The organism is Streptococcus oralis ATCC 35037, from assembly GCF_900637025.1.
GTDB classification, from domain to species: Bacteria; Bacillota; Bacilli; order Lactobacillales; family Streptococcaceae; genus Streptococcus; species Streptococcus oralis.
On the sequence record NZ_LR134336.1, the window covers coordinates 255344 to 486029 of the forward strand.

Genomic DNA, 230686 nt, shown 5'->3' on the forward strand with positions numbered 1-230686 from the left:
ATCTCTGCTGGTGAACTTCGTTCTAAAAATGCAGTACGTTTGATCGAAAAATCAGTTAAAGGTATGCTTCCACACAATACTCTTGGCCGCGCTCAAGGTATGAAATTGAAAGTATTCATTGGAGCTGAGCACACTCACGCTGCACAACAACCAGAAGTTCTTGATATTTCAGGACTTATCTAAGGAAAGGAACAATAAAGTATGTCACAAGCACAATATGCAGGTACTGGACGTCGTAAAAACGCTGTTGCACGCGTTCGCCTTGTTCCAGGAACTGGTAAAATCACTGTTAACAAAAAAGATGTTGAAGAGTACATCCCACACGCTGACCTTCGTCTTGTTATCAACCAACCATTCGCAGTTACTTCAACTGTAGGTTCATACGACGTTTTCGTTAACGTTGTAGGTGGTGGATACGCTGGTCAATCAGGAGCTATCCGTCACGGTATCGCTCGTGCCCTTCTTCAAGTAGACCCAGACTTCCGCGATTCATTGAAACGCGCAGGACTTCTTACACGTGACTCACGTAAAGTTGAGCGTAAGAAGCCAGGTCTTAAGAAAGCTCGTAAAGCATCACAATTCTCAAAACGTTAATCAATACGATACTATCAACGTTTCGAAACACTTCATGGTTCACATCATGGGGTGTTTTTTGCTTTTCTCGTCTTCTCACGGCATTGCCCATGTGGTATAATGAGACAAGGGTTGCTCCTCGTTTCAGACGAGTTTATGGATTTCAGGATAAGTTAGCAGGTGAGACGAGTATTTCTGTCAGTCTCCTATCTACCTGTTAACAACTGTCCAAAGTAAAAGGAGATTGTAGCTTGGTTTTATTAGTATTAGTGCTTTTGGTTTTGCTCATTCTAATCTTAAAAAGGAAACAGAAAACTGCTAAAAAATCTGAAGGAAACGCCAAGAAAAGAAATTGGCTATTAATAGGTTGCTTATCCATAGTGATCCCAATCGTAATCTTCACAGTGTTCAGTCCTATTCTTGCTCTAATGGATATGTGGGGGCTATTTGCCCATGCAAGTCGAACTGAGATTGAGCAAGCTGTGCATCGTTCTTATCAAAGTTACGGTCTTACAGGACAGTTTGAGTTAGAAAAATACGAGAAAAACTATACAAGTGTGGGAGGATTTATAATCCATGGTACCTATAGTGAAAATATAGCTGGAAAAACCTATCAGGTTAAAACTCGATTTAAATACTATACTCGCTTTTCGAAAAGTGAAACATATGGAAAGACAGATGCAGAGGTTGATCACAAAAATGATAAAAAAATTTATGATGTTTTCCCAGAATTAGCCTATTTAGGGATTGAAGTTAGTTCAGGCACCAGCGAATTTTTAAAAACACTGGACAGTTCAATCAAAGATCCTAAACTGCCTGATTTGAAGTATCAAGGTATTGATTTTGAATTTAATAACCAATCTGATAATATCTATCTTTATAATGAAATATTAGAGGAAAATCAAAGCAAGGGCCAAGCTTTGCAAGGAATGTATCCAATGGATGCTCAATATCTTTTCCAAAAAGAGATTTTTATACCGACATTTGAATTTCAATATTTCGTTCCAAAAGAAAAAAGAGATCTCTTGTATGATGACTATCTTAAAGAGCTTGAAGCGCTCATGAAGGAATTTTTTGCCAACCAACCCCTACCACGCGGTCTTTATGCTGTCAAAATTGCTAAGTATAAAGAGGATAAACTTGTCAATGATAGTGGTGTATACTATGTGAGGATTGAAAATCGGCAAGTTGTAAAGCTGTTGCAAAAATTAGAGTAGGAGTTGCTAGGGCGATACCGGTCAGATATTCGTGAAATAGGTATTTTATGGAGTGCAAATTTATCATTTTTTGTATAAGGAAGGAACGAATCTATTTGAAAATGTGAAAATTCCTGCGGAAAACTCAGTAGATGGACAGGAACATATTGTCAATAGTCAGGAAGAGTTTATTACATACTATCGTAATAAGGAAAAAGGGGACCCTAATAAAAGGTAGTCAAACTCTATCTAACAATATTTTTACTAAGAAGAGAAGGGAAGTTTTGTAATGATTAGTTTAGAGCTGTTGTCTGAGGAAAATAGTCTAGACGTTTATTCTTTTGAAAAAGAAAATCGAGAGTATTTTGAACGAAATTTACCTCCTAGACCAGCTAACTATTTTGATTTAGAAGGTTTTAAAGAAATCACGAGGGAATTGTTAACAGAACAAACGAATCGGAATGTCTACATGCATCTTATCAGAGATTCGCAAGGTATGATGGTCGGGAGAATCAATTTAAGTGTTTTAGAGAATGATCGAACAACAGCAGAGCTTGGGTATAGGATTGGGGAAAATGTTAGGAACTTAGGCTATGCTAGCGAAGCGGTTAAACTCGTTTTAGACAAGGCCTTCATGACTTATGGTTTCAATAGAATCATTGCAGGAACGGCAACGGGTAATCTAGCCTCTCAGAGGGTGCTTATAAAAAATGGCTTCACCTTTAGTAGGATGATAGAAAATGACTTATACATTCATAATGAGTGGGTTCATACAGCAATATTTGAGATAAGGAGGTCATAATATCATCATTTCCAGTCTACTGACAAGGTTAACGGAGTTATAATCTGTCCAGACATTCAAGAATATTTTCTTGGATGTTTTTTTGTTCAGAATCTCCGGGTGTGTCTGTTAAAATTTGATTTTCCCAGTGGACAATCGTCCGCTTTTTTGCTTTTTGGTAAAAATTATATAGAAAAATCTTTAAAAAATATTTGTTAGAATTTTCTAAAAAATCTGGCGAAAGTTCTTGCTTTTATGAAAAAATAGGGTATAATGGTGAAAACACTATCTTTAAGGAGATTACTTATGAAATCGAAAAAGTGGCTCTTAGGAGCAGGTGCTGTTTTGAGTGCAGCCCTACTGTTAACTGCTTGTGGGCAAAGTGAAAAGAGAGCGGATGCTCCCAAGACATTCTCTTATGTCTACGCTATGGATCCATCTTCTTTGGACTATAGTGTGACTAGCAAGAGCTCAACCTCTGACGTTATAGCAAACGTTGTTGATGGTCTTTTGGAAAATGATAAGTATGGGAACTTAATTCCATCACTTGCAGAAGACTGGTCTGTTTCAAAGGATGGTTTGACTTACACCTACAAACTTCGTAAGGGTGTAAAATGGTATACTTCTGATGGAGAAGAATACGCTGAAGTTAAAGCTAAAGACTTTGTTACTGGGCTTAAACATGCCGCTGACGGAAAATCAGATGGTCTTTCTTTGATTCAGGATTCTATCAAAGGTTTGGCAGAGTATATTAGTGGTGAGAGCAATGATTTCTCTACCGTAGGAGTTAAGGCTGTTGATGATTATACGGTAGAATACACGCTCAACAAACCAGAAAGTTTCTGGAACTCTAAGGTCACAACGGCAACCATGCTTCCGGTTAATGAAGAATTTTTGAATTCTAAAGGGAGCGACTACGGTGCACCAACTCCATCGGGTATCCTATATAATGGTCCTTATTTCTTGAAATCATTGACTTCAAAATCAGTCATTGAATATGAAAAGAATCCAAACTACTGGGATAAGGACAATGTTAAGATTGACAATATTAAACTAACTTTCTACGATGGATCAGACCAAGAATCTTTGATTCGTAGCTTTACACAAGGAGCTTATACAACAGCCCGTCTCTTCCCAACAAGCTCAAACTTTGAGTCGACTAAACAAGAGTACGGCGATAAGATTGTTTACAGTCCACAAGAAGCGACAAGCTACTACCTCACTGTTAACGTAAACCGCCAATCTTACAATAAAACAGCCAAAACAGACGAAGCTCAAAAAACATCAACGAAAGAAGCTCTTCTCAACAAGAACTTCCGTCAGGCGCTGAACTTTGCTCTTGACCGTCATTCTTATACTGCTCAGTTGAATGGTGAAGAAGGTGCGAACAAGATTATCCGTAACAGCCTAGTGCCTCATGACTACGTTCAAGTGGGTGAAAAAACCTTTGGAGAGTTGGCGCAGGCAGAGCTCGTTTCATATGGAGACCAGTGGAAAGATGTAGCCCTTACAGATGGCAAGGATACGATTTACAGTCCTGAAAAAGCTAAGGTAGCCTTTGCTAAAGCAAAGGAAGAATTGCAAGCCAAGGGTGTTACCTTCCCAATCCATTTGGATATCCCGGTTGAACAAACAGATGTAATCGCGGTTCAACAAACCAACTCACTCAAGCAGTCTATCGAATCATCACTTGGTACTGAAAATGTCATTGTTGATGTCCTTCAAATGACCGATAATGAGAAAATAAGCATCACGTCTCAAGCCAAGGTTCCATCCCAAAAAGACTATGACTTGAACGGAACTGGTTGGGGACCAGACTATCAAGACCCAGCTACCTATCTCAACATTCTTGATGCTAAGAAGGGTTCTGCCCTTAAACACTTGGGGATCAATCGCGGAAAAGATCCAGAAGTGATGGCTCAAGTTGGACTGGACGAATACAAGAAACTCTTGGATGATGCTGCAGCTGAAACTAGCGACCTTAATAAGCGTTATGAAAAATACGCTAAAGCTCAAGCTTGGGTATCGGATAGTTCACTTTTAATCCCAGTTGCTTCTTCAGGTGGTTCTCCAACGGTTAGCCGTACTGTACCATTCACAAAAGCTTACTCTCAAGTCGGGATCAAGGGAGACCCATTTGTGTTCAAAGGTTTGGAGTTGCAAAATGATGTTGTGACTGCAAAAGAATACGAAGAAGCCTTCAAGAAATGGCAACAAGAAAAAATCGAAACAAATGCCAAATACCAAAAAGAACTTGAAAAACACGTCAAGTAATCTATAAATAGAAAAGGAAGTTGCAGGAAACTGTGCTTCCTTTTTGTTTTGAGACACCAGTTGTCATAAAAGCAGTAACTTTACATTTTTGAATAAATTTGATAAAATATGGCTATGTTATAAAAAGTGACATAAAGGAGTGAATAATGATCGAAATGAAAAAAAGACTGATTGGGACAGGTCTTGTCTTAGCGACCGGGATTTTGCTTTCGGCATGTGGACAGTCCAACACAGATACTAGCACTTATTCATCAACATTTAGTGCGAATCCAACAACTTTTAACTATCTCCTAGATTATTATGCAGATAACACTGCCGTTATTACCAATCTTGTAGATGGTTTGTTAGAAAATGACAGCTATGGGAACCTCGTACCTGCTCTTGCAGAGGATTGGTCTGTTTCATCAGATGGTTTGACCTATACCTACAAGCTTAGAAAAGATGCCAAGTGGTATACGGCTGATGGTGAGGAATACGCTTCAGTCAAAGCTCAGGATTTTGTCACTGGGATCAAATATGCCGCGGACAATAAGGGGCAAGCCATGGATCTGATCCAAAATTCAATCAAGGGATTGAATGACTATGTGACGGGTGTGACCAATGACTTTTCAACTGTCGGTGTCAAAGCCTTGGATGATTACACAGTCGAGTACACTTTGACTCGACCAGAACCGTATTGGAATTCAAAGACAACCAATAGTATTCTTTTCCCAGTCAACGAAGAGTTCTTGAAATCAAAGGATAAAGATTTTGGTACCTTGACACCAGACAGTATCCTTTATAACGGTCCCTATCTGTTAAAAGATTTCACATCAAAATCTTCGATCGAATATGTGAAGAATCCACACTATTATGACCATGATAAAGTAACCATTGAAAAAGTTAAGTTAGCTTACTTTGATGGATCAGATCAGGAGATGACCATTCGAAACTTTGAAAGTGGTGCTTACTCGATTGCAGGAGTCTATCCAAATAGTTCGAACTATGCTAAGACAAAAGAAAAATACCAAGACAATATCGTCTATAGTTTACAAGACAAGACTTCTTGGTACTTCAACTTTAACGTCAACCGCAAAACCTATAATCATACCGCTAAAACAACGGATGAACAAAAGAAATCAGCTCAAACAGCTATCTTAAATAAAAATTTCCGTCAAGCTATCAACTTTGGTATTGATCGAACAGCCTACTCTGCTCAATCTAACGGTGAAGAAGCAGCGAGCAAAACCCTTCGTAATACTCTAGTTCCTCCAACATTTGTCCAGGTGGGAGATAAGACCTTTGGAGAAGTAACAGCTTCTAAGCTTGTGAACTACGGAACTGAGTGGTCAGGTATCAATTTGGCAGATGCTCAAGATGCCTACTTTAACAAGGAAAAGGCCCAAGCAAAATTTGCGGAAGCTAAAAAGGAATTGGAAGCCCAAGGCGTGACTTTCCCAATCCATTTGGATGTCCCTGTTGATCAGACGAATAAAAATGCGGTCTCTGGTATGAACTCGGTCAAACAAACCCTTGAAACAGTACTAGGTTCTGACAATATCGTCATTGATGTTCAACAGCTTTCTACAGATGACTTTGGAAATGTTGCCTTCCTAGCACCAAATCCAGCAGCTCGTGACTACGACCTAAACTTTGATGGTTGGGTTGGTGATTACCAGGATCCATCAACTTATCTAGATCCCTTCAATGCTGAAACTGGCTTCTATCTCAAGATTTTTGGTCTTGATGCCAAGGAAGACCAAGAGCTCATTAAGAGTTTGGGGCTCGATATCTATACGAAACTTCTAAAAGAAGCAGATGCTGAGAATAAAGATGTCACTAAGCGTTATGAAAAATACGCTGAAGCTCAAGCTTGGATGATTGACAATTCTCTAGTTATGTCTGCTATGTCAAATGGTGGTACAGCCTCTGTAACCAAAGTAACTCCGTTTACACGTGCCTACTCCCTAGTGGGAATCAAGGGTGACGGAAATAATTATAAGTACATGAGATTACAAAAAGACCCTGTTACCAAGAAACAATTTGATGAAGCCAAGGCTAAGTGGGAAGAAGAAAGTAAAAAAGCTATCGAAAAGAGCCAAAAAGAGTTTGAAAACCACGTAAAATAAGATTACAGACAAGGTTGCCCCTGAGCGCCTTGTCTTTTTGTGCAGAATGGCATTTGGAACTTTGCTTATATTTTAGAGCAACTTAAGAGAACAAAAGCGAATGAAAACGCTGAAAATAGCAAGGATGGATGGAATTTCCATCATGATTGTGATATAATATTTATAACTATTAACGTGTATAGGGGATTATCATGAGTAGACGTTCAAAGAGAGCTCGTTTAGGGAATGTGAAACGAAATATTAATATAGTTTTGGCAACCATTTATTTATTATTGAGTGGTTTTTTGCTGTTCTTAATTTTTAAACATAATATCTTAGCTTTTCGGTACCTCAATATCCTTACGGCGGTTCTTATTTTTATTTCTGCTGTAATTGCAATCCTTCTGATAGTGTATAAAAAAGCCGAGAAGTTTACGGTTTTCTTTTTGACACTTGCTATCGTAGTTAGCTCCGTTTCTCTCTATGCTTTGCAACAGTTTGTCGGTTTTACCAATCATATCAATGCGACCTCAAACTACTCAGAGTATTCGATGAGTGTGGTCGTTTTGAAAGATAGTGAAATCAATAATGTGACCCAGTTGGATAGTGTAACAGGTCCGACTGAAACAGATAATGATAATATCCAAAAGTTGGTGGCGGATATTAAGACGACACAGAGTAAAGACTTGACAGTTGAACAGAGTACTTCTTATCTAGCAGCTTATAAGAGTCTGCTTTCTGGCGAAACGAAAGCAATTGTCTTAAATAGTGTTTTTGAAAATATCATTGAAGCAGAGTATCCAGATTATGCTTCAAAAATCAAAAAAATCTATACAAAACAATTAACTAAGGATGTAGCGGCACCAAAGGTATCAAAGAATAAAGCTTTCAATATTTATGTGAGTGGTATTGATACCTATGGTCCGATTAGTTCCGTTTCGCGTTCAGATGTAAACATTTTGATGACTGTGAACCGAGATACCAAGAAAATCCTTCTGACTACAACGCCTCGAGATTCCTATGTTCCGATAGCGGATGGGGGAAATAATCAAAAGGATAAATTGACCCACGCTGGGATTTATGGAGTGGACTCGTCGATTCATACCTTGGAAAAACTCTATGGGGTGGATATTAACTATTATGTGCGCTTGAACTTTACCTCTTTCTTGAAGTTGATTGACCTTTTAGGTGGCGTTGATGTCTATAATGATCAGGATTTCACTTCTTTGCATGGCAAGTACCATTTCCCTGTTGGGAATGTCCATCTAGACTCTGAGCAGGCTCTTGGTTTTGTCCGTGAGCGCTACTCTCTAGCAGATGGAGATCGTGACCGTGGTCGGAACCAACAAAAGGTTATTGTAGCTGTTATTCAGAAGTTGACATCAACCGAAGCTTTGAAGAACTATGACAATATCATCCAAGGATTGCAAGATTCTCTTCAGACCAATATGCCTTTGGAAACCATGATGGATCTAGTCAATACTCAATTGGAGAGTGGCGGTAACTACAAAGTCAACTCTCAAGACTTGAAGGGGACAGGACGCACGGATCTTCCTTCATACGCTATGCCAGATAGTAACCTCTACATGATGGAAATCGATGAAAGTAGCTTGGCTGCCGCCAAAGCTGCTATCAATGATGTGATGGAGGGCAAGTAGCATGATAGATATCCATTCGCACATCGTTTTCGATGTGGATGATGGTCCAAAGTCAATAGAGGACAGTAAAAAACTACTTAGAGAGGCCTATAGTCAAGGAGTGAGGACAATTGTTTCCACTTCGCATAGACGAAAAGGGATGTTCGAAACTCCTGAAGAAAAAATCGCAACTAACTTTTTGAAGGTGCGAGAAATGGCTAAGGAAGTTGCGGATGACTTAATCATTGCCTATGGGGCAGAAATCTACTATACGCCAGATGTTGTTGAGAAGTTGGAAAAGAAATTAATCCCAACCCTCAACGATAGTCGCTATGCTTTGATTGAGTTTAGTATGAATACAGCTTATCGGGATATACATAAGGGGCTGAGTAATATTCTAATGTTAGGCATTACACCCGTCATTGCCCACATTGAACGTTACGATGCTTTAGAAAACAATGAAAATCGCGTGCGAGAGCTGATTGATATGGGATGTTATACTCAAATTAATAGTTCTCATGTTTTGAAACCAAAACTCTTCGGAGAAACTTATAAATTTATGAAAAAGAGAGCCCAGTATTTCTTGGAACGAGATCTGGTTCACGTGATAGCAAGTGATATGCACAACTTGGATCACAGACCTCCTCATATGGAGGAAGCCTATGATATCATTGCCAAAAAATACAGTGAAGATAAGGCTAAGGAACTTTTTAAGGATAATCCCCGAAAAATAATAATGGATCAATTGATTTAGGAGAAAAAATGAAAGAACAAAATATGATGGAAATCGATGTATTTCACTTACTTAAAATCCTTTGGAAGCGAAAATTGTTAATTGCTTTGGTAGCATTCGTGACAGGGATAGTAGCATTTGCCTACAGTAGTTTTATTGTGAAGCCGGAGTTTACGAGTACGACCAGAATTTATGTGGTCAATCGTAATCAGGGAGATAAGCCTGGCTTGACTAACCAAGATTTGCAAGCAGGATCTTACTTGGTAAAAGACTATCGCGAAATCATTCTCTCGCAAGACGTTTTAGAGAAGGTTGCGACTGATTTGAAACTAGAACTCCCTCCAAAAGGTCTAGCTAGTAAAATCAAGGTAACAGTTCCAGTGGATACGCGTATTGTATCGATTTCTGTTACAGACCGTGCACCTGAGGAAGCTAGCCGTATCGCCAACTCTTTGAGAGAGGTTGCGGCTCAAAAGATCATCAGCGTCACTCGCGTTTCGGATGTGACAACACTTGAAGAAGCACGCCCTGCAACATCGCCATCTTCACCAAATATTCGTCGCAATACCATGGTTGGATTCCTTGCGGGGGCGGTTGTGATGGTTGTCACAGTTCTCCTTGTTGAGCTCTTGGATACACGAGTGAAACGTCCAGAAGATATTGAGGACGTGATGCAAATTGCACTATTGGGAGTAGTTCCAAATTTGGATAAATTGAAATAGGAGAGAAAAATGCCAACGTTAGAAATTGCACAAAAAAAATTAGATTTGGCAAGAAAAGCAGAAGAATACTACAATGCCCTTCGCACCAATATTCAATTGAGTGGGAATAACTTGAAAGTGATTGCGATCACGTCTGTAAAACCGGGTGAAGGGAAGTCAACTACTTCTACCAATATTGCTTGGGCTTTCGCGCGTGCGGGCTATAAGACGCTGTTGATTGATGCGGATATCCGTAATTCAGTCATGTCAGGTGTCTTTAAATCACGGGAAAAGATTACAGGCCTAACAGAGTTCTTGTCAGGCACAACAGACCTATCACAAGGTTTATGTGAAACCAATGTTGAAAATTTGTTTGTCATTCAAGCGGGTTCTGTATCACCAAACCCAACAGCTTTGTTACAAAGTGAAAATTTTGCGACCATGATTGACACCTTACGTAAGTACTTTGACTACATCGTTGTAGATACTGCTCCGATTGGAGTTGTTATCGATGCGGCGATTATCACGCAGAAGTGTGACGCTTCTGTTTTAGTAACTGCTGCTGGTGAAACAAATCGTCGTGATGTCCAAAAAGCTAAAGAACAACTCGAACAAACAGGCAAACCATTCTTAGGAATTGTGCTTAATAAACTCAATACTTCAGTTGAAAAATATGGCTCCTATGGAGCATATGGAAACTATGGGAATTATGGCAAAAAATAATAAATAGTTTAGGGAAGATATTATGGAAGAAAAGGGATTGAAGATTACTTTGGCGACAATCCAGAGTTTTCTTGTCATTTTATTAGCTTATTTACTTAGTTTTGTTAAGGAAACAGAGATTGTAAATACTTCTGTTATTATCTTGTTCATTCTTCATTTTTTTATTTTTTATATCAGTGATTATGGGCATGATTTTTTTAAAAGGGGTTATTTAGCAGAGTTTATCAACACTGCAAAGTACATTGTGTTCTTTGCTTTAGCTATCAGTATTTCGAATTTTTTCTTAGAAGATCGTTTTAGTATCTCTAGACGAGGGATGATTTATTTTTTGACAATACACTCTATTCTGTTGTATTTGTTGAATCTGTGCATTAAACGCTATAGAAAACGCATCTTTCCAAATCTCAAGGGGAGTAAGAAGATATTCTTGATAACAGCGACCTCTAGGGTTGAAAAAGTCATCGATAGGCTGATAGAGTCGGGAGAAATTTTTTGGAATTTGGTGGCGGTCAGTGTTTTAGACCAGCCTGATTTTCAGCATCAAACCTTAACCGTTGTACCTGCTGAGAACATCTTAGACTTTGCTACTCATGAAGTTGTCGATGAGGTCTTTATCAATCTACCAAGTGAAGAGTACGACATCGGGGAGTTTATCTCACTTTTTGAGACAATGGGAATTGATGTTACAGTTAATCTGAATGCTTTTAATAACTATCTAGGTAGTGATAAAAAGATTCGTGGGATGGCAGGGCTGAATGTTATCACGTTTTCTACAAAATTTTATAAGACCAGTCATGTCATTGCCAAACGTTTCATTGATATTGTCGGTTCGATTGTCGGATTGATTATTTGTGGTTTGGTGAGCATTGTTTTGGTTCCGATGATTCGACAAGATGGTGGGCCAGCGATTTTTTCTCAAACGCGTATTGGAAAAAATGGTCGACATTTCACTTTCTATAAATTTAGATCTATGTGCGTGAATGCTGAGCAGCGGAAACAAGAACTTTTGGCGCAAAATACTATGCAGGGGGGCATGTTTAAGGTCGATGATGATCCTCGTATCACTCCAATTGGTCGCTTTATTCGTAAGACCAGCCTAGATGAGTTACCGCAGTTTTGGAATGTTTTAATGGGAGATATGAGTCTGGTCGGAACCCGTCCCCCAACAGTGGATGAGTATGAAAAATATACACCTGAGCAAAAACGTCGATTGAGTTTTAAACCTGGGATAACAGGCTTGTGGCAAGTCAGCGGGCGAAGTGAGATCAAGGATTTCAATGAAGTTGTTAAATTAGATGTGGCCTATATTGATGATTGGACTATTTGGAAAGATATTGAAATATTGTTAAAGACCGTTAAAGTTGTATTTATGAGAGATGGGGCGAAGTAATTTCTGCCCTTCAGTCCTGTTAGGAGAGAAATGAAACAGTCAGTTTATATTATTGGTTCAAAGGGGATTCCTGCTAAGTATGGAGGATTTGAAACCTTTGTTGAAAAATTAACCGAATATCAAAAAGACAGCAACATACAATACTATGTTGCTTGTATGCGTGAAAATTCAGCTAAATCTGGCATTACGGATGACCAGTTTGAGCACAATGGGGCCATTTGTTTCAACATTGATGTGCCTAATATTGGTCCGGCTCGTGCTATCGCTTACGATATTGCAGCAGTCAATAAGGCTATTGAATTGGCTAGGGAAAACAAGGACGAGGCTCCTATTTTTTACATTCTAGCTTGTCGAATTGGACCGTTTATTTCTGGCCTTAAGAAAAAGATTCGTGCGATTGGTGGTCGGTTGCTGGTAAATCCAGATGGTCATGAATGGCTACGAGCAAAATGGAGCCTGCCAGTTCGTAAGTACTGGAAATTCTCAGAGCAACTCATGGTCAAGCATGCTGATTTATTGGTATGTGATAGCAAAAATATCGAAAAATATATCCAAGAGGATTATAAGCAGTATCAACCAAAGACCACTTATATTGCCTATGGGACAGACACTGCTCCTTCAAACCTGAAGGCAGAAGATACCAAGGTTCGGAACTGGTATCAGGAAAAAGGTGTTAGCGAAAATGGCTATTATCTAGTGGTGGGACGATTCGTTCCTGAAAACAACTACGAAACCATGATTCGTGAATTTATCAAGTCCAAATCTAAGAAGGACTTTGTCCTTATCACAAATGTGGAGCAGAATAAATTTTACGATCAGTTATTACAGGATACTGGTTTTGACAAAGATCCTAGGGTTAAATTTGTCGGTACGGTCTATGACCAAGAGTTGCTCAAGTATATTCGTGAGCATGCCTTTGCCTATTTCCATGGACATGAGGTTGGAGGAACCAACCCTTCTCTACTGGAAGCTCTAGCATCTACAAAACTGAATTTGTTGCTAGATGTTGGCTTTAACCGTGAGGTTGGTGAAGACGGGGCCATTTATTGGAAAAAAGATGAGTTGGCACGCATCATTGAGGAAACAGAAGGATTTAATCAGGCAGCAATAGCTGACTTGGATTTCAAGTCAAGCCAAAGAATCCTCTCAGCTTTCACATGGGAAAAGATTGTGTCAGATTATGAAGAAGTGTTTAAAGGGTAAAGAATGAAACGGATTTTATACTTGCATGCTGGTGCAGAAATGTATGGAGCAGATAAGGTTTTACTGGAATTGATCAAAGGATTGGATTCCAAAGAATTTGAAGCTCATGTCATCCTGCCAAATGATGGTGTTTTAGTCGAGGCCTTGCGTCAGGTTGGGGCTCAGGTCAGCGTGTTGGATTATCCGATTTTACGTAGAAAATACTTTAATCCTGAGGGAATTTTAGAATACCTGAAATCCTATCGTCGCTATTCTCAAAAAATCGCCCAATATGTGCGTGAGAATGGGATAGATCTTGTTCATAACAATACGACAGCAGTTCTGGAAGGGATCTATCTCAAGAGAAAAGTAAAACTCCCCTTAATTTGGCATGTTCATGAGATTATTGTCAAGCCCAAGGCTATTTCAGATTTTATCAACTTTTTGATGGGGCGATATGCAGATAAGATCGTAACAGTATCTCAAGCTGTTGCCAGTCATGTCAAGCAGTCTCCTTTTATCAATGACAGCCAAGTAGAAGTGATTTATAACGGTGTGGACAATGCGGTTTATCATTCGATGCAAGCAAACACAGTGCGTGAACAATTTGCTATCTCAGAAGAGGCTCTTGTCATTGGTATGGTTGGCCGCGTCAACGCTTGGAAGGGACAAGGAGATTTTCTAGAAGCAGTGACGCCGATTTTGGAGCAGAATCCCAATGCCATCGCTTTTCTGGCAGGAAGTGCCTTTGCGGGTGAAGAGTGGCGAGTTGATGAGCTCGAGTCTAAGATTGCCAAATCAAGTGTAGCCTCACAAATCAAACGAATTGACTATTATGAGCATACGACTGAGCTTTATAATATGTTTGATATCTTTGTCTTACCAAGTACTAATCCCGATCCACTACCGACAGTGGTATTAGAGGCAATGGCTTGTGGCAAGCCAGTAGTTGGTTACCGTCATGGTGGTGTTTGCGAAATGGTAAAAGAAGGTATAAATGGCTTACTGGCCACTCCAAATCAACCAGCAGAACTCTCAAAAGTCATTCAAGAATTGGTGGAGGATCCAGAGAAAAGAAACCAATTTGGCCAAGCATCAGTAGAAAGACAAAGAGAATTATTTTCTTTGGAGAGTTACATCAAGAACTTCTCGGAGTTGTATAAAACAGATAGAAAAGATTAGTTATGAATAAAATAGATTTTGTTGTTACTTGGGTTGATGGTGGAGATCCAATTTGGCAAGCCAAGAAAGCTAAATATTCTGGAGCTGTGGATACTTCTAAAAACAGCATGAATTCTGTGAAAGCCTACCGTGATTGGGGAACTTTTAAATACTGGTTTAGGGGGGTTGAAAAGTTTGCTCCTTGGGTCAATAAGGTCTACCTCGTGACCGACCAGCAAAAGCCAAGCTGGTTAGAGTTAAATAGTGAAAAATTGGTCTTGGTAGATCATACAGAGATTATCTGTAATGACTATCTACCAGTTTTTTCTGCCAATCCTATCGAAAGTAATATTCACCGTATTCCCGGACTCTCTGAGCACTTTGTCTTTTTCAATGATGACGTTTATCTCACTGCTCCAGTTACGCCGACGGATTTCTTCTCTGAAGAAGGACTGCCAAAGTATAACACAGCCTTATCACCGATTGTTCCAGAACGATATGGGACAGGTCATTTTCAAGTGAACGATATGGAAATTGTGACTAGTTATTTTACTAGAGATGAGATCTTGAAAAATGGAAAATTTTTATCTCTTAAGCAGGGCTTAAAAAATATTGTCAAGACTCTGCTCTATAGAAATAGTAAATTTATTTGTGGTTTTTGGGAAAATCATTTAACCCATCCTCTCTTAAAGTCAACTATGGAACTGGTATGGGAAAAAGAAACCGCCATTTTGGAAAAAACGTCAGCTAGTCGCTTTAGAAGCCCATCTGACACCAATATTTGGCTCTTTAAATATTGGCAGATTGCTAGTGGGAAATATGAGGTTGCTGATCCTAATTTGGGCGATTTATTTTCTCTAGATAATGCAGGTCCAGAATTTTGGAAACTTTTAAATTCTGGGAAATATAAAGTGATGTGTATCAATGATGGCTTTAATGTTCAAAATGAAGAACAAGTCATGACTGATTTTATCAAAGCGATGGATCAACTATTTTCAGAAAAAAGTTCATTTGAGCTTTGAAATTTCTAATTGAGTAAGAGAAAGAAAAGGAAATATGATTTCGGTAATTGTACCAATTTATAATGTGGAGGAATACCTTCGCTATGCTATGGAAAGTTTGGTAAATCAAACCTATAAAGATTTTGAAGTCATTTTGGTTGACGATGGTTCCACTGATAATTCTGGGGAACTATGCGATCAATATGCAAGTGAGTACGATTGGGTATCAGCCTATCATAAAGTAAATGGTGGCTTGTCTGATGCTAGAAACTATGGTGTGACTAAAGCTAAAGGGGACTGGATTGTTTTCCTAGATCCAGATGACTATTTTGAGCCTTGTGCCCTTGAGCTTTTGATGGAACTCCAAAAACGTACAGGTGCTAGGATTGTTGCAGGCAAAGGTAAGGATGCCTATGATCATGATTCTTATCAAAACTACCAAATAAATGAAGAAACGCTAGCGAAAGCTACCCTTCTTTCTTCTGAAGAAACTTTAGTAGAGATGCTCTATGGTACAGTTGCTACGGTCTCTGCCTGGGCTAAGCTCTTTCCCAGAGATATCGTGGAAAAACACCCATATCCAAAAGGGAAAATCTATGAAGACTTATATGTTATAAGTGACTACTTGAAAGAAGTGGAATCAGTTTGTGTGATTGATTTAGGCATCTATCATTATTATCGTAGACCAAACAGTATTACCTTATCAAACTTCAATAGCAAGCACTATGATTTTTATGATTCTATGGATCATTTGAAAGAAGTTATCCAAAAGGACTATTCTGCCAATACAGAACTTGACGATGCTGTCATCGCCCGTTTGTTCATTGGTAGTCTCCACATTTTCATCTTAATCTCAGATTCTTCCAAAAAGGAAATCCTTCGTATTCAAAGAAAGATTCGGCCTCATCTAGGAAGAGTATTGAAAAATAAGCGGATTAACTTGAAAAATAAGGCGATCTATATAATGTTATCATTGGTTCCGGGTCTGTATTATCGTTTTAAAAAATTAAAAAAAGCCTAAACAAATGAAAGAGGTTAGAGATTAGAAAAAGAAAATGTTAAAGATAGAACGTGACAAACTGTTAGTGGCAGTGGTTCTAACATTGGTGATTTCGATTGATATGATCCAGACCTCAATGTTAGCGCCTATCCTGCCTCAAATCCCCAATATCGTTCCATTTTTCGGAGTGGTCTTGTTAGGGCTACGTTTTCTTTATATTAAGCACTATTCTTTTGCCTTTCTCTTGTTTGCGCCACTTTTATTGATAGCAGGTTGTCACATTTACTATAAGACGGGTAATCTAAATGCTTTAATGTACCTTCTTCTGATTATCTTTCTCTATAGAGTGGAGTTAGAGAGTGTTTTAAAACTATATGTAGGGCTCTTCTGCTATGGGAAAGTATAATCCCAATCGAATGAAATATCAACTGGAAAAATTAGAGAAAGTTGACCAGCTGATGTCAATATGGGGCATTCATGATGAACAATTTGTTGATCAAATAAAACTCGTATTCTAATGAGTAATATTCAAAATATTTCAGCTCAAAAAACACCCCTTCTTTTGAAACGGCAATATTTTGAAGAATTGTGTGTAAACAAAGAAATGGTTATTTTGACAAAAAAATACTCCTTTTATCAATCTTTTCGTTAGATGCTTACTTAATTATAGAATGTATCGTACGTTGATTTTTCTAAAAAAATACAGATTTTAATCAAATGGGTATGTTCAATTCTTGGATATTTGATAATAGAGAGTTGTAAAGTTTTAAATATTTTTAATTAAATGATTGAAAGGGTTGGATGACTATTGTGATGAACAATCGTACTATATCAGAAAAAATTTATTTAATCACCTTATTTATATGGGTTGTTGTCACATCATTAGTCACAACTACTTATTTTATTAGATTGGAGGGCTTTTTATCATTGTATAGGATCCTCCTCTATTTCACAATTGCTATGATTTTGATAAAAGAGTTGGTGAATCTTCCAAGAACCTTGTATCACTTTAGATTTCATTGGAAACAACTGTTAATAGCAGTATTGTTCATTATTTCTATGTTTATAGTTGCAAAAAATCGAGAGGGGTTACTTGATTTAAATGTTCTTTTACTTGTTTTTTCAGCTAGAGATATAGATTTCAGAAAGTTATTAGGAACGTTCTCTTTTGCCACATTTCTAGTCCTTGTTTTGACGATTTTTGCTAGCAACATGGGCGTGATTTCAAATATGATCATGCGTGCAGATAGCGGATATCGTTTTAGTCTAGGGTTTAATTATGTTTCGTTTGCTTCTCAAAGATTATTTTTTGCATTGTGTAGTTATCTAATGTTTCGAGGGAAAAAAATTTCTTACATGGAATTACTGGTCTTACTGTCGGCTACGATTTATATGTACCAACAAACTTCGACAACCAGTCCATTTTATTTAAGTATTTTAATACTTACATATGCGTTGTTTAGTCTGAAAATCATAAAAAAAGACTTTATTATTGGACACTTCTGGATGAAAACAATCGCAAAATATGGTTTTATTTTGGCTTTAATCATTACCTTATATTTCTGTTTTTATTCATCTGGGAATTTATTCCATTTTGTAGATCAATTTACACATAATCGGCTACGGTTAAGTGTAGAGGGCTTCCGCAATTTTGGAGTATCTTGGTTAGGACAACATATTAAATTCACACACTTAGATATTTTCGGGAATTTTACTAGTAATTATAATTTCATAGATAGCTCGTTTGTGCAATTGTTGGTTATTGATGGCTTAATCGTCAGTGCCTTCATGTTGATGACTCTTACTAAAGTTATGAAATATTTCGTAACCATTCGAAAAGATATCGTACTTGCCTGTTTAGGAATCATGATTATCCATGGCATGTTTGACCCTCAAATGTTAGTTCTTCGATATTCTCCATTGATCTTATTTATCAGTCGTTTGTTTATCATGAATTCAGATAATGAAATTGAATAAAGAAGATTAAACGATAATTTAACAGGAAGGCAAAATTTTCTATACTTATGAAAGTGCTTAAAAACTACGCCTACAATCTTTCTTATCAATTGTTGGTGATTATACTTCCGATTATTACGACTCCCTATGTAACACGGGTCTTTTCTTCGGATGATTTAGGGACGTATGGATACTTTAATTCCATTGTCACCTACTTTATTCTCTTAGCGACGTTAGGAGTTGCTAACTATGGTACTAAGGTCATTTCAGGACATCGTAATGAGATTAATAAAAACTTTTGGGGTATCTACTCTCTACAGTTAGGGGCAACAGTTCTTTCTCTGTCCTTATATGCTCTTCTTTGTCTGACCCTTCCCTCTATGCAAAATCCGGTAGCCTACATTCTAGGCTTGAGTTTAGTTTCAAAAGGTTTAGACATTTCCTGGCTCTTTCAAGGGCTAGAAGATTTTCGAAAGATTACTGTTCGAAATATCACAGTTAAACTCGTTGGAGTCATTTCAATCTTCCTCTTTGTCAAATCTGCAAATGACCTATATCTCTATGTTTTTTTGCTAACTATATTTGAACTTTTGGGGCAACTAAGTATGTGGTTACCTGCTAGGGAGTTTATCGGTAGTTCTCATTTTAGCATAGAATATGCTAAGCATCATTTAAAGCCGGTCATATTATTATTCCTTCCTCAAGTAGCTATTTCTTTGTACATTACGCTGGATCGTACCATGCTTGGAGCCTTAGCTTCTACAAAAGATGTAGGAATTTATGACCAGGCCCTAAAATTAGTAAATATCCTTCTGACCTTGGTAACTTCCTTGGGAAGCGTTATGTTGCCTCGTGTCGCACATTTGTTAGCGACAGGTGATCACAAAGCGGTTAACAAAATGCATGAGATGTCCTTCCTCATTTATAATCTAGTGATTTTCCCAATGATGGCAGGAATTTTAATAGTCAATGATGATTTTGTTAGATTTTTCCTTGGGCAGGATTTTCAGGATGCACGTCATGCAATTGCTATTATGATTTTCCGTATGTTCTTTATCGGTTGGACCAATATCATGGGAATTCAGATACTGATACCTCACAATCAAAATAAAGAATTCATGATTTCAACAACAGCTCCCGCAATTATCAGTGTAGGTTTGAACTTACTATTCCTTCCTAAACTTGGATATATCGGAGCAGCCATTGTTTCTGTTTCGACAGAGGCGTTAGTATGGGCGATACAATTATACTTTACCCGTAGATACCTAAAAGAAGTTCCAATTATCGGATCTTTGACAAAAATAGTCCTAGCATCAGCTATCATGTATGGCATTCTGCTAGGTTCAAAAACACTTATACAATTTTCGCCAACTATAAATGTTTTAGTATTTGCAGGACTTGGTGGAATCATTTATCTTTTTGCAATTCTATCTTTGAAAGTGGTAGATGTAAAAGAATTAAAACAAATTATTAGGAAAAACTAGAATGCAAAAAAATCGGAATATCAGCCTAGATTTATTAAAAGTGCTTGCGTGTATTGGGGTCGTTTTACTCCATACGACAATGGGCGGATTTAAAGAGACAGGATCATGGAATCTTTTGGCATATTTATATTATTTAGGTACCTACTCCATTCCCTTGTTTTTTATGGTCAATGGTTATTTATTGTTAGGCAAAAGGGAAATAACTTATCCTTACATACTTCAAAAAGTCAAATGGATTCTAATAACAGTGTCATCATGGAACATGATCGTTTGGCTCTTTAAAAGAGACTTTGCGGTTAATCCAATTAAAAAAATTGTAGGCTCTCTGTTACAAAAAGGGTATTTCTTTCAGTTTTGGTTTTTCGGTGCCTTGATACTGATTTATTTATGTTTGCCTGTTTTGAAAACAGTTATAAATTCAAAAAGAAAATATGTATACATTCTATCTTTATTGGTGGCAATTGGGTTTATAGTTGAATTAGCAAATATTTTCCTTCAGATGCCTATACAAACTCATGTTATGCAAACTTTTAGATTATGGACTTGGTTTTTCTACTATCTTTTAGGTGGTTATATAGCGCAATTCAATATAGACAACCTCAAATATAGATTTAAAAATTGGATGAAAATAGTTAGCATACTCTTAGCATTGATATCACCAATTATATTGTTTTTCTTAGCAAAGAATACATACCATAATCTTTTTGCTGAATATTTTTATGATATTCTATTCGTGAAACTTACAAGCTTAGGAATTTTCCTGACTATATTTTCACTGTCTTTGCATGAAAATGGGAGCAAATGGATTGTTTCTCTCTCTAATCAAACAATGGGAGTTTTCATAATACACACTTATATTATGAAATTGTGGGAAAGGATATTTGGTTTTAATTTTGTAGGAGCATATTTACTTTTTGCTCTATTTACTTTAAGTGTTAGTTTTATTATTGTTGGAATGTTAATGAAGATTCCTTACTTCAATCGAATCGTCAAATTGTAAAAAGGAGAAAAAATGTACGATTATCTTATCGTTGGTGCTGGCTTGTCAGGTGTAATCTTTGCCCACGAAGCTAACAAACGTGGCAAGAAAGTCAAGGTGATTGACAAACGTGACCACATCGGTGGAAATATCTACTGTGAAAATGTTGAGGGTATCAATGTCCACAAGTATGGGGCTCATATCTTCCATACATCCAATAAAAAGGTCTGGGACTATGTCAATCAGTTTGCAGAGTTTAACAATTACATCAATTCCCCTATCGCCAACTATCAAGGGCATCTTTACAATCTGCCTTTTAACATGAACACTTTCTACGCCTTGTGGGGAACAAAGACACCTCAAGAAGTCAAGGACAAGATTGCTGAGCAGACGACTCACATGCAAGATGTTGAGCCAAAAAACTTAGAGGAACAAGCCATTAAGTTGATTGGTATGGATGTCTATGAAAAGCTAATCAAGGGCTATACCGAAAAGCAATGGGGACGTTCCGCTACTGAACTGCCACCCTTTATCATCAAGCGTTTGCCAGTTCGATTGACCTATGATAACAATTATTTCAACGACCGTTACCAAGGAATTCCAATTGGTGGTTACAATGTCATCATCGAAAAGTTGTTGGAAGGAATCGAAGTAGAGCTCAATACCGATTTCTTTGCAAATCGGGAGAACTTGGAGGCTTCAGCAACTAAGCTTGTCTTCACAGGGATGATTGACCAGTTCTTTGACTATAAGTTTGGTGAACTAGAGTATCGCAGTCTCCGTTTTGAGCATGAGATTTTGGACCAAGAAAATCATCAAGGAAATGCCGTAGTCAACTATACTGAACGTGATATTCCCTATACGCGAATCATCGAACACAAACATTTTGAGTTTGGGACTCAGGCCAAGACCGTTATTACTCGTGAATATCCAGCAGATTGGAAGAGAGGAGATGAACCTTACTATCCAATCAATGATGCCAAAAACAATGCTATTTATGAGCAGTATCTAGCAGAAGCCGAGAAAAATGGACGCGTGATCTTCTGTGGTCGCTTGGCAGATTATAAATACTATGATATGCATGTGACTGTTGAACGTGCATTGGATGTGGTAGAAGAAGAACTAGGGAGTATCTAGAAACTTCACAGATAAAGGGGAGAAAAGGTGAAATATTATCTGAAAGATTCATTTCTGCATAATGCACATGAAAAGAATGCAGGGAGTAAGGCACGAAATGACGTGGAAACTATTCTAATCTCAGAGGGTTATGAGGGCTTGGAGCTCAAGGTTGAAAATTGGTATAAGATGAATTTCTTTAAAGCTCAACAACACAAAAATCGTGCGACCAAGTCTGTGTTTGATCAGTTGGGAGCCGGAGATGAATTGGTGATTCAGTTCCCTATTATCCACCATACATTTTTCATCTCACAACTCATCAAGCAGGCGCAAAAGAGAGGAGCAAAATTCTATCTTTTGATCCATGATATTGAAACCTTGCGTCATGCTGCAGGTTCGGAAGTGAAATTTCGTCATAAAGTGCGCAATTACTTCCAGGAAAAGAAAGCTTTGATGTCAGTGGATGGCATTATCGTTCATAACGATATCATGAAGAAAGTTCTGGTAGGTCAAGGAGTGCCAGCAGATAAAATGGTTAGTTTGGAGATTTTTGACTATCTGATTCCTAACTTTGAGGTACAAACTCTTCCTCAAAAAGACCAACCTATTATCGTAGCTGGAAATTTGAACCCTGCAAAGTCAGGTTATCTTTATAACTTGCCAGACCAGCCCGCCTATAACTTGTATGGGGTGGGCTACGATGAAAGTCGTGCATTGAAAAACACTAGCTACTTTGGTTCCTTTATGCCAGATGACCTCCCCGCTGCTCTTGAAGGTAGTTTTGGTTTGGTATGGGACGGAGACAGCTCAGAAACCTGCCAAGGTTCTTACGGAAACTATCTACGCTTTAACAACTCGCACAAGGCCTCTCTCTACTTAGCTTCAGGTTTTCCCCTAATAGTCTGGAAAGAGTCGGCTCTCGCACATTTTGTTCTGGATAAACAGTGTGGTCTAGCAGTTGATTCTCTACACGACCTCCAAAAAGTACTAGATGATTTGACACTTCAAGACTACAAGGAACTTTCAGAACAAGCTAGGAAAGTTGGAGCTGCTCTTCGAGACGGAGCCTATTTAAAAGCTGCCTTATCCAAATTGAAGTAAATTCCTTAGGGAATTTGGGACAAAATGAAATATAATATAGGATAGGTAATTAGCCAGAAAGGAAGCCTATTATGAAAGGTATTATTCTTGCGGGTGGTTCGGGAACGCGCCTGTACCCACTTACTCGAGCTGCGTCAAAACAGCTGATGCCGGTTTATGATAAACCCATGATTTACTATCCTTTGTCAACCTTGATGTTGGCAGGGATTAAGGACATTTTGATCATCTCAACACCACAGGATTTACCCCGTTTTAAGGACCTGCTCTTGGATGGTTCCGAATTTGGAATCAAGCTTTCCTATGCGGAACAGCCTAGTCCCGACGGACTTGCTCAGGCTTTTCTTATTGGTGAAGAATTTATCGGCGACGATAGTGTTGCTTTGATCTTGGGGGATAATATCTATCATGGACCTGGTTTGAGCAGAATGCTTCAAAAGGCAGCTAAGAAAGAGAAGGGTGCGACTGTTTTTGGCTACCAAGTGAAGGATCCAGAGCGTTTTGGTGTGGTCGAGTTTGATACAGACATGAATGCTATTTCCATAGAAGAAAAACCGGGGAATCCTCGCTCTAACTATGCAGTGACAGGTCTTTATTTCTATGACAATGACGTTGTGGAGATTGCCAAACAGATAAAACCAAGTGCACGTGGTGAGTTGGAAATCACAGATGTCAACAATGCTTATTTGAAACGTGGAGATCTTTCTGTTGAGGTGATGGGCCGTGGTTTTGCTTGGTTGGATACTGGGACACACGAGAGCTTGTTAGAGGCTTCCCAATATATCGAAACGGTTCAACGAATGCAAAATCTCCAGGTTGCAAATCTGGAAGAAATTGCCTATCGAATGGGTTATATCAGCCGTGAAGATGTACTGGAATTGGCGCAACCTCTTAAGAAGAATGAATACGGACAATACCTGCTCCGTTTGATTGGAGAAATCTAGATGACAGATAATTTTTTCGGCAAAACACTAGCAGTGCGTAAGATTGATGCCATTCCAGGTATGTTAGAGTTTGACATTCCAGTTCATGGAGACAATCGTGGCTGGTTTAAGGAAAATTTTCAGAAAGAAAAGATGCTACCGCTTGGTTTTCCTGAAAGCTTCTTTGCTGAAGGAAAACTGCAAAACAATGTCAGCTTTTCTCGCAAAAATGTTCTTCGAGGTCTCCATGCTGAACCTTGGGACAAGTATATCTCAGTAGCAGATGGTGGCAAGGTTCTGGGTTCTTGGGTTGACCTACGTGAAGGTGAGACTTTTGGAAATGTTTATCAGACCGAGATTGATGCAAGTAAGGGAATCTTTGTCCCTCGTGGCGTAGCCAATGGTTTCCAAGTCCTCTCGGATACAGTTTCTTATAGCTATCTAGTTAATGACTACTGGGCACTTGAACTCAAACCGAAATACGCCTTTGTCAACTATGCAGACCCAGCTTTGGGAATCCAGTGGGAAAACCTAGCAGAGGCAGAAGTTTCGGAAGCAGATAAACATCATCCACTGCTTAAGGATGTCAAACTACTAAGAAAAGAAGATTTGTAAAGTATGAAGGAATTTTTAGAATCTCGAGAATTTAAAAAAATAAAATTACATCTGGGATTATCAATTTTTCTCTTGTCTTTGGTTGCGACTATAAAAGGGGCAGTTAATTCAGGAAATACATTTCAACTTTTGGAATGCTTATCAATTGGTGTGTCAGCATTTTTGATTAGTTTTGTGGGAATGTTTGGAAATGAAAAAAATTTTGATGATTGGAAAGGACTTTTTAATAAAAAAAGTAAGGGGGAAAAAATATTCTTTCTTATAAGCCCAATTGTTTTGTCATTTTTAGTTTTTGTTTTTTATTATTTATTTAATGAAGTTCCTGTTTTTTTTGAATGGTTGAATAAAGCACTTGTTTTACCTCAAGAAGATCATTTGATAATAAATATTACTGATATATTTATATACTTTGTGACTTTAGTATGGAACTTTGTATGTTATATAGTAACTAGTATGATGATTTCAATGGAATTAACATTTATTGGGATAATATTCTTTGATAGAATTTCAGAGTATTATTCACAGATTGGAGAAAAGAAAATCAATGACTGAATACAAAAATATCATCGTGACGGGTGGAGCAGGATTTATCGGTTCTAACTTTGTTCATTATGTTTATAATAACTTTCCAGATGTTCATGTGACAGTACTGGACAAACTGACTTATGCGGGGAATCGTGCCAATATTGAAGAAATTTTAGGTGATCGTGTTGAGTTGGTTGTTGGAGATATTGCTGATGCAGTCTTGGTAGACAAGCTGGCAGCTGAAGCGGATGCTATCGTTCATTATGCGGCAGAAAGTCACAATGACAACTCGCTCAATGATCCGAGTCCCTTTATCCACACCAATTTCATCGGGACCTACACTCTTTTGGAAGCAGCACGTAAATACGACCTTCGTTTCCACCATGTGTCAACTGACGAAGTCTATGGGGATCTCCCTTTGCGTGAAGATTTGCCTGGTCATGGAGAAGGTCCTGGTGAGAAGTTTACGGCTGAAACCAAGTACAATCCAAGCTCGCCTTATTCATCAACTAAAGCAGCTTCAGATATGATTGTCAAAGCTTGGGTGCGCTCATTTGGTGTCAAAGCGACTATTTCTAACTGTTCAAACAACTATGGTCCTTATCAGCACATCGAGAAGTTCATCCCTCGTCAAATCACCAATATCTTGAGTGGTATCAAGCCAAAACTCTACGGTGAAGGTAAGAATGTCCGTGACTGGATCCATACTAATGACCATTCATCAGGGGTTTGGACGATTCTGACAAAGGGTCAAATCGGTGAAACCTACTTGATTGGAGCGGATGGTGAGAAGAACAATAAGGAAGTCCTAGAACTCATCCTCAAGGAAATGGGGCAACCAGCTGATGCTTATGACCATGTGACGGACCGAGCTGGTCACGACCTTCGTTATGCTATTGATGCTAGCAAGCTCCGTGATGAACTAGGGTGGGAGCCAGAGTTTACCAACTTTGAAGCAGGTCTCAAAGAGACCATCAAGTGGTACACAGACAACCAAGACTGGTGGAAATCTGAAAAAGAAGCAGTCGAGGCTAACTATGCCAAGACGCAACAAGTAATTAACTAATCAGATACTAAAAAGCAAGAGACTTTGAGTTCTCTTGCTTTTTATGTATGTCGTAATCTGTTATTTTCTTACTTCTTGTTTATAAAATTCTTTAAGGGCATCTTGCCAGGTTGGAATAACGAAACCTGTCGCCTTCGCTTTGGCTAAACTCATGGTCGAGTTGAGGGGGCGTTTAGCCTTGGCAGGAAACTTGCTGGAGTCTACTGGAACTACTTCAACATCACTGTCTTTAAGAATCTCGACAGCGAAGTCATACCAAGTGGTATCTTCAGTGGAGTCATTTGATAAGTGGTAGTAGCCATACTCTTTTTGATTCTCAGTCAGGTAGGTCATAAACTCAGCCAAGGTACGTGTCCAAGTTGGGCGGCCGTGTTGGTCGTTGACAACAGTGAGAGTTTTATGGGTTTTGGCAAGATTTTGCATGGTAAAGACAAAGTTTTTGCCATAATTTCCAAAGACCCAAGCAGTACGGATGATATAATGTTGTGACGTAAGGCTTTCAACAAGTTCCTCACCCATTCTCTTGGTACGCCCGTACTCTGTCTGCGGACTAGGTAGGTCATCGACTTCCCATTCTTGTCTTACTGGTTTTTTCCCATCAAAGACATAGTCTGTCGAGATATAGACCAGAGTAGCTCCGTATTTCTCAGAGGCCTTGGCTACATTTTCAGTTCCAGTTACGTTGATGGCAAAATCCAGTTCTTTTCCCTCATCTTCTGCCGCATCAACAGCAGTATAAGCTGCACAATGATAGACCAGAGTTGGATTAACCTCGGCAAAGACTTTCTCAACCATTTCAGCATTGGTGATATCCATTTCGACCACATCCACGGCAACATAGTCCACATTTCGTTCATCTAGTAAATAACGTAGTTCGGTACCGAGTTGACCATTTGCACCTGTAATTAATATCATTGTCTTCTCCTTAACTTTTCTTCTATCTAATCATAGCAAAAAAATGATAAAAAATCTGATTTTTGGCCCTTGTTTTGCTGGTTTAAGATATAAAAATATAGTATTAGAGAATAATAATTTTATAATAGAAAACTTATTTTTCAGAATTTACCAAATTAATTCAAAAATTCTGAAAATTATATTGACATGTTTCTGAAAAGGGACTATAATGGGGTGAAAGTTTTAAAGGAGAAAACAATGAAAAGTTCAAAACTACTTGCCCTTGCGGGTGTGACGTTATTGGCAGCTGCGACTCTGGCTGCGTGCTCTGGATCAAGTTCAAATGCTAAAGGTGAGAAAACATTCTCATACATTTACGAAACGGATCCTGATAACCTAAACTATTTGACAACTGGTAAGGCAGCTACAGCAAATATTACGAGCAACGTTATCGATGGTTTGCTTGAAAATGACCGCTACGGTAACTTTGTACCATCTATGGCTGAGAATTGGTCTGTATCTAAGGATGGATTGACTTACACGTATACACTCCGAAAGGATGCAAAATGGTATACATCTGAAGGTGAGGAGTATGCAGAAGTTAAAGCTCAAGACTTTGTAACTGGTCTTAAGTATGCTGCTGATAAGAAATCAGATGGTCTTTACCTGGTTCAGGAATCTATCAAGGGATTGGATGCTTACGTCAAAGGAGAAATTACAGATTTTTCTCAAGTAGGAATCAAAGCTCTTGATGATTATACCGTTCAATACACATTGAACAAGCCAGAAAGTTTCTGGAATTCTAAGACAACAATGGGTGTTCTGGCTCCTGTTAATGAAGAATTTTTGAACTCTAAAGGGGATGACTTTGCTAAAGGTACGGACCCAAGCAGCATTCTCTATAATGGACCATTCTTACTCAAATCAATCGTAGCCAAATCATCAGTCGAGTTCGAAAAGAATCCAAACTATTGGGACAAAGACAATGTCCATCTTGATAAAGTGAAATTATCCTTCTGGGATGGTCAAGATACTAATAAGCCAACTGAAGCTTTCAAAGACGGTAGCTTTACAATGGCTCGCCTCTTCCCAACAAGTGCTAGTTACTCAGAGACTGAAAAAACATTCAAAGACAATATCGTTTATACCCAACAAGATTCTACTACTTATTTAGTAGGCACAAATATCGATCGCCAGTCTTATAAGTACACTTCTAAGACAACAGATGAGGAAAAAGTATCAACCAAGAAGGCACTTTTGAATAAGGACTTCCGTCAAGCTATTGCATTTGGTTTTGACAGAACAGCCTACGCTTCTCAAGTAAATGGTGCAAGCGGGGCTACTAAACTGCTTCGTAACTTATTTGTTCCTCCTACATTTGTACAGGCAGATGGGAAAAACTTTGGGGAATTAGTTAAGGAAAAATTGGTGACCTATGGAGATGAGTGGAGCAACGTAAACTTGGATGATGCCCAAGATGGACTCTACAATCCTGACAAAGCCAAAGCAGAGTTCGCTAAAGCTAAGGCGGCCCTTCAAGCGGAAGGTGTGAAATTCCCAATCCACTTGGATATGCCTGTAGATCAAACCAATACAACAAAAGTTCAACGTGTTCAATCTTTTAAACAGTCAGTTGAAGAAAATCTAGGATCAGATAATGTGGTTATCGACATCCAACAGCTCCAAAAAGATGATGTTCAAAACATTACCTACTTCGCTGAAACTGCGGCTGGAGAAGACTGGGATATCTCAGATAACGTGGGTTGGTCTCCAGACTATATCGATCCATCTACTTATCTTGATATTATCAAGCCTTCTGTAGGAGAAAATACGAAAACATATCTAGGATTTGATTCTGGGACAAACAACGCTGCGGCTAAGCAAGTTGGTTTAGAAGATTACGAAAAAATGGTTGTGGAAGCTGGTGAAGAAACCACTGATGTTTCAAAACGTTATGAGAAATATGCTGCTGCCCAAGCTTGGTTGACAGACAGTGCCTTGCTCATTCCAACAACTTCTCAAACTGGTCGTCCAATGTTGTCTAAGATGGTACCATTTACACTTCCATTTGCATACTCTGGTAACAAGGGTATGAGTGAAGCCCTTTTGTACAAATATCTAGAAGTACAAGATAAGGCAGTGACAACAGAAGAATACCAAAAAGCTCAAGAAAAATGGTTGAAAGAAAAAGAAGAGTCAAATAAAAAGGCCCAAGAAGAACTCGCAAACCATGTGAAATAACTTTAAAAAAGTAAAGGATTTAGCCATTGATATGATGGTTAAGTCCTTTTTTATCTTGGTATAAGTCCCTGAATGATTCCTGAATGATTCCTGAATGATTAGAGATAGGATTTTTCAGAAAAGAGAAAATTTTAGTGAATTTTACCTATTTCCTATTGCTTTCTGCCTTTTTATTTGTTATATTAAAAGTACAATTAATTTTTATTTATAACAGTTAAGCAGAGCACTTTCAGAGAAAGGAGTATTTTTTAAAAAAGAAATGTAAACGCTTACTGGAAAATGAAAGGATTTAGGAGTTCATGGATAAACGATTTTTTGAAAAACGCTGTAAGTTCAGTATTCGTAAGTTTACGCTTGGAGTAGCTTCGGTGATGATTGGAGCGACTTTCTTCGCAGCTAGCCCAGTATTGGCTGATCAAGCAAGAGTTGGTTCAACAGATAATTTGCCGAGTGAACTAGCTGATTTGGATAAGAAGGCTAGTGATGAGGGGCACGATTTTGACAAGGAAGCTGCCGCTCAGAATCCTGGTTCAGCTGAAACTGCTGAAGGCCCTCAAACAGAAGAAGAGTTGTTGGCTCAAGAAAAAGAAAAGTCTGAAAAGCCAAGCAATCTGCCAAAAGAATTAGAAGATAAGTTGGAGAAAGCTGAAGATAATGGGCGTGAAGTTGACCAGGATCAGTTGGCCCAAGATACTGGCAAGCTCGTCCCAGAAGATGTGGCTAAGACTACCAATGGGGAATTAAACTACGGCGCGACTGTTAAGATTAAGACGCCATCAGGAGAAGGTAGCGGTATTGTCGTTGCTAAAGACCTTGTCTTGACGGTTTCTCACAACTTTATCAAGGATAGCCAAGACGGCAATATCCGTAAGGTTGTGGATAATGATCAAGGGGATGGAGATATCTATAGCATCTCATATCCAGGATTGCCAGATGTCAAGTTTAGCAAGAAAGATATCATTCATTGGGATCGTGAAGGCTACCTGAAGGGCTTCAAAAATGATTTGGCCCTTGTGAGATTGCGTACAGTTCTAGAAAATACGCCTGTTGAAGTAACTAAAAAGCCAGTTGTTAAGAAAATTGGAGATAAACTCCATGTCTTTGGTTATCCAGAAGGGAAATTGAATCCGATTGTCAATACTACAGTTGATTTTGCGGAACCATACGGAGAAGGTGTCCAAGGGATTGGTTACCAAGGAGGAAAACCGGGCGCTAGTGGTGGCGGTATCTTTGATACAGAAGGAAAACTGGTCGGTGTGCACCAAAATGGTGTAGTTGGAAAACGGAGCGGCGGCATTCTCTTCTCACCAGCTCAACTAAAATGGATCCAAGACCACATACAGGGAATTTCAAGTGTGAAACCAGCAGACTTGGAAGAGAAAGAAAAACCGGCTGAAGAAAAAACAAAAGAGGATAAACCTGCAGCTGCTAAACCTGAAACACCTAAGACAGTAACTCCTGAATGGCAAACAGTAGCGAATAAAGAGCAACAAGGAACAGTCACTATTCGTGAAGAAAAGGGTGTTCGCTACAATCAGTTGTCGTCGACTGCGCAGAACGACAATGGGGATAAACCAGCCTTGTTTGAAAAACAAGGATTGACAGTTGACGCTAATGGAAATGCGACTGTTGATCTAACTTTCAAAGAAGATTCTGAAAAAGGCAAATCACGTTTTGGTGTCTTCTTGAAATTTAAAGACACCAATAACAATGTTTTTGTAGGATATGACCAAGGTGGCTGGTTCTGGGAATATAAGACACCAGGGAATAGCACATGGTATCAGGGCGGTCGTGTTGCAGCTCCAGTAAATGGATCAGTGAATCATCTGACTATTAGCTTAAAATCAGATGGTCAGCTGAATGCAACAAATAATGATGTAAAACTTTTTGATACAGTTACTTTGCCAGCTGCTGTTAATGAGAATCTTAAAAATGAGAAGAAGATCCTTCTCAAGGCAGGAACTTATAGCAATGACCGTACGATTGTCAGCGTTAAAACAGACAATCAAGAAGGTGTAAAAGCAGATGATACTCCTGCCCAGAAAGAAACAGGTCCTGCCGTTGATGATAGCAAGGTGACTTATGATACGATCCAGTCTAAGGTCCTCAAGGCAGTGATTGACCAAGCCTTTCCTCGTGTCAAGGAATACACCTTGAATGGACATACTTTGCCAGGACAGGTGCAACAGTTCAACCAAGTCTTTATCAATAATCACCGAATCACCCCTGAAGTCACTTATAAGAAAATCAATGAAACAACAGCAGAGTACGTGATGAAGCTTCGCGATGATGCTCACTTAATCAATGCGGAAATGACAGTACGCTTGCAAGTTGTGGATAATCAATTGCACTTTGATGTGATCAAGATTGTCAACCACAATCAAGTCACTCCAGGTCAAAAGATTGATGACGAAAGAAAATTGCTTTCTACGATTAGTTTCCTTGGCAATGCTTTAGTCTCTGTTTCGAGTGACCAAGCTGGTGCTAAGTTTGATGGGGCAACCATGTCAAACAATACCCATGTCAGCGGAGATGATCATATCGATGTAACCAATCCAATGAAGGATTTGGCTAAGGGTTACATGTATGGATTTGTTTCTACAGATAAGCTTGCTGCAGGTGTTTGGAGCAATTCTCAAAACAGCTATGGTGGTGGTTCGAATGACTGGACTCGTTTGACAGCCTATAAAGAAACAGTCGGAAATGCCAACTATGTCGGAATTCATAGCTCTGAATGGCAATGGGAAAAAGCTTATAAGGGCATTGTTTTCCCAGAATACACGAAGGAACTTCCAAGTGCCAAGGTTGTTATCACCGAAGATGCCAATGCTGACAACAAAGTCGACTGGCAAGATGGTGCCATTGCTTATCGTAGCATTATGAACAACCCTCAAGGTTGGGAAAAAGTTAAGGATATCACTGCTTACCGTATCGCGATGAACTTTGGTTCTCAAGCACAAAACCCATTCCTTATGACCTTGGATGGTATCAAGAAGATCAATCTCCACACAGATGGTCTTGGGCAAGGTGTTCTCCTTAAAGGATATGGTAGTGAAGGTCATGACTCTGGACACTTGAACTATGCTGATATTGGTAAACGTATTGGTGGTGTTGAAGACTTCAAGACCTTGATCGAAAAAGCGAAGAAATATGGAGCTCATCTTGGTATCCACGTTAACGCTTCTGAGACTTATCCTGAGTCTAAATACTTTAATGAAAATATTCTTCGTAAGAATCCAGATGGCAGCTACAGCTACGGCTGGAACTGGCTAGACCAAGGTATCAACATTGATGCTGCTTATGACCTAGCACATGGACGCTTGGCTCGCTGGGAAGACTTGAAGAAAAAACTTGGTGATGGTCTCGACTTTATCTATGTGGACGTATGGGGCAATGGTCAATCAGGTGATAACGGTGCTTGGGCTACCCACGTTCTTGCTAAAGAAATCAACAAACAAGGCTGGCGTTTTGCGATTGAGTGGGGTCATGGTGGTGAATACGACTCTACCTTCCAACACTGGGCAGCTGACTTGACCTATGGTGGCTACACTAATAAAGGTATCAACAGCGCCATCACGCGCTTTATCCGTAACCACCAAAAAGATTCTTGGGTTGGGGACTATAGAAGTTACGGTGGTGCAGCCAACTATCCACTTCTAGGCGGCTACAGCATGAAAGACTTTGAAGGTTGGCAGGGAAGAAGTGACTACAATGGCTATGTAACTAACCTCTTTGCCCATGATGTCATGACTAAGTACTTCCAACACTTTACTGTAAGCAAATGGGAAAATGGTACACCAGTTACCATGTCTGATAACGGCAGCACCTATAAATGGACTCCAGAAATGAAGGTTGAGCTAGTCGATGCTGCAGGTAACAAAGTGGTTGTGACTCGTAAGTCAAACGATGTCAATAGCCCGCAATACCGCGAACGTACAGTAACGCTCAACGGACGTGTTATCCAAGATGGTTCAGCTTACTTGACTCCTTGGAACTGGGATGCAAATGGTAAGAAACTTCCTACTGATAAGGAAAAAATGTACTACTTCAATACGCAAGCTGGTGCAACAACTTGGACACTTCCAAGCGATTGGGCAAATAGCAAGGTTTACCTTTACAAGCTAACTGACCAAGGTAAGACAGAAGAGCAAGAACTAACTGTAAAAGATGGCAAGATTACCCTAGACCTTCTAGCAAATCAACCATACGTTCTCTACCGTTCAAAACAAACCAATCCTGAAATGTCATGGAGCGAAGGCATGCATATCTATGACCAAGGATTTAACAGTGGAACCTTGAAACACTGGACCATTTCTGGTGATGCTTCTAAGGCAGAAATTGTCAAATCACAAGGCGCAAATGAAATGCTTCGTATCCAAGGTAATAAGAGCAAGGTCAGTCTTACTCAGAAACTGACTGGCTTGAAACCAAATACCAAGTATGCTGTTTATGTCGGTGTTGATAATCGTAGTAATGCTAAGGCAAGTATCACAGTGAATACTGGCGAAAAAGAAGTGACTACTTATACCAATAAGTCACTCGCTCTCAACTATATCAAAGCTTATGCTCATAACAATCGTCGTGAAAATGCTACAGTTGACGATACAAGTTACTTCCAAAATATGTACGCCTTCTTTACAACTGGATCGGACGTATCAAATGTCACTCTGACATTGAGTCGTGAAGCTGGTGATGAAGCAACATACTTTGATGAAATTCGTACCTTTGAAAACAATTCAAGCATGTACGGAGACAAGCATGATACAGGTAAAGGAACATTTAAACAAGACTTTGAAAATGTAGCTCAAGGGATTTTCCCATTCGTAGTGGGCGGTGTCGAAGGTGTTGAAGACAACCGCACTCACTTGTCTGAAAAACACGATCCATATACACAGCGTGGTTGGAATGGTAAGAAAGTCGATGATGTTATCGAAGGAAATTGGTCACTCAAGACCAATGGACTAGTGAGCCGTCGTAACTTGGTTTACCAAACTATTCCGCAAAACTTCCGCTTTGAAGCTGGTAAGACTTATCGTGTAACCTTTGAATACGAAGCAGGATCAGACAATACCTATGCCTTTGTAGTTGGTAAGGGAGAATTCCAGTCAGGTCGTCGTGGTACTCAAGCAAGCAACTTGGAAATGCATGAATTGCCAAATACTTGGACGGATTCTAAGAAAGCCAAGAAGGCAACCTTCCTCGTGACAGGTGCAGAAACAGGCGATACTTGGGTAGGTATCTACTCAACTGGAAACGCAAGCAATACTCATGGAGATGCTGGCGGAAATGCCAACTTCCGTGGTTACAACGATTTCATGATGGACAATCTTCACATCGAGGAAATTACCCTAACAGGTAAGATGTTGACAGAAAATGCTCTCAAGAACTACTTGCCAACGGTTGCCATGACTAACTACACGAAAGAGTCTATGGATGCTTTGAAAGAGGCGGTCTTTAACCTCAGCCAAGCAGATGATGACATTAGCGTAGAAGAAGCGCGTGCAGAGATTGCTAAGATTGAAGCCTTGAAGAATGCTTTGGTTCAGAAGAAGACAGCCTTGGTAGCAGAAGACTTTGAAAGTTTGGATGCGCCAGCTCAACCAGGTGAAGGTCTAGAGAATGCCTTTGATGGCAATGTTTCTAGCCTATGGCATACATCTTGGAATGGAGGAGATGTAGGCAAGCCTGCAACCATGGTCTTGAAAGAACCTACTGAAATCACAGGACTTCGCTATGTTCCACGTGCATCTGATTCAAATGGAAACTTGCGAGATGTGAAACTGGTTGTCACAGATGAGTCTGGCAAGGAACATACCTTCACAGTGACAGATTGGCCAAATAACAACAAGCCAAAAGACATTGACTTTGGCAAGACAATCAAGGCTAAGAAAATCGTCCTTACTGGTACCAAGACTTACGGAGATGGTGGCGATAAATACCAATCTGCAGCGGAACTTATCTTTACTCGTCCGCAAGTAGCAGAAACACCTCTTGACATGTCTGGCTATGAAGCAGCTTTAGCTAAGGCGCAGAAATTAACAGACAAAGACAATCAAGAGGAAGTAGCTGGAGTTCAGGCGAGCATGAAATATGCGACGGATAACCATCTCTTGACGGAAAGAATGGTTGCCTACTTCGCAGACTATCTCAACCAATTAAAAGATTCTGCTACGAAACCAGACGCTCCTACAAGCAGCAAGGGTGAGGAGCAACCTCCAGTTCTTGAAGTTCCTGAATATACAGGTCCTTACGGAACAGCTGGAGAAGAAGCGGCTGTTCATGACCTACCTGAGTTTAAGGGCGGAGTCAATGCAGCAGAAGCAGTTGTACATGAAGTCCCTGAGTTCAAGGGCGGAGTCAATGCAGTTCAAGCCTTGGTAAACGAATTGCCAGAATACAAAGGTGGAGCCAATTCAGTTCTAGCAGCTGCAAATGAAGTTCCAGAGTATAGAGGTGGAGTCAATGCAGTTGAGGCCTTGGTGAATGAAAAGCCAGCCTACACAGGTGTATTGGCTACAGCTGGAGATCAAGCAGCTCCAACTGTTGAAAAACCTGAGTACCCGCTCACTCCAAGTCCAGTAGCTGATACCAAAACTCCGGGAGCTAAAGATGAAGAAAAACTACCTGCTACAGGGGAGCACAGCTCAGAAGTAGCCCTCTTCTTGGCAAGTGTGAGTATCGCTTTATCTGCTGCTGTTCTTACGACAAAACGAAAAGAAGAGTAATGAGATTTGATTGTAGCAGTTCAAAGCAACTCGAATCAAAAAGGAACAAACAGCCGGAGAGGACCTCTTGGTTCTCTCCTTTTTCAAAGGAGAAATGATACCGCTTACTCATGTATGCGGATGAAAGGAATAGGAGAAAGATGGATAGACATTTTTTTGAGAAACGCTGTCACTATAGTATAAGAAAATTTGCAATCGGTGCAGCCTCCGTTATGATTGGTGCTAGTATCTTTGGCGCCAATATGGTTCAGGCGGCAGAAACAGCAACACCTTCAGAGGCAGAGGGAAGTGTCACTCATGTTCAAGCTCTGGATAAGTTACCAGATGAATTAGCCGCTGCGCTTGAAAAAGCAGATGCAGAAGCTGCAACAGAAGCAAGTCATGAAGAAACTCCAGCGACTGATGAGGGAACCAATCCTGCAGCAAGTGAAGAGGCAAAACCAGAGGCAAGCCCTGCAAGTCCCAAGCCAGCAGAAACGCCGAAACCGGTTGAAACACCAAAGGCAGACAAACAACCTGCGGAAACCACTACACCAGCAGTAAAACCAGCTGAAAAGACAATCGAAGATAGAGAAGATGTCAACCATCTCGAAGGTGCTACTGCTCAGGCAAGCAACCATGAGACTGGGACCAACTTTACTGCAGATAAGGCTATCGATGGAGATGACAATACCCGTTGGGCTACAGATAGAGATGCAGTAAAACCAACTTTTGAATTAACTCTTCCAAAAACTACCCTCATCAAGCATGTAGAAATAGACTGGGATCGTCGTCTTCGTAATGGGCAAAATGACCCCAATATCAAATCTTGGAGTCTCTACTACGCAGGTCAAGAAGACGTGGGCGCTAATGGAGAAAAACAATGGAAACTCGCTCATACCAAAACTGGAGATCCTGTTTTAGATGAGAAAGTAGATCTAGCTGAAAGTATTCAAGCTAAATATCTTAAGTTAGAAATTAACGACTATCAAGCGGGCACAATGGGCTGGAGAAACGTTGGAATCCAAGAAATTCGAGCTTATTCAAACGTTCCGGACCATAGTAGGGTAACGGATATCCGCCAAGTAACCGAACTAACAGTAGCAGAAGATGGACAGTCTCTTGTTCTACCAACTTTACCAGGAAAAGTCAGTCTCATCGGAAGCAATAAACAAGGTGTAATTGACCTTCAAAATCACATCTATAAACCTCTGACAGATCAACGCGTTAAGGTTATGGTGCAGCAAATCAAAGACAGCCATACTTTCACTAAGGAATTTGAAGTAGTCATCAAGGGTCTACATCAGGACGAGGGTGTGGGTGTCAAACCAAAAGTAGCACCAGCTGTTCAACAATGGTATGGGAAAGAAGGTCAATCTTCTATCACTTCAGATACAGTTCTTGCGACAGGAGATTCAGGATTTGATCAGGCTGCAACCTTCTACCAGTCAGACCTTGCAAGCCGTGGATTGGAACTTGCAACAGGTGACAAGCAGGCTCAAAAACGAATCGAATTTAAAAAAGTTGAAAACAAGGGTTATGGTAAAGAAGGGTACGGTATCACTATCCAAAATGATGTGATTACCATCGAAGCTGCCACAAACACAGGAGCCTTCTATGCTACTCGGACTCTTCTTCAAATGGGAGAAAGCAACCTACAAAATGGCGAAATTCGTGATTTCCCAAGTTTCAGCCACCGTGGCTTTATGTTGGATACAGGTCGTAAATTTATCCCTTATGACACTCTTGTAGACATCATGCTCAACATGGCTTACTACAAGATGAATGACTTGCAGTTGCACCTCAACGATAACTATATCTTCCTTAAGGAACACTTGGCAGGTAAGAATTTAAGTCCAGAAGAACAACTCAAATATGTCCTTGAACATGCCAAGACGGGTTTCCGTGTGGAGACAGACATTGTCGGTAAGAATGGTCAAAAATTGACATCAGATGAGCATTATACCAAGGAAGAAATGCAAAATCTGATTAAACTTGCCAAGGCCTTGCATATCAACCTAGTACCAGAAATTGACACACCAGGTCACGCCTTATCCTTTGTCAAAGTTCGCCCAGACCTCATGTATCAAGGTAGTTTGAGCGATTATGCAGGCAAGCACAATGTTGAGCGCGTAGCCATGCTAGACTTGGATAACAAGTACGAAGAAACTCTTAAATTTGTCAAATCAGTCTATGACAAACTCCTCGATGGTCCAGATGCACCGCTTCATGGTGTGTCCACTGTTCATATCGGAACGGATGAATACTATGGTAGCAGAGAAAGCTATCGTCGCTATGTCAATGACCTTATCAAATACATTAAAGGAAAGGGCTACACCCCTCGTATCTGGGGCTCACTCAGTGCGAAACGTGGGAACACTCCTGTTGATTGGAACGGAGTAGAGGTTGATATCTGGAGTATCGGATGGCAACGACCAAATGAAGCCATTGCTCAGGGAGCTAAAATTATCAACATCACAGATGTACCGACCTATAGTGTGCCAAGTGGAAGCAATAGTCAAGCAGCTTACGGGGACTATGCTAACTACGAACGTCAGTACAATAGCTGGACACCGAATGATTTTAGAACAGGTGGAGGTCCACTTCTACCAGCTTCTCATCCAAGTATCCTTGGTGGTGGTCACGCAGTTTGGAATGATAATATCGACCTTCATGAGACAGGTTTGACCTCTTATGATATCTTTAAACGCTTCTTCAAGAGCATGCAAACCACTGCGGAACGCACCTGGGGATCTGACCGTGCAGCTGCGACCTTTGCAGAACGCACCCTACCAACGAGTCCTTATGCGCCACAGTCAAATCCTGATAAAGAGATTGATCAAAGCGACTTGTTTACCATCAATTCTGAAACAGTCAAGAACTATGCAAGCAAGAAAGTGAAGGCAAGCGAACAGGGATTGGCTTTTGAGAAAGACAGCAGTATCGAAGGCTTGGCTGGTGATGTTGGTCCAAGTCACGTCTTGAAGTTTGATGTGACTGTCACTGGAGACGGTAAACAAACCTTCTCAACAAGTGGGGACAACCGTATCTATCTAGCTGATAAAGACGGTTATCTTGCTTACCAGTTTGAACAGTTCCATATCCAATTCAATAAAAAACTTGAAAAGAACAAACGTTATCAAATCTCCATCGTGACCAAACCACAATCAACGGAAGTCTATGTGGATGGTGAAAAGATTGAGCGTATTGCAAATCCAGCCCACCCTCGTTTTGCCCACAATAGCTTGGTTCTACCGCTTGAAAGCATCGGTGGTTTCAAAGGAATCTTGCATAGTGCAGAGTTGTCAGACAAAGCATTTGTAAACCCTCGTTTGATTTCAAATGATAAGATTACTGCAACCGCAAGCAGTCAGCAACTTCCAGGAAACGCGACTGAAGGCGCTGTTGAAAAGGCCTTTGACAATGATCCAAATACCTTCTGGCATACTAAATGGACTGGTGACACTGCGCCATACACTCTTACTATGACCTTGAAAGAAGCAGAAAAAATCAATGGCTTGACGTATCTCCCACGTCCAGGTGGTGGAAATGGTGTTGTGACGCGCTACGAAATCTACGCACAAAAAGATGGCCAAATGGTCAAGGTTTCAGAAGGAAGCTGGGACAACAACGCCCAAGAAAAAACAGTCAACTTTGCGGCGGTGCATACCAACAAGATTGAATTGAAAGTATTGGAAGGCGTTGGTGGTTTTGCAAGTGCAGCTGAAGTTCATCTATTGAAACCTGTCAAAGAAGAGCAAGAAACGCCTGCACCAAGTCAACCAGAAAAACCAACTACACCAGAAAAACCAAAAGTAGACCAAACCGGTGATGGAACAGTTGAATTGGCAGATCAATTCACTGCAAGTAAACCAGCTAGCGAAGACAGCATTGCAGCTGCTAGCAAGAGCGCAGACTATCTCAAGAAAGAGTACAAGGTCTTCCCAACGCCACAAAAAGTGACTTATGGCGAAGGTGTTACAGCCCTTCGTAAGCAAGTCAATCTGGTCATGGGCGATCAACTCGATATCTATACTCGCAATCGCTTGAAGAGTGTCTTGCAGGACAATCAAGTATCTTATACAACTGGTAAGGCAGCAATCGCTGGCGCAACCAATATCTATCTTGGAGTGCATGGACAAGGCTCACAAGCAGAGCAAAACTTGTCCAATGTTTCAGCAGGTCTCTTTGACAAGATTGACGCCTATGTCTTGAGTATCAAGGATAATTCGATTTCCATCGTCGGAAAAGACACTGATGCAGTCTTCTATGGTTTGACAACCTTGAAACACATGCTCAAGGAAAGCCAAGTGCCAGTCCTTCGTAATGTGACAGTAGAAGATTACGCAGAGCTCAAGAACCGTGGTTTCATCGAAGGTTACTATGGAAATCCATGGTCTAATGCCGATCGTGCAGAGCTCATGCGTTATGGTGGCGATTTGAAATTGAACCAATACTTCTTTGCACCAAAAGATGATCCATACCACAACAAGAAATGGCGAGAACTCTATCCAGAAGAAAAACTAGCTGAAATTCGTGAACTTGCCCGTGTCGGAAATCAAAGTAAAACTCGGTATGTCTGGACTATCCATCCATTCATGAACAACCGTATCCGCTTTGGCAATGAAGCGCATTACCAAGAAGATTTGGCAACCATCAAGGCTAAATTTACCCAGTTGATGAAAGTGGGTGTCCGCGAATTTGGTATCCTTGCAGATGATGCTCCAAGCCCAGTCGGAGGCTACAATAGCTATAACCGCTTGATGCAAGATATGACCAAGTGGTTGACTGAGATGCAGGGAACTTACAGTGGTCTTCGCAAAGAAATGATCTTTGTTCCTGGACAGTATTGGGGTAATGGACGTGAGGATGAGTTGAAATCCCTCAATGAAAATCTCCCAAGTTCAACATCCATGACCTTGACGGGTGGTAAGATTTGGGGCGAAGTCTCTGAAAGCTTCCTTTCAACTCTCAAGAACAATCTATCCGCAGGTGGAAAGACCTATCGCCCAGTTTCACTTTGGATTAACTGGCCTGTAACAGATAACTCTAAACAGCACTTGATTCTAGGTGGTGGTGAGAAATTCCTTCATCCAAATGTGGATCCTAGCTTGCTATCTGGTATCATGTTGAACCCAATGCAACAGTCTGAACCATCTAAGATTGCCCTCTTTTCAGGAGCTCAATACTCATGGAAACAGTGGAAATCAGAAGAAGAAGCTAAGAAAATCAATGATATTGCCTTCAACTTTGTAGAAAATGGTCATTTTGAAGATAGCAAGGTATCGGCAGCCTTCCGTGAACTTGGTAAGCACATGATCAACCAAAACATGGATAATCGTGTCGTCAAACTAGAAGAATCGGTAGACTTGGCTCCAAAATTAACAGACTTCATGACCAAGCTCAAAGCAGGTCAGGATGTGACTGCCGAACGTGCAGCCTTGCGTGCAGAATTTGCCAAGATTAAAGATGCAGCCGAACTTTATAAAGCATCAGGCGATAAAAAAATGGTTGCCCAAATCCACTATTGGTTGGATAATGCAATCGACCAAATGAATGCCCTTGATGCCTTCCTTACAGGAACTGAAGCCATGGCTACAAACGATGCAGCCAAACTCTGGGATAGCTACTATAAAGGTTTGAAATTGTACGAACAGTCTCAAACTCACACCTTCCATTATGTAGACCATATGGAAAAGGCTGAATTGGGTGTTCAACATATTCGTCCATTTATCCTATCCTTGAAAGAAGTTCTAGCGTCTGAAGTTCAAAAAGTCTTGCATCCAGACCAAATCATCAGTACCTTTATCACCAATCGAACAGGTGTAGAAGGTGGTTTGGCAGAAGTAACGGATGGCGATTTGGCAACTCATGCGATTATTAAATCACCAAATAGCATCAAGACAGGTGATTATATTGGTATGAAGTTCAACAAACCGATAGCGATTCAAACCTTGACCTTTGCTATGGGAACGCAGGCTAATCCAAATGATACCTTTAGTAAGGCAGAAGTGCAGTATCTAGATGAAAATGATAACTGGGTAACCTTGAAAGAGCCAAGCTATGTCGGAAATGAATCCCTTCTTAAGTTTGAAAATCTCAACATCAAGGCCAAGGCAGTTCGCATGATTGCGACAGCAGACCGCGAGAATACTTGGTTTGCAGTTCAGGAAATTGCAGTCAACCGTCCAGTTGAAAAAGCTCGTAGCCAACAAGCAACGACAGTTAGTCTAAGCTCAAACTTAGTTTACAAACTAAATACCTCAGCCCGTCAAATCACTGATGGCAAGGACAATACAGAAGCCATGATGGCAAATGCTGACGGTAGCAATACGACACCAGTAGATGCCTGGGCACAACTTGACCTCGGTGAAGTCAAGTCAGTCACTAAAGTTCGCCTTCGCCAAGGAACGGGTGATAAACTTGCCGCAGGTGTACTTGAGTACTCTACAGATGGAACTGCATGGCAAGAGTTGGATCGCTTGTCAGGTGAGCAAACCAAGGAAGTGACTAGATCTATCAATGCTCGTTATATTCGCGTCCGCAATACCAAGGCTCTCGACCTCTGGTGGCGTATCCAGGACTTCTCTGTTGAGACACGCTCTGGAAACAGTGAGTTAACAGACACCAACGTTGATGCCTTGAAGGAAACGCCGGTAGTGGATAGCTTGGGCAGTTACGAACTTCAAATTCCAGCTGGAACCAAACTCCCTGCTCATAGCTATCTAGGAATGAAGCTTGACCGTATCCATCAAATCAAGAGCATCCAACTCCAAGGTCAGGCCAATCCAGCTCTTAGTCTAGAGTACTCTGCAAATGCGCAAGAATGGACGCCGGCTAGCCAGTTGACAGACAGAACTGTCGCAACCCACTTGGTTCGTTATGTTCGTCTGGTCAATAAAACAGATCAGGAACAAGCTGTGACAGCCACTTCTCTCCTTGTGACAACCAAAGAAGTGCAACCAACCAAACTAGAATCTACAACTATGGGCATTCATCCAACATACGGAAGCAATGATGTTCGTAAACTGAACAACCTAGATCAACTATTTGACGGTGTTTATAACAACTTCGTTGAGTTTTCAGACTACGCCCATAAAGATGGCCATGTAACCTTGAAACTCGGTAGCGAACGTACCATCAAGAAGATCAGAGCCTACATCCAAGACGGAACTCAAAACTATCTTCGTGATGGTAAGATCCAAGTCAGCCAAGACGGTAAAACTTGGACAGATGTCGTGACAGTAGGAGATGGTGTGGCCAATAGCACACACGATGATTCATTGACAGATGGTTGGACACATGATTCTAAGATGCCAGGAAATCGCTACATCGAGGGTGAATTGACGACACCAGTTAAAGCTAACTATCTCCGTGTCCTCTATACAGCAGACTATGATGCCCGTTTTGTAGGCTTTACAGAATTGGTCATCAACGATGGTGAATTTGTCAAACCAATCAATGATCCAACAGTAGAAGGAAGTAGTGGAGAAAGCCAGGGCAACCTTTATAATAATCTTGTAGACGGAAAAGTCTTAACCAGCTACAAGTCTGAAAAAGATAAGGGCGAATTGGTGTATCACTTGTCTGAGCCAACCAATGCCAACCACCTTCGTCTCGTTTCCAGTCTTCCTGAAGGAGCTAAGGCACGTGTTCTTGCTAGAACACTCAAGGATGGTCAAGACAGTTGGACAGACCTCGGTGCCATTACATCTAGTCTCCAAACTTTTGCTATCCGAAATGGCGGCTCTCTTCTAGACGTCAAATTAGTCTGGGAAGGCGGCAAGGCTGAGTTTTATGAATTGGCAAGCTTCCATCAAGAATTGACAGAAGAACCGATCCAATCAAGCAAGGGTGAAGAACCAGCACCTGTTCTTGAGGTTCCTGAATTCACAGGTGGTGTCAATGCAGTTGAAGCCTTGGTACATGAGCTTCCAGAGTACACAGGCCCAGTAGCGACAGTAGGTGACCAAGCTGCTCCAACAGTAGAGAAACCTGAGTTCAAGGGTGGTGTCAATGCAGTGATGGCTCTAGTGCATGAATTGCCAGAATACACAGGCCCGCTAGCAACAGTAGGTGATCAAGCTGCTCCAACAGTAGAGAAACCTGAGTTTCAGGGCGGAGTCAACTCCGTTATGGCCTTGAAACATGAGCTCCCAGCTTACACAGGTCCCTTATCAACAGTAGGCGACCAGGCAGCACCGACAGTAGAGAAACCAGAGTTTAAACTTAGCACTCTAGTTTCTGATCAAGGTAAGACTCCAGATCATAAACAAGAAATTGCTAGACAAGAAATAGCTGAACAAAGCTTGCCAGCAACAGGTGAGAGTCAATCTGACACAGCCCTCTTCCTAGCAGGTGTTAGCCTAGCTCTATCTGCTCTCTTTGTAGCAAAAACAAAGAAAGACTAGTATTTAGTAAAACCTCTTAACAAGATTACGAAATCCGTTTCCTATCTTTCCCAATGAGGTTTATAGTACAGAAAAAGCCTGAGAAGATGTCTTCTCAGGCTTTTGTTAAGCAGATAGATGCAATAGTGCTATGAAAAAATCACCCAGATTTTTCTGGGTGATAAATGTTATGGTTGTGCTGGTTGAGGATTCTGATTTTGGTTCTGGTTTTGTTGACCAGGCGTTGTATTTGGTTGCTGGTTATTGGTATTATTGTTTGCACTATTATTCGTGCTTGGAGTAGTTGAGCTTGACTGTGAAGTTGAACTTTCTGATGTCGAGCTCGAACTTTCAGGTGTTGGGGCCTGTTGCGGAGCAGGGGCAGTCCATGCAGAACGAGCACTGTTTTTAAAGACGAACTCACCACTTCGATAGAGGCCTTCTGGCATAGTCCAGTCGCCAGGGTTGTTATCCTCAGACAGATAAGTCATCATTGAACGGTAAACCTTAGCAGCAACATAGAAGCCATCACCAACGATAGGAGTCAGGCGGTTTGAGTAACCTGTCCATACAGCCATTGAATATTTGCGAGTATAACCAACAAACATTTCGTCTGGGGCTACATAACCAGTATTTTTGATGTAGTTTTCAATTTCATCATCTGTATAGTTTGATGTACCAGTCTTACCAGCTTGAGGTAGCCAAGGGAGATAAGCACCACGACCCGTTCCGTATGCCAAGACAGTCTTCATCATTTCTGTCATCATATAGGCGGTCGTCTCTTTCATGGCACGAGTACCAGGATCAGCGTATTCTTTTGAGCTACCATCGCTAAAGACGATTTTGTTGATATACATTGGTTTATGGTAGATACCACCGTTAGCAAAAGCAGCGTAAGCAGCAGCCATTTTCTCACTACTTGCTCCGTACTTTTTGTTTGACTCAGTCGTATTACTTGAAATCGCGTTGGCATAGTGCATATCTGGATAGTCAATACCGATTCCATTCAGGAAGGTCTTGGCTCTATCCAAACCGACTTTGTTCAAGGTTTCTACGGCTGTAACGTTCCGTGATTGTTGGAGCGCATATTGGATGGTGATATTTCCAAAATAACTTCTATCCCAGTTGTAAACAGGGGTATCTGTTCCAGGATAGTTGTATGGAACATCATGTACAATCGAAGCAGTTGAGTCGTAGATGTCATACTCCAAGGCAGGAGCATAGTCTGTGATTGGCTTCATGGTAGAACCCCAGTCACGGTTGGTTTCCACAGCTTGGTTGATTCCGAAGGAAACATTGCTTGATTGGTGACGAGAACCTAACTGAGCAATGACTTTCCCATTTGTCACATCCACAATCGTTGAAGCTACTTGCATTTCATCATCTGGATAGTTGACATACTCGTCGGTATTGTAGATATCCCAGAGATGTTGTTGAACTTTAGGATCAACGTTGGTGTAGACGTCCATACCAGTCGTTAAGAGGTTGTAGCCTGTTTCTTGTTCGACTTGATCGATTACCTCTTTGAGATAGTTGTCCATGTATGGAGGATAACTATTAGCTGATTTTAGACTTTGAAGTCCATCTGTAATCGGAGTATTAATCGCTTTTTCATATTGCTCAGCTGAAATGTAACCTTGCCCCTTCATCTCAGAGAGGACGAGATTACGACGTTCTTGAGCAGCTTCTGGATGCGAGTATGGATCATACTGGTTTGGAGCCTGAGGCATACCAGCAAGGAGAGCCAATTGAGGAATACTTAGATCTTTGAGATCCTTGCCATAGTAACTTTGGGCAGCTGTCTGCATTCCGTAGTTCCCGTTTGACATGTAAACCTTGTTGATGTAGTAGGTCAAGATCTCTTGTTTAGTCGCTTTTTGTTCTAGCTGAACGGCTAACCAAGCTTCCTGGGCCTTACGAGAAAGAGTTTGATCAGAAGTTGACGTAGAGAAATAGGTTAACTTGATCAACTGCTGTGTCAAGGTGGAAGCTCCTTGCAGACCTCCACCACCACGAAGGTTTCGGAGGGTAGCACCTAGGATACGGATCGTGTCGATTCCTCGGTGATTAAAGAAGCGATGGTCCTCAATCGAAACAATAGCGTTGACCAAATCGGTCGGTATTTCGTTTGCTTGGGCATTGACTCGACGTTCCGATCCAAGATCAGCAATAAGCTCGTCATTGCTATCATAGATCTTACTTGACGTTGTAGCAACTAGTTTACTTTCAGAAAGTTCTGGAGCCTTGCTAACATAGTAGAGGAAGAGACCTCCACCAAGCATTACAGCTGCGATAAATACAGTTAAGAGACTGATGCTGACATACTTAGCTATTCGCAGAAAAGTTTGTTTGTTCATCTTGTTTTACCACCTAGTAAATGTTCTTTGATAATGTCGAGGTAGGGAATTTGAGGAAAGGCACCAGGCTCAATCCTATATCCATTTTCTCGAATATATCCAAGTGGCATTGACTTCTGTCCCTTATCTTGATGATAGAAACGGATGAGGTCAATAGCCGGTAATAAGTAGGTTTCTTGCTGAGAAGAAAAGTGAAGGAGTACAAAGCAGATTCCTTGCTGGGCAAGGACTTGTTCCATATGCTGGATCTGATGGGGATGAAAATTCTTCATCGGTATCGCATGTTTTTGCCTGGTTTCCTTTGCTTCAAAGTCGATGTAGTATCCATCATAAACCCCTGAATAGTCAGTAGTTGAGGCTTGTCTGAAGTAGGCTTCAACAATCTTGGCTCGACTTCGTTGGGGATAGTCGACACGTACGATTTGGATGGGAGTCGGTTTCTTGTGAATAACAGCTAACCCATGCGACAAATAGTAGTCGTTCGTAGCATTGATCATCTTTTCAAAAGACATTCCCCGATTTGCGAAATTTTTAGTTTGTGACAGGGGTGCTTGTCTTTTTTGAGATGAAATTTTATGTGGATAGTTGACCATAATTCTCCTTATTGGTACAATAACATCACTCTATTATATCATAAATTTACAAAGAAAGGGTTAAAAATGACATCAGCCTTGATTTTAGGCTATTCAGCCTTGGACCTTGGTCTCTTTAATGACAAGGATATTCGCGTTGATATTATCAAAACAGCCATTCGGAGAGACCTGGAACGTCTAGCAGAGGATGGGGTGACTTGGCTTGTCTTTACAGGGACTTTGGGCTTTGAGTACTGGGCGCTTCAGGTGGCGAAAGACATGAAAGCAGACTATGGATTTCAACTGGCGACCATTTTTGATTTTGAAACCCATGGCAGTAATTGGAATGAAGCAAATCAAGCGAAATTGAGTGAGTTCAAGCAGGTTGATTTTGTCAAATACGCCTATCCACAATATGAGCACAAGGGACAATTACGCGATTATCAAAAATTTCTGCTGGAAAATACAGATACTTGTTATCTTTTTTACGACGAAGAAAACGAAACCAAGTTACGATATTTTTACCAAATGATGAAAAATCAAGCGGACTATGTTACAAGAAGATTAACATTTGAGGACTTGAATGAAATAGTAGAAAATTTTTCTGAAAAGTAAGCCTTTGACCTTGATTTTTACTTGTCTTTTTTTATATAATAATACTAGCAACCCAGAATGGAGAGAGACATGGCAAGTATTATATTTTCAGCGAAAGATATTTTTGAACAAGAATTTGGACGTGAAGTACGTGGATATAGCAAAGCAGAGGTCGATGAATTCCTAGACGATGTGATTAAGGATTATGAAACCTACGCAGCTTTGGTCAAATCCCTTCGTCAAGAGATTGCTGATTTGAAGGAAGAATTATCTCATAAACCACAGGTAGCGCCAACTCAACCAGACTCTATTGAAGTAACGGCTTCTACTTCAATGACAAATTTTGATATTTTGAAACGCTTAAATCGTCTCGAAAAAGAAGTATTTGGTAAGCAAATCTTAGACAACCAAGATTTATAATTGACTAAGGAATGAGTGCAATTTTTGGATAATCGCGTGAAGAGGATCTCTTTTCATGAGGAAAGTCCATGCTAGCACAGGCTGTGATGCCTGTAGTGTTTGTGCTAGGCGAATCCATAAGCCTAGGGACGAGAAATCGTTACGGCAGTCGAAATGGCTAAGTCTTCGGATAGGTCAAAATAGGCTTGAAAGTGCCACAGTGACGGAGTCTTTCTGGAAACAGAGAGAGTGGAACGCGGTAAACCCCTCAAGCTAGCAACCCAAATTTTGGTCGGGGCATGGAGTGCACGGAAACGAACGTAGTACTCTGACTGCTAGCAGATTTATGCTGTTAGCGGTAGACAGATGATTATCGAAGGAAGTGGTCCTAGTCACTTCTGGAACAAAACATGGCTTATAGAAAATTGCATATAGGTTGGGGCTGAGAAATCTTTCTCAACCTCATTTTTTAAAGTGAACAAGAGAAAGGTCTTGCAAGACTAGAAATGAAAGAACAATTTAATTTAATCGCAACTGCTGCGGCGGGTCTCGAGGCTGTCGTTGGACGTGAGGTGCGAGACCTTGGTTATGATTGCCAGGTTGAAAATGGGCGTGTCCGCTTCCAAGGAGATGTGAAGGCAATCATTGAGACCAATCTTTGGCTTCGTGCAGCGGATCGCATCAAGATTGTAGTCGGAAGTTTTCCAGCTAAGACTTTTGAAGAGCTTTTTCAAGGTGTTTTTGCTCTAGATTGGGAAAACTATCTCCCGCTAGGAGCACGTTTCCCGATATCAAAGGCAAAATGTGTTAAGTCTAAACTCCACAACGAGCCCAGTGTTCAGGCTATTTCTAAGAAGGCTGTTGTGAAGAAATTACAAAAACACTATGCCCGTCCAGAAGGAGTTCCCTTGATGGAGACTGGTCCCGAGTTTAAGATTGAGGTATCTATCCTGAAAGATGTGGCAACTGTCATGATTGACACGACAGGATCTAGCCTTTTTAAACGTGGTTATCGTACGGAAAAGGGTGGGGCGCCAATCAAGGAAAATATGGCAGCGGCCATTTTACAACTCTCTAACTGGTATCCAGACAAGCCCTTGATTGATCCGACCTGTGGGTCAGGAACGTTCTGTATCGAGGCGGCTATGATTGCCAGAAAAATGGCACCAGGCCTTCGCCGTTCCTTTGCTTTTGAGGAATGGAACTGGGTCAGCGATCGGTTAATCCAAGAAGTTCGCACAGAGGCGGCTAAGAAAATTGATCGTGAACTTGAGCTGGACATTATGGGCTGTGATATTGATGCTCGCATGGTGGAGATTGCCAAGGCAAATGCTCAAGCAGCAGGCGTCGCAGGTGATATCACCTTTAAGCAAATGCGGGTACAGGACTTACGCACAGATAAGATTAATGGCGTTATCATTTCCAATCCACCATATGGGGAACGCTTGTCTGATGATGCAGGAGTTACCAAGCTCTATGCTGAGATGGGACAAGTCTTTGCACCACTGAAAACGTGGAGTAAGTTTATCCTGACGAGTGACGAAGCTTTTGAAAGCAAGTACGGAAGTCCAGCTGATAAAAAGCGAAAACTCTATAACGGGACCTTAAAAGTAGATTTGTATCAATACTTTGGTCAGCGTGTCAAACGCCAAGAGGTAAAATAGAAAGGTGAACTCATGAGTAAGAAAAGACGTGATCGTCATAAAAAAGGACATCAAGAACCACAATTCGACTTTGACGAAGCAAAAGACTTGACTGTTGGTCAAGTCATTCGTAAGAATGAAGAGGTCGAAGCAGGAGTATTGCCTGAGGACAGTATCTTAGACAAATACATCAAACAGCACCGTGAAGAAATCGAAGCCGACAAGTTTGAAACTCGTCAGTTTAAAAAAGAAGAACTGGCTTCTACTCAAAACCTAGAGGAAATGATCCAAGAAGTTCGTGAATCAAGTGAATCTTCTGATCAGGTAGACGATTCAGACATGGTTGCTGAGGAATCTATTGAAGAGATAGAAAATGAAGAGACTACTCAGTTTGTTCCACCACTTCAAGATGAAGAAAGTGCAGAAATAGAGCCTCTCGTTTTAACAGAAACAGAGCCCAAGGAAATAAATGAGGAACAAGAAGAGGAGACCTATACGCCTCTATCACGTTCGGCTCAACCAGAACCTGAAACAGGCTCTAAGAAGAAAGGTGTCATCATCATTGCTTCTGTAGTAGCTGCAATCCTTGTGCTTGCTGGAACATATTATGTCTACCGTCAAGTATCTCGTTCAAACCAAGAAATCCAGTCTTCTCAAGCAGCCTCTTCGGATGATCAAGGGACACAAACAGCTTTGAAAGACTTCAATGATCTCTATGATACTTTCTATACAGATGCTAATAAGACAGCTCTGAAAAACAGCCAGTTTGATAAATTGAGCCAACTGAAAACCTTGCTAGATAAGTTAGAAGGTAGCCGTGATTATACACTAGCTAAGTCAAGATATGATAGCCTAGCAACTCAAATCAAGGCCATTCAAGATGTCAATGCCCTCTTTGAAAGCCCAGCTATTACGGACGGTGTCTTGGATACCAATGCGAAAGCCAAAGCAGACGCTAAATTTACAGAAATTAAGACAGGGAACACAGAACTAGACAAACTCTTGGATAAGGCCATTAGTCTTGGCAAGAGCCAACAAACCAGTGCTTCCAGCTCAAGTTCAAGCTCTAGCACGAGTCAAGAAAGCTCAAGTTCAGCTACAGAAAGCAATGCAAGCAGTACGACACCTTCTACAAGCACTACGGCACCAGCTAGAGATACGAATGGTGGTTTGTCTGGCGATGGGGTTAATCTTCAAAGAAGTGCTAGTCGTGTACCTTACAACCAATCAGCTGTAGACGATAGCAACAACCCTGCTTGGACGTTTGCGGATGGTGTATTGGAACAAGTCCTAGCAACATCACGTGCTCGTGGCTATATCACTGGAAATCAATATATACTAGAACGTGTCAATATCGTAAACGGAAATGGTTATTACAACCTCTATAAACCAGATGGAACCTATCTCTTCACCCTCAACTGTAAGACGGGTTACTTTGTAGGGAATGGTTCTGGTCACGCTGATGACTTGGACTACTAGGACTCCGTTACAAAATTCTTTCCTTTCATAGGTAAAAATGATAAAATAAAACATATTAAACAAGAGGAGTGTCACATGACAAAAGCTAACTTTGGTGTCGTTGGTATGGCCGTAATGGGTCGTAACCTTGCCCTAAATATCGAATCTCGTGGTTATACAGTTGCCATTTACAACCGTAGTAAAGAAAAAACAGAAGATGTAATTGCTTGCCATCCTGAAAAGAACTTTGTGCCAAGCTATGACGTGGAAAGCTTTGTAAACTCAATCGAAAAACCTCGTCGTATCATGCTGATGGTTCAAGCTGGACCTGGTACAGACGCAACTATCCAAGCCCTTCTTCCCCACCTTGACAAGGGTGATATCTTGATCGACGGAGGAAACACTTTCTACAAAGATACCATCCGTCGTAATGAAGAATTGGCAAACTCAGGCATCAACTTTATCGGTACAGGGGTTTCTGGTGGTGAAAAAGGTGCCCTTGAAGGTCCTTCTATCATGCCTGGTGGACAAAAAGAAGCCTACGAATTGGTTGCTGATGTTCTTGAAGAAATCTCAGCTAAAGCACCAGAAGATGGCAAACCATGTGTGACTTACATCGGTCCTGATGGAGCTGGTCATTATGTGAAAATGGTCCACAACGGTATCGAGTATGGTGACATGCAATTGATTGCAGAAAGCTATGACTTGATGCAACACTTGCTAGGCCTTTCTGCAGAAGACATGGCAGAAATCTTTACTGAGTGGAACAAGGGTGAGTTGGACAGCTACTTGATCGAAATCACAGCTGATATCTTGAGCTGTAAAGATGATGAAGGTCAAGATGGCCCAATCGTAGACTATATCCTTGATGCTGCAGGCAACAAGGGAACTGGTAAATGGACTAGCCAATCAGCTCTTGACCTTGGTGTACCATTGTCACTCATCACTGAGTCAGTATTTGCGCGTTACATCTCTACATACAAAGAAGAGCGTGTACATGCTAGCAAGGTCCTTCCAAAACCAGCTGCCTTCAAGTTTGAAGGAGACAAGGCTGAGTTGATCGAAAAGATCCGTCAAGCCCTTTACTTCTCAAAAATCATCTCATACGCACAAGGTTTTGCTCAATTGCGTGTGGCTTCTAAAGAAAATAACTGGAACTTGCCATTTGCGGACATCGCATCTATCTGGCGTGATGGCTGTATCATCCGTTCTCGTTTCTTGCAAAAGATCACAGACGCCTACAACCGTGATGCAGACCTTGCAAACCTTCTCTTGGATGAGTACTTCTTGGATGTCACTGCTAAGTACCAACAAGCAGTTCGTGATATCGTAGCTCTTGCTGTTCAAGCTGGTGTACCAGTGCCAACCTTCTCAGCAGCTATTACTTACTTTGATAGCTATCGTTCAGCAGACCTTCCTGCTAACTTAATCCAAGCGCAACGTGACTACTTTGGTGCCCACACTTACCAACGTAAAGACAAAGAAGGAACATTCCACTACTCTTGGTATGACGAAAAATAAGTAGGTCTGCCATGGGGAAACGGATTTTATTACTTGAGAAAGAACGAAATCTCTCTCATTTTCTCAGTCTGGAACTCCAAAAAGAGCAATACCGTGTTGATCTGGTCGAGGAGGGGCAAAAAGCCCTTTCCATGGCTCTCCAGACAGATTATGACTTGATTTTACTGAATGCTCGTCTGGGGGATATGACGGCCCAGGATTTTGCAGAGAGGCTGAGTCGGACAAAACCTGCCTCAGTGATCATGGTCTTGGACCATCGCGAAGAATTGCAAGACCAGATTGAGACAATCCAGCGCTTCGCCGTTTCTTACATCTATAAGCCAGTGATTATTGATCAGCTGGTGGCTCGTATTTCAGCGATTTTCCGAGGTCGGGACTTTATCGACCAACATTGTAGTCAGATGAAGGTCCCAACGTCTTACCGCAATTTGCGTATGGATGTAGAACATCATACCGTTTATCGTGGCGAGGAGATGATTGCTCTGACGCGCCGTGAGTATGACCTTTTGGCCACTCTCATGGGAAGCAAGAAGGTCTTGACTCGTGAGCAGTTGTTGGAAAGTGTTTGGAAGTACGAAAGTGCGACAGAAACCAATATCGTGGATGTTTATATCCGTTATCTACGTAGCAAACTTGACGTAAAAGGTCAAAAGAGCTACATTAAAACCGTGCGTGGTGTTGGTTACACCATGCAGGAATAGAAAAGCAGTTGCAGTTGTGTAACTGCTTTTTTTGAGAAGTTTCTATATATTGACATACAGTAGAGTCTTTGCTACAATCAGTTATGGAGGAAAGATCTAATGAAATTTTTGAAAAAAATGTTGCAAGTTCTACTAGCAGTCTTTTTCTTTGCTTTGCTAGCGACAAGCACCGTCTTTGCGGATGATGCTGATTCAGAAGGCTGGCAATTTGTCCAAGAAAATGGTAGAACCTACTATAAAAAGGGGGACCTCAAAGAAACGGACTGGCGAGTGATTGATGGGAAGACCTATTATTTTGATTATAATGGTGAAATGGTTGTTGGTTGGCAATACATTCCAATGCCAGTTAAAGGATATACAATTGGTCCTTACCCTAATGGCATAAGATTAGAAGGTTCCCCAATGCCAGAATGGTACTACTTTGACAAAAATGGAGTGCTACAAGAGTTTGTTGGTTGGAAAGCATTAGAGGTTAAAACTAAAGACAGTGTTGGAAGAAAGTATGGGGAAAAACGTACAAACCCGGAAGATAAAGAAGAGAAGAGTTTTTACACGAACTATTACTTTAATCAAAATCATTCTTTAGAGACAGGTTGGCTTTATGACCAGTCTAATTGGTATTATCTAGCTAAAACGGAAATTAATGGAGAAAACTATATTGGTGGTGAAAGACGTGCAGGTTGGATAAACGATGGTTCAGCTTGGTACTATCTAGATCCAGAAACTGGTATCATGCAAACTGGTTGGAAGCAAATTGGCAATAAGTGGTACTACCTCCGTTCATCAGGAGCCATGGCAACTGGTTGGGTGAAAGATGGTTCAACTTGGTACTACCTAAATGCAAGTAATGGAGATATGAAGACAGGTTGGACAAAAGTAAATGGAAACTGGTATTATCTCAATTCCTCTGGAGCAATGGTTACAGGTAGCCAAACTATCGATGGTAAAGTTTATAACTTTGCTTCATCTGGTGAGTGGATTTAATGTTGGAGGAGATACAAATGAAGCTTTTGAAAAAAATGATGCAAGTCGCACTAGCAACATTTTTCTTTGGTTTGCTAGCTACTAATACTGTATTTGCGGATACAACAGGTGGCCAATTTGTTGATAAGGATAATAGAAAATATTATGTAAAAGATGATCATAAAGCAATCTATTGGCATAAAATAGACGGTAAAACTTACTATTTTGGTGATAAAGGAGAAATGGTAGTTGGATGGCAATACTTAGAAATTCCTGGAACAGGTTATCGTGATAATTTATTAGATAACCAACCAGTTAATGAAATCGGACTCCAACAAAAATGGTATTATTTTAGCTCAGATGGTGCTTTGCTAGAACAAACAGATAAACAAGTACTAGAGGCAAAAACGTCTGAAAATACAGGAAAAGTATATGGTGAACAATATCCTCCATCTCCTGAAAAGAGAACTTATTATTTTGATAATAATTATGCTGTAAAGACAGGTTGGATTTATGAAGACGGCAATTGGTATTATTTAAATAAGCTAGGAATTTCTGGCGATGATTCTTACAATCCACTACCAATTGGTGAAGTTGCTAAGGGTTGGACTCAAGATTTCCATGTTACTTTTGGCATTGATAGAAGCAAACCTGCTCCATGGTACTACTTAGATCCAACAACTGGCATCATGCAAACAGGTTGGCAACATCTTGGTAATAAATGGTACTATCTCCGTTCATCAGGAGCCATGGCGACTGGCTGGTATCAGGTAGACTCATCTTGGTATTATCTAGATGCTGAAAATGGTGATATGAAAACGGGCTGGCAATACCTTGGGAACAAGTGGTACTATCTCCGTTCATCAGGAGCCATGGCGACTGGCTGGTATCAGGTAGGTTCGACTTGGTACTACTTACATGCAAGTAATGGAGATATGAAGACAGGCTGGTTCCAGGTCAATGGCAAATGGTACTACGCATACAGCTCAGGTGCTTTAGCAGTGAATACGACCGTAGAAGGCTATTCGGTCAACTATAATGGCGAATGGGTTCAATAATGAAAGAGGCGATTGTGAAGGAAACAATCGCTTTTTTTGTGAAAATATAATAAAATAGATAGGAGAAAATACTACTGTATGAAATGAGACGGTCTTTTCGTCTGGTTAAAGGAAAACATGACAAAAAAAGTTGGTGTCGGTCAGGCACATAGTAAGATTATTTTAATAGGAGAGCACGCTGTCGTATACGGCTATCCTGCCATTTCCCTACCTCTTTTGGAGGTGGAGGTGACATGTAAGGTGGTCCCTGCTGAAAATCCGTGGCGTCTTTATGAGGAGGATACCTTGTCCATGGCAGTTTATGCATCGCTGGAGTATTTGGATATCAAAGAAGCTTGCATTCGATGTGTGATTGACTCAGCTATCCCTGAAAAACGGGGAATGGGTTCGTCAGCGGCTATCAGCATAGCGGCCATACGTGCGGTATTTGACTACTATCAAGCCGACCTGCCTCATCATGTATTGGAAATCTTGGTCAATCGGGCTGAAATGATTGCCCATATGAATCCAAGCGGGTTGGATGCCAAGACCTGTCTCAGTGACCAGCCCATTCGCTTTATCAAGAATGTTGGTTTTACAGAGCTTGAGATGAACCTATCCGCTTATTTGGTCATTGCCGATACGGGCGTGTATGGTCACACTCGTGAAGCAATCCAAGTAGTTCAAAGTAAGGGCAAGGATGCCCTACCCTTTTTGCATGCCTTGGGAGAATTGACCCAGCAGGCAGAAGATGCGATTAGAAGAAAAGATGCGGAGGGACTGGGACAAATCCTCAGTCAAGCGCATTTACATTTAAAAGAAATTGGTGTCAGCAGCCCTGAGGCAGACTCCCTCGTTGAAACGGCTCTTAGCCATGGTGCTCTAGGTGCCAAGATGAGTGGTGGTGGACTAGGAGGCTGTATTATCGCCTTGGTAGCCAATCTGGATCAAGCGCAAGAACTAGCAAAACGATTAGAAGAGAAAGGAGCTGTTCAGACATGGATCGAAAGCCTGTAACAGTACGTTCCTACGCAAATATTGCCATTATCAAATATTGGGGAAAGAAAAAAGAAAAAGAAATGGTTCCTGCGACCAGCAGTATTTCTCTGACTTTAGAAAACATGTACACAGAGACGACCTTGTCGCCTTTACCGACGGATGCGACTGCTGATGCCTTTTATATCAATGGTCAGCTCCAAAATGAGGCAGAACATGCCAAGATAAGTAAAATCATCAATCGCTACCGTCCAGAAGGTGAAGGATTTGTCCGTATTGATACCCAAAACAACATGCCGACTGCAGCGGGCTTGTCCTCAAGTTCCAGTGGTTTGTCCGCCTTGGTCAAGGCTTGTAATGCGTATTTCCAGCTAGGATTGGATAGAAGTCAGTTGGCTCAGGAGGCTAAGTTTGCCTCAGGGTCGTCCTCACGCAGTTTTTATGGGCCGCTAGGAGCTTGGAACAAGGATAGTGGGGAAATCTACCCTGTAGAGACAGACTTGAAACTAGCCATGATCATGTTGGTGCTAGAGGACAAGAAAAAACCAATCTCTAGCCGTGATGGGATGAAACTCTGTGTGGAAACCTCGACGACTTTTGATGACTGGGTGCGTCAATCTGAGAAGGACTATCAGGATATGCTGCTTTATCTCAAGGAAAATGACTTTACCAAAGTTGGGGAATTAACGGAGAAAAATGCCCTAGCCATGCACGCTACGACCAAGACTGCTAGTCCAGCCTTTTCTTATCTAACGGATGCTTCCTATGAAGCCATGGACTTTGTCCACCAGCTTCGTGAGCAAGGGGAAGCCTGCTACTTTACCATGGATGCCGGTCCCAATGTCAAAGTTCTCTGTCAGGAGAAAGACTTGGAGCATTTATCAGAAATCTTCGGTCAACGTTACCGCTTGATTGTGTCAAAAACAAAGGATTTGAGCCAAGATGATTGCTGTTAAAACTTGCGGAAAGCTCTATTGGGCTGGTGAATATGCTATTCTAGAGCCAGGACAGCTGGCCTTGATAAAGGCGATACCTATCTATATGAGGGGAGAGATTGCCTTTTCTGATAGCTACCGTATCTATTCAGATATGTTTGATTTCGCAGTGGACTTGACGCCAAAACCTGACTACAGCTTGATTCAAGAAACGATTGCTTTAGTGGGAGATTTCCTCGTTTATCGTGGGCAAACCTTGAGACCTTTTTCTTTGGAAATTCGTGGAAAAATGGAACGGGAAGGCAAAAAGTTTGGTCTAGGTTCTAGTGGTAGCGTCGTTGTCTTGGTGATTAAGGCCCTGCTGGCTCTATATGATATTACGGTTGATCCGGAACTCTTGTTCAAGCTGGCTAGCGCGGTCTTACTCAAGCGAGGAGACAATGGTTCTATGGGAGACCTTGCCTGTATCGTTGCAGAGGATTTGGTTCTCTACCAATCTTTTGATCGAAAGAAGATAGCTACTTGGTTGGAAGAAGAAAGCTTGGCAACAGTTTTGGAGCGTGACTGGGGCTTTTCTATCTCACACGTACAACCTGCCCTAGAATGTGATTTCCTAGTGGGATGGACCAAGCAAGTGGCTGTATCGAGTCAAATGGTTCAGCAAATCAAGCAAAACATCAATCAGAATTTTTTAACTTCCTCAAAAGCAACGGTGTCTGCTTTGGTAGAAGCCTTGGAGCAGGGGAATGCAGAAAAAATTATCGAGCAGCTGGAAACAGCTAGTCGGCTTTTAGAAGGCTTGAGCCTAGATATATACACACCTTCGCTGAGACAGTTGAAAGAAGCCAGTCAAGATTTGCAGGCTGTTGCCAAGAGTAGTGGCGCTGGTGGTGGTGACTGTGGGATTGCCTTGAGTTTTGATGAGCAATCAACTGAAACCTTAAAAAACCGTTGGGCCGATCTGGGGATTGAGCTCTTATACCAAGAAAGGATAGGACATGACGACAAATCGTAAGGATGAGCACATCCGCTATGCCCTTGAGCAGAAAAGTTCCTATAATAGCTTTGATGAGGTGGAGTTGATTCATTCTTCCCTGCCTCTTTATGACCTGGATGAGATTGATTTGTCTACAGAGTTTGCAGGTCGAAAGTGGGACTTTCCTTTTTATATCAATGCCATGACAGGTGGGAGCAAAAAAGGTAAAGAAATCAATCAAAAACTGGCTCAGGTGGCAGAAGCCTGTGGGATTTTGTTTGTAACGGGCTCTTATAGTGCAGCCCTAAAAGATCCAACAGATGATTCTTTTTCTGTCAAATCCAGCCATCCAAAGCTGCTCCTTGGAACCAATATTGGATTGGACAAGCCTGTTGAGTTGGGACTTCAGACTGTGCAAGAGATGAATCCTCTTCTTTTACAAGTGCACGTCAATGTTATGCAGGAATTGCTCATGCCAGAGGGAGAAAGAAAGTTTCGAAGCTGGCAATCGCATCTGGCAGACTATAGCAAGCAAATCCCCGTTCCTATTATTCTCAAGGAAGTAGGTTTTGGGATGGATGTGAAGACCATCGAGAGAGCCTATGAACTGGGTGTTCGAACGGTTGACCTATCAGGTCGTGGTGGCACCAGCTTTGCCTATATCGAAAACCGTCGCAGTGGCCAACGTGATTACCTCAATCAATGGGGTCAGTCCACCATGCAAGCCCTCCTCAATGCTCAAGACTGGAAAGACAAGGTCGAACTTTTGGTTAGCGGAGGGGTTCGAAATCCGCTGGATATGATTAAGTGCTTGGTCTTTGGTGCCAAGGCTGTAGGATTGTCACGTACCGTTCTGGAATTGGTTGAAACCTACTCCGTCGAAGAGGTGATTGGTATTGTCCAAGGCTGGAAAGAAGATCTGCGTTTGATCATGTGTGCCCTTAATTGTGCCACCATAGCGGATCTGCAAAACGTAGACTACATTCTTTATGGTAAACTAAAAGAAGCAAAAGATCAGATGTAGAGAGGTCGGGACAAGAATCCCGCCCTTTTTTGTAGCCTTTTGTCAACTGTAGTGGGTTGATATAATAGTATTAGACCTTGATTTTTCAAGGTCTTTTTTGAATTTGGTCACTTTTTGGTCAACTTTTTTTAGAAGAAATTATTGACTTAATAACTCTCTAACACGTTTGTTTTCTGATTCTTCTTTTTCTCTGATTAAGTGACCATATGTTTGAGTTATTTGTGTAATGTCTTTGTGTCCCATGTTTGAAGCTATAACCCAAATATCAATCCCATAACCTAACATAACGCTTGCATATGTGTGCCTAATGCCAGTCGCTGATAAATCGAGTGGTGTGAGTTTCAACTTCTTGAGATGTTCTCTTAAACGCTTATTTACTTCGTGGTTTGTAGGAACAACAGTGTACAAATCGAAAAAGATATGATTTTCTTTATTTTTGATATTTGTTTGTTCAATTTCTCTACTTTGAATCTCTTTCAATTGATTCAAAACATTCAATGTTTCTGAATCTATTGGGATAGACCTGATAGAAGTAGCTGTTTTGGGTGGCCGCCATTCTTGTTTCCTAGGGTCGTAGCGCCTGTATGTTTTGACTTCTTGAGTTTCGTTCAAAACGCAGTCCCATGTCAACCCTAGCACCTCACCGAAACGCAAGCCAGTTTTTAGCTGAATAAAAAGAAGATAGTCAATAATATTAAACTTCAGTTCAATATTATGTTTTACCTCTTTCATTAACTTATGATAATCTTCTGAACTTGTAATAGCTTTTTCTTTTTTTATCTTTCGACTTGCTTGCCCTGTAATAACAACACCATCTGTAAAATCAATGATTGATAACTTATCTTTTTTCGCAAATTGAATGACTTTTCTAACTTCCGCATTTAATCGCCGAACTGTATCTTTTCCAACTCTTTTTGCGTACTCGTTGATAAATTCTTGATACTCACTAAAATTGATGTTAGTAGCCGATTTATCTTTGAAATAATCTAAAATAAGTTTACCTCTATGCTTATGATGTGCAATTGTCCCCTGACTTTTATTTAAAGGAACTATTTGCAGATTATACCATTTCTGCCATAGTTGATAGAGAGAAATATTTGAATCAATTACGTTACCGTTTAACAACTCTAATTCAATTTTACTTGCTTCCAATATTGCTTCTTTTTTCGTTTGAAATCCTGAGTTTGAAGCAACTACCTTTTTATTTTTATCAAATATTCTATAATCCCAATTTTTCTTTTTACCTCTTTGCCTATATGAAATCGCCATATGATTATCCTTTCTTTTAAAAGATAACCAAGACATCGTCCTGGCTATTATATCATGTTTCTTTTAATAACTCTGAGAAATGCTGTTCAAAAAATGCCCTTGTCTTAGAAGCAAGGAAGATATATTTACCGCCTTGATTTTTCGGATACTTTACAAAACCATCTTTGTTTTTATCAATATCAATTTTTGAGCGAATATCAGACCGATATAGAACATTTTCTAACAACCAAGGTCGAGAGACTGAAACCATCTCTAAAACCTCTGATAAGCTCATATATTTCCCTTCTGAAGTTTGCTTCTTCATATTGAGATATTCTTCCTTTTCTACAATGATATGTGTGTTGGGAAGATTTACTTCTAAATTGTCTATTTTAATTAAAATTTTATCTGTCATATCAATTTTTCTCTTTCTATGATAAAATAAGGTATAGAAATAGTATTTACTGTTTCCATTAACTTTAGTTGTCGCTGTTTTTCTTGGTTTGGTCACTAGAGGAATCAGCGATTTCTTTTTTTATTTCTGATAAAACATCATCAGTAACAGTATTTATACCTTTACTAATTAATTTTTGTGCAATATCTTCAAAACATTGTTTTTGTTCCATCAAATTTAGATATTGCTCCATCGTAAATGTTATTTCTTTGTACTCGTTATCATTAATTTTGACATGATAAACAATGAAATGAATACGTCTATAAAGCTGAGTTATAGGGTCGTTTTTCTGTTTATCGGGAGAAACTAACATCTTATAAATTTGGTATGGACTGAAAATGCTAGAAATATGAACCTTATCCCATAACGCGTATACATTACTATAACGAGCATGGACTTGATTGGGATATACGTCTAATATTTTCAAAAAAGCTTGATAATCAATATCCCCTTTAAATTCGTCCATGAATAAAATTGATTCCCCCATATAATTATCTAACCCACCTGTACCATAATCTGATAAAACATAAACATCTTCTATACCAAATATTTCTTTCAATCGGACTTGCATATAACTTTTTCCTGTTCCTGAACCTCCCAAATGCCAATAAACCTTCATTTTCTTGACTAATGGAGCGTTAGCCACTTGCAGTTGATAAAAATGTTCCTTAATCATCTTTGAAAACTTGCGATAAGATAAATTTTGACGCATAATTTCCTCGGGGGATAGACCCTCTTCGAGCAGTTCTTGTATAATGTCTAAATCTTTTCTTTTTCCTTGTTGATTCGCTTCAATAATACCATGATTCATCATCGGAACAACAGTTGTATGAGCTTTTTCTTCATGCTTCCCTGTCTTATTGAGATATGCTATGACTTGTTCACGAGTTCCACGAGTCAGCTCAACATGAATAGTCGGGTAGAGCTTTTTGATAGCTGAAAAACGTGTCTGATTCTTTGCTTCTAAAATAAGATGAGAATGATGATTGCCATTATCTCCTATCTCATAATTAGCAGCTGCTGAGCGAGTTTCTTCTTTACCGTCCACCCAAAGATAAATTAGATGTTCAACCATTTCTTCGGGACTATAATTTTTATTTGGGTCAAGATTGTTACGAAATTCATCGACTTGTTTACGAGTTTCATCTGAATACTTTGCGTCATCAAAAGTGGTATCATTGATATTGAAAAGTTTATCAATATTATTTAAAGTACAGCAGAAAGAGCTGGCTTTGTATTGAGAATTAAGTTCTTTTGACATGTTATAAATTCCTTACTTTCTTTTTGTCTTGTCTTTGATGTTGTGTAAAGGTAATACTAGCTTTACACAACACCCTAGACATATAACTAGTCGCGTATATGTGCTGGCGTACCTGCCTACCTTCGGTAGCAGTACACCGCACTATTAACCATCATTATTTTTAATAGGATAGACTTCACCAATATTACATTTAGCAACAGATGAAAAATTTTTACCTTCAGGGTCTCTAATAATATCGTTGAATTGATAATCTTTATCTAAATAATTTAATTCCTTTTTTATCTTTGGAAATAATTTTTCAATAATATCAGCACTTTCATTATTTGAGGGCAATCTTCCATTTAATACTGCACAATCTTTATAATAAGTGACAGTCAATGCTTTTAATGAACGATTGGCTTTCTTTACAATGACTTGTTTTGTATTCGAATAACGTGAAGATTCTTCCATTGACGGCTCTACATTGATGTGAGTACAATAACGACGAATTTTCCTAGTAGCTAGATAGGATTTGATGCTATTGATGAAAGAATCAGAATCAGCACTTCTAGATATAAAATCTATACCAATTGTTATTAATAAGACAGACAATGCACTTACTGTAATTAAACGCAATATCCAAATAGACATTACAAAATAATAGAACGTTTCTAAATGAATTTGAATAATTAAAAACGTTGCTAAACGTTCTATAATAAAGAATATTAATGAAATAAAAATTGTAAAATTAATTACATTATACTTGTTCAAATAATTTTTCATGAAATTTTTTCCTTTCCGATATCATATGTTGGGGTAAGCAAGGGCATGATGTGAGTTCTGTGTTCATTATCAGTAAACTTGACAATACCTGTACCAATCCCTGTTGGAACTACAATATTATCAACGTTAGCGTTGGGTAGTAAAAATTGGCAAGTATTCGCATTTATTTCACCTAAAATAAACATGCAATTAATTTGTTCCCTGACTGCTGTATTCCCTGCAAACGCAGTTGCGTCAAAACGTTGACTGCATAAAATGAGCGATATTGATGTCTGTCTACCGAGAAGCGCAATAGTTCCCAGTAATTGCCCAAATGCTTCACGAGACTGCTTTGAACTTCCTTGAACCAATGCTAACAGCTCATCTATTACAATATAAATGCGTTCGAACTTAGTATCTGGTTTTGTTAATAATATCTCTCCTCGTTCATAAATCTTTCTGATGATTTTTGATAAAGTCTCATTCACTACAGTCAGGAAGCTGTTCAAATTTTCCCCCTGAGTTGGAGCTAATACTTCCAAACCTAATTCTTTACTTAGTAAATAAATATCCGAAAGTTTTGGGTCAACGCAAATAATTTGATTTGTGAAAGATTTTAGACAACTAATCAAATAACGTAAAAAGTGTGTCTTACCCGAACCAGATGGTCCGCTCACTGCCAAATGTGTAACCGTTTTCATAGAGATATTACAAATGTTGTTCGCCATAATTGGAAGAGAATTTTCTGAAACGTTCTGTTTAATAAAAGAAGGAAGATTATCAATCTTAAAGCGTGTTGGAATGCCATCAAGCCATGGAAAGAAGAAAGCCCGAGCTAAATTTGGATTAGTAGTATCATAAGGGACAAAGTAAGCATTGTGTTGAGGCAAGAGTGTCTTGTATGGATATAGTATTCCAGAGCATATTGCAAATATATTAAAGTAAAGTCGCGAATCAAGTGAGTACGAGACCGGGAGATTTACAATGTAAAAGAATCCCGTGTCATTGCTTGCAACTTTAATATTAAACGAACCTAAATATGATGATTCATTATTAATATCTAGAGCATTATTCAAATTTCTCAAAATGAATTGTTCTAATTCGAATTTGTTTTTACCAAATTCAACTACATCAGCAGAAGTTGCTGATGTAGCTTGATTTTGGCTTTTATTTATTAAAAAAGCCATGCCTTATTTTCCTTTCTTTTGAATACCTGTTGCCCTAAAATACAGTTGCCCGTATTGATTTTCAAAGGCTTCTAAAGTTTCAAACTCAACAATATCTCCGATATCAATCTTAGACAGGTCTGGTTTATTCTCAGGTAAAAACTTGACTTTGAAAGGATTGTGGTTGTCAGTTGCAACGTATACTTGATAAGCTTGAATGTTATCTGTCCGTTTCATTTTTTCTTTACCATTGGTAACTTCGCCAGTTTTTTCAAATTCATATTGAATTTCTAGCTGTTTACCTACTAATTTAACGAGCTCATTTGAAAGAGCTTCCTTTGCAAGGCTAACACTGTAGCCATTTAATTTTTTGTAAAATGCCATAATACGGCTCCTTTGTTATGATTATTTTGTAGCAGTTGCTTTAGCTACAATATAATCATAACAAAAATAACCGATTATAACAATAGCGAAATAGGTTTATAATCGGTTATCTTTTAACCGAGCATAATGGATTATTGACTATATATAAAATAAGTGTTATACTCTCATTAAGAAAAATAATCGGTTAGAATATAGTGCTTAATCGATTATTTAGAAACAGAGGTAAAAGATGGCTAAAAAATCTATTGAAGAAAAAATTTATAACGGAAAAACATATAGAACAAGTGCTTTTTTGAAAAAAAAGCTATATTTATCAGCGGAAAGTAGCAGAAGAATTCTTAAAGATTATGAACATAATCCTGATTTGGGAGTTAATCCTAAATTCTATGATGAAAAAATTATAAATCAAATCATAGAAGATTATGACAACAACGAATCAAAAAGGAAGAGTAAAGAAAAAAGAAAAAGAAAACTTGAAGAAGAAAGAGCATTACAAGAAAAAATTTCATTCGAAAATTATGAATCTGAACTCGTTGATGTTGCAGATTGGTTTTTAATAAATAAACGCATAGAGAAAGACCTTGTTATTGTCATGTTAAAAAATCTATTTTCAGCTATGGGCAAAAGATTTAATATGGATTTATTTAATGAAGATGTTGCAAAAGTTGAAAAATATAATCGAGCTGTTGGAGGTTATGGAATTCCAAGACCACTAGAAATTGTAGAAGCTGATGACAGATTAAATGGAGATGATGGATATTTGGAATAAAAAAATAACCGCTAAGATGTGTATCTTAGCGGTTTGGTTTTTCTTTCACAGTTTTTATTAGTAATTGGAAGGCTTCTAAGAGCTGTTCCTGACTCGTTTGTGGGAGTTGAGTTAATTGGTCAGCTAATAACTCTAGATGTGGGTTCTTTGGGGTTATACGGCTTTCAAATAGCTCTGATGGTGTGATATTAAGAGCTGTGATAATCTTTTCTAGTGTATCAATCTTTATATTTGACCCTTTTGTTTCAAGGTTGGAAATATAATCTATGCCCACACCAGCCTTTTCGCTGAGATTTTGCTGACTTAAATTTTTTTCTTTACGTATGATTCGTATTCGTTGTCCGATATACTTTTGTAAGTGAATTGATTTCATAAGCTACCTCGTTTCAATACCATGATACAAGGAAGACAACTGTAAAATAACCCATATACAAACAAAGTTTTGTCAAAATATTGTCTACAAACTAAAATTGTGTTAAAATAGTACTATAAAATATATAAAATTGCATGATATACTACATATATCATGGTTTGACTTAACAGTCAAACCAATCCTATTAGCTCTTACAAGGAGAAAATGATGAAGAAACTGAAAACCCTCACAACTTCAACAGCTATTGCGCTTGCATCAGTTGGTGGAACTGCATTTGCTCAAGAAGCTCAAGCGACTCCAGTACCTTCTAACACTGCTGTCAATGAACCTGCTCTTGTTACTAAGTCACAAGTGAAACCAGTTGAGAAAACTGAAGTTCCTGCGCCTTCTACAGTGAAGCCAGCACTTGACGCTCAAAAAGCTGTTGTGAAAGAAGCTGAAGCTAAGATTGACACAGCTAAAGCTGATGTTAAAGCAAAAGAAGCTACTGTTGCTTCAACTGAAAAAGAAGTAGCTACAGCTACTCAAGCTGTCAAAGATGCGGAAGCAACTGCTTATCAAGCAACACCTGAAAAAGTTGCTGAAGTAAAAGATGCTCAAGCTAAAAATGTTGAAGCTCAAACTGCTAACCAAAAAGCAACTGAAACTACAAACGAACAAATCAAAGCTGAAAGTAATGCCCTTGCAAAAGAACAATCAGACGTAGCAACTGCTCAAGCAAACGCTGACCAAGCTACTAAGGATGTCCAAACAGCTGAACAAGCCGTTGCAAGCACACAATCTGCTCTTGACGGAACTGGACTAGCTTCTGCTCAAAAAGATTTGACTCAAGCTCAAGCTGAAGTCAAAGAAGCAACTCAATCAGTTGCAGACGCTAAAACTGCAAAAGAAAACGCATCTAAAGAAGATGCTAACCGTGAACAAGCTATCAAATCAGCTCAAACAGATGTTAATACTAAAAATGACGCTGTTAAACTTGCAAAAGACAAACTTGCAAGCGCTACAGAACATGCTGACTCAGTTGAAAACAAATTGCAATCAGCTCAAGCTGAACTAAAATCTGCTCAAGATAAATTGGCAAATACTGGTGTTGATACAGTAACAATTGCAGACTTGACTCAGTTCAAGAAAGATAAAGCCGAAGGCGACTCAGACTTCATGACTGACTCTGGTGCTACTGTCATTGAAAACTCTTCAACAAAAATCAGTGAAACTGATAAAAACAAAATTGTTGAAATCGATAACTTGACTGAAGAACAACAAAAAGAAGTCAGCTTATACGCTGCAAAAGTGTTGACTGCAATTCATAAACAAGTTGGATTAAACGAAGTTACTGTTACAGACTCTGAACTTCGTATTGCTCGTGAACAAGCTAAGAAATATGTAGCTCGTGGAATCTCAGCAGACAAAGCTGGTCACATCAATGGTGCTTACCATGGTGAAAACATTTCGCTTGGTAATGAAACAAAATCTATGACCATGTACGAACTCAAACAAAGAGTATATGATGCAATCATGGGACAAACATTTGCTGATGCACCATCTAAATGGGGACACTCACGTAACAACTTTGTTAATAACACTGTCGGAATCGCAACAGCTAACGTAGACGGACGTTTACATATCATCTCAACTCTTGACTTAGCTGGCGGAAACGTCATCAAAGACGAAACCGACACAGCATCCCTTGAGAAAGCTGTCGAAACAGCCAAATCAAATGTTGAACAATCAACAACTGCATCAGAAAACGCTAAGAAAGCTTTAACAAAAGCTTCAACTGATTACGCAAGCGCACTTAGCTTGAAAACTGAAGCTGAAAAAGTTCTTGCTGACGCAATGGCTACACCACTTCAAGCTCAAGTTGCTGAAAACAACCTACGTTTAGCAGAAATTGCACTTGAAAATGCTAAAACTCGTGAAGCTACAGCAAGTGAAGCAGTCGCTAACTTCTCAGCAGGTCTAGCAGACAAGAAAGTTGCTCTTGAAAACGCTCAAAAAGCACTTGAAGAAGCTAAATCTGTTCAAACAACTGCGTCACAAGCTCTTGCAGAAGCTTCAGCTAAACTACAAGCTCAAGAAGATAAAGTCAACAGTTTGAAAGCACAAAGTGACAAATTGATTGCAGAAAAAGATGCTCTTGTTAAAGAAGCTAAGAAATTGGCTGAACAATTGCAAGCATATTTAGACGCACCTGCTTCTCTAGCAACTGCTAAAAAAGCTAAAACAAAAGCTGAAGCTAAACTTGAAACAGCAAAAGGTGAACTCACTACAGCACAGTCTACTCTTGAAAACTTGTTGTCTGCGTACCGTACAGAACACGCTAAGTTGGTAGATTTGCAAACAGAATATGAAGCACTCGTTGACCTTGCAGAGAAAGCTCAAGAAAACGTTGTTGCCAAATTGCCTGACGGAACAGTCATTGCTGTCCCTAAAGTTGCCCCAACTGCTGAAGCACTTCCTGAAGTCAATATTAACGAATTGCAAAAAGCTCTTGCAACTGGAAAAGAAGTAACTTTGGATGCTCAAGGAAAAGTTGTTGTGAAGGAAAAACGTGAAACATACTCAGCGCCAGCCGTTAAATCAGTAGAAAACGAAAAAATGAGTTACTCACGAGTAGAAAAAGCAAAAACTTTACCAAATACTGGAGAAAATTCAAGTGTTGCAATGTTGGTAATCGGTGCAATTCTTGGAACATTTGGAATTGTAACAGTACGTAGAAAAAATTAGAATAATAAAAAAATCTTCTTACTAAATAGGAAGATTTTTTGGATTCACAAAACTAGTTGAAAAGACTACGCTATTTAAACTAGTTTTGAGAATGAATATATAAGGATATTCAGAACCTTAGTTGGTCAACCTTTGGTCAACTTTTGTATTTTGAATATACCTTAGATTGTGACGATGTCTTGGTATATCTGATACTCACTTACATATTCTAACTTATTTTAACTAAGATAAAACTGTAGTGGGTTGAAAGAACCTAGTTTGTAGGAGCGATTTCTGTCCAATCTCCTTTTTCCATCCTCAGACCGAGGTGACTTTTCTGAATTGTGATAAAATAGAAGGGAGAGGATGCATCTATGAAAAAATTTCAAATCTTTTTATTTATTGAAGCCTGTCTGTTGACGGGAGCTCTGATTTTGATGGTATCAGAGCATTTTTCGCGTTTTCTGCTGATTCTGTTCCTCTTTTTGCTCTTGCTGCGCTATTATACAGGTAAAGAGGGCAATAATGTCTTCCTCCTTGTAACGACTATTCTTTTCTTTTTCATCGTCATGCTCAATCCCTTTGTGATTTTAGCCATCTTTGTAGCGGTGATCTACAGTCTCTTTCTTCTCTATCCAATGATGAATCAAGAAAGAGAGGAGACGGACTTGGTCTTTGAAGAGGTGGTGACGGTTAAAAATGAACGCAATCCTTGGTTTGGTAATCTCCATCATTTCTCTAGTCACCAGACCTGCCAGTTTGACGATATCAACCTCTTTCGCCTCATGGGCAAGGACACCATTCATTTGGAAAGAGTTATCCTAACCAATCATGACAATGTCATTATCCTTAGAAAGATGGTCGGAACGACTAGGATTATCGTGCCTGTAGATGTGGAAATCAGTCTCAGTGTTAACTGTCTTTATGGAGATCTTACTTTCCTCCATCAACCCAAGCGAGCCCTCCGCAATGAACACTATCATCAGGAGACCAGAGACTATCTCAAGAGTAACAAGAGTGTCAAGATTTTCCTAACTACTATGGTTGGCGATGTGGAGGTGGTCAGAGGATGAAAAAGCAATCTTATCTGTTAATCGGCCTGACTTCACTCCTCTTTATTCTCTTTTTGGCTAATAGTCTGCTTGATATTCTAAATCTTGATTGGTCCTATTTGCTACAGGATATCGAGAAAACAGAGAAACTCATCTTCTTGATCTTGGTCTTTAGCCTTTCCATGACCTTCTTTTTTGTCCTCTTTTGGCGCGTGATAGAAGAAGTCTCTCGCAGAAAAATGCAGGTCAATCTCAAGCGACTGCTAGCAGGAAAAGAGGTGGTTGCCTTTGCAGATCCAGACTTGGATGCCAGTTTTAAGTCCTTGTCTGGCAAGCTTAACCTCTTGACAGAGGCTGTTCAAAAGGCTGAAAATCAAAGCCTGGTCAAGGAAGAAGCAATCATCGAGAAAGAAAGGAAGCGGATAGCACGTGACCTGCACGATACGGTTAGTCAGGAGTTGTTTGCGGCCCATATGATTTTATCAGGTGTCAGTCAGCAGGCTTTGAAGCTGGATAGAGAAAAGATGCAGACCCAGTTGCAAGGTGTCGCAGCTATCCTAGAAACAGCCCAGAAAGATTTGCGGGTCTTGCTCCTACATTTGCGACCAGTTGAGTTGGAAGAGAAGAGTTTGATTGAGGGGATTCAAATCCTCTTAAAAGAGCTTGAGGACAAGAGTGATCTCAAGGTTAGTCTCAAGCAAAATGTGTCTAAATTGCCTAAGAAGATTGAAGAACATATCTTCCGCATTTTGCAGGAGTTGATCAGCAATACCCTTCGCCATGCCCAGGCATCTTGTCTAGATGTCTACCTCTATCAGACAGATGTTGAAGTGCAGCTGAAGGTGGTGGATAATGGGATTGGTTTCCAGTTAGGGAGTTTAGACGACTTGAGTTATGGATTGCGAAATATCAAGGAGCGGGTCGAAGATATGGCAGGAACGGTTCAACTTTTGACAGCTCCAAAGCAAGGACTGGCGGTTGATATCCGTATTCCCCTGCTAGATAAGAAATCATAAAGGAGTAGAGATGAAAATTTTACTGGTAGATGACCATGAAATGGTCCGATTGGGCTTGAAAAGCTATTTTGATCTCCAAGACGATGTGGAAGTTGTGGGCGAGGCTGCCAATGGGGCTCAAGGTATTGACTTGGCCTTGGAACTGCGTCCAGATGTCATTGTCATGGATATCGTCATGCCTGAGATGAATGGGATTGATGCAACCTTGGCCATCCTCAAAGAATGGCCTGAAGCCAAGATATTAATTGTCACCTCTTACTTGGACAATGAAAAAATCATGCCGGTCTTGAACGCTGGTGCCAAAGGCTATATGCTTAAGACTTCAAGTGCAGATGAATTGCTCCATGCTCTCCGTAAGGTGGCTGCTGGCGAGCTGGCTATTGAACAAGAGGTCAGCAAGAAGGTCGAATACCACCGTAATCATATGGAGCTTCATGAGGAGCTGACTGCGCGTGAGCGAGACGTACTTCAACTCATCGCCAAGGGCTACGAAAATCAGCGGATTGCAGATGAACTCTTTATCTCTCTCAAGACGGTCAAGACCCATGTGTCCAATATCCTTGCTAAACTTGAGGTCAGCGATCGCACCCAGGCGGCGGTCTATGCCTTCCAGCACCACTTGGTCGGGCAGGAGGACTTTTAGATGAGTCTTGCAGATTTACTTGAGGAGCTAGAAGCAGCAAAAGACCCTAAAAAAGCAGGGCCTATGGAAGCCTATATGCGCTACCAATTTTCCTTTTTAGGTATTGCAGGTCCTGAAAGAAATGCCCTTTATAAAAAATACTTTCCAAGTGCGAAAAAAACAAAGATGATTGATTGGGATTTTGTAGATATCTGCTGGGAAAAGGAGCCAAGAGAATACCAATATGTAGCTGCCAACTATTTGAAAGCCATGCAGCCTTATCTAACGAAGGATGATTTGCCTAAGCTTGAGCGCCTGGTCGTGACCAAGTCTTGGTGGGACACGGTAGATATCCTAGATCGAGTAGTAGGAAGTTTGGTGGCTAACCATCCGGAACTTGAAGAAGTGCTTTTAAAATGGAGCCTATCAGACAATATCTGGTTGAGACGAGTCGCTATTGACCACCAGTTGTTAAGGAAAGAGAAAACAAATGTCCAACTAATGGAAAAGATCCTACTCAATAATCTGGACCAGACAGAATTTTTCATCAACAAAGCCATCGGCTGGGCTCTAAGAGACTACTCTAAAACCAATCCAGAATGGGCAGCACGTTTTATTGAAAAAAATAAGAAAAGAATGGCTGAACTTAGTATCAAGGAAGCGAGCAAGTACCTCTAGCACTATTGAAAAGCGCATTCATTACTTGAAAAAAGTCGCTATTATATGGTATAATGGACTGTATTAAAAATTTTAAGGAGAAATGACAGAATGTCTGTATCATTTGAAAACAAAGAAACAAACCGTGGTGTCTTGACTTTCACAATCTCTCAAGACCAAATCAAACCAGAATTGGACCGTGTATTTAACTCAGTAAAGAAAACTCTTAACGTTCCAGGTTTCCGTAAAGGTCACCTTCCACGCCCTATCTTCGACCAAAAATTTGGTGAAGAAGCTCTTTATCAAGATGCAATGAACGCACTTTTGCCAAACGCTTATGAAGCTGCAGTAAAAGAAGCTGGTCTTGAAGTGGTTGCTCAACCAAAAATTGACGTGACTTCAATGGAAAAAGGTCAAGACTGGGTTATCACAGCTGAAGTCGTGACAAAACCTGAAGTAAAATTGGGCGACTACAAAAACCTTGAAGTATCAGTAGATGTAGAAAAAGAAGTAACTGACGCTGACGTTGAAGAACGTATCGAACGCGAACGCAACAACTTGGCTGAATTGGTTATCAAAGAAGGCGCTGCTGAAAATGGCGACACTGTTGTGATTGACTTCGTTGGTTCTATCGATGGTGTTGAATTTGACGGTGGAAAAGGTGAAAACTTCTCACTTGGACTTGGATCAGGTCAATTCATCCCTGGTTTCGAAGACCAATTGGTAGGTCACTCAGCTGGCGAAACTGTTGATGTTGTTGTAACATTCCCAGAAGACTACCAAGCAGAAGACCTTGCAGGTAAAGAAGCTAAATTCGTAACAACTATCCACGAAGTAAAAGCTAAAGAAGTTCCAGCTCTTGATGATGAACTTGCAAAAGATATCGACGAAGAAGTGGAAACTCTTGACGAATTGAAAGAAAAATACCGCAAAGAATTGACTGCTGCGAAAGAAGAAGCTTACAAAGATGCCGTTGAAGGTGCAGCAATCGATAAAGCTGTAGAAAACGCTGAAATCGTAGAACTTCCAGAAGAAATGATCCATGAAGAAGTTCACCGTTCAGTAAATGAATTCCTTGGAAACTTGCAACGCCAAGGTATCAACCCTGACATGTACTTCCAAATCACAGGAACTACTCAAGAAGACCTTCACAAACAATACGAAGCAGAAGCTGAGTCACGTACGAAGACTAACCTTGTTATCGAAGCAGTTGCCAAGGCTGAAGGATTTGACGCTTCAGAAGAAGAAATCCAAAAAGAAATCGAGCAATTGGCGGCAGACTACAACATGGAAGTTGCACAAGTACAAAACTTGCTTTCAGCTGACATGTTGAAACACGATATCACTATCAAAAAAGCTGTTGAATTGATCACAAGCACTGCAACAGTTAAATAATCTTAAAAGAGAAAAAGCCCACCTGACTAGGTGGGTTTTCTGTTGCACTATTTTCCAAAAATCTCTTTGAGGTCTGCATCTGTAATCCCGATCATGGCTGGGATGCTAGACCAGTTTTCCTCGGTGAGGATGTAGGATTGTTCAGAGTCACTTGCTGTGGCAGTTTCAGAGAAGGCTTGTTTACTTTCTTCAATATTAGTTTCAATTAAATCACTGAAACGCTCAATCAGATAGGTCTTGCGAGCAGTCCCGATATGCTTAACTGCATAGTCAAAGGCCTGTAACTCGCCAAGAAGGATGAGCTTGCTCTTGGCTCGTGTGATAGCTGTGTAGATGAGATTGCGTTCCAGCATGCGCTTGCTAGCACTGGTGATGGGCAGGATGACAACGGGAAACTCACTTCCCTGAGACTTATGGATACTCATGGCATAGGCTAGTCGAATCTTGTACCATTCGTTACGTGGGTAGATGACCTCATTGCCATCAAAATCAATGACAATCTCGTCTTGTTTGGACTCGGTGTATTTTCCAGGAATCAGGTCTGTGATGTAGCCTAGGTCTCCGTTAAAGACATTAACTTCGGCATCGTTGACTAGGTGAATGACCTTGTCCCCTGTTCGATAGTGACACTGAGTTGCTTCAAAGTTCACTTGCCCCTTTTGCTGAGGATTGAGCAGGTCTTGCATGAGTTGGTTGATGGCGTCAATACCAGCAGTTCCTCGATACATAGGCGCTAGCACCTGAATATCTCGAGCCGGAATGCCACTTCTGAGGGCAGCACCGAGGATTTTCTCAATGGTAGCTGGGATATGGCCACTAGCAATTTCAAAGTAGGAACGGTCAGGTTTTTTCTGGGTAAAGTCGGCTGGCAAGATGCCTTGTCGAATCTGACTCGCCAAGGTAACGATAGTTGATTCTTCACTCTGACGGTAAATCCGTTCCAAGCGAGTCTGAGGAATCAGGGGTATCTGGAGCAGGTCAGCCAGGACTTGTCCGGGACTAACAGAAGGTAACTGGTCGCTATCACCTACGATGAGAATTTTACTGTTAGAAGAGATGTTGGAGAAAAGTTGGTTGGCTAGCCAAGTGTCCACCATGGAAAACTCATCTACAATGATAAAATCGGCATCCAGATAATCTTCCAGATGACTGGTATCATCGTCTCCTGTCATCCCCAAATGACGGTGTATGGTCGCGCTAGGCAAACCTGTTAATTCATTCATGCGCCGAGCCGCTCGACCAGTTGGAGCAGCGAGAAGAATCGACAGGTTGCTTTTCTTCCTGAGATCAAGCCCTTCTAAAAGGGCATAAACAGCGATAATCCCATTGATAACCGTCGTCTTACCAGTACCAGGTCCACCTGTTAGGATAAAGACCTTGTTCTGGATAGCGTCGCAGATAGCCTGTTTTTGAATGGTATCGTACTGAATCCCCAGTTCTTGCTCGACAGTAGAGATATGCTTGTGAATGGTTTCTAGATCCTGAATTTGTTTCTTTCCTTTTTCAAGGATGCGAACCAAGTGACTGCGAATGCCTTCTTCGGCGAAAAAGAGGCTGTTATCAAAGATTTTGGTATCAATCTGCTGAACCTTGTCTTCTTCGATCAAATGAGCTAATTCCTGAGCTACTTGGCTGGGATCCAGTTCCACGGGACGGGAAGATTCGAGGAGAGTCAGGGTCTGTTCCAGCAAATCTCGGGCTTCCATATAGGTATCACCCGTATCCATACATCCCTGAAAGAGACTGTGGACAAGGCCAGCACGGAAGCGTTCGGGTGCCTGACTTTCGATGCCTAGTTCGGCAGCCAATTGGTCAGCAATGGTAAAGCCCAAACCCTTGATATCTTCAACCAGTTGGTAGGGATAATTTTCAACCACATCGAGGGTTTCTTCCTTGTAAAAGTCTTGAATTTGAAAGGCCAGTTTATTGGGAATGCCGTAGTTAGCTAGTTTTGCCAAGACCATTTCTGTCCCATAGTTGAGACGGAGGGTGGAAACAAAAGCCTCACGGTTTTTTGCAGAGAGTCCTGCAATGCTTTCCAGCTTTTCAGGATGCTCCAGAATTTCGTCTATGGTATTGTCACCGTAGCTATCAACGATTTTTTGGGCCGTTTTGAGACCAATTCCCTTGAAATGACTGCTAGAAAAGTACTTGACGAGGCCCTTACTAGTTGGTTTTGCGCGTTCATAACGGTTGATCTGAAGCTGTTCCCCATACTTGGAGTGCTGAACGATTTGCCCCCAAAAAGTGTAGTCTTCCCCTTCAATCACGTCCGCCATGGTTCCGGTGACGATGATTTCAAAATCGTCAAAGTCCTCCGCATTGGTATCTTCGATATCTAGGAGGAGAATACGATAAAAATTACTGGGATTTTCAAAAATAATCCGTTCAATGGTGCCTGAAAAATAAACTTCCATAGGTTTCCTTTACATGAGTTCGTGAGAGTCGTACCCTTAGCTTCTTTCAACAAGCTAGGAGACTAAAAGGTCTTTTTCTCGCAATAGAAAAAGAGGCTGAGACTTAGCATTCTCGGCCTCTTCCTTATCTTAAAAAGTTCCGATACGGTTAAGTGGCCAGAAACGGAATTTTGCTTCGCCTTTGATATCGCTGGCCTTGAAGGTACCGACATGGCGGCTGTCGCTAGAGACTAGACGATCGTCACCAAGGAGAAGGTATTCGCCTTGAGGGACAGTAAAGCTGAATCTGGTGTTGGAATTGACATCGACCGTAAAGGCTTGTGCTTTTTGAGCAAGTTCTCTAAAGTAAACTCCCTTATTGCCTTCAAATCCTTTTCCAGTATAGGTGTTTTGCAACTTTTCTGTTTTGAACAAGTTGAGGTACTCAGCTAGGTAGGGTTCATTCGTTTCTTCACCGTTGATAAAGAGTTTGTCATTTTCGTAGCGGATGGTATCACCAGGCATACCGATAACCCTTTTGACAATGTCTTTATTTCCGTCTTCCTCATGCGCAACCACGATGTCGAAGCGGTCAATTGGGAGGTGTTTAACAACGAAGAGAACTTCTCCGTCAGCTAGGGTAGGGTCCATAGAGTGTCCTTCCACACGGACATTGCTCCAAAGAAAGATGCGGCTAAGACCGACCAGTGCGATAATCAGGAAGAAAACTCCCCATTCTTTTAGAAATGTTTTAAACGAATTCATAATTTACCTTTCTAGAAGTGCTTTGGCTTTTTCAGTGTTTTTAAAATGCAGTTTGGCACAGAAATGAAGTCCTTTCATGCCATAGGCTTGAAGGATTTTGCTGGCAACTTTATCAGATGCAGTTCCAGCGCCACTTGGCAGTTGGTAGCCCAGTTCTCGTCCAAGATTTTCCAAGTTTTCGAGGAAGAGATCACGCGCAATGATGGAGCTAACCGCAACAGCCAGGTATTTGCCCTCGGCTTTTTCTTCCAAAGTGATCTTGTTTGGAAAACGGTTGGCTTCTTGCGCCAAGTACTTGTCATAGTTTTTAGGACTTGTAAAACCATCAATCACGATTTTTTCTGGCTGGACTCCTTTTTGGAGGAGGAGAAAGATAGCCTGATTGTGAAGGGCAACTTTTACAGAAACAGCATTGTAACGCTCTCCGATAACTTCATTATACTTGCTAGGTGAAAGGAGGAGCGCTTGGTGCGAAATCTTTTCCTTGAGGATAGGGGCAATCTGACGAATCTTTTGGTCAGTCAAGGTTTTTGAATCCCCCACCCCGAGTTTTCGCAAGAAGTCGTGCTGGTCAGGTGTCACAAAGGAAGCCACAACAGCCAGCCCACCAAAGTAGGAACCATTTCCCACCTCATCAGTCCCAATCATAGGGAAATCTTGTCCACTGGTTTCCTCTACAACCTGATAGCCAAAGAAACTGGCGTAGTGCTCAGCAGCTTCGCCTTGCAGGAGGACTTTTCCAGAAGTATAGATGGAAACTGTTGCCTGAGGCAGTCTCAAAAAATAGCGAATATAAGGATTTGTACTAGAACTGAGAGCCTTCTGATACTGACTTAAAAAGCTCTGAATTTCCTGTTCACTTGGTGTGAGTGTGATACTTGCCATAGTCTCTATTGTACCACAAAAGCAGGAGAATTGGTAAAAACTGACAAAGTTAGCGAAATTTGGTATAATATCGTGAGGTGAATTTTATGGCAAATCTAAATCGATATAAGTTTACATTCGGAAAAAAGACATTAACCTTGACAACCGAGCATGACAACCTCTTTATGGAGGAAATTGCCAAGGTTGCGACTGAAAAATACCAAGCAATTAAAGAACAAATGCCTGGGGCGGATGATGAAACCATTGCGCTTCTTTTGGCGGTCAACTGTCTGTCTACACAGCTCAACCGTGAGATTGAATTTGATGACAAGGAGCAAGAGTTGTTAGAACTCCGCCACAAGTTGATTGCTGTCAAACAAGAACAGAGCAAGATTGAGGACTCCCTATGATTTCAATCCTACTCTTATTGGTTCTGGCTTGGGGCTTTTACATTGGCTACCGTAGAGGTTTGGTCCTGCAAGTTTATTATTTCCTCTTTGCAGTGATTTCAGCCTTTGTTGCGGGGCAGTTTTACAAATCACTGGGAGATCACTTCCACTTGCTTGTCCCTTATGCCAATCCTCAGGAAGGACAGGGCACCTTTTTCTTCCCTTCAGACCAGCTTTTTCATCTAGACAAGGTCTTTTATGCGGGTCTAGCCTATCTTCTAGTTTTTGGAATTTGTTATAGTATCGGACGTTTTATCGGTTTGTTCCTGCACTTGATTCCAACTAAAAAGCTCGATGTCAAATGGTTGCGTATCGGATCAGGCCTTTTATCTCTATTGGTAACCTTATTTGTCTTGCAAATGGCTCTGACCATCCTTGCAACAGTGCCTCTGGCAATCATTCAAAATTCACTCGAAAAAAGTACAGTAGCCAAACACATCATCCAAAGTGTCCCTTTTACGACAAACTTTATCAAACAACTCTGGGTGACAAATTTAATCGGATAAAAAGGGCGGGATTTTTCCTAGCCCTTTGTTTACAGATTGGACGACTAGGTCAAAACACCTAGTTGCTATAATCTTGTAAACCAGCATACAAGGAAAAAATATGAATACAAAAATACTAGAAACCTTAGAATTTAATAAAATCAAGGCCTTGTTTGAACCGCATCTTTTGACAGAACAAGGACTAGAGGAGTTAAAAGGCTTGGCCCCAACTGCCAAGGTGGATAAAATCAAGCAAGCCTTTACAGAGATGGAGGAAATGCAAGCTCTATTTGTGGAGCAACCTCACTTTACCATCCTAGCGACGCGTGAGATATCAGCTGTTTGCAAGCGTCTGGAGATGGGGGCGGACCTCAACATTGAGGAGTTCCTGCTCCTCAAACGGGTCTTGCTGGCTAGCAGAGAGTTGCAAAGTTTTTATATCAATCTTGAAAATGTACGCTTGGAGCAGTTGGCGAGATGGTTTGAAAAACTGCATGAGTTCCCACACTTGCAAGGGAGTCTTCAATCTCTAAATGATGCAGGATTTATCGAAAATTTCGCCAGTGAAGAGCTAGCACGCATCCGTCGGAAAATCCATGATAGCGAGAGTCAAGTTCGAGATGTCTTGCAAGACTTACTCAAGCAAAAAGCGCAGATGTTGACGGAAGGCATAATCGCTAGCCGAAATGGCCGTCAAGTCTTACCAGTCAAGAACACCTATCGCAATAAGATTGCAGGTGTTGTCCATGACATCTCTGCTAGTGGTAATACGGTTTATATCGAGCCACGTGAGGTGGTCAAGCTGAGCGAAGAAATCGCTAGTCTGCGAGCTGATGAACGCTATGAGATGATTCGCATCCTGCAGGAACTATCGGAACGGGTTCGTCCTCATGCTGCTGAGATTGCTAATGACGCTTGGATTATCGGCCATCTGGATCTGATTCGTGCCAAGGTGCGTTTCATCCAAGAAAGACAAGCAGTTGTTCCTCAACTTTCAGAGAACCAAGAGATTCAACTCCTTCATGTTCGCCATCCTTTGGTCAAAAATGCTGTCGCGAACGATGTACACTTTGGTAAGGAATTAACGGCCATTGTCATTACAGGTCCCAATACAGGTGGGAAGACCATCATGCTCAAAACCCTGGGCTTGACTCAACTTATGGCCCAATCTGGCTTGCCAATCTTAGCTGATAAAGGAAGCCGTGTCGGTATTTTCGAGGAAATCTTCGCGGATATTGGCGATGAACAGTCTATTGAGCAGAGTTTGTCTACCTTCTCCAGCCACATGACCAATATCGTAGATATTCTTGGCAAGGTTAATCAGCACTCGCTCTTATTGCTAGATGAGCTTGGGGCAGGTACCGATCCGCAGGAAGGAGCAGCACTTGCTATGGCTATTCTGGAGGATCTTCGTCTGCGTCAGGTCAAGACCATGGCGACGACCCACTATCCAGAGCTCAAGGCCTACGGTATCGAAACAGCCTTTGTGCAAAATGCCAGTATGGAGTTTGATACAGCTAGTCTGCGTCCGACCTATCGCTTTATGCAGGGAGTTCCTGGCCGAAGCAATGCCTTTGAAATTGCCAAACGCCTGGGCTTGTCAGAGGTCATCGTAGGAGATGCCAGCCAGCAGGTCAATCAAGATAATGATGTCAATCGCATCATTGAGCAATTAGAAGAGCAAACGCTTGAAAGCCGTAAACGCTTGGACAATATCCGTGAGGTGGAGCAAGAAAACCTCAAGATGAACCGAGCACTCAAAAAACTCTATAACGAACTCAATCGTGAAAAGGAAACTGAGCTCAACAAGGCGCGTGAACAAGCTGCTGAAATTGTGGAACTCGCTCTAAATGAGAGTGACCAGATTCTCAAGAATCTTCACAGTAAGTCTCAACTCAAACCCCACGAAATCATTGAAGCCAAGGCTGAGCTGAAAAAACTGGCTCCTGAAAAAGTCGACTTGTCTAAAAACAAGGTCCTTCAAAAGGCCAAGAAAAAACGAGCTCCGAAGGTGGGGGATGATATTGTGGTCCTCAGTTATGGACAACGTGGAACCTTGACCAATCAACTTAAGGACGGCCGTTGGGAAGCCCAAGTTGGTTTGATCAAGATGACCTTGGAAGAGAAAGAATTTGACCTTGTTCAGGCCCAGCAAGAAGCCCCAGTCAAGAAAAAACAAGTCAATGTCGTGAAACGTGCATCTGGTCGTGGCCCACAAGCCAGACTGGATCTTCGTGGCAAACGGTACGAAGAGGCCATGAATGAGCTGGACGCCTTTATCGACCAAGCCCTGCTCAATAACATGGCGCAAGTCGACATCATCCACGGTATCGGTACGGGAGTCATCCGTGAGGGCGTCACCAAATACCTGCAAAGAAACAAGCATGTCAAGAGTTTCGGCTATGCTCCACAAAATGCTGGAGGCAGTGGCGCCACCATTGTAACCTTTAAAGGATAGAGAGAAGAAGGATTCACTCTTTCTGAAAAAAGAAGTGAAAAGTCAAAAAATTTCATAGAATATATTGACAAGGGCTAACTTTTCTTGTAGAATAATAAAAAATAAAATACCAACACCGAATGAAGTTTAATAGAAGTGGAGAAAGGTTTGTTTTCCATGACTGTAAATGGACGGAACTCTGGAGAGACCGTAAAGGCACCGAAGGGGCAAGGCAGGTAACTGCTCAAACTCTCAGGTAAAAGGACAGAGCTAGGATAGACCGCTTTTTGGCATTTATCTAAGCATTCCAGAGTACATGTATCTTGCATGTACTCTTTCTTTTGGGGTTGAAAGATAGGAGAAGGACATGTTAGAATTGCTTAAAGCGCTTGATGCTTTTGCTTGGGGGCCTCCCCTCTTGATCTTATTGGTCGGAACGGGTATCTATTTGACCATCCGACTGGGCCTTTTGCAGGTTACTCGTCTCCCTAAGGCCTTTCAGTTGATCTTTACCAAGGACAAGGGGCACGGCGATGTGTCGAGCTTTGCTGCTCTCTGTACGGCTCTAGCAGCCACAGTTGGTACGGGAAATATCATCGGGGTAGCGACAGCCATTAAGGTTGGAGGACCAGGGGCCCTCTTTTGGATGTGGATGGCGGCCTTCTTTGGGATGGCGACCAAATATGCCGAAGGATTGCTGGCCATCAAATACCGTACTAAGGATGCAAATGGAGCTGTAGCTGGAGGACCCATGCATTACATCCTTTTGGGGATGGGAGAAAAGTGGCGTCCACTTGCTATCTTCTTTGCCCTAGCGGGTGTATTGGTAGCCCTTCTAGGGATTGGTACCTTTACCCAAGTCAATTCAATTACAGAATCTATCCAAAATACAGCTCAAATTAATCCAGCTATCACAGCTCTCGTTTTATCTGTTTTTGTAGGGATTGCCGTCTTTGGTGGCCTCAAATCCATATCAAAAGTTTCGACAGCAGTGGTTCCTTTTATGGCTATTGTCTATATTTTAGGAACTCTTACAGTTATTCTCTTTAATATCGAGAAAATCCCAGCCACACTTGTACTGATCTTTACTTCAGCCTTTAGTCCAGCGGCTGCGGTAGGTGGTTTTGCAGGTGCCAGTATTCGGATGGCTATCCAGAATGGTGTGGCGCGAGGAGTCTTTTCTAATGAATCTGGTCTTGGTTCTGCTCCCATTGCGGCGGCTGCAGCTAAGACTAATGAGCCTGTCGAGCAAGGCTTGATTTCCATGACAGGAACCTTTATTGATACTTTGATTATCTGTACTCTGACAGGTCTGACAATCTTGGTAACTGGTGTTTGGAGTGGTGATTTGAATGGAGTTGCCTTGACCCAGTCAGCCTTTTCAACAGTTTTTTCACACTTTGGACCTGCCCTCTTGACCATCTTCCTTGTACTCTTTGCCTTTACGACGATTCTAGGATGGAACTATTACGGAGAGCGCTGTTTTGAGTTTCTCTTCGGTGTTCGTTTTATCTGGCTTTACCGTGTAGTCTTTGTAGTCATGGTCTTGTTGGGAGGATTTATCGAGTTGGATATGGTTTGGATTATCGCAGATATCGTCAATGCCTTGATGGCTTTACCAAACTTGATTGCCCTCTTAGTCTTGTCGCCAGTCGTCATTGCTGAGACTAAAAAGTATTTTAAACACTAACCCAATCACACTTTTAGTGTGATTTTTTCATTTCATAGACATTTCCTATCAAGGCGATTGAAAATATATATTATCCAAGGGGGAAATTCTATGATAGACTAAATGACAATAAAATGAAAAGAGGTTTCTTATGACAACATTTACCATCCACACAGTAGAATCAGCACCAGCAGAAGTGAAAGAAGTTCTTGAAACAGTACAAAAAGATAACAATGGCTATATTCCCAACCTAATCGGTCTCTTGGCTAACGCTCCTACCGCGCTTGAAGCCTACCGAACTGTCGGAGCCATCAACCGTCGCAATAGCTTAACACCAGTAGAGCGTGAAGTAGTGCAAATCACGGCAGCCGTAACCAATGGTTGTGCTTTCTGCGTCGCAGGTCACACAGCCTTTTCAATCAAACAAATCCAGATGAATGATGATCTTCTCCAAGCTCTCCGCAACCGTACTCCAATCGAGACAGATCCAAAACTAGATACTCTAGCTAAGTTTACCTTGGCGGTCATCAATACCAAAGGGCGTGTAGGAGATGAAGCCTTGGCTGAATTTTTGGAAGCTGGCTACACGCAACAAAATGCCTTGGATGTGGTTCTCGGTGTAAGTCTTGCCAGCCTCTGCAACTATGCCAACAACCTAGCTAATACGCCTATTAACCCAGAATTGCAACCTTATGCCTAGTTCGAATCAGAAAGAAAAAATGAAGACTGAGCAATCCAGTCTTCATTTTTCTATGCTATTTTAAGCGCTTTTATGCTATACTAATAATAACATGATTATTGGAGGCTCGGATGAAAAAGCTCCCCTTAGTATTCTCTGGCTGTTTATTAGGTTTAGCAGGTGCAGGAAATCTGATTGCAGATACTTTGCCTGTTCTGTCGCATTTATTGAGTCTGACTGGTCTAGTGTTGTGGATTTTCTTTCTTGTTGTTCATCTTTTTAATTGGGAAGAAACCAAGCAAGAATTGACCAGACCCCCTCTTTTATCTGGGATGGCCACCTTTCCCATGGCTGGGATGATTTTATCGACCTATGTCTTTCGCGTATTCCCTGCTCTTCCTATAGTAGCACAAGGAATCTGGTGGTTTTCCTTTCTCTTGGATTTGGCGTTGATTGCTACTTTCACCATCAAATTTACCTGTCCGGGTCGGAGGGTCAATGCGACTCCAAGCTGGACGGTGCTCTATGTGGGGATAGCAGTAGCGGCCTTGACCTATCCTCTGGTAGGCATTATTGAGATTGCCTATGCGACCTTGAGTTTTGGTTTTGTCTTGACCTTCTATCTCTATCCGCTTATTTATAGCGATTTAAAGAAAGATCCACTCCCAGTGGCCTTGCTTGGACAGGAAGGAATCTACTGTGCTCCCTTTTCTCTACTCTTGGCTTCTCTAGTTCGAGTTGGAGGAGCAAGCCTACCGACTTGGCTCTTGATTGTCATGATTTTGGCATCTCAATCCTTCTTTTTCTTTGTTTTAACCCGCCTACCCAATATTTTAAAACAAGGATTTCAACCAGCCTTCTCAGCCCTAACCTTCCCAACCATTATCACAGCTACTTCGCTCAAGATGGCTCAGGGAATTTTGAAACTTCCATTCCTGGATTATCTGGTATTGGCTGAAACGGTTATTTGCCTCACTATTTTATTCTTTGTCTTGGGTGCTTATCTGATTTGGTTACGAAAAAAGGTCTAGCTAGAAATAGCTAGACCTTATTTTTATGGTTTGATAACTTCAGCTCCACCCATATATGGACGAAGAGCTTCTGGAATGGTTACAGAACCATCTGCGTTTTGATAGTTTTCAAGAATGGCAGCCACTGTACGTCCAACTGCAAGTCCAGAACCATTCAAAGTGTGAAGGAGTTTCACCTTGCCATCGGCTTCATCACGGTAACGGATTTGGGCACGACGAGCTTGGAAATCTTCTGTATTTGAACAGCTTGAGATTTCACGATAGGTATTTTGGGCTGGAATCCAAACTTCCAAGTCATAAGTCTTGGCAGCTGAGAAGCCCATATCTCCAGTAGAGAGCGCAACGACACGGTATGGAAGGTTGAGTTTTTGAAGAATATTTTCAGCGTTGGCTGTCATCTTTTCCAATTCTTCGTAAGATTCTTCTGGTTTGGCAAATTTGACCATTTCAACCTTGTGGAATTGGTGCAAACGAATCAAGCCACGTGTATCACGACCAGCAGAACCAGCTTCAGAACGGAATGATGGACTCATAGCGGTAAAGTAGATTGGTAGATCTTTACCGTCAAGGATTTCATCACGGTAGTAGTTTGTTAGAGGCACTTCAGCTGTAGGAATGAGGACATAATTAGTGTCTTTCAATTCAAAAGTATCTTCCTTGAATTTTGGATATTGACCAGTACCAAACATAGAGTCATGGTTAACCATGTAAGGCGTGATGACTTCCGTATAGCCCTCTTTACCATGCTCATCCAACATGAAGTTGTAGATAGCACGTTCTAAACGAGCACCGAGGCCTTTATAGAAGAGAAAACGAGCGCCCGTTACTTTTCCACCACGTTCCCAGTCAAGGATACCCAAGTCTTCACCAAGATCCCAGTGAGCTTTTGGCTCGAAGTCAAACTCGCGTGGGCTACCCCAACGGCGGACTTCCACATTGTCATCTTCATCAGCTCCGATAGGAACACTGTCAGCAGGGATATTTGGAAGAGTAGTGGTAAATTCTGTTAATTTAGCATCGATGTCTGCCAACTCAGCATCCAAGGCTTTGACTTCAGCAGATAGGGTTTGCATCGCAGCAATCTTGTCATCGGCATTTTCCTTGTTGCGCTTGGCTTGGGCAATCTCAGCAGAAACTGTGTTACGTTCTGCTTTTAGAGTTTCAACCTTGACCAAGATGTCACGACGTTTAGCATCGATTTCTTTCATCTCATTTAAGATAGCAGCATCTACACCACGTGTAGCTAATTTTTCAGCAACAGCATCAAAATCTGTACGAATACGTTTAATATCTAACATAAGAACTCCTTTATGAAAAAAACACACCTGACAAAGTGTTGGAGTGGCAGGGCCACGGTTCCATCCAACTTCACAGGTGTGCACTTGATTATATATGTAATTGTTACTAACGGTAGAATTTCACCTATCCCTCCTATCTGCTCGCAGCACCCGCAGACTTTCTGAAAGAAGGAGATAACCTACTTATCCGTTGCTATGATTATACTAAAGTTTCTACTTTTTTGCAAATAGATTTTTAAGTTTTTGTCCAATGGTCTGGAGTAGAGTCGGAAGTTTCACAACCTTTTCGTTTCCTAATTTTTCCCGAGCGATTTTGAGGATAGCTCCAGAGTCTTTTGAAGCAAAGAGGAATTTTCCTTGATCGGTGAAGACTTCAAAGTGGCGGCTGATCTTGCGACCACTTACGTTGGCTCCGATTTGCTGAATGCTGGACCAGGGGATTTGAATATATTGTTCGACATTGACATCAGGATAAAACTCTAAGGCTTGATCCCCGATTAAAAATTTTCCAACTTTTCCAGAGATAGAGAGGTAAGATGTCCCAGTGGTTTGGAGGTCAATGACTTGATTGAGTGATTGGGCCATGATTAGTCTTCCTTACTTTCACCGAAAAAGGCATGATAGAGAGCCTTGATAGCTGCTTTTTCTTGCTCTTTATTGACAACAAACATGATGGAAACTTCACTTGAACCTTGGGACATCATCTGGATGTTGATTTTATTCTCAGACAAAGCACGTGTTGCAGTAGCAGTTACCCCGATATGGCTCTTCATCTTTTCTCCGACAATCATAATGATGGAAAGGTCATGTTCGATTTCAGCATGGTCCACTTCAGCCTTTTGAACGAGTTGACGTAGAATTTCTTCTTCTTTGATAGGAGTTAATTCACGAGAGCGGAGGATGATTGAAAGATCGTCAATACCTGTAGGCATGTGTTCCCAACCGATATTGAGGTCCTCAAGGATTTGAAGAACCTTGCGACCAAACCCGACTTCGCGGTTCATGAGGTATTTTGACATGTTGATGCTGACGAATCCTGAGTCACCCGCAATTCCTACTACAGGGAATTTATCACTACTATGTTCTAAAACAATGCGTGTTCCTGGGTGGTCAGGGTTGTTGGTATTCTTGATGACAAGAGGAATTTTTCCGCGGTAAGCGGGTAGAAGAGCTTCGTCATGAAGAACTGAAAATCCAGCGTAAGCCAACTCACGCATTTCACGGTAGGTTAATTCAGGAATGGAGTGTGGTTGGTGGATAATACCAGGATGGGCAGCAAAGATACCATCTACGTCTGTAAAGTTCTCATAGAGATCAGCCTTAACACCTGCTGCAATGATAGAACCTGTGATATCTGAACCTCCACGTGAAAAAGTACAGATTTGATTTTCCTTAGTCACACCAAAGAAACCAGGGATGACAAGGACTTCGGTGCTATCAGCCAAGCCTTCAATCTTGTCATAACTAGATGGAATGATACGTGCGTTTCCAGGTTCACTTGTGACAACAATTCCAGCTTCTCTTGGGTGAACATAGCGTGCATCGATACCGTTTTGGTTAAAGTAGGCTGCAATCAATTTGGCATTGTTATTTTCTCCAGCCGCTAGGAAGGTATCATAGAGAAATTCATTGTCCTCTATAGGAAGAGTTGCCAAGGCCCGAATACTTTTAGAGATTTTTTCTAAAACAGCAGGTTTTAACCCTAGTTCACTAACCATAGCGGCATAACGGTCAATGATCCAGCTTTGGCTAGCACTGATGTCATTTCCAGCCACGTAGTCGCGATAGTATTTAATCAAGGCATCAGTTACCTTGGTATCTTCAGCATTGCGTTTTCCGGGTGCAGAAACGACTACAAAACGGCGTTCTTTATCACTTTTAACGATATTTAAGACTTTTTCTAACTGACCAGCAGAGGCAAGCGAGCTTCCGCCAAATTTTACAACCTTCATAAGGACTCCTCAAGTAAGTATTTTATACGATTATAGCAGAAAGAGGGGCATTTTTCAATGAAGAAAATAACTTCCTATTATAATAGAAGAAAACACTAACTTATTCTGAAAAGCGATAACGGTTTAAAAGTAAGTGTGTAAAATTTCTCTCACATTCATAATGAATGGGAAAATAATCAGCTGAGACACTTTCCTTTAGTTTTTCCTTGCCTCTTTATCCAAAAAAAGGTATACTTTGATGATAAAACAATTTCATCGCCTTATAAAAGAAAAGGAGAAGCTATGAATCATATCTTATATCAGATCGTAGATGATCTGGCTATCATTACTTTGAATCGTCCCGAAGTGGCAAATGGTTTTCATATCCCAATGTGTGAGGAAATTTTAGAAGCTTTGACTCTAGCGGAGCAGGATCAAGCTGTGCAGTTCATCTTGATTAATGCGAATGGGAAGGTCTTTTCAGTTGGAGGAGACTTGGTTGAGATGAAACGCGCAGTAGATGAAGATGATATCCCTTCTTTGAATAAGATTGCAGAATTAGTCAATACAATTTCTTTTAAAATCAAGCAAATTCCAAAACCTGTTTTGATGGAAGTAGATGGAGCGGTTGCTGGTGCTGCAGCAAATATGGCAGTAGCAGTTGATTTCTGTTTAGCGACTGACAAGGCAAAATTCATTCAAGCCTTTGTTGGAGTTGGATTGGCGCCAGACGCTGGTGGGATTCATCTCTTGAGTCGTAGTATCGGGGTAACACGGGCTGCACAACTTGCTATGACAGGTGAAGCTTTGACTGCTGAAAAAGCGCTAGAATGGGGCGTGGTATACCGTGTTTGTGAAGTTGACAAATTAGAAAAAACAAGAGAACAAGTTCTGAAAAAATTAAGAAGAGGTTCAGCAAACTCATACGCAGCGATTAAAAAGTTAGTTTGGGAAAGTCAATTCAAGGATTGGCAGAATTATGCCGAATTAGAATTGAAACTACAAGAATCGTTATCTCTAACTGAAGATTTCAAAGAAGGGGTTCGAGCGCATTCTGAAAGAAGAAGACCAAAATTTACAGGAATGTGAAAAAATACTTGCACAATTTTTTGAAGTTTGTTATACTTCTTTTATCAAATGTTTTGATTGTAAAAGTTTTTTGAGGGGGAGGGAAAAAGTTTGGACTACCAACAAGTAAATGATTATCTAACATCTATTTTTAATAACGTCCTTGTGATTGAGGAGGTTAGCTTACGAGGTAGTCGATTCAAAGACATCTCCATCAAAGAAATGCACACGATCGATGTGATTGGGAAGTTCCCGGAGGCAACGCCAAGTAAGGTTTCCAAAGAACTGATGGTAACTCTTGGAACAGTGACGACGAGTTTGAATAACCTGGAGAGAAAAGGTTATATTGAGCGTATTCGTTCTGACCAAGACCGTCGAGTGGTCTATCTGCATTTGACAAAGAAAGGTCGTTTGGTTCACCGCCTTCATAAACGATTCCACAAGGCTATGGTCGAAAAAATCATCGATGGCATGAGCCCTGAGGAAAAAGAAGTCATGGGCAGAGGCTTAACGAACCTTTATCAATTTTTGGAGGATTTGAAATAATGGCTTTTGCAAAGATAAGCCAGGTTGCTCATTATGTTCCAGAGCAAGTGGTCACTAATCATGACTTAGCCCAAATCATGGACACAAGCGATGAGTGGATTTCAAGTCGGACAGGAATTAAACAGAGACATATTTCAAAAACAGAGTCTACAAGTGACTTGGCGACAGAAGTAGCTAAGAGCTTGTTGGCTAAAGGGAGCTTAACAGCGGATCAGATTGATTTTATCATTGTAGCGACGATTACCCCAGACTCGATGATGCCTTCCACAGCAGCTCGAGTTCAGGCAAATATCGGAGCGCATAGAGCTTTCGCCTTTGATCTGACAGCAGCTTGCAGTGGCTTTGTATTCGCTCTCTCAACTGCAGAAAAGTTTTTAAGTTCTGGACAGTTCAAAAAAGGGATTGTTATCGGGGCTGAAACCTTATCCAAAGCAGTTGATTGGTCAGATCGTTCGACAGCTGTTCTCTTTGGGGATGGTGCTGGAGGGGTTCTCTTGGAAGCGAGCGAAACACGTCACTTCCTTGTGGAAAGTCTCTATACGGATGGCTCTCGGAGCGAGTGTTTGACCTATGGTCAAACGGCTTTGGCTTCTCCTTTCTCGGATCAAGAAGCAGTTCCTGCTTTTTTGAAGATGGATGGACGAGCAGTTTTTGATTTTGCAAATCGTGATGTTGCTAGATCGATCAAAGAAACCATTGAAAATGGTCCAATCGCAGCATCAGAATTGGATTATCTATTGCTTCATCAGGCAAATATCCGCATTTTGGATAAGATGGCTAAGAAGATCGGCGTAGACCGAGACAAGCTTCCTGCCAATATGATGGAGTATGGAAATACCAGTGCAGCAAGTATCCCGATTTTGCTCTCAGAGTGTGTGGAAAATGGCATGATTCGTTTAGATGGTAGCCAGACGATTCTCCTATCAGGCTTCGGTGGAGGTTTGACATGGGGCACACTCATTCTTACAATCTAGGTAATCATGTGGTAAACACATAGTTATAAATTTTTTATATTTTAAAGGAGTCCTATCATGGCAGTATTTGAAAAAGTACAAGAAATTATCGTTGAAGAACTTGGGAAAGACGCATCAGAAGTAACACTTGAATCTACTTTTGATGATTTGGATGCAGATTCATTGGACTTGTTCCAAGTAATCTCTGAAATCGAAGATGCTTTCGATATCCAAATCGAAGCAGAAGATAACTTGAAAACAGTTGGTGACTTGGTTGCCTACGTTGAAGAGCAAACAAAATAATTAACATATTACTAGAAGGAGTAGGGGAAACCCACTCCCTCTTGTTTAGGTAATAGTTTGAAACTCAAATGATAAACTCATCGAACTATTACGTAAGCAAGGAATGATGGAGGCACTATGAAAACACGTATTACAGAATTATTGAACATTGATTATCCTATTTTTCAAGGAGGAATGGCCTGGGTTGCGGATGGTGACTTGGCTGGTGCAGTATCAAAAGCTGGTGGTCTAGGGATCATCGGTGGTGGGAATGCACCTAAAGAGGTCGTAAAGGCTAATATCGATAAAATCAAATCACTTACGGACAAACCTTTTGGTGTCAACATCATGCTCTTGTCACCTTTTGTAGAAGACATCGTTGATCTCGTGATTGAAGAAGGGGTCAAGGTGGTGACAACTGGTGCAGGAAATCCAAGTAAATACATGACTCGTTTCCATGATGCAGGAATTACAGTTATTCCCGTTGTTCCAAGTGTTGCTTTGGCAAAACGCATGGAAAAAATTGGTGCAGATGCAGTTATTGCAGAAGGAATGGAAGCCGGTGGACATATTGGTAAATTAACGACGATGACCTTGGTTCGCCAAGTTGCTGCAGCTGTTTCAATTCCAGTTATCGCAGCTGGAGGAATTGCGGATGGTGAAGGTGTCGCTGCAGGCTTTATGCTTGGTGCTGAGGCCGTTCAAGTTGGTACGCGTTTCGTGGTAGCTAAGGAATCTAACGCCCATCCAAAATACAAGGAAAAAATCTTAAAAGCGCGTGATATTGATACGACTATTTCAGCTCAACACTTTGGTCATGCTGTTCGTGCCATTAAAAACCAGTTGACACGTGACTTTGAGCAGGCTGAAAAAGATGCCTTTAAACAAGAAAATCCAGATTTAGAAATCTTTGAACAAATGGGAGCTGGTGCTCTTGCTAAAGCCGTTGTTCATGGAGATGTAGAAGGTGGATCTGTCATGGCAGGTCAGATCGCTGGTTTGGTTTCTAAAGAGGAAACTGTCGAAGAAATCCTAAAAGATCTATATTATGGCGCAGCCAAAAAAATTCAAGAAGAAGCCTCTCGTTGGGCAGGAGTTGTAAGAAATGACTAAAACAGCCTTTCTATTTGCGGGTCAAGGTGCTCAGTATCTAGGGATGGGGCGTGATCTCTATGATCGCTACCCTATCGTCAAGGAAACAATTGACCAAGCCAGTCAGGTTTTGGGCTATGACCTTCGTGACTTGATTGATAAGGAAGAAACCAAGTTAAACCAGACTCGCTATACGCAGCCAGCTATTTTAGCGACTTCGGTTGCTATTTACCGACTATTGAAAGAAAAGGGTTATCAGCCAGATATGGTAGCAGGATTGTCTCTTGGGGAATATTCTGCTCTTGTAGCAAGTGGTGCCTTGGACTTCGAGGATGCAGTTGCCTTGGTTGCTAAGCGTGGTGCTTATATGCAAGAAGCTGCACCTGCAGGCTCTGGAAAGATGGTTGCCGTTCTTAATACTCCAGTTGAAGTGATTGAGGAAGCTTGTGAAACAGCCTCTAAAGTTGGAGTAGTGACTCCAGCTAACTACAACACCCCAAGCCAAATCGTTATCGGTGGTGAGGTGGCTGCGGTTGACCGCGCAGTTGAACTCTTGCAGGAAGTAGGAGCAAAACGACTGATTCCTTTAAATGTATCTGGTCCTTTCCATACAGCTCTGCTTGAGCCAGCCAGTCAGCAACTAGCTGGAGCTCTTGAAGGAGTGAATTTCTCTGACTTTACCTGCCCACTAGTCGGAAATACGGAAGCTGCTGTTATGGAAAAAGGTCGAATCCAAGAGCTTTTGACGCGTCAGGTCAAAGAACCTGTTCGTTTTTATGAAAGTATTGCTGTGATGCAGGATGCTGGGGTAACCAACTTTATTGAAATTGGTCCGGGTAAGGTCCTATCAGGCTTTGTCAAAAAAATCGATAAAACAGCTCAGCTAGCTAACGTTGAAGACCAAGCAAGCTTGGATGCTTTGTTAGGAAACTAATGGTCCCTTCTCCCACAAAATACAACAGGAAATAGGAGAAATAGAATGCAACTTACAAACAAAAATGTCTTTGTAACAGGTTCAAGTCGTGGTATCGGACTTGCCATTGCTCACAAATTTGCTCAACTAGGCGCTAATGTAGTTTTGAATGGTCGTGGAGCAATCTCAGAAGAATTGCTGGCTGAGTTTTCAAACTACGGTGTCAAAGTAGTACCGATCTCAGGTGATGTTTCAGACTTTGCAGATGCCAAGCGTATGGTAGATCAAGCAATTGCAGAACTCGGTTCTGTCGATGTCTTGGTCAACAATGCTGGGATTACTCAGGATACTCTCATGCTTAAGATGACCGAGGAAGACTTTGAAAAAGTGATTAAGATCAACTTGACAGGTGCCTTTAACATGACTCAAGCAGTCTTGAAACAGATGATCAAGTCACGTGAAGGTGCGATTATCAATATGTCCAGTGTGGTCGGTTTGATGGGAAATATCGGACAAGCCAACTATGCGGCTTCTAAAGCGGGTTTGATTGGGTTTACCAAGTCAGTAGCACGTGAAGTTGCCAATCGTAATGTGCGCGTAAATGCTCTTGCACCAGGAATGATCGAGTCAGATATGACAGCTGTTTTGTCTGATAAGGTCAAGGAAGCGACATTGGCACAAATCCCAATGAAACAGTTTGGTCAAGCAGAACATATCGCAGATGCTACAGTGTTCCTGGCCGGACAGGATTATTTGACGGGACAAGTTCTCGCTGTTGATGGCGGACTTAGCATGTAAAAAATAAGGAAAGATATAGGTAAGACAGATGAAACTAAATCGAGTTGTAGTAACAGGTTACGGATTGACCTCTCCTATCGGAAATACTCCAGAAGAATTTTGGAACAGTTTGCAAACTGGGAAGATTGGAATTGGAGAAATCACTAAGTTTGACCACAGTGAATTTGCTGTGCACAATGCGGCAGAAGTTCAAGATTTCCCATTTGATAAATACTTTGTTAAAAAAGATACCAACCGTTTTGACAACTATTCTTTGTATGCCTTGTATGCGGCTCAAGAAGCGGTGACAAATGCAAATCTTGATGTAGAAGCAATCGATAAAGATCGCTTTGGTGTTATCGTAGCTTCTGGTATTGGGGGAATTAAAGAAATCGAAGATCAGGTTATCCGTCTTCATGAAAAAGGTCCAAAACGCGTTAAACCAATGACACTTCCAAAAGCCTTGCCAAATATGGCTTCAGGAAATGTTGCCATGCGTTTCAGAGCAAACGGTATCTGTAAATCAATCAATACTGCCTGTGCCTCATCTAACGATGCCATTGGGGATGCCTTCCGCTCTATCAAGTTTGGTTTCCAAGATGTCATGTTAGTTGGTGGATCAGAATCATCTATCACTCCTTTTGCTATCGCTGGTTTCCAAGCATTGACTGCCCTATCAACTACAGAGGATCCAACTCGTGCTTCTATCCCATTTGACAAAGACCGTAATGGTTTTGTGATGGGAGAAGGTTCAGGAATGTTGGTTCTTGAAAGCCTTGAACATGCTGAAAAACGTGGTGCAACTATCTTAGCTGAAGTAGTTGGCTATGGTAATACCTGTGATGCTTACCATATGACTTCACCTCATCCAGAAGGTCAAGGTGCGATTAAGGCTATGAAATTGGCTTTGGAAGAAGCAGAAATTTCTCCAGAGCAAGTGGCTTACGTCAATGCCCACGGAACTTCAACTCCTGCTAATGAAAAAGGAGAAAGTGGTGCGATTGTAGCTGTCCTTGGTAAAGAAGTACCTGTATCTTCAACCAAGTCCTTTACAGGACACTTACTTGGTGCTGCAGGAGCAGTAGAAGCCATCGCTACCATCGAAGCCATGCGTCATAACTATGTACCAATGACAGCTGGAACAAGTGAGTTATCAGACTATATCGAAGCGAACGTCGTTTATGGACAAGGCTTGGAGCAAGAAATCCCTTATGCTATTTCAAACACTTTTGGTTTTGGTGGACACAATGCGGTTCTTGCTTTCAAACGTTGGGAGAATAAATAATTATGAATTTAAATGAGATCAAAGACTTGATGGCTCAATTTGACCAATCAAGTTTGAGAGAATTTTCTTATAAAAACGGAACGGACGAATTGCAGTTCAGTAAGAATGAAGCAAGAATGGCTTCTGAAGCACCAGCTCAAGTTGCTCCAGTGCCAACTGCAGTAGCTGCAAGTCCAGTAGTTTCTGCCCCTTCAGCTCCAGTAGAGAGTGCAGTGGAAGAAGCTCCAGCACCAGCTGAAACGACGGTTGCTCCAGAGGGTGATGTCGTTGAGAGCCCACTTGTAGGGGTGGCTTATTTGGCTGCTGGACCAGATAAACCTGCCTTTGTCACAGTTGGAGACAGTGTTAAAAAAGGTCAGACTTTGGTGATCATTGAAGCCATGAAAGTCATGAATGAAATTCCTGCACCTAAGGATGGTGTGGTGACAGAAATTCTCGTTTCAAATGAAGAAATGGTTGAGTTCGGTAAAGGATTGGTACGTATCAAATGATCGATATTCAAGGAATCAAAGAAGCTCTACCCCATCGCTACCCTATGCTCCTAGTGGATCGTGTCTTGGAAGTGAGCGAGGATACCATTGTTGCCATTAAAAATGTGACCATCAACGAACCTTTCTTCAATGGTCATTTTCCTCAATACCCAGTTATGCCAGGTGTTCTTATCATGGAAGCCTTGGCTCAGACTGCTGGTGTCTTGGAATTGTCCAAACCTGAAAATAAAGGGAAACTGGTCTTCTACGCTGGCATGGACAAGGTTAAGTTCAAGAAGCAAGTTGTACCAGGTGACCAATTAGTCATGACGGCTACTTTTGTTAAACGTCGTGGTACGATTGCTGTGGTTGAAGCAAAGGCTGAAGTAGATGGTAAGCTTGCAGCGAGTGGTACTCTTACCTTTGCAATTGGAAACTAAGGAGGTTCTCCATGTTTCGTAAAATTTTGATTGCCAACCGTGGTGAGATTGCGGTTCGCATTATTCGAGCTGCGCGTGAATTGGGCATTGCAACCGTAGCAGTTTATTCAACTGCTGATAAGGAAGCTCTTCATACACTCCTAGCGGATGAAGCTATCTGTATCGGACCTGGTAAGGCGACAGAATCTTATCTCAATATCAATGCGATTTTGTCTGCTGCAGTCTTGACAGAAGCAGAAGCCATCCACCCAGGTTTTGGTTTTCTTAGCGAAAACTCCAAGTTTGCCACGATGTGTGATGAAGTGGGGATTAAGTTTATCGGCCCTTCTGGGGCTGTAATGGATACCATGGGAGATAAGATCAATGCGCGTGAGCAAATGATCAAGGCTGGGGTTCCAGTTATCCCAGGATCTGATGGTGAAGTTCACACGGCTGAAGAGGCGCTTGCAGTTGCAGAAAAAATTGGCTATCCAGTCATGCTTAAGGCATCGGCAGGTGGTGGTGGAAAAGGGATTCGTAAGGTTGAAAAGGCAGAAGACTTGGTCGCAGCCTTTGAAACAGCATCCAGTGAAGCTAAGGCCAATTTTGGAAATGGCGCTATGTATCTTGAGCGTGTGATTTATCCAGCTCGCCATATTGAGGTTCAGATCCTTGCGGACCAAGAGGGTCATGTTGTCCATCTTGGTGAACGGGACTGTTCACTCCAACGGAATAACCAAAAGGTCTTAGAAGAAAGCCCATCCATTGCGATTGGCAAAACCCTTCGTCATGAAATTGGTGCTGCAGCCGTTCGTGCAGCAGAGTCTGTAGGCTACGAAAATGCAGGAACGATTGAATTTCTTCTCGATGAAGCGAGTGGCAATTTCTACTTCATGGAAATGAATACTCGTGTGCAAGTGGAGCACCCAGTCACAGAGTTTGTTTCAGGTGTTGATATCGTGAAGGAACAGATTCGCATTGCTGCCGGTCAACCTTTACCTTTCAAACAAGAAGATATCGTCCTACGAGGTCATGCTATCGAGTGCCGGATCAATGCGGAAAATCCAGCATTTAACTTTGCTCCAAGCCCAGGTAAAATTACCAATCTCTATCTACCAAGTGGTGGAGTTGGCTTGCGCGTGGACTCAGCAGTTTATCCAGGTTATACTATTCCCCCTTACTATGATAGTATGATTGCTAAAATCATTGTTCATGGGGAGAATCGTTTTGATGCTCTTATGAAGATGCAACGGGCACTTTATGAACTTGATATTGAAGGAGTGCAAACCAATGCAGACTTCCAGTTGGATCTGATTTCAGACCGCCGAGTTATCGCTGGTGACTACGATACTTCCTTCTTGATGGAAACTTTCTTGCCAAAATACCAAGAAAAAGAATAGACTTTCAAATAGTATGAGAACTAAAAGGGGGAGTTATGGCTCTATTTAGTAAAAAGGATAAGTATATTCGGATCAATCCTAACCGTTCCGTAAGGCAGAAACCACAAGCCAAGCCTGAGGTTCCGGATGAACTCTTCTCCCAGTGTCCTGGTTGTAAACACACCATTTATCAAAAGGATCTTGGGAGCGAACGAATTTGTCCCCATTGTAGCTATACTTTCCGTATTTCAGCTCAGGAACGCTTGGATTTGACGATTGATTCTGGTAGCTTTGTGGAGATGTTTACAGGTATTAAAACTCAAGATCCATTAAACTTTCCTGGCTACCAGAAAAAATTGGCTACTATGCGTGAAAAGACAGGTTTGGATGAAGCAGTACTGACTGGTACAGCTAGCATCAAGGGACAAAAAATTGCCCTTGGGATCATGGATTCAAACTTTATCATGGCGTCGATGGGAACCGTTGTGGGTGAAAAAATTACGCGCTTGTTTGAATATGCGACAGTTGAAAAATTGCCAGTTGTACTTTTTGCAGCTTCTGGCGGTGCCCGTATGCAAGAAGGAATCATGAGCTTGATGCAGATGGCTAAAATTTCTGCGGCAGTTCAACGCCATTCCAAGGCAGGACTTTTTTACCTAACTATTTTAACTGATCCGACAACAGGTGGGGTGACCGCTTCTTTTGCTATGGAAGGGGATATTATCCTAGCGGAGCCACAGAGTTTGGTTGGTTTTGCTGGGCGTCGTGTTATCGAAAATACAGTTCGTGAGACCTTGCCGGATGACTTCCAAAAGGCAGAATTTCTGCTTGAACATGGATTTGTTGATGCAATTGTCAAACGGAGAGAATTGCCTGAAACAATTGCTAAATTAGTGAGATTGCATGGAGGAAGTCGCGGATGAATATTGCAAAAATAGTCAGAGAGGCACGCGAGCAGAGTCGCTTGACCGCACTTGATTTTGCCAATGGAATCTTTGACGAGTTTATCGAATTGCATGGAGATCGCTCTTTCCGCGATGATGGTGCGGTTATCGGCGGAATTGGCTGGTTAGGTGAACAGGCAGTAACTGTCGTTGGTATCCAAAAGGGGAAGAGTCTTCATGACAACCTCAAACGAAATTTCGGCCAACCTCATCCAGAAGGCTATCGTAAGGCCTTGCGCTTGATGAAACAGGCAGAGAAATTTGGCCGTCCAGTTGTGACCTTTATCAATACGGCGGGTGCTTACCCAGGTGTTGGTGCCGAGGAACGTGGACAAGGTGAAGCAATCGCCCGAAACCTGATGGAAATGAGTGATCTCAAGGTTCCAATCATCGCGATTATTATCGGTGAAGGTGGATCTGGTGGGGCCCTAGCTCTAGCCGTAGCTAACCGTGTCTGGATGTTAGAAAACTCAATCTACGCCGTACTTAGCCCGGAAGGATTTGCCTCTATCCTTTGGAAGGATGGAAGTCGTGCTATGGAAGCAGCGGAATTGATGAAAATCACTTCGCATGAACTTCTAGAAATGGGAATCGTAGACAAGGTAATCTCAGAAGCAGGGCTGTCAAGTAAAGAACTGCTAAGTTGCGTTAAAAATGAATTGCGTGCAGAACTAGATAGGTTGCAAGAACTACCACTCGACCAACTTATCGAAGAACGTTACCAACGCTTTAGAAAATACTAAGAAAATTTAAAAGCTAGAACAATTTGTTCTAGCTATTTTGATAATAGAGCATGGATAAATATGAATACTCTAGATAAATAAGAAAATAATCAATGGTATATCCTCTATATTGCCCTAATAGAGAGTTTACCATTAGGAGAGAAAGAATGAAAAAGACAATACATTTAGGAATCTGTATGATTTTAATGTTCCTGTACATTTATTTAACGCCATTAGGGGCTATAACTCTAGCTAGGACCTTTGGTTTAGGAATGGACAGCTATATAATCTTCCTAGTTGGAGAAGTGTTACTTATTTTCTTTTTATTCGTTTTGTGGTTGAAAAAGAAGAAGATGCTCTTTATCTTCGAGAAAAAGGGTTGGCGCTGGTCTTATCTCGCTTTCTTAGTGGCTTGCTTTCTTATCTATTCTTTTTTAAATGGATTTAGAATGCAGAATATTCGATTGATTGACCATAGCTTTATTTTCCAAGACCTTCTTTCGGAACTTTACTTAAATGGGAGAGAAACGACTCTATCAAGTCTTATATTTTTAATCTTTAACATTTCGATTGTACCTGTTGTTGAGGAGACAATCTATAGGGGTTATTTTATGAATACCTTCTTTCCGAAGTCGGAGTTTTATTTGGATGTAATCTTGTCTTCTTTCATCTTCGGGCTTAGTCACTTGGTTCTATCCCATCGTGACCCCATCAGTCTCATCATTTATAGTATTCTTGGTCTTCTATTTGCAGTCGCTTATCGAGTTACGGGTAGTCTTCGATTTACCATTCTTTGTCATAGTTTCTATAATGTTATTCCCTATGCTCCGTCAATCTTATTTTATATTTATTATTTGATTTTTAGATAGTAGGAGGCAAAAAAAGTGTTTGATATTTGTCAAACACTTTTTTCTATTTACTGTTCTTCTGTTACAAACTGACTGAGTAGTCCGTTGATAAAACGGGCAGATTTTTGATCTGAGAAGTCCTTTGCAAGCTCGATAGCTTCATTAACCGCAACCAGCTGTGGAGTGTCAAATGAAGTGATTTCAAAGACTCCCAAGCGAAGGAGGTTTCTCTCCACGAGTGTTAAACGCTCGATGGTCCAACCTGCTTTTAAATGCTGTGTGATTTGCTTGTCTAGTTCTTCCTTTTTAGCCTGAACACCAGAAACTAGCTCTGTCAAAAAGGCTGGAAGTTGCACATCCGTATCTTCACGATCATGAGTATAGGCGAAACGACAAGCAGTTTCGACATCCGTACCGAATTCAAGGCTCATGAGAGCTTGAAAAGCGCATTTACGGAGTTGGCGTCTAGATTCTAATAGTGGACTAGTCATTGAGGAAGTCCTCGTCAAATAGATCTTTCAATTCTGGTTTTGGTGTTTTATCTGGAACGATACCTGCAACGTGAATATTGATAGCAGCGAGTTCTACATCAGCCATATTGCGGACGGCATCTTTAACAGCTTTCTGGATAGCAACAGCTACCTTAGGAACTTTTACTCCGTACTCAAGGTAGAGGTAGATATCAGCTGTGAGTTCTTCATCCACGTTTTTTAGATAAACGCCACGGCCAAGAGAAAGTTTTGAAAGGGTGTCAGATACTGATTTATTTGAAAAAGAGTGTACACCCTCTACTTTTGCAGTAGCAATAGCAATGATTTTTTCAAGTACACGTGGGGCGATAACGATTTCGCCAAGTTGTTCTTCAATTCCCATAGAATGACCTCTTTCTAGAGATTAGGCACGAGAAACGTAAGTTCCTTCTGCAGTGTTGATAACGAGTTTTTGTCCTGCTTCGATGAAGTCTGGAACGTTTACGACAAGTCCAGTTTCCATCGTTGCTGGTTTACCAGAACCTGTAACAGTAGCACCTTTGATAGATGGTTGAGTTTCTGCAACTGTCAATTCGACAGTAGTAGGAACGGTAACACCAATCACTTCAGTTCCGTAGAATTGGATCTTCACATCAGAGTTTTCAAGGATGTAAAGCAATTCGTTTTCAACGTTGACTACAGGAATTTCGTATTGGTCGTAAGTTTCTGTGTTCATGAAGTAGGCTGTGTCATCCATTTTGTACAAGTATTGAGCTGGGACAGTCTCGATGATGGCTTGTTCAAATTTTTCCTCTGGACGGTAGCTTGTGTCAAATGTAGAACCAGTACGGACATCACGTAATTTCATACGCATGATTGTGTTTCCTTTACCTGGTTTGTGGTGACTAGCTTCCAAAACGCGGATCAATTTTCCGTCAGCTGTTTCAAAGGTCATACCAGCCTTTAATTTACTTGCTTCAATCATGTTTTTACCTCTTTAATAAAATAATTTACTCTTTATTGTACCATAAAAGACAACATTACTCAAATGTCAGAAGGAGCTTAATTAGTTGACTGGTACGATATTTCCATCTTCGTCTTTGGTAACGAGGACGTATTTTCCATCGACTTCGATGTAAAAATTCTTGCTGGCAGTTTGCCCAGTGTTTTGAGCCGGTGCTTGATTTTGAACTTGTTGGCTTAGTTGACCACCCAGAGTTTGGCCAAGATTCATGCCCATAAACATATTCATCCCATTGCCATTTCCTTCGTTGGAAGCTGCAGCAATGAGCGCTTCGTTGCGAGCACGGCGTTCTTCAATTTCAATCGTGTTGTACTTCATTGCCACGAGCTCACTATCAAGCTTGCGAACGATATCAAGACTTTCTTGGTCGTAGCTGAGGTCTTCAAGCAAGATATTGGTTGCTTCAATCCCGTAGAGGCCTGTCCAAACCTTGTTGACCTCTTGTTTAGCGAGTTCGTTAAAGGTGTCTTGGTTGGCATTGAGGCTATAGATATCAACCTTGTTTTCGTTGGTGTATTTGGCAATGGCAATCGCGATTTTCGGTGCGATATTTTGACGGAGCGTTCCTTGAGCTACATCTTGGAGAGTAAATGGCTGTCCGTCAGTAATTTGACGGCTAACAGAACTCACGTAGAAGAGGACTGGGTCTGCTATTTTTACATCAAACAAGCCATAGAAACGGATGTTAAGCAGTTGTTGGTAACGTTCGCTGAAGTATTCGACCGCATTTTGTGTGCCGAACTTATTGCCTGCAATAGGTTGCATGCGGATAAAGATAATTTCCTGTTGGGTGATGACTTGTCCACCAAAAGAGAAACGGTTTTTAAAGTTTTCCCAAGTGCCCTTTAAACCACCTTTTTCAAGGAGCCAGGCATTATCACCAGCTTGCCATTCGTGGCTACCAGCTTCGAGAACTTCACCAAGGAAGGTACCGTTGTTTACCAAAACAGCGCTATAGCCTTGGGGAACGATAACCACACTGCCATCCGACAAGAGTCCAGTATTTTGATTGCTGTGACGAGAACGTCCATCTGGGTCTTTTGTGAGTAATTGTCCCTTGATGGCCAAGGCGTCGCCAGAGACATTGTCTGGAAGGACGATGGCTTCCTTGAATTTACTATCATTAAAACTATTTAAGCCTGCTGATAAGGCTGCACGTATAAATCCCATAATTCCTCCTAATTATAAAGCTCGTCTTCATCCACAACATCATAGGTATCCAGTACCCATTGGTTTGGACTGCGAGAGAGATTGGCACCACAGTAGTCGCACTCGCTAACTGCAGAGATTTTCAATGGGGCGCCACAGTTTGGACAGTGGTCGCTCACAACTTGGTCTGGATTGACTGCTTGCGTTTGGCTACCGTGTTGACGGATAAAGTTCAATTGATACACGGTGAAGAGATCTTTTTTAGGATCTCCTTCAATGACACGGCGAGTCTCATCGTCAATGACATAGTCCCGCAAGGTAGACGATAGGATTACGACTAAGGTATCGTTTCCGTCAGGATTTTCAATGAACTCCTTGATGCGAACATTTTCGATACAAACTTTCTCTAAAACATTGGTTGTCTTAGCTCGGATGTGATCTTCTAATTGCGTGCTGTGCTGTGAATAGAGACTAGTACTTTCTAGCGCACGGACTGAATTCCAATTTTTCTCAGTCCAGGCAACCTGCAATTTAAGGTAGACTTCCTTAACCCAAGAAATGAAGGCATTAGCGTCAAAGTTTGGATCCCCATATTTTACACGACTAATGGCCAAAGTGTTATGTTCAATTCGTCGGTGGATTGGTTGATAGTTGGTATTACTGTGGCTTGTGCTTGAATTATTTGCTTTATTTTTTAAGGATTCAACGATAACCACTAAAACAATGGCACCCACAAATATTACCATAAATCCTAGATAGGGTGAGCTATCAGAACTACTAGAGGATGACCCGTATCCAGAGCGGTAGTAGTGATAAGATGAGCCACCAGAGCGACTTCCTCCTCCACTTGAACGACTACTACTTCTGGAGCTACTGCGACTGCTGCTACCACTTCTGGAATGTCCGACACCCGCATCAACGATTTGAGGCACGGATAGAAAAACAAGTAATAAACAGGTCATTAAAAGAGCGTAAAACTTTTTCATGTGTCTCCTAACTATATGATTGAAAAGGTAGTTTCTCTCTTGTTGAGTAGACTACTGGGTGACTAGTAGCGAATTACTCACTGTCTTTCAACTTGGCCAATTCCTGTGCAAGGAGTTTAAGGGCAACTTGTGGGTTGGCTTGTCCTTTGGTTGCCTTCATAAGGAATCCTGTGAAGGCCTTGTCTGCGTTGCGTTTGCCTGATTTGAAGTCGGCAACGGCAGCTTCGTTATCCGCAAAGACTTGGTGGATGATTGGAATCAAAACATCAGGATCTGAGATTTGGACCATACCTGCTTTTTCCACGTATTCACGCGCTCCACCGCCGTTTTTAGCTAGGTGGACAAAGACTTTCTTGGCAATCTTGGAAGAGATCGTGCCGTCTTCGATGATGGCAATCATTTCTACCAAGTTTTCTGGTGTTAATTCGATTTGTTCAAGTGTTTTGCCTTCAGCATTCAAGAACTGAGCAACTTCACCTTGGAGCCAGTTAGAGACTTGTTTGGCATCGCCACCGAGGGCAACAGCTTTTTCAAAGAAGTCAGAAGTGACTTTGTTTGCTGTCAACTGGCTAGCATCGTAGTCTGACAAGCCAAGGTCAGATACGTAGCGTGCACGGCGTTCTTTTGGAAACTCTGGCAATTCAGTGCGCATTTCCTCAATCCACTCATCTGAGATTTCAAAGAGTGGTAGGTCTGGTTCAGGGAAGTAGCGGTAATCTGCAGCACCTTCTTTGACACGCATGAGGATGGTTGCCTTGTTAGCTTCATCGTAACGGCGTGTTTCTTGGCGAATTTGACCACCTGAACGAAGGATTTCAGCCTGGCGTTGGACTTCGTATTCGAGACCTTTGCGAACATTTGAGAAGGAGTTGAGGTTCTTTAACTCAGTCTTGGTACCGAATTTCTCTTGACCATAAGGACGAAGGGAGATATTGGCATCCACACGCATAGAGCCTTCTTCCATCTTAACGTCAGAAATACCAGCGTACTGGATGACTTCCTTGAGGGCTGTTAGATAAGCATAGGCTTCTTCAGGAGAACGCATGTCCGCTTCAGATACAATCTCAATCAAAGGCACCCCTTGGCGGTTGAGGTCAACATAGGAGTAGCCATCTGTACCGTGGGTGTTTTTACCTGCATCTTCTTCTAAGTGAGCACGTTCGATACCGATTTTCTTAGTCGTACCATCTTCTAGTTCCACTTCGATCCAGCCGTTATAACCGATTGGCTCATCAAACTGAGAAATTTGGTAGGCTTTTGGATTATCAGGGTAGAAGTAGTTCTTGCGGTCAAAGTGCATCTTTTTGTGGATGTCCATGTTGAGGGCAAGAGCTGCCTTGATACCGGCATCGACAACCCCTTTATTGAGAACTGGCAGAACTCCTGGGAAGGACCAGTCAATCACGTTAGTGTTGGCATTTTGGTCATTTCCAAAGTGAGCAGAAGTTGGTGAGAAGATTTTTGAATTGGTGTTGAGCTCTACGTGGACTTCAAGTCCAATGACTGTTTCAAAGTTCATTAGTTATCACCTCCAAAAATCACAGGTTGTTGTTTGTGGTAGTCTGTTGTTGCTTCAAAGGCAGCAGCAGCTTGGTAAATGGTCTCCTCAGAGTATTTAGGACCGATCAATTGGAGACCGACTGGTAGACCTTGAGCAAATCCAGCAGGAATCGAAATTCCTGGGAGACCTGCTAAGTTGACTGGGATGGTCAAAAGGTCAGCTAAGTACATGGCAACTGGATCGTGGTTGAGTGAATCCAAGTCATAGGCAACGCTTGGAGCAGTTGGTCCTAGGATTAAATCGTAATCCGCAAAGACTTTTTCGAAATCTTGGATGATGAGGGTACGAACTTGTCCAGCCTTCTTGTAATAGGCATCATAGTAACCTGATGAAAGGCTAAATGTTCCAAGCATGATACGGCGTTTCACTTCTTCACCGAAACCTTGGCTACGGCTGTTTACATAGATTTCATCAAGGTTGCTTGCATCTTCTGCGCGGTAGCCATAACGGATACCGTCAAAGCGTTGTAAGTTTGATGAGGCCTCTGATGAAGCGATAATATAGTAAACGGCAACACCGTATTTAGAATGAGGAAGGCTAACTTCTTCGACGATGGCACCCAGTTTTTCAAAGTGTTTGGCTGCGTTAAGAATGGTTTCCTTAACCTCTGGGTCAATCCCTTCACCAAGGTATTCCTTAGGCAAAGCAATTTTCATGCCCTTGATGTCTTGGCCAATTTTTGAAGTAAAGTCGGCAATGCGGACAGGAGCAGAAGTAGAGTCTTTAGCATCTTCGCTGGCAATCGCATTAAGCAAGAGGGCATTTTCTTTAACAGTTGGTGCAAAAGGTCCAATCTGGTCTAATGAGCTACCGAAGGCAATGAGACCGAAACGAGAAACCGTTCCGTAGGTTGGTTTGAGACCAACAATCCCGTTGAAGGCAGCAGGTTGGCGGATGGAACCACCGGTATCAGAACCAAGTGACAAGCGGACTTGTCCTGAGGCTACGGCTGCGGCAGAACCACTTGATGAACCACCAGGAACCTTGGTCTGGTCCCAAGCATTTTTAGTCGCACCGTAGTGAGAAGTTTCACCGGATCCACCCATGGCAAATTCGTCCATGTTGGTCTTTCCGACGACAATCATACCCTTAGCTTTTGCATTGGCAACGGCTGTCGCATCAAAGATTGGCTCGTAGTTGTAAAGCATTTTTGAGGCTGCAGTTGTAAGGATACCGTCAGTAGAGATATTATCCTTAACAGCAAGTGGAATCCCTGAAAGAACATTGTCCGCATCGATTCCAGTTTCATCAATAGTTTTAGCTTGAGCAAGAGCCTGCTCTTCAGCGATAGTGACAAAAGCGTTGATAGCTGCCTCGCGAGACTTGATATCTTCAAGCGTGGCTTGTGTCAATTCAGTTGCAGAAATTTCCTTAGAGACAAGGAGATTGTGCAAGTCTTCAATAGTTTTGTTATTAAAAGTCATTAGGCATCTCCTCCATCATCTAGGATAGCTGGTACCTTGATATAGTAGTTTTCTTTTTCAGGTACGTTTTTAAACAAGCGGTCACGGTCTGTTCCTTCTTCGGCCACATCAGGGCGGAGTACGGTCTTGCGGTCAGCCATGGTTGTAGTAGGTGCGACACCAGTTGTGTCGACTTCGCCCAGCAATTCAACCATGTCAACAATTTTAGACAAGGTTGTCGCAAAGGCAGCAGTTTCTTCTTCAGAGAATTTTAATTTTGAAAGATTGGCAACGTGTGTTACCTCTTCTTGCGTAATTTTCATCTTGCATCCTTTCGTGAAATGATGATTTTTAGTCTGTTCTATTTTACCATAATTTCCTATAAATAAGGGAGCCAAACTGAAAAGAAATAGAAATTGAAAAATCGCTTTTAATTCGCTATAATGGTTAAACTAGAGAATAGAAAAAATAAGAGTTAGGATAGAAATATGTTCCATCAATTTATCACCAGATCTCAAACGGTTCCTCCTCCCATTTCCCTCTTTTGGTATGGGATTATGATGATCCTATTAGTGCTTTGTATTTATGGAGCACTTGTTTATCACAAAAATTCGAAATTTGTCCGCTTGTTTAAGGGGATTCAGATCCTCCAGTTGCTAGCCCTATATAGCTGGTATGTTGGTTTTGGAATTCCATTTTCTAATAGCCTTCCATTTTACCATTGCCGTTTGGCTATGTTTGCGGTGGTTTTCTTGCCAGATAAATGGCGGAGCAAGCAATATTTTGCCCTCTTAGGAGCAAGTGGAGCGGTCTTTGCCTTGGTTTACCCGGTTTTTGACCCCTATGATTTCCCCCATATCACCAGTTTTTCATTTTTGATTGGGCACTATGCCCTTCTAGTGAATTCCTTGATTTACTTGATGAATCACTATGACAAGACCTTGCTTAAGAAGTATATGATTGTAGCCTATACCTTTATTCTCAACCTCTTTTTAGTTGGGGTTAATCAGGTAACGGGTGGAAATTATGGTCTCTTAAGAGATACCCCGTTTATCTCGAATGCTCCTCTATGGATAAAGTACCTCCTTGTGTCGGTCATCCTTTCACTGGCTCTTGTTCTTTTTGATATCTTGTTTAAGAAACGGTGGAAAAAGAGAAATCAGGTGCAATCTGTGCTCTAGCTTGCCTTTTCATCAGATGAGCAATTGAAAAACTCCCCAAAATCCGCTATAATGGAGAGTTGAAAGGAATGGTAAAATCCAATGTAAACATCATTCTTAGCTACTGAAACAACTAAAAATAGAAAATCAAAGAAAGAGAACTTATGACTATTCAAGAAGAAATTAAGAAACGTCGTACTTTTGCTATCATCTCCCACCCGGACGCCGGGAAAACAACCATCACTGAGCAGTTGCTCTACTTTGGGGGCGAGATTCGTGAGGCTGGTACGGTAAAAGGGAAGAAAACAGGGACTTTTGCCAAGTCTGACTGGATGGATATCGAGAAACAACGTGGGATTTCGGTCACGTCATCTGTTATGCAGTTTGACTATGATGGTAAGCGCGTGAACATCCTCGACACACCAGGACACGAGGACTTCTCAGAAGATACTTATCGGACCTTGATGGCGGTGGATGCTGCCGTCATGGTCGTGGACTCTGCCAAGGGTATCGAGGCCCAAACCAAGAAATTGTTTGAGGTTGTGAAGCACCGTGGTATTCCAGTCTTTACCTTTATGAACAAGCTGGACCGTGACGGTCGTGAGCCACTGGATCTCTTGCAAGAACTAGAAGAAGTCCTAGGTATTGCGAGCTATCCTATGAACTGGCCAATCGGGATGGGGAAAGCCTTTGAAGGCTTGTATGACCTCTATAACCAACGCTTGGAACTCTATAAAGGAGATGAGCGTTTTGCCAGTCTGGAAGAAGGGGATAAGCTCTTTGGAAGCAATCCTTTCTACGCTCAGGTTAAGGACGATATCGAACTGTTGCAAGAAGCAGGAAATGAATTTTCAGAAGAAGCTATTCTTGCAGGAGAACTGACTCCGGTCTTCTTTGGTTCAGCCCTCACTAACTTTGGGGTGCAGACCTTCCTTGAGACCTTCCTTAAGTTTGCTCCAGAACCACATGGTCACAAGAAAACAGATGGCGAAATTGTGGATCCTTATGACAAGGATTTCTCAGGATTTGTCTTTAAAATCCAAGCCAACATGGACCCTCGTCACCGTGACCGCATTGCCTTTGTCCGTATCGTATCAGGTGAGTTTGAGCGAGGGATGAGTGTCAATCTGCCTCGTACTGGTAAGACTGCCAAGCTTTCTAATGTCACCCAGTTTATGGCAGAAAGTCGTGAGAATGTGACCAATGCCGTAGCAGGTGATATCATCGGGGTTTACGATACCGGTACTTATCAGGTTGGAGACACCTTGACGGTTGGAAAAAACAAGTTTGAATTTGAACCACTGCCAACCTTTACACCTGAGATTTTCATGAAAGTTTCTGCTAAGAACGTCATGAAGCAAAAATCCTTCCACAAAGGGATTGAACAATTGGTGCAAGAAGGAGCCATTCAGCTTTATAAGAATTACCAAACAGGCGAATACATGCTAGGCGCTGTGGGACAACTCCAATTTGAAGTCTTTAAGCACCGTATGGAAGGCGAGTACAATGCAGAAGTAGTCATGAGCCCAATGGGTAAAAAGACCGTTCGTTGGATCAAGCCTGAGGACTTGGATGAACGGATGTCCTCAAGCCGCAATATCTTGGCCAAAGACCGTTTCGATCAACCAGTCTTCCTCTTTGAAAATGACTTTGCTCTTCGCTGGTTTGCGGACAAGTATCCGGACGTAGAGTTGGAGGAAAAAATGTAACTCAGCACCAACAATTGGAACTAAAGTTCCTAATTGTTGGACGCTAGTCGCTATTTGGCGAACTAGCTAACTGCCTTACTAACTACGTTTGGCAAATAGAATCGATTTGCCAAACTCCGTGTCGTAGTGTAAAATCGGCTTACCTAAACGCTTCACTAGGAAAAATCCACGAATATTATCGATTCGTGGATTTTTTCGTCGGAAAGGCTAGAAAGTTACATCGGCTACCGGCTTCATTGATTCATTTGTGAAACTGCCTTTAAATACTCTACTCCTAAAAGTCTGTGGATGCTATTGATTCATGGACTTTTTCTATATTTTGAATAAAAATCAATTCCCTGAGTGATTGGAATTAGTTACTCGATTTTTTAAGCATTTAGAAATGGTTAAAAAATAAATAAAATATATTAACAGAACAATAAAATGAAGATTATATTGAAAAAACAGAATAGATTTGAAATCAAGTTATTTTTGAAATCATTTTCTTTCTTTAGGATATATTATAGATATTGAATTGTCGGTATATTTGGTATATAATAAGAAGATAGTATTTTATAGGTGAATAGATCTTTTTCAAGTTGAGGGGATGAACATGTTTTTTAGACGCCAGAAGGGTGAATATAGAGAAACAGACCGTGTAACTCGGTTCAAATTAATCAAATCAGGGAAGCATTGGCTACGGGCCTCGACTTCCCTTTTTGGCTTATTTAAGGTGATGCGTGGAAGTGCGGATACGAGCCAAGTAAAGACAGAAATGGTTGAAAAGCAAGAAGGTCAGAAGTTGACCGGCGTGGATGTCTTGAAAGGGATAGCAGCTACGGGAACGATCTTAGGTGGTTTTGCTGCGACGCAAACGCGTGTTTATGCCAATGATGCAGTCGCTGTTGAAAAGACTGTCGAATCAAAAGATACCCTGGCGACGAGAGATTCAGTAGTGCTAGGGACGACACAGGATCATCAAGATGCTGCTAGCTTGTCTTTGTCTACCAGTCAAAGCCAGTCATTGTCAGAATTCAATTCGCAGAGCGCCAGTCAATCTGCCTCTACGAGTCAGTCTGTCAGTGCCTCAAGCTCTTCTAGCATGAGCCAGTCGATGAGCGAATCTGCTTCTACTAGTCAGTCCTTTGCAAACAGTCAAAGTGTAACTGCTAGTTCAAGTGAATCCCTTGGGACACAAAATCAAGCGAATAGTAATCTGTCAGAGAGAGCTTCAGTTGGTGTTCAAAGTCAGTACCAAGCAAATGAGTCAGCTCGGGAGTCGGTGAAAGAATCTCATTCTTCAAAAGAACTAAAAGCAGTTAATTTTTCTACAGAATCCTTGCCTCAAAGTGAGTCTGGTCTTGTAAAGAATGAAGATGTGACGGCTGAATCAGGTCTGACTATGACTTCCGTTGCCATGACGGAAAAACAAAATGAAGAAAAACGGAAGAAATTAGAGGCTTTGTCTGCTGAGATTGGGCAGTTTCTAGCTCAAGCTCAGGGGCTTCCAAACTCGGATGAGGCAATCACGAAGACTAGTCTAGCGAAGAATGAGATAGCAGATGCCTTGAAAGGGGAGCTTTCTGATTTTACTTCTATTTTGAATAAGGCTACAGAAGCTCGAAATAGTATTGCAAATGCTGTGTTACGTGCCAAGTCTGGACTTCGTGACAGCAGAAACGGACAAGCTTTAACCCAAGCTTCAAATACCGCTAGCTTCAGAGCTGCTAGGGATACAGAGAAGCCAGAACTTCAGAAAATAACCGTTACAGGTGGCGCAGTTCTAGAAGGACAAAAATTTAAAATTTATCGAGAAGAAAATTTTTCTGCGACCATTGAGTTTACTGATAACAGTGGTCGAATTGAACATGCAAAATTTGTTCCTACTGCTGTTCCCGCGGCCTATCCGGCTACTTCAACTGTTGTCTCATTCACTACGAGTAATGGTCAAAGTATCAGTATGATTGTTCCGACAAATAAACTAGCCAAAGATGGAAATGCTACAGCATCAAATCCTTTCACCGTTTCAATCACGGGTTCTGTTGGAAAAAATCAAGCAGTAAATAGTTTGTGGACTCGTTATGTTTTCACCTATGATCAGGAAGGTAATTTTAGCGGAAATACTACTGACGTAGGTCTTGTAAAAGATTTAACAGCCAACCCTGCCGCAATTCAATTTGAAGTCCATGCTCAGTCTGAAAAGTACGAACCAGCTATCAATGCTGAGGTGAATCGAAACTTTACTCTAACGGCCAATTCAGGGACTGTTTCTGTTGGTGAAGCCAGTCAGTACATCACGAATGCTACAGGGACACCAGAATTACCTACTACAGGAATTACTAAGGGAACTAGAACAACCTATACTTGGAAATCTGGAACCAATACGAATTTGTCTGCTGGTCGGCATACTTTGACAGCGGTGGTAACTTATCCAGATGGAAGTACGGATGAAATTGACGTGAGCTTTACTGTGCGCCCTCAGACGCCAAGGATAGAGAATCAATATCTTAACGAAAAAGGTGGGCTCTCAAATCAAGCGATTACGGTAGATGGGGTTGCTCCAGGTGGGACTGTTACTCTTACAATTGCAGGTGAAACATTTACCAAACAGGCAACGGGGAGTTCTACCAGTGTAACCTTTACTGCAACTGACTTGAAGAAAGTATATGATCGCAATGGAGGACGACTTCCTAGTGGACCAGTGACTGCTAGTACGACAGTGGATGGTTTGGTTTCAGATGTGTTTAATGGACAAATTACGCCAAATCAAGCGTCAATTTCAGTAAGTAATAGCCAGTCTGCTTCAGCAAGTGCTAGTCAATCAGCCTCAGTAAGCGCAAGTCAGTCTGCCTCATTAAGCTCGAGTCAATCTGCATCATTGAGTGCCAGCCAGTCAGCTTCGGTAAGTGCCAGCCAATCCGCTTCTGTAAGTTCGAGCCAATCCGCTTCAGTGAGTGCCAGCCAGTCAGCGTCCGTAAGCTCAAGCCAATCCGCTTCAGTGAGCGCAAGTGAATCAGCATCTGCAAGTGCTAGTCAGTCAGCGTCAGTGAGCGCAAGTCAGTCTGCCTCAGTCAGCTCAAGCCGATCTGCATCAGTAAGTGCCAGTCAATCCGCTTCAGCCAGCGCGAGCCAATCCGCTTCAGTGAGTGCAAGTCAGTCAGCATCGGTAAGTTCGAGCCAATCCGCTTCAGTCAGCGCTAGCCAGTCTGCTTCATTGAGTGCCAGCCAATCCGCATCATTGAGTTCGAGTCAATCTGCATCTGCAAGCTCAAGCCAATCCGCCTCATTAAGCTCGAGTCAATCAGCATCAGTAAGTTCGAGTCAGTCCGCATCAGCGAGCGCTAGCCAATCCGCTTCAGTGAGCGCCAGTCAATCCGCCTCATTAAGCTCAAGCGAATCGGCTTCATTGAGTGCGAGCCAGTCAGCATCTGTAAGCGCAAGTGAGTCAGCCTCAGCAAGTGCGAGCCAGTCAGCCTCAGCAAGTTCGAGTCAGTCCGCATCAGTGAGTGCCAGCCAATCCGCATCAGCGAGCGCGAGCCAATCTGCCTCAGTAAGTTCGAGTCAGTCCGCATCAGTGAGCGCAAGTCAGTCAACTTCAGTAAGTTCGAGCCAATCAGCGTCAGCCAGCGCTAGCCAGTCAGCGTCAGCAAGCTCGAGTCAGTCTACCTCAGTAAGTTCGAGTCAATCAGCGTCAGTGAGCGCTAGCCAATCAGCATCATTGAGTTCGAGCCAGTCAGCGTCAGCTAGCGCTAGCCAGTCAGCGTCTGCAAGCTCGAGTCAGTCAGCCTCAGTAAGTGCAAGTCAGTCAGCGTCTGCAAGCTCCAGCCAATCAGCTTCAGTAAGCGCAAGTGAGTCCGCATCGGCAAGTGCAAGTGAATCGGCTTCAGCCAGCGCGAGCCAGTCAGTTTCAGTAAGTTCGAGTCAATCGGCTTCAGCGAGTGCTAGCCAATCCGCATCAGTAAGCTCAAGCCAGTCCGCATCAGTAAGTTCGAGTCAATCCGCCTCAGCGAGCGCTAGCCAATCAGCATCATTGAGTTCGAGTCAATCCGCATCAGTCAGCTCAAGCGAATCGGCTTCAGTAAGTGCCAGCCAGTCAGCTTCAGTAAGCGCCAGTCAATCCGCTTCATTGAGTGCTAGTCAATCTGCTTCAGTAAGTGCGAGTGAGTCAGCGTCAGTGAGTGCCAGTCAGTCTGCATCTGCAAGCTCCAGCCAGTCCGCTTCAGTCAGCGCAAGTCAGTCAGCTTCAGTCAGCGCTAGTCAATCAGCGTCTGTAAGCTCAAGTCAATCGGCTTCATCCAGCGCTAGTCAATCTGCGTCGGCAAGTTCGAGTCAATCGGCTTCAGTGAGTGCCAGTCAGTCTGCATCTGCAAGTTCGAGTCAGTCAGCTTCAGTCAGCGCTAGTCAGTCCGCCTCAGTAAGTTCGAGCGAATCGGCTTCATTGAGTGCTAGCCAGTCCGCCTCAGTAAGCGCAAGTCAATCCGCCTCAGCGAGCGCAAGCCAATCCGCTTCAGCGAGCTCAAGTCAATCAGCCTCAGTGAGCGCAAGTCAGTCTGCCTCAGTAAGCTCGAGTCAATCTGCATCATTGAGTGCAAGTGAATCTGCATCAGCGAGCTCGAGTCAATCGGCCTCAGCAAGTGCAAGTCAGTCTGCCTCAGTGAGTGCTAGCCAATCAGCCTCAGCGAGCTCCAGCCAGTCAGCCTCAGTAAGTTCAAGCCAGTCAGCTTCAGCGAGTGCTAGCCAATCAGCGTCAATGAGTTCAAGTCAATCAGCGTCAGTGAGCTCAAGTCAATCGGCTTCATTGAGTGCTAGCCAATCCGCTTCAGTAAGCTCCAGCCAATCAGCATCCGTGAGCGCCAGTCAATCCGCCTCAGCGAGCTCCAGCCAATCAGCATCCGTGAGCGCCAGTCAATCAGCGTCTGTAAGCACAAGCCAATCCGCTTCAGCCAGCGCGAGTCAATCGGCTTCAGTAAGCTCAAGTGAATCCGCTTCAGTCAGCTCGAGTCAATCTGCGTCGGCAAGCTTAAGCCAGTCCGCATCAGTAAGTTCTAGTCAATCCGCCTCAGTGAGCGCCAGTCAATCTGCATCAGCAAGTGCTAGTCAGTCCGCTTCAGCAAGCGCGAGCCAATCTGTATCGGTGAGCTCAAGTCAATCGGCTTCAGCGAGTGCTAGCCGATCAGCATCTGCAAGTGCTAGCCAGTCTGAGTCAGTGAGCGCTAGCCAGTCTGCTTCGGCAAGTTCGAGTCAATCAGCCTCAGCAAGTGTCAGCCAATCAGTATCTGTAAGCTCGAGTCAATCCGCTTCAGTAAGCTCCAGCCAGTCAGCATCTGCAAGTGCAAGTGAATCCGCTTCAGTAAGTTCGAGCCAATCCGCTTCAGTGAGTGCTAGTCAATCAGCCTCAATGAGCGCTAGTCAGTCTGCATCAGTAAGTTCGAGTCAATCCGCATCCGTGAGCGCTAGCCAGTCAGCTTCAACTAGTGCTAGTCAATCAGTATCTGTAAGTTCGAGCCAATCAGCTTCAGCAAGTTCGAGTCAGTCCGCTTCAGTGAGCGCTAGCCAATCTGCATCTGCAAGCTCCAGCCAGTCAGCTTCGGTAAGCTCAAGCCAATCCGCTTCAGTAAGCTCAAGCCAGTCAGCATCTGCAAGTGCAAGTGAATCCGCTTCAGTAAGTTCGAGCCAATCCGCTTCAGTGAGTGCTAGCCAATCCGCTTCAGCGAGCGCCAGCCAGTCAGTCTCAATAAGCGCAAGTCAGTCTGCATCTGCAAGCTCGAGTCAGTCCGCTTCAGTAAGTTCGAGTCAGTCCGCATCAGTAAGCGCAAGTGAGTCAGCCTCAGCCAGCGCAAGTCAATCTGCGTCTGCAAGCTCCAGCCAGTCCGCATCAGTAAGCACAAGTGAATCGGCTTCAGTAAGTGCCAGCCAGTCCGCTTCGGTAAGTGCTAGTCAGTCAGCGTCAACGAGTGTGAGCCAATCTGCCTCAGTAAGCTCCAGCGAATCTGCTTCAGTGAGCGCCAGTCAATCAGCTTCAGTGAGCTCGAGTCAGTCTGCATCGGTAAGTTCGAGCCAATCCGCTTCAGCGAGCGCTAGTCAATCCGTCTCAGTAAGCTCAAGCCAATCCGCTTCAGTGAGCGCAAGTGAATCAGCATCAGCGAGCGCAAGTGAATCTGCTTCCGTAAGCTCTAGTCAATCCGCATCAGCGAGCGCGAGCCAGTCTGCCTCAGTAAGTTCGAGTCAGTCCGCTTCAGTGAGCGCAAGTGAATCTGCATCAGTGAGCTCGAGTCAGTCCGCGTCAGTCAGCACTAGCCAGTCAGCATCAGTGAGCTCGAGTCAATCAGCCTCAGTAAGTGCAAGTGAATCTGCATCAGCGAGCTCGAGTCAATCAGCGTCAGTGAGTGCCAGCCAATCCGCTTCATTGAGTGCCAGTCAATCAGCCTCAGTCAGCTCAAGCGAATCTGCATCAGTTAGCTCAAGTCAGTCAGCTTCATTGAGTGCAAGTGAATCCGCCTCAGCCAGCGCAAGTGAATCTGCATCAGCCAGCGCAAGTCAGTCTGCTTCAGTAAGTTCGAGTCAATCTGCATCTGCAAGTTCGAGTCAATCAGCGTCAGTCAGCTCAAGTGAATCAGCTTCAGCAAGTTCGAGCCAATCAGCTTCAGTGAGTGCGAGCCAGTCAGCATCTGCAAGCTCGAGCCAATCAGCCTCAGCGAGCTCCAGCCAGTCAGCTTCAGTGAGCGCAAGTCAGTCTGCTTCAGCGAGCGCTAGCCAATCAGCCTCAGTAAGTTCAAGCGAATCAGCCTCGGTAAGCTCTAGTCAATCAGCCTCAGTAAGTGCAAGTGAGTCAGCTTCAGTAAGTTCGAGCCAATCAGCCTCAGTCAGCTCAAGCCAATCAGCTTCAGTGAGCTCGAGCGAATCCGCGTCAGTAAGCTCGAGTCAATCCGCTTCAGCGAGCTCGAGCCAATCTGTATCGGTGAGCTCAAGTCAATCGGCTTCAGTGAGTGCGAGCCAGTCAGCTTCAGTGAGCGCAAGTCAATCCGCTTCATTGAGTGCTAGTCAGTCAGCTTCAGTAAGTGCCAGCCAGTCAGCGTCCGTAAGCTCAAGCGAATCCGCTTCAGTAAGTTCGAGCCAATCAGCGTCTGCAAGCTCAAGCGAATCCGCTTCATTGAGTACGAGTGAGTCAGCCTCAGTCAGATCCAGCCAATCTGCTTCAGTGAGTTCGAGCCAATCAGCTTCAGCGAGCGCAAGTCAATCAGCCTCAGTAAGTTCAAGCGAATCAGCCTCAACGAGCGCTAGCCAATCAGCTTCAGTGAGTGCGAGCCAGTCAGCGTCCGTAAGCTCAAGCGAATCCGCTTCAGTAAGTTCGAGCCAATACGCATCATTGAGTGCCAGTCAATCCGCCTCAGTAAGTTCGAGTCAATCCGCCTCAGCGAGCTCGAGCCAATCCGCATCATTGAGTGCTAGTCAATCCGCCTCAGTAAGTGCTAGTCAGTCAGCTTCAGCGAGTTCGAGTCAGTCAGCTTCAGTAAGTGCCAGCGAATCCGCTTCAGTAAGTTCGAGCCAATCAGCATCCGTAAGCGCAAGTGAGTCAGCCTCAGTAAGTTCGAGTCAATCCGCTTCAGTAAGTTTGAGCCAGTCAGCTTCATTGAGTGCCAGCCAATCAGCATCGGTAAGTTCGAGTCAGTCCGCATCGGTGAGTGCGAGTGAGTCAGCGTCAGTGAGCGCAAGTGAGTCAGCATCTGCAAGCTCGAGCCAATCCGCGTCGGCAAGCTCCAGCCAGTCCGCTTCATTGAGCGCCAGTGAATCCGCTTCAGCCAGTGCCAGTCAATCCGCCTCAGTAAGTTCAAGCGAATCTGCATCGGTAAGTTCAAGTCAATCTGCGTCTGCAAGTTCGAGTCAGTCAGCATCAGTGAGCGCAAGTGAGTCAGCATCTGTAAGTTCGAGCGAATCGGCTTCAGTAAGTTCGAGCCAATCTGCTTCAGCGAGCGCTAGCCAATCAGCCTCAGTAAGTTCAAGCGAATCCGCTTCAGTAAGCTCGAGTCAATCCGCTTCAGTGAGTTCGAGCCAGTCTGCATCATTGAGCTCGAGTCAATCCGCTTCAGTCAGCTCAAGCCAATCCGCTTCAGTAAGCGCTAGTCAGTCTGCCTCAGTCAGCTCAAGCGAATCCGCATTAGTAAGTTCGAGTCATTCCGCGTCAGCGAGTGCTAGCCAGTCAGCATCCGTAAGCGAGAGTGAGTCTGCTTCAACAAGTACTTCAACTTCTGCAAGTATGCTAGGAGCCGAGTTGGCGTTGGAGAGTGCTTCGATTTCAGCAAGTACTTCATTGAGCGAATCTACTTCAACGAGCGCATCACTCTCAGCTAGCATGTTCGCCAGTGAATCGACTCTAGAAAGTGCTTCGATTTCAGCAAGTATGTCAGTGAGCGAGTCAACGTCGATTAGCACTAGTCTCTCGACTTCAGATTCTATTAGTAGATCTGCGTCAGCAAGTGCTCTGGCATCTACTTCAACAAGCACTTCTCTCTCAATGGCAAACATTGCAAGCCAAGGTCAATCCGCTTCAAGCAAGCCAAAACAAGTCTTGCCAAATACAGGAGCGTCGACTTCGGTAGCATCTGCTTTGTTGGGAGCATTGGCAGCTGTAACAGGTATCGGTCTTCTTGCCAAGAAGGATCAGAACGACGATCAAGAAAGTCATTGATAAGATATAAAAATCAATGAATAAATAGTAAAATGGAAAACCTTTGAAAACATGATTTTTCAAAGGTTTTTTCTATATGTGAGAAGGGGGAAATCCTCTTTTGAGTTTGAAATAAACTAGGGGAAAAGGTATAATAGGAAGGTGAGAGAATCATCGAAAGAATCAGAACTATAGTAGTAGAAAAGTAGCCGAAAGAATGTGAAAAGAAAAGGGGACGAAATGAAAAAAGAGCTTCAAAAAGCCATTGTACTCGGTGGTGATAATGCTTATATGGACAAGATTGAGACAACAATCAAGTCAATCTGCGCCCATAACCGAGCAGTTACTTTTTATGTTTTCAATGATGATTTGCCATCTGAATGGTTTCAGCTCATGGAGAGACGTCTAGAGCCTCTAACCTCAAAAATCATCAATGTCAAGATTAGTCATCAAAGTTTGAAAGGGTATAGTTTGCCACTAGCCCACCTAAGTTATGCAACTTTCTTTCGTTATTTTATACCTCAGTATGTCAACGAAGATCTGGCCTTGTACATGGATTCGGATATTATCGTTAGATCAAACCTAGATCAACTCTTTTTAGAAGATATGGCAGACTGGCCAGTAGCTGCTGTCGCAGATGCGCTAGTTCCTAGCACTTTTAATGCAGGTGTCTTGCTAATCAATGTCGCTCTCTGGCGTCAAGAAAAGGTGACGGAGCACTTGTTGAGCTTGACAGACCAACTGCATGACCAAGTTTTTGGTGATCAGGGCGTGTTAAATCACCTCTTTGAAAGTCGTTGGAAACCTTTGCCAGCTACCTATAATTTTATGGTTGGTATGGATACGGTGGCGCGAAATTACCAGATGGATTCTTGGTATAGAGATTCTCTTGCTGTTGAGAAGACAGCTAAGATTATTCATTATACAGGGGACAAGCCTTGGTACCAAATCAACCTCAACCGTTTCAGGGAGGACTGGTGGTTTTACTACGGACTAGAGTGGTCTGATATCGTCATGAAAAAATGTGATTTTCATAAAGGATTAGCATCCTTAGTTCAAGCTCCCCGGTATGCGACCGCTATTTTTACCAATACGTGTCATATAGAGAGAATCGAACACCTAATCCAAGAACTGCCAGATGTAGAGTTCTCTATCCTAGCTCATACCAATTTTGCTCCGGAAATCATGAACTTGCAATCGCATCTGAATGTACGCCTCTATCCTTACTTTAATCCCATGAATGTCAAAAAGGTCTTGGAAAAGATTGATTTTTACTTGGATATCAATCATGAGGATGAAATTGCAAACATTATCCAAGAGGTGCAGCAAAGAGAAATCCCTATATTTTCTTTTGAGACCACTAGTCATGACTCGAGTGGTTACAGTCATGTTTACTCACCAGCAACTGTAGATCAAATGATCGAGTCTATCCGCACGCTTTTGGAATCACAGAAGCAGTCGTTGTGAACTGAAGGAAACTAAATGAAAAAAACAATTGTTCTCGCAGGAGATTATGCCTATATCCGCCAGATTGAAACAGCACTTAAGTCTCTCTGCTATCATAATAGCCATGTCAAGGTCTATATCTTTAATCAGGATATTCCCCAGGAATGGTTCCGTGCTCTCAGACCGATAGTAGAGCAAATGGGTGGTGAGTTGGTGGATGTCAAGATGCTTGGTGCCCAGTTTCAGATGAACTGGAGCAACAAACTGCCCCATATCAATCATATGACCTTTGCCCGTTACTTTATCCCTGATTTTGTCGAAGAGGATAAGGTACTTTACTTGGACAGTGATTTGGTAGTGACGGCTGACCTGACGCCTCTCTTTGAAATGGACTTGGGAGAAAACTACCTGGCTGCTGCGCCATCTTGTTTTGGAGTTGGGGTTGGCTTTAATGCAGGTGTACTCTTGATCAATAACAAGAAATGGCGGGCAGAAGCTGTAAGAAAAAAACTTGTTGAGCTGACGGAACGGGAACACCTACATGTGAGTGAGGGAGATCAGTCCATCCTCAATATGCTCTTTCATGACAGCTACACTCCTCTGGATCAGAACTATAATTTCCAGATTGGTTTTGACAGTGGGGCTGCCTCACATGGACATGAATTTATCTTCCAGATTCCCCTAGAGCCCCTGCCAGCCATCTTGCATTTCCTCTCTCAAGACAAACCTTGGAACACTCATTCGGTTGGGCGTTTGCGTGAGGTTTGGTGGCACTATCATCTGATGGAGTGGTCTGCCATTACTGAAAAATGGCGTCAGGCTGGAATTGACTATCCAGTCACAGTCTATCAGCCGGCTATGACTTGTGTTAATTTGACCAACTCCTGGCATCTTGAGAAAATCGACTATCTGGTTCAAGCCTTGCCAGAGGTGCATTTCTACATTGCAGCCTATACAACGATGGCACCGGAACTCATGCTCTTGTCACGTTTTGAAAATGTGACCCTCTATCCCAACACCTTCCCCCTCTTGGTCGAGAAATTGATCCAGCAGACAGATGTCTATCTCGATATTAACCACGATGACAAGTTGAGTGTTGTTTATGACTATATTTCACGCTTTGAGAAACCGATCTTGACTTTTGACAATACCCAGTCGCGGGAACTACCTCAAAGTACCTATGCGGGTATTTTCTCAGCAGAAAGACCAGAAGAAATGGTAGCAGCTCTGACAGCTTATCTGGACGAGAAAGCTCACGAAAACTGAGATAGAGATTTGAATGTGCTAAGATAAAAAGGCTGGATAGGCCTCGTGTGACAGGACAGAAAGATAAAAATGAAAAGGAGGAGCTAGTGAAAGAATTTCGTTCATCGATAGCAGTAAAAAAAGGGATGCGCACCCTGTTTTTGCTCTTTATTTATGTGCTCGGGAGTCGTCTGGCTCTTCCTTTTGTTGATCTCAATAGTCGGGATTTTCTCGGAGGAAGCGCAGCCTATCTGGACTTTTCAGTAGCTCTGACTGGTGGAAATCTTCGCAGTCTCTCTCTCTTTTCCATCGGGCTTTCACCTTGGATGTCAGCTATGATCTTGTGGCAGATGTTTTCCTTTTCAAAGAAACTGGGCTTAAACTCAGTTTCTTCGGAAGTTCAGGATAGACGGAAAATGTACTTGACGTTAGGGATTGCCTTGATTCAGGCCTTGGCCTTGACGACAAACCTCCCTGTCCAAGCTCCCTACAATCCCTTCTTGGTCTTTCTCCTCAATACCAGCCTTTTGGTTGCAGGGACCTTCTTCTTAGTTTGGCTGTCGGACATCAATGCGTCTATCGGAGTTGGAGGCCCTGTCGTCATTTTATTGGCAAGTATGGTGGCTTCACTCCCTCAGGACATCCTCCAATCGGTCCAAGTTCATAAGATATCTCCTTGGCTGCTTTTCCTATTGGTAGTGCTTGGTGTCCTCTTTACCTATCTAGTCGTTTTCTTTTATCGAGCGCGATACCGCATCCCTATCAATAAAATCGGGCTCCATTCTCGCTTTAAACGCTATTCTTATCTGGAAATCATGCTCAATCCTGCAGGTGGCATGCCTTATATGTATGTGATGAGTCTCATGGGCTTGCCTTCTTATCTCTTGATCTTGCTTCAACATCTGGACAAGGGCAATCCGCTCTACCCTGCCATACTGGAGCAGTATGCGATGGGTAAACCCTTGTGGATATACGCTTATATCCTTATCCTCTTTGTCTTTAGCATTGCCTTTGCCTTTGTCAATGTGAGTGGTCAACAGATCGCAGATCGGATGAAGGAATCAGGAGATTACATCTATGGGGTCTATCCGGGTGAGGATACCAGTCGCTTTATCAACCGTTTGGTTCTACGATTTGCTCTGATAGGTGCAGTCTTTAACGTTACCTTGGCTGGACTTCCGATTTTGTTTGTCTTGAAGGATGAGAGTCTGTTAAAAGTCAGCATGATTCCTGGACTCTTTTTAATTTTGAGTGGTATGCTGTTTACAATTCACGACGAACTGCAAGCACTCAGACTAAATGAAAGGTATCGGCCACTATTCTAGGAGGTTTTGATGTATTACTTTATCCCAGCCTGGTATGGCAAGGAGCGTCCCTGGCATGCTGATTTGACACCCTGGTATTTTTCTCATTTTAAGCTAGAATTTGATGACACCTTTAATCAGATTCGCTTGACGCAACGCCAAGGGATTCCTGCCCAGGTCCTCCTTTTGTCCTATCAGCCTCATCTTCGCTATTTTCTCCATCGCCAAGGTATTTTAGAAGCACCGGTTTATTCCTTATTTGATGAATTGCAGGATTTTCATGAGATTCGACCACAGGTCTTGCAACTAAGAGATATTGAGTGGGAAGAGGACTGCGAGTTTGTTTACAGTCCCTTTACCATTCTGGTGCTGAAGGATGGAAAGCCCTATGCCCAGGTAGAGCATGGGATAGAAGGTTTTATCAGTACGATTCAGTATTTCAAGGAAGATGGGCTCTTGTCTGCCAACTACCTGATGGATGATCGGGGGCTGGTTTCCAGTGTGATTTACTACCAAGATGGTCAGGCTATCTACCAAGACTACCTCAATCCCAAGGGACTGTGGCAGTTTAGAGAGTACTTGCAAGATGGGGGCCGTATCGAGGTCAATCCTATCTTTGCTTTTCGCTTCCAAAAAGAGGCCTACCGAGATATGGGAGAATTGATTGCGGAGTTTTTTGAGAAGAAAATAGCTCACCTTCCCGAGGAAGGAACGACCTATTTTCTGCCTGCGTGTGACCAGCATAATACTTTCCTTTTAGATCGATTGCCTCGCCAAAGCACCAAGGTTCTCAGCCTTTTTATCGGACGAAATCCCCAAGAGCAATTACCACAACTGGCAGGTCTGCTGGATAAGGTGGACCTTGTTCTGGTTGACAGGGAGGATACCCTGCGCTTGGCTCAGTCTGCCTTTTCAGAACAAGCAATGAAGTTTCGTCATTTATCGCCTTTTGATACGCGCTTGGAGCTGGGAAAGAGTCAGACTCGGAAGGAGTCGCTTCTCTACTATCAACTGGACTTTGAGCAGGGGATAGAGGACCAGGCTCTCTATCAGGTCTTGCGTTTCCTTTCTGAAAACAAGGATACAGAGCTGGTCTTTGGAGCCTTTGCTGCTAGTCAAGAAGAAATGAAGCGGCTGGAAACACGTGTTTCTGAGATGATTGCAGAGCAGTTTCAAGACCAGGAACTGGAGAAGGAAGTTGATTATCAAGGAGCTGAAAATCCACTTGAGGACAATCGCCATCAGAGCAAGCGCTATTCGTTTGTCAATATGAAGGATGAATCGGAGTTAATCAAGCAGCTGGAATTTGTTCGTTTGATTGTCGATTTGAACAGTCAACCTCTTCTTTATACCCAGATAGCGGGGATTAGTGCTGGTATCCCTCAAATCAATAGGGTCAAAACTGAGTATGTCAGCCATCAGAAGAATGGCTATCTGTTGGAAAACACTGCTGATTTTGCGCAAGCTGCCCATTACTATCTCGATAGCCTGCAGGTGTGGAATGATGCTCTGATCCATTCCATTGAAAAGATAAAGGAACACACTGGCGAGCAATTCCTAATCAAGCTAGAAAAGTGGTTGGAGGAGGTGACTCATGGAAAAGAAATATAAGATCTTGCAAATCGGTCCAGAGGATTGGCGAGAGACACTTGCCCTACCAGCCCAACTAGACTGGTATCATGTTCCTCCTAACACACCGTCTGCCATCCAGAAAATTATGGATGAGAAAAATTTGGAGCACTTTCATGCTGTCATTCTTACGGATGGGGCTTATCTAGTAGATTTGTTGCCTTTTGCATCTAGCTTGGAACCCTATACGGTTTTCTATCCAGAACAGTTTGCAAGCCAGGATGAAGGTCTTCAAAATCTCATCAGACAGCACTGCATGCAAGCGATGGACCTGTCAGACCGACAGGGCTTTGTTCGAGACCTTTCCACCTCCCTCTTTGAAGGTGGTTATGGAGACAAGCTGAGTCCAGCTACGATACGGATTCACCCGAGTTTTCAAGGCTCTGTCTCCTATCAAGGATTTGAGCATCTGAAATTAGAAGGAGACTTTGGCAAGACCTATACCCAGCTAGCCTCTTGGGCCTATAATCAGACCGTCCAAGCCCATGCGCCAATCGAACTCTGGCTCGAATATGAAAAGAGTGGACCAGTGGAATTGCGCTTGCGTTTGCGAAAAATCCCAGCAGGATCCGTTTCAGAGATTAGACAGGACATTCTCCTTGAGGAAGCAGACTTTGCCTCAGCAATCATCGTGGAACAAGACTATGATGCTTATCTGAGCATTTCTCTTGAAGCGCGTGGCCAGGGAAAGGTCAACATCGGCAATCTCCACCAACGCTGGAGCCGGAAACAGTTTGGAAAGTTTGTTCTCGGAGGCAATATCCTGCATGACAAAAAACGTGAGGAAATCAACTATTTCTTTCACCCGGGGGATTTCAAGCCTCCTCTAGCAGTCTATTTCTCTGGTTATCGTCCGGCGGAAGGCTTTGAGGGTTACTGGATGATGAAGAATCTCCAATGTCCCTTTCTCCTCTTTTCGGACCCTCGATTAGAAGGGGGAGCCTTTTACCTAGGAACTGAGGAATTGGAAGCCAACATACAAGCAAAAATCCAACACTATCTAGACTATCTAGGCTTGGATAGAAGTGACTTGATCCTATCTGGCCTGTCAATGGGGACCTTCCCAGCACTCTACTATGGGGCTTACTTTGAACCCAAGGGGATTGTAGTCGGAAAACCCTTGACCAATCTAGGAACCATCGCACAGCGGGGCCGACTAGAGGCGCCAGGAGTCTTTCCAACTAGCTTTGATGTCTTGCACCTTCAGACTGGAGGAGTGAGTCAGAAAGACATGAAGGACTTGGATCAACGTTTTTGGACCCGATTTGAACAAGCTGATTTTTCCCAGACGACCTTTGGTCTTTCTTACATGAAGGACGAGGATATGGATAGTGGTGCCTATGACCAGCTAGTGGAGACTCTTTGCCAGACAGGAGCTAAGATTTTGTCCAAAGGGACAGCAGGTCGACACAATGATGATACAGGAACAAACGTTGCCTGGTTTATTCATTTTTACAAGATGATACTAGAAGAATACGGAAGAGGTGAGACATGATTATCATCAAGAGAGAGGATATTAGGTGGGGCGAGATGGGAGCTACTTATCTTTATGGGAGCCAGATCACCTATCATGCAGATGGTCACGTTACCCTGAAAAATCCTTTGTTGGCTTCAGGAGAAACCCTTAAAACATGGTTTTCTAGTGTCAACTATCAGGCTACTAGAAGCCAGCCGAGCCTCCCTCTTCTTAAGAAAAATCATACCTACCGCTTATCCATGAAGATGCGGGTTCAACCGGTCAATGGACTTTATCTCAAACTGACCTTTTTAAATCGTTATGAGGAAATCATAGAGGAGAAGATTGAAAGGCAATTTTCCTTTAGCTTCACCTATCCTGAAGCGGCCTACACCTATCGCCTTTCCTTAATTAGTGCAGGTTTTGAAGCTTTTGACTTTGTTTCATTTTCTATTGAGGAGGATGCTGGTGTTTAATCATTTGTATCAGGAAAGACAACTGAGAAAGGTCAAGAAGCTTCTAAGCCAAATCAATGCCCTCAAAGAAGAGATGGCGGCTCTCAGTGATGAGGAAATGGCTGCAAAGACAGAGGAGTTTCGCCAGCGTCTTGCCCAGGGAGAAACCTTGGATGAGTTATTGGTAGAAGCCTATGCCCTTGTCCGTGAGGCGGATAAACGTGTTTTGGGACTCTTTCCCTATGATGTGCAAGTCATGGGAGCCATTGTGATCCACCAAGGAAATGTGGCTGAGATGAATACGGGTGAGGGCAAGACCTTGACTGCAACCATGCCCCTCTACCTCAATGCTCTAACGGGAAAAGGCAGTATGTTAGTCACGACAAATGACTATCTGGCTAGACGGGACGCAAGTGAAATGGGCCCAGTCTACCAATTTTTAGGTCTAACTGTCGGTCTGCCCTTTTCAGAGGATCCAAAAGAGGACTTGACTGCCGAAGAGAAAAGAAAGATCTACACCTCGGACATCGTCTACACGACCAATAGTGTCCTGGGATTTGACTATCTCAATGACAATCTTGCCTCCACTAGTGAAGGAAAGTTCCTGCCTCCCTTTAACTATGTCATCATTGATGAAATCGATGACATTCTACTCGATAGTGCCCAAACTCCCTTGATTATCGCAGGCTCTCCCCGTGTCCAGTCTAACTATTATGGGATGATTGATACCCTAGTGACGACCTTGGTTGAAGGAGAAGACTACATCTACAAGGAAGAAAAAGACCAAGTTTGGTTGACCCGAAAGGGGGCTCAGACGGTTGAAGGATTCCTAGGAATCGACCATCTCTACAAGGAAGAGTACGCAAGTTATGTTCGGCATCTGGTCTATGCTCTTAGAGCTCATACGCTCTTTACCAAGGACAAGGACTATCTGGTTCGAGGTCAAGAGATGGTTTTGCTGGATAAGAGCACAGGGCGTTTGATGGAAATGACCAAGCTTCAAGGTGGTCTCCATCAAGCCATCGAAGCCAAGGAACATGTGAAACTTTCTCCTGAAACCAGAGCCATGGCTTCAATCACCTACCAGAGTCTCTTTAAGATGTTTCGCAAAATCTCAGGTATGACAGGAACGGGAAAGGTGGCAGAAAAAGAGTTTTTTGAAACCTACAATATGGCTGTCATTCGCATCCCAACCAATCGCCCACTTAGGCGAATGGACCATTCAGACAATCTCTATGTGACCCTCCCTGAGAAAGTGTATGCTTCTTTGGAAGCAATCAAGACCTATCACGCCAAAGGCAATCCACTCCTGATCTTTGTCGGTTCTGTTGAAATGTCCCAGCTATACTCATCCTTGCTCTTGCGAGAGGGGATTTCCCACAATGTCCTCAATGCCAATCATGCGGCGCGTGAAGCCCAAATCATCGCAGAGTCTGGACAGATGGGAGCAGTGACCGTTGCGACTTCTATGGCCGGTCGAGGGACAGATATCAAACTCGGTCCAGGGGTGGCAGAGTTAGGAGGTTTGGTTGTGATTGGTACCGAGCGAATGGAGAGCCGACGGATTGACCTGCAAATCAGAGGTCGTTCCGGCCGTCAGGGGGATCCAGGCATGTCTCAATTTTTCGTATCGCTTGAAGATGATGTGATCAAAAAGTTCGGACCGTCTTGGGTTCACGACCTGTATCAAGACTACCAAGTGGAAGATATCAGCAAACCCATCCTACTCAAGGCTCGCAAGTACCGAAATCTCGTCAGAAAAGCCCAAGAGGCTAGTGATAGTGCCAGTCGCTCTGCACGCAGACAAACCTTAGAGTATGCGGAAAGCGTCAATATTCAGCGTCAGATGGTCTACAAAGAAAGGGATCGCTTGCTAGATGGGAGCCGTGATTTAGGGCATGTCCTTGAGGATATACTGGCAGACTATAGCAAACAAATCTCAGAAAAAGCCTATAGCAGCCCCCAAGAACTCTTTCACTTTATCGTGACCAATATTAGCTTTGGGATGAGAGAATTACCAGATGATCTGGATTTAGCTGATGCAGATCAGATTCGGGAGTTACTAGAGAAAATAATAGCCAAGGAAATCGCAGCTAAAAAGGAAGTCCTCCAACCTCACCAGCTTTATGATTCTTTTCTGAGAATATCCATGCTCAAGGCGATTGATGACAACTGGGTTGAGCAAGTCGACTACCTCCAACAGCTCAGTCTAGCAATCGGGAGCCAGTCTGCTTCTCAAAAGAACCCTATCGTGGAGTACTATCAGGAGGCCTATGCAGGCTTTGAAACCATGAAGCAACAAATCCGTACAGATATGGTACGCAATCTTCTCATGGGGATTGTGGAAGTAACGCCCAAAGGTGAGATTCTCACCCATTTTCCATAAAAAGAGGATCATATGACAATTTACAACATAAATCTAGGAATCGGTTGGGCGAGCAGTGGTGTCGAATATGCCCAGGCCTACCGAGCAGGGATTTTTAGAAGTTTAGACCTAGCATCTAAGTTTATCTTTACCGACTTGATTTTGGCAGACAATATCCAGCATTTAACGGCCAATATCGGCTTTGCGGATAATCAGGTAATCTGGCTTTACAATCATTTTACAGATATCAGGCTAGCACCGACCAGTGTTACAGTTGACGAGGTCTTGGCTTCTTTCGGTGGCCTTGAGAGTCATAGGGAGCAGGACGGCAAGGTCTTACGTGTCTACTTTTCAGATGAGGACAAGTTTGTGACCTGCTACTTGGTAGACTCGGCTAAGAATCTGGTGCAGCATGCAGAGTATGTGTTTGGGGGGAACTTGGTTCGCAAGGATTATTTTTCCTACACGCGCTACTGTACAGAATATTTCGCGCCCAAAGACCAAGTGGCTAGGCTCTATCAACGAAGCTTTTTCAATGAAGATGGCAGCACTGCTTACGATATCTTGTTGACTGAGGGACAGGAAGAGGTCTATCGATTTAAGGACCGGATTCTGTATGGAAAGCCAGCCCTTATGCGCTATTTTATGCAACGTTTGAACTTGAGCAAGTCTGATTTGGTCATCTTGGACAGGGAAACAGGGATTGGTCAGGCTGTTTTTGAAGAAGCACAAAAGGCCCATCTAGCAGTTGTCGTTCACGCAGAGCACTATAGTGAAAATGCTAGTAACGAAGACTATCTCCTCTGGAATAACTACTATGAGTATCAGTTTACAAATGCGGACAAGGTCGATTGCTTTATCGTGTCTACGGATCGGCAGAAGGAAGTTCTCGAAGGTCAATTTGCCCAGTACAGTCAGCATCGTCCACGAATCGTCACGATTCCAGTTGGGAGCATTGATCAGCTGACGGAGCCTGCTAGGGAACGCAAGCCCTTTTCTCTCATTACCGCTTCGCGTCTGGCCAAGGAAAAACACATCGACTGGCTCGTCAAGGCGGTTATCCAAGCGCATCAAGTCCTCCCTGAGCTCACCTTTGACATTTATGGCAGTGGGGGTGAGGAATCCCTTTTAAGGGAAATCATCACGGCTCACCAAGCGGAGAACTATATCCAGCTCAAAGGGCATGCAGATCTAGCTCAGATCTATCCCCAGTATGAGGTCTATCTGACAGCCTCAACCAGCGAAGGCTTTGGTCTGACCTTGATGGAGGCAGTTGGTTCAGGCTTGCCCCTGATTGGCTTTGATGTGCCTTATGGAAACCAGACCTTTATCAAGGATGGTCAAAATGGCTACTTGATCCCAAGTTCGGATGACCATGTTGAAACGGCGATTAAAAGATCCTTTGCGGAAAAGATCTGCCAGCTCTATCAGGAAAATCATTTGCCAGATATGCGAACAGCATCTTATGACCTAGCTAGAGGATTTTTAACAGACAAAGTAAGGGACAAGTGGAAGAAAACGATAGAGGAGGTCCTGCATGATTCAACTATTTGATCGATATGGCCAGGAAAGTCGAGATTTACATGAAAGTTTAGAAGTTGCTGGTCTGTCCCATGTCACGGTTGTGATCGAGCCAGATGGCTTTCTCCCAGATGGGATTCTTTCTCCCTTTACCTACTATCTAGGTTACGAGTCGGGAAAAGCTCTTTATTTCAACCAAGTAGCCGTACCTGAGTTTTGGGAGATTGCGGGCAATAACCAGTCGGCGCATATCCTAAAGGATTCTCGGGAGAGGGGCGTGATTCACTATGTGGAGGCTCCTCAGGCCCGTTTGGTCAAGCAAGTCGACTGGAAGGACCTATCCGGTCGCATCTACCAAGCAGACCACTATAACCGATACGGAGCTTGCTTTGCCAAGACCACCTATAGTGCAGATGGACAGACTATCCTGACCAAGTATCAGGATGCAAAGGGACAGGAAATTGTCCTGGAAAACCATGTGACAGGCGATATCCTCCTAACCTTGCCCGGACAAGCCCTGCGCCATTTTAAAAATCGAGTGGAGTTCACGATCTTCTTTTTGCAAGACTTGGGAATCGACACTCGCCACCTTCTCTTTAACACACTCGCCACCTCTTTCTTGGTCTCATACCATTATCCAGATAAGAGTGGACGGGATATTTTAGTCTGGCAAGAACCACTAGATGATTGTCTTCCTGGAAATATGCAGCTTCTCTTGGAGCAAGAGGGGCTGAGAGCCAAGCAGATCCTCATACCAGATAAGGCTACCTATGAACAGGCCTTGACCTTGACCAATCCAGCCTATCATGACAAGTTTGTCCATCTAGGTTATCATTATCAGTTCAAAAGAGAAAATTTCGTTCGACCAGATGCCTTGATTGTTACCAACTCAGATCAGATCGAGCATATCGAAACCCTGATTGAGTCCTTGCCAATGGTGACCTTCCGAATCGCGGCAGTGACTGAAATGTCGTCCAAGTTGCTAACCTTGCTTTCCTATCCCAATGTCGTTCTCTATCAAAACGCTAGTCCGCAAAAGATTCGAGAACTCTACCAGCTGTCGGATCTCTATCTAGACATCAATTACGGAAACGAGCTTTTGGATGCTGTCCGTCAAGCCTTCGAGCACAATATGCTCATCCTAGCCTTTGACCAGACAGCTCATAACAGACCTTACACAGCTCCAGAACACCTCTTTAATGTGCAGACTGTTGGAGACATGATTGCGAAGATTCAAGAAGCTCTCAGCAGTCTTGACAAGATGGGCCAAGCCCTTGGACATCAAGGTCTCCATGCTAACTATGTGGACTTGGCTACTTACCAAGAGAGGATGGAAAGGATAATAGGGGAAGGACATGACTAAAAAAGATTTATTTTACAAGGATGTCGAAGGACGCATGGAAGAGTTAAAGCAAGGAGCGCTTAAGAAAGAAAAGCCTAGCCGAGGAGAAAAGATCAGTAAAACCTTCTCCATTTTACTCGGCTTGCTCATCCTTCTTACCCTGATCTTTACATTATTAGGAATCTTGAGGTGAAAATGATGGAAGTTTTGATGATTGTAGGAATAATCCTAGCCATCGCCTTGATTGTTCTGGTTCTCATCCAACCTCGTCAAAGCCAACTCTTTTCCATGGATGCGACCAGCAATATCGGAAAACCAGGCTACTGGCAGAACAAGCGCTTGGTAAAAATGGTAACCCTCTTGATTAGCCTAGCCTTGTTTGTCTTGCTCCTCGTTTTTATGATGGTGACCTATCAGTAAAGAACCTCAGAGGAATTCTCTGAGGTTCTTTGCGTTCTAGTTTCCATATTTTTGGTAAAAATCGACCTTAACCTGGATAAAGGTTTCAGCTTCGCGTAGTAGTTGCAGGAGGGTGGCACGGGTTTCAAACTCCTCACGTGTTTTAGGGAGACTCCGATTGCGGAAGACTTGCAGATAGCGTTCGATGTCATCAAGTAGGTCATGAGCAGGATTGGTCTGGCTTAGCTGAGCAGCAATCTTTGAAAAGAGCTGGGCCAAAATCAAACTCTCACTTGCGGCCAGATGACAGGTATTGATCTGCTGGGCCATATTTCGCAGGATGCGACTTTGTCGCTGTCTCATCTCAAAGTAATGGATGTGGTAGTTCGTCTGGTGAAAGAGATGGTCCGAGTGATCCAGGTAGACCAGTTTGAGAGCTTCATCGAGGAGCTTGTCTAATTGGTCAACGAGTTGGGCTTGATTGCGTCCGTCTCCTCTTGACAGATAGTATTTAAAACGAAGCAGGATGTCTTTTAACTTTTCTTCGACCTGAAGGTGGTAGCTTTGGATGGCTTTCTCACGAGAGGGCATATAAAGGTTGACCAATAGTGCAAAGCTTGTCCCGATGAGAAAGAGGAGCACTTCATTAAGCAAGAGCTCTGGAGAGGTAGACTCCTGTACCAAGAGATGACTGACCAAGACACTGCTAGGGGTGATGCCGATTTCCCAGCCCATTTTGTAAGCAAGAGGGACATAAAGAGCCAGGTAGAGGCCCAGACTCCAGATGTGAAAGCCCGTCAGCTGAAAGGCTAGAACACCGATAGCGAGCGCTAGGAGCATGGAAAAGAGGCGGTTGCGTGCTAATTTCAGCGTGCTTCTGCGCGTGTCGGAGAGGCTTAAGAGAGCGATAATTCCAGCTGAAACTGCTGATGATAAATCTAAAAAATAAGCGAGAAAACAAGCGAGACAGGTCGCTAAGACCAGTTTGGTCGTACGTTGAGTGAGGGACATGAAAATTTCCTAAACTAATAGAATCAAGTGTTTAACGAGGAGTCAAAGACTAGGGGCGAAGTTTTCGGTTTGTAGCATACTCGGCAACCGCTGTAAAGAGGACATCTGTTGAAGAGTTCAGGGCTGTTTCGCAGGAGTCTTGCACGACTCCGATCACAAAACCGACCCCGACAACCTGCATAGCCAAGTCGTTGGAAATCCCAAAGAGGCTACAAGCCACAGGAATGAGGAGAAGGGATCCTCCAGCGATTCCAGAGGCCCCGCAGGCAGAAATGGCAGCCACTACACTGAGTACAAATGCTGTCCCAAAGTCTACCGAAATTCCGAGTGTATTGACGGCAGCCAGGGTCAGGATATTTATGGTAACAGCAGCGCCAGCCATGTTGATGGTCGAACCAAGCGGGATGGAGACAGAGTAGGTGTCAGGATTCAGCCCCAAGTCTTGACAGAGTTTCATATTGACAGGGATATTGGCAGCAGAGCTACGAGTGAAGAAGGCTGTAATACCACTGACACGTAGGCATTTCAAAACAAGGGGATAGGGATTTTTTCTCATAAAGAGAAAGGCGATGAGCGGGTTGATGATGAGAGCAACAAAGGCCATGGTAGCAATCAAGAGTCCTAGGAGGACACCGTAGTTAGCCAGACTGGCAATGCCCTTGTCAGAGATGGTCTTGAAAACCAAGCCTAAAATCCCAAAGGGAGCTAGGTTGATAATCCATTCCACAATTTTAGAGGTGACATCTGCCATGGTTCTCAGTAATTCTTTACTGTGTTTACTTGCCTCTCTCATAGCCAGCCCAAAGACGACTGCCCAAGATAGAATCCCGATATAGTTGGCTTCAACAATGGCATTCAAAGGATTATCCACCAGTTTGAGCAAGAGGTTGCTGAGGACTTGACCGATACCGTCAGGAGCAGCAACTTCTGTATTTGCGCTGGTCAGGGTGATTTGCACAGGCAGTAAGAAACTAGCTAGAACGGCTACCAATGCAGCAGCAAAGGTTCCGAGCAAGTATAGGAAAATAACAGTCTTCATATTGGTGTTTTGTCCCTTTTGGTGTTGGGAAAGGGCATTGGCAACAAGGGCAAAAACCAAAATAGGAGCGATAGCTTTCAGTCCGCCTACAAAGAGGTCTCCAAGCAGACCAATTCCTGTAAGGTTTGGAAAGAGCATCCCTAATGTAGCACCCAAAATCATTCCAATAAGGATTCGTTTGATGAGGCTTGCCTTGGTCCAGGCTCTAATGATTCGTTTCATAGCAGTCTCCTTCAAATGTATTGTTTATAATTATAGTATAAATATGCTATAGAGGCAAGTGATATTTTGAAAACAGGGCCGATAATTGAATAATTATGAAAGAAAAGAGAAGGGCGATTTTATGGTATAATAGGGAAAAGGAGTTTTATATGCAAGATTTTTTTCAACGCTATTTTGATAAACTTGATTTAACAACCATGTTAGAGAATCTCTTGACCAAGGTGATTTCTCTTTTGATTTTGTTTTTGCTATTTTATATAGCTAAAAAGATGCTTCATGCGACTGTACGAAAGATTGTCAAGCCCTCACTTAAATTTTCCAATCGAGATGCTGGCAGACAAAAGACCATTTCTCGTTTGCTGGAGAATGTCTTTAACTACATTCTTTATTTCTTCTTGCTCTATTGCATCCTGTCTATTTTAGGTTTGCCAGTTTCCAGCCTCCTTGCTGGTGCGGGGATTGCTGGGGTGGCCATTGGTATGGGGGCGCAAGGCTTTCTATCCGATGTCATTAATGGCTTCTTCATCCTTTTTGAACGCCAGCTTGATGTGGGTGATGAAGTGGTTCTCACAAATGGACCGATTACCGTTTCTGGAAAGGTCGTTAGCGTAGGGATCCGTACAACGCAACTGCGAGGTGACGATCAAGCCCTTCACTTTGTTCCCAATCGCAATATCACCGTCGTCAGCAATCTATCTCGTACTGAATAGGCCGGCTATTTTAGCAGATTTGTGGTACAATAGAAGGAGTTTGGTAAAGGAGAGAGTATGCTATTTGTAGAGAAAAAATTAGGTCACGATTGTACGTGGATAGACCTTGATGTGGACAAAATTAAAAACATGGAAGACCTTTCGGATGTCTATGGATTGGACAAGGAAACTATCGAGTATGCTCTGGATAGAAATGAGCGTGCCCACATGGACTATCACCGTGAAACGGGAACGGTCACCTTCATTTATAATGTTCTTGACTTGGAAAAAGACAAAGAATATTATGAAGCGATTCCGATGACCTTTATCGTTGAAAAACAACGGCTAATCACAATTAGCAATCATAAGAATAGTTATGTGATTAAACGTATGGCAACCTACCTTGAAAGCCATGAAATTGTTTCAATCTACAAATTTCTTTTTGCCAGTTTAGAGATTATTAGCAATGCTTATTATCCGGTTATTGAAGAAATGGATAAAAGTAAGGATGAAATCAGTGCACTTCTTCGTCAAAAAACAACTAAAAAAAATCTTTTTGCCCTCTCTGACTTGGAAACTGGTATGGTTTACCTGACAGCTGCTGCCAAACAAAATCGTCTCCTCTTGGAACACATCCAAGGGCATGCTCTTTATCGCAATTTTAATGAGGTAGAAAGAGAGCAGTTTGATGATGCCATGATTGAAGCGCATCAGTTGGTTTCGATGACAGACTTGATTTCTCAAGTTTTGCAACAACTCTCAGCCTCTTACAACAACATCCTGAATAATAATCTAAATGATAATTTGACAACTTTGACCATTATCTCAGTCTTGCTAGCTATCCTTGCGGTTATTACAGGATTCTTCGGAATGAATGTTCCCTTACCGTTTACAGATGAACCAAATGCTTGGATTTATATTTTGATAGCTAGTCTCATTTTATGGGTAGTCTTAGCCCAATATTTAAAGAATATTGCTAGAAATTAAAAAGAAAAGGAGCCAGAATGGCGATTGAAAATTATATGCCAGATTTTGCTGTGGAAGCAGTTTATGATCTGACAGTCCCAAGCCTGCAAGCGCAGGGAATCAAGGCTGTTTTGGTCGATTTGGACAATACCCTCATTGCTTGGAACAACCCTGATGGGACGCTAGAGATGAAACAGTGGCTACATGACCTTCGGGATGCAGGTATTCGCATCATCGTGGTCTCAAATAATACTAAAAAACGGGTCCAACGCGCAGTTGAGAAATTTGGAATTGATTACGTTTATTGGGCCTTGAAACCCTTCACATTTGGGATTGATCGTGCCATGAAGGAATTTCACTATGAGAAAAATGAAGTGGTCATGGTTGGTGACCAGCTCATGACTGATATACGCGCAGCGCATCGTGCGGGTATTCGCTCGATCTTAGTCAAGCCCTTGGTCCAACACGACTCCATCAAAACGCAGATTAACCGAGCTCGCGAGCGCCGTGTCATGCGCAAAATCACTGAAAAGTACGGACCGATTACATATAAAAAAGGAATTTAATTATGGAAGAAATTCTCTGTATTGGTTGTGGAGCAACCATTCAGACGACAGACAAGACTGGTCTTGGATTTACCCCCCAGTCGGCACTTGAAAAAGGTTTGGAGACTGGCGAAGTCTATTGCCAACGTTGTTTCCGTCTCCGTCACTACAATGAAATCACGGATGTCCAGTTGACAGACGATGATTTCCTCAAGCTCTTGCACGAGGTGGGAGACAGTGATGCCTTGGTGGTCAATGTCATTGATATCTTTGACTTTAATGGTTCTGTCATCCCAGGCTTGCCACGCTTTGTATCGGGCAATGATGTCCTCTTGGTCGGAAATAAAAAAGATATCCTACCCAAGTCTGTTAAATCGAGCAAGATTAGCCAGTGGCTTATGGAACGTGCTCACGAAGAAGGACTTCGTCCAGTAGATGTCGTTCTGACTTCAGCCCAAAACAAACATGCCATTAAGGAAGTCATTGATAAAATCGAGCATTACCGTAAGGGACGCGATGTCTATGTCGTTGGGGTAACCAACGTTGGAAAATCAACTCTCATCAATGCCATTATCCAAGAAATAACGGGTGACCAGAATGTCATCACGACTTCGCGCTTCCCAGGGACAACCTTGGACAAGATTGAGATTCCGCTTGATGATGGTTCTTATATCTACGATACACCGGGAATCATCCACCGTCACCAAATGGCCCACTACTTGACGGCTAAAAATCTCAAGTATGTCAGTCCTAAAAAGGAAATCAAGCCCAAAACCTATCAGCTTAACCCTGAACAAACTCTGTTTTTAGGTGGTCTTGGACGCTTTGACTTCATATCAGGAGAAAAGCAAGGATTCACAGCTTTCTTTGACAATGAACTCAAACTCCACCGTACCAAGCTAGAAGGCGCTAGTGCTTTTTACGACAAGCACCTAGGAACACTTCTGACACCACCAAATAGCAAAGAGAAAGAAGATTTTCCAAAACTAGTCCAGCATGTATTTACCATCAAGGACAAGACAGACCTAGTCATCTCAGGACTCGGCTGGATCCGCGTAACAGGCACCGCCAAAGTCGCCGTCTGGGCACCAGAAGGCGTCGCCGTCGTCACACGCAAAGCAATCATTTAAACACAGAAAGGAAAGAGTTGTCTGGATTAGGGCGAGCTCTGCGAGCCCATAACGAATACTTTTCGCCGTGGTGTCAGTTGGTACAAGGAGTTGTACCAACTGCGGAAAATTTGAGACCTTAGGCTCAAATTTTAGTCATGAAAGTCCGAAGGACTTTGCTGACGTCCGTCACCACTTCAGAAAAGTATTAAAAGAAACTCTTTTAAAGAAATTATGTCATTAACATCAAAACAACGTGCCTTCCTCAACAGCCAGGCACACACCCTCAAACCCATCATCCAAATCGGGAAAAATGGACTCAACGACCAAATCAAAACCAGCGTCCGTCAAGCTCTTGACGCCCGTGAATTGATTAAAGTTACGCTCTTGCAAAACACAGATGAAAACATCCACGAAGTAGCTGAAATCTTGGAAGAAGAAATCGGTGTGGATACTGTCCAAAAAATCGGACGCATCTTGATCTTGTTTAAACAATCCAGCAAGAAAGAAAATCGCAAGATTTCTAAAAAAGTCAAAGAAATCTAAAAGCTACTCCAAACAACTGTTTATACAGAGAATTAAAGGAAGACGAGCCTATGGCAATCGAATTATTGACTCCCTTTACCAAGGTAGAGTTGGAGCCAGAAATCAAGGAGAAAAAACGCAAACAAGTCGGGATTCTAGGGGGAAATTTTAACCCTGTTCACAATGCCCATCTTGTTGTGGCGGACCAAGTACGACAACAGTTGGGGCTGGACCAGGTCCTGCTTATGCCCGAATACCAACCACCTCATGTAGATAAAAAGGAAACCATCCCCGAGCACTACCGTCTCAAGATGCTTGAATTGGCGATTGAGGGGATTGAAGGTCTGGACATTGAAACCATTGAGTTAGAGCGTAAGGGCATTTCCTACACCTACGACACCATGAAGATTTTGACCGAGCAACATCCAGACACGGATTATTACTTCATTATCGGGGCTGATATGGTGGACTATCTGCCTAAATGGTATCGAATTGATGAGCTAGTCGACATGGTTCAGTTTGTAGGGGTTCAGCGTCCGCGCTACAAGGCAGGGACTTCCTATCCAGTTATCTGGGTGGATGTGCCTCTCATGGACATCTCGTCCAGCATGGTGCGTGACTTCATTGCCCAAGGTCGGAAACCCAACTTTCTCCTACCTCAGCCAGTGCTAGACTACATCGAGAAGGAGGGGCTCTACTGATGGCCTATCAAGACTATATCAACTGCTCCCGTGAGGCTTTGTTGGAAAGAATGGCAGAGCTTCTGCCTGAAAAACGTTTGACCCATTGTCTGGGTGTAGAGCGTGCAGCCATAGAACTAGCTGAGAGATTTGGATTCGATGCCGAGAAAGCAGGACTAGCAGGTCTTCTCCATGACTATGCTAAAAAGCTGTCAGATCAGGAATTTCTAGACTTGATTGACCGTTACCAATTAGACCCTGACCTCAAAAACTGGGGTAATAATGTCTGGCATGGTATGGTTGGCATCTACAAGATTCAGGAGGACTTGGATTTGCATGATTCTGAAATCCTGAGAGCTATTGAAATCCATACAGTCGGTGCTGGTCAGATGAGCGACCTGGATAAAGTTGTCTACGTCGCAGACTATATCGAGCACAATCGTGCCTTTCCTGGAGTGGACGAGGCACGTGAGATTGCTGAGCTATCGCTCAATAAGGCAGTGGCCTACGAAACGGCACGAACTGTGGAGCATCTAGCTCATCAGGGATTCCCCATCTATCCCCAAACCCTTGAAACCTATAACGCCTTTGTGCACTATTTGAAAGAGGACTAAATGAACGAAAAAGAATTACTAGAACTAGTCGTGAAAGCGGCTGATGAGAAACGTGCGGAGGATATCCTCGCACTTGATGTACAAGATTTGACCAGCGTGACAGACTACTTTGTAATCACGAGCTCGATGAATAGCCGTCAGTTGGATGCAATCGCTGATAACATTCGTGAAAAAGTAGCCGAAGCTGGTGTTAAAGGCAGCCATGTCGAAGGTGATGCAGCGGGAGGCTGGGTCTTACTAGACCTCGGCGGTGTTGTTGTGCATATCTTCTCAGAAGAAATGCGTGCCCACTATAACCTAGAAAAACTATGGCATGAGGCGAGCTCAATAGACATTTCAGAAGCCTTAGCATAGTAGATGAACTCAGTTGCAGTCAACTGGGTTTCTTTGCTTATTTTAGAAAAATGGATAGAAAGGTAAAGGGCGTCGTGTTTTGTTCATCTCGAAACTGAACACGAGCTAAAGGCTGCGAGAAAAAGAGTAACTTCCTTTGTATCTGATGATACAGCAGAAAGTTTCCTATTTTCTCCTTGCTTTTAACGCTCTTTGTATCTTAGAAAGGATTTGAACCCGTCCTGTAATCGTCGGAAAATAGATAGCCTTCCTTGGAGCTCGGCTCCATCGTCAAGCTCCTAATTTTCATTCCGATTACGGGCGGACTTGGTATCATGAATATGGCGACTTATGAAACCTTTGCGGCTGTTTACGATGCTGTGATGGATGATAGTTTATATGATAAATGGACGGATTTTTCGCTGCGTCATTTGCCTAAGACCAAGGAGAGAAAGAAACTCTTAGAATTGGCTTGTGGAACAGGTATCCAGTCTGTGCGTTTTTCTCAAGCAGGCTTTGATGTAACTGGACTTGATTTGAGCGCGGATATGCTGAAGATTGCGGAGAAAAGAGCTACTTCAGCCAAGCAAAAGATTGATTTTATAGAGGGCAATATGCTGGATTTGTCCAAGGCAGGTCAATATGATTTTGTCACGTGTTACTCTGACTCTATCTGCTACATGCAGGATGAGGTCGAGGTAGGAGACGTCTTTAAAGAAGTATATAATGCGCTTAACGAAGACGGAGTTTTCATCTTTGATGTGCATTCGACCTACCAGACAGACGAAGTATTCCCTGGCTATTCCTACCATGAAAATGCGGAAGATTTTGCCATGCTTTGGGACACCTATGAGGACGAAGCTCCTCACTCCATCGTGCATGAGTTGACTTTCTTTATCAAGGAGGCTGACGGTTCCTTTAGTCGTCACGATGAAGTGCATGAGGAGCGGACCTATGAAGTTTTGACCTATGATATTTTGCTGGAGCAGGCTGGTTTCAAGTCTTTCAAACTCTATGCGGACTTTGAGGACAAGGAGCCAACAGAAACCAGCACCCGTTGGTTTTTTGTCGCGCAGAAGTAGGAGAACATCATGACCATCACAGGTATTATCGCAGAGTTCAATCCTTTTCATAATGGGCACAAATACTTGCTTGAGCAGGCGGAGGGACTGAAAATCGTTGCCATGTCTGGGAATTTCATGCAGCGTGGAGAACCTGCTATCGTAGACAAGTGGACACGGGCTCAGATGGCGCTGGAAAATGGAGCAGATCTGGTAGTGGAATTGCCCTTTTTAGTCAGTGTTCAGGCGGCAGATTTCTTTGGCCAAGGAGCTGTGGATATCTTGGCTCGCTTGGGCATTGATACCCTCGCTTTCGGGACGGAGGAAGTTCTGGATTATCAGAAAATTGCTGACCTATACACGGAGCAAGGCACTGAGATGGAGAAATTTGTGGAAAATCTGCCTGATTCCCTTTCCTATCCTCAGAAAACCCAAGCCATGTGGAAGGAATTTGCAGGTCTTGATTTTTCAGGCAATACACCCAATCATGTTCTAGCTTTGGCCTATGCCAAGGGGGTTGCGGGACGTAGAATCAAACTCCATCCGATTCAGCGTCAGGGGGCTGGTTATCATTCTGTGGACAAGGAAGTGGACTTTGCCTCGGCAACAGCTCTCCGTCAGCATCAATCAGACCAAGATTTCTTAGAACGCTTTATGCCTTCTGTTGCCCTCTTTGAAAATGCTAATAAGGTGAGTTGGGATGACTATTTTCCCTTGCTCCGCTATCAAATTTTGTCAAATCCAGCCCTAACGACCATCTATCAGGTCAATCAAGAAATGGCAGTGCGTATCAAGGATGCCATCAAGATGGCCCAGTCTGTTGAAGAATTGGTTGAGGCGGTTGCGACAAAGCGTTATACCAAGGCGCGTGTCAGACGCCTCTTGACCTATATTTTGGTGCAGGCCAGAGAAAGCGACTTGCCAGAAGCCATCCATGTCCTTGGCTTTACTGAAAAAGGCAGACAACACCTCAAGTCTCTGAAAGGGCAGATCCATCTAGTCAGCCGAATTGGCAAAGAACCTTGGGATGTTATGACTCAAAAGGCAGACCAGATTTACCAACTAGGACACCCAAGTATAGCAGAACAGAATTTTGGCAGAGTGCCGATTAGAATAGAATCAAACTAAGTCTACTGAAAGGTAGGCTTTTTTAGAAGATTTTCGAATAAATAGATAGAAAAGAAAAATCTTGTACAGGTTCCTGACAATTTCTTTCTTTTTGTGTATAATAGTGGAAAAGAGGTAAAATGAGGTATGGTTATGGAAGTGGTCCTTTACTCAACATTCAGAAATCATTTAAAAGACTACATGAAGAAGGTAAACGATGAATTTGAGCCTTTAACGGTGGTCAATAAAAATCCAGATGAGGATATTGTAGTCCTTTCAAAGAGCGAGTGGGATAGTATTCAGGAAACCCTGAGAATCGCTCAAAATAAGGAACTTTCTGACAAGGTCTTGCGAGGAATGGCTCAAGTCCGAGCAGGAAGTACTCAGGTCCATGTGATTGAGGAGTGAGAAATGCTGCTCAAGTTTACAGAAGATGCCTGGGCGGATTATTGCTATTGGCAAAACCAAGATAAGAAAACATTAAAAAGAATCAATAAATTAATCAAGGATATTCAACGCGATCCTTTTGTAGGAATGGGGAAACCAGAACCGCTCAAGTATGATTATCAAGGAGCTTGGTCGCGGCGCATTGATGCAGAAAATCGCTTGATTTATATGATAGATGGAGATAGCGTGGCTTTCTTGTCCTTCAAAGATCATTACTAAGTCTACTGAAAGGTAGGTTTTTTTATTGTATAATTTAATGAAAATGCTATTTTAAAGATCTAGAAAGTTTGTTTTGCGATTTCAGAACTTTCTTCTAAAATTCACACAAAACTCTTCAATTTGGGTTTGTGAAAATCGGTTTTTTATGATAGAATATTAAGGAATGTATGTCATTCGATAAACAAATTTAATGAGGTAAAAACATGGAAATCATGACACTTGCGATTGCTGTTTTTGCCGTCATCATTGGTTTAGTCATTGGATATGTCAGCATCTCAGCTAAGATGAAATCATCTCAAGAAGCTGCAGAGTTGATGCTTCTAAATGCTGAACAAGAAGCAACTAATTTACGAGGACAAGCTGAGCGCGAAGCGGATTTATTACTAAATGAAGCCAAGAGCGAAAGCAAGTCTCTTAAAAAAGAAGCACTATTGGAGGCCAAAGAGGAAGCCAGAAAATACCGTGAAGAAGTGGACGCTGAATTTAAGTCAGAACGTCAGGAGCTCAAGCAAATTGAAAGTCGTTTGACGGAGAGAGCTGCGAGCCTTGACCGCAAAGACGACAATTTGACGAACAAAGAAAAAACACTTGAACAAAAAGAACAAAGTATTTCTGATAGAGCAAAAAACCTTGATGCACGTGAAGAGCAATTAGAGGAAGTCGAAAGACAAAAAGAAGCTGAACTTGAACGTATCGGTTCCCTTTCCCAAACTGAGGCTCGAGATATTATCTTGGCTCAGACAGAGGAAAACTTGACTAAGGAAATTGCTAGCCGCATTCGTGAGGCTGAGCAAGAAGTGAAGGAACGTTCAGACAAGATTGCGAAAGATATCTTGGTTCAGGCTATGCAGCGTATCGCTGGTGAGTATGTAGCGGAGTCAACAAACTCTACAGTTCATCTACCAGACGATACCATGAAGGGACGCATTATCGGTCGTGAAGGACGCAACATTCGTACCTTTGAAAGTTTGACAGGGGTTGATGTGATTATCGACGATACACCGGAAGTGGTAACCTTGTCAGGATTTGATCCGATTCGTCGTGAAATTGCTCGTATGACCATGGAAATGTTGCTCAAAGATGGCCGTATCCACCCAGCTCGTATCGAGGAGTTGGTGGAGAAAAACCGTCAAGAGATTGACAATAAGATCCGAGAATATGGTGAGGCTGCAGCCTATGAGATTGGTGCGCCAAACCTCCATCCAGACTTGATGAAGATCATGGGACGCTTGCAGTTCCGTACTTCATATGGACAAAATGTCTTGCGTCATTCGATTGAGGTTGCTAAGTTATCTGGTATCATCGCCAGTGAACTTGGTGAAAATGCAGCTCTTGCCCGTCGTGCTGGATTCCTTCACGACATCGGGAAAGCTATTGACCGCGAGGTTGAAGGAAGCCACGTTGAGATTGGTACGGAGTTGGCTCGTAAGTACAAGGAACACCCAGTTGTGGTGAATACCATTGCTAGCCACCACGGCGATGTGGAAGCCGAAAGCGTCATTGCAGTGATCGTTGCTGCAGCAGATGCCTTGAGTGCAGCGCGTCCAGGTGCTCGTAGCGAGTCTCTTGAAAGCTACATCAAGCGTCTCCATGATTTGGAAGAAATCGCCAATGGCTTTGAAGGAGTGCAAAATAGCTTTGCCCTTCAAGCAGGACGTGAAATCCGTATCATGGTTAATCCAGGACAAATCAAAGACGACAAAGTCACAATCTTGGCTCACAAAGTTCGTGAGAAAATTGAAAATAATCTCGATTACCCAGGAAATATCAAGGTAACCGTGATTCGCGAACTTCGTGCAGTAGATTATGCTAAATAAATAAGAAAGAGCAGTTGAAATATTACTGCTTTTTTGTTACACTAGATAGAAAGACTGTAGAAGGATAACTGACCTTATCATCAGTATCCGAGAAAAATTTCACTTTATTTCACAGACTAACTAAAGGAGATATAATGGCAGACCGAGGCTTGCTAATCGTTTTTTCTGGTCCTTCAGGAGTTGGGAAAGGAACGGTTAGAAGAGAGATTTTTGAGAGTTCTGAGAATCAATTTCAATACTCTGTATCGATGACGACGCGTGCGCAACGTCCTGGTGAAGTGGACGGGGTGGACTATTTCTTCCGTACTCGTGAAGAGTTTGAAGAGCTGATCCGTCAAGGTCAGATGTTGGAATATGCAGAATATGTCGGTAACTACTATGGAACTCCTCTGACCTATGTCAATGAAACTCTGGACAAGGGAATCGATGTCTTTCTTGAGATTGAAGTCCAAGGAGCCCTTCAGGTTAAGAAAAAGGTTCCAGACGCTGTCTTTATCTTTCTAACGCCACCAGATTTGGATGAATTGCAAGATCGTTTGGTGGGTCGTGGAACAGATAGCGCGGAAGTGATTGCCCAACGAATCGAAAAAGCCAAGGAAGAAATTGCTCTCATGCGTGAGTATGATTATGCCATTGTCAACGATCAGGTGCCCCTCGCTGCTGAACGTGTCAAGCGTGTGATCGAAGCAGAACACTTCCGTGTGGACCGTGTCATTGGTCACTACCAGGAGATGTTGCCAAAATCTCCAACTACTCGATAAACTATAGGAAACAGGTACAAGCAAATGATGTTAAAACCCTCTATCGATACCTTGCTGGACAAGGTACCATCAAAATATTCACTCGTAATCTTGGAAGCAAAACGTGCCCACGAACTAGAAGCAGGTGCGCCAGCAACTCAAGAGTTTAAGTCTGAAAAATCAACTCTTCGTGCTTTGGAAGAAATCGAGTCTGGAAATGTAACCATTCACCCAGATCCAGAAGGAAAACGTGAAGCAGTTCGTCTCCGTATCGAAGAAGAAAAACGCCGCAAAGAAGAAGAAGAAAAGAAAATCAAAGAGCAAATTGCTAAAGAAAAAGAAGATGGTGAAAAAATTTAAGGTTGGGGGGACTCAATCTTATTTTTTCTATTGCAAGAATGTACTGACAAGAAGGAGGTGAGAAGATGACTATCGCAAAGATTATCGTGGATGTTCCCCTGATGCAGACGGACCAGCCCTATAGTTATAAGGTCCCAGAGGAATTTGAAGAGATGCTGGAAGTCGGTATGCGGGTCCATGTCCCCTTCGGTAAAGGCAATCGTTTGATCCAAGGAATTGTGCTAGGCTTGGAGTCCCAGTCGGATGAAGAAGTGGCTGATCAGGACTTGAAAGAGATTGCAGAAGTCCTAGACTTTTCTCCCGTCTTGACTCAGGAGCAACTTTGGCTAGCTGAGGAATTACGCAAGTCCGTCTTTTCTTACAAAATCTCCATCCTAAAAGCCATGCTTCCAGGATTTTTAAACTCCAGTTATGATAAGATTCTCTATCCTCTGGAAGGTCTGAGTCAGGCAGACCGAGAGCGTCTGTTTGGTTCAGAAGATTCGCTAGCCTTTTCTTCTCTAGACCTTGCTAAGCAGGCAGAAATGATGCGCTTGACCAGGAAAGGTTTGCTCCGCCTAGAATACCAGGCAGTCGATCAAAAGAAGGTCAAGACCCAGTCTTGGTATGAGGTTGATGCTACTCGACTAGAGAAGATTGAGATTTCTGCGCGTGCTAAGAAAAAGGCAGAGCTGAGAGACTATTTGCTAGCTCATCCTGAAAGCGCTCCTCTGGCTAGTTTGTTAGATTCCTACTCACGGGAGCAAGTCAACTTCTTTGTGGAACAAGGTGCTGTGTCTATAGTCCAAAAGGAAGTGCAACGTTCAGCTGCTTATTTTGAAGGCATTGAAGCAAGTACACCTTTGGAGCTGAACCCAGAGCAAAGACAAGCTCGCGATGCGGTTGTCAGTGCTATTGGTAGTCAACAGCCTCCATTCCTCCTTCAAGGGATTACAGGAAGTGGGAAAACGGAGGTTTACTTGCAGATTATCCAAGGAGCCTTGGATAAGGGTAAGACGGCTATTTTGCTGGTGCCTGAGATTTCTCTGACGCCACAAATGACGGAGCGTTTTATTGCTCGATTTGGTGAGAAAGTAGCCATTCTTCACTCAGGCCTGTCCAATGGTGAAAAGTACGACGAATGGCGCAAGGTTGAGCGTGGCGATGCCCAAGTTGTTGTTGGCGCTCGATCAGCTATCTTTGCTCCTTTGAAAAATCTAGGTGTTATAATTATCGACGAAGAGCATGAAGCTAGCTACAAACAAGACAGCAATCCCCGTTATCATGCTAGAGAGGTCGCCATTCTACGGGCCCAGTACAATCAAGCAGCCCTAGTCCTTGGCTCAGCGACACCGAGCTTAGAGAGCCGTGCGCGTGCTGGAAAAGGTGTCTATCAACACTTACGTCTGACCCAACGGGCCAATCCTTTAGCCACTATTCCTGAAGTTCAAGTGATTGACTTTCGGGACTATATCGGGCAGAATGAGACATCAAACTTTACGCCTCCTTTGCTAGAGGCCATTCGAGACCGTTTGGATAAAAAAGAACAGGCAGTCCTCATGCTCAACCGTCGGGGTTATTCTAGTTTTGTTATGTGTCGGGAGTGTGGAACGGTAGATAGCTGTCCCAACTGTGATATTTCTCTGACTCTCCACATGGATACCAAGACCATGAACTGCCATTACTGTGGATTTTCAAAGGGGATTCCTCATGTCTGTCCCAACTGTCAAAGCCGCAGTATTCGTTACTACGGGACGGGGACTCAGAAAGCTTACGATGAACTGGCAGAACTCTTTCCTCAGGCTCGCATTCTGCGGATGGATGTGGATACGACCCGCAAGAAAGGCAGTCACCAAGCTCTTCTTGACCAGTTTGGCCGAGGGGAAGCAGATATCTTATTGGGAACTCAGATGATTGCTAAGGGCTTGGATTTTCCAAATGTGACCCTAGTCGGAGTCCTCAATGCGGATACAGCCTTGAATCTGCCTGATTTCCGTTCTTCTGAGAGAACCTTCCAACTCTTAACTCAGGTGGCAGGACGGGCAGGTCGTGCGGAAAAAGCTGGGCAGGTCTTGATTCAGTCATACAATCCGGAGCACTATGCCATTCGTTTTGCCAAGGAACAGGACTATGAAGGTTTTTACGCCTATGAAATGAGTATTAGGCGTCAACTCGGCTATCCACCTTATTATTTCACCATTGGGATTACCCTCTCTCACAAGAAAGAAGAAGAGGTTGTCAAACGTGCCTATGAAGTTATGGGAATTTTGCGCTCAGGTTTATCGGAAACTAGTAAAATCCTTGGACCAACGCCAAAACCCATTGCCCGTACTCACAACCTTTATCATTACCAGATTTTGATTAAATACCGTTTAGAAGATGAGCTGGGACAGACTCTCAATCGAGTTTTGGCCTTGACTCAAGAACGGGAAAATAGCGAGCTTCGTCTCAGCATTGACCACGAACCGCAGCAATTTTTATAAGAAGGAGAAGAAATGACAAAACTAATCTTTATGGGGACACCCGACTTTTCAGCGACAGTCTTAAAAGGACTTTTGACAGATGACCGTTACGAGATTCTAGCTGTTGTGACCCAGCCAGATCGCGCTGTCGGTCGTAAAAAAGTCATCCAAGAAACCCCAGTCAAGCAGGCTGCCAAAGAAGCAGGCCTTCCTATCTACCAGCCTGAAAAATTATCTGGAAGTCCAGAGATGGAAGCCATTATGAAGCTAGGGGCAGATGGGATTGTGACCGCTGCTTTTGGGCAGTTCCTCCCAAGTAAACTTCTTGATAGCATGGATTTTGCGATCAACGTTCACGCTTCCCTTCTTCCAAAACACCGTGGTGGCGCCCCCATTCATTATGCCTTGATTCAAGGGGATGAGGAAGCTGGTGTGACCATTATGGAGATGGTTAAGGAAATGGATGCAGGAGATATGATTTCCCGTCGCAGTATTCCTATCACTGATGAGGATAATGTTGGAACCTTGTTTGAGAAATTAGCCATTGTTGGTCGTGACTTGCTTTTGGACACCCTTCCTGGCTATATTGCTGGGGAGATCAAGCCCGTGCCTCAGGACCCAAGCCAGGTCACTTTCTCGCCAAATATCAAACCAGAGGAAGAAAAATTGGACTGGAATAAGACTAACCGTCAACTCTTTAACCAAATTAGAGGCATGAATCCATGGCCTGTTGCCCACACTTTTCTCAAGGGAGACCGCTTTAAGATTTATGAAGCCCTGCCAGTAGAAGGTCAGGGTAATCCAGGTGAAATCCTCTCTATCGGCAAGAAGGAATTGATTGTCGCAACGGCAGAAGGAGCTTTGTCTCTCAAACAAGTGCAGCCAGCAGGCAAACCTAAGATGGATATTGCTTCCTTCCTCAACGGAGTTGGACGTACATTGACTATAGGAGAACGATTTGGTGACTAAAGTAGAAACGGCTAGAAGTCTAGCTCTAGCAGTGCTAGAGGATGTTTTGGTTAACCAAGCATATTCCAATATTGCCTTAAATAAACACCTCAAAGGCAGTCAATTCTCAGCAGCAGATAAGGGCTTGGTGACAGAGATTGTCTACGGTACGGTAGCCCGAAAACTAACTCTGGAATGGTACCTGTCCCACTTTATCCAAGACAGAGATAAGTTAGATAACTGGCTCTATATCCTGCTCCTTCTGAGCGCCTACCAACTTCGGTATCTGGATAAGATTCCTAATCACGCTGTTGTTAATGAAGCGGTAGATCTAGCCAAAGCCCGTAAAAAAGGCAGTGAAAAATTAGTCAACGCCGTCCTGCGTCGTATCTTGCGAGAAGGCTGGCCAGACATTGACAGTATCAAACGCAAAAACAAGCGTGATTCCATTGCTTATTCTCTCCCAGTTTGGCTAGTTGCCAAGCTCAAGGAAGAATACGGAGAGGAGAGAGCCAAAGCCATCTTTAAAAGTCTCTTGGTGCGTAACAAAGCCAGCATCCGGGTGACTGACTTGAGTCGAAAAGAGGAAATCAAAGCCGTGTTAGAGGCGGCTGATTCCCCTTTGGCTGCCACTGGTCTGGTCAAGGAGCAAGGCCACTTTGCAGGACATGATTTGTTCGCAGAAGGGGCTATAACCATCCAAGACGAGTCCAGTCAACTGGTTGCTCCGACTCTTGATCTACAAGGTGATGAACAGGTCCTGGATGCCTGTGCGGCTCCTGGTGGGAAAACAGCCCATATGGCTTCTTACCTCACATCTGGTAAGGTGACGGCTTTGGATCTTTATGATCATAAGTTGGACTTGATCCAAGAAAATGCGGAGCGTCTGGGTGTGGCAGATCGAGTGCAAACGCAAAAATTGGATGCCAGAAAAGTGCATGAGTTTTTCGGTCGGGACTCTTTTGATAAGATTTTAGTAGATGCTCCCTGTTCTGGAATTGGACTTTTACGTCGCAAACCAGACATCAAATACAATAAAGAAACAGCAGATTTCACATCATTACAGGAAATTCAGCTGGAAATATTAGGTAGTGTTTGTCAAACGCTACGAAAAGGTGGTATAATAACTTATAGTACCTGTACTATTGTCTCAGAGGAGAACTTTCAAGTTGTTGAGGCGTTTTTAGAAAGTCATCCCGAGTTCGAGCAGGTTAAACTAGAACATGAATGTAAAGATATCCTGAAAGATGGCTGCATCCTGATTACTCCAGAATTGTATGGAAGTGATGGATTCTTTATCAGCCAATTTCGCAAGATATCAGAATAGGAAGGAACTGACACAATGGAAATAGCATTATTAACAGATGTTGGTCAGAAACGGACAAATAATCAGGACTATGTCAATCACTTTGTCAACCGAGCAGGACGCACTATGATCATCTTGGCTGACGGGATGGGAGGACACCGTGCAGGAAATATCGCTAGTGAGATGGCGGTAACAGACCTTGGTGTGGCTTGGGTGGATACCCAAATTGACTCAGTCAATGAAGTTCGTGAGTGGTTTGCCCACTACCTGGAGATTGAAAATCAAAAAATTCATCAACTAGGTCAGGACGAAGCATACAGAGGCATGGGAACAACGCTAGAAGCTGTTGCGTTTATTGACAACCAAGCCATCTATGCTCACATTGGAGATTCTCGTATCGGTTTGATTCGTGGAGAAGAATACCACCAGTTGACGAGTGACCATTCCTTGGTCAACGAATTGCTCAAGGCTGGTCAATTGACTCCAGAAGAAGCAGAAACTCACCCTCAAAAGAATATCATCACCCAGTCTATCGGACAAAAAGATGAAATCCAGCCAGATTTTGGGATGATTACATTGGAGTCAGGAGATTATCTCTTGCTCAATAGTGATGGTTTGACCAATATGATTTCGGCAAGTGAGATTTATGATATCGTAACTAGCGATATTTCCCTAGCAGACAAGGCGGCAACCCTTATTCGTTTTGCTAACAATGCAGGAGGTTTAGACAACATTACGGTTGCCCTTGTTTACATGAACGAGGAGGCAGCAGAATGATCCAAATCGGCAAGATTTTTGCCGGGCGGTATCGGATTGTCAAGCAGATTGGTCGAGGAGGCATGGCAGATGTATACTTGGCCAAGGATTTGATCCTAGACGGGGAAGAAGTGGCAGTGAAAGTCCTGAGGACCAACTACCAGACGGACCCGATTGCTGTGGCACGTTTCCAGCGGGAAGCGAGGGCCATGGCGGATCTGGACCATCCTCATATCGTTCGGATAACAGATATTGGTGAGGAAGACGGTCAACAGTACCTAGCTATGGAATACGTAGCAGGCCTTGACCTCAAGCGTTATATTAAAGAACACTATCCTCTTTCAAATGAAGAAGCGGTTCGGATCATGGGGCAAATTCTCTTGGCGATGCGCTTAGCCCATACTCGAGGAATCGTTCACCGGGATTTGAAACCTCAAAATATCCTCTTGACACCTGACGGCACAGCTAAGGTCACGGACTTTGGGATTGCCGTAGCCTTTGCGGAGACCAGTCTGACTCAGACAAACTCGATGCTGGGTTCTGTTCATTATTTGTCACCTGAGCAAGCGCGTGGTTCTAAAGCGACCTTCCAGAGTGATATCTATGCAATGGGGATTATCTTCTATGAGATGCTGACTGGTCATATTCCTTACGATGGGGATAGTGCAGTTACGATTGCTCTCCAGCATTTCCAGAAGCCACTTCCGTCCGTCATAGCTGAAAACCCATCTGTCCCTCAGGCTTTAGAAAATGTTGTCATCAAGGCGACTGCTAAGAAGCTGTCAGACCGTTATCAGTCTGTTTCAGAAATGTATGTGGACTTGTCAACTAGCTTGTCTTATAATCGTCGGAATGAACCGAAACTGGTCTTTGACGATGCGAGTAAGGCAGACACTAAGGCTTTACCAAAAGTTCCACAAAGTACACTGACATCGATTCCTAAAGCTCCGGCGCAGGAAGAACGCCCTCAGCCAAAGAAAGCAACCCAACCAGTCGCTGAGCCAGCACCTGCGCCAAAGCCAGCTAAAAAACGGAAGTTTAAGGCTCGCTATATGATTCTTTTAGCTAGTCTTCTATTGGTTGCGGCCTCTTTGGTCTGGATTTTGTCTAGAACACCTGCAACGATTCCCATTCCTGATGTGGCTGGACAAACCGTTGCAGAGGCTAAGGAAGCTCTTAAAAAATCCAAATTTGAAGCTGGTGAAGAAAAGTCAGAGGCCAGCGATACAGTAGCAGAGGGACGTGTTATTCGAACGGATCCAGAAGCTGGTAGCGGCCGAAAAGAAGGAACCAAGGTTAATTTGATCGTTTCTTCTGGTAAGCAATCCTTCCAATTGAGCAATTATGTTGGACGCAAGTATACGGATGTCGTAGCCGAACTCAAGGAGAAGAAGGTTCCTGAAAATCTAATCAAGATGGAAGAGGAAGAATCCAATGAAAGCGAACCTGGAATCGTCATCAGACAGACCCCTGCTTCGGGTTCGACTTATGATCTCTCAAAAGCCACTACGATTACCTTAACAGTGGCTAAGAAGGTGACTAGTGTCAGCATGCCTAGCTACATTGGTTCAAGTCTCGAATTTACTAAGAATAATCTGACTCAGATTGTTGGAGTAAAAGAGGCTAATATCGAAGTTGTTGAAGTATCGACTGCCCCTGAAGGAACGGCAGAAGGAACTGTTGTAAGTCAAACGCCAAGAGCAGGAGAACTGGTTGATCTTGCAAGTACGCGTATCAAACTTTCCATCTACAAACCAAAAACACCACCGTCAACTTCATCCTCTAATCCTGCCCAACGTGGGAACCAGGGTTCTCCTACAAGTCCAAACCAGGGGAACCAACAAGGAAATCAACAAGGGCACACTCCTTCTAGCAGTTCATCCAATAATGAAGGATCTCACGAAAGTTCTCGAGATTAAACGAATCTTTGTCATGATTTCATGACAAAGATTTTTTTTCACAAGATTTTGTGATAAAATATAGGGAGTAGAAAAAGGAGGAGAAAATGGACGAATCGAGAGAGTTGAATGCCGTCATTGATGTGATTATGCTAGCAGGAACCATTCTCCTGAAAAGTGGCTCAGAGATTCATCGGGTCGAGGATACGATGATCCGTATTGCCCATTCGCAGGGAATATTGGATTGCAATGTTCTTGCCATGCCCGCAGCTATTTTCTTTTCTATTGAAAATACCAATATTTCTCGGATGAAACGGGTGACCTCATCCTCTTATAACATTGAAAAAGTTTGCGATGTCAACCAAGTATCACGGGAGCTTGTGGGCGGGCAGATTGATCTCTCGACAGCCTTTAAAAAGCTCAAAGAAATTGGTAATCAAGCCCTTCCTTATACAAAGTTCCAAGTGACTGTAGCAGCGACCCTCAGTGCCCCTTTCTTCTCGATTATGTTTGGGGGCAATGTTTATGACGCTTTTGGTGCAGCTATTGCAACTTTATTTGGATTTGCCTTCTCTCTCTATGTCGAGAAGTTTGTCCGCATTCCTTTTGTAACGGCCTTTGCAGGTGCCTTTGTTTTCGGCTTGATCGCCCAGTTCTGGGCCCGCTATACAGGCTTTCCTTCGACAGCAGACCTGATTATAGCAGGAGCGGTCATGCCCTTTGTTCCAGGGATTGCTCTGACAAATGCGGTACGGGATATCATGACCAACCATATCAACTCTGGTATGAGCAAGATGTTTGAATCCCTGCTCATTACCCTCGCTTTAGGGGCCGGTACCTCCGTCGCCCTAGTTTTGATGACATAAGATGACTCTAACAAGTATTTTACTCCAAGCAGTAGCGAGTTTACTCGCCATTATCACCTTTCTAATCGTACTGAATGTTCAACGCTCCATGCTCCTACCTGGTGGTATTTTGGGAATGGGTGTTTGGCTCCTCTATCTCGTGCTCAAAGAACCAACCAATGTTATTATTGCGACCTTTATCGCAGCAGTAATTGGCTCTTGCATCAGTCAGATTTTAAGTATTGTCTATAAGACACCAGCGGTGGTCTTTGTCTTGGCTATTCTTGCCCCCTTGGTGCCAGGTTATTTATCCTATCGAACGACAGCTTTCTTTGTGACAGGCGATTACAGCCATGCTATTGCCAGCGCGACTTTGGTGGTTATGTTAGCCCTCGTTATTTCTATTGGAATGGCAAGTGGAACGGTAATTCTAAAGCTTTATTACTACATCCGAAAACAACGAGGAATCTCTTCCTAATGCAGTCAAAGCAAAGACTTGATTTGTTGAATCAAGTCTTTTTTCTCTCTTTTGTTCCTATTTGTGATAAAATAGAATGAAACGATTTTTTACAATGAATGAAAAAACAGAGGTAAATATGACAATCGGTATTGATAAGATTGGTTTTGCGACCAGTCAATATGTCTTGAAATTACAAGACTTAGCAGAAGCGAGGGGAGTTGACCCCGAAAAATTTAGCAAGGGCCTCTTGTTAAATGAAATTAGTATTGCGCCACTGACTGAGGACATTGTTACCTTGGCAGCCAGTGCAAGCAACTCTATTTTAACAGAAAAAGAAAAAGAAGAAATCGATATGGTCATCGTGGCGACCGAGTCAGGGATTGACCAGAGTAAGGCAGCGGCAGTCTTTGTTCATGGCCTATTAGGCATTCAGCCTTTCGCCCGTAGCTTTGAAATCAAAGAAGCCTGCTATGGAGCGACAGCTGCCCTTCATTATGCCAAGTTGCATGTGGAAAATTCTCCAGAGTCTAAGGTTTTGGTCATTGCCAGTGATATTGCCAAGTATGGTGTGGGAACTCCAGGTGAGCCAACTCAGGGTGCTGGAAGTGTGGCGATGTTGATTACTCAGAATCCACGCATCATGGCCTTTAACAATGATAATGTTGCCCAAACACGCGACATCATGGATTTCTGGCGTCCGAACTACTCAAGCACTCCTTATGTAAACGGCATGTACTCGACCCAACAGTATCTTGATTGCCTGACAACGACTTGGGATGAATACAAGAAACGCTATGATTGGACGATGGATGACTTTGCGGCTATCTGCTTCCATTTGCCTTATCCTAAGTTGGCCCTAAAAGGCTTGCGCAAGATGATGGACAAGACTCTATCTCAGGAGAAGCAGGATAGTTTGCAAGAAAACTTTGATAAGTCCATTCTCTACAGTCAGATGATTGGGAATATCTACACAGGTTCCCTCTTCCTCGGGCTTCTCTCCCTTTTGGAAAATGCAGAAAATTTGAAAGCTGGAGATAAAATTGTCCTCTACAGTTACGGAAGTGGAGCGGTTTCAGAGTTCTTTAGTGGAGAACTGGTTGAAGGCTATGAGGCTTATCTCGACAAAGATCGCTTGAGCAAACTAAAGCAACGTACAGCATTGTCTGTTGCAGACTATGAAAAAGTCTTCTTCGAAGAATTGCAGTTGGATGAATCTGGTTCAGCCCAATTTGCAGGTTATGAACATCAAGACTATGCCTTGGTTGAAATTGTCGACCACCAACGCCGTTATAGCAAGGTTGAAAAATAATGAAGAGAAGTTGGAATGGATTTTCTAAAAAGTCATACCATGAGCGCCTTGAGTTACTGAAAGCTCAGGCGCTCCTTAGTCCTGAAAAGCAAACCAGTCTGGAGCAGGATGAACAAGTCAGCTTGGCAGTTGCAGACCAGCTGAGTGAGAATGTAGTGGGAACTTTTTCTCTGCCTTATTCCATTATTCCAGAGCTTGTGGTGAATGGTAAAGACTACACAGTTCCCTATGTGACAGAAGAACCCTCAGTGGTTGCTGCGGCCAGCTATGCTAGTAAAATCATCAAGCGAGCAGGTGGCTTTACTGCTCAAGTACATGAGCGCCAGATGATTGGTCAGGTAGCCCTTTATCAAGTTGCTGATCCTGAACAAGCGCAAGAAAAGATTGCCAGCAAGAAAGCCGAACTCTTGGAACTTGCCAATCAAGCCTATCCTTCTATCGTCAAACGTGGTGGCGGGGCGCGTGATTTGCATGTAGAGCAGATCAAGGGAGAAACAGACTTTCTCGTTGCTTATCTTCATGTCGATACTCAGGAAGCCATGGGAGCCAATATGCTCAACACCATGCTGGAGGCTTTGAAACCAGTCTTAGAAGAACTCAGTCAGGGACAGAGCCTTATGGGGATCCTGTCCAACTACGCGACTGATTCTCTGGTGACTGCAAGCTGTCGTATCGCCTTTCGCTACTTGAGTCCCCAAAGGGACCAAGGACGAGAAATTGCGGAGAAAATAGCCTTGGCCAGCCAGTTTGCGCAGGCTGATCCCTACCGAGCGGCTACCCATAATAAAGGGATTTTTAATGGTATTGATGCCATTTTAATCGCCACGGGTAATGACTGGCGTGCTATCGAAGCTGGGGCCCATGCCTTTGCCAGTCGAGACGGGCGCTATCAAGGTCTTAGTCAATGGACGCTGGACATGGAAAAAGAAGAATTGGTCGGCCAGATGACCCTGCCCATGCCGGTAGCGACCAAGGGTGGCTCTATCGGTCTCAACCCTCGTGTAGCCCTCAGTCATGAACTACTAGGAAATCCTTCAGCCAAGGAATTGGCTCAGATTATCGTGTCCATCGGTCTTGCCCAAAACTTTGCGGCCCTCAAAGCCTTAGTAAGTACGGGCATCCAGCAAGGCCACATGAAATTACAGGCCAAATCCCTAGCGCTCCTAGCAGGTGCTAGTGAGTCCGAGGTAGCTCCCCTCGTTGAGCGCCTCATCGCAGATAAAACCTTTAACTTAGAGACAGCCCAGCGCTATCTCGAAAACTTAAGATCATAAAAAACTCAGACGAATTCGTCTGAGTTTTCTTGTGTTTATACTCAATGAAAATCAAAAAGCAAATTAAGAAACTAGCCGCAGGCTGCTCAAAACACTGTTTTGAGGTTGCAGATGGAAGCTGACATGGTTTAAAGAGATTTTCGAAGAGTATTAAATACTTTTTCCTGGTAATAGTGTGACTGGTAAGAAGTAACTAGTTGTCGCGACCTCTTTGCCTTCAATCTTCTGTAAGAGAAGATCGACAGTGAGGTGGGCAATCTCTTTCATAGGTTGCTTAATCGTTGTCAGGTGAGGATAGTAGTTCTCGATAAAGTAGGTCCCATCATAGCCGATGACCTTGAGATCTTCAGGAACAGAAATTCCCAGCTCTTGAGCGATTTTGATAACCAGGATAGCTGTCAAATCATCTGAAGCAAAAATCGCATCTGGTTTCTGATGGGTCAAGATATTTTTGATTTCCATTTCTTTTCGGACGGGAGAAAAATCACTCGAAACATTGATAATAGGCGCTTTCGGGAGAATAGAGGCAAAGCCAGCATGGCGCAGTCCAGTCGGTGAGTTGGAATTGTCATTTCCTGTAATCATGATGATAGACTGGGCGCCAGTCTTGACCAAAGTTTGGGCTGCGAGGACACCGCCACCGTAGTTGTCAGAGGAGACGACAGGGATGTCTGGTGATAGATTTCGGTCAAAGGAAATGATCGGTGCTGTCACACGATTGTAGTCTTCGATTCCCAAGTTGTGACTTCCAGAAATGATACCATCGACCTGATTGGCCTCCAGCATTTCAATGTACTCTCGTTCTTTTTCAGAGTCGTGTTCGCTGTTGCAGATGATGGTCTTGTAGCCATTTTTGAAGAGTTGGTGTTCCAACTTGTCAATCAACTCCGCATAAAAGACATGACTGATGTTTGGAAAAATAAGTCCAATCAACTTGGCAGATTTTCCTTGGAGGCTTCGAGCCAGATTGTTGGGTTTGTAGCCCAATTCTCGCATGGCTTCATTAACCTTTTGAATGGTTTTCTCAGATAGATACCCCTTTTTATTGATGACCCGTGAGACGGTAGTAGGGCTGACGCCTGCAAGTTTTGCGACATCAGTTAGTTTTGCGACCATAATCTAATTCATAGTAAGTTCCAGTTGGGTTTCCAGACTTGATGAGGATACCATTTTGGTCTGCATGTGGGAAGACACGACCAGAAAATACTTTTTCTCCTTTATTGATGAAAATTTCAAAGACTGACTTGTCGATGAAGATAGTAGCAGTTGTAGCTTGGTTATTGATAGGGCAAGAACGAGTCGTACCAAATTCTTGGGCGTACTGTTCACCAGCCTGACTACGATCCACTGTCACCTGTCCATTGACAAGGTCAAAGTTGATTGAAAGCCCCTTGCCTTCTTTATCAGCAAGCAAGACAATCTCGCTTTGGCTATTGGTCTCCAAGTTGAGCTCGAGTTCATAGGTGTTATTGGTTTGAGTACGGTTTGAGACGACCTCTTCAGAAGAACGGAGTTCTTTGGTGGCTGCGACAGGGTATTGGTAGAGTTTGCCATCTTTGATAGTGAGTTCTTTGACCAATGAGAAGGTTCCTTGGTGGTCAAAACGGTCAGATGGGTAGGAAACATCTGGTAACCCAAGCCAACTTACTGCTAGTGCACGTCCATCTGGAGCGTTGAAGGCTTGCGTTGCATAGGCTTCAAAACCATAGTCTAGATTTTGCAATGGAGACACATCGACCATTTTGGCATTTTCAGGATCAAAGGAAGCCCCGATTTTGTACATGTTTGGATAGATATTGTCATAGTCTAGAATAGCCTTATCCAATCCTTGTGGGCAGTAGAGAAGGACAGGTTGCTCCCCTACAAAGACTAGATTTGGACATTCCATCATGTAGGCAGTGCGATCGTTAGCAAAGTCAAGTTCGCCAACTGCTTGCCAGTTGGTGTAGTCATTATCTATAGCCTTATAGAGACGGACGAAGCCTTTTTTCTCCAAGTCTTGACCACCCACGATGGCATAATATTGCCCCTTAAAGTTGAAAATTTGTGGGTCACGGAAGTGATCAGTAGAGTCTGATGGCTGGTCAATCAAGATCTTGTCAATCTTTGTAATCTTGCCATCCTTATCCATCAGAGCACCAATCTGGTAAGGGTGACGAATCCAATTTTCATCACGGACATTTCCAGTATAAAATAGGAACAACTGATCGCCAAACTGCATGGCAGAACCAGAGTAGGCACCGTGGCTATCTAATGGAGTATCTGGCAAAACTTTGACTCCAGTTTCTGTAAAGTGCACTAAATCATCACTTTCAAGCTGCACCCAAGACTTCAATCCATGGGCTGCACCGAAGGGGAAGTTTTGGTAAAAGAGAATCCATTTGCCATCAAAATAAGAAAAGCCATTTGGATCATTGAGAAGCCCCATTTTAGGCTCGACATGGTAACGAGTATGCCAAGGAGATTGTGCCATCTTTTCCTTGATTTGCTTGATTTCATCATTAGACCAGTCTTCATAGCGTCTGTAACGGCGCTCGGTTGTCCATTCCATTTTATCTTTCCTCCAAAAGTTCTATTCTATAATAATAGTAAACGTTTTCGGCAAAAAAAGCAAGTCTTTTATGTTAAAAAAAAGAAAAATATGTCAAACGATTGCCATGAATCAAGTAAAGGAAATCTGGCAAATTTTCACGAAAAAATGAAAGAAAATGTAAACAAAAGCCTTGATTCCTCAAGTATAAAGATATTTTTTTGAGGAAAAAGAGAATTTCCCTCAAAAACGAGCAAAAATAATCAGAGAAAAAAGAAAGGGAATAAAAATTTCTGCAAAACGCTTGACATATTTTAGAAACGTGATAAAATAATAGTCGTAGGGCGAATAAAATCGCTTTCAAACAAGAACAAAATTTTATAAGGAGATTTTTGCAAATGAACAATCAGGATATTGCAAAAAAAGTCATCGAAGCCCTTGGCGGACGTGAAAATGTCAACAGTGTTGCCCACTGTGCGACTCGTCTACGTGTCATGGTCAAAGATGAAGGGAAAATCAATAAGGAAGTGATTGAGAACTTGGATAAAGTTCAAGGAGCTTTCTTTAACTCAGGTCAATACCAAATCATCTTTGGTACTGGTACAGTAAACAAGATGTACGACGAAGTCGTTGCACTTGGTTTGCCAACCTCTTCTAAAGAAGACATGAAAGCAGAAGCTGCTAAACAAGGAAACTGGTTCCAACGTGCTATCCGTACTTTCGGTGATGTCTTCGTGCCAATCATCCCAGTTATTGTAGCAACTGGTCTCTTCATGGGTCTTCGTGGTCTCATGAACGCTCTTGGAATGACACTTCCAGATGATGTGAAGATTTACTCAGAAATCCTTACAGATACAGCCTTCATCATCTTGCCAGGTTTGGTTGTATGGTCAACCTTCCGCGTATTCGGTGGAAATCCAGCCGTTGGTATCGTCCTCGGTATGATGCTGGTTTCTGGTTCACTTCCAAACGCTTGGGCAGTAGCATCAGGTGGTGAAGTAACAGCTATGAACTTCTTTGGCTTCATTCCTGTTGTTGGTTTGCAAGGTTCTGTTCTTCCAGCCTTCATCATTGGGGTGGTCGGAGCCAAGTTTGAAAAAGGCCTCCGAAAAGTAGTTCCAGATGTCTTGGATCTCTTGGTGACACCGTTCGTGACACTTTTGGTCATGTCTATCCTTGGACTTTTTGTCATCGGACCAGTCTTCCACGTTGTTGAAAACTATATCCTTCTCGGAACAAAAGCAATTCTTGCTTTGCCATTTGGTCTTGGTGGTTTGGTCATCGGTGGGGTTCACCAATTGATTGTCGTATCAGGTGTGCACCACATCTTCAACTTACTTGAAGTGCAATTGCTTGCTGCGGACCATGCCAACCCATTCAACGCTATCATCACTGCTGCTATGACAGCTCAAGGGGCTGCAACTGTTGCGGTTGGTGTTAAAACGAAAAATCCTAAACTAAAAACACTTGCTTTCCCAGCTGCTCTTTCTGCCTTCCTCGGTATTACAGAGCCTGCTATCTTCGGGGTAAACTTACGTTTCCGTAAACCATTCTTCCTTTCATTGATTGCTGGTGCTATCGGTGGTGGATTGGCTTCAATCCTTGGACTTGCTGGTACTGGTAATGGTATCACCATCATCCCTGGTACAATGTTGTACGTTGGGAATGGTCAATTGTTCCAATACCTTCTTATGGTAGCTGTATCATTCGTTCTTGGTTTTGCCCTTACTTACATGTTTGGTTACGAGGACGAAAAAGAAGTTGCTTCTGAAGTAGCGACAGAACGTTTGGTTCAAGAAGAAACGACTGGTAACATTCCAGTAGCTCCTCAAAATGAAACAATCCAAACTCCGATCGTTGGGGACGTGGTTGCTCTTGAGAATGTTAACGACCCAGTCTTTTCAAGTGGTGCAATGGGACAAGGGATTGCAGTGAAACCAAGCCAAGGCGTGGTTTACGCACCAGCTGATGCAGAAGTATCGATTGCTTTTGCTACAGGACATGCTTATGGTTTGAAGACAGCAAATGGAGCTGAAATCTTGATCCACGTTGGTATCGACACGGTGACTATGAACGGTGAAGGCTTTGAACAAAAAGTTGCTCAAGGCGACAAGGTCAAAGCTGGTGACGTTCTTGGAACATTTGACTCAAACAAAATCGCTGCTGCAGGTCTTGATGATACAACAATGGTTATCGTAACCAACACAGCAGACTATGCTTCTGTGACACCAGTCGCAAGCGGTTCAGTTGTCAAGGGTGACGCTATCATCGAAGTGAAAGCCTAGTCCTCTTCGAAAATCAGATTTAAAAATAAAACGAACAAATATTATGTTTGTTCGTTTTTACTTGGATGGTAAGATTTACAGAGGAAAATCTAAAATATTGAGAAATCTAGCCCTTTAAAATGTGCTATAATAGAGAAAACAAAGATAAGAGGTTTATCATGACAAAATTATATGGAAGCTTAGAAGCGGGCGGTACAAAGTTTGTCTGTGCTGTCGGGGATGAAAATTTTAACATTGTAGAAAAAACACAGTTTCCTACAACAACTCCTATCGAGACTATCGATAAAACCATCGAGTTCTTTTCAAAATTCGACAATCTTGCAGGTCTTGCCATCGGTTCCTTCGGTCCTATCGATATCGATAAAAACTCAAAAACCTATGGCTTTATCACAACGACTCCAAAACCTCACTGGGCAAATGTAGACCTACTTGGTGCCCTACGTCGTGCCCTCAACGTACCCATGTATTTCACCACTGACGTAAATAGCTCTGCCTATGGTGAAGTAGTTGCTCGTAACAATGCTGGTGGTCGTATCGAAAACTTGGTTTACTACACGATCGGTACAGGGATTGGTGCAGGTGTTATCCAACGTGGTGAGTTTATCGGAGGTGTCGGTCACCCTGAGATGGGTCACTACTATGTGGCTAAACACCCAATGGACGAGGAAAAAGAATTTAACGGCGTTTGTCCTTTCCACAAGGGCTGTTTGGAAGGTTTTGCGGCTGGTCCAAGTCTCGAAGCCCGTACAGGTATTCGTGGTGAAAACATCGAACTCAACAGTTCTGTCTGGGATGTTCAAGCCTATTATATCGCTCAAGCTGCGGTCAATGCTACAGTGACTTTCCGTCCAGATGTGATCGTCTTTGGTGGTGGGGTTATGGCCCAACAACACATGCTGGACCGTGTGCGTGAGAAATTCACAGCTCTTCTCAATGGCTACCTACCAGTACCAGACGTGCGTGACTATATCGTGACGCCAGCAGTTGCAGGAAATGGTTCTGCCACACTTGGAAACTTTGTTCTTGCTAAGAGTGTCGCAAAATAAAATAAACAAAACATCCGCTTGGGAAACCAAACGGATTTTTCTATTCTCAAAACATCTGCCAGAAGAAATCAATAATGTAGGTCAAACCATAAGTATAAACCACTAGGGTAAAGGGTTTGGTCAAAATGATAATAATCATATAGCGCTTGAAGGTCATCTTGGTCAGGGCAGCCAGCATACAGAGAAAGTCAGCTGGGCTGACAGGCCAGATCATCATAAAGATAAAGAACCGCTCGAAACGATTGCCCTTATCTAGCCAGCCGATGTATTTGTCATAGGTGCGCTTGCTGACGACGGACTGAACAAAGGCGGCTCCGTAGAGGCGCACAAGGTAAAAGATAATGGCACAGCCAATTACGATGCCGATATAGTTATAGATAGTCCCGATGATGTGGCCGTAAATAAAGACCCCAGCCACTGAGGTCAAAGCTCCCGGAATGATCGGAACGACGGTTTGTAAGATCTGTAAAAAGATAAAGAGTGGTGGTCCCCAAACCCCAGCTTGCTGGATAAAGGCCGATAGGGTTTCCTTGGACTGTAAAACACCCGCCTGATAGGCCCAAATACAGAAAATCAAGGTGCCGACTCCCCCGACGATAGATGAGATATTAATGACTTGCTGTAGAAGGGGAGAAACAGCTTTCATTTGCTTATCCTGTGACATGTAAACTCCTCATAGATAGTATGATACTACTATACCATATTTTGATAATAAAAACTATCTGGATTATCTGACTGGTGAAATAAGTGTGGTAAAATGAGAATAAGAAAATGATGGTATAGAATGAGGGGGTATCATGTTAGGTTTAAACTTTAAAGGAAGCTGGCGCCAATATCAAAAACAGGTCTTGGATCTTTTTCAGGACTATCAAGCAGACGGTCATGTTCATCTAGTGGCTGCTCCAGGGTCTGGAAAGACAACCATTGGTATCGAGCTAATCGCTCGTTTTGGCAACCCAGCCCTTGTTTTAGTTCCGACTGTCACCATTCGTGAACAATGGGTGGACAGGATTCAAACAGCCTTTCTAGAGAACGAACAGAAGATTTCAGATCTCGTTTCCCAAAACTTAAAGGAGATGAAGGCATTAACAATTGTGACCTATCAGGCTTTTCATAGTGCCATGAACCAACTTCAATCACAAGAAGATGGAGAAGCAGAGGATTTTGTGGGGTTTGATTTGCTTGCAAGCCTAAGAGCTCAGAAAGTTGCGACTCTTTGTTTGGACGAATGCCACCACCTGCGCAATGAATGGTGGAAAAGTCTGGAAGCCTTTCGCAAGCAGTATGGACCGCTGAAACTCATCTCCCTGACAGCGACACCACCTTATGACAGCGATCCTGAACTCTGGGAACGCTATATCCGTATGTGTGGGGAAATCGACCAAGAAATCACGGTACCTGAACTAGTCAAGGAAGACACTCTTTGCCCTCATCAGGATTTTGTCTATATGTGTTCACCAACAGCTGAAGAGGCGGAACGTCTCAAACGGTTTGAGGAGACTAAGTGGGACTATATTCATCACCTTATAGTTGATCCTGATTTTCAAACATTTGTAGCAGGGTCTAAGGTCCTCAAAGGGGATATTTCATCTGATTTGCTCTTAGAAGATCCCAAGTTCTTGTCTGCTATGTTGATTTATATGCATTCTCAGGGGTTAACGATTCCTTCCTCTTTACAAAATTTACTGGGAACCCAGAAGCTTCCAGCATTGACCTCCTACTGGCTGGAGACGCTGTTGCAGAGCATACTCTATCAGACACCAGATTGGTATGAGGATCCAGATGGATATAGGAAAAAGTTAGAGGCTGACTTGAAGGCGCGTGGCTTGGTGGAAAAACGTCAGGTTTATCTGGTTAAGTCTAAGGCTTCTGACCAGCTTTTAACCCAATCTCTGGGGAAGTTGTCTGCCATTGTCGATATCTTTTTGACGGAGTATGAGAGTCTAGGTCAGGAACTGAGACAGTTAGTACTAGCTGACTATATTCGCAAGGATTTTGCTACCTATCTGGGAGATAATCAGGCAACCATTTCTCAGTTGGGGGTTCTCCCTTATTTTGAAAGCATTCGTCGAAAAGCTCAGGAGCAAGAGATTCCTGTATCTTTGGCTGTCTTGTCAGGTAGTGTAGTAATTTTGCCTACCGATGTGGTAGCAGAGTTGAAGGAACTCTTGCCTCAGGTTCCTCTTAGTTTCTCATCTATTGGTCACTTAGATCAAAAAGATTATGTGCAGGTTGGTTTTCCAAGCTCAGCTAAGGGAATCGTAGCGACAGTGACGGAGCTTTTTCAACGAGGGCGGATTCAAGTCCTAGTCGGAACCAAATCTCTCCTCGGAGAGGGTTGGGATGCTCCTTGTGTTAATTCCCTAATCCTCGGAAGCTTTGTGGGGAGCTTTATGCTGAGTAACCAGATGCGTGGCCGTGCCATTCGTATCTGGCCGTGCCATCCAGAAAAGACCAGTAACATCTGGCATCTGGTAGCCGTTCAAGCGCAAGCACTTATCACTCTTCCTGGTGAGGAGTCTAGACCAGAGAGCAATCAGGATCTGCAGACCTTGTCGCGACGGATGGAGCATTTTCTTGGCTTGGCCTATAATCAGGAGAGTATTGAGACCGGTTTGGATCGTTTGGATTTTCCAAAGCCCCCTTTTAAGAAAAAGCAAATTAGTGAGTACAATGAGCGAGTTAAGAGTCTCTCCAAGGATCGAGCAGGCTTGAGACTAAAATGGCAAGATGCTCTTGTCGTAGCGGATCAGTTCGAGATAGTTACAGAAGTCGCAACCCAAAAACAGAAAATCCCAGTTATGCTCTTGCTTGATGCATTAAAATGGGTTCGCATGTCATTGCTCCTGTTGGCAGTAGATTTGTTGGTCTTGCTATTTAGACTGAGACTGATTGGTGTTTGGTGGCTTACAGTAGCCTGTCTCCTCTTTTTGGTCTTTGCATCTTGGCGCTACCTCTGCTATAAGAGTCCTTATAAACGCTTGCAGTCTCTGGGTGAGCAAATCCGAAAGGCTATGCTAGATTCGGGGCATCTAACGGATGATCAATCCCGTGTTCAGGTAGAGGAGAATAAGGAAAATTACATGGTCTTTGCCTATCTCAAGGGAGGAAGCATGAGGGACAAGGAGTTGTTTGCTCAGACTGTGGGAGAGTTCTTTGCTCCAGTGGACAACCAGCGCTATCTCTTGAAGGCAGAGAAAGTCCGGCAAGGTCAGTCACCTTACTATGTCGTGCCAAGTCTTTTTGACAAGCGCAAGGAAGAAGCACAGAAATTCCTCGACTTTCTGACGCCGACTATCGGACATTATCATCTCGTCTACACACGAACAGAGGCCGGACGGAAAACCCTTCTCGAAGCTCGTATCCAAGCTCTCTCTAACAAAAACGACCGTACCTTGACTAAGAAGAAAGTTAAAAGCCAGTTGGAGTAGGGGAGGTAGCTATTCGAAGTTTCGAAGATATGAATTCACTAAAGTTTATATGCATTCTAAACTTAGAATGACAAGAAATACATAAATTTATGGGCATTCTAAGCTTCGAATGGTCTAGCTGAGAAAGTTTTGGAGTCTTCGAGCTTTCGAATAGTCGTCTTTCCTAAAGTTTAGATGTATTCTAAAGTTAGAAGAGTTAAAATCTAAAAATAGTAAGAGTCTCTAGCTGACAGACAGATATGTTTCCAGTCAGATAGAGATTTTTTGTTTTGGAAATAAAAGATTTGCCCTGAGAAGTACATTTTAGATGGAAATATTGACAGTTCAGAGGAAGGGGGACAAATCTTTTAAAGTAACTGTTAGAATGGATTTATAAATTTAAGGGAAAACTCCTTTTTGAAATAATGAAAAAAGAAAGGTTATCATCATGACAAAAACATTCACTATCCATCCGCTAAGCTATACCAACTTTACCAACCGCGAGTTTGAAAGTCTCATGGTAGACACGGGTCAACTACTAGAAGTTTTTGCCAAGGCACATAAGGACGAGCCTATGTATAGTAAGCACCTTGATTCCTTCAAGAGCAAACTAGCAGACTTCCAAGGCCAACTCGCTATTGTAGAAAAGAAAGAGGCGACGAACCTGACCGAAGTCGATCGCAATCGTGACAGTGCCCTAGTCGGTCTCTTTACTCTTCATCGAGGATTTGCTAAGATCAAGGAGACCAAACTCAAAGAAGCCCATGAGACTTTGAAACCAGTCTTTGCCAAGTACAAGGATATCACCAAGCATAGCAATGATGTGGAAACGGCAGAAATCAAGAGTTTACTCAAAACGCTGAGCGAAGAACCCTACCATACGGCAGTGACCAGCCTAGGACTGACACCCATGCTGACTGCGGTGATTAGTGCGCAGGAGGAGTATGATAAGGTGGAAAGTCAGGCGCGTGCGCATAAGTCTGCAAAGGAAGTCGGAAAGACCAGACAAGTCCGCACCGAACTAACCAGTATCTACGACCTCTTTATGCGCTATACTGCAGCCAGCGCAGAAGCCTATCCTGAAAAAGAGCACCTGACCAAACTCCTTAAAGACCTCAATAGCATCCGAGATAGCAAGCGGCGATTGACTGGTTCCAATAAGAAGGATAAGAAAGTTAAAGTAGAAGAAACTACACAAGTAGCAGGATAAAAACAAACGTCTTTAGATATATTATTATCTAAAGACGTTTTTTTTGGTAGATTCGTGGTATAATTTGAGTGAGTAATTCTCTAGAATTGTAATTGGGTATAACTTATATTTTAATTTATAAATTATTGTAATGAAGGAAGAGTTTATGGTAGATTGTAATAACGAAGAAGAAAATAAAAAGGAATCTGAGAAAGTCTCTAAAGAAATGAACTCAAAGATTTCAAGTTTAGAAGAAGTTAGAGTTAACTTTCAAAAAATCAATTTAGATATTTCTGAGAAGATGAGGCCGATTTCTGAGGCATGTTTAAAAATATTATCGCAAATAGAGATGCCAAAAATAGATTTTAGTCCATTGCTTTCATTGAGTGATAAGATAACTGAGTCGTATTCCTATACATTTAAATCCTTAATAGATACTTTTTCTTCAATTGATTTCGAAAAATATGAAAAAGACTTAGAGGAGCTTGATAAAAGAAAAATAGCACAATTCTTGCACTATGATATTTATCCTCCGTTATTATTCATTGATGAAATGGGATCATATGAAATAGAAAACCAAAAAGAAGCTAATATTGTACTGATGAAATATCTATCATTATGGGAGGAAAAATATGGTAGAACAGTTTATGATTTTGTTCCTAAATCTCTAAAAACATATAAAGAGATTTGTCAACTACAAAATCTTGAACAGCTAAAAATGTATAAAACAATGGTCATGTTTTGCTGTGAAAGAATTGAAAATGTACTAGCTAAACTCCAAATACAAGAACAAGAGAAAAAGCAATCTGAAATTAAAGTTTCTCAAAAATCGTTTAAAAATTTTATGGATTCTTTGAATCATGATGAATACCTGAAAGAGTTAATTTCTCATATTGCTTATATTTCTGAATATCATGATAAAGGTTTTAGGGAGATAAATCTTTTCAAGAGATTTGAGAGCTTAGACGAAGAATATGATGAAGGAACGCTCCCATTGAATAGAAATTTGTTTATGCATGGTTTAGTTGATGAAAAGAATGTGAATTATTTAATGGTTCAAAAAGCTATTCTAGCTTATTCTTTCTTTGTACAACTATATGTGTTAAAAACTAGAAATAGTAAAGACGCTAGAATAAAAGGTCTGAGAAGAAAAGGGATTTCTAGAATACCAAAAATGAAAAGGAGCTTTAATGCTGACGAATCAAGAAATTGAAGATATTGTAAGAGAGTTTTTTTATCAAGAAGCAGAAGGGGAATATTGGGATTTTAAAGAAAAGCCATATTTCTATGAAGGTCAAAGTGAAAAGGATAAGAACAAGAAAAAGGGAGACCTTCTCCATGATATTATTTGTATGGCAAATAATTTAAGTAACCGGGACGCATACATTGTCATGGGAATTCAAGATAAACCAGTTAAGATAACAGGAGTTAAGCAATTCTCTAATAAGTGGACACAAGAAAGTTATCAGGATTTTTTACACAATTTATCTTGGGCTGGAGATTGTGTACCATCAGTTGAGCTAAGAAGTATTAACGATGGTAATATAGAAGTTCTTGTAATTAGAAAGTCTAGTAAAGTTCCTTTTTATTTGACAAAAAAGTATAATAAAGTGAAAGAAAATCAAATATACGTAAGGAGAGGTGCAAAAAATACTGCAATTGATAATCAGGCAGAAATAGGCGATATTGAAAAATTATTCGAATTTAGATTTGGATTAACTCCTTTCCCTAAGGAACGTGTTATTAACTATATAACTGACCACGATCATTGGACTGAGATGAAGGGGAATTATGAAACTCGATCTTGGTATTATGAGAAATTTCCTGAATATACAATGGAATTAGTTGATGATCCACAGAACGATGAACTCCGGGCTCCAGTTTATGCACTCATCCATCCTAACGTAAGAACCACATGGGAGATTTTACGGATAAAGTATCACCAAACAATTTTATTCGAGTTTAGTTCTCACTACATTGATGAATATAGAGGATTGTCTGTTCAACCACGATATAATTTTTTAAAATTATTTGAAGGAGTAAACAATATAAATTTAAAAACTAATTTTTACTATTATTTAGCAGACTCCGTTGAAATTAATTTGATGTATTTGTTAGAGGAATTACTTGAGCAAGATGGCGAAGCACTAAGACAACATTTAAGTTTAATCCCAGTTTTTAAAAACGATGATGAAAGAGAAGCTATTAAAAAATATGTTGAAGACAATAAAGCTGATATTCTAGTTGAAATAAAAAAAGAAAGTGAGAAGGTTTGTTTAGGTTACAACTATGAAGGAGATGAGCAGAATAGCAAATGGGACAAAGAAGAAATAGCAGTAACCAAAGTTGTTAAAAATATTTTAGATGAGTATAGGAAAAATAAATTATATGAAAAAACAAAGTAATACTCCACAAATTAGGTTTCAAAATTATGAAGATGGATGGAATGTAGAAAAAATAAAAAATATTTTCGGAACTATAAGAAATGCTGAACCAATTCCACGGAACCATACAAGAAGCTGATGCTGAACTTAAAAAGTTTTTGAAGGAGAAAACAAGGATATAGCAAAGGAAGTGTGCTTATGAAGTCAAATGAAAATGAAGAAAATCAAACAAGTGTAGAAATAACATTGGCCTCACATCATGAATTTAGTAGTGATTCAGATAAATCGGCTTGGGATTTTTATTTGAAATATTATGGGGAAAGTTTATATAAAGAGGGAAAAATATTTCTTTTCTCAAATAAAGTGGAATCAATCGAAGTTAACGGAGATGTATCTTTTAATATAGATTCTACAGTCTTTAATAAAGGTACTAAACTTTATGAGTCAATTTTAAAGGAGACCAATATTTCGGAAGGGTTAAAGGATTCTCTTGGCGTTATTCGTTATTCGCCTTTGAACATCAGTATAATGCCTAAAACTGGTGGTTTAAATATCATAAAAAAGTCTTTAGGGAACGATAGATTTGATACTTTTGCTTACTTTATTAATCAATATTATGAAGGCTTTAAAACTCCCATCATTAATGCTGGTTCTTTAACAATGGGAATTGGGAATAGATTGATTTTAGAAAAATTTTTGGATAGCTATAAAACTGCTGGAGAGTTCTTTGAAGATATCTATGGTATTGATGAAACATTTGTTAACGAATTGATAGAATCAGGTAAGTCTCTAATTACGAATAAGGAAGAGTACTGTGCTTATATTAAATTAGCTCATAAGTACTGGTGTTATAGACTTAACCATGAGAAAATGACAAATTTACTTGATAATCAAAAAATTATACAATACAAAGATCATTTGAATACCATTTTAAAAGAGATTGAAATACTAGAAAATAGTATTAATAAGAAATAAAGCATACTTTAAGAGTCTACTTCATAGGGCTGTTACTTTGTTTCCATATTTCCTGGAAACTGATAGAAAGTAAGGAGAAAGATGGAACAAACTAATCAAAAATCCCAGTGCCAGCAACTCTGGGCTAGGAACAAATATCTTGTTTTGAGTCATTCTAGCAATATTTACAATGAGATTCGCCAATACTTGAAGAATGAACAGGTGGAGCTGAGTCAGGTTCAAGAGATGATTGACCGTGCCTGCCAGATTCCAGAACATAGAGGTCAGGTTTGCAATGCCTTTCAGCATATTTGGGGCTATTTCAAAAAGAAAGCGACAGATGCCGAGCGCAAGGACTACATGCTCTTGCTGGATCGCTACCGCTTTGGTCAGGTTTCTAAGGAAGACTTGATCGTTAAAACTCGAGACTTGCTTGAACTCTATCCCAATACCTACTTGCAACACTCGACCTTACTGAAAGGAGACTCCTATGAGACTTTGGCATGAGGCTTTGATTTCACAACTTCCCCGTCCTCAACTTTTGGGGCAACATCGAGAGTGCTGCGCCCTGCGTGGCAATGGCTGGGGCAGAAAGCATGCGACGGTGGACTATGTCTTTACCCACTCGCCCTATCGTCTCTATGCCTATCATCGCTTGATCATGGAGGAGATGGCTAACCGTGGCTATAATGTCAGTCCAGAGTGGCTGGACAAGAACTACCGTGGCAAGACCTGTCCTCCTTATCAAGACTTGCCTGAGGAGAACCTAGGTAATCCCGTCTATAGTGAGCATGACGCTGGATATTATGAGGAGTGTCTGGCTAATCTCCGTGAGAAGGGGATAGAGCTAGACTAAGAGTCAGGATTAGCTCCACATTATAGCTCTTTTCGCTATTTTTTCGAATAATAAAGATGAGACCTTTAGAGTTTTTCTAAGGTCTTCTTTTTGTAAGTATTTGGATTTAATTTTAATAACTTTTGAGTTGTATTTAAAAGCCAAGGGCGAACGAAGTGAGCTTTTAGAAGATATTTCCTACTATAGTGGTATTCTAGATAATAATTTATTATTATCTAGAACGGAATTTTTGAGAGTAAAATAGTTCGGGGAACTATTTTAGCCTGAGCATAGAAATGAAAAGGCGAAGTGCTCAAAAATTAGGTATGAAATTACGAAGTAATTTGCTCCCGTCCGCACTTTTTCAGGGAAATATCAAAAATACCAAAGGAAAATCAACCTATAGTCTTCTCTAATAACAAGCCATAGTCACTTATAAGAATCATCAATAGCTCGTTTGAGCATTCTAACTAAAATACAGCCATAAAACAAGCAATACAAAGGATTTGAGACACTGGTCTCAAGTCTTTTTCTTTTGTCCAAAAGAGTGGTATAGTTTCAAACTATATCAAAGCCTAATTATTTACAATTATACAGACAGTTTCTTTTCTGTTAAGATAGTTTCAATAACAATTTTTGGAGGACACATCATGTCAACTACAATCATCGGTTTCCCTCGTTTGGGCGAATTCCGCGAATTAAAATTTACAACTGAAAAATACTTTAGAAAAGAAATCTCAGAAGAAGAACTCCTTGCAGCAGCAAAAGAATTGCGCGCAAAACACTGGAACATTGTCAAAGAAAAAGGCATCACTGAAATCCCATCAAATGACTTTTCTCACTATGACAACTTCCTAGATGCTGCTTTCCTCTTCAACGTGGTGCCAGCTTCCGTTCAAAACTTGGACTTGTCTGACCTTGAGCGCTACTTTGCTTTGGCACGTGGTTACCAAGGTGAAAAAGGGGATGTTCGTGCCCTTCCGATGAAGAAATGGTTCAACACTAACTACCACTACATCGTTCCTAAATTTGAAAAAGACACTCAAGTTAAATTGGCAGGTCACAAGATCTTCGATGAGTTCCAAGAAGCAAAAGAACTTGGATTGAACACTCGTCCTGTCCTTGTAGGTCCATTCACTTTCCTTCAATTATCAGACTTTGAAGAAGGCGTGAAAGCTGAAGACTTTGTAGATAGCTTAGTAGCTGCTTACCAAGAAGTTTTCGCTAAATTGGCTGAACTTGGTGCAACTCGTATCCAATTGGACGAAGCTGCTCTTGTCAAAGACTTGACAGCTGAAGAAAAAGCTCTCTTCTTGAACCTCTACAACAAACTCTTGGCTGATAAAAAAGGTCTTGAAGTCTTGCTTCAAACTTACTTCGGAGACGTTCGTGACGTCTACTCTGACCTTGTAAAATTGCCAGTAGATGCCATCGGTCTTGACTTCGTTGAAGGTAAGAAAACTCTTGAACTCGTTAAAGGTGGTTTCCCAGCTGACAAGACTCTCTATGCAGGTATCGTCAATGGTAAAAACATCTGGCGTAACAACTACGAAAAGAGCTTGGCTGTTCTTGAGCAAATCCCAGCTGAAAACATTGTTTTGACAAGCTCATGCTCACTTCTTCATGTGCCATTTACAACAGCTAACGAAGAATTTGAACCAGCTATCTTGAACCACTTTGCCTTTGCAGTTGAAAAATTGGATGAGATTCGTGATTTGGATGCTATCCGCAATGGTCAAGGTGCAGAAGCTCTTGCAGCTAACAAAGAACTCTTTGCGACTGAACGTGTGGGTGAAAATGCAGAACTTCGTGCGCGTATCGCTGGTTTGACAGATGCTGACTACACTCGTTTGCCAGCTTTTGCAGAACGTGAAGCTATCCAAGAAGAAGCCTTTAAACTTCCAGCTCTTCCAACAACAACCATCGGTTCATTCCCTCAAACTAAGGAAGTCCGTGCCAAACGTTTGGCCTTCCGTAAGGGTGAATTATCACAAGAAGAGTACGATGCCTTTCTTGCTGAAACTATCGACGAATGGATCAAATGGCAAGAAGAAGTTGGATTTGACGTGCTTGTACACGGTGAGTTCGAGCGTAACGACATGGTTGAGTACTTCGGTCAAAACTTGTCAGGTTACCTCTTCTCTAAGAATGGTTGGGTACAATCTTACGGTATGCGTGGGGTGAAACCGCCAATCATCTGGGGTGACGTCACTCGTCTTAACCCAATCACTGTCAAATGGTCTAGCTATGCTCAAAGCCGTACAGACAAACCTGTCAAAGGTATGTTGACTGGACCGGTTACCATCCTCAACTGGTCATTCCCACGTGAAGACATCTCTATCAAGGACTCAACTCTTCAAATCGCCCTTGCTATCAAGGATGAAGTACTTGACCTTGAAGCTGCTGGTGTGAAAATCATCCAAATCGACGAGGCTGCTCTTCGTGAGAAATTGCCACTCCGTCGTAGCGACTGGTACGAAGACTACCTTGATTGGGCTATTCCAGCCTTCCGCTTGGTACACTCTACAGTTGCACCAGATACTCAAATCCACACTCACATGTGTTACTCAGAATTTACAGATATCATCCCAGCTATCGACAACATGGATGCGGACGTTATTTCATTTGAGGCAAGCCGTTCAAACCTTGAAATCTTGGACGAACTCAAAGCGAAAAACTTCCAAACAGAAGTGGGACCTGGGGTTTACGATATCCACTCTCCTCGTGTGCCTAATGAAGGCGAAATCGACCACACAATCGATGCTATTCTTGCCAAAGTACCAAGCAAGAAAGTTTGGATCAACCCTGACTGTGGTTTGAAAACACGTGGTATTCCAGAAACAAAAGAAAGCTTGATCCGCCTTGTCGAAGCAGCAAAAGCTGCGCGTGAGAAATTGTAAGATAAGATTTCTCTCTTGACACTGACTGATCAAGGAACTGCTTGGCCTAGCTGGCTCAGCAATCATGAAATCAAAAAGAAAAGGATAATGACTATGTCACGCCAAACACCGTCACTTTCATTTGAAGTGTTCCCTCCAAACCCAGCAGTGGGTAATGATAAAATTATTTCAGCCTTGCAGGATATGCGGGAGCTGACACCTCACTTTATCAGTGTGACTGCCAGCAATAATAAATTTAATATCAAGGAAACAACGGTTCGTTTGGCTGACTTTATCCAGAATGACTTGGCGATTCCAACCATTGCTCACTTGCCAGCTATCTATCTGACCAAGGACAAGGTTGCTGAAACCATTGCAGACTTGGATAAGGTTGGGGTACAGAAAATCTTGGCCTTGCGTGGGGATATTATCCCTGATGTGGAACCACAAAAGGATTTCCGCTACGCAACGGATTTGATCGAGTTCATCAAGGAACAAGCTCCTCACTTTGATATTATTGGCGCTTGCTACCCAGAGGGGCATCCTGACTCTCCAAACCAGATCTCGGATATTCAAAATCTCAAGAAGAAAGTGGATGCAGGCTGTTCCAGCCTTGTAACGCAACTTTTCTTTGACAATGAGCGTTTCTACGATTTCCAAGACAAGTGTACCTTGGCAGGGATTGATGTTCCTATTCATGCGGGAATCATGCCCATTCTTAACCGTAACCAAGCGCTTCGTCTCTTGAAGACTTGTGAGAATATCCACCTTCCACGCAAATTCAAAGCCATCTTAGACAAGTATGAGCATGACCCTGAGTCGCTCAGAGCAGCAGGACTTGCCTATGCAGTGGACCAGATCGTGGACTTGGTAACCCAGGATGTTGCTGGTGTGCATCTCTACACCATGAACAATGCTGAAACAGCAAAATACATCCACCAAGCAACCCATGCCTTGTTTAACCATCAGTCTTTAGGATAATAAAAAGCAAACCATTCTTCTCAGGTGAGGGGAATGGTTCCTTTTTAATAGAAAAGCCCGCACTTTTTAAGAAAAATATGATAAAATAGACTCTGTACGTACTTGATACAAAGATGAGGGTATTTAGGGTATTAAGGATTTTTTAATAGTTGATTAATTTTTAATCGAAATCTGATAATTGGTTCTATAATAAATACGAACGAAGTGAGTGTTAAAAGATATTTCACGCTATAGTGGTATCCTAGAGAATAACTCTGTTATTTTCTAGGACGGAATTTTTGAGACTTCAGGCTTAAAAATTAGGGATGAAATTCCGAAGGAAGTTGCTCCCGTCCGCACTGTGTCAGTGAAATATCAAAAAAATTCTTAATTGAATTTTGGTCTCATTTCTTAGGAAAAAAGATAAGCTTCCTAGCACTCATCGAGTGTGGCGTCACCTTCCTATTTTTCTATAGAAATGTTCGGCAAACCGAACCGTCCAAAATATCTTGATTAATTGAACACGCCTACAACTCTGTGGAAAAAAATAAATCTACCTAGGAGCAGTCGCTCCGTCGTTCGATTTCCTATTTTCCTTTGAGTTGCTTAACGGCTTAGTATCTTGATCTTTGTAAGCAAGGCGTATAATTTCATCAATCCAAAGGGGATTAAAATGACAAAACAAGTGTTTCAAACGACTTTTGCGGGTCGTGAGTTAATCGTAGAGACTGGTCAGGTTGCTAAGCAAGCAAATGGCTCTGTTGTCATCCGTTACGGTGAGTCAACTGTCTTGACTGCGGCCGTTATGTCTAAGAAAATGGCAACTGGGGATTTCTTCCCACTTCAAGTCAACTACGAAGAAAAAATGTATGCGGCTGGGAAGTTTCCTGGTGGCTTTATGAAACGTGAAGGACGTCCTTCAACAGATGCGACTTTGACAGCGCGTTTGATTGACCGTCCAATCCGTCCTATGTTTGCGGAAGGTTTCCGTAATGAAGTGCAAGTCATAAACACGGTCCTTTCTTACGATGATAATGCATCTGCACCAATGGCAGCTATGTTTGGTTCATCCTTGGCACTTTCTATTTCAGACATTCCGTTTGACGGTCCGATCGCTGGGGTACAAGTGGGTTATGTCGATGGCCAAATCATCATCAACCCTACTCAAGAACAAGCTGAGCAATCGCTTCTTGAATTGACAGTAGCTGGGACCAAACACGCTATCAACATGGTTGAGTCTGGTGCCAAAGAATTGTCAGAAGAAATCATGTTGGAAGCCCTTCTCAAAGGGCACGAAGCAGTTAAAGAATTGATTGCCTTCCAAGAAGAAATCGTTGCTGCTGTTGGTAAAGAAAAAGCAGAAGTGGAATTGCTTCATGTGGATGCGGACTTGCAAGCTGAAATCATCGCAGCTTACAATAGTGACCTCCAAAAAGCGGTTCAAGTAGAAGAAAAATTGGCTCGTGAAGCTGCAACTCAAGCAGTTAAAGACCAAGTGACTGCAGTGTATGAAGAAAAATATGCAGACCATGAAGAATTTGACCGTATCATGCGTGATGTGGCTGAAATCTTGGAACAAATGGAACACGCTGAAGTGCGCCGTTTGATCACAGAAGACAAGGTGCGTCCTGACGGTCGTAAGGTTGATGAAATCCGTCCTTTAGATGCGCAGGTCGACTATCTTCCTCGTGTACATGGTTCTGGCCTTTTCACTCGTGGACAAACGCAAGCCCTTTCAGTTTTGACCTTGGCGCCAATGGGTGAAACTCAAATCATCGATGGTTTGGACCCAGAGTACAAGAAACGCTTTATGCACCACTATAACTTCCCTCAATATTCTGTAGGGGAAACTGGTCGTTATGGTGCGCCTGGTCGTCGTGAAATTGGTCACGGTGCTCTCGGTGAGCGTGCTCTTGCTCAAGTCTTGCCAAGTTTGGAAGAATTTCCATACGCTATCCGCTTGGTAGCTGAAGTCTTAGAATCAAACGGTTCTTCATCTCAAGCCTCTATCTGTGCGGGAACTCTTGCCCTTATGGCTGGTGGTGTGCCAATCAAGGCGCCAGTAGCAGGGATTGCCATGGGTCTTATCTCAGATGGAAATAACTATACAGTATTGACAGATATCCAAGGTTTGGAAGACCACTTTGGAGACATGGACTTTAAGGTTGCCGGAACTCGTGACGGGATTACAGCCCTTCAAATGGATATCAAGATCCAAGGGATTACTGCTGAAATCTTGACTGAGGCTCTGGCTCAAGCCAAGAAAGCGCGTTTTGAAATCCTTGATGTGATTGAAGCAACTATTCCAGAAGTTCGTCCAGAATTGGCTCCAACTGCTCCGAAAATTGATACTATCAAGATTGATGTGGACAAAATCAAGATTGTCATCGGTAAAGGTGGAGAAACCATCGACAAGATTATCGCTGAAACAGGCGTTAAGATTGATATTGACGAAGAAGGTAATGTATCCATCTACTCTAGCGACCAAGATGCCATTAACCGAACCAAAGAAATCATCGCTGGCTTGGTTCGTGAAGCCAAAGTGGATGAAGTTTACCATGCTAAGGTTGTTCGTATCGAGAAATTTGGTGCCTTTGTCAACCTCTTTGATAAGACAGATGCACTTGTGCACATTTCTGAAATGGCTTGGACTCGTACCAACCGTGTCGAGGACTTGGTAGCTATCGGTGATGAAGTCGACGTTAAGGTTATCAAGATTGATGAAAAAGGCCGTATCGATGCCTCTATGAAGGCTCTTCTTCCTCGTCCGCCAAAACCTGAGCATGATGAAAAAGGTGAAAAGTCTGAGCGACCTCACCGTCCACGTCATCACAAGGACCACAAACCTAAGAAAGAATTTACAGAAACACCAAAAGATTCAGAATAAGAAAAGGAGAAATGTATGGGATGGTGGCGCGAAACCATTGATATTGTAAAAGAAAATGATCCAGCGGCACGCAACAGTTTGGAAGTTTTGCTGACTTATCCAGGTGTCAAGGCCTTAGCGGCTCACCGTCTCTCGCATTTTCTCTGGAAGCACGGCTTCAAACTCATGGCTCGGATGCACAGTCAGTTTTGGCGCTTTTGGACTCAGATTGAGATTCATCCAGGAGCTCAGATTGATTCAGGTGTTTTTATCGACCATGGCTCAGGTCTGGTGATTGGAGAGACGGCGATTGTTGAAAAAGGCGTTCTTCTCTATCACGGAGTGACTCTTGGTGGAACAGGGAAGGATGTTGGCAAACGCCATCCGACTGTTCGAAAAGGGGCGCTGATTTCGGCCCACGCTCAGGTGATTGGCCCTATTGAAATTGGAGAGAAAGCCAAAGTTGGGGCGGGTGCAGTGGTTGTGGCAGATGTTCCGAGCGATGTGACAGTTGTCGGAATCCCAGCTAAGATCGTCCGAGTTCATGGACAGAAAGATGAGCCGACGATCCACGAAGTTGAAGAAAAACGAGAGTACTATCTAGACAAGCTAGAGCATGCCCGTGAAGCCAGTCACCATTCATCAAGTCTGTAGGATAGGGTAGCAAAGTTATCGAGGTGAAGTATGACAGGAGGTAAGAACTATGTCAGATTTATCAGATGCAATTTTGAACCAGGCAGTTCTTGAGTTGCAAGAACGCTTGGATGGTCTTGTTAAGGAGCGCTTTATTAAACTGCCACCTAGCCACCAGCGTGAATGGGCTCATTATATCAGTGAAGCCAAAAAAGATGAGACCAAACTGCGCCGTCTAAATAAAATGAAGGCGGATTTGCTGAAGCCTTAAAGAAAGAGAAGTTATGCTATTAGAGGAATTTGAAGATGTAGCAGCAGTTATTGAGCCAACTGAAAAGCCAGTCCATGACAAGGGAGAGGTATGCGAAACCATCATTCTGTCCTTTAATGGCGAAATTCTGAAACGTTTGATTGAGTCAGAAGATGTCTATCCGGGAGGCTATTTGAAAAGCATAAACGGCCATCATCCATGGTATATTTATGGCCAAGGACCTAGCAAGCTAGCAGTTATGTTGGCTCCAATTGGGGCTCCCATGATAGTCGGCCAGCTGGAGGAGTTGGCGGCCAGAGGCTTCAAAAATTTTATCATTTTAGGTTCCTGTGGCGTTTTGGACCGCTCAATTGAGGCGGATAAAATTATCCTACCTGCGGCAGCATTGCGAGATGAAGGAACTAGCTATCACTATGCCCCACCGGGTGATGAAGTCGCCTATGACGAGTCTCTGCTGATCGAGCTGGAAGCCATCTTTGACAAGCACAATATCGAACATATCCGCACCAAGTCTTGGACGACTGATGCCTTTTATCGAGAAACGCCTGATAAGGTCAAACGTCGCTTGGCTGCTGGAGCTCAAGTGGTGGACATGGAAGCTTCAGCTATCATGGCTTGGAGTCAATTTCGCAAGAGTAAAGTCTATCAGTTCTTCTACACAGCTGACTATGTGGATCATCATAACAGAACCTGGGATGCCCGCCATGAAGAGCGGACAGCTGATGCCATGACTTTTTTCAATATCGCTTTGACAATAGCAAAGGAACTAGAAAGGTAACTACAAGAATGGCAGTATATTTTTACGGCTGTATCACCATGGATGGCTACTTGGCAGACAGCCAGCACAGGATAGACTGGCTGCATCAGCTTGGTTCTGTAGAGGATACAGGCTATGATGACTTTTACAGACAAATGGATATCACCATCATGGGCAAGCGGACCTTTGAGGAAATCCAAGATTTACAAGATGTAGAAAGTTTTTATCAAGCTACGGAAAATTATGTCTTTACGCATGATAGGCATCTGCCTGTCAGCAATTACCAGCCAGTAGCTGGGGATGTGGTGGACTTTGTTCGCCAGATTGACAAAGGCAAAAATGTCTTTGTGATTGGTGGTAATTCCTTGGTAGGACCGCTCTTGGATGCGGATCTTTTCGATCACCTCATTATTCAGATAGCGCCCCTTATCCTAGGAAAGGGGGTTCCCCTCTTTACCCAAGAGGAAGGGCAGCGCTTTTACCAACTGGATAGCCTCAGACAATTTGGCCCTTTTGCAGAGCTGGTTTTCAGCCGAAAAAGTCAGAAATAGAGAAGGGAGTGGACCGCATGATTAAAATTTATGACACCATGTCTCGTGATTTGCGAGAATTTGTACCTATTGAGGACGGTAAGGTAAAGATGTATGTCTGTGGGCCAACAGTTTATAACTATATCCACGTGGGGAATGCCCGCTCGACAGTATCCTTTGATACCATTCGTCGTTATTTCGAATACCGTGGCTACGAAGTTGCCTATATTTCCAACTTTACAGATGTAGACGATAAGATTATCAACCGTGCCAAGGAAGAAGGTATCACGCCTCTGGAGGTTGCGGACAAGTACATCGCTGCCTTTCGTGAGGATGTGACAGCCTTAGGCGTGAAACCTGCGACTCGCCATCCGCGTGTAGTAGAGTTTATGGCTGACATCATTCGTTTTGTCACTGACTTGGTTGAAAAAGGCTTTGCCTACGAGAGTCAAGGAGATGTTTACTTCCGCGTGGAAAAATCTCACAACTATGCTAAGTTGGCCAATAAAACCTTGGAAGATTTGGAGCTGGGTGCTTCAGGTCGTACCGATGAAGAAACGGCTCGCAAGGAAAATCCTGTAGACTTTGCCCTTTGGAAAGCTGCAAAACCAGGCGAGATTTCTTGGGACAGTCCTTGGGGACCTGGTCGTCCGGGTTGGCATATTGAATGTTCAGTCATGTCGACAGAGATTTTGGGAGATACCATTGATATCCACGGTGGTGGAGCTGATTTGGAGTTTCCTCACCATACCAACGAAATTGCCCAGTCAGAAGCAAAAACAGGCAAGACTTTTGCTAACTACTGGATGCATAATGGCTTTGTCAATATCGACAATGTCAAGATGTCTAAGTCCTTGGGCAACTTTATAACCGTACACGATGCCCTTAAAACTCTTGATGGGCAAGTGTTGCGTTTCTTCTTTGCCACTCAGCATTACCGTAAACCTATCAACTTTACGGAAAAAGCAGTGCGTGATGCCGAGACCAATCTTAAGTATCTAAAAAACACTTATGAGCAACCATTTTCTGGGACTGTAGATGCTCAAGAGTTACAGGCTTTTAAAGATAAGTTTGTTGCCGCTATGGATGAGGATTTCAACTCCGCAAATGGTATTACAGTTGTCTTTGAAATGGCCAAATGGATCAACTCAGGAAACTATGATGCAAGTGTTAAGGAAGCTCTTGCGGCTATGTTGGAGGTCTTTGGGATTGTCTTTGTTGAGGAAGTTTTGGATGCAGACATTGAAGCCTTAATCCAAAAACGTCAAGAAGCGCGTGCTAATCGTGACTTTGCGACAGCAGACCAAATCCGTGATCAATTAGCGGCTCAAGGAATTAAGCTCCTTGACACCAAGGATGGAGTGAGGTGGACTCGTGATTGATGTCAATCTCATTAACGGGATTGCGCTAGCTTTTGAGGGAGATGCAGTTTACTCCATGTATATCCGTCGCCATCTCATCCTTAAAGGAATGACCAAACCCAATAAACTCCACCAAGAGGCGACTAAGTATGTGTCAGCCAAGGCTCAGGCTCGCTTGATTGCCCTCATGTTGGAAGAGCAAGTCCTGACGGAAAAAGAAGAAGAAATCTACAAACGTGGTCGCAATACCAATAGCCACACAAAGGCTAAAAATGCTGATGTGGTGACTTACCGCATGTCTACAGGTTTTGAAGCAGTGATGGGCTATCTCCATCTGACTGAAAATCTGGAGCGTCTAGAGACTATAATTTCTTGGTGCATCCAAAAAGTGGAGGGCTAGAATATGATTGCAAAGGAATTACAGGACTGGTTTCCTGAAGCTCAGATTTCAGATCAGCCGATTGAGAAACCAGGCTATCTTACTCTCCCTTTAGCTTCTCAGCAGTGGATTCTACTGGAGGAAGCTGGGCTCAGCGAGCGTGAAAAGCAGTTGGTTGCCCTTTTGACCCAGCAGGAGCAGGCTCGTTCGCTCAATCCTTGGTATCCCTATCTGATTGAGGGGAAGGGGCAGGCACCGCAAGCATTTAAAAAAATTCAGCTGGTTTATTGCCATCTGTCTTATTACCAACAGGAAAATCTAGCCTCTTGGTTGGATATGATGCAAACTCTCTTTCCCAACTGCCAAACAGTGTTACAGGTCGGGGCTCAGGATTATGTGTTTGTGCTTCAACAAGATAAGTACACCTCTGTTCGCTCAATCTTATCTGATACGATTGAAGCGGTTGAGTATGACTTTGGCCTTCGTCTGTCTATCATGTTGGGGCAGGTGTGGTTTCAGACAGGCTCTCAAGCCCTATCAGACCTAATCAAAACGGAGCGAGATTTGTTTAAGACTTGGTGGCGTCAGGGTCACCAAGGTGTACACACCTTTTCACAACTCTATCTTTGGAGTATGGGAGAAAGGATTGTGGACCTGAGAGTCATTAAAGAATGTCTGCACCAGATGATTTTGGATCAGGATCAGATTCAGGAAATTATCCTTTCTCTCTGGGAAAATAGTGCTGTCCTAACTAAAACAGCCCAGCAACTCTATCTACATCGCAACTCTCTCCAATACAAGATTGATAGATGGGAAGAATTGACAGGGCTTCAGTTGAAGGAGTTAACGGATCTTACCTTGTGTTATCAGTTGATTTTACCAGATATTCTTTAAAGTTTTGTGCAAGTTGCACAGAACTTTTTTATTTTTTTGGTCACTTTGCCATAGAAAAGTAAAGCGTTTTCATCTATAATAAAACTATCAAAATACAAAAGGAGTTCACCTCGATGGTAGAATTAAATCTTAAAAACATTTACAAAAAATATCCAAACAGCGAACACTATTCAGTTGAAGACTTCAACTTGGACATCAAAGACAAAGAATTTATCGTTTTCGTAGGTCCTTCAGGATGTGGTAAATCAACAACTCTTCGTATGATTGCTGGTCTTGAAGACATTACTGAAGGTACTGCATCTATAGATGGTGTGGTTGTCAACGACGTAGCTCCAAAAGACCGTGACATCGCCATGGTATTCCAAAACTACGCTCTTTACCCACACATGACTGTATATGACAACATGGCTTTCGGTTTGAAATTACGTAAATACAGCAAAGAAGACATCGACAAACGTGTACAAGAAGCTGCAGCAATCCTTGGCTTGAAAGAATTTTTGGATCGTAAACCAGCTGACCTTTCAGGTGGTCAACGTCAACGTGTTGCCATGGGTCGTGCGATTGTCCGTGATGCAAAAGTGTTCTTGATGGACGAGCCTTTGTCAAACTTGGATGCCAAACTTCGTGTATCTATGCGTGCTGAAATTGCCAAGATCCACCGTCGTATCGGTGCTACAACCATCTACGTAACCCACGACCAAACAGAAGCGATGACATTGGCAGACCGTATCGTTATCATGTCAGCTACTAAGAACCCTGCTGGTACAGGTACTATCGGACGTGTTGAACAAATCGGTACCCCTCAAGAAGTTTACAAAAATCCAGTTAACAAATTTGTAGCAGGATTTATCGGAAGCCCAGCTATGAACTTCATCAATGTGAAATTGATTGGTAGCGAAATTGTTTCTGACGGTTTCCGCTTGAAAGTGCCAGAAGGTGCTTTGAAAGTTCTTCGTGACAAAGGCTACGAAGGAAAAGAATTGATCTTCGGTATCCGTCCAGAAGATGTGAACGCAGAACCTGCTTTCCTTGAAACATTCCCAGAATCAGTTGTCAAAGCTACTATCTCAGTATCAGAATTGCTTGGTTCAGAATCTCACCTTTACTGCCAAGTTGGTAAAGACGAATTTGTTGCAAAAGTGGATGCTCGTGACTACTTGCAAACAGGTGCAACAGTTGAACTTGGATTTGACTTGAACAAAGCACACTTCTTCGACGTAGAAACTGAAAAAACAGTCTACTAAACAAATGAAATGTCAAAACACTGCTAGAGAAATCTGGCAGTGTTTTTTTAATGATTGGTATTGGCATAAAAACAGGCTTTTCTAGTTTTCATATCCTTAAAAAAGTGATAAAATGGTAGGAAGAATTGGAGAGTATAGATGCCGAAAGAAGTGAATTTGACGGGCGATCAGGTAGTCGCTTTAACGAAAGAATATTTAACAAAGGAAGACGTTGCTTTTGTACAAAAAGCATTGATTTACGCAGTTGATTGTCATAGTGGGCAGTTTCGGAAATCAGGCGAGCCCTATATTATCCACCCCATTCAGGTAGCAGGCATTCTGGCTAAGCTCAAGCTGGATGCCGTAACCGTTGCCTGTGGTTTTTTGCATGACGTGGTTGAAGACACAGATGCGACACTGGATGATTTGGAGAGAGAGTTCGGTCATGATGTTCGGATTATCGTTGATGGGGTGACCAAGCTTGGTAAGGTTGAGTACAAATCACTCGAGGAACAATTGGCTGAAAATCACCGCAAGATGCTTATGGCCATGTCAGAGGATATCCGTGTTATCTTGGTTAAATTATCGGACCGTTTGCATAATATGCGGACTCTCAAACACCTGCGAAAGGACAAGCAGGAACGGATCTCCAGAGAAACCATGGAAATTTACGCACCACTTGCTCATCGTCTAGGGATTTCCAGTGTCAAGTGGGAGTTGGAAGATCTATCTTTCCGTTATCTCAATCCAACTGAGTTTTACAAGATCACCCACATGATGAAGGAAAAACGCAGAGAACGTGAGGCTCTGGTCGACGAAGTCGTAACCAAGTTGGAGGACTATGCTACCGAACGCAATCTCAAAGGGAAAATCTATGGTCGTCCTAAGCATATCTATTCGATCTACCGCAAGATGCAGGATAAGAAGAAACGCTTTGAGGAAATTTATGACCTGATTGCCATTCGCTGTATCTTAGATACCCAGAGTGATGTTTATGCTATGCTGGGTTATGTGCATGAACTTTGGAAACCTATGCCAGGCCGCTTCAAAGACTATATCGCCAATCGTAAGGCCAATGGTTACCAGTCTATCCATACAACTGTTTATGGGCCAAAAGGGCCGATTGAATTCCAGATTCGTACTAAAGAAATGCACGAAGTGGCTGAGTACGGGGTTGCGGCTCACTGGGCTTATAAGAAAGGTATTAAAGGGCAGGTCAACAGCAAGGAATCTGCTATTGGGATGAACTGGATCAAGGAGATGATGGAGCTCCAAGACCAGGCTGATGATGCCAAGGAATTTGTGGACTCTGTTAAAGAAAACTATCTGGCGGAGGAGATTTACGTCTTTACTCCAGATGGTGCGGTTCGCTCCCTTCCAAAAGATTCAGGACCGATTGACTTTGCCTATGAAATCCACACCAAAGTCGGTGAAAAAGCGACTGGTGCCAAGGTCAATGGCCGTATGGTTCCACTGACAACCAAGCTCAAGACAGGGGATCAGGTTGAAATTATCACCAACCCCAACTCCTTTGGTCCGAGTCGTGACTGGCTCAACATGGTCAAGACTAGCAAGGCACGCAACAAGATTCGTCAGTTCTTTAAAAATCAAGACAAGGAATTATCCGTTAACAAGGGCCGTGAGATGTTGATGGCCCAGTTCCAAGAAAACGGCTATGTAGCCAATAAATTCATGGACAAGCGCCATATGGATGAGGTTCTTCAAAAGACCAGCTACAAGACAGAGGAGGCTCTCTACGCAGCCATTGGTTTTGGAGAAATTGGCGCTATTACCGTCTTTAACCGTTTGACCGAAAAGGAACGCCGTGAGGAAGAGCGTGCCAAGGCCAAGGCGGAAGCAGAAGAGCTTGTCAAAGGTGGCGAAGTTAAGGTCGAAAACAAAGAAACCCTCAAGGTTAAGCATGAGGGTGGTGTGGTCATTGAAGGGGCTTCAGGTCTCCTAGTTCGGATTGCCAAGTGTTGCAATCCAGTGCCGGGTGACGACATAGTCGGCTACATCACTAAGGGACGCGGTGTAGCTATTCACCGTGTGGACTGTATGAATCTCCGTGCCCAAGAAAACTATGAGCAACGTCTCCTTGATGTGGAATGGGAAGATCAATTCTCAAGCAAGGAATACACTGCCCACATTGATATCTATGGTCTCAACCGTACAGGGCTCTTAAATGATGTTCTGCAAGTTCTCTCCAACACAACTAAGAATATCTCAACCGTTAATGCTCAGCCAACTAAGGATATGAAATTTGCCAATATCCATGTCTCCTTTGGTATTTCCAACCTCTCTACACTGACCACAGTCGTGGACAAGATAAAGAGTGTGCCAGAGGTTTACTCCGTCAAACGGACCAACGGCTAATTCTCCCTTCAGTTACTAGAAAGGCTATTATGAAAATCATCATTCAACGAGTCAAGAAAGCCCAAGTGAGTATCGGAGGTCAGGTGAGGGGAAAAATTAATCAGGGTCTCTTATTACTGGTTGGTGTTGGCCCAGAGGACCAAGAGGAAGATCTGGACTATGCTGTGAGAAAGCTTGTCAATATGCGGATTTTTTCAGACGAAGAAGGCAAGATGAACCTATCTGTCAAGGATATCAAGGGGGAAATCCTTTCTATTTCCCAGTTTACCCTCTTTGCGGATACCAAGAAAGGCAATCGTCCCGCCTTTACAGGTGCAGCCAAGCCGGATATGGCATCAGATTTCTATGATGCTCTCAATCAAAAGCTAGCACAGGAAGTACCTGTTCAGACAGGCATCTTTGGAGCGGATATGCAGGTGGAGCTGGTCAATGATGGGCCAGTTACCATCATTCTTGATACTAAAAATAGATAAGAAAACCAAGCCAGTCGGCTTGGTTTTTATTTATAGACACTCCCAGAAGGAGATGTGTTTGTCGTAAAAGTCTGGATAGTTTTCTCTTAGGTGGCTAGCCGTCAGATAATATAAAGTAGAATGACAACCAGTGACGATTGGCATAAGAGATGAAAATCGCTGAGAACTAGTGAAGGCTAAAAGGACAAATAATAGAAAATCGCTAATGAGCACCCCTAAATAGTAGAAGCGAAACTTTTTATTGATTTGAGGATAAATCTCAGAGAAATGTTTTTTGAGTCGGTTGACCAAGCGAAATAGCAGTAGTCCTTGAGCAAGGATGAAAATAAAACCAGACAGCAGGAGCCAGTCTACAGAGAGATCGGTTTTGGAGATAAAAATTGCTAATAGTAGCAAATCGCTGACTGCAATGGCTGCGAAGTGTAGTCTAAAGAGTTTTTTCATAAGATGACCTCCCTCTTTTATCTACCTTCATTCTACACCAAATGAATCGGACTTACAAGCAAAATAATAAAAAATCCCTGAAAGGAATTTCTTTTAGGAATAAGGGCTTAGTTGATTTTTTCGACATAGAGTTGTTTGGCGATATCGATGCTAACTTGGAGGTCTTCACCTTTGTTGACCAGTGTAAAGGTATTGGAAAAATTATCAAACTGCTTGACTTTGACTTGGTCACCGATATGAATTTCATGCTTTTCTAAGTATTTGAGCAGATTAAAGCTATCGTGAACCCGAGTCAGGAGATAGGTTCCAGCTTCTTTGGTATCTGCTAAAGGTAGGTTGTTGATTTCAACCAAGAGCTCTCCCTTGGCTGGGATGGTTCCTCCGTGGGGGCAGGTTTGAGGGAAGCCCAGGAGTTTATCCAGTCTCTCTACGAAGAGGTCAGATACAGTGTGCTCTAGGACCTCAGCTTCCTCGTGGATCTGGTCACTGGTATAGTCGAGATGGTGAACCAGAAAGACCTCAATCAACCGGTGTTTGCGATAGAGCTCGGAGACTAGTTTGAGCCCAATATCTGTCAATAGATAGCCATTCTCCTTGTCCTTGAGGATGAGATTTTCACTTTTCATGCGTTTGATCATCTCTGTTACGGCAGGTGGAGAGACTTGCATACGGGCAGCAATTTCTTTGTTGGTGATTTTTTGCATCTCCGTACCGATTTCATAAATACATTTTAGGTAGTCTTCTTTATTTGGCGTCATTCGTTTCCTCTTGTCTTTTCTCTCCATCTAGTATATCAAAAAAAGCTAGATTTCTCTAGCCTTCTGCCCTAATGGCTTTGATTTTAGTCCAGTTCTTTCACTGCAGCAATAGCAGCTTCAAAGTCTGGTTCCGTGTTGATGTTATCAACGTATTCTACGTAACGGATGACATTATCAGTGTCGAGAACAAAAACGGCACGTGCAAGGAGATGCCATTCGTTAATCAAGAGGGCATAATCGCGCCCGAAAGAATGGTCAAAATAGTCTGATAGCATGATGGCATTGTCAAGGCCTTCAGCCCCGCACCAGCGTCCTTGGGCAAATGGTAGGTCCATAGAAACAGTAAGAACGACGGTATTGTCGAGGTTAGCTAGTTCTTGGTTGAATCGACGTGTTTGCGTTGAGCAGATACCAGTATCGATAGAAGGGACAACACTCAAGACTTTTTTCTTTCCTTCAAAGTCAGCTAGCGTTTTTTTAGAGAGATCGGTTGTCGTAAGAGAAAAGTCAAGTGCCTTGTCTCCGACTTGCAGTTGTTTACCTGTAAAGGTTACAGGATTTCCGAGAAAAGTGGTCATGAAACTACTCCATTCTTTTTTCTTTTATTTTACCGAGAATTGTCAGATTTTTCCAATGATTTGACTGGAAATTAAGCGATAAAAAACGCCTGTTCATGTGAGAACGACGTTTTTAATGGATTACTTAGACAAACCTTCAGCAATCTTGTCAAGGTTGTATTTCATCATGCTGTAGTAGCTGTCGCCTTCTTTGCCTTCTTCAGCAATTGAGTCAGTAAAGATTTGTGCGTAGATTGGGATGTTTGTGTCTTGTGAAACAGTCTTCATTGGACGGTCATCGACACTTGATTCAACAAAGAGTGATGGAACTTTTGTTTGGCGAAGTTTTTCAACCAAGGTCTTGATTTGTTCCGGTGTACCTTCTTCTTCCGTGTTGATTTCCCAGATGTAGGCACTTGGGACACCGTAGGCTTTAGAGAAGTATTTGAAGCATCCTTCGCTGGTTACGATGAGTTTCTTTTCAGCAGGGATATTGTTAAATTTCTCTTTGGCTTCCTTGTCTAGTTTGTCTAGTTTTTCAGTATAGTCTTTGAGATTTTTTTCGTAGAATTCCTTGTTGCTAGGATCTTTGGCAATGAGCTGTTTAGCGATATTTTTAGCATAAATCATCCCATTTTCAAGGTTGAGCCAAGCGTGTGGGTCTTCTTTGCCTTTCTCGTTTTGGCCTTCAAGGTAGATAACATCAACGCCTTCGCTGACTGCAAAGTAGTCTTTGTTTTCAGTTTTCTTGGCATTTTCGACCAATTTGGTAAACCAAGCATTGCCACCTGTTTCAAGGTTGATACCGTTATAGAAAATGAGGTCAGCCTCAGAAGTTTTCTTTACGTCTTCAGGAAGTGGTTCGTACTCGTGTGGGTCTTGACCAACAGGAACGATACTGTGAAGATCGATCTTATCGCCAGCGATATTTTTGGTAATATCAGCGATGATTGAGTTTGTAGCAACAACTTTTAGTTTTTGACCAGAAGTAGCATCTTTTTTTCCGCTAGCACATGCTACAAGTGCAATGACGGAAAGAAAGAGTACAAGCAATGTACCTAATTTTTTCATTAGATTCCTCCAGAAAGGGTCTCCCCTTATTTATTGATTTTTTTATGTTTCAGTTTCAAATATCGTTGTTTTGGAGCGATAAAGAAGCTAATGAGAAAGAAACTGGCAGATGTGAGCACGATGCTCGATCCTGCTGCGAGATTGAAGCTATAGCCGATAAAGAGTCCCACAACAGAAGCTAGAGCTCCTAGACTTGATGAAAGGAAAATCATGCTCTTTAGGCTATTGGCATAAAGGTAAGCCGTCGCAGCTGGAGTGATTAGCATGGCCACGATAAGAATGGTTCCAACACTTTGCATGGCGGTGACAGACACAAGGGTCAAGAGCACCATGAGCAGATAGTGGTAGAAATTGACAGGCATTCCCATGGCTTTAGCCAGGAGCTCGTCAAAGGATGTAATCAATAGTTGTTTAAAGAAAATCCCGATAATCAAGAGAATGATTACCCCCACACCAATGGTAATCCACATGTCCATGTCTTGGACAGCGAGGATATTCCCGAAAAGGATATGGAAGAGGTCTGTCGAACTCTTGGCAACGCTAATCAAGATGACACCTAGGGCTAAGAAAGATGAAAAGGTAATACCAATGGCAGTGTCACTCTTGATGATAGAGTTCCCCTTGATGTAGGTAATGATGATGGAGGCCATCAAGCCAAAGATGATGGCTCCAATAAAGAAATCAATTCCCAGGATAAAGGAAAGGGCTACGCCGGGCAAAACTGCGTGAGAGATAGCATCTCCCATGAGAGACATCCCACGTAGGATGATAAAACATCCCACAGCTCCAGCAACCACTCCGATGACTATAGCTGTTATCAAGGCGTTTTGTAGGAAATGGAAATGTTGCAATCCATCGATAAATTCTGCTATCATAGGTCACCTCCATTGAAAAAGAGTTTGCTACCGTAGGCCTTCTTAAGATTGGCTTTGGTAAAGGTTTCTTTAGTCGGACCAAGGTCTATTAATTCTCGATTGAGAAGCAAAACTTGGTCGAAATAATGGGGGACTTTGCTGAGGTCATGATGGACGATGAGAACTGTTTTACCAGCTTTTTTAAGGTCTCTCAGCGTATTCATGATAATCTCTTCACTGATCGAGTCAATCCCGACAAAAGGCTCATCTAAAAAGATGTAGTCAGCTTCCTGCACTAAGCAGCGGGCAATCAACACACGTTGAAATTGTCCGCCTGAGAGCTGACTGATTTGGCGATCAGCATAGTCTGAGAGTCCAACGATTTCAAGTGCATCCGCCACTTTTTTCCAGTGGCTGGCCTTTAAAGTGTGGAAGAGCGGGATGGATGGATAGAGTCCCAGTGAGACACATTCCTTGACCTTGATAGGGAAATTGTAGTCGATATGGATCTTTTGCTCGACATAGGCAACTCGATGTAACGATTTCTTGAATTCTTTGTCATCGAGAAAGGCCTGACCTTCATGTGGGATAATTCCCAACATACTTTTTAATAAAGTTGATTTTCCAGCACCGTTTGGACCAATAATTCCGGTAATAGTTGGTCCGTGGAGCACTAGTGAAATATCCTTTAGTGCCAACGTTTCTTTGTAGGAGACACTGAGGTTTTCGATACGTATCATACAGTTGTATTCCTCCTGCCTTTTAATATACATTAAAAAAAAAATTAAGTCAAGTTAATTTTTGAAAAATTTAAAATAATAACTGAAAAATGAAGAAAAAAGAGAAAGCATTTTTAATTGCATTCCCAAGTGTTTTTTGCTAAGCTAAGAATAAGTGAAAAAATGAAAGCGAGAACAAGATGACACGTTATCAAGACGATTTTTATGATGCAATCAATGGCGAATGGGAAAAAACAGCTGTCATTCCAGCTGACAAATCTCGAACAGGTGGTTTTATTGACCTTGACGAGGAAATTGAAGAGTTGATGCTAGCGACTACGGACAAGTGGTTGGCAGGTGAAGAAGTCCCAGAGGATGCCATCCTCGCAAACTTTGTTAAGTACCATCGTATGGTACGTGATTTTGACAAGAGAGAAGCAGATGGGATCAAGCCCGTTTTGCCAATGCTCAAGGAATACCAAGATTTGGAGAGCTTTGCAGATTTTACTAGCAAACTGGCAGAGTTCGAACTAGCTGGTAAACCAAACTTCCTTCCATTTGGTGTATCGCCAGACTTTATGGATGCCAGAACCAATGTTCTCTGGGCAAGTGCACCAGGAACAATCTTGCCAGATACAACCTACTACGCTGAAGACCATCCTCAGCGTGAGGAACTCTTGACGCTTTGGAAGGAAAGTACTACAAATCTTCTCAAAGCTTACGATTTCTCAGACGAGGAAATCGAAGACTTACTAGAGAAGAGATTGGAATTGGACCGTCGTATCGCAGCAGTGGTTCTTTCAAACGAAGAAAGTTCAGAATATGCCAAACTCTACCATCCATATGCCTATGAAGATTTCAAAAAATTCGCCCCTGCCCTACCTTTGGATGACTTCTTCCAAGCTGTTCTTGGGCAAACTCCAGATAAGGTTATCGTAGACGAGGAACGTTTCTGGCAAGCAGCAGATCAATTTTATAGTGATGAAGCGTGGCCTCTACTCAAAGCAACCTTGATTTTGGGTGTGGTCAATCTCTCAACAAGCTATCTCACAGACGTGATTCGTGTCTTGTCAGGTGCCTACGGACGTGCCCTTTCAGGTGTTCCAGAAGCTCAGGACAAGGTCAAGGCAGCCTATCACTTGGCCCAAGGTCCTTTCAAGCAAGCTCTTGGTCTCTGGTATGCGCATGAAAAATTCTCTCCAGAAGCTAAGGCAGACGTAGAGAAAAAAGTGGCGACGATGATCGATGTTTATAAGGAACGTTTGGCTAAGAATGACTGGCTCACTCCTGAAACGCGTGATAAGGCCATTGTCAAACTCAATGTCATCAAGCCTTATATCGGTTATCCAGAGGAATTGCCAGAACGCTACAAGGACAAAGTAGTGGATGAAACTGCCAGTCTCTTTGAGAATGCTCTAGCCTTTGCGCGTGTGGAAATCAAGCACAGCTGGAGCAAGTGGAACCAACCGGTTGACTACAAGGAGTGGGGGATGCCAGCTCACATGGTTAATGCCTACTACAATCCTCAGAAGAACTTGATTGTCTTCCCAGCGGCCATTTTACAGGCTCCATTCTATGACTTGCATCAGTCGTCTTCTGCCAACTACGGTGGTATTGGTGCTGTTATTGCTCATGAAATTTCTCATGCCTTTGACACAAATGGTGCTTCCTTTGATGAAAATGGTAGCCTCAAGGATTGGTGGACAGAAAGCGACTATGCTGCCTTTAAAGAAAAAACGCAGAAAGTTATCGACCAGTTTGATGGACAAGAATCTTACGGCGCAACGATTAATGGGAAACTAACCGTGTCTGAAAACGTTGCCGACTTGGGAGGAATTGCTGCAGCCCTTGAAGCTGCTAAGAGAGAACCAGACTTCTCTGCTGAAGAATTCTTCCACAACTTTGCTCGTATCTGGCGCATGAAAGGCCGTCCTGAGTTGATGAAACTTATGGCCAGTGTCGATGTGCACGCGCCTGCCAAACTCCGTGTCAATGTGCAAGTACCTAACTTCGATGACTTCTTTACAACCTATGATGTCAAAGAAGGCGACGGCATGTGGCGTTCACCAGAGGATCGTGTGATTATTTGGTAAGACAAAAACCAAGGATTTTTTCCTTGGTTTTTTGCTTGCTAGAAAAAGGGATTAAAAGTCTTTTCGTGAGCGATAGTCGTAGCTGGACCATGCCCAGGATAGACATCGTAGTTAGGAAGAGTAAAGAGTTGCGTCTGAATGCTATGGAGGAGTTGTTCCGTGCTACCTGTAGGAAGGTCTGTCCGTCCGATGGTTTCTCGGAATAGAGCATCTCCCGTCAAGACTAGATGAGCATCAGGAAAGACCAGGGAAACACCGCCAATAGAGTGGCCTGGGGTTGGTAGAACAGTAAAACGAAATTCCTCAAGCTGGTATTCCTCATGAAAGACAAAGGTGTGCTCTGCTGGTTTTGCGACCACATCTGCCATATCATCATGACGAGGGAGACCAGAGAGATTATCGACTGGAGTATAAAGCCAAGATGCTTCACTCTCTGCTACATAAACTGGGGGATTTCCAAAAGTCTCGCGAACCAAGTCCAGACTCATAATATGATCGTAGTGGGTGTGGGTCAGGAGAATCGCGCAGACGGGTTTGTTGATTTTCTCAATAGTCTTGCGAATGGCTTCCCAATGGCTACCTGGGTCAACCACAATCAGGTGTTGGTCCCCTTCTAGATAATAAGTGTTTTCATAGGCAACGGGATTCACGTTTTTATGGATTTTCATAAAGGCTCCAATCTCAAAGAATGTACTAAACTAAGTATAGCATAGAAGAGAGAAATAAAGTGAAAAGAAAGTCCCTCTTTTGTGTTAGAGGGACAACGATCTTATTTAAACTTGAAACCTTCGTAAATGAGTTTTGCTTTGGGATTCTTTTTCTTGATTTGCTTAGCGAGGGCCTTCATCATAGGAAGAGGTCCACACATATAGACCGTAGTCTGGGTAGGGATTTCTTCTTGATCCAAAGTCAGGTATCCTTTTTCATTGCTATCGACTAGTTGCAGATCAAAGTTAGCATTTTGACGGGCGTAGTCTCGAAGTAGATCTAGGTAGACAGCATTTTCCTCTCCACGGAAACTATAGTAGAAGCGGACGTTCCTGTCTAGGATAGGATGCTCTCGGATATAAGAGATGAAAGGTGTGATTCCAATACCACCTGCGATCCAGATTTGCTGCTTTGGACCGTGTTCCATAGTCATATGCCCATAGGCGCGATCAACTGCAACCTTGCTACCAACTTGAAGATTGTCATAGATATTCTTGGTGTGGTCACCAGAGTTTTTTATCGTAAAATAAAGAGTTCGTCCTTGTCCTCCTGAGATGGAGAAAGGGTGTGGAGCAGTCTCAAAACCTTTTTGAAAAATTTTTAGAAAGGCAAATTGCCCATATTCGTAAGTGAAAGGATGACTGAGTTCTATTTCAATTTCAGTCGTGTCGTGGTTGAGGCGTTTGATTCCTACGATTTTTCCAAGATAGGTGAAACCGATCTTTTGATAAAGGAAAATAATATAAAAACCTGCAAGCAAGCCTAAAATAGCATAGATTCCAAAGATAAGACCTAGGAAACTAAAGGAGAGGAGACGATTTCCCATGATCATCAAAACATGAAAGAGGCCAAAGATATAGGCTAGATAAACCAATCGATGAATCCATCTCCATGCTTCATACTGGATGTATTGTCCCAGATAGGCAACCAGAACAATGCTGATAAAGATATAGATAGCGATATTTCCAAACTGGGCAGCCAAATGCGAACCCCAGAGACCACCCATGCTAAAGTTGTGTAGGATTAGTAGGAGAATGGATAGAAAAGCAGTGAATTTATGAGCTAGATACATCTTTTCAAGTCCGTTAAACCAAGCTTCCAGCAAGGGTAAACGGCTAGCTAGTATAAAAGTAAGTGAGAGGGTAGTGAGAGCTAAACCAGGGATTAGAAACTGACTAGCACCTGAACTGAGCCAAGCTAGAATAGTCAGAAGCATACTAAGTCCGATAAATAAAACACCTTTTAATGATTTCATAGTAGAAGTCCTTTCATGGATTTATCTTATATTGGATGTAATAAAATTTGTTACATTTTAACAAAAAAAGAATCTGTCGTCAAGGTTTGTGATTTAGGCTAACTTTTCTGACCCTTTTTTCTAAAAAAGCCAACGAATCGGTGATTCATTGACTTTCTTATTTTAACGATTTTTCCAAGCTTGGTAGCGGGTGTCAATCAAGAGTTGGGTTAGTCGTCCCATGGTTTCTCTTTCTTCGGGAGTGAGGGATTGAGCTTGGACAAAGAGATGGTGAACGTGTTCAATGACCTTGAAGGAAGAGAGGTCGTTGATAGAAGAGATGCCTGCATCGAGAATGATTCCAAAAAAGAGGTCAAAGTAGAGCTGCAGTTCAGTATCAGGGACCGTCTCAACCCATTCCTTGAAGGTTGTATCGACTTGCTGGCTGTCACTATTGGTCTCGTCCAGTTGGACAAAGTGTTTGTCTTCAACCTGCCAACTAAAGGTGTCGTGCTGAGCAAGGCCACCCAAGGCAGTGCTTCGAACGACGATTTTTTTATCCGGAATTTCCAGCATCATCCCGATGATAGACCCTTGCGGGATAAACACTTTCGTTCTTTCCATCATGTTTTGATAGCCAGGTGTTTCGGTTAGTTCCTTGTGAAGCCCAGGGGAATCAAAAGTATAGACAGCGACAATGTTTTTCTGCAAGTTTGGATCAAGTTGACTGGCAGCATAGACAGCTATATTGCCCCCTTTTGAATGTCCTGCTAGAGTAACCTTTTGATTAGGATGTTGAGCAAAAAAGTCCTCTAAATACTGGAGGGCATGTTTTTGAGCTGGGATTTCCTTCATATAGGTCATATGGAAATCTTCTTTCCAACCAATGATACTATCATCAGTTCCACGAAAAACAAGCAAATAGGTATCGAGACTGATACGATAAGTCATAGCCGCAAACTGTTTTTGCAATTCAGCATCGATATCATTGATAAAGTTTGAGAGCTTGCAATTTTTAAAACGTTTGTGTTGAGCGAGCTGATCTAACAACTGGAGACGGTTCTTATTGGTCAGCATAGTCATCTCTCTAGGGATTTGAGATGCAAGATCTATGAGACGCTGTGGTTCTTGGGTAACTACATCATCAAAAGCAAGGTAGGTTAATTCGGTCAAGGCAAGAACGTCTAACTCATTCACGGGGTGATCATAAAAGGAATCGTATGCTACATCATTCAGGTAGTCAAAAATATTGGCCATAAAAGCTCCTTTCTCTATGTTTATCCTACCACATTTACATAGAATTCGCTAGTGGGCTTGTTCGAATGACCTAGTAGGGTTGGATTGAAATACATAGAAAATAGATTGCTCCTATTTCAAACCTCTAAACGAGCTTACTTGTATGTTTTTGCTATCAATCCCATTTTCCTTTAAAAAATTCTTCATCTCATTTACATCATCAGGCTGACCTGTGATGAGATAGCTGGCTTGATTGCCGTATTCATCAATAGCACGTTTTAAAAATGCTTGACTTTGAGAAAGTTCATCGCTCGTTTTATAAGTAAAATTCGGTGTTTTTTGAGCCAGTTCTTTCATCTCATTATCGAAAATAGTAACTCCTTTGTCAAAATGGTTGAGAATAATTGGAGCTTTACCAGACCATTCTTTGATAAGGGGGCGTAGAGCAGAAATACCAACATCAGATGCAAAGCAAACTAGTGGCTGATTCGTATCTTTAACAGTCAAAGAGGAATCCAGCCAACTCATCTCAATCTCACTGCCAGATGGTAAATGTGTCAAGGTGTTCTTAAAGTTGCTACCACTATTATGAGTCAAAATGAGAATTTCATCTTCATCAGGTGTGGAGGCAATGGTTAACCATCGACTGGTTTGCTCTCCCTTAGCTTCATATTTTTTAGCAGTAGACGAGGTATCAGGGAGTGTAAACTTAGCATAAGCCCCCGCTTTCCAGGTTTGATGACTCGGCTTTGTGATATGAATTAAATACAAATCTCCGCTGGGGTTTTCGATGGATTTTATCGATAATGTCTGGCTTCGTCCAAAATAAGCGATGGCACCCCAAGTTATAAGGCCTAAGACTCCAAGTGTTGATAGAATGATAATAAACATTTTTTTACCTCTTTTCATTTTTTATGACTCCTGTTCTCAATTTTATGAATGAACTAAAAACAAATTCATTCATATCTTTTCAAAAAATAAAGAAATCCATTCTTTATTTTAGAACTCCTTTAATGAAGTTGGTTGCAAGTATTTCAACAGTTTTGCCAATATCTGGAAAATCTTTTTCCGTGATATGCATATCCATATAGTAAAACAGATTATAAACCTGTAAAATATCTTGAATCTTTTCTGGCGAGTACCCTTCAGCCTGCATACGATTTGTAAAAGTTTTAACTAGAAACTGATGAAAAGGATTTGCGACTTTACCTTCTTCCGAGGAATAGTAGCTGTGCAACTCATCTGCGATGGCAGGATTGTACCATTCTGCAAGGATTTTATTGGAAGAAACGAGAGTTCTGGACTGAGCAAATAGTTGACCAATGAGGTCGATCATGTCAATTTCCCAATCCAGTTCTTCGATCATAGCTTGGCGAACACGGTTGTTTTCATCTATATAGATGTCTAGAAAAATGGCTTCTTTACTCTCGTAATAGTTATAAAAAGAACCAACTGCAACACCAGCTTGCCTAGCAATTTCTGAAATTCCTGTTGCCTTGTAACCTTTTTTCGAAAAAACTTCATAGGCTGCTCTCTTTAAAGATTGTTTTTTGTCCAATATGATTTAACCTCCTTTGTTTCATGAATGAATTAATTTACTCGTTCATTCATATTCTAACAAATCATGGCTAGCTTGTCAATAAGAAGGCTAGATCTATTAAATAAGTTAAAGAAACGCTAACTAAATGAGCACAAAAAGGAAAATATAGGATAAGGCTGGAACTATAGTTAAAAATAAGGTATGATATCAGTGGGAATGTTCTCTATATAGCATCTGTTTACTGATCTGGATTTGGGAAATAGGCTGCTAAACAGTATGAGATACTGATCCGTAAATCTGATATGAAGGGTTTTGATACTTTGAGAAATAGCAAAGGAGGAGCGCATGCACAAGATTTTACTAGTAGAAGATGATCAAGTCATTCGACAACAAGTTGGAAAACTGCTCTCTGAGTGGGGCTTTGAAGTTGTTTTGGTAGAAGACTTTATGGAAGTGTTGAGTTTATTTGTCCAGTCGGAGCCTCATCTGGTCCTCATGGATATTGGTCTGCCTCTTTTTAATGGTTATCACTGGTGCCAGGAGATTCGTAAAATTTCCAAGGTGCCCATCATGTTTCTGTCTTCGAGAGATCAGGCTATGGATATTGTCATGGCGATCAATATGGGAGCGGACGACTTTGTGACCAAGCCTTTTGACCAGCAGGTGCTCCTTGCCAAGGTTCAGGGCTTGTTGCGCCGTTCCTATGAGTTTGGGCGGGATGAAAGTTTGCTAGAGTATGCAGGTGTGATCCTCAATACCAAGTCTATGGACCTGCACTATCAGGGTGAAGTTCTGAGTTTGACCAAGAATGAATTTCAAATTTTGCGGGTGCTGTTTGAACATGCTGGCAATATCGTAGCGCGTGATGACTTGATGCGGGAACTCTGGAATAGCGACTTTTTCATCGATGATAACACCTTGTCTGTCAACGTTGCTCGTTTGCGCAAAAAGTTGGAGGAGCAAGGCTTAGTAGGCTTTATTGAAACCAAGAAAGGGATAGGATACGGACTGAAACATGCTTGATTGGAAATCATTTTTTCTAGCCTATCTGCGTTCTCGCAGTCGCGTTTTTACCTATATTTTTTCATTAGGCTTTCTCGTCCTTCTCTTTCAGTTTTTATTTGCTAGTCTAGGAACTTATTTTCTTTATTTCTTTCTGCTCAGTAGTTTTTTGACCTTCTTATTTTTGGCTTGGGATATATTTGCAGAAGCTCAGGTTTACCGGCAGGAAGTACTCTATGCTGAGAGAGACCCCAAGTCTCCTCTGGAATGTGCGCTAGCAGAAAAACTCGAAGAGCGTGAGTCTGAATTGTATCAAAAGAAGTCGGAAGCGCAGAGCAAGCTGACGGATTTGCTTGACTACTACACCTTGTGGGTTCACCAAATCAAGACCCCCATTGCGGCTAGTCGTCTTTTGGTAGCAGAAGTCTCTGATCGGGAGGTTAAGCAGCAACTGGAACAGGAAATCTTTAAGATTGACTCCTATACCAACCTGGTTTTGCAGTACCTGCGTTTAGAGAGTTTTCACGATGATTTGGTCTTTGAACAGGTTCAAGTGGAGAACTTGGTCAAGGAGATGGTTCGTAAGTACGCTCTTTTCTTTATTCAGAAGGGACTAACAGTCAATCTTCATGACCTTGACAAAACTATCGTGACCGATAAGAAATGGTTGTTGGTCGTCATTGAACAAATCCTCTCAAACAGTCTCAAGTACACCAAGGAAGGTGGGCTAGAGATTTATATGGAAGGCCAGGAGCTCTGTATCGAGGATACGGGGATTGGGATAAAAAACAGTGATGTCCTCCGAGTCTTTGAACGTGGGTTTTCAGGCTACAATGGCCGTTTGACCCAGCAATCATCTGGACTTGGCCTCTACCTATCCAAGAAAATTTCTGAAGAACTTGGTCATCAAATTCGTATCGAGTCTGAGGTTGGGACAGGAACAACAGTACGCATTAAATTTTCCAATAGGAATCTGATGATTGAGTAAGCATAGTTGATGATAACCTTATCCATCTGTGGAATTTTTGTTCTAGTCTATATCTCTATTTTCATGATAACGTTTAGAAGTTACCGTAAGATTGTCCAGATGTAAAAAATATTACACTAGGAAACGACTAGAATATAGTCAAAAAATAAAAGATACAAAAATGAAAGAAAGTTATTTTGACGGAGGAATCCTAGATTATATTGGATACTCTATCTTAGTAGCCATATTTTCGGGCTTACCTTGGGGATCGCAACACCTTGGGCGGTTTGCATGATGCAAAATTGAAAACCAAACACACGGTAGTAGATAGTCAACGTCTATACTTTGACGGGACTGGAATACAACTATTCGGCAACTGGATCAAGGGGGTTCTTCTAACTATCATCACGTTTGGGATCTATGGCTTCTGATTGCAAATCAAAATGGAGCAATGGATTGTCGAACACACCAATCATGTTTAATCATTAAAACGGCATCTTCTTTCAGAGGAGATACCGTTTTTTTCTTTTTCGTATTATAAGGAAACAAAAATTTCTTCCTTTCTCTATCTGTTTAATTGATAGATTTCTTAAGAGAAAGACTGTAAAATTTTTGATATAATGTTAAGGATAGACTGACGGATGCTTAAAAGATAATTTTCAAAAACATAACAGGTGAGAATTAAAAATATGTAAGATTGAAAAGAACTCTCTCTACCATCATCCAAGCAGGAACAAGATTAGTATGAAATAAAAGGAGTAACCAATGACCAGAAATTATTCAACACGTGAATACCGTGAGAAATTATATGATGATCTTCATGTTCGATTAAGAGATATAGTGATTTTGATGTGTGCGATTTTTATTGCCTCTATAGGTTTAAATATGAATTCAACAGCTGTCATTATTGGAGCCATGTTGATTTCCCCTCTTATGACACCGATTGTTGGACTGGGGTTTGGTTTAGCTATTTTTGATACCCGTTTAATCAAACAATCTCTAGAGGTTTTATTTACTCAAGTATTGGTCAGCTTGCTTGTCTCGACTCTGTATTTCTGGATTTCTCCCTTATCTTATGCAAGTAGCGAGTTGATTGCACGAACCACTCCAACCATTTGGGATGTTCTCATTGCTATTGCTGGTGGGATAGCAGGTGTCATTGGGTCAAGGAAAAAAGAAGCAAATAATATCGTGCCAGGAGTAGCCATTGCAACAGCTTTGATGCCACCTATCTGTACTGCGGGCTATGGTTTAGCTAATGGAAATATACGATTTTTATTTGGGGCTCTCTATCTTTTCTTGATCAACTGTGTCTTTATCATGCTAGCCAACATTGTTGGAACAAGAATTTTGATGAGAAAATCTCCCTTAAGTTCATTTAAAGAGTTAAACATTAAAATGAAAATTAGCTTGACATCCTTGATTGTATTATTGGTTCTTCCAGCCAGTTATTCAGCAGTCACTCTGTCGATAGATCAAGCGCGAAAAGAAGGAATCAAACAGTTTATAGCAAAAGAGTTCGCCAATCACACGGTCATTAACCAAGTCTACAAGTCAAGGAACAATGAATTGGTCTTGACGGTTGTTGGAGATCCGATTTCAGACGAAGAATTAGAAACGCTCCATCAAAAACAAGCCTCTTACGGGATTCAATCTGTTCAATTGAAAGTCAATCAAGTTCATAATTCACCAAAATTAGATAGTGAGATGACCAAGGAATTTTACGAAAACATTAACAAGTATATCGATCAAAAACTCTCTGAAAAAGATTCACAAAAAGATCTCGTAAAAGAAAATGAGGCAGATAAGGATTGAGGATATTGACCTTATCTAACTCATGGAAGCAAATCTTGTGTGGTGGTTTGACCAATCACTACTAGCTCAGATTAAATAAAATATAAAAAAGCAACAACTATTTCAGTTGTTGCTTTTTCTTACTGAAAAATGTTTCTCAGACAGTGATCGTTTTATTTCTCAACACGAGATTTGTTGACGATATCAGCAAGGATAGCTTGAACAAAGTCATCAACTGAGACAGTTTGTGTTTCTTTTTGGCCGTAGCGACGAACGTTGACAGTTCCGTCTTCCATTTCCTTATCCCCAACAATCAATTGGTAAGGGATCTTGCTGGTTTGAGAAGCACGGATCTTGAATTGCATTTTTTCATTGCGCTCATCTACGTCGGCACGGACACCACGGTCACGGAGTTTCTTAGCAACTTCCCATGCGTAGTCTACGTGTTTTTCGTTAGAAACGGGGATGAGAGTTACTTGATGTGGTGCAAGCCATGTTGGGAAGGCACCCTTGTAGTTCTCAATTAAGATAGCTGTGAAGCGTTCCATAGTGGAGATAACCCCACGGTGAATCATAACTGGACGGTGTTCTTCACCATCAGCTCCGATGTATTTGAGATCGAAGCGTTCTGGAAGCAAGAAGTCAAGCTGGATCGTAGAGAGGGTTTCTTCTTTTCCGAGAGCTGTCTTAACTTGGATATCCAATTTTGGTCCGTAGAAAGCTGCCTCACCTTCAGCTTCAAAGTAGTCCACACCCATTTCATCAAGAGCTGCACGAAGCATGGTTTGGGCATTTTCCCACATTTCATCGTTGTCAAAGTACTTGTGAGTATCTTGAGGGTCGCGTAGAGAGAGACGGAAGCGGTATTCAGTCAAGTTGAAGTCTTCATAAACATCGATAATCAACTGAAGGGCACGTTGGAACTCTTCTTGGATTTGTTCAGGAGTTACAAAGAGGTGACCGTCGTTGAGAGACATTTCACGCACACGTTGAAGACCAGTGAGGGCACCAGACTTTTCGTAACGGTGCATCATCCCGATTTCAGCGATACGGATTGGCAACTCACGGTAGGAGTGAACATGGTGTTTGAAAACTTGGATGTGGTGTGGGCAGTTCATTGGACGAAGGACAAACTCTTCCCCGTCACCCATATCCATAGTTGGGAACATGTCCTCTTGGTAGTGATCCCAGTGACCAGAAGTCTTGTATAGCTCTACAGAAGCAAGTGGTGGAGTGTAAACGTGTTGATAGCCAGAAGCTAACTCTTTGTCGACAATGTAGCGTTCCAATTCACGACGGATAGTTGCACCGTTTGGCAACCAGAATGGAAGTCCTTGTCCGACTTCTTGAGAAATCATGAAGAGGTCAAGCTCTTTACCAAGTTTACGGTGGTCACGTTCTTTGGCTTCTTCACGCATTTGAAGGTAGTTCTTCAAGTCTTTCTTGTCGAACCAGGCTGTACCATAGATCCGTTGCATCATAGCGTTGTCGCTATTTCCACGCCAGTAAGCACCAGCTACATGGAGAAGGTGGAAGATTTGGATGCGGCCTGTTGAAGGGATGTGCGGGCCACGGCAGAGGTCCACGTATTCACCCTGATGGTAGATGGTCAAACCACCCTCGTCTTCAGAGTGTTCTTCAATCAATTCCAACTTGTAAGGGTCGTTTTTGAAGATTTCACGTGCTTCATCTTTAGTCACTTCTTCACGAATAGATGGGAAGTTTTCTTTAACGATTTTTTGCATTTCTTCTTCGATACGAGGAAGGTCTTCGTTAGAGATTTGACCAGCAGTATTGTCTGTATCGTAGTAGAAGCCATCTTCGATAGCTGGACCGACTCCCAAATGAATATCTGGGAAGAGGCGACGTGCTGCTTGGGCAAACAAGTGAGCAGCTGAGTGGCGCAAGATTGGCAGAGCATCTTCGTGATCAGGCGTCACGATTTCAATAGCACCATCTTCAGTGATAGCACGAGTCGTATCAATCAGTTTGCCGTTGAATTTACCAGCCAAGGCTTTTTTAGCTAGGGAATTGCTGATAGATTGGGCAATTTCAAAAGTAGTAACGCCAGATTCGAATTCACGAACAGCGCCATCTGGGAAAGTAATCTTAATCATGGTTTTCTCCTTAAAAATTTATCGTATTTTTATAACTGAGGTTTGAAGAAGTGGGAAGCTAGATATCAATAAAGAATGATCACAATTGATTTGCTAAATCAATTTCATTTTAACTTTTTCAGTCTGAAAATAAAGAAAAGCGTAGAAATACATAGATAGCATACCAAGGAAAGGATGAGAGACAGATATTCCTCCTGAGTCATCTCGCCTCTCATGTATATCCTTATCGGATAGCTTTTTATCGCATTGACCAAATAGATACCAGCTGTCAAACTGAAAAGATATCCTGTTGTAATGAGTTTCTTGTTGTTGAAAAACATTAAGATACCAAGAAAGGGGGCAAGGAATGGTAAGAGAGGAATGAGTAGAAAAAATGAAAAGACGACAATATTTTCCGTCCCCCATAGACTGAGCGTATTTATTAGCCAGACATAGACTAAAAGGAAGGCACAAGCGATTATCCAAGATAATATTTTCTTCAAATCTATCACCTCATTTCAGTTCTTGGGTAAATTTCATTTTAACTTTGGCGTAACTACTCTCCAAACAAAAAACGACATCCTAAAAGGACGTCGCAACGTGGTTCCACCTTCATTCATGTTCCTCAAAAAAGAGGGACACCTCTGATTGGCTTTAACGTAGCCACCGTTTTATGTTTGCATAAAAGTCAGTAGAGTAGTATCAGTTTAGGCTTTCTATGCGTTTCCAGCAACCACGCACTCTCTAGTAGAAAGGGACTAAGTGACTTGTCTCTATGCATTATTATAGCATGATTGCGAGAATTTTCAAGGTTTTTGTATAATTTTTTTATTTTTCTCTCGCTGGAAGACATGCTTGATCCCCACACCAGCAGCCAACCCAAGTAGGGCAAAGAGTTCATAGGCTAGGAAGTAAAGTAGGATGAACTCACCAAAGGTGATGATGGTAAAGCAATAGAGCAGACCAATACCGAGTAGCCACCAAAGTGAGAAATGAAATCGATAGCTATAAAGTAGCGATACGATAAAGGTTACCAGAGGTGAGAAGAGGATGATGTTATAAATGTACAGTCCCTTCAGTGTATATGGGTCAGAGATGAGTAGAGAGAGGAGCTCATAGAGGGGCCAGTAAAAAAAGAAAGTGACAAGGTAGTATGGGATATACTTAAGATAATTCCGCATGGCAATAGTCCTCCAATCTGGAAAAATTGAGAGATATTGTAGACCACATAATCCTAAATGAAGGGGAAATCTCTACTTATATTATAGCACGATTTAGAAGCTCTTACAATTTAATCCAGTGATCAGTGATAGTGATCTTTTCGAGTGTTTTCTGTTATAATACTAACAAAAGAAGTAAGAGAATGAGGAGAAAGAATGACCAAAATAGCAGTTCTTTCAGACATACATGGAAATACGACAGCTTTGGAAGCTGTACTGGATGATGCTAAAGCTGCAGAGGTAGATGAGTACTGGCTTTTAGGGGATATTCTGATGCCAGGGACAGGACGTAGAAGGATCTTGGACCTCTTAGCTAGCTTGCCTATTACAGTAAGAGTTCTGGGAAATTGGGAGAATAGTCTCTGGCGAGGTCTGCATCGCAAGTTAGATCCTACAATAGCGAGTCATCGTTATCTCCTGCGTCAAAGTCAGTACATCTTAGAGGAGGTCAGCCCTGAAGAAATCGAAGACCTCAATAATCAACCCATGCAAGTTCATCGTCAGTTTGGTGATTTGATGGTGGGAATCACTCACCACCTCCCTGATAAAAACTGGGGTAGAGAATTGATTCATACGGGAAAACAAGAAGATTTTGATAGATTGGTCACGAATCCACACGCCTCTATCGCAGTATATGGCCATATTCATCAACAGTTGCTTCGTTATGGAAGTGATGGACAGTTGATTCTTAATCCAGGTTCCATTGGACAACCTTTCTTTCTAGATGCGAAGTTGCGTAAGGACCTGCGGGCCCAGTATATGATCTTAGAGTTTGATGAGGCAGGTTTGTCTGATGTTGATTTTCGTCGTGTGGATTATGATGTGGAAACTGAATTGCAGTTGGCTAAAGATTTGAAGCTCCCCTATTTCCAGGTCTACTATGAAAGTTTGGTAAATGGAATTCACCACACTCATAACCATGAATTGTTAGGTCAGATTAGTGAACAAGAAGGTTATGATCAGGATGTTGAACTCTGGATGGAAAGAGACAAGAAAGATTGGTTTTAAGAGGACTTCTAGCTAGAAATCAGATAGTCTAGTGACTGCTGCTGTTTCGCGATAAGTCGAACTGGATACGAATTGACGGCTTCTCAAATTTATGTTAGAATAACGGAATATAACTAATTTGAATCTCATACTAATTGATATTCAAAATAAGAGGAGACAGATAATGAAACCAGAAGAGTTACACGCCATTGCCTCGGAGTTGGGCTTGCAATTTGACGAAGATTCGCGTAGTATTTATGGCACGCAGTCAGGCTATTTACTTTTCCTGCAAGAAACTGATGTGAAAAATCAGTTTCGACTTTGTGTCAGTGTGAGTTTGAATGGCAATCCTGCGGATTCAGAAGAAAACGAATTGGTTTGGGATGAGTTTAAGAGTGAATCTCTTCCAAACTTGTCGACCTTGTCTATCAACCAGTACCTTGTTTCTTTTGTTGTAAAAGGTGCCATGCGCAAATCAAAAACAATTGAGAAGTTACAGACGCTCATAACAGATCTCGTTGCCTTCCTTGAAACCCATCATTTCGTCCAAGTCTGTGCCTACAGTGGTCAGGAGGGTCCTGTTGGTCTCTATCAATTAGGTGATTCAATTTTCCTTATCAATGAGGAAAGCTATCAATTGCTGAAGAGCAATCTTCAGATTGAGGTGGATTCTTATCAAAACCAGAAGGAAAATGTTCTTCTTGGAGCAGTTGGTGCGTTGCTTGGAGCCTTGATTGGTGGAGCAGTTGCTCTATTTATCGCGCGTCTAGGTTATGTAGCTATGGTAGCAGGTATTGTTCTAGGGATTTGTACCATTAAAGGATATGAAATCCTTGGAAGAAAGGTATCTCGAAAGGGGATTGTGATTTCCTCTATTTGGATGGTGATTACTGTCTTTCTAGTAAATCAAATTGACTTGGCGATGGAAGTCGTTGCCAAACTAGGGGTTGAGTTTGCCTTTGCTTTCCGAGTGGTGAATCAATTAATCTTTAGCGGTGATTTCCCAGATAACTATTTTTATAATCTAGCTATGTTAGCTGTGTTTACCTTAGTTGGTGCTGGGGTGTCTATCAGCTCAGTCTGGTCAAGTCATAAAACAAAAGGGATTGTCCGTAAAATTGCATAAAAAAATAAGTCTTTGTATGTCCTCCGCCGTTCTGGCTGCCAAGAGGGATACAGGACTTTTTGCATGGAGAAGATAATCAGTCTATAATATTTGACAGGAAAACCAAAAACGGTATAATGTTTATACGGGAAAAGATGAATAAAATATCAATGAAAGGAGAAGAAGATGCAAATTTCAAGCCGATTTACAATTGCGACTCATATGATGATTATTATTGCAATGCAGGATACAGATAGTAAAGTAACCAGCGATTTTCTTGCGGCTAGTGTCGGAGTCAATCCAGTCATTATCCGAAAGACTTTATCGCAACTCAAAAAAGCAGGGTTGATTTCAGTTGCTCGTGGTACGGGAGGAACTGAGATAATAAAAGACCTTCAAGAGATCAGCTTGTTGGATGTCTACCAAGCTGTGGAGTGTTTAGGAAAATCTGGTAAGCTCTTTAGTTTTCATGACAATCCAAATCCTAATTGCCCAATTGGTGCTAATATCCATGGGGTCTTGGACCAAAAGTTGTTCGATGTTCAAGCAGCTATGGAGAACCAACTGCATCAGACAAGTCTGGCTCAGGTTGTAGCCGATGCTCAGAATAAACTGTCTAAGTAAGAGGACTAAGGTTCTCTTTTTCTATTGCTATAATTATGGTACAATGTAGTCATCAAAGGAGGAGACTATGTACTTTATCACAGGATTTTTTGTCCTACTTTTTCTCGTTTCGTTTTTTAGAGACAATCGCAGTCTCTGGAACCCAGCTCTCTTGCTTTTGTCACTGCTCTTTTCTTATATGTCTATTGCCAATCTTTTTTACGAAGTTGGACAGAAAGAAGTGCACATGGTTTTCTTTGCAGGTATTTTTCTTCTTCTGCCTTTTTTAGTCTTTCTAAGTGGTTTTTTCCTTATTTATAATGGATTTGTGTTATTGAAAAAAGAAGGAAAATCCAAGGCAAATTATTTGTCTCTAGGATTAGGCTGCGTGATTTTATTCTTTTTTGTAATCATGGCAATTCGAGTGAGCGATACCAATGGCTTGTTCTACACCAATCATCTAGTGAATATTATCTTTTTCTTTTTGATTTATTCGTATTTGATTTTTGGTTTTGCCTTTGCAGGATTTCTGCTTTATTCTATCCTGTATCTTTTTATTCCCAAGAAAAAATATTATGATTTTATTATCATTCACGGAGCAGGCTTGTTGAATGGAGAAAAAGTTACTCCCTTACTGAAGAGTCGCATTGACAAGGCAGTAGAAGCTTATCACCAGTCTCTCAATCCCAATGTTAAAATCATCGCAAGTGGTGGTCAAGGTGGGGATGAGAAGATTTCCGAGGCTCAGGCAATTTGTAATTATTTGCTGGAAGAGACGGATGTTCCGAGAGAAGCGATTCTCCTAGAGGAAGACTCAACGACGACCTATGAGAATCTTCTCTTCTCAAAAGAAATGGGTGAGAAGCTGGTAGCCAGTCCACGTTTTCTCTTTGTGACCAATGATTACCATGTTTTTCGTACCAGTACCTATGCTCGCCGTATTGGGATGAAGGGAGATGGTCTTGGTTGCCGTACAGCCGCCTACTATATCCCATCGGCCTTTATCAGAGAATACATTGCTCTATGTGTGAAGATGAGATGGCTTTTTCTCGCCTTCTATATTTTATTAATTTTAGCTCTGATTTTCTCCTATAGAGGTGTTCTATGGTAATATGTAAAATTCATATTGTAATTCTTGTTAGAATCTCTAAAAAATCTTGTAGTAACCCTAGGGGAAAAATTGTCACTAGTAATGAAAGAGCAGGGTAAGTGATTGTGAGTGCGGTTTTTGGAACGGTTTCATGATTGCTCGTCAATCAATTGAACAATTTCTAACCTAGTTGCAGATTTTCAGAGAGAGTCAAAAATAGGCAACTGAATATGAGTAGACTAGAATTTTACAGTCAACGACAAATAAAAATGTGAACAGCAACAGAGGTTCACATTTCATTTTTTACTCATGGCAAAATGGCCTTTAGTTGGTTCAGGATGGTTTGTAAGGTTACAATCGCTTGTTCTCCTTGTTGTGGTTGGTAGAGTAGTTGGAAATACTTGCGAATAGTTTCTTCAAATTGCTTAGGGAGGAGTGTACAATTGGTCTTTGCGTACTCCAACATTCGTTTTTCACCAGGATGGGTTTGCTCATTGAGCGCAAATAACAAGTCAAAGTAGGAAGCAAAAAACTCACTCGTACGATGATTCATACTGAGAAGATCTTGGCGTTTGATAGCTTTTTCTATTTGGTGAGAGAAGGCAGGCATGGCTTGTTCTAGCAAAAGGAGTTGCCTTTCGATGATATGCTTTTTGAGTTCCTGTGGATAGGGAATCTGGTAAGTCTTTTGGAGAGAAGCATAGTGTCCATTCGGGTCGTATAAAATCTTGCTGTGGAGTAGATTATGCCACATGCAAGTTGTATAAGCATTTTGAGCTTTGTGCTGAAAAACGGTTGAGTTCAATTCCTGTTCAAACGACTCCAGCGAACGATAAATCAACTCGATTTCGATACCGTTGTTTAGTACACAGTCGTCCTCTAACTCCCAAAACTGGTTTCCAATTTCCATATAGGAGCAGTATTTACTCAAAATTTTGAGGCGAGTCGCCTCATCAATAGAAGAGTTGAGATAGACATAAACGTCATAGTCAGAATTTTGATCATAGTTTTGTCCTGCACGAGAGCCACCAAGAGCGATAGCTTCTACTTGTTCCAGTTGAGAGAATTCTTTGCAAAGTTCGTGGATCATGATTTTTCTCCTTGCTTTATGGTTTTAAAGTCATTTTACCAAAAAGTAAAACGTTTGCATAGCATTGAGTTACTCTTTTCCATCTATAGAAAAAAATGTGAACCCTTGTTTTGAGTTCACATTTCTTTTTTATTCTGCTGCTTGTTGCCAACGTTTTGCTAGCTTATGAGACAGGCTGGAAATAGCAAAGTTAAAGATAAAGTAAATTAAGGCAATCAGGATATAAAGACTGAAGACCTGCTCTGGTTCGAAATAGCGTCCCATGAGAATTTGGCTGGCGCCAAAGAGTTCTTGTAGAGCGATAACAGAGTAGAGAAGACTGGTATCCTTGATCACGGTTACAAACTGTGAAATGATGGCTGGCAGCATTTTTCGAATCGCTTGTGGGAGAATGATGTAGTAGAGGATTTGCGCAGAGGTGAATCCTTGCGACATTCCTGCTTCATACTGACCCTTGTCCACGGCATTGAGACCGCCTCGGATAATCTCAGCCAGGGCTGCTGAGGTAAAGAGGGTAAAGGCTGTAATACCAGCTGGTGTGGACTTCATCTTAAACACCAAAAAGATGGTGAAAATCCAGAGGAGGTTGGGAACGTTACGTACAAACTCGATATAAATGCTGGAGATGATCCGTAAGATAGGATTTTTCCCATTTCTCATGACGGCTAGTACTGTTCCGATAAGGGTCGAGAGGACGATAGCGATTAGAGAAATGTATAGGGTCAAGCCAAATCCTTTAAAGATAAAGATTAGGTTATCTGGGGTCAAAACTTCTAAAATAGATTCCATAGTAACCTCCTAAAGTGAATAGGCTTTTTTGTTGGCTTGCTCCATCTTGCGACCAAACTGGGCAACAGGGAAGCATAGAGCAAAGTAGAGAAGAGCAGCGCCTAAAAAGGCTGGGATATAGTTTCCGTTGAGGGCCGACCAAGATTTGGTCACAAACATCAAGTCTACTCCAGAGATGATGGCAACTGTAGAGGTGTTCTTGATGAGGTTGACGATTTGGTTGGTCAAAGGTGGGAGAATGATACGGAAGGCCTGAGGCAAGATAATCAAGCGCATGGCACTGATATAGGTAAAACCTTGCGACAAGGCGGCCTCCATTTGACCGCTAGGAATAGACTGAATCCCTGAACGAATAACCTCAGCGATATAAGCGCCGTGATAGAGTCCCACGCAGAGTACAGCTGTCCAATAAATCGGAATCATGATGGTGTGGTCACTGATAAGAGGTAAACCATAAAAGACGATGACAAACTGCACCAAGAGGGGAGTGTTTTGATAAAATTCGACAAAGATACGAGCCAAAACACGCAATAATGGGCGTTTGCTGGTTGACATGGCCCCAAAGAAGATGCCCAAAACCATGGCGAGGATAAAGGATCCAACCGCTAGGGCAAGGGTGAAGAGGAAACCATTGAAAAATTGTCCAAAATCCTGAAAATAGGCTGTCCAAGATGATAAATCTGTCATGGGGTGTCCTCCTTAATCTACGGTATGGCTAGATGGTTTGAGTTTGTAACGGTCATAGAGTTTCTGTAAACTACCATCCTTGGTCCATTTAGTGACCAAGCTATCAAGATAGTCGTTTAGCTCGGTATTTGATTTTTTGGTGACGATACCGTAGTCAGATGGCTTGAAACTATCATCTAGTAGTTCTGTCCGTTTGCTGATGTAGCCGGACAGGATAGAGCGGTCCACGGAAAAGGCATCAATACGGTGAGCGTGAAGGGAAGTAATCAATTCTGGGTAGGAACCAAGTTCGACGAATTTAAAGGTTAGACCTTTCTTTTTGCCCAGTTCAGTAATCAGGCGTTGGGTGATGGAACCTTGGGCAACTCCGATCGTTTTACCGTTTAGGTCCTCAATGCTTTTGATGTTGGCGGATTTATTGACCAAAAAACCAGAAGAATCCGTGTAGTAGGGACTGGTGAAGTTGTATAATTTTTTACGTTCATCTGTGATGGTGAAGGTCGCGATATCCATATCGACCTGTTCGTTATCTAGTAGTGGACCACGGGTTTGAGCGGTAACAGGAACGTAGCGAATCTTGACCTTGAGTTCGTCTGCAATCATCTTGGCAAGGTCCGTTTCGATACCAGAATAAGTCCCTGTCTTGGGATCCTTGTAGCCAAAATTGGGAACATCTTGTTTGACACCGACAACTAGTTCGCCTCTTTTTTGAATGTCTGCGACGCTGGTATCGGCTTGGGCTGGTTTGGCAGCAGCAAGGCTGAAAAGGCTAATCAATAATGCGGATAAAAAGAATTTCTTTTTCATAGGCGCCTCCTTATTTGACTTTGTCACTTTCGTGGTTGATAATTTTGCTGAGGAATTGTTGGGCACGAGGTTCGCTTGGGTTGTCAAAAAAGTCATCGACATCTGTCGTATCCACCAAAACTTCTCCGTCTGCCATAAAGATGATGCGGTCCGCAACCTCTCGAGCAAAGCCCATTTCGTGGGTAACGATGATCATATTCATCCCGTCATGCGCCAGTTTTTGCATAACTGCTAGAACATCTCCAATGGTCTCAGGATCAAGAGCAGATGTTGGCTCATCAAAGAGGAGGAGTTCCGGATGCATGGCAAGACCACGAGCGATGGCGATCCGCTGTTTTTGTCCACCAGATAGCATAGCTGGATAGGAATCTTTCTTGTCCCACATATTTACAAATTCCAGATATTTTTGGGCTGTTTTTTCAGCTTCTTTTTTATCAATTCCTAGAACCTTTATGGGCGCTAGTGTAACATTTTCTAACACTGTTTTGTGTGGATAAAGGTTAAAATGTTGAAAAACCATGCCAACTTCCTTACGAAGAGGAACTAAATCTTTCTGACTAGCACCTGCTACTTGGTGTCCATTGACTAGGAGACTTCCTTTGTCAACAGCCTCTAAACCATTAATCGTACGGATAAGAGTGGACTTCCCAGAGCCGGAAGGTCCAAGCAGGACAACAACTTGTCCTTTTTCAAAACGGAGATTGATGTCGCGGAGTGCGTGATAGTCTCCGTAATATTTTTCGACGTTTTTAAATTCTACTAAAGCCATGAGAGATCTCCTTTGTGTTAGATTTTATAACATGATTCTACACCAAAAGAATGTTCTTGTCAAATCATATCTGAAAAAATTCACTAAAATGTTATAAAAAAGCAATCTGGATAGAGAAAATGCCTAAATCATGTTATAATGAAACGATAGAATTCTTAGAAAGAGTGGATGTCTTTTTGATAACACCTACTTATGAATGGCAGTTTGCCCCGCAGGTTGAAGATGCGGATTTTACAAAGATAGCCAAGAAGGCTGGACTGGGTCCTGAGGTGGCTCGGTTATTATTTGAAAGAGGGATTCAGGATGAAGAAAGTCTAAAGAAGTTTTTAGAACCTTCTTTAGAGGATTTACATGACCCCTATCTGCTCCATGATATGGATAAGGCAGTGGAACGGATTCGTCAGGCCATTGAAGAAGGGGAAAATATTCTCATTTATGGAGACTACGATGCGGATGGCATGACTTCGGCTTCTATTATTAAGGAAAGTTTAGAACAGCTTGGCGCCGAGTGCCGTGTTCACCTACCCAATCGTTTTACCGATGGCTATGGTCCCAATGCCAGTGTCTATAAATACTTTATCGAGCAAGAGGGAATTTCCTTGATTGTGACAGTGGATAATGGAGTTGCTGGTCACGAGGCCATTGAATTGGCCCAGTCTATGGGAGTGGATGTCATTGTGACTGACCACCATTCCATGCCGGAAACCCTTCCTGATGCCTATGCGATTGTTCACCCTGAACATCCAGATGCGGACTATCCTTTCAAACAGTTGGCCGGATGCGGAGTGGCTTTCAAGCTAGCTTGCGCTCTTTTAGAAGAAGTGCAAGTGGAGCTACTCGATTTGGTCGCTATCGGAACCATTGCAGATATGGTGAGTTTGACGGATGAGAATCGCATTTTGGTCCAATATGGTCTGGAGATGCTGGGGCATACTCAGCGTATTGGTCTACAAGAAATGCTGGATATGGCTGGGATTGCTGCTAATGAAGTAACGGAAGAAACGGTTGGCTTTCAGATTGCCCCTCGTTTAAATGCCTTGGGGCGATTGGATGATCCCAATCCTGCCATTGATTTGCTGACTGGGTTTGACGACGAGGAAGCTCATGAGATTGCCCTCATGATTCACCAGAAAAATGAAGAGCGCAAGGAAATCGTTCAGTCAATCTATGAAGAAGCTAAGACCATGGTGGATCCTGAGAAGAAGGTCCAGGTCTTGGCAAAGGAAGGCTGGAATCCTGGCGTTCTGGGTATCGTTGCTGGTCGTTTGTTGGAAGAACTAGGGCAGACAGTCATCGTTCTTAATATAGAAGATGATCGTGCCAAGGGTAGCGCTCGTAGTGTGGAAGCGGTCGATATTTTTGAAGCCTTGGATCCCCACCGAGATCTCTTCATCGCATTCGGTGGCCATGCTGGTGCAGCAGGAATGACGCTGGAAGTGGAGAAACTCTCAGATTTATCTCAGGTCCTAGAAGATTATATCCGTGAAAAAGGCGCAGATGCTAGTGGTAAGAATAAGTTAAATCTAGATGAAGAGTTGGACTTGGAGACTCTTAGCCTGGAAACGGTTAAAAGTTTTGAACGCTTGGCACCCTTTGGAATGGACAATCAGAAACCTGTCTTTTATATCAAGGATTTTCAGGTCGAAAGTGCCCGTACCATGGGGGCAGGCAATGCCCATCTCAAGCTGAAAATTTCCAAGGGTGAGGCGACTTTTGAAGTGGTGGCCTTTGGACAAGGTAGATGGGCGACAGAGTTTGCTCAAACAAAAAACCTAGAATTGGCAGTTACCTTGTCTGTCAATCAATGGAATGGTCAAACTGCCCTCCAGTTGATGATGGTGGATGCGCGTGTGGAGGGTATTCAACTCTTTAACATTCGTGGGAAGAATGCAGTCTTGCCAGAAGGGGTTCCAGTCTTGGATTTTTCTGGTGAGTTGCCAGATCTAGCGACTAGTGACGCGGTTGTTGTGAAAACCATTCCCGAGGATATTACCCTGCTGAAGACCATTTTTCAGGAACAGGATTTCTCTGCTGTCTATTTCAAAAATGACATCGATAAGGCCTACTATCTGACAGGTTACGGGACTAGAGAACAGTTTGCAAAATTGTACAAGACCATTTACCAGTTTCCAGAGTTTGATATTCGCTACAAGCTGAAAGATCTGGCGGCTTATCTCAATATCCAACAAATCTTGCTGGTCAAGATGATTCAAGTATTTGAGGAACTGGGCTTTGTAACGATCAAAGATGGTGTCATGACAGTCAATAAAGAAGCGCCAAAGAGGGAGATTGGAGAAAGTCAGATATACCAAAAACTTAAACAAACCGTCAAAGATCAAGAAATGATGGCGCTGGGTACCGTGCAAGAAATATATGACTTTTTGATGGAAAAATAGATGGAAAGAGGCTGAGATAACCTATCTCGGCTTTTTCTTTGTCTTTTCTTGAACAGATGTAGTAAAAGTATAACTATTTGTAACATGACTTAAATATAACTCTAAACGAACTGACATGTAAATCAGGTATGATTTCCTTATCAACAAAAAATAGGGAGAACATAGTTATGAAAAAAACAGTTACGAAACTGACTCTTGGTTTGACTTCTACCGCTATTTTAGCGACAGTTGGTGCTCAAACGGTTCATGCCAACTCTTACGTTGTCCAAGACGGAGATTCATTTTTTGCCATTGCTACTGCCAATGGTATGGATCCTTATGACTTGGCGGCTTTGAATGGGAAAACCATCTTTGATACCATCCACCCAGGAGATGTTCTCCAAGTGAGTGGTTCAGTTCAGACTAGCTCTACCTACAGCGCTCCAGCCGCAACTGTCAATGAAGTATCAGATACAGAAGATGTTGTCGAAAAGACTCCAACAAACTATGGGAACTCATATCCTGTTGGTCAATGTACATGGGGCGTGAAAGAATTGGCTCCCTGGGCTAGCAACTGGTGGGGAAATGCCAACACGTGGGCAATCTACGCGAGTGCTCAAGGTTATAAGACAGGAAGTGTTCCAGTAGTAGGAGCGATCGCCGTTTGGGACGGTGGTGAATATGGCCACGTTGCTTATGTAACAGATGTTCAAAGTGAAAACTCTATCCAAGTATTGGAAGCAAACTACAGACGTCAAAAGCAGATTGCGAATTACCGTGGCTTCTTTAATCCTCATGAATTTTTAGGTAACGTCACTTATATCTATCCAAACTAAAGATGATAAAAAGATTTAGAATTTCTAAGTCTTTTTTCTTTTTGAAAAAATTTCCTAACGTTATCCTCTATATTAATGGCTAATTTCTTAAATTTTTAGATTCTGTAGCGAACAGGAAATTCTCGCTTTTAGATGCAGATAAACCATGTCTTTGTAGAAAATAGTTCTCAAGTCGAGAGGTAAAAACAAGTTTATTTTGAACTAAAAAAGAAATTTAGGGTTCTAGAAAGGTATCTGAAATTAAATTGATTCAAAAAAACCATATTTTTGATGGTGCAATCCTTCCATTATCTTAGATGAAGCCTCCAAAAGAGAAGTCAAAGTAAAAAGATTTGATTCACAGTAGTGACTAATCTCTAGTTAAAAACCGATCTTCGTTTTGAAAATAATCAAAAAAATGGTATAATGGTAGGTAAAGATTCGGCTGAAAGTTTTGGAACTTTTAGAATAAGAGGGTAAATTCACCCTATAATCAAGATAAATGAAGTTTCGGAGGGAAAATGAGTAATATTAGTTTAACAACACTAGGTGGTGTACGAGAAAATGGTAAAAATATGTACATCGCTGAAATCGATGGTTCTATTTTTGTTTTGGATGCAGGGCTTAAATACCCTGAAAATGAACAACTAGGTGTTGATGTCGTCATTCCAAATATGGACTACCTTTTTGAAAATAGCGATCGTATCGCAGGGGTCTTTTTGACCCACGGACATGCGGATGCCATTGGTGCCCTGCCTTATCTTTTGGCAGAGGCTAAGGTGCCTGTGTTTGGTTCTGAGTTGACCATTGAGTTGGCCAAACTCTTTGTCAAAGGAAATGATACGGTTAAGAAATTCAATGACTTCCATGTGATTGATGAAGATACGGAGATCGACTTTGGAGGGACTGTGGTTTCCTTCTTCCGTACAACCCACTCCATCCCAGAAAGTTTGGGAGTAGTCCTGAAAACAGCTGAAGGTAGCATCGTTTATACAGGGGACTTCAAGTTTGACCAGACAGCCAGTGAATCCTATGCGACGGATTTTGCTCGTTTGGCAGAAATCGGTCGTGATGGCGTTTTGGCGCTCCTCAGTGACTCTGCGAATGCAGACAGCAATATCCAGGTGGCGAGTGAGAGCGAAGTTGGAGACGAAATTACCCAGACAATTGCAGACTGGGAAGGTCGTATCATCGTTGCCGCAGTTGCCAGCAACCTTTCTCGTATTCAGCAGGTTTTTGATGCTGCAGCAGATACAGGTCGCAGAGTTGTTTTGACTGGATTTGATATTGAAAATATCGTCCGCACTGCGATTCGTCTCAAAAAATTATCTCTAGCCAACGAAAGTCTCTTGATTAAACCTAAAGAAATGTCTCGTTTTGAAGACCATGAGTTGATTATCCTTGAGACGGGCCGTATGGGTGAGCCTATTAATGGACTTCGTAAGATGTCCATCGGTCGCCACCGCTATGTGGAAATCAAAGACGGAGACTTAGTTTATATCGTAACGACTCCATCTATCGCCAAAGAAGCTGTCATGGCGCGTGTTGAAAACATGATCTACCAAGCTGGTGGTGTGGTGAAACTCATCACCCAAAGCTTGCGAGTATCCGGACACGGGAATGCGCGTGATTTGCAGTTGATAATCAATCTTCTGCAACCAAACTACCTCTTCCCTATCCAAGGGGAGTACCGTGAGTTGGATGCGCATGCCAAGGCTGCCATGGCAGTTGGGATGTTGCCGGAACGCATTTTCATCCCTAAAAAGGGAACGACCATGTCTTATGAACATGGAGATTTTGTTCCAGCTGGAGCAGTTTCTGCAGGGGATGTCTTGATTGACGGAAATGCCATCGGGGATGTTGGAAATGTCGTCCTTCGTGACCGTAAGGTCTTGTCAGAAGATGGAATCTTTATCGTGGCAATCACTGTCAACCGTCGTGAGAAAAAAATTGTGGCCAAGGCCCGTGTTCATACGCGTGGGTTTGTTTACCTCAAGAAGAGCCGCGATATTCTCCGTGAAAGTTCAGAATTGATTAACCAAACGGTAGAAGATTATCTTCAAGGTGATGACTTTGACTGGGCAGATCTCAAAGGCAAGGTTCGTGACAATCTGACCAAGTACCTCTTTGATCAAACCAAGCGTCGTCCAGCAATCTTGCCAGTCGTGATGGAAGCAAAATAATAAGCAGAATACCTACAGAAAAAGTCGAAATTCGGCTTTTTCTTATAGAATAGTAAAAGGAGACAACCATGGCAGTTATGAATATTGAGTATTACTCAAAAGTTTTGGATATGGAGTGGGGTGTTACCGTACTCTATCCAGATGCTAGTCGGGTGACTGAACCAGATTGCACAGATATTCCTGTCCTTTATCTTTTGCACGGAATGTCAGGAAACCAAAATAGCTGGCTCAAACGTACCAATGTCGAACGCTTGTTGCGTGGAACCAATCTCATTGTTATCATGCCCAATACAAATAATGGCTGGTACACAGATACTCAGTATGGCTATAACTACTATACAGCTCTAGCAGAAGAACTCCCCCAAGTCATGAAACGTTTCTTCCCTAATATGACCAGCAAGCGAGAAAAGACCTTTATAGCTGGTCTCTCCATGGGAGGATATGGTTCCTTCAAACTCGCTCTATCGACGAATCGTTTTTCTCATGCGGCTAGTTTTTCTGGTGCGCTCAGTTTTCAGGATTTTTCTCCTGAAAGTCAGGATCTGGGCTCACTTGCCTATTGGCGAGGAGTTTTTGGAGAGATTAAAGACTGGACAGCTAGTCCTCATTCGCTTGAAAGCATGGCTGCAAAATCCGATAAAAAGACCAAACTATGGGCTTGGTGTGGGGAACAAGACTATCTTTACTCTGCCAATAACCTCGCAGTGAAAAACCTCAAAAAACTAGGTTTTGAGGTGACCTATAGTCATAGTCCAGGTAAGCACGAGTGGTACTACTGGGAAAAACAATTGGAGCGTTTTTTAGCTACTCTACCAATTGACTTTGTTTTGGAAGAGCGCTTATCTTAGTTTTAGGTTTCTTTCAGTTTTATTCAGTAAAATAGAGAATCTATCTTGGTCAAGGAGAATGTGATTTCAAGATAGGTTCTTATTTTTATGAAAGGTGGGACGTCATGTTCTGGATTATTCGATTATTCTTCCGATTTCTTTTGGGAATTTGGCGTTTCTTCTGGCGTCTGGTTTGGACTGTAGTTATTCTACTGCTCATTGCTTTTGGAGTGGTTTGGTATCTGACAGGTGATTTTCATTCTGCGGTCAATCAGGTTGAAAAAATGAGTAAGATTGGTCAAGGTGGCTGGAATCAATGGAAGGAGACGGGAACGCTGGAAGTCTTGTCTCAGACAGACAGTCACCAACATGCAGAAGGCAAGTGGGCTCAGGCCTCAGCTCGCATCTATATTGAACCTCAAATGGATGAGACCTTCCAAGGTGCCTATGCAGAAGCCATAAAAAACTGGAATCAAACGGGAGTCTTTACCTTTGAGGTGGTTGCGGATCCTAGCCAGGCAGATATTGTGGCAAGTGAGATGAATGATGGATCGACCGCTGTAGCTGGTCAAGCCGAGAGTCAAACCAATTTGTTAACCAAACAATTTATATCTGTAACGGTTCGCCTGAATCACTATTATCTATCCAATCCAAACTATGGTTATTCTTATGAACGGATCGTGCACACGGCGGAGCACGAGCTGGGGCATGCCATCGGATTGGATCATACCAACGAAACTTCTGTCATGCAGCCAGCAGGTTCCTATTATGGGATTCAGCCTCAGGATGTGAAGGCTGTTCAAGAGCTCTATACCAGTAGCGACTAGATGAAGTCGGTGCAATCTGAAAAGAAATCAAAGCTCCTCCAACAAGTGATTGGTGGGGCTTTTTGTTCGTCCTGTCACGGCCTTTTTGCTATAATGGAACTATGAATAACTTGATCAAATCAAAACTAGAGCTCTTGCCGACCAGCCCTGGTTGTTACATTCACAAAGATAAAAACGGCACTATCATTTATGTAGGAAAGGCTAAAAATCTGCGCAACCGTGTGCGCTCCTATTTCCGTGGAAGTCATGATACCAAGACTGAGGCTCTGGTGTCTGAGATTGTGGATTTCGAATTTATCGTTACCGAGTCCAATATCGAGGCCCTCCTGCTGGAAATCAACCTCATCAAGGAAAACAAGCCCAAGTACAATATCATGCTCAAGGATGATAAGTCCTATCCCTTTATCAAAATCACCAATGAACGCTATCCACGGCTTATTATTACTCGTCAGGTCAAAAAGGATGGAGGGCTTTATTTTGGTCCTTATCCAGATGTGGGGGCAGCCAATGAAATCAAGCGACTGCTGGATCGGATTTTCCCTTTTCGCAAGTGTACCAATCCACCTTCTAAGGTTTGCTTTTATTACCATATCGGTCAATGTATGGCCCACACCATCTGTAAGAAGGATGAGGCTTATTTCAAGTCCATGGCTCAGGAGGTTTCTGACTTCTTAAAAGGACAGGATGACAAAATCATCGATGATCTCAAGGGTAAAATGGCAGTAGCAGCACAAAGTATGGAGTTTGAACGTGCAGCGGAATACCGTGACCTGATTCAAGCAATTGGAACACTTCGGACCAAGCAACGGGTCATGGCGAAAGATTTGCAAAATCGGGACGTCTTTGGCTACTATGTGGACAAGGGCTGGATGTGTGTACAGGTTTTCTTTGTTCGTCAAGGCAAGCTCATCGAGCGCGACGTCAATCTCTTCCCCTACTACAATGATCCGGACGAGGACTTCTTGACCTATGTGGGACAATTTTATCAAGAAAAATCTCACCTGGTTCCCAATGAGGTACTGATTCCGCAGGATATCGATGAAGAAGCAGTCAAGGCCTTGGTGGATACCAAGATTCTCAAACCCCAACGTGGAGAAAAAAAGCAACTGGTCAATCTAGCCATAAAAAATGCCCGTGTTAGTCTGGAGCAGAAGTTCAATCTGCTAGAAAAATCTGTTGAAAAGACCCAAGGAGCTATTGAAAATCTGGGACGCTTGCTCCAAATCCCGACTCCAGTTCGTATCGAGTCCTTCGATAACTCTAATATCATGGGAACCAGTCCTGTTTCGGCCATGGTGGTCTTTGTCAATGGCAAACCGAGTAAAAAAGACTACCGAAAGTACAAGATAAAAACGGTTGTCGGTCCAGATGACTATGCTAGTATGCGTGAGGTTATTCGCAGACGTTATGGCCGAGTTCAACGAGAAGGTTTAACCCCGCCAGATTTGATTGTCATTGATGGGGGGCAAGGTCAAGTCAATATCGCTAAGCAAGTCATCCAAGAAGAGCTAGGTTTGGATATCCCAATTGCAGGTCTGCAAAAGAATGATAAGCACCAAACCCATGAATTGCTCTTTGGAGATCCGCTGGAAGTGGTGGAGTTGTCTCGCAATTCTCAGGAATTTTTCCTCCTCCAACGCATTCAAGATGAGGTACACCGCTTTGCTATCACTTTCCACCGCCAACTGCGCTCAAAAAATTCCTTTTCTTCACAACTGGATGGGATTGAAGGATTGGGACCTAAACGCAAGCAGAATCTCATGAAGCATTTTAAATCTCTCGCTAAAATCAAGGAAGCCAGTGTAGATGAGATTGTCGAAGTTGGGGTACCAAGGGCAGTCGCAGAAGCTGTTCAGAGAAAGTTGAACCCGCAGGAAGAAGTGGAGTTGGCTCAAGTAGCGGAAGAGAGAGTAAATTACCAAACGGAAGGAAATCATCATGAACCATAAAATCGCAATTTTATCAGATATTCATGGCAATGCGACGGCGCTAGAAGCAGTGATTGCAGATGCTAAAACTCAAGGAGCCAGTGAATATTGGCTCATGGGAGACATTTTCCTCCCTGGTCCAGGTGCAAATGACTTGGTCGCTCTGTTAAAGGAACTTCCTATCACGGCAAGTGTTCGAGGCAATTGGGATGATTGTGTCCTTGAGGCTTTAGATGGGCAATATGGCTTAGAAGACCCACAGGAAGTTCAGCTCTTGCGTATGACACAGTATTTGATGGAGCGAATGGATCCTGAAACGATTGTCTGGCTACGAAGCTTACCTATGCTAGAAAAGAAAGAAGTTGAGGGGCTGCGCTTTTCTATCTCTCATAATTTACCTGACAAAAACTATGGTGGGGATCTACTGGTTGGGAATAACACAGATAAATTTGACCAACTCCTAGATGAGGAAACGGACGTGGCAATCTATGGTCATGTCCACAAGCAGTTGCTTCGTTATGGAAGTCAAGGGCAACAAATCATCAATCCAGGTACGATTGGCATGCCCTATTTTGATTGGGGAAAGTTAAAAAATCACCGTGCCCAGTATGCTGTGATAGAAGTGGAAAATGGGGAATTGGTAAATATTCTATTCCGAAAAGTTTCCTATGATTATGAAGCAGAGTTAGAATTGGCCAAGTCCAAGGGGCTTCCTTTTATCGAAATGTATGAAGAACTACGTCGAGATGACAACTATCGGGGGCACAATCTGGAACTCTTAGCTAGTTTAATTGAAAAGCATGGGTATGTGGAGGATGTGAAGAAATTTTTGGAGACTATAAAGTCAGAATATAAGGTAGACTAGTTTCTTTAAATCCCTGAAAATTAGTTGGAACTGGATGAGGAAAAACCTGATTTTAATGATAAGTTTAAAACCATGGCTTCATCCGTGTTCCAATTTCTTTCTATGAAAAATCTCTGTAAGCTCTTTCAAAATATGGTGGAATGGATGCAGTAGAATTAGAAAAGGAAATCGTAAGTGAACTATGCTAAACTTGAATTCAATGCACAAGACCATAGTGGCTATTGGTCCTATATTATAAGGTAATTAAGACCAAGTTACTTTATAGAATGGTATAAGGAGGTGTGTTAATGAATAAGCGAAAAAAATGGGGTATCATCGCTTTAGTAATCTGTGTCATAGGAGGGATTATAATGTTTAGTTTAAATCACCAAAAAGAAAAAACGTTGGAAGAGAAAATGAGAATCGAACAGGATAGGATGGCACTATTTGTAGTTAATAGAGTAAAATTAAAAACACAGAATCCGATTGAAACTATAGAATTTATAGAATTCAGAAAAAATGAAACAACAGGAACCTGGCGAATAACACTTGTAATCAATGGAGCGGCAACAATATCCCTATCAGAGGATGCTTTTGGGGATGTTATACGGACATCTGGATATTATTTAGAAGACATGTCTGTTGACGAGACGGATGCTCCTTATACAAAGACAATTGATAATATAAAAATTAGTTATCTAATCTAATAGTAGTATAGAGATGAGATATGATATAATAAACGGAGATGGATTGAGAGGAAATTATGGTTAAAATAAGCAATAATATATTAGGAATAGTCTATGTCATTTCTTATCTATGTCTTCTTTATTGTCTCTGGTTGTGGAATGGTCCAACGTTTCTTTTTTTGACATTTATTTTCTGGGGTCTTCCCTTGTTGATAATAATCCTTCCCTTATTAGGTATATGGATATTTACAAACTTGAAATCCCTGGTTTTGATTGGTTATGTGGCAAGTTTATTGAACAGTTATTATCTTTATTTGGTTCTTAGAAACTTTCATTTGGAGAGGATTACTGATACAGCAGGACATAAAATTCCATTATCACCGTGGTTATCTGTTGCAATTATTGTGGTTGATTGTTTGTTTTTATCAGTAGCTACATTGGGATTTTATAAAAACTTCATCTTACCTTTCTTTAAAAAGAATGACATAGACAAGGAGTTACTATGAAAAAACGAATCAAAATGAGTATCATCACTTTAGTAATCTGTATTATAGGAGGAATTGTAATGTTTAGTTTGAATCAACAAAAAGAAAAAACGCTGGAAGAGAAAATGAGAATCGAACAGGATAGGATGGCGTTATACTTAGTTAGTCATTATGAAAAGGTTGAGAAGATTGAGTTTACAAGTTTTCAACAGAATAAATTAACAGGGACTTGGACTTCTAATGCCATTGTCAATGACGAAATATTTGTCACTTTTTCTGTTCAAAACTTGATGACAGAGGATGAAATAGGTTTTGGACAGCATATTAGTCAAAGTAATGGGAATAAATTAATAGAAAGAGATAATCCGGAAGTAATAAATAACGATTCACTTATGTCAAATATAACAGTTATTTATTGGGTGAGATAATATGATTACGGATAAAAGTTTTAATTATTTAGTTGATCAAGTATATGAAGTTGATAAAAATAAAAATTCAACTCCATGGAAAGCAGGAGATGAGTTAAGAAAGGATTCGCAATCTTTTCGAGTTCGTTCCGGTCTAAATTCTGCGAAGTAGTAGATTCTCAGTTTGTGACGGTGCTGGATTACGCTAATGTTAGTTAAAATAGCTGTTTATGTTATACTATAAGGTAACTGGGGCTAGTTGCTTTATAGAATGATATAAGGAGGTGTGTTAATGAATAAGCGTAAAAAATGGGGTATTATTGCTTTAGTAATTTGTGTAATAGGAGGAATCGTGATGTTTAGTTTAAATCATCAAAAAGAAAAAACATTGGAAGAAAAAATGAGAATCGAACAGGATAGGATGGTATTGTATTTAGTTAATCATTATGAGGGAATCAATGAAATAGAATTTAATGATATAGAAAATAATGCTACAACAGGTTCAAGAACTGCGTTATTAACTCTAAATAAAGAACTTGAAATGGAAATTACTTTCTTTAAATTTAACGATAAAACTGACAATTATGTAATTAGTTGGAATAAAAGATTAAATTTACAAGAAAAAAATGAAATCACTAATCAACAAACAATAGATAATATTAAAGTGAAATATTGGAGCAAGTGATGAAAATAACAGATAAAAATTATAATGATATTGTTGATGGAGTTTATAATGTTGATGCAGGAAAAGTAAAACGACCTTGGAGAGACGATAAGATTTTTAAATCAAATGGACAAACTTTTCGAGTTCTTAGTGCAAAAGACAACACCTCCAACGGTATGCAGGCGATGGCGGTTGCTCCTGTGGATAAAAATGGGAATGTGGATTATAGCCATGTAGTGATTGCCTATGCTGGGACGAATAAAGATGATCGACTTGACATCCAAACAGATATCCAATCAATAGGATTTGGTGATAGACAGGTGTTGTCGGATTTGAAAACAAAGACATTTAGAAAATCTCAATTTCAAACGGCTCTGAGTTTTGCGGAAGAAATCGAAAAAACTTATCCCTCTGCTAAAATTACAACTGCGGGGCATTCGCTTGGAGAGTCTCTGGCTATGTATGTCGCTTTAAAGCGAGGTTATGCCAATGTTGGGTATAATGGGCCAGATATTCATAACTTGATTTCGAAAGAAGAAATCAAGTATATGCAAGAACATCCAGAACAATTTCGCAATTTCCGTCATAAGTATGATGTTATTGGCAATATTACGGGAAATACGACTCAAACAGCTATATTTCCCTACATCTACCCTGCAAAAGATAACTGGGGTGACAAGTTAGAATATCATAACTTGTCCCAGTGGCGATTTGATGAGAATGGCCAGCTAGTTGATTTGGATGGAAAACGTGTCACAAATCTCAAAGTAACGGCATTAGCAGAAGCAACAGCGGGTATGTACCGCTACCAAAAAATTAAAAGCTACCTCTCGGCAGATGGTTTGTCAAGTAGGGAAGAGATATACTTGGATAGCTTGCAGGGAATGGCTCTAGGGGAAGGAATGGCTAATGCGGCTCGAGCTGGTGCAGACGACGTCAAGCACCTTCAAGAAGAGGTGGTGTCAAAAGCACAAGAACTATGGAATCAGCTTGACTTTAGTAGTTTCCGATACCTGAGTTATGATGAAGTTCTATCGACTTTTGCGTCTGCGGGTGTGACTCAGGATACGATTGTCGGTTCAGTTAAGCAAGATTTTGAGCAAATGAATCAAAAGGCTGAAAAACTAGCCACAGAGTTTGATACCCTTAACCAACAGATTATCCAAGTCATTGAGAGTAAACTGGCCACAGATAAGGAATTGGCAGGAGAATTTAGAAAATGGAACAGTCGGATTTAGTCTTCCAAAAGTTAAAAGCAAAAGAAAAAGAGCATTATGATTTGGAAGATGAGTATCTAAAGCGGAAAGCAACTTTTACGAATCAATATAACGAACTCTATGAACGTCGAGACCGCCTTGCCCGAATCATTGAAGACGAAGCTAGCAAAATGGATGTCTTTCTTCAAAAGGGACAACACAGTTACCAAGATGGAGAACAGTTTTATAGGAGTTTGCAACAATTGATGGAGGATTCTCAGTTTGCGTGTAGGCGTAGAGAAGATGAATTGCAGTACCATGAAGAGATGTTAGATAGAGATTATCGTAAAAAGCAAGATGAGTTAGAACAGACAATCGGAGATTTAAGGAGGTCATATGCTCGCACCATTAAATGAATATTACACAGATGAAGAATATGAATTTGCTTTACGTCAGATGTATCGCATGATGGAGAGGAATAGAATCTATACAATGGCGACAGTAATCTTAAAGGAAAAAAATTCTTTGCAAACCAACTATAAAGAAAAAGTGAGAGAAAGTGCGGAGGAGACAAAAGTCGCTATTGGGAAAATAAAATCACAGATGGATACGGCCATAAAAGGTCAGGTAAAGAAAAAGTTGGAAGAAGTGACAACGGAGAAGCTATCTCAGTATGATTCCATTTGCTAATTTTATGGTGAGTGATATAGAATAATTATTACAAACTGCACAGAGCAGTTTGTTTTGCTCTTGCTTTTCCTATGAAAAATCTCTGCAAGCTCTTTCAAAATATGGTAGAATGGATGCAGTAGAATTAGAAAAGGAAATCGATTATGAAATTTCTTGAATTAAATAAAAAACGTCATGCGACTAAGCATTTTACTGATAAACCGGTAGATCCCAAAGATGTGCGTACGGCTATCGAAATCGCAACCTTGGCCCCAAGTGCCCACAACAGCCAGCCATGGAAGTTTGTGGTTGTTCGTGAGAAAAATGCTGAACTGGCAAAATTGGCTTACGGTTCGAACTTTGAGCAGGTATCAGCAGCACCTGTAACCATTGCCTTGTTTACAGACACAGATTTGGCTAAACGTGCTCGTAAGATTGCCCGAGTTGGCGGCGCTAATAACTTTTCTGAAGAGCAACTTCAATATTTTATGAAGAATCTGCCAGCTGAATTTGCGCGTTACAGTGAACAACAGGTCAGTGACTACCTAGCTCTCAATGCTGGTTTGGTTGCCATGAATTTGGTTCTGGCTCTGACAGACCAGGGAATCGGCTCTAACATTATCCTTGGATTTGACAAATCAAAAGCCAACGAAGTTTTGGATATTGAAGACCGATTCCGCCCAGAACTCTTGATTACAGTGGGTTACACAGATGAAAAATTGGAACCGAGCTACCGCTTGCCAGTGGATGAAATCATCGAGAAAAGATAGAAAGAAGAAAAAATGACAGCAATTGATTTTACAGCAGAAGTAGAAAAACGCAAAGAAGAACTCTTGGCTGACTTGTTTAGCCTTTTGGAAATCAACTCAGAACGTGATGACAGCAAGGCGGACGCTCAGCATCCATTTGGACCTGGTCCAGTAAAAGCCTTGGAAAAATTCCTTGAAATCGCAGACCGTGATGGCTATCCAACTAAAAATGTTGATAACTACGCAGGACATTTTGAGTTTGGTGAAGGAGAAGAAGTTCTCGGAATCTTTGCTCATATGGACGTGGTGCCAGCTGGTAGCGGTTGGGACACGGACCCTTATACACCAACTATCAAAGACGGTCGCCTTTATGCGCGTGGAGCTTCAGACGACAAGGGGCCTACAACAGCTTGTTACTATGGTTTGAAAATCATCAAAGAATTGGGACTTCCAACTTCTAAGAAAGTTCGTTTCATCGTCGGAACAGACGAAGAATCAGGTTGGGCAGACATGGACTACTACTTTGAACATGTAGGACTTGCGAAACCAGACTTCGGTTTCTCTCCAGACGCTGAATTCCCTATCATCAATGGTGAAAAAGGAAACATCACGGAATACCTCCACTTTGCAGGTGAAAATACAGGTGCAGCCCGTCTTCACAGCTTCACAGGTGGTTTGCGTGAAAACATGGTACCTGAATCAGCAACAGCAGTTGTTTCAGGCGACCTGGCTGACTTGCAAGCCAAACTAGATGCCTTTGTTGCAGAACACAAACTCAGAGGAGAAATTCAAGAAGAAAACGGTCAATACAAGGTTACCATCATTGGTAAATCAGCCCATGGTGCCATGCCTGCTTCAGGTGTCAATGGTGCAACCTACCTTGCCCTTTTCCTCAGCCAGTTTGACTTTGCAGGACCTGCAAAAGACTACCTTGACATTGCTGGTAAGATTCTCTTGAACGACCATGAGGGTACAAATCTCAAGGTTGCTCATGTAGATGAAAAGATGGGTGCCCTTTCTATGAATGCCGGTGTCTTCCGCTTTGATGAAACAAGTGCTGACAATACCATTGCCCTCAACTTCCGTTATCCAAAAGGAACAAGTCCAGAGCAAATCCAGTCAGTTCTTGAAAACTTACCAGTTGCTTCTGTTAGCCTTTCTGAACACGGTCATACCCCTCACTATGTACCAATGGAAGATCCACTCGTTCAAACCTTGTTGAATGTTTATGAAAAACAAACTGGTCTCCAAGGTCACGAGCAAGTCATCGGTGGTGGTACCTTTGGTCGCTTGCTGGAACGTGGAGTTGCCTACGGTGCCATGTTCCCAGACTCTATTGACACCATGCACCAAGCTAATGAATTTATCGCCTTGGACGATCTCTTCCGAGCAGCAGCAATCTATGCAGAAGCTATCTATGAATTGATCAAATAAAACAATAGAAGTCTGAGATTTTATGCTTGGACTTCTTTTTGGAGGGAAAACAGATGTCTCAAATTGAAAGAATCAAGCAAGCCATTATGGCGGATCCGCAAAATACCAGCTATACAGAACGCGGAATTGAGCCTCTCTTTGCGGCGCCAAAAACTGCCCGCATCAATATTGTCGGTCAAGCTCCGGGGTTTAAAACGCAAGAAGCTGGGATTTATTGGAAGGATAAGAGTGGCGATCGCTTGCGTGAGTGGCTAGGTGTGGATGAAGACACCTTTTACAATTCAGGTTATTTTGCAGTTCTGCCAATGGATTTTTACTTTCCTGGACATGGCAAGTCAGGTGACCTTCCACCTCGTACAGGTTTCGCAGAAAAATGGCATCCGCAACTCTTGCAAGAGTTGCCCGATATCCAATTAACTCTCTTGATTGGGCAATATGCACAAGCCTATTATTTACAGGAGAAAGTTAGTGGCAAGGTGACAGAGAGAGTAAAACATTACCAGAACTACTTACCAACCTATTTCCCTCTGGTGCACCCGTCACCACGAAATCAAATCTGGATGGCTAAGAATCCTTGGTTTGAGTCAGAAGTGGTGCCTGAGTTGAAAAAAAGAATTAAAACAATTTTAGGAGAAAAAGAATGAAAGAAATAGCCTTCGATGAATTTTACCAGCTTTACCAGAATAGTTCACTTTCTGTGCTGGATGTGAGAGAAGTAGAAGAGTTCGAGACGCTTCATTTAGAAGGTGCTCAGAACCTACCACTTAGTCAATTGACTGATACTTATGATCAGTTGGATAAGGACCTCTTGTATTATGTCATTTGCAAATCTGGGATGAGGTCAGCGCGTGCTTGTCAATTTCTAGCTGAACAGGGTTATGACGTTATCAATGTCCAAGGTGGAATGACGGCCTTTGAAAATCTTTAAACCTATGTGGCGATAGACCCTAATCTTCCCTTGCTCGGTTCCAACTGAGTGAGGGATTTTGTTTTTAGATAATTCTTATTTTTAAAAATATTGAAAACATTCAATGATTAATTTTGGATACTTTTTTCAGAGTCTTAATCATGGTATACTAGGTCAGTATTTTAGAAATATGAAGGAGATTTTTATGGCTAAAAAAGGTGCCCTAACAGGCTTGCTCCTGTTTGGAATATTTTTTGGTGCGGGAAACTTGATTTTTCCACCTTCTCTAGGTGCTTTGTCTGGAGAACAGTTTCTTCCTGCCATCGCAGGTTTTGTCTTTTCAGGTGTCGGTATTGCCGTCTTGACACTTATTATTGGAACGCTAAACCCGAAAGGATACATTCACGAGATTTCTAAGAAAATCTCACCTTGGTTTGCGACGCTTTATCTTGCAGTCCTCTATCTATCGATTGGTCCCTTCTTTGCCATTCCGCGTACAGCCACAACAGCTTATGAAGTTGGGATTAGCCCTCTCTTATCCGAAGCAAACAAAGGTCTAGGATTGATTGTTTTTACTGTGCTTTACTTTGCAGCGGCTTATTTAATCTCGCTCAATCCATCAAAAATCTTGGATCGAATCGGACGTATCTTAACGCCAGTCTTTGCTTTATTGATCGTTATCTTGGTTGTACTAGGTGCCTTCAAATATGGTGGAACAAGTCCTCAAACTGCCTCAGCTGCTTATCAAGCATCTGCTTTCGGAACAGGATTCCTAGAGGGGTATAACACCTTGGATGCCCTTGCCTCAGTGGCCTTCAGTGTCATCGCTGTTCAAACCTTGAAACAACTTGGATTTTCAAGTAAGAAAGAATACATCTCAACTATTTGGGTTGTTGGTATTGTGGTAGCTCTTGCCTTCAGTGCTCTCTATATTGGTCTAGGATTCCTTGGAAATCACTTCCCAGTTCCGGAAGAAGTCATGAAGGGTGGAACTCCAGGTGTTTATATCTTGTCACAAGCAACTCAGGAAATCTTTGGTTCAACAGCTCAGCTCTTTCTTGCTGTTATGGTAACTGTAACCTGCTTCACAACGACAGTTGGATTGATTGTGTCGACAGCAGAGTTCTTTAACGGACGTTTCCCACAAATCAGCTATAAGGTTTATGCAACTGCCTTTACCTTGATTGGATTTGCCATTGCAAACCTCGGTCTAGATGCGATCATCAAGTACTCCATTCCAGTATTGGTAATCTTGTATCCAATCACTATTGCCATTGTGATGATTGTGATTGTTAATAAGTTTGTACCCCTATCAAAACCGGGTATGCAACTAACAATGGGAGTTGTCACAGCAATCGCTGTTGCAAGTGTTCTTGGAAGCTCCTTTAAGATTGAGTTTCTAGCAAATCTTGTGAATGCTTTGCCTTTTGCCAAGGCATCCCTCCCATGGTTGGTGCCAGCTATCATCGGAATCTTGCTTTCCTTGGTCCTTCCGAACAAGCAAGAAAGCGATGTTTTTGAAATGGAATAAAAAAACTTGGCCAAGGCCAAGTTTTTTCTATTAATCTTAGTTGGTTTTTTCAGTATAACCAGCTTCTTTAAGCTTTTTTTTCGAAGCAGCAAAGCTTACACGGTTTCCAATACCATAATATTCATTCGGCATTGCTTTTTTCAGTTCGTCAAGACTTGCGACAGACATGTCAACCTCGATGTTTTGGATAACTTTTTCGTCTTGAATTTCAACTTTTTGTGTAACCCCTTTGACCCCTTCATAACCTTTATTAGTATCGTCAACAATTTGCTTAATACCTTCCGCGGTATTATTAAGTTTCTCAGGGTCAAATACATTATGAGCAGTTTGTTTTACAACATCATCCCCCTTTACAGTATAATTCAAGGTAGAATGAATTCCAGGTTTGCTGTTGTGGACAAATGTGTGGGTAGTTGTCTCATCTTTCTTTTCAGATGATTGTTGGCTACTCTGCTTTGTTTCGCTTGACTGAGCAGTTTTGTCTTCTTTGGCACTACTATTGGTAGGAGTTGATGCTTGTTTAGAGCATCCAGCTAGAAGGACGAGAGCAGCTGCAAGGACAA

Annotated in this window: 203 protein-coding genes, 1 other RNA gene, 3 pseudogenes and 1 riboswitch (2 of these 208 cut by a window edge); of the genes and pseudogenes, 157 read left to right on the plus strand and 50 right to left on the minus strand. The window is 42.2% G+C overall.

The window, feature by feature from the left end:
* The 25 genes from rplM to rfbB all read left to right on the plus strand — a co-directional run.
* Positions 1-183: the 3' end of a 50S ribosomal protein L13 gene (gene rplM / locus EL140_RS01385; protein WP_002875442.1), read on the plus strand. Its footprint begins 264 nt before the window's first position; the window shows 183 of its 447 coding nt (coding positions 265-447); its start codon lies off the left edge, out of view; it ends in the stop codon at positions 181-183.
* A gap of 18 nt (positions 184-201) precedes the next feature.
* On the plus strand, positions 202-594 hold the full coding sequence (gene rpsI, locus EL140_RS01390; RefSeq protein WP_000075973.1) for a 30S ribosomal protein S9: 393 nt from the start codon (positions 202-204) through the stop codon (positions 592-594).
* Positions 595-824: 230 nt separating this feature from the next.
* Positions 825-1790: a hypothetical protein gene (locus tag EL140_RS01395; RefSeq protein ID WP_025169028.1), complete on the plus strand. Its 966-nt coding sequence runs from the start codon at positions 825-827 to the stop codon at positions 1788-1790.
* Between the two features lie 268 nt (positions 1791-2058).
* Entirely contained in the window at positions 2059-2571 is a 513-nt protein-coding gene (locus EL140_RS01400) for a GNAT family N-acetyltransferase (RefSeq protein WP_000624246.1), read from the plus strand.
* Between the two features lie 285 nt (positions 2572-2856).
* Entirely contained in the window at positions 2857-4824 is a 1968-nt protein-coding gene (locus EL140_RS01405; RefSeq protein ID WP_000837399.1) for a peptide ABC transporter substrate-binding protein, read from the plus strand.
* Between the two features lie 146 nt (positions 4825-4970).
* Positions 4971-6932 (plus strand): peptide ABC transporter substrate-binding protein, encoded by a 1962-nt coding sequence (locus EL140_RS01410; protein ID WP_000571829.1) that lies wholly within the window; start codon positions 4971-4973, stop codon positions 6930-6932.
* Positions 6933-7123: 191 nt separating this feature from the next.
* Positions 7124-8569 (plus strand): LCP family glycopolymer transferase CpsA, encoded by a 1446-nt coding sequence (gene cpsA, locus EL140_RS01415; protein WP_000091221.1) that lies wholly within the window; start codon positions 7124-7126, stop codon positions 8567-8569.
* Position 8570: 1 nt separating this feature from the next.
* On the plus strand, positions 8571-9302 hold the full coding sequence (gene cps4B / locus EL140_RS01420) for a capsular polysaccharide biosynthesis protein Cps4B (RefSeq protein WP_000565325.1): 732 nt from the start codon (positions 8571-8573) through the stop codon (positions 9300-9302).
* A gap of 8 nt (positions 9303-9310) precedes the next feature.
* Complete coding sequence (cpsC, locus tag EL140_RS01425) at positions 9311-10003, plus strand: capsular polysaccharide biosynthesis protein CpsC (RefSeq protein ID WP_000664126.1); 693 nt, start codon at positions 9311-9313, stop codon at positions 10001-10003.
* 9 nt (positions 10004-10012) lie between these two features.
* Positions 10013-10705, plus strand: coding sequence for a tyrosine-protein kinase (locus tag EL140_RS01430; RefSeq protein WP_001142500.1), 693 nt, complete (start codon positions 10013-10015; stop codon positions 10703-10705).
* 22 nt (positions 10706-10727) lie between these two features.
* Complete coding sequence (locus EL140_RS01435; protein WP_000391466.1) at positions 10728-12095, plus strand: sugar transferase; 1368 nt, start codon at positions 10728-10730, stop codon at positions 12093-12095.
* A gap of 30 nt (positions 12096-12125) precedes the next feature.
* Positions 12126-13298: a beta 1-4 rhamnosyltransferase Cps2T gene (cps2T, locus tag EL140_RS01440; protein WP_000814500.1), complete on the plus strand. Its 1173-nt coding sequence runs from the start codon at positions 12126-12128 to the stop codon at positions 13296-13298.
* A 3-nt stretch (positions 13299-13301) separates the two neighbouring features.
* Positions 13302-14459: a glycosyltransferase family 4 protein gene (locus EL140_RS01445; RefSeq protein ID WP_000822225.1), complete on the plus strand. Its 1158-nt coding sequence runs from the start codon at positions 13302-13304 to the stop codon at positions 14457-14459.
* Positions 14460-14461: 2 nt separating this feature from the next.
* Positions 14462-15460, plus strand: coding sequence for a Stealth CR1 domain-containing protein (locus EL140_RS01450; protein WP_001033089.1), 999 nt, complete (start codon positions 14462-14464; stop codon positions 15458-15460).
* A 34-nt stretch (positions 15461-15494) separates the two neighbouring features.
* Positions 15495-16460 carry a glycosyltransferase family 2 protein gene (locus tag EL140_RS01455; RefSeq protein WP_000626470.1) on the plus strand — a complete coding sequence of 322 codons (966 nt, stop codon included), beginning with the start codon at positions 15495-15497 and terminating at the stop codon, positions 16458-16460.
* A 34-nt stretch (positions 16461-16494) separates the two neighbouring features.
* On the plus strand, positions 16495-16845 hold the full coding sequence (locus EL140_RS01460) for a hypothetical protein (protein ID WP_000912320.1): 351 nt from the start codon (positions 16495-16497) through the stop codon (positions 16843-16845).
* Between the two features lie 395 nt (positions 16846-17240).
* Positions 17241-18416 carry a hypothetical protein gene (locus EL140_RS01465; RefSeq protein WP_000158023.1) on the plus strand — a complete coding sequence of 392 codons (1176 nt, stop codon included), beginning with the start codon at positions 17241-17243 and terminating at the stop codon, positions 18414-18416.
* Positions 18417-18463: 47 nt separating this feature from the next.
* On the plus strand, positions 18464-19879 hold the full coding sequence (locus EL140_RS01470; RefSeq protein WP_000866214.1) for a flippase: 1416 nt from the start codon (positions 18464-18466) through the stop codon (positions 19877-19879).
* A 1-nt stretch (position 19880) separates the two neighbouring features.
* Positions 19881-20879, plus strand: coding sequence for an acyltransferase (locus EL140_RS01475; protein WP_001171485.1), 999 nt, complete (start codon positions 19881-19883; stop codon positions 20877-20879).
* Positions 20880-20891: 12 nt separating this feature from the next.
* Positions 20892-21995 (plus strand): UDP-galactopyranose mutase, encoded by a 1104-nt coding sequence (gene glf, locus EL140_RS01480; protein WP_000272529.1) that lies wholly within the window; start codon positions 20892-20894, stop codon positions 21993-21995.
* A 27-nt stretch (positions 21996-22022) separates the two neighbouring features.
* Positions 22023-23075, plus strand: a complete 1053-nt coding sequence (locus tag EL140_RS01485; protein ID WP_000878653.1) for a glycosyltransferase — start codon at positions 22023-22025, stop codon at positions 23073-23075.
* A gap of 71 nt (positions 23076-23146) precedes the next feature.
* Entirely contained in the window at positions 23147-24016 is an 870-nt protein-coding gene (gene rfbA, locus EL140_RS01490; RefSeq protein WP_000676127.1) for a glucose-1-phosphate thymidylyltransferase RfbA, read from the plus strand.
* Positions 24017-24610, plus strand: coding sequence for a dTDP-4-dehydrorhamnose 3,5-epimerase family protein (locus EL140_RS01495; protein ID WP_000131473.1), 594 nt, complete (start codon positions 24017-24019; stop codon positions 24608-24610). It begins immediately after the preceding gene.
* A 3-nt stretch (positions 24611-24613) separates the two neighbouring features.
* Entirely contained in the window at positions 24614-25162 is a 549-nt protein-coding gene (locus EL140_RS01500; RefSeq protein ID WP_000657668.1) for a hypothetical protein, read from the plus strand.
* Positions 25155-26201, plus strand: coding sequence for a dTDP-glucose 4,6-dehydratase (gene rfbB, locus EL140_RS01505; protein ID WP_000141517.1), 1047 nt, complete (start codon positions 25155-25157; stop codon positions 26199-26201). Before EL140_RS01500 ends, rfbB begins: the two co-directional genes overlap by 8 nt.
* A 60-nt stretch (positions 26202-26261) precedes the next feature.
* On the opposite strand, the gene rfbD is transcribed toward rfbB, so the two are convergent.
* Positions 26262-27116, minus strand: coding sequence for a dTDP-4-dehydrorhamnose reductase (gene rfbD / locus EL140_RS01510; protein WP_000600923.1), 855 nt, complete (start codon positions 27114-27116; stop codon positions 26262-26264).
* Between the two features lie 237 nt (positions 27117-27353).
* On the opposite strand from rfbD, the gene EL140_RS01515 reads away from it, so the two are divergent.
* From EL140_RS01515 to EL140_RS01525, 3 genes are all read left to right on the plus strand, one after another.
* Positions 27354-29336 (plus strand): peptide ABC transporter substrate-binding protein, encoded by a 1983-nt coding sequence (locus EL140_RS01515; RefSeq protein ID WP_000842595.1) that lies wholly within the window; start codon positions 27354-27356, stop codon positions 29334-29336.
* A gap of 299 nt (positions 29337-29635) precedes the next feature.
* Positions 29636-36061, plus strand: a complete 6426-nt coding sequence (locus tag EL140_RS01520; protein WP_000361141.1) for a SpGH101 family endo-alpha-N-acetylgalactosaminidase — start codon at positions 29636-29638, stop codon at positions 36059-36061.
* 140 nt (positions 36062-36201) lie between these two features.
* The gene (locus EL140_RS01525) at positions 36202-44451 is read left to right on the plus strand and encodes an SIALI-17 repeat-containing surface protein (protein WP_000373805.1); all 8250 of its coding nucleotides are present in this window, start codon (positions 36202-36204) and stop codon (positions 44449-44451) included.
* A gap of 167 nt (positions 44452-44618) precedes the next feature.
* On the opposite strand, the gene pbp1a is transcribed toward EL140_RS01525, so the two are convergent.
* Entirely contained in the window at positions 44619-46787 is a 2169-nt protein-coding gene (gene pbp1a, locus EL140_RS01530) for a penicillin-binding protein PBP1A (RefSeq protein WP_001041841.1), read from the minus strand.
* Positions 46784-47380: a Holliday junction resolvase RecU gene (recU, locus tag EL140_RS01535; protein ID WP_000248759.1), complete on the minus strand. Its 597-nt coding sequence runs from the start codon at positions 47378-47380 to the stop codon at positions 46784-46786. The genes pbp1a and recU overlap by 4 nt, the downstream gene beginning before the upstream one ends.
* 66 nt (positions 47381-47446) lie before the next feature.
* Here recU and EL140_RS01540 point away from each other — a divergent pair, with 66 nt between their 5' ends.
* From EL140_RS01540 to fni, 13 genes are all read left to right on the plus strand, one after another.
* A complete protein-coding gene (locus tag EL140_RS01540; protein ID WP_000199583.1) occupies positions 47447-47974 on the plus strand; it encodes an SLOG family protein in 528 nt (175 codons plus the stop codon).
* A gap of 69 nt (positions 47975-48043) precedes the next feature.
* The gene (gene gpsB, locus EL140_RS01545) at positions 48044-48373 is read left to right on the plus strand and encodes a cell division regulator GpsB (protein ID WP_000146523.1); all 330 of its coding nucleotides are present in this window, start codon (positions 48044-48046) and stop codon (positions 48371-48373) included.
* Positions 48374-48393: 20 nt separating this feature from the next.
* Positions 48394-48775: RNase P RNA component class B (rnpB, locus tag EL140_RS01550), an RNA gene on the plus strand.
* 83 nt (positions 48776-48858) lie between these two features.
* Entirely contained in the window at positions 48859-50016 is a 1158-nt protein-coding gene (locus tag EL140_RS01555) for a THUMP domain-containing class I SAM-dependent RNA methyltransferase (protein WP_000662905.1), read from the plus strand.
* A 12-nt stretch (positions 50017-50028) separates the two neighbouring features.
* Complete coding sequence (gene mapZ / locus EL140_RS01560) at positions 50029-51474, plus strand: cell division site-positioning protein MapZ (protein WP_000039241.1); 1446 nt, start codon at positions 50029-50031, stop codon at positions 51472-51474.
* Between the two features lie 75 nt (positions 51475-51549).
* Positions 51550-52974 (plus strand): NADP-dependent phosphogluconate dehydrogenase, encoded by a 1425-nt coding sequence (gene gndA / locus EL140_RS01565; protein WP_000158766.1) that lies wholly within the window; start codon positions 51550-51552, stop codon positions 52972-52974.
* An 11-nt stretch (positions 52975-52985) separates the two neighbouring features.
* Complete coding sequence (locus tag EL140_RS01570; protein WP_000518040.1) at positions 52986-53675, plus strand: response regulator transcription factor; 690 nt, start codon at positions 52986-52988, stop codon at positions 53673-53675.
* Positions 53676-53774: 99 nt separating this feature from the next.
* Positions 53775-54659 (plus strand): PspC-like choline-binding domain-containing protein, encoded by an 885-nt coding sequence (locus EL140_RS01575; RefSeq protein ID WP_000670351.1) that lies wholly within the window; start codon positions 53775-53777, stop codon positions 54657-54659.
* A 17-nt stretch (positions 54660-54676) separates the two neighbouring features.
* Positions 54677-55696: a choline-binding protein CbpC gene (gene cbpC / locus EL140_RS01580; protein ID WP_000771067.1), complete on the plus strand. Its 1020-nt coding sequence runs from the start codon at positions 54677-54679 to the stop codon at positions 55694-55696.
* 117 nt (positions 55697-55813) lie between these two features.
* The gene (gene mvk / locus EL140_RS01585; RefSeq protein WP_000163304.1) at positions 55814-56692 is read left to right on the plus strand and encodes a mevalonate kinase; all 879 of its coding nucleotides are present in this window, start codon (positions 55814-55816) and stop codon (positions 56690-56692) included.
* Positions 56674-57627, plus strand: a complete 954-nt coding sequence (mvaD, locus tag EL140_RS01590) for a diphosphomevalonate decarboxylase (RefSeq protein ID WP_000375370.1) — start codon at positions 56674-56676, stop codon at positions 57625-57627. The genes mvk and mvaD overlap by 19 nt, the downstream gene beginning before the upstream one ends.
* Positions 57614-58621 carry a phosphomevalonate kinase gene (locus EL140_RS01595; RefSeq protein ID WP_000562407.1) on the plus strand — a complete coding sequence of 336 codons (1008 nt, stop codon included), beginning with the start codon at positions 57614-57616 and terminating at the stop codon, positions 58619-58621. The genes mvaD and EL140_RS01595 overlap by 14 nt, the downstream gene beginning before the upstream one ends.
* Positions 58605-59606 (plus strand): type 2 isopentenyl-diphosphate Delta-isomerase, encoded by a 1002-nt coding sequence (gene fni / locus EL140_RS01600; RefSeq protein WP_000210656.1) that lies wholly within the window; start codon positions 58605-58607, stop codon positions 59604-59606. Before EL140_RS01595 ends, fni begins: the two co-directional genes overlap by 17 nt.
* A gap of 138 nt (positions 59607-59744) precedes the next feature.
* Here the strand turns inward: fni and EL140_RS01605 are convergent, their stop codons facing one another.
* From EL140_RS01605 to EL140_RS01630, 6 genes are all read right to left on the minus strand, one after another.
* Positions 59745-60875, minus strand: coding sequence for a tyrosine-type recombinase/integrase (locus tag EL140_RS01605; protein ID WP_001018561.1), 1131 nt, complete (start codon positions 60873-60875; stop codon positions 59745-59747).
* A 52-nt stretch (positions 60876-60927) separates the two neighbouring features.
* On the minus strand, positions 60928-61269 hold the full coding sequence (locus tag EL140_RS01610; RefSeq protein ID WP_000130089.1) for a DUF771 domain-containing protein: 342 nt from the start codon (positions 61267-61269) through the stop codon (positions 60928-60930).
* 64 nt (positions 61270-61333) lie between these two features.
* Positions 61334-62569, minus strand: a complete 1236-nt coding sequence (locus tag EL140_RS01615) for a hypothetical protein (protein ID WP_000032131.1) — start codon at positions 62567-62569, stop codon at positions 61334-61336.
* Positions 62570-62713: 144 nt separating this feature from the next.
* Entirely contained in the window at positions 62714-63331 is a 618-nt protein-coding gene (locus tag EL140_RS01620; protein ID WP_000800854.1) for a hypothetical protein, read from the minus strand.
* On the minus strand, positions 63328-64497 hold the full coding sequence (locus EL140_RS01625; protein WP_000874912.1) for a P-loop NTPase fold protein: 1170 nt from the start codon (positions 64495-64497) through the stop codon (positions 63328-63330). The genes EL140_RS01620 and EL140_RS01625 overlap by 4 nt, the downstream gene beginning before the upstream one ends.
* 3 nt (positions 64498-64500) lie before the next feature.
* Complete coding sequence (locus EL140_RS01630; protein WP_000896440.1) at positions 64501-64860, minus strand: hypothetical protein; 360 nt, start codon at positions 64858-64860, stop codon at positions 64501-64503.
* A gap of 229 nt (positions 64861-65089) precedes the next feature.
* Between EL140_RS01630 and EL140_RS01635 the strand changes: the two genes are divergently transcribed.
* Positions 65090-65629 (plus strand): hypothetical protein, encoded by a 540-nt coding sequence (locus EL140_RS01635; protein WP_001085648.1) that lies wholly within the window; start codon positions 65090-65092, stop codon positions 65627-65629.
* A 25-nt stretch (positions 65630-65654) separates the two neighbouring features.
* On the opposite strand, the gene EL140_RS01640 is transcribed toward EL140_RS01635, so the two are convergent.
* A complete protein-coding gene (locus EL140_RS01640) occupies positions 65655-66002 on the minus strand; it encodes a helix-turn-helix domain-containing protein (RefSeq protein ID WP_000835676.1) in 348 nt (115 codons plus the stop codon).
* Positions 66003-66209: 207 nt separating this feature from the next.
* Between EL140_RS01640 and EL140_RS01645 the strand changes: the two genes are divergently transcribed.
* The 6 genes from EL140_RS01645 to tig all read left to right on the plus strand — a co-directional run bounded on the left by EL140_RS01645 (position 66210) and on the right by tig (position 73450).
* Positions 66210-68729, plus strand: coding sequence for an SEC10/PgrA surface exclusion domain-containing protein (locus EL140_RS01645; RefSeq protein ID WP_000734390.1), 2520 nt, complete (start codon positions 66210-66212; stop codon positions 68727-68729).
* A gap of 353 nt (positions 68730-69082) precedes the next feature.
* Positions 69083-69781 (plus strand): cell wall-active antibiotics response protein LiaF, encoded by a 699-nt coding sequence (liaF, locus tag EL140_RS01650; protein ID WP_000714491.1) that lies wholly within the window; start codon positions 69083-69085, stop codon positions 69779-69781.
* Positions 69778-70776, plus strand: a complete 999-nt coding sequence (locus EL140_RS01655; protein ID WP_000744931.1) for an envelope stress sensor histidine kinase LiaS — start codon at positions 69778-69780, stop codon at positions 70774-70776. Before liaF ends, EL140_RS01655 begins: the two co-directional genes overlap by 4 nt.
* Before the next feature lie 10 nt (positions 70777-70786).
* Positions 70787-71419, plus strand: coding sequence for a response regulator (locus tag EL140_RS01660; protein ID WP_000698402.1), 633 nt, complete (start codon positions 70787-70789; stop codon positions 71417-71419).
* The gene (locus EL140_RS01665) at positions 71420-72076 is read left to right on the plus strand and encodes a DNA alkylation repair protein (protein ID WP_000050041.1); all 657 of its coding nucleotides are present in this window, start codon (positions 71420-71422) and stop codon (positions 72074-72076) included. It abuts the gene before it with no gap.
* Between the two features lie 90 nt (positions 72077-72166).
* On the plus strand, positions 72167-73450 hold the full coding sequence (gene tig / locus EL140_RS01670) for a trigger factor (protein WP_000116506.1): 1284 nt from the start codon (positions 72167-72169) through the stop codon (positions 73448-73450).
* Between the two features lie 47 nt (positions 73451-73497).
* Here tig and recD2 read toward each other — a convergent pair whose 3' ends face one another.
* The 3 genes from recD2 to rnhC all read right to left on the minus strand — a co-directional run bounded on the left by recD2 (position 73498) and on the right by rnhC (position 77496).
* Positions 73498-75867: an SF1B family DNA helicase RecD2 gene (gene recD2 / locus EL140_RS01675; RefSeq protein ID WP_000454456.1), complete on the minus strand. Its 2370-nt coding sequence runs from the start codon at positions 75865-75867 to the stop codon at positions 73498-73500.
* A 129-nt stretch (positions 75868-75996) separates the two neighbouring features.
* Positions 75997-76611: a signal peptidase I gene (lepB, locus tag EL140_RS01680; RefSeq protein ID WP_001083991.1), complete on the minus strand. Its 615-nt coding sequence runs from the start codon at positions 76609-76611 to the stop codon at positions 75997-75999.
* 3 nt (positions 76612-76614) lie between these two features.
* Positions 76615-77496 (minus strand): ribonuclease HIII, encoded by an 882-nt coding sequence (gene rnhC / locus EL140_RS01685; protein WP_000146906.1) that lies wholly within the window; start codon positions 77494-77496, stop codon positions 76615-76617.
* Between the two features lie 86 nt (positions 77497-77582).
* Here rnhC and zapA point away from each other — a divergent pair, with 86 nt between their 5' ends.
* The 6 genes from zapA to EL140_RS01715 all read left to right on the plus strand — a co-directional run bounded on the left by zapA (position 77583) and on the right by EL140_RS01715 (position 84225).
* Complete coding sequence (gene zapA / locus EL140_RS01690) at positions 77583-77885, plus strand: cell division protein ZapA (RefSeq protein WP_000002028.1); 303 nt, start codon at positions 77583-77585, stop codon at positions 77883-77885.
* Positions 77882-78430, plus strand: coding sequence for a CvpA family protein (locus EL140_RS01695; RefSeq protein ID WP_000623532.1), 549 nt, complete (start codon positions 77882-77884; stop codon positions 78428-78430). The genes zapA and EL140_RS01695 overlap by 4 nt, the downstream gene beginning before the upstream one ends.
* Positions 78431-78530: 100 nt before the next feature.
* On the plus strand, positions 78531-80867 hold the full coding sequence (locus tag EL140_RS01700; RefSeq protein ID WP_001092924.1) for an endonuclease MutS2: 2337 nt from the start codon (positions 78531-78533) through the stop codon (positions 80865-80867).
* A 168-nt stretch (positions 80868-81035) separates the two neighbouring features.
* A riboswitch (glycine riboswitch) is annotated at positions 81036-81124 on the plus strand.
* 89 nt (positions 81125-81213) lie between these two features.
* A complete protein-coding gene (locus EL140_RS01705) occupies positions 81214-82536 on the plus strand; it encodes an alanine/glycine:cation symporter family protein (RefSeq protein WP_000891439.1) in 1323 nt (440 codons plus the stop codon).
* A gap of 130 nt (positions 82537-82666) precedes the next feature.
* Positions 82667-83215, plus strand: coding sequence for a carboxymuconolactone decarboxylase family protein (locus tag EL140_RS01710; RefSeq protein ID WP_000206774.1), 549 nt, complete (start codon positions 82667-82669; stop codon positions 83213-83215).
* 110 nt (positions 83216-83325) lie between these two features.
* Complete coding sequence (locus tag EL140_RS01715; protein WP_000735934.1) at positions 83326-84225, plus strand: TDT family transporter; 900 nt, start codon at positions 83326-83328, stop codon at positions 84223-84225.
* Positions 84226-84248: 23 nt separating this feature from the next.
* On the opposite strand, the gene serS is transcribed toward EL140_RS01715, so the two are convergent.
* The 3 genes from serS to EL140_RS01730 all read right to left on the minus strand — a co-directional run bounded on the left by serS (position 84249) and on the right by EL140_RS01730 (position 87475).
* Entirely contained in the window at positions 84249-85523 is a 1275-nt protein-coding gene (gene serS / locus EL140_RS01720; RefSeq protein ID WP_000884213.1) for a serine--tRNA ligase, read from the minus strand.
* Between the two features lie 213 nt (positions 85524-85736).
* Positions 85737-86108: a DUF956 family protein gene (locus tag EL140_RS01725; RefSeq protein ID WP_000079376.1), complete on the minus strand. Its 372-nt coding sequence runs from the start codon at positions 86106-86108 to the stop codon at positions 85737-85739.
* 2 nt (positions 86109-86110) lie between these two features.
* A complete protein-coding gene (locus tag EL140_RS01730) occupies positions 86111-87475 on the minus strand; it encodes an aspartate kinase (protein ID WP_000869637.1) in 1365 nt (454 codons plus the stop codon).
* A 282-nt stretch (positions 87476-87757) separates the two neighbouring features.
* On the opposite strand from EL140_RS01730, the gene EL140_RS01735 reads away from it, so the two are divergent.
* From EL140_RS01735 to EL140_RS01800, 14 genes are all read left to right on the plus strand, one after another.
* The gene (locus EL140_RS01735) at positions 87758-88543 is read left to right on the plus strand and encodes an enoyl-CoA hydratase (protein WP_001015588.1); all 786 of its coding nucleotides are present in this window, start codon (positions 87758-87760) and stop codon (positions 88541-88543) included.
* Between the two features lie 90 nt (positions 88544-88633).
* Positions 88634-89068, plus strand: a complete 435-nt coding sequence (fabT, locus tag EL140_RS01740) for a fatty acid biosynthesis transcriptional regulator FabT (RefSeq protein WP_000386335.1) — start codon at positions 88634-88636, stop codon at positions 89066-89068.
* A complete protein-coding gene (locus EL140_RS01745) occupies positions 89068-90042 on the plus strand; it encodes a beta-ketoacyl-ACP synthase III (RefSeq protein ID WP_000852970.1) in 975 nt (324 codons plus the stop codon). Before fabT ends, EL140_RS01745 begins: the two co-directional genes overlap by 1 nt.
* 57 nt (positions 90043-90099) lie before the next feature.
* Positions 90100-90324 (plus strand): acyl carrier protein, encoded by a 225-nt coding sequence (locus tag EL140_RS01750; RefSeq protein ID WP_000257840.1) that lies wholly within the window; start codon positions 90100-90102, stop codon positions 90322-90324.
* Positions 90325-90441: 117 nt separating this feature from the next.
* Positions 90442-91416: an enoyl-[acyl-carrier-protein] reductase FabK gene (gene fabK / locus EL140_RS01755; RefSeq protein WP_000857452.1), complete on the plus strand. Its 975-nt coding sequence runs from the start codon at positions 90442-90444 to the stop codon at positions 91414-91416.
* Positions 91409-92329 (plus strand): ACP S-malonyltransferase, encoded by a 921-nt coding sequence (gene fabD, locus EL140_RS01760; RefSeq protein WP_000167652.1) that lies wholly within the window; start codon positions 91409-91411, stop codon positions 92327-92329. The genes fabK and fabD overlap by 8 nt, the downstream gene beginning before the upstream one ends.
* A gap of 45 nt (positions 92330-92374) precedes the next feature.
* Positions 92375-93106 (plus strand): 3-oxoacyl-[acyl-carrier-protein] reductase, encoded by a 732-nt coding sequence (gene fabG, locus EL140_RS01765; protein ID WP_001177608.1) that lies wholly within the window; start codon positions 92375-92377, stop codon positions 93104-93106.
* A 28-nt stretch (positions 93107-93134) separates the two neighbouring features.
* Entirely contained in the window at positions 93135-94370 is a 1236-nt protein-coding gene (gene fabF / locus EL140_RS01770) for a beta-ketoacyl-ACP synthase II (RefSeq protein WP_000774053.1), read from the plus strand.
* A 2-nt stretch (positions 94371-94372) separates the two neighbouring features.
* Positions 94373-94861: an acetyl-CoA carboxylase biotin carboxyl carrier protein gene (gene accB / locus EL140_RS01775; RefSeq protein WP_001052300.1), complete on the plus strand. Its 489-nt coding sequence runs from the start codon at positions 94373-94375 to the stop codon at positions 94859-94861.
* Positions 94858-95280, plus strand: coding sequence for a 3-hydroxyacyl-ACP dehydratase FabZ (gene fabZ, locus EL140_RS01780; protein ID WP_000565515.1), 423 nt, complete (start codon positions 94858-94860; stop codon positions 95278-95280). The genes accB and fabZ overlap by 4 nt, the downstream gene beginning before the upstream one ends.
* A gap of 11 nt (positions 95281-95291) precedes the next feature.
* On the plus strand, positions 95292-96659 hold the full coding sequence (gene accC / locus EL140_RS01785; protein WP_000488663.1) for an acetyl-CoA carboxylase biotin carboxylase subunit: 1368 nt from the start codon (positions 95292-95294) through the stop codon (positions 96657-96659).
* A gap of 35 nt (positions 96660-96694) precedes the next feature.
* The gene (accD, locus tag EL140_RS01790) at positions 96695-97561 is read left to right on the plus strand and encodes an acetyl-CoA carboxylase, carboxyltransferase subunit beta (RefSeq protein ID WP_001173381.1); all 867 of its coding nucleotides are present in this window, start codon (positions 96695-96697) and stop codon (positions 97559-97561) included.
* Positions 97558-98325 carry an acetyl-CoA carboxylase carboxyl transferase subunit alpha gene (locus tag EL140_RS01795; protein WP_001017381.1) on the plus strand — a complete coding sequence of 256 codons (768 nt, stop codon included), beginning with the start codon at positions 97558-97560 and terminating at the stop codon, positions 98323-98325. The genes accD and EL140_RS01795 overlap by 4 nt, the downstream gene beginning before the upstream one ends.
* Positions 98326-98471: 146 nt before the next feature.
* The gene (locus EL140_RS01800) at positions 98472-99173 is read left to right on the plus strand and encodes a CPBP family intramembrane glutamic endopeptidase (RefSeq protein WP_000750959.1); all 702 of its coding nucleotides are present in this window, start codon (positions 98472-98474) and stop codon (positions 99171-99173) included.
* A gap of 47 nt (positions 99174-99220) precedes the next feature.
* On the opposite strand, the gene nusB is transcribed toward EL140_RS01800, so the two are convergent.
* The 8 genes from nusB to gatC form a co-directional block, all read right to left on the minus strand.
* Complete coding sequence (nusB, locus tag EL140_RS01805; RefSeq protein WP_000203659.1) at positions 99221-99643, minus strand: transcription antitermination factor NusB; 423 nt, start codon at positions 99641-99643, stop codon at positions 99221-99223.
* Positions 99636-100025, minus strand: coding sequence for an Asp23/Gls24 family envelope stress response protein (locus EL140_RS01810; RefSeq protein ID WP_000510584.1), 390 nt, complete (start codon positions 100023-100025; stop codon positions 99636-99638). Before EL140_RS01810 ends, nusB begins: the two co-directional genes overlap by 8 nt.
* Positions 100026-100046: 21 nt before the next feature.
* Positions 100047-100607, minus strand: coding sequence for an elongation factor P (gene efp / locus EL140_RS01815; RefSeq protein ID WP_000568640.1), 561 nt, complete (start codon positions 100605-100607; stop codon positions 100047-100049).
* A gap of 81 nt (positions 100608-100688) precedes the next feature.
* On the minus strand, positions 100689-101816 hold the full coding sequence (locus EL140_RS01820) for an SPFH domain-containing protein (RefSeq protein WP_000505812.1): 1128 nt from the start codon (positions 101814-101816) through the stop codon (positions 100689-100691).
* Positions 101817-101824: 8 nt separating this feature from the next.
* Positions 101825-102781, minus strand: a complete 957-nt coding sequence (locus tag EL140_RS01825; protein WP_000715070.1) for a zinc-ribbon domain-containing transport protein — start codon at positions 102779-102781, stop codon at positions 101825-101827.
* Between the two features lie 73 nt (positions 102782-102854).
* Positions 102855-104300: an Asp-tRNA(Asn)/Glu-tRNA(Gln) amidotransferase subunit GatB gene (gene gatB, locus EL140_RS01830; RefSeq protein ID WP_001008657.1), complete on the minus strand. Its 1446-nt coding sequence runs from the start codon at positions 104298-104300 to the stop codon at positions 102855-102857.
* A complete protein-coding gene (gene gatA, locus EL140_RS01835; protein ID WP_000143697.1) occupies positions 104300-105766 on the minus strand; it encodes an Asp-tRNA(Asn)/Glu-tRNA(Gln) amidotransferase subunit GatA in 1467 nt (488 codons plus the stop codon). Before gatA ends, gatB begins: the two co-directional genes overlap by 1 nt.
* Positions 105766-106068: an Asp-tRNA(Asn)/Glu-tRNA(Gln) amidotransferase subunit GatC gene (gatC, locus tag EL140_RS01840; protein ID WP_000705412.1), complete on the minus strand. Its 303-nt coding sequence runs from the start codon at positions 106066-106068 to the stop codon at positions 105766-105768. Before gatC ends, gatA begins: the two co-directional genes overlap by 1 nt.
* Positions 106069-106233: 165 nt before the next feature.
* Between gatC and EL140_RS01845 the strand changes: the two genes are divergently transcribed.
* From EL140_RS01845 to asp5, 14 genes are all read left to right on the plus strand, one after another.
* Positions 106234-106926 (plus strand): YwaF family protein, encoded by a 693-nt coding sequence (locus tag EL140_RS01845; protein ID WP_000468950.1) that lies wholly within the window; start codon positions 106234-106236, stop codon positions 106924-106926.
* Between the two features lie 143 nt (positions 106927-107069).
* A complete protein-coding gene (locus EL140_RS01850; RefSeq protein WP_000155105.1) occupies positions 107070-108614 on the plus strand; it encodes a peptide chain release factor 3 in 1545 nt (514 codons plus the stop codon).
* 592 nt (positions 108615-109206) lie between these two features.
* A complete protein-coding gene (locus EL140_RS01855) occupies positions 109207-117279 on the plus strand; it encodes an accessory Sec-dependent serine-rich glycoprotein adhesin (RefSeq protein WP_000466188.1) in 8073 nt (2690 codons plus the stop codon).
* Positions 117280-117498: 219 nt separating this feature from the next.
* Positions 117499-118725 carry a glycosyltransferase gene (locus EL140_RS01860; protein ID WP_000711918.1) on the plus strand — a complete coding sequence of 409 codons (1227 nt, stop codon included), beginning with the start codon at positions 117499-117501 and terminating at the stop codon, positions 118723-118725.
* A gap of 15 nt (positions 118726-118740) precedes the next feature.
* Positions 118741-119970 carry a glycosyltransferase gene (locus EL140_RS01865; RefSeq protein ID WP_000751404.1) on the plus strand — a complete coding sequence of 410 codons (1230 nt, stop codon included), beginning with the start codon at positions 118741-118743 and terminating at the stop codon, positions 119968-119970.
* An 86-nt stretch (positions 119971-120056) separates the two neighbouring features.
* On the plus strand, positions 120057-121274 hold the full coding sequence (gene secY2, locus EL140_RS01870) for an accessory Sec system protein translocase subunit SecY2 (protein ID WP_000657783.1): 1218 nt from the start codon (positions 120057-120059) through the stop codon (positions 121272-121274).
* Positions 121275-121283: 9 nt separating this feature from the next.
* Positions 121284-122864: an accessory Sec system protein Asp1 gene (gene asp1 / locus EL140_RS01875; RefSeq protein WP_000291145.1), complete on the plus strand. Its 1581-nt coding sequence runs from the start codon at positions 121284-121286 to the stop codon at positions 122862-122864.
* Positions 122848-124377, plus strand: coding sequence for an accessory Sec system protein Asp2 (gene asp2, locus EL140_RS01880; RefSeq protein WP_000412876.1), 1530 nt, complete (start codon positions 122848-122850; stop codon positions 124375-124377). Before asp1 ends, asp2 begins: the two co-directional genes overlap by 17 nt.
* The gene (asp3, locus tag EL140_RS01885; RefSeq protein WP_000583895.1) at positions 124374-124814 is read left to right on the plus strand and encodes an accessory Sec system protein Asp3; all 441 of its coding nucleotides are present in this window, start codon (positions 124374-124376) and stop codon (positions 124812-124814) included. Before asp2 ends, asp3 begins: the two co-directional genes overlap by 4 nt.
* On the plus strand, positions 124801-127179 hold the full coding sequence (secA2, locus tag EL140_RS01890; protein ID WP_002874268.1) for an accessory Sec system translocase SecA2: 2379 nt from the start codon (positions 124801-124803) through the stop codon (positions 127177-127179). The genes asp3 and secA2 overlap by 14 nt, the downstream gene beginning before the upstream one ends.
* A 12-nt stretch (positions 127180-127191) precedes the next feature.
* On the plus strand, positions 127192-128712 hold the full coding sequence (gtfA, locus tag EL140_RS01895) for an accessory Sec system glycosyltransferase GtfA (protein WP_000158444.1): 1521 nt from the start codon (positions 127192-127194) through the stop codon (positions 128710-128712).
* On the plus strand, positions 128696-130042 hold the full coding sequence (gene gtfB / locus EL140_RS01900) for an accessory Sec system glycosylation chaperone GtfB (RefSeq protein ID WP_000615321.1): 1347 nt from the start codon (positions 128696-128698) through the stop codon (positions 130040-130042). The genes gtfA and gtfB overlap by 17 nt, the downstream gene beginning before the upstream one ends.
* Positions 130035-130214, plus strand: coding sequence for an accessory Sec system protein Asp4 (gene asp4, locus EL140_RS01905; protein WP_000161923.1), 180 nt, complete (start codon positions 130035-130037; stop codon positions 130212-130214). The genes gtfB and asp4 overlap by 8 nt, the downstream gene beginning before the upstream one ends.
* Positions 130215-130216: 2 nt before the next feature.
* Entirely contained in the window at positions 130217-130441 is a 225-nt protein-coding gene (asp5, locus tag EL140_RS01910; RefSeq protein ID WP_025169030.1) for an accessory Sec system protein Asp5, read from the plus strand.
* A gap of 36 nt (positions 130442-130477) precedes the next feature.
* Here asp5 and EL140_RS01915 read toward each other — a convergent pair whose 3' ends face one another.
* Both EL140_RS01915 and sstT read right to left on the minus strand, forming a co-directional pair.
* Positions 130478-131431 carry an aromatic acid exporter family protein gene (locus EL140_RS01915; RefSeq protein WP_000060062.1) on the minus strand — a complete coding sequence of 318 codons (954 nt, stop codon included), beginning with the start codon at positions 131429-131431 and terminating at the stop codon, positions 130478-130480.
* Between the two features lie 49 nt (positions 131432-131480).
* Positions 131481-132692: a serine/threonine transporter SstT gene (sstT, locus tag EL140_RS01920; protein ID WP_000821329.1), complete on the minus strand. Its 1212-nt coding sequence runs from the start codon at positions 132690-132692 to the stop codon at positions 131481-131483.
* 149 nt (positions 132693-132841) lie between these two features.
* Here sstT and EL140_RS01925 point away from each other — a divergent pair, with 149 nt between their 5' ends.
* From EL140_RS01925 to EL140_RS02045, 24 genes are all read left to right on the plus strand, one after another.
* Positions 132842-133402: a mechanosensitive ion channel family protein gene (locus EL140_RS01925; RefSeq protein WP_001150572.1), complete on the plus strand. Its 561-nt coding sequence runs from the start codon at positions 132842-132844 to the stop codon at positions 133400-133402.
* 57 nt (positions 133403-133459) lie between these two features.
* Positions 133460-134368 carry a magnesium transporter CorA family protein gene (locus tag EL140_RS01930; protein ID WP_000899714.1) on the plus strand — a complete coding sequence of 303 codons (909 nt, stop codon included), beginning with the start codon at positions 133460-133462 and terminating at the stop codon, positions 134366-134368.
* Between the two features lie 17 nt (positions 134369-134385).
* Positions 134386-134913: a YqeG family HAD IIIA-type phosphatase gene (locus EL140_RS01935; protein WP_000963737.1), complete on the plus strand. Its 528-nt coding sequence runs from the start codon at positions 134386-134388 to the stop codon at positions 134911-134913.
* A 2-nt stretch (positions 134914-134915) separates the two neighbouring features.
* Positions 134916-136022 (plus strand): ribosome biogenesis GTPase YqeH, encoded by a 1107-nt coding sequence (yqeH, locus tag EL140_RS01940; RefSeq protein ID WP_000391232.1) that lies wholly within the window; start codon positions 134916-134918, stop codon positions 136020-136022.
* 213 nt (positions 136023-136235) lie between these two features.
* Positions 136236-136547, plus strand: a complete 312-nt coding sequence (gene yhbY, locus EL140_RS01945) for a ribosome assembly RNA-binding protein YhbY (protein ID WP_000060169.1) — start codon at positions 136236-136238, stop codon at positions 136545-136547.
* Between the two features lie 50 nt (positions 136548-136597).
* Positions 136598-137227 (plus strand): nicotinate-nucleotide adenylyltransferase, encoded by a 630-nt coding sequence (locus tag EL140_RS01950; protein ID WP_000963719.1) that lies wholly within the window; start codon positions 136598-136600, stop codon positions 137225-137227.
* Positions 137227-137820: a bis(5'-nucleosyl)-tetraphosphatase (symmetrical) YqeK gene (gene yqeK, locus EL140_RS01955; RefSeq protein ID WP_000331233.1), complete on the plus strand. Its 594-nt coding sequence runs from the start codon at positions 137227-137229 to the stop codon at positions 137818-137820. The genes EL140_RS01950 and yqeK overlap by 1 nt, the downstream gene beginning before the upstream one ends.
* Positions 137821-138174, plus strand: a complete 354-nt coding sequence (gene rsfS / locus EL140_RS01960; RefSeq protein WP_001003013.1) for a ribosome silencing factor — start codon at positions 137821-137823, stop codon at positions 138172-138174.
* 320 nt (positions 138175-138494) lie between these two features.
* Positions 138495-139235 carry a class I SAM-dependent DNA methyltransferase gene (locus EL140_RS01970; protein WP_000257060.1) on the plus strand — a complete coding sequence of 247 codons (741 nt, stop codon included), beginning with the start codon at positions 138495-138497 and terminating at the stop codon, positions 139233-139235.
* A 9-nt stretch (positions 139236-139244) separates the two neighbouring features.
* The gene (locus tag EL140_RS01975) at positions 139245-140342 is read left to right on the plus strand and encodes a nucleotidyltransferase (protein WP_000156374.1); all 1098 of its coding nucleotides are present in this window, start codon (positions 139245-139247) and stop codon (positions 140340-140342) included.
* A gap of 132 nt (positions 140343-140474) precedes the next feature.
* Positions 140475-140729, plus strand: coding sequence for a type II toxin-antitoxin system Phd/YefM family antitoxin (locus EL140_RS01980; RefSeq protein ID WP_004181012.1), 255 nt, complete (start codon positions 140475-140477; stop codon positions 140727-140729).
* 3 nt (positions 140730-140732) lie between these two features.
* The gene (locus EL140_RS01985) at positions 140733-140987 is read left to right on the plus strand and encodes a Txe/YoeB family addiction module toxin (RefSeq protein WP_000924723.1); all 255 of its coding nucleotides are present in this window, start codon (positions 140733-140735) and stop codon (positions 140985-140987) included.
* A gap of 203 nt (positions 140988-141190) precedes the next feature.
* Positions 141191-142804, plus strand: coding sequence for a ribonuclease Y (locus EL140_RS01990; protein WP_000404956.1), 1614 nt, complete (start codon positions 141191-141193; stop codon positions 142802-142804).
* Between the two features lie 134 nt (positions 142805-142938).
* Positions 142939-143565: a guanylate kinase gene (gene gmk, locus EL140_RS01995; RefSeq protein ID WP_000775041.1), complete on the plus strand. Its 627-nt coding sequence runs from the start codon at positions 142939-142941 to the stop codon at positions 143563-143565.
* Between the two features lie 24 nt (positions 143566-143589).
* On the plus strand, positions 143590-143904 hold the full coding sequence (gene rpoZ / locus EL140_RS02000; RefSeq protein ID WP_002874282.1) for a DNA-directed RNA polymerase subunit omega: 315 nt from the start codon (positions 143590-143592) through the stop codon (positions 143902-143904).
* A gap of 65 nt (positions 143905-143969) precedes the next feature.
* Complete coding sequence (locus EL140_RS02005; protein ID WP_000150595.1) at positions 143970-146366, plus strand: primosomal protein N'; 2397 nt, start codon at positions 143970-143972, stop codon at positions 146364-146366.
* A gap of 12 nt (positions 146367-146378) precedes the next feature.
* On the plus strand, positions 146379-147314 hold the full coding sequence (gene fmt / locus EL140_RS02010; RefSeq protein WP_000163670.1) for a methionyl-tRNA formyltransferase: 936 nt from the start codon (positions 146379-146381) through the stop codon (positions 147312-147314).
* Positions 147307-148620 carry a 16S rRNA (cytosine(967)-C(5))-methyltransferase RsmB gene (gene rsmB, locus EL140_RS02015; protein WP_002874284.1) on the plus strand — a complete coding sequence of 438 codons (1314 nt, stop codon included), beginning with the start codon at positions 147307-147309 and terminating at the stop codon, positions 148618-148620. The genes fmt and rsmB overlap by 8 nt, the downstream gene beginning before the upstream one ends.
* Positions 148621-148635: 15 nt before the next feature.
* Positions 148636-149376 carry a Stp1/IreP family PP2C-type Ser/Thr phosphatase gene (locus EL140_RS02020; protein ID WP_000401527.1) on the plus strand — a complete coding sequence of 247 codons (741 nt, stop codon included), beginning with the start codon at positions 148636-148638 and terminating at the stop codon, positions 149374-149376.
* A complete protein-coding gene (gene pknB / locus EL140_RS02025; protein WP_000614521.1) occupies positions 149373-151274 on the plus strand; it encodes a Stk1 family PASTA domain-containing Ser/Thr kinase in 1902 nt (633 codons plus the stop codon). The genes EL140_RS02020 and pknB overlap by 4 nt, the downstream gene beginning before the upstream one ends.
* Before the next feature lie 86 nt (positions 151275-151360).
* Positions 151361-152119: a threonine/serine exporter family protein gene (locus EL140_RS02030; protein ID WP_000344539.1), complete on the plus strand. Its 759-nt coding sequence runs from the start codon at positions 151361-151363 to the stop codon at positions 152117-152119.
* A 1-nt stretch (position 152120) separates the two neighbouring features.
* Positions 152121-152576 carry a threonine/serine exporter family protein gene (locus EL140_RS02035; RefSeq protein ID WP_000176902.1) on the plus strand — a complete coding sequence of 152 codons (456 nt, stop codon included), beginning with the start codon at positions 152121-152123 and terminating at the stop codon, positions 152574-152576.
* Between the two features lie 118 nt (positions 152577-152694).
* Complete coding sequence (locus EL140_RS02040; protein WP_004181031.1) at positions 152695-153867, plus strand: hydroxymethylglutaryl-CoA synthase; 1173 nt, start codon at positions 152695-152697, stop codon at positions 153865-153867.
* Positions 153867-155141 carry a hydroxymethylglutaryl-CoA reductase, degradative gene (locus EL140_RS02045; RefSeq protein WP_000831271.1) on the plus strand — a complete coding sequence of 425 codons (1275 nt, stop codon included), beginning with the start codon at positions 153867-153869 and terminating at the stop codon, positions 155139-155141. Before EL140_RS02040 ends, EL140_RS02045 begins: the two co-directional genes overlap by 1 nt.
* 150 nt (positions 155142-155291) lie before the next feature.
* Here the strand turns inward: EL140_RS02045 and EL140_RS02050 are convergent, their stop codons facing one another.
* Together EL140_RS02050 and EL140_RS02055 are read right to left on the minus strand one after the other, a co-directional pair.
* Positions 155292-156257 carry a LacI family DNA-binding transcriptional regulator gene (locus EL140_RS02050; protein WP_000225985.1) on the minus strand — a complete coding sequence of 322 codons (966 nt, stop codon included), beginning with the start codon at positions 156255-156257 and terminating at the stop codon, positions 155292-155294.
* On the minus strand, positions 156238-157692 hold the full coding sequence (locus EL140_RS02055; RefSeq protein WP_000455338.1) for a sucrose-6-phosphate hydrolase: 1455 nt from the start codon (positions 157690-157692) through the stop codon (positions 156238-156240). Before EL140_RS02055 ends, EL140_RS02050 begins: the two co-directional genes overlap by 20 nt.
* 377 nt (positions 157693-158069) lie before the next feature.
* Between EL140_RS02055 and EL140_RS02065 the strand changes: the two genes are divergently transcribed.
* Both EL140_RS02065 and scrK read left to right on the plus strand, forming a co-directional pair.
* Positions 158070-159956, plus strand: a complete 1887-nt coding sequence (locus EL140_RS02065; RefSeq protein WP_001064514.1) for a sucrose-specific PTS transporter subunit IIBC — start codon at positions 158070-158072, stop codon at positions 159954-159956.
* Positions 159957-160114: 158 nt separating this feature from the next.
* Positions 160115-161002 (plus strand): fructokinase ScrK, encoded by an 888-nt coding sequence (gene scrK, locus EL140_RS02070; RefSeq protein ID WP_000164278.1) that lies wholly within the window; start codon positions 160115-160117, stop codon positions 161000-161002.
* A gap of 46 nt (positions 161003-161048) precedes the next feature.
* Here the strand turns inward: scrK and EL140_RS02075 are convergent, their stop codons facing one another.
* Positions 161049-161666, minus strand: coding sequence for a TVP38/TMEM64 family protein (locus EL140_RS02075; RefSeq protein ID WP_000076176.1), 618 nt, complete (start codon positions 161664-161666; stop codon positions 161049-161051).
* A gap of 133 nt (positions 161667-161799) precedes the next feature.
* Between EL140_RS02075 and EL140_RS02080 the strand changes: the two genes are divergently transcribed.
* The 9 genes from EL140_RS02080 (at position 161800) to metF (ending at position 173634) form a co-directional block, all read left to right on the plus strand.
* Positions 161800-164433 carry a DEAD/DEAH box helicase family protein gene (locus EL140_RS02080; RefSeq protein WP_000901151.1) on the plus strand — a complete coding sequence of 878 codons (2634 nt, stop codon included), beginning with the start codon at positions 161800-161802 and terminating at the stop codon, positions 164431-164433.
* 427 nt (positions 164434-164860) lie between these two features.
* Positions 164861-165622 carry a DUF6261 family protein gene (locus tag EL140_RS09590; RefSeq protein ID WP_000167729.1) on the plus strand — a complete coding sequence of 254 codons (762 nt, stop codon included), beginning with the start codon at positions 164861-164863 and terminating at the stop codon, positions 165620-165622.
* 145 nt (positions 165623-165767) lie between these two features.
* Entirely contained in the window at positions 165768-166814 is a 1047-nt protein-coding gene (locus tag EL140_RS02090) for a hypothetical protein (protein ID WP_000227292.1), read from the plus strand.
* Positions 166792-168006: an RNA-binding domain-containing protein gene (locus EL140_RS02095; RefSeq protein ID WP_000957223.1), complete on the plus strand. Its 1215-nt coding sequence runs from the start codon at positions 166792-166794 to the stop codon at positions 168004-168006. Before EL140_RS02090 ends, EL140_RS02095 begins: the two co-directional genes overlap by 23 nt.
* A gap of 177 nt (positions 168007-168183) precedes the next feature.
* Entirely contained in the window at positions 168184-168960 is a 777-nt protein-coding gene (locus tag EL140_RS02100) for a hypothetical protein (RefSeq protein WP_000840046.1), read from the plus strand.
* A gap of 81 nt (positions 168961-169041) precedes the next feature.
* The gene (locus EL140_RS02105; protein ID WP_000438480.1) at positions 169042-169446 is read left to right on the plus strand and encodes a YbgA family protein; all 405 of its coding nucleotides are present in this window, start codon (positions 169042-169044) and stop codon (positions 169444-169446) included.
* A complete protein-coding gene (locus tag EL140_RS02110) occupies positions 169430-169795 on the plus strand; it encodes a TIGR02328 family protein (protein WP_001241802.1) in 366 nt (121 codons plus the stop codon). The genes EL140_RS02105 and EL140_RS02110 overlap by 17 nt, the downstream gene beginning before the upstream one ends.
* A 629-nt stretch (positions 169796-170424) precedes the next feature.
* On the plus strand, positions 170425-172674 hold the full coding sequence (metE, locus tag EL140_RS02115; RefSeq protein ID WP_000108240.1) for a 5-methyltetrahydropteroyltriglutamate--homocysteine S-methyltransferase: 2250 nt from the start codon (positions 170425-170427) through the stop codon (positions 172672-172674).
* A gap of 93 nt (positions 172675-172767) precedes the next feature.
* Positions 172768-173634 (plus strand): methylenetetrahydrofolate reductase [NAD(P)H], encoded by an 867-nt coding sequence (metF, locus tag EL140_RS02120; RefSeq protein WP_002877494.1) that lies wholly within the window; start codon positions 172768-172770, stop codon positions 173632-173634.
* A 495-nt stretch (positions 173635-174129) separates the two neighbouring features.
* Here metF and EL140_RS09800 read toward each other — a convergent pair.
* Positions 174130-174219 (minus strand): annotated as a pseudogene (locus tag EL140_RS09800) (5-methyltetrahydropteroyltriglutamate--homocysteine methyltransferase); the annotation flags it as partial.
* Positions 174220-174286: 67 nt separating this feature from the next.
* On the opposite strand from EL140_RS09800, the gene pnp reads away from it, so the two are divergent.
* From pnp to dtd, 11 genes are all read left to right on the plus strand, one after another.
* Positions 174287-176500: a polyribonucleotide nucleotidyltransferase gene (gene pnp, locus EL140_RS02130; protein WP_000166411.1), complete on the plus strand. Its 2214-nt coding sequence runs from the start codon at positions 174287-174289 to the stop codon at positions 176498-176500.
* Positions 176501-176515: 15 nt separating this feature from the next.
* Entirely contained in the window at positions 176516-177133 is a 618-nt protein-coding gene (gene cysE, locus EL140_RS02135) for a serine O-acetyltransferase (RefSeq protein ID WP_000539966.1), read from the plus strand.
* Between the two features lie 49 nt (positions 177134-177182).
* Complete coding sequence (locus EL140_RS02140) at positions 177183-177383, plus strand: YdeI/OmpD-associated family protein (RefSeq protein WP_002874304.1); 201 nt, start codon at positions 177183-177185, stop codon at positions 177381-177383.
* A gap of 13 nt (positions 177384-177396) precedes the next feature.
* Positions 177397-178161: a nucleoside phosphorylase gene (locus EL140_RS02145; protein WP_000923404.1), complete on the plus strand. Its 765-nt coding sequence runs from the start codon at positions 177397-177399 to the stop codon at positions 178159-178161.
* 8 nt (positions 178162-178169) lie between these two features.
* Positions 178170-178691: a dihydrofolate reductase family protein gene (locus tag EL140_RS02150; RefSeq protein WP_000301981.1), complete on the plus strand. Its 522-nt coding sequence runs from the start codon at positions 178170-178172 to the stop codon at positions 178689-178691.
* Positions 178692-178708: 17 nt separating this feature from the next.
* Positions 178709-180052, plus strand: a complete 1344-nt coding sequence (cysS, locus tag EL140_RS02155) for a cysteine--tRNA ligase (protein ID WP_000591116.1) — start codon at positions 178709-178711, stop codon at positions 180050-180052.
* On the plus strand, positions 180045-180431 hold the full coding sequence (locus EL140_RS02160) for a Mini-ribonuclease 3 (RefSeq protein ID WP_000567909.1): 387 nt from the start codon (positions 180045-180047) through the stop codon (positions 180429-180431). Before cysS ends, EL140_RS02160 begins: the two co-directional genes overlap by 8 nt.
* A 3-nt stretch (positions 180432-180434) precedes the next feature.
* Positions 180435-181304, plus strand: a complete 870-nt coding sequence (locus EL140_RS02165) for a helix-turn-helix domain-containing protein (RefSeq protein WP_000560735.1) — start codon at positions 180435-180437, stop codon at positions 181302-181304.
* A 113-nt stretch (positions 181305-181417) separates the two neighbouring features.
* A complete protein-coding gene (locus EL140_RS02170; RefSeq protein WP_000229939.1) occupies positions 181418-182548 on the plus strand; it encodes an ABC transporter ATP-binding protein in 1131 nt (376 codons plus the stop codon).
* A gap of 138 nt (positions 182549-182686) precedes the next feature.
* On the plus strand, positions 182687-184903 hold the full coding sequence (locus EL140_RS02175) for a RelA/SpoT family protein (RefSeq protein WP_001123775.1): 2217 nt from the start codon (positions 182687-182689) through the stop codon (positions 184901-184903).
* Positions 184904-184932: 29 nt separating this feature from the next.
* Complete coding sequence (dtd, locus tag EL140_RS02180) at positions 184933-185376, plus strand: D-aminoacyl-tRNA deacylase (RefSeq protein ID WP_000691428.1); 444 nt, start codon at positions 184933-184935, stop codon at positions 185374-185376.
* Between the two features lie 30 nt (positions 185377-185406).
* Here the strand turns inward: dtd and EL140_RS02185 are convergent, their stop codons facing one another.
* From EL140_RS02185 to EL140_RS02210, 6 genes are all read right to left on the minus strand, one after another.
* Positions 185407-185820 carry a hypothetical protein gene (locus EL140_RS02185; RefSeq protein ID WP_000732800.1) on the minus strand — a complete coding sequence of 138 codons (414 nt, stop codon included), beginning with the start codon at positions 185818-185820 and terminating at the stop codon, positions 185407-185409.
* A 107-nt stretch (positions 185821-185927) separates the two neighbouring features.
* Entirely contained in the window at positions 185928-186578 is a 651-nt protein-coding gene (locus EL140_RS02190) for a metal-dependent transcriptional regulator (protein ID WP_000188544.1), read from the minus strand.
* An 83-nt stretch (positions 186579-186661) separates the two neighbouring features.
* A complete protein-coding gene (tpx, locus tag EL140_RS02195) occupies positions 186662-187156 on the minus strand; it encodes a thiol peroxidase (protein WP_000206544.1) in 495 nt (164 codons plus the stop codon).
* Positions 187157-187276: 120 nt separating this feature from the next.
* Entirely contained in the window at positions 187277-188206 is a 930-nt protein-coding gene (psaA, locus tag EL140_RS02200) for a metal ABC transporter substrate-binding lipoprotein/adhesin PsaA (protein WP_000733080.1), read from the minus strand.
* A 26-nt stretch (positions 188207-188232) separates the two neighbouring features.
* A complete protein-coding gene (locus EL140_RS02205) occupies positions 188233-189081 on the minus strand; it encodes a metal ABC transporter permease (RefSeq protein WP_000559772.1) in 849 nt (282 codons plus the stop codon).
* Positions 189078-189800, minus strand: coding sequence for a metal ABC transporter ATP-binding protein (locus tag EL140_RS02210; RefSeq protein WP_000619155.1), 723 nt, complete (start codon positions 189798-189800; stop codon positions 189078-189080). The genes EL140_RS02205 and EL140_RS02210 overlap by 4 nt, the downstream gene beginning before the upstream one ends.
* Positions 189801-189979: 179 nt before the next feature.
* Here EL140_RS02210 and EL140_RS02215 point away from each other — a divergent pair, with 179 nt between their 5' ends.
* On the plus strand, positions 189980-191872 hold the full coding sequence (locus EL140_RS02215; protein ID WP_000199237.1) for a M13 family metallopeptidase: 1893 nt from the start codon (positions 189980-189982) through the stop codon (positions 191870-191872).
* 38 nt (positions 191873-191910) lie between these two features.
* Here the strand turns inward: EL140_RS02215 and EL140_RS02220 are convergent, their stop codons facing one another.
* The 5 genes from EL140_RS02220 to EL140_RS02240 all read right to left on the minus strand — a co-directional run bounded on the left by EL140_RS02220 (position 191911) and on the right by EL140_RS02240 (position 196614).
* Complete coding sequence (locus EL140_RS02220) at positions 191911-192540, minus strand: MBL fold metallo-hydrolase (protein ID WP_000690823.1); 630 nt, start codon at positions 192538-192540, stop codon at positions 191911-191913.
* Between the two features lie 101 nt (positions 192541-192641).
* The gene (locus EL140_RS02225) at positions 192642-193835 is read right to left on the minus strand and encodes a ferredoxin reductase family protein (protein ID WP_000838558.1); all 1194 of its coding nucleotides are present in this window, start codon (positions 193833-193835) and stop codon (positions 192642-192644) included.
* A 162-nt stretch (positions 193836-193997) separates the two neighbouring features.
* Positions 193998-195071, minus strand: coding sequence for a DUF2974 domain-containing protein (locus EL140_RS02230; RefSeq protein ID WP_001273837.1), 1074 nt, complete (start codon positions 195069-195071; stop codon positions 193998-194000).
* A 111-nt stretch (positions 195072-195182) separates the two neighbouring features.
* Complete coding sequence (locus EL140_RS02235; protein ID WP_000820265.1) at positions 195183-195959, minus strand: ferredoxin reductase domain-containing protein; 777 nt, start codon at positions 195957-195959, stop codon at positions 195183-195185.
* An 85-nt stretch (positions 195960-196044) separates the two neighbouring features.
* Entirely contained in the window at positions 196045-196614 is a 570-nt protein-coding gene (locus tag EL140_RS02240) for a TetR/AcrR family transcriptional regulator (RefSeq protein WP_033630807.1), read from the minus strand.
* Between the two features lie 321 nt (positions 196615-196935).
* Between EL140_RS02240 and EL140_RS02245 the strand changes: the two genes are divergently transcribed.
* The 5 genes and pseudogenes from EL140_RS02245 to EL140_RS02265 all read left to right on the plus strand — a co-directional run bounded on the left by EL140_RS02245 (position 196936) and on the right by EL140_RS02265 (position 200374).
* Positions 196936-197613 (plus strand): response regulator transcription factor, encoded by a 678-nt coding sequence (locus EL140_RS02245; RefSeq protein WP_000548982.1) that lies wholly within the window; start codon positions 196936-196938, stop codon positions 197611-197613.
* The gene (locus EL140_RS02250) at positions 197606-198580 is read left to right on the plus strand and encodes a sensor histidine kinase (RefSeq protein ID WP_000887984.1); all 975 of its coding nucleotides are present in this window, start codon (positions 197606-197608) and stop codon (positions 198578-198580) included. The genes EL140_RS02245 and EL140_RS02250 overlap by 8 nt, the downstream gene beginning before the upstream one ends.
* Before the next feature lie 6 nt (positions 198581-198586).
* Positions 198587-198685 (plus strand): annotated as a pseudogene (locus EL140_RS09805) (peptide ABC transporter); the annotation flags it as partial.
* Between the two features lie 55 nt (positions 198686-198740).
* Positions 198741-198990, plus strand: a pseudogene (locus EL140_RS02260) (hypothetical protein).
* Positions 198991-199324: 334 nt separating this feature from the next.
* Positions 199325-200374 (plus strand): DUF389 domain-containing protein, encoded by a 1050-nt coding sequence (locus EL140_RS02265; protein WP_000197794.1) that lies wholly within the window; start codon positions 199325-199327, stop codon positions 200372-200374.
* Positions 200375-200526: 152 nt separating this feature from the next.
* On the opposite strand, the gene thrS is transcribed toward EL140_RS02265, so the two are convergent.
* The 3 genes from thrS to EL140_RS02285 form a co-directional block, all read right to left on the minus strand.
* The gene (thrS, locus tag EL140_RS02270) at positions 200527-202470 is read right to left on the minus strand and encodes a threonine--tRNA ligase (protein WP_000591023.1); all 1944 of its coding nucleotides are present in this window, start codon (positions 202468-202470) and stop codon (positions 200527-200529) included.
* Positions 202471-202574: 104 nt separating this feature from the next.
* A complete protein-coding gene (locus EL140_RS09790) occupies positions 202575-202931 on the minus strand; it encodes a hypothetical protein (RefSeq protein WP_025169031.1) in 357 nt (118 codons plus the stop codon).
* Between the two features lie 324 nt (positions 202932-203255).
* On the minus strand, positions 203256-203630 hold the full coding sequence (locus tag EL140_RS02285; protein WP_001246988.1) for a hypothetical protein: 375 nt from the start codon (positions 203628-203630) through the stop codon (positions 203256-203258).
* A 195-nt stretch (positions 203631-203825) separates the two neighbouring features.
* On the opposite strand from EL140_RS02285, the gene EL140_RS02290 reads away from it, so the two are divergent.
* The 4 genes from EL140_RS02290 to EL140_RS02305 all read left to right on the plus strand — a co-directional run bounded on the left by EL140_RS02290 (position 203826) and on the right by EL140_RS02305 (position 207475).
* Positions 203826-204677: a metallophosphoesterase family protein gene (locus tag EL140_RS02290; RefSeq protein WP_000161111.1), complete on the plus strand. Its 852-nt coding sequence runs from the start codon at positions 203826-203828 to the stop codon at positions 204675-204677.
* Positions 204678-204840: 163 nt separating this feature from the next.
* Entirely contained in the window at positions 204841-205782 is a 942-nt protein-coding gene (locus EL140_RS02295) for a hypothetical protein (RefSeq protein WP_000801524.1), read from the plus strand.
* A 165-nt stretch (positions 205783-205947) separates the two neighbouring features.
* On the plus strand, positions 205948-206385 hold the full coding sequence (locus EL140_RS02300; protein WP_001167391.1) for an Rrf2 family transcriptional regulator: 438 nt from the start codon (positions 205948-205950) through the stop codon (positions 206383-206385).
* A gap of 67 nt (positions 206386-206452) precedes the next feature.
* Positions 206453-207475 carry a YdcF family protein gene (locus EL140_RS02305; protein ID WP_000273631.1) on the plus strand — a complete coding sequence of 341 codons (1023 nt, stop codon included), beginning with the start codon at positions 206453-206455 and terminating at the stop codon, positions 207473-207475.
* Positions 207476-207761: 286 nt separating this feature from the next.
* On the opposite strand, the gene EL140_RS02310 is transcribed toward EL140_RS02305, so the two are convergent.
* From EL140_RS02310 to EL140_RS02330, 5 genes are all read right to left on the minus strand, one after another.
* Entirely contained in the window at positions 207762-208544 is a 783-nt protein-coding gene (locus EL140_RS02310; protein ID WP_000581071.1) for a DUF4037 domain-containing protein, read from the minus strand.
* Between the two features lie 129 nt (positions 208545-208673).
* Entirely contained in the window at positions 208674-209333 is a 660-nt protein-coding gene (locus tag EL140_RS02315; protein ID WP_000443852.1) for an amino acid ABC transporter permease, read from the minus strand.
* Between the two features lie 9 nt (positions 209334-209342).
* Complete coding sequence (locus tag EL140_RS02320; protein WP_000131163.1) at positions 209343-210020, minus strand: amino acid ABC transporter permease; 678 nt, start codon at positions 210018-210020, stop codon at positions 209343-209345.
* A gap of 12 nt (positions 210021-210032) precedes the next feature.
* Complete coding sequence (locus EL140_RS02325; protein WP_000726183.1) at positions 210033-210827, minus strand: transporter substrate-binding domain-containing protein; 795 nt, start codon at positions 210825-210827, stop codon at positions 210033-210035.
* Between the two features lie 10 nt (positions 210828-210837).
* A complete protein-coding gene (locus EL140_RS02330) occupies positions 210838-211596 on the minus strand; it encodes an amino acid ABC transporter ATP-binding protein (protein ID WP_001229587.1) in 759 nt (252 codons plus the stop codon).
* Positions 211597-211772: 176 nt separating this feature from the next.
* On the opposite strand from EL140_RS02330, the gene recJ reads away from it, so the two are divergent.
* From recJ to brnQ, 19 genes are all read left to right on the plus strand, one after another.
* On the plus strand, positions 211773-213992 hold the full coding sequence (recJ, locus tag EL140_RS02335; RefSeq protein WP_004181076.1) for a single-stranded-DNA-specific exonuclease RecJ: 2220 nt from the start codon (positions 211773-211775) through the stop codon (positions 213990-213992).
* Positions 213993-214159: 167 nt separating this feature from the next.
* Positions 214160-214807 (plus strand): COG3942 and LysM peptidoglycan-binding domain-containing protein, encoded by a 648-nt coding sequence (locus EL140_RS02340; RefSeq protein WP_000754473.1) that lies wholly within the window; start codon positions 214160-214162, stop codon positions 214805-214807.
* A 500-nt stretch (positions 214808-215307) separates the two neighbouring features.
* Positions 215308-216969, plus strand: coding sequence for a ribonuclease J (locus EL140_RS02345; RefSeq protein WP_000065612.1), 1662 nt, complete (start codon positions 215308-215310; stop codon positions 216967-216969).
* A gap of 68 nt (positions 216970-217037) precedes the next feature.
* A complete protein-coding gene (locus EL140_RS02350) occupies positions 217038-217817 on the plus strand; it encodes an alpha/beta hydrolase (protein ID WP_000290055.1) in 780 nt (259 codons plus the stop codon).
* Between the two features lie 104 nt (positions 217818-217921).
* The gene (locus EL140_RS02355; RefSeq protein ID WP_000498556.1) at positions 217922-218623 is read left to right on the plus strand and encodes a M57 family metalloprotease; all 702 of its coding nucleotides are present in this window, start codon (positions 217922-217924) and stop codon (positions 218621-218623) included.
* Positions 218624-218724: 101 nt separating this feature from the next.
* Positions 218725-220572: an excinuclease ABC subunit UvrC gene (gene uvrC / locus EL140_RS02360; protein ID WP_001061125.1), complete on the plus strand. Its 1848-nt coding sequence runs from the start codon at positions 218725-218727 to the stop codon at positions 220570-220572.
* Complete coding sequence (locus tag EL140_RS02365) at positions 220562-221416, plus strand: metallophosphoesterase family protein (protein WP_001015755.1); 855 nt, start codon at positions 220562-220564, stop codon at positions 221414-221416. The genes uvrC and EL140_RS02365 overlap by 11 nt, the downstream gene beginning before the upstream one ends.
* Positions 221417-221703: 287 nt before the next feature.
* Positions 221704-222102: a hypothetical protein gene (locus EL140_RS02370; RefSeq protein ID WP_001042357.1), complete on the plus strand. Its 399-nt coding sequence runs from the start codon at positions 221704-221706 to the stop codon at positions 222100-222102.
* A 481-nt stretch (positions 222103-222583) separates the two neighbouring features.
* Entirely contained in the window at positions 222584-222994 is a 411-nt protein-coding gene (locus EL140_RS02380) for a hypothetical protein (protein ID WP_000746024.1), read from the plus strand.
* Position 222995: 1 nt separating this feature from the next.
* Positions 222996-223145, plus strand: coding sequence for a hypothetical protein (locus EL140_RS09565; RefSeq protein WP_002874325.1), 150 nt, complete (start codon positions 222996-222998; stop codon positions 223143-223145).
* A 120-nt stretch (positions 223146-223265) separates the two neighbouring features.
* Entirely contained in the window at positions 223266-223658 is a 393-nt protein-coding gene (locus EL140_RS02385; protein ID WP_001042358.1) for a hypothetical protein, read from the plus strand.
* A complete protein-coding gene (locus tag EL140_RS02390) occupies positions 223658-224875 on the plus strand; it encodes a Tle-like phospholipase domain-containing protein (RefSeq protein ID WP_000704552.1) in 1218 nt (405 codons plus the stop codon). The genes EL140_RS02385 and EL140_RS02390 overlap by 1 nt, the downstream gene beginning before the upstream one ends.
* Positions 224857-225249: a hypothetical protein gene (locus EL140_RS02395; RefSeq protein WP_000438034.1), complete on the plus strand. Its 393-nt coding sequence runs from the start codon at positions 224857-224859 to the stop codon at positions 225247-225249. Before EL140_RS02390 ends, EL140_RS02395 begins: the two co-directional genes overlap by 19 nt.
* On the plus strand, positions 225230-225523 hold the full coding sequence (locus tag EL140_RS02400) for a hypothetical protein (RefSeq protein WP_000880830.1): 294 nt from the start codon (positions 225230-225232) through the stop codon (positions 225521-225523). Before EL140_RS02395 ends, EL140_RS02400 begins: the two co-directional genes overlap by 20 nt.
* Before the next feature lie 143 nt (positions 225524-225666).
* Positions 225667-226272 (plus strand): nitroreductase family protein, encoded by a 606-nt coding sequence (locus EL140_RS02405; RefSeq protein ID WP_000670151.1) that lies wholly within the window; start codon positions 225667-225669, stop codon positions 226270-226272.
* Positions 226273-226284: 12 nt separating this feature from the next.
* Positions 226285-227685 carry a dipeptidase PepV gene (gene pepV / locus EL140_RS02410; RefSeq protein WP_000125071.1) on the plus strand — a complete coding sequence of 467 codons (1401 nt, stop codon included), beginning with the start codon at positions 226285-226287 and terminating at the stop codon, positions 227683-227685.
* A 53-nt stretch (positions 227686-227738) separates the two neighbouring features.
* Positions 227739-228329 (plus strand): uracil-DNA glycosylase family protein, encoded by a 591-nt coding sequence (locus EL140_RS02415; RefSeq protein ID WP_000078132.1) that lies wholly within the window; start codon positions 227739-227741, stop codon positions 228327-228329.
* Positions 228326-228613 (plus strand): rhodanese-like domain-containing protein, encoded by a 288-nt coding sequence (locus EL140_RS02420; RefSeq protein WP_000658241.1) that lies wholly within the window; start codon positions 228326-228328, stop codon positions 228611-228613. The genes EL140_RS02415 and EL140_RS02420 overlap by 4 nt, the downstream gene beginning before the upstream one ends.
* A gap of 184 nt (positions 228614-228797) precedes the next feature.
* Positions 228798-230123 carry a branched-chain amino acid transport system II carrier protein gene (brnQ, locus tag EL140_RS02425; RefSeq protein WP_001074594.1) on the plus strand — a complete coding sequence of 442 codons (1326 nt, stop codon included), beginning with the start codon at positions 228798-228800 and terminating at the stop codon, positions 230121-230123.
* A gap of 36 nt (positions 230124-230159) precedes the next feature.
* On the opposite strand, the gene EL140_RS02430 is transcribed toward brnQ, so the two are convergent.
* Positions 230160-230686: the 3' portion of a DUF1307 domain-containing protein gene (locus tag EL140_RS02430; protein WP_004181102.1), read on the minus strand. It continues 25 nt past the right edge of the window; only the last 527 of its 552 coding nucleotides appear in the window; its start codon lies beyond the right edge, outside the window; its stop codon occupies positions 230160-230162.

Coding starts and splice junctions, on each gene's coding strand:
- EL140_RS02215 (WP_000199237.1), top strand. CDS start 189,980: ATGACACGTTATCAAGACGATTTTTATGATGCAATCAATGGCGAATGG.
- EL140_RS02295 (WP_000801524.1), top strand. CDS start 204,841: ATGAAACCAGAAGAGTTACACGCCATTGCCTCGGAGTTGGGCTTGCAA.
- EL140_RS01810 (WP_000510584.1), bottom strand. CDS start 100,025: ATGGGAATTGAAGAACAACTTGGCGAAATCGTTATCGCCCCACGTGTA.
- EL140_RS02400 (WP_000880830.1), top strand. CDS start 225,230: ATGCTCGCACCATTAAATGAATATTACACAGATGAAGAATATGAATTT.
- EL140_RS02055 (WP_000455338.1), bottom strand. CDS start 157,692: ATGGAATGGACAACCGAGCGCCGTTACAGACGCTATGAAGACTGGTCT.
- EL140_RS02305 (WP_000273631.1), top strand. CDS start 206,453: ATGTACTTTATCACAGGATTTTTTGTCCTACTTTTTCTCGTTTCGTTT.
- brnQ (WP_001074594.1), top strand. CDS start 228,798: ATGGCTAAAAAAGGTGCCCTAACAGGCTTGCTCCTGTTTGGAATATTT.
- EL140_RS02005 (WP_000150595.1), top strand. CDS start 143,970: ATGACTATCGCAAAGATTATCGTGGATGTTCCCCTGATGCAGACGGAC.
- accC (WP_000488663.1), top strand. CDS start 95,292: ATGTTTCGTAAAATTTTGATTGCCAACCGTGGTGAGATTGCGGTTCGC.
- gtfA (WP_000158444.1), top strand. CDS start 127,192: ATGACAATTTACAACATAAATCTAGGAATCGGTTGGGCGAGCAGTGGT.
- EL140_RS02245 (WP_000548982.1), top strand. CDS start 196,936: ATGCACAAGATTTTACTAGTAGAAGATGATCAAGTCATTCGACAACAA.
- EL140_RS02165 (WP_000560735.1), top strand. CDS start 180,435: ATGATTGCAAAGGAATTACAGGACTGGTTTCCTGAAGCTCAGATTTCA.
- yqeK (WP_000331233.1), top strand. CDS start 137,227: ATGGCCTATCAAGACTATATCAACTGCTCCCGTGAGGCTTTGTTGGAA.
- EL140_RS02220 (WP_000690823.1), bottom strand. CDS start 192,540: ATGAAAATCCATAAAAACGTGAATCCCGTTGCCTATGAAAACACTTAT.
- EL140_RS01745 (WP_000852970.1), top strand. CDS start 89,068: ATGGCTTTTGCAAAGATAAGCCAGGTTGCTCATTATGTTCCAGAGCAA.
- EL140_RS01555 (WP_000662905.1), top strand. CDS start 48,859: ATGAAAGAACAATTTAATTTAATCGCAACTGCTGCGGCGGGTCTCGAG.
- EL140_RS01610 (WP_000130089.1), bottom strand. CDS start 61,269: ATGACAGATAAAATTTTAATTAAAATAGACAATTTAGAAGTAAATCTT.
- metF (WP_002877494.1), top strand. CDS start 172,768: ATGTCACGCCAAACACCGTCACTTTCATTTGAAGTGTTCCCTCCAAAC.
- EL140_RS02250 (WP_000887984.1), top strand. CDS start 197,606: ATGCTTGATTGGAAATCATTTTTTCTAGCCTATCTGCGTTCTCGCAGT.
- EL140_RS01990 (WP_000404956.1), top strand. CDS start 141,191: ATGGAAATCATGACACTTGCGATTGCTGTTTTTGCCGTCATCATTGGT.
- EL140_RS01665 (WP_000050041.1), top strand. CDS start 71,420: ATGAGTCTTGCAGATTTACTTGAGGAGCTAGAAGCAGCAAAAGACCCT.
- mvk (WP_000163304.1), top strand. CDS start 55,814: ATGACAAAAAAAGTTGGTGTCGGTCAGGCACATAGTAAGATTATTTTA.
- EL140_RS02020 (WP_000401527.1), top strand. CDS start 148,636: ATGGAAATAGCATTATTAACAGATGTTGGTCAGAAACGGACAAATAAT.
- EL140_RS01470 (WP_000866214.1), top strand. CDS start 18,464: ATGAAAGTGCTTAAAAACTACGCCTACAATCTTTCTTATCAATTGTTG.
- EL140_RS01730 (WP_000869637.1), bottom strand. CDS start 87,475: ATGAAGGTTGTAAAATTTGGCGGAAGCTCGCTTGCCTCTGCTGGTCAG.
- EL140_RS01495 (WP_000131473.1), top strand. CDS start 24,017: ATGACAGATAATTTTTTCGGCAAAACACTAGCAGTGCGTAAGATTGAT.
- EL140_RS01400 (WP_000624246.1), top strand. CDS start 2,059: ATGATTAGTTTAGAGCTGTTGTCTGAGGAAAATAGTCTAGACGTTTAT.
- EL140_RS01515 (WP_000842595.1), top strand. CDS start 27,354: ATGAAAAGTTCAAAACTACTTGCCCTTGCGGGTGTGACGTTATTGGCA.
- cps2T (WP_000814500.1), top strand. CDS start 12,126: ATGAAACAGTCAGTTTATATTATTGGTTCAAAGGGGATTCCTGCTAAG.
- EL140_RS02105 (WP_000438480.1), top strand. CDS start 169,042: ATGGAACAAACTAATCAAAAATCCCAGTGCCAGCAACTCTGGGCTAGG.
- mapZ (WP_000039241.1), top strand. CDS start 50,029: ATGAGTAAGAAAAGACGTGATCGTCATAAAAAAGGACATCAAGAACCA.
- EL140_RS02300 (WP_001167391.1), top strand. CDS start 205,948: ATGCAAATTTCAAGCCGATTTACAATTGCGACTCATATGATGATTATT.
- EL140_RS01435 (WP_000391466.1), top strand. CDS start 10,728: ATGGAAGAAAAGGGATTGAAGATTACTTTGGCGACAATCCAGAGTTTT.
- EL140_RS02150 (WP_000301981.1), top strand. CDS start 178,170: ATGGCAGTATATTTTTACGGCTGTATCACCATGGATGGCTACTTGGCA.
- EL140_RS01645 (WP_000734390.1), top strand. CDS start 66,210: ATGAAGAAACTGAAAACCCTCACAACTTCAACAGCTATTGCGCTTGCA.
- cps4B (WP_000565325.1), top strand. CDS start 8,571: ATGATAGATATCCATTCGCACATCGTTTTCGATGTGGATGATGGTCCA.
- EL140_RS02100 (WP_000840046.1), top strand. CDS start 168,184: ATGAAGTCAAATGAAAATGAAGAAAATCAAACAAGTGTAGAAATAACA.
- EL140_RS01930 (WP_000899714.1), top strand. CDS start 133,460: ATGCTATTTGTAGAGAAAAAATTAGGTCACGATTGTACGTGGATAGAC.
- EL140_RS01935 (WP_000963737.1), top strand. CDS start 134,386: ATGGCGATTGAAAATTATATGCCAGATTTTGCTGTGGAAGCAGTTTAT.
- rsfS (WP_001003013.1), top strand. CDS start 137,821: ATGAACGAAAAAGAATTACTAGAACTAGTCGTGAAAGCGGCTGATGAG.
- lepB (WP_001083991.1), bottom strand. CDS start 76,611: ATGAATTCGTTTAAAACATTTCTAAAAGAATGGGGAGTTTTCTTCCTG.
- EL140_RS01735 (WP_001015588.1), top strand. CDS start 87,758: ATGAATCATATCTTATATCAGATCGTAGATGATCTGGCTATCATTACT.
- EL140_RS02175 (WP_001123775.1), top strand. CDS start 182,687: ATGCCGAAAGAAGTGAATTTGACGGGCGATCAGGTAGTCGCTTTAACG.
- EL140_RS01465 (WP_000158023.1), top strand. CDS start 17,241: ATGACTATTGTGATGAACAATCGTACTATATCAGAAAAAATTTATTTA.
- EL140_RS02385 (WP_001042358.1), top strand. CDS start 223,266: ATGAATAAGCGTAAAAAATGGGGTATTATTGCTTTAGTAATTTGTGTA.
- EL140_RS02095 (WP_000957223.1), top strand. CDS start 166,792: ATGCTGACGAATCAAGAAATTGAAGATATTGTAAGAGAGTTTTTTTAT.
- cpsC (WP_000664126.1), top strand. CDS start 9,311: ATGAAAGAACAAAATATGATGGAAATCGATGTATTTCACTTACTTAAA.
- rnhC (WP_000146906.1), bottom strand. CDS start 77,496: ATGGCAAGTATCACACTCACACCAAGTGAACAGGAAATTCAGAGCTTT.
- rpoZ (WP_002874282.1), top strand. CDS start 143,590: ATGATGTTAAAACCCTCTATCGATACCTTGCTGGACAAGGTACCATCA.
- nusB (WP_000203659.1), bottom strand. CDS start 99,643: ATGACTAGTCCACTATTAGAATCTAGACGCCAACTCCGTAAATGCGCT.
- EL140_RS01795 (WP_001017381.1), top strand. CDS start 97,558: ATGAATATTGCAAAAATAGTCAGAGAGGCACGCGAGCAGAGTCGCTTG.
- EL140_RS01605 (WP_001018561.1), bottom strand. CDS start 60,875: ATGGCGATTTCATATAGGCAAAGAGGTAAAAAGAAAAATTGGGATTAT.
- cysE (WP_000539966.1), top strand. CDS start 176,516: ATGGGATGGTGGCGCGAAACCATTGATATTGTAAAAGAAAATGATCCA.
- EL140_RS01570 (WP_000518040.1), top strand. CDS start 52,986: ATGGGGAAACGGATTTTATTACTTGAGAAAGAACGAAATCTCTCTCAT.
- pnp (WP_000166411.1), top strand. CDS start 174,287: ATGACAAAACAAGTGTTTCAAACGACTTTTGCGGGTCGTGAGTTAATC.
- EL140_RS01540 (WP_000199583.1), top strand. CDS start 47,447: ATGACATCAGCCTTGATTTTAGGCTATTCAGCCTTGGACCTTGGTCTC.
- EL140_RS02210 (WP_000619155.1), bottom strand. CDS start 189,800: ATGATACGTATCGAAAACCTCAGTGTCTCCTACAAAGAAACGTTGGCA.
- rpsI (WP_000075973.1), top strand. CDS start 202: ATGTCACAAGCACAATATGCAGGTACTGGACGTCGTAAAAACGCTGTT.
- cpsA (WP_000091221.1), top strand. CDS start 7,124: ATGAGTAGACGTTCAAAGAGAGCTCGTTTAGGGAATGTGAAACGAAAT.
- EL140_RS01655 (WP_000744931.1), top strand. CDS start 69,778: ATGAAAAAGCAATCTTATCTGTTAATCGGCCTGACTTCACTCCTCTTT.
- EL140_RS02365 (WP_001015755.1), top strand. CDS start 220,562: ATGAACCATAAAATCGCAATTTTATCAGATATTCATGGCAATGCGACG.
- mvaD (WP_000375370.1), top strand. CDS start 56,674: ATGGATCGAAAGCCTGTAACAGTACGTTCCTACGCAAATATTGCCATT.
- EL140_RS01800 (WP_000750959.1), top strand. CDS start 98,472: ATGAAAAAGACAATACATTTAGGAATCTGTATGATTTTAATGTTCCTG.
- asp4 (WP_000161923.1), top strand. CDS start 130,035: ATGACTAAAAAAGATTTATTTTACAAGGATGTCGAAGGACGCATGGAA.
- gmk (WP_000775041.1), top strand. CDS start 142,939: ATGGCAGACCGAGGCTTGCTAATCGTTTTTTCTGGTCCTTCAGGAGTT.
- asp3 (WP_000583895.1), top strand. CDS start 124,374: ATGATTATCATCAAGAGAGAGGATATTAGGTGGGGCGAGATGGGAGCT.
- EL140_RS01950 (WP_000963719.1), top strand. CDS start 136,598: ATGGCAATCGAATTATTGACTCCCTTTACCAAGGTAGAGTTGGAGCCA.
- accB (WP_001052300.1), top strand. CDS start 94,373: ATGAATTTAAATGAGATCAAAGACTTGATGGCTCAATTTGACCAATCA.
- gpsB (WP_000146523.1), top strand. CDS start 48,044: ATGGCAAGTATTATATTTTCAGCGAAAGATATTTTTGAACAAGAATTT.
- EL140_RS02190 (WP_000188544.1), bottom strand. CDS start 186,578: ATGACGCCAAATAAAGAAGACTACCTAAAATGTATTTATGAAATCGGT.
- EL140_RS02340 (WP_000754473.1), top strand. CDS start 214,160: ATGAAAAAAACAGTTACGAAACTGACTCTTGGTTTGACTTCTACCGCT.
- fabF (WP_000774053.1), top strand. CDS start 93,135: ATGAAACTAAATCGAGTTGTAGTAACAGGTTACGGATTGACCTCTCCT.
- EL140_RS02315 (WP_000443852.1), bottom strand. CDS start 209,333: ATGGAATCTATTTTAGAAGTTTTGACCCCAGATAACCTAATCTTTATC.
- EL140_RS02370 (WP_001042357.1), top strand. CDS start 221,704: ATGAATAAGCGAAAAAAATGGGGTATCATCGCTTTAGTAATCTGTGTC.
- EL140_RS01630 (WP_000896440.1), bottom strand. CDS start 64,860: ATGGCATTTTACAAAAAATTAAATGGCTACAGTGTTAGCCTTGCAAAG.
- fabK (WP_000857452.1), top strand. CDS start 90,442: ATGAAAACACGTATTACAGAATTATTGAACATTGATTATCCTATTTTT.
- thrS (WP_000591023.1), bottom strand. CDS start 202,470: ATGATTAAGATTACTTTCCCAGATGGCGCTGTTCGTGAATTCGAATCT.
- EL140_RS02330 (WP_001229587.1), bottom strand. CDS start 211,596: ATGGCTTTAGTAGAATTTAAAAACGTCGAAAAATATTACGGAGACTAT.
- EL140_RS02090 (WP_000227292.1), top strand. CDS start 165,768: ATGGTAGATTGTAATAACGAAGAAGAAAATAAAAAGGAATCTGAGAAA.
- EL140_RS02380 (WP_000746024.1), top strand. CDS start 222,584: ATGAAAAAACGAATCAAAATGAGTATCATCACTTTAGTAATCTGTATT.
- EL140_RS01620 (WP_000800854.1), bottom strand. CDS start 63,331: ATGAAAAATTATTTGAACAAGTATAATGTAATTAATTTTACAATTTTT.
- serS (WP_000884213.1), bottom strand. CDS start 85,523: ATGTTAGATATTAAACGTATTCGTACAGATTTTGATGCTGTTGCTGAA.
- EL140_RS01865 (WP_000751404.1), top strand. CDS start 118,741: ATGAAAAAAACAATTGTTCTCGCAGGAGATTATGCCTATATCCGCCAG.
- EL140_RS02145 (WP_000923404.1), top strand. CDS start 177,397: ATGCTATTAGAGGAATTTGAAGATGTAGCAGCAGTTATTGAGCCAACT.
- gatA (WP_000143697.1), bottom strand. CDS start 105,766: ATGACTTTTAATAACAAAACTATTGAAGACTTGCACAATCTCCTTGTC.
- dtd (WP_000691428.1), top strand. CDS start 184,933: ATGAAAATCATCATTCAACGAGTCAAGAAAGCCCAAGTGAGTATCGGA.
- EL140_RS01475 (WP_001171485.1), top strand. CDS start 19,881: ATGCAAAAAAATCGGAATATCAGCCTAGATTTATTAAAAGTGCTTGCG.
- EL140_RS01410 (WP_000571829.1), top strand. CDS start 4,971: ATGATCGAAATGAAAAAAAGACTGATTGGGACAGGTCTTGTCTTAGCG.
- EL140_RS02050 (WP_000225985.1), bottom strand. CDS start 156,257: ATGGTCGCAAAACTAACTGATGTCGCAAAACTTGCAGGCGTCAGCCCT.
- liaF (WP_000714491.1), top strand. CDS start 69,083: ATGAAAAAATTTCAAATCTTTTTATTTATTGAAGCCTGTCTGTTGACG.
- EL140_RS01860 (WP_000711918.1), top strand. CDS start 117,499: ATGAAAAAAGAGCTTCAAAAAGCCATTGTACTCGGTGGTGATAATGCT.
- rfbD (WP_000600923.1), bottom strand. CDS start 27,116: ATGATATTAATTACAGGTGCAAATGGTCAACTCGGTACCGAACTACGT.
- EL140_RS01445 (WP_000822225.1), top strand. CDS start 13,302: ATGAAACGGATTTTATACTTGCATGCTGGTGCAGAAATGTATGGAGCA.
- EL140_RS02310 (WP_000581071.1), bottom strand. CDS start 208,544: ATGATCCACGAACTTTGCAAAGAATTCTCTCAACTGGAACAAGTAGAA.
- EL140_RS01725 (WP_000079376.1), bottom strand. CDS start 86,108: ATGGCCCAATCACTCAATCAAGTCATTGACCTCCAAACCACTGGGACA.
- EL140_RS02230 (WP_001273837.1), bottom strand. CDS start 195,071: ATGGCCAATATTTTTGACTACCTGAATGATGTAGCATACGATTCCTTT.
- EL140_RS02420 (WP_000658241.1), top strand. CDS start 228,326: ATGAAAGAAATAGCCTTCGATGAATTTTACCAGCTTTACCAGAATAGT.
- EL140_RS01695 (WP_000623532.1), top strand. CDS start 77,882: ATGATTTCAATCCTACTCTTATTGGTTCTGGCTTGGGGCTTTTACATT.
- EL140_RS01430 (WP_001142500.1), top strand. CDS start 10,013: ATGCCAACGTTAGAAATTGCACAAAAAAAATTAGATTTGGCAAGAAAA.
- scrK (WP_000164278.1), top strand. CDS start 160,115: ATGACAAAATTATATGGAAGCTTAGAAGCGGGCGGTACAAAGTTTGTC.
- gtfB (WP_000615321.1), top strand. CDS start 128,696: ATGATTCAACTATTTGATCGATATGGCCAGGAAAGTCGAGATTTACAT.
- EL140_RS01615 (WP_000032131.1), bottom strand. CDS start 62,569: ATGTCAAAAGAACTTAATTCTCAATACAAAGCCAGCTCTTTCTGCTGT.
- EL140_RS02140 (WP_002874304.1), top strand. CDS start 177,183: ATGTCAGATTTATCAGATGCAATTTTGAACCAGGCAGTTCTTGAGTTG.
- EL140_RS01640 (WP_000835676.1), bottom strand. CDS start 66,002: ATGAAATCAATTCACTTACAAAAGTATATCGGACAACGAATACGAATC.
- rfbA (WP_000676127.1), top strand. CDS start 23,147: ATGAAAGGTATTATTCTTGCGGGTGGTTCGGGAACGCGCCTGTACCCA.
- tig (WP_000116506.1), top strand. CDS start 72,167: ATGTCTGTATCATTTGAAAACAAAGAAACAAACCGTGGTGTCTTGACT.
- EL140_RS02265 (WP_000197794.1), top strand. CDS start 199,325: ATGACCAGAAATTATTCAACACGTGAATACCGTGAGAAATTATATGAT.
- EL140_RS01455 (WP_000626470.1), top strand. CDS start 15,495: ATGATTTCGGTAATTGTACCAATTTATAATGTGGAGGAATACCTTCGC.
- zapA (WP_000002028.1), top strand. CDS start 77,583: ATGGCAAATCTAAATCGATATAAGTTTACATTCGGAAAAAAGACATTA.
- EL140_RS01980 (WP_004181012.1), top strand. CDS start 140,475: ATGGAAGTGGTCCTTTACTCAACATTCAGAAATCATTTAAAAGACTAC.
- gndA (WP_000158766.1), top strand. CDS start 51,550: ATGACAAAAGCTAACTTTGGTGTCGTTGGTATGGCCGTAATGGGTCGT.
- EL140_RS01820 (WP_000505812.1), bottom strand. CDS start 101,816: ATGGGATTTATACGTGCAGCCTTATCAGCAGGCTTAAATAGTTTTAAT.
- glf (WP_000272529.1), top strand. CDS start 20,892: ATGTACGATTATCTTATCGTTGGTGCTGGCTTGTCAGGTGTAATCTTT.
- EL140_RS02080 (WP_000901151.1), top strand. CDS start 161,800: ATGTTAGGTTTAAACTTTAAAGGAAGCTGGCGCCAATATCAAAAACAG.
- EL140_RS02285 (WP_001246988.1), bottom strand. CDS start 203,630: ATGCGGAATTATCTTAAGTATATCCCATACTACCTTGTCACTTTCTTT.
- EL140_RS01705 (WP_000891439.1), top strand. CDS start 81,214: ATGTTAGAATTGCTTAAAGCGCTTGATGCTTTTGCTTGGGGGCCTCCC.
- EL140_RS02405 (WP_000670151.1), top strand. CDS start 225,667: ATGAAATTTCTTGAATTAAATAAAAAACGTCATGCGACTAAGCATTTT.
- EL140_RS02320 (WP_000131163.1), bottom strand. CDS start 210,020: ATGACAGATTTATCATCTTGGACAGCCTATTTTCAGGATTTTGGACAA.
- EL140_RS01405 (WP_000837399.1), top strand. CDS start 2,857: ATGAAATCGAAAAAGTGGCTCTTAGGAGCAGGTGCTGTTTTGAGTGCA.
- pbp1a (WP_001041841.1), bottom strand. CDS start 46,787: ATGAACAAACAAACTTTTCTGCGAATAGCTAAGTATGTCAGCATCAGT.
- EL140_RS02235 (WP_000820265.1), bottom strand. CDS start 195,959: ATGAAAAGAGGTAAAAAAATGTTTATTATCATTCTATCAACACTTGGA.
- EL140_RS01700 (WP_001092924.1), top strand. CDS start 78,531: ATGAATACAAAAATACTAGAAACCTTAGAATTTAATAAAATCAAGGCC.
- EL140_RS02325 (WP_000726183.1), bottom strand. CDS start 210,827: ATGAAAAAGAAATTCTTTTTATCCGCATTATTGATTAGCCTTTTCAGC.
- EL140_RS01925 (WP_001150572.1), top strand. CDS start 132,842: ATGCAAGATTTTTTTCAACGCTATTTTGATAAACTTGATTTAACAACC.
- fabD (WP_000167652.1), top strand. CDS start 91,409: ATGACTAAAACAGCCTTTCTATTTGCGGGTCAAGGTGCTCAGTATCTA.
- cysS (WP_000591116.1), top strand. CDS start 178,709: ATGATTAAAATTTATGACACCATGTCTCGTGATTTGCGAGAATTTGTA.
- EL140_RS01915 (WP_000060062.1), bottom strand. CDS start 131,431: ATGTCCCTCACTCAACGTACGACCAAACTGGTCTTAGCGACCTGTCTC.
- EL140_RS02040 (WP_004181031.1), top strand. CDS start 152,695: ATGACAATCGGTATTGATAAGATTGGTTTTGCGACCAGTCAATATGTC.
- EL140_RS02075 (WP_000076176.1), bottom strand. CDS start 161,666: ATGTCACAGGATAAGCAAATGAAAGCTGTTTCTCCCCTTCTACAGCAA.
- EL140_RS01525 (WP_000373805.1), top strand. CDS start 36,202: ATGGATAGACATTTTTTTGAGAAACGCTGTCACTATAGTATAAGAAAA.
- EL140_RS02205 (WP_000559772.1), bottom strand. CDS start 189,081: ATGATAGCAGAATTTATCGATGGATTGCAACATTTCCATTTCCTACAA.
- pepV (WP_000125071.1), top strand. CDS start 226,285: ATGACAGCAATTGATTTTACAGCAGAAGTAGAAAAACGCAAAGAAGAA.
- fni (WP_000210656.1), top strand. CDS start 58,605: ATGACGACAAATCGTAAGGATGAGCACATCCGCTATGCCCTTGAGCAG.
- metE (WP_000108240.1), top strand. CDS start 170,425: ATGTCAACTACAATCATCGGTTTCCCTCGTTTGGGCGAATTCCGCGAA.
- EL140_RS01635 (WP_001085648.1), top strand. CDS start 65,090: ATGGCTAAAAAATCTATTGAAGAAAAAATTTATAACGGAAAAACATAT.
- EL140_RS01595 (WP_000562407.1), top strand. CDS start 57,614: ATGATTGCTGTTAAAACTTGCGGAAAGCTCTATTGGGCTGGTGAATAT.
- EL140_RS01845 (WP_000468950.1), top strand. CDS start 106,234: ATGTTCCATCAATTTATCACCAGATCTCAAACGGTTCCTCCTCCCATT.
- EL140_RS01855 (WP_000466188.1), top strand. CDS start 109,207: ATGTTTTTTAGACGCCAGAAGGGTGAATATAGAGAAACAGACCGTGTA.
- EL140_RS02390 (WP_000704552.1), top strand. CDS start 223,658: ATGAAAATAACAGATAAAAATTATAATGATATTGTTGATGGAGTTTAT.
- accD (WP_001173381.1), top strand. CDS start 96,695: ATGGCTCTATTTAGTAAAAAGGATAAGTATATTCGGATCAATCCTAAC.
- EL140_RS01660 (WP_000698402.1), top strand. CDS start 70,787: ATGAAAATTTTACTGGTAGATGACCATGAAATGGTCCGATTGGGCTTG.
- EL140_RS09590 (WP_000167729.1), top strand. CDS start 164,861: ATGACAAAAACATTCACTATCCATCCGCTAAGCTATACCAACTTTACC.
- EL140_RS02355 (WP_000498556.1), top strand. CDS start 217,922: ATGTTCTGGATTATTCGATTATTCTTCCGATTTCTTTTGGGAATTTGG.
- EL140_RS01450 (WP_001033089.1), top strand. CDS start 14,462: ATGAATAAAATAGATTTTGTTGTTACTTGGGTTGATGGTGGAGATCCA.
- EL140_RS02065 (WP_001064514.1), top strand. CDS start 158,070: ATGAACAATCAGGATATTGCAAAAAAAGTCATCGAAGCCCTTGGCGGA.
- sstT (WP_000821329.1), bottom strand. CDS start 132,692: ATGAAACGAATCATTAGAGCCTGGACCAAGGCAAGCCTCATCAAACGA.
- tpx (WP_000206544.1), bottom strand. CDS start 187,156: ATGACCACTTTTCTCGGAAATCCTGTAACCTTTACAGGTAAACAACTG.
- psaA (WP_000733080.1), bottom strand. CDS start 188,206: ATGAAAAAATTAGGTACATTGCTTGTACTCTTTCTTTCCGTCATTGCA.
- gatC (WP_000705412.1), bottom strand. CDS start 106,068: ATGAAAATTACGCAAGAAGAGGTAACACACGTTGCCAATCTTTCAAAA.
- fmt (WP_000163670.1), top strand. CDS start 146,379: ATGACAAAACTAATCTTTATGGGGACACCCGACTTTTCAGCGACAGTC.
- yqeH (WP_000391232.1), top strand. CDS start 134,916: ATGGAAGAAATTCTCTGTATTGGTTGTGGAGCAACCATTCAGACGACA.
- EL140_RS01850 (WP_000155105.1), top strand. CDS start 107,070: ATGACTATTCAAGAAGAAATTAAGAAACGTCGTACTTTTGCTATCATC.
- EL140_RS01825 (WP_000715070.1), bottom strand. CDS start 102,781: ATGAAAAAGTTTTACGCTCTTTTAATGACCTGTTTATTACTTGTTTTT.
- EL140_RS09565 (WP_002874325.1), top strand. CDS start 222,996: ATGATTACGGATAAAAGTTTTAATTATTTAGTTGATCAAGTATATGAA.
- cbpC (WP_000771067.1), top strand. CDS start 54,677: ATGAAGCTTTTGAAAAAAATGATGCAAGTCGCACTAGCAACATTTTTC.
- EL140_RS01500 (WP_000657668.1), top strand. CDS start 24,614: ATGAAGGAATTTTTAGAATCTCGAGAATTTAAAAAAATAAAATTACAT.
- EL140_RS02345 (WP_000065612.1), top strand. CDS start 215,308: ATGAGTAATATTAGTTTAACAACACTAGGTGGTGTACGAGAAAATGGT.
- EL140_RS02290 (WP_000161111.1), top strand. CDS start 203,826: ATGACCAAAATAGCAGTTCTTTCAGACATACATGGAAATACGACAGCT.
- fabG (WP_001177608.1), top strand. CDS start 92,375: ATGCAACTTACAAACAAAAATGTCTTTGTAACAGGTTCAAGTCGTGGT.
- EL140_RS02170 (WP_000229939.1), top strand. CDS start 181,418: ATGGTAGAATTAAATCTTAAAAACATTTACAAAAAATATCCAAACAGC.
- asp2 (WP_000412876.1), top strand. CDS start 122,848: ATGGAAAAGAAATATAAGATCTTGCAAATCGGTCCAGAGGATTGGCGA.
- EL140_RS01970 (WP_000257060.1), top strand. CDS start 138,495: ATGGCGACTTATGAAACCTTTGCGGCTGTTTACGATGCTGTGATGGAT.
- EL140_RS01975 (WP_000156374.1), top strand. CDS start 139,245: ATGACCATCACAGGTATTATCGCAGAGTTCAATCCTTTTCATAATGGG.
- rfbB (WP_000141517.1), top strand. CDS start 25,155: ATGACTGAATACAAAAATATCATCGTGACGGGTGGAGCAGGATTTATC.
- EL140_RS02030 (WP_000344539.1), top strand. CDS start 151,361: ATGGACGAATCGAGAGAGTTGAATGCCGTCATTGATGTGATTATGCTA.
- gatB (WP_001008657.1), bottom strand. CDS start 104,300: ATGAACTTTGAAACAGTCATTGGACTTGAAGTCCACGTAGAGCTCAAC.
- asp1 (WP_000291145.1), top strand. CDS start 121,284: ATGTATTACTTTATCCCAGCCTGGTATGGCAAGGAGCGTCCCTGGCAT.
- EL140_RS02110 (WP_001241802.1), top strand. CDS start 169,430: ATGAGACTTTGGCATGAGGCTTTGATTTCACAACTTCCCCGTCCTCAA.
- EL140_RS02185 (WP_000732800.1), bottom strand. CDS start 185,820: ATGAAAAAACTCTTTAGACTACACTTCGCAGCCATTGCAGTCAGCGAT.
- uvrC (WP_001061125.1), top strand. CDS start 218,725: ATGAATAACTTGATCAAATCAAAACTAGAGCTCTTGCCGACCAGCCCT.
- pknB (WP_000614521.1), top strand. CDS start 149,373: ATGATCCAAATCGGCAAGATTTTTGCCGGGCGGTATCGGATTGTCAAG.
- yhbY (WP_000060169.1), top strand. CDS start 136,236: ATGTCATTAACATCAAAACAACGTGCCTTCCTCAACAGCCAGGCACAC.
- fabZ (WP_000565515.1), top strand. CDS start 94,858: ATGATCGATATTCAAGGAATCAAAGAAGCTCTACCCCATCGCTACCCT.
- EL140_RS02035 (WP_000176902.1), top strand. CDS start 152,121: ATGACTCTAACAAGTATTTTACTCCAAGCAGTAGCGAGTTTACTCGCC.
- EL140_RS02395 (WP_000438034.1), top strand. CDS start 224,857: ATGGAACAGTCGGATTTAGTCTTCCAAAAGTTAAAAGCAAAAGAAAAA.
- EL140_RS01575 (WP_000670351.1), top strand. CDS start 53,775: ATGAAATTTTTGAAAAAAATGTTGCAAGTTCTACTAGCAGTCTTTTTC.
- asp5 (WP_025169030.1), top strand. CDS start 130,217: ATGATGGAAGTTTTGATGATTGTAGGAATAATCCTAGCCATCGCCTTG.
- EL140_RS01460 (WP_000912320.1), top strand. CDS start 16,495: ATGTTAAAGATAGAACGTGACAAACTGTTAGTGGCAGTGGTTCTAACA.
- EL140_RS01750 (WP_000257840.1), top strand. CDS start 90,100: ATGGCAGTATTTGAAAAAGTACAAGAAATTATCGTTGAAGAACTTGGG.
- secA2 (WP_002874268.1), top strand. CDS start 124,801: ATGCTGGTGTTTAATCATTTGTATCAGGAAAGACAACTGAGAAAGGTC.
- recU (WP_000248759.1), bottom strand. CDS start 47,380: ATGGTCAACTATCCACATAAAATTTCATCTCAAAAAAGACAAGCACCC.
- EL140_RS02350 (WP_000290055.1), top strand. CDS start 217,038: ATGGCAGTTATGAATATTGAGTATTACTCAAAAGTTTTGGATATGGAG.
- EL140_RS01715 (WP_000735934.1), top strand. CDS start 83,326: ATGAAAAAGCTCCCCTTAGTATTCTCTGGCTGTTTATTAGGTTTAGCA.
- EL140_RS01520 (WP_000361141.1), top strand. CDS start 29,636: ATGGATAAACGATTTTTTGAAAAACGCTGTAAGTTCAGTATTCGTAAG.
- EL140_RS02045 (WP_000831271.1), top strand. CDS start 153,867: ATGAAGAGAAGTTGGAATGGATTTTCTAAAAAGTCATACCATGAGCGC.
- EL140_RS01625 (WP_000874912.1), bottom strand. CDS start 64,497: ATGGCTTTTTTAATAAATAAAAGCCAAAATCAAGCTACATCAGCAACT.
- EL140_RS01985 (WP_000924723.1), top strand. CDS start 140,733: ATGCTGCTCAAGTTTACAGAAGATGCCTGGGCGGATTATTGCTATTGG.
- EL140_RS02415 (WP_000078132.1), top strand. CDS start 227,739: ATGTCTCAAATTGAAAGAATCAAGCAAGCCATTATGGCGGATCCGCAA.
- recD2 (WP_000454456.1), bottom strand. CDS start 75,867: ATGGAAGTTTATTTTTCAGGCACCATTGAACGGATTATTTTTGAAAAT.
- efp (WP_000568640.1), bottom strand. CDS start 100,607: ATGATTGAAGCAAGTAAATTAAAGGCTGGTATGACCTTTGAAACAGCT.
- EL140_RS02225 (WP_000838558.1), bottom strand. CDS start 193,835: ATGAAATCATTAAAAGGTGTTTTATTTATCGGACTTAGTATGCTTCTG.
- EL140_RS01710 (WP_000206774.1), top strand. CDS start 82,667: ATGACAACATTTACCATCCACACAGTAGAATCAGCACCAGCAGAAGTG.